At 40.8% G+C, this 163,228-nt stretch carries 113 protein-coding genes; 31 read left to right on the top strand and 82 right to left on the bottom strand.

The genetic code is table 11. The features are described 5' to 3' along the window. Nucleotides 1–329: 329 nt before the first annotated feature. The 10 genes from J4N24_RS22450 to J4N24_RS22405 all read right to left on the bottom strand — a co-directional run bounded on the left by J4N24_RS22450 (nucleotide 330) and on the right by J4N24_RS22405 (nucleotide 14,522). Nucleotides 330–1,472, bottom strand: a complete 1,143-nt coding sequence (locus tag J4N24_RS22450; RefSeq protein ID WP_207535999.1) for a thioredoxin family protein — start codon at nucleotides 1,470–1,472, stop codon at nucleotides 330–332. 2 nt (nucleotides 1,473–1,474) lie between these two features. Continuing rightward, complete coding sequence (locus J4N24_RS22445) at nucleotides 1,475–2,401, bottom strand: retropepsin-like aspartic protease (protein ID WP_207535998.1); 927 nt, start codon at nucleotides 2,399–2,401, stop codon at nucleotides 1,475–1,477. Continuing rightward, a complete protein-coding gene (locus tag J4N24_RS22440; RefSeq protein ID WP_207535997.1) occupies nucleotides 2,401–3,780 on the bottom strand; it encodes a TlpA family protein disulfide reductase in 1,380 nt (459 codons plus the stop codon). The genes J4N24_RS22445 and J4N24_RS22440 overlap by 1 nt, the downstream gene beginning before the upstream one ends. A 105-nt stretch (nucleotides 3,781–3,885) precedes the next feature. After that, nucleotides 3,886–5,406, bottom strand: coding sequence for a PKD-like family lipoprotein (locus tag J4N24_RS22435; protein ID WP_207535996.1), 1,521 nt, complete (start codon nucleotides 5,404–5,406; stop codon nucleotides 3,886–3,888). 21 nt (nucleotides 5,407–5,427) lie between these two features. Then, on the bottom strand, nucleotides 5,428–6,189 hold the full coding sequence (locus tag J4N24_RS22430) for a DUF4843 domain-containing protein (protein WP_207535995.1): 762 nt from the start codon (nucleotides 6,187–6,189) through the stop codon (nucleotides 5,428–5,430). An 11-nt stretch (nucleotides 6,190–6,200) separates the two neighbouring features. Beyond that, a complete protein-coding gene (locus tag J4N24_RS22425) occupies nucleotides 6,201–7,637 on the bottom strand; it encodes a RagB/SusD family nutrient uptake outer membrane protein (protein ID WP_207535994.1) in 1,437 nt (478 codons plus the stop codon). Nucleotides 7,638–7,646: 9 nt separating this feature from the next. Continuing rightward, nucleotides 7,647–10,949: a SusC/RagA family TonB-linked outer membrane protein gene (locus tag J4N24_RS22420; RefSeq protein WP_207535993.1), complete on the bottom strand. Its 3,303-nt coding sequence runs from the start codon at nucleotides 10,947–10,949 to the stop codon at nucleotides 7,647–7,649. Between the two features lie 262 nt (nucleotides 10,950–11,211). Continuing rightward, nucleotides 11,212–12,411: a FecR family protein gene (locus J4N24_RS22415; RefSeq protein ID WP_207535992.1), complete on the bottom strand. Its 1,200-nt coding sequence runs from the start codon at nucleotides 12,409–12,411 to the stop codon at nucleotides 11,212–11,214. 81 nt (nucleotides 12,412–12,492) lie between these two features. Then, nucleotides 12,493–13,062, bottom strand: coding sequence for an RNA polymerase sigma factor (locus J4N24_RS22410; RefSeq protein WP_207535991.1), 570 nt, complete (start codon nucleotides 13,060–13,062; stop codon nucleotides 12,493–12,495). A gap of 233 nt (nucleotides 13,063–13,295) precedes the next feature. Continuing rightward, nucleotides 13,296–14,522 (bottom strand): proline dehydrogenase family protein, encoded by a 1,227-nt coding sequence (locus tag J4N24_RS22405; RefSeq protein WP_207535990.1) that lies wholly within the window; start codon nucleotides 14,520–14,522, stop codon nucleotides 13,296–13,298. A 136-nt stretch (nucleotides 14,523–14,658) separates the two neighbouring features. Between J4N24_RS22405 and pruA the strand changes: the two genes are divergently transcribed. After that, nucleotides 14,659–16,290, top strand: coding sequence for an L-glutamate gamma-semialdehyde dehydrogenase (gene pruA, locus J4N24_RS22400; RefSeq protein ID WP_207535989.1), 1,632 nt, complete (start codon nucleotides 14,659–14,661; stop codon nucleotides 16,288–16,290). 90 nt (nucleotides 16,291–16,380) lie between these two features. On the opposite strand, the gene J4N24_RS22395 is transcribed toward pruA, so the two are convergent. The 9 genes from J4N24_RS22395 to J4N24_RS22355 form a co-directional block, all read right to left on the bottom strand. Continuing rightward, on the bottom strand, nucleotides 16,381–17,262 hold the full coding sequence (locus tag J4N24_RS22395) for a helix-turn-helix domain-containing protein (RefSeq protein ID WP_207423253.1): 882 nt from the start codon (nucleotides 17,260–17,262) through the stop codon (nucleotides 16,381–16,383). A 213-nt stretch (nucleotides 17,263–17,475) separates the two neighbouring features. Continuing rightward, complete coding sequence (locus tag J4N24_RS22390) at nucleotides 17,476–19,650, bottom strand: S9 family peptidase (protein ID WP_207535988.1); 2,175 nt, start codon at nucleotides 19,648–19,650, stop codon at nucleotides 17,476–17,478. 2 nt (nucleotides 19,651–19,652) lie between these two features. Continuing rightward, nucleotides 19,653–21,434 (bottom strand): aminopeptidase P family protein, encoded by a 1,782-nt coding sequence (locus tag J4N24_RS22385; protein ID WP_207535987.1) that lies wholly within the window; start codon nucleotides 21,432–21,434, stop codon nucleotides 19,653–19,655. Between the two features lie 121 nt (nucleotides 21,435–21,555). Beyond that, nucleotides 21,556–22,746: a glycine C-acetyltransferase gene (gene kbl, locus J4N24_RS22380; protein WP_207535986.1), complete on the bottom strand. Its 1,191-nt coding sequence runs from the start codon at nucleotides 22,744–22,746 to the stop codon at nucleotides 21,556–21,558. A 12-nt stretch (nucleotides 22,747–22,758) separates the two neighbouring features. Beyond that, entirely contained in the window at nucleotides 22,759–24,183 is a 1,425-nt protein-coding gene (locus J4N24_RS22375; protein WP_207535985.1) for an L-serine ammonia-lyase, read from the bottom strand. A gap of 3 nt (nucleotides 24,184–24,186) precedes the next feature. Beyond that, on the bottom strand, nucleotides 24,187–25,266 hold the full coding sequence (gene gcvT / locus J4N24_RS22370; RefSeq protein WP_207535984.1) for a glycine cleavage system aminomethyltransferase GcvT: 1,080 nt from the start codon (nucleotides 25,264–25,266) through the stop codon (nucleotides 24,187–24,189). Nucleotides 25,267–25,268: 2 nt separating this feature from the next. Continuing rightward, a complete protein-coding gene (gene gcvH, locus J4N24_RS22365; RefSeq protein WP_207535983.1) occupies nucleotides 25,269–25,649 on the bottom strand; it encodes a glycine cleavage system protein GcvH in 381 nt (126 codons plus the stop codon). 7 nt (nucleotides 25,650–25,656) lie between these two features. Beyond that, nucleotides 25,657–28,527: an aminomethyl-transferring glycine dehydrogenase gene (gene gcvP / locus J4N24_RS22360; RefSeq protein ID WP_207535982.1), complete on the bottom strand. Its 2,871-nt coding sequence runs from the start codon at nucleotides 28,525–28,527 to the stop codon at nucleotides 25,657–25,659. A 12-nt stretch (nucleotides 28,528–28,539) separates the two neighbouring features. Further along, nucleotides 28,540–29,490 (bottom strand): NAD-dependent epimerase/dehydratase family protein, encoded by a 951-nt coding sequence (locus J4N24_RS22355; protein WP_207535981.1) that lies wholly within the window; start codon nucleotides 29,488–29,490, stop codon nucleotides 28,540–28,542. A gap of 27 nt (nucleotides 29,491–29,517) precedes the next feature. Between J4N24_RS22355 and J4N24_RS25760 the strand changes: the two genes are divergently transcribed. Then, nucleotides 29,518–29,652 carry a hypothetical protein gene (locus J4N24_RS25760; RefSeq protein WP_256439404.1) on the top strand — a complete coding sequence of 45 codons (135 nt, stop codon included), beginning with the start codon at nucleotides 29,518–29,520 and terminating at the stop codon, nucleotides 29,650–29,652. A 121-nt stretch (nucleotides 29,653–29,773) separates the two neighbouring features. Here J4N24_RS25760 and serC read toward each other — a convergent pair whose 3' ends face one another. Both serC and J4N24_RS22345 read right to left on the bottom strand, forming a co-directional pair. Continuing rightward, entirely contained in the window at nucleotides 29,774–30,880 is a 1,107-nt protein-coding gene (gene serC / locus J4N24_RS22350) for a 3-phosphoserine/phosphohydroxythreonine transaminase (protein WP_242691773.1), read from the bottom strand. Between the two features lie 181 nt (nucleotides 30,881–31,061). After that, nucleotides 31,062–32,126: a PLP-dependent cysteine synthase family protein gene (locus J4N24_RS22345; protein ID WP_207535979.1), complete on the bottom strand. Its 1,065-nt coding sequence runs from the start codon at nucleotides 32,124–32,126 to the stop codon at nucleotides 31,062–31,064. Between the two features lie 180 nt (nucleotides 32,127–32,306). On the opposite strand from J4N24_RS22345, the gene J4N24_RS22340 reads away from it, so the two are divergent. The 3 genes from J4N24_RS22340 to J4N24_RS22330 all read left to right on the top strand — a co-directional run bounded on the left by J4N24_RS22340 (nucleotide 32,307) and on the right by J4N24_RS22330 (nucleotide 33,863). After that, nucleotides 32,307–32,768, top strand: a complete 462-nt coding sequence (locus J4N24_RS22340) for an Lrp/AsnC family transcriptional regulator (protein ID WP_207535978.1) — start codon at nucleotides 32,307–32,309, stop codon at nucleotides 32,766–32,768. A 244-nt stretch (nucleotides 32,769–33,012) separates the two neighbouring features. Continuing rightward, complete coding sequence (locus tag J4N24_RS22335; RefSeq protein WP_207535977.1) at nucleotides 33,013–33,522, top strand: hypothetical protein; 510 nt, start codon at nucleotides 33,013–33,015, stop codon at nucleotides 33,520–33,522. Between the two features lie 86 nt (nucleotides 33,523–33,608). Then, entirely contained in the window at nucleotides 33,609–33,863 is a 255-nt protein-coding gene (locus J4N24_RS22330) for a hypothetical protein (RefSeq protein WP_207535976.1), read from the top strand. A gap of 13 nt (nucleotides 33,864–33,876) precedes the next feature. Here J4N24_RS22330 and J4N24_RS22325 read toward each other — a convergent pair whose 3' ends face one another. Further along, entirely contained in the window at nucleotides 33,877–34,800 is a 924-nt protein-coding gene (locus J4N24_RS22325; RefSeq protein ID WP_207535975.1) for a ketopantoate reductase family protein, read from the bottom strand. 178 nt (nucleotides 34,801–34,978) lie between these two features. Between J4N24_RS22325 and J4N24_RS22320 the strand changes: the two genes are divergently transcribed. Both J4N24_RS22320 and J4N24_RS22315 read left to right on the top strand, forming a co-directional pair. Beyond that, a complete protein-coding gene (locus J4N24_RS22320; RefSeq protein WP_207535974.1) occupies nucleotides 34,979–36,133 on the top strand; it encodes a PepSY-associated TM helix domain-containing protein in 1,155 nt (384 codons plus the stop codon). After that, nucleotides 36,130–38,511 (top strand): TonB-dependent receptor, encoded by a 2,382-nt coding sequence (locus J4N24_RS22315; RefSeq protein ID WP_207535973.1) that lies wholly within the window; start codon nucleotides 36,130–36,132, stop codon nucleotides 38,509–38,511. The genes J4N24_RS22320 and J4N24_RS22315 overlap by 4 nt, the downstream gene beginning before the upstream one ends. Nucleotides 38,512–38,583: 72 nt before the next feature. Here J4N24_RS22315 and J4N24_RS22310 read toward each other — a convergent pair whose 3' ends face one another. The 6 genes from J4N24_RS22310 to J4N24_RS22285 form a co-directional block, all read right to left on the bottom strand. Then, the gene (locus J4N24_RS22310; RefSeq protein ID WP_207535972.1) at nucleotides 38,584–41,073 is read right to left on the bottom strand and encodes a penicillin-binding protein 1A; all 2,490 of its coding nucleotides are present in this window, start codon (nucleotides 41,071–41,073) and stop codon (nucleotides 38,584–38,586) included. Nucleotides 41,074–41,283: 210 nt separating this feature from the next. Beyond that, a complete protein-coding gene (locus tag J4N24_RS22305) occupies nucleotides 41,284–42,705 on the bottom strand; it encodes a glycoside hydrolase family 125 protein (RefSeq protein WP_207535971.1) in 1,422 nt (473 codons plus the stop codon). A 252-nt stretch (nucleotides 42,706–42,957) separates the two neighbouring features. Further along, nucleotides 42,958–44,238, bottom strand: a complete 1,281-nt coding sequence (gene fucP, locus J4N24_RS22300; RefSeq protein WP_207535970.1) for an L-fucose:H+ symporter permease — start codon at nucleotides 44,236–44,238, stop codon at nucleotides 42,958–42,960. Nucleotides 44,239–44,400: 162 nt separating this feature from the next. Continuing rightward, the gene (locus J4N24_RS22295; RefSeq protein ID WP_207535969.1) at nucleotides 44,401–45,126 is read right to left on the bottom strand and encodes a 3-keto-disaccharide hydrolase; all 726 of its coding nucleotides are present in this window, start codon (nucleotides 45,124–45,126) and stop codon (nucleotides 44,401–44,403) included. A gap of 86 nt (nucleotides 45,127–45,212) precedes the next feature. Then, nucleotides 45,213–46,205 carry a hypothetical protein gene (locus tag J4N24_RS22290; protein WP_207535968.1) on the bottom strand — a complete coding sequence of 331 codons (993 nt, stop codon included), beginning with the start codon at nucleotides 46,203–46,205 and terminating at the stop codon, nucleotides 45,213–45,215. Between the two features lie 97 nt (nucleotides 46,206–46,302). Beyond that, entirely contained in the window at nucleotides 46,303–49,329 is a 3,027-nt protein-coding gene (locus tag J4N24_RS22285) for a PAS domain-containing protein (RefSeq protein ID WP_207535967.1), read from the bottom strand. 191 nt (nucleotides 49,330–49,520) lie between these two features. On the opposite strand from J4N24_RS22285, the gene J4N24_RS22280 reads away from it, so the two are divergent. Beyond that, on the top strand, nucleotides 49,521–49,880 hold the full coding sequence (locus J4N24_RS22280; RefSeq protein WP_207535966.1) for a response regulator transcription factor: 360 nt from the start codon (nucleotides 49,521–49,523) through the stop codon (nucleotides 49,878–49,880). A 54-nt stretch (nucleotides 49,881–49,934) separates the two neighbouring features. On the opposite strand, the gene J4N24_RS22275 is transcribed toward J4N24_RS22280, so the two are convergent. Next, a complete protein-coding gene (locus tag J4N24_RS22275) occupies nucleotides 49,935–50,324 on the bottom strand; it encodes a response regulator (RefSeq protein WP_207535965.1) in 390 nt (129 codons plus the stop codon). Nucleotides 50,325–50,564: 240 nt separating this feature from the next. On the opposite strand from J4N24_RS22275, the gene J4N24_RS22270 reads away from it, so the two are divergent. The 3 genes from J4N24_RS22270 (at nucleotide 50,565) to J4N24_RS22260 (ending at nucleotide 53,400) form a co-directional block, all read left to right on the top strand. After that, on the top strand, nucleotides 50,565–50,951 hold the full coding sequence (locus tag J4N24_RS22270; protein ID WP_207535964.1) for a response regulator: 387 nt from the start codon (nucleotides 50,565–50,567) through the stop codon (nucleotides 50,949–50,951). A gap of 140 nt (nucleotides 50,952–51,091) precedes the next feature. Next, nucleotides 51,092–52,387 carry an alginate export family protein gene (locus J4N24_RS22265; protein ID WP_207535963.1) on the top strand — a complete coding sequence of 432 codons (1,296 nt, stop codon included), beginning with the start codon at nucleotides 51,092–51,094 and terminating at the stop codon, nucleotides 52,385–52,387. Nucleotides 52,388–52,536: 149 nt separating this feature from the next. Further along, on the top strand, nucleotides 52,537–53,400 hold the full coding sequence (locus J4N24_RS22260; RefSeq protein WP_207535962.1) for a DUF808 domain-containing protein: 864 nt from the start codon (nucleotides 52,537–52,539) through the stop codon (nucleotides 53,398–53,400). 83 nt (nucleotides 53,401–53,483) lie between these two features. Here the strand turns inward: J4N24_RS22260 and J4N24_RS22255 are convergent, their stop codons facing one another. The 8 genes from J4N24_RS22255 to J4N24_RS22220 form a co-directional block, all read right to left on the bottom strand. Continuing rightward, complete coding sequence (locus J4N24_RS22255; RefSeq protein WP_207535961.1) at nucleotides 53,484–53,918, bottom strand: MarR family winged helix-turn-helix transcriptional regulator; 435 nt, start codon at nucleotides 53,916–53,918, stop codon at nucleotides 53,484–53,486. Then, nucleotides 53,915–54,397, bottom strand: coding sequence for a glutathione peroxidase (locus J4N24_RS22250; protein ID WP_207535960.1), 483 nt, complete (start codon nucleotides 54,395–54,397; stop codon nucleotides 53,915–53,917). Before J4N24_RS22250 ends, J4N24_RS22255 begins: the two co-directional genes overlap by 4 nt. Before the next feature lie 2 nt (nucleotides 54,398–54,399). Continuing rightward, the gene (locus J4N24_RS22245) at nucleotides 54,400–54,816 is read right to left on the bottom strand and encodes an organic hydroperoxide resistance protein (protein WP_207535959.1); all 417 of its coding nucleotides are present in this window, start codon (nucleotides 54,814–54,816) and stop codon (nucleotides 54,400–54,402) included. A gap of 113 nt (nucleotides 54,817–54,929) precedes the next feature. After that, the gene (locus J4N24_RS22240) at nucleotides 54,930–55,904 is read right to left on the bottom strand and encodes a bile acid:sodium symporter family protein (RefSeq protein WP_207535958.1); all 975 of its coding nucleotides are present in this window, start codon (nucleotides 55,902–55,904) and stop codon (nucleotides 54,930–54,932) included. 14 nt (nucleotides 55,905–55,918) lie between these two features. Next, the gene (locus tag J4N24_RS22235; RefSeq protein WP_242691772.1) at nucleotides 55,919–56,689 is read right to left on the bottom strand and encodes an endonuclease/exonuclease/phosphatase family protein; all 771 of its coding nucleotides are present in this window, start codon (nucleotides 56,687–56,689) and stop codon (nucleotides 55,919–55,921) included. A 227-nt stretch (nucleotides 56,690–56,916) separates the two neighbouring features. Continuing rightward, complete coding sequence (locus tag J4N24_RS22230) at nucleotides 56,917–58,875, bottom strand: glycoside hydrolase family 97 protein (protein WP_207535956.1); 1,959 nt, start codon at nucleotides 58,873–58,875, stop codon at nucleotides 56,917–56,919. 30 nt (nucleotides 58,876–58,905) lie between these two features. Beyond that, nucleotides 58,906–61,500, bottom strand: a complete 2,595-nt coding sequence (locus tag J4N24_RS22225) for an alpha-L-arabinofuranosidase family protein (protein ID WP_207535955.1) — start codon at nucleotides 61,498–61,500, stop codon at nucleotides 58,906–58,908. A gap of 55 nt (nucleotides 61,501–61,555) precedes the next feature. After that, nucleotides 61,556–62,626, bottom strand: coding sequence for a glycoside hydrolase family 43 protein (locus J4N24_RS22220; RefSeq protein WP_207535954.1), 1,071 nt, complete (start codon nucleotides 62,624–62,626; stop codon nucleotides 61,556–61,558). A gap of 308 nt (nucleotides 62,627–62,934) precedes the next feature. Between J4N24_RS22220 and J4N24_RS22215 the strand changes: the two genes are divergently transcribed. The 3 genes from J4N24_RS22215 to J4N24_RS22205 all read left to right on the top strand — a co-directional run bounded on the left by J4N24_RS22215 (nucleotide 62,935) and on the right by J4N24_RS22205 (nucleotide 67,898). After that, entirely contained in the window at nucleotides 62,935–64,134 is a 1,200-nt protein-coding gene (locus tag J4N24_RS22215; protein WP_207535953.1) for an MFS transporter, read from the top strand. Nucleotides 64,135–64,263: 129 nt separating this feature from the next. After that, nucleotides 64,264–65,379 carry an acyltransferase family protein gene (locus tag J4N24_RS22210; protein WP_207535952.1) on the top strand — a complete coding sequence of 372 codons (1,116 nt, stop codon included), beginning with the start codon at nucleotides 64,264–64,266 and terminating at the stop codon, nucleotides 65,377–65,379. A 701-nt stretch (nucleotides 65,380–66,080) separates the two neighbouring features. Beyond that, the gene (locus tag J4N24_RS22205; protein WP_207535951.1) at nucleotides 66,081–67,898 is read left to right on the top strand and encodes a response regulator; all 1,818 of its coding nucleotides are present in this window, start codon (nucleotides 66,081–66,083) and stop codon (nucleotides 67,896–67,898) included. Between the two features lie 10 nt (nucleotides 67,899–67,908). On the opposite strand, the gene J4N24_RS22200 is transcribed toward J4N24_RS22205, so the two are convergent. After that, the gene (locus J4N24_RS22200) at nucleotides 67,909–68,079 is read right to left on the bottom strand and encodes a hypothetical protein (RefSeq protein ID WP_207535950.1); all 171 of its coding nucleotides are present in this window, start codon (nucleotides 68,077–68,079) and stop codon (nucleotides 67,909–67,911) included. Between the two features lie 483 nt (nucleotides 68,080–68,562). Here J4N24_RS22200 and J4N24_RS22195 point away from each other — a divergent pair, with 483 nt between their 5' ends. Next, nucleotides 68,563–68,814: a hypothetical protein gene (locus J4N24_RS22195; RefSeq protein WP_207535949.1), complete on the top strand. Its 252-nt coding sequence runs from the start codon at nucleotides 68,563–68,565 to the stop codon at nucleotides 68,812–68,814. Nucleotides 68,815–68,895: 81 nt separating this feature from the next. Here the strand turns inward: J4N24_RS22195 and J4N24_RS22190 are convergent, their stop codons facing one another. The 24 genes from J4N24_RS22190 to J4N24_RS22075 form a co-directional block, all read right to left on the bottom strand. Next, entirely contained in the window at nucleotides 68,896–70,833 is a 1,938-nt protein-coding gene (locus J4N24_RS22190; RefSeq protein WP_207535948.1) for a KUP/HAK/KT family potassium transporter, read from the bottom strand. Between the two features lie 150 nt (nucleotides 70,834–70,983). Beyond that, the gene (locus J4N24_RS22185) at nucleotides 70,984–71,253 is read right to left on the bottom strand and encodes a hypothetical protein (RefSeq protein WP_207535947.1); all 270 of its coding nucleotides are present in this window, start codon (nucleotides 71,251–71,253) and stop codon (nucleotides 70,984–70,986) included. Between the two features lie 44 nt (nucleotides 71,254–71,297). Continuing rightward, the gene (locus J4N24_RS22180) at nucleotides 71,298–73,013 is read right to left on the bottom strand and encodes a HAMP domain-containing sensor histidine kinase (protein WP_207535946.1); all 1,716 of its coding nucleotides are present in this window, start codon (nucleotides 73,011–73,013) and stop codon (nucleotides 71,298–71,300) included. A 129-nt stretch (nucleotides 73,014–73,142) separates the two neighbouring features. Then, nucleotides 73,143–74,474 carry a sigma-54-dependent transcriptional regulator gene (locus J4N24_RS22175; protein WP_207535945.1) on the bottom strand — a complete coding sequence of 444 codons (1,332 nt, stop codon included), beginning with the start codon at nucleotides 74,472–74,474 and terminating at the stop codon, nucleotides 73,143–73,145. A 58-nt stretch (nucleotides 74,475–74,532) separates the two neighbouring features. Continuing rightward, entirely contained in the window at nucleotides 74,533–75,033 is a 501-nt protein-coding gene (locus J4N24_RS22170; protein ID WP_207535944.1) for an SRPBCC family protein, read from the bottom strand. A gap of 106 nt (nucleotides 75,034–75,139) precedes the next feature. Continuing rightward, on the bottom strand, nucleotides 75,140–77,005 hold the full coding sequence (locus J4N24_RS22165) for a glycoside hydrolase family 35 protein (RefSeq protein ID WP_207535943.1): 1,866 nt from the start codon (nucleotides 77,003–77,005) through the stop codon (nucleotides 75,140–75,142). A gap of 24 nt (nucleotides 77,006–77,029) precedes the next feature. Further along, a complete protein-coding gene (locus tag J4N24_RS22160) occupies nucleotides 77,030–79,441 on the bottom strand; it encodes a glycoside hydrolase family 2 TIM barrel-domain containing protein (RefSeq protein ID WP_207535942.1) in 2,412 nt (803 codons plus the stop codon). 20 nt (nucleotides 79,442–79,461) lie between these two features. Further along, nucleotides 79,462–81,021 carry a glycoside hydrolase family 30 protein gene (locus J4N24_RS22155; RefSeq protein ID WP_207535941.1) on the bottom strand — a complete coding sequence of 520 codons (1,560 nt, stop codon included), beginning with the start codon at nucleotides 81,019–81,021 and terminating at the stop codon, nucleotides 79,462–79,464. Between the two features lie 112 nt (nucleotides 81,022–81,133). Next, entirely contained in the window at nucleotides 81,134–82,831 is a 1,698-nt protein-coding gene (locus tag J4N24_RS22150; protein WP_207535940.1) for a RagB/SusD family nutrient uptake outer membrane protein, read from the bottom strand. A gap of 5 nt (nucleotides 82,832–82,836) precedes the next feature. Beyond that, nucleotides 82,837–85,917: a SusC/RagA family TonB-linked outer membrane protein gene (locus tag J4N24_RS22145; protein WP_207535939.1), complete on the bottom strand. Its 3,081-nt coding sequence runs from the start codon at nucleotides 85,915–85,917 to the stop codon at nucleotides 82,837–82,839. A gap of 378 nt (nucleotides 85,918–86,295) precedes the next feature. After that, complete coding sequence (locus tag J4N24_RS22140) at nucleotides 86,296–90,435, bottom strand: two-component regulator propeller domain-containing protein (protein ID WP_207535938.1); 4,140 nt, start codon at nucleotides 90,433–90,435, stop codon at nucleotides 86,296–86,298. Nucleotides 90,436–90,496: 61 nt separating this feature from the next. Beyond that, the gene (locus tag J4N24_RS22135) at nucleotides 90,497–91,438 is read right to left on the bottom strand and encodes an NAD-dependent epimerase/dehydratase family protein (RefSeq protein ID WP_207535937.1); all 942 of its coding nucleotides are present in this window, start codon (nucleotides 91,436–91,438) and stop codon (nucleotides 90,497–90,499) included. A 218-nt stretch (nucleotides 91,439–91,656) separates the two neighbouring features. Next, nucleotides 91,657–93,942: a GH92 family glycosyl hydrolase gene (locus tag J4N24_RS22130; RefSeq protein WP_207535936.1), complete on the bottom strand. Its 2,286-nt coding sequence runs from the start codon at nucleotides 93,940–93,942 to the stop codon at nucleotides 91,657–91,659. A gap of 1 nt (nucleotide 93,943) precedes the next feature. Then, entirely contained in the window at nucleotides 93,944–95,416 is a 1,473-nt protein-coding gene (locus J4N24_RS22125; protein WP_207535935.1) for a glycoside hydrolase family 28 protein, read from the bottom strand. 1 nt (nucleotide 95,417) lies between these two features. Then, nucleotides 95,418–97,706: a GH92 family glycosyl hydrolase gene (locus J4N24_RS22120; protein WP_369806254.1), complete on the bottom strand. Its 2,289-nt coding sequence runs from the start codon at nucleotides 97,704–97,706 to the stop codon at nucleotides 95,418–95,420. Nucleotides 97,707–98,029: 323 nt separating this feature from the next. Beyond that, nucleotides 98,030–99,949, bottom strand: coding sequence for a glucosamine-6-phosphate deaminase (nagB, locus tag J4N24_RS22115; protein ID WP_207535933.1), 1,920 nt, complete (start codon nucleotides 99,947–99,949; stop codon nucleotides 98,030–98,032). Between the two features lie 12 nt (nucleotides 99,950–99,961). Then, entirely contained in the window at nucleotides 99,962–103,180 is a 3,219-nt protein-coding gene (locus tag J4N24_RS22110) for a glycoside hydrolase family 2 TIM barrel-domain containing protein (protein WP_207535932.1), read from the bottom strand. A gap of 75 nt (nucleotides 103,181–103,255) precedes the next feature. Beyond that, nucleotides 103,256–105,463 carry an alpha-N-acetylglucosaminidase gene (locus J4N24_RS22105; RefSeq protein WP_207535931.1) on the bottom strand — a complete coding sequence of 736 codons (2,208 nt, stop codon included), beginning with the start codon at nucleotides 105,461–105,463 and terminating at the stop codon, nucleotides 103,256–103,258. Between the two features lie 10 nt (nucleotides 105,464–105,473). After that, on the bottom strand, nucleotides 105,474–107,102 hold the full coding sequence (locus J4N24_RS22100; protein ID WP_207535930.1) for a sodium/sugar symporter: 1,629 nt from the start codon (nucleotides 107,100–107,102) through the stop codon (nucleotides 105,474–105,476). Between the two features lie 44 nt (nucleotides 107,103–107,146). After that, nucleotides 107,147–108,394 carry an acyltransferase family protein gene (locus tag J4N24_RS22095; RefSeq protein WP_207535929.1) on the bottom strand — a complete coding sequence of 416 codons (1,248 nt, stop codon included), beginning with the start codon at nucleotides 108,392–108,394 and terminating at the stop codon, nucleotides 107,147–107,149. A 27-nt stretch (nucleotides 108,395–108,421) separates the two neighbouring features. Continuing rightward, on the bottom strand, nucleotides 108,422–109,411 hold the full coding sequence (locus tag J4N24_RS22090) for a purple acid phosphatase family protein (RefSeq protein WP_207535928.1): 990 nt from the start codon (nucleotides 109,409–109,411) through the stop codon (nucleotides 108,422–108,424). Between the two features lie 73 nt (nucleotides 109,412–109,484). Further along, nucleotides 109,485–111,158: a RagB/SusD family nutrient uptake outer membrane protein gene (locus J4N24_RS22085; protein WP_207535927.1), complete on the bottom strand. Its 1,674-nt coding sequence runs from the start codon at nucleotides 111,156–111,158 to the stop codon at nucleotides 109,485–109,487. 18 nt (nucleotides 111,159–111,176) lie between these two features. Beyond that, nucleotides 111,177–114,221 carry a SusC/RagA family TonB-linked outer membrane protein gene (locus J4N24_RS22080; protein WP_242691771.1) on the bottom strand — a complete coding sequence of 1,015 codons (3,045 nt, stop codon included), beginning with the start codon at nucleotides 114,219–114,221 and terminating at the stop codon, nucleotides 111,177–111,179. A gap of 45 nt (nucleotides 114,222–114,266) precedes the next feature. Beyond that, nucleotides 114,267–115,157 carry an inositol oxygenase family protein gene (locus tag J4N24_RS22075; RefSeq protein WP_207535926.1) on the bottom strand — a complete coding sequence of 297 codons (891 nt, stop codon included), beginning with the start codon at nucleotides 115,155–115,157 and terminating at the stop codon, nucleotides 114,267–114,269. Nucleotides 115,158–115,298: 141 nt separating this feature from the next. Here J4N24_RS22075 and J4N24_RS22070 point away from each other — a divergent pair, with 141 nt between their 5' ends. Together J4N24_RS22070 and J4N24_RS22065 are read left to right on the top strand one after the other, a co-directional pair. Then, nucleotides 115,299–116,309 carry a LacI family DNA-binding transcriptional regulator gene (locus J4N24_RS22070; RefSeq protein WP_207535925.1) on the top strand — a complete coding sequence of 337 codons (1,011 nt, stop codon included), beginning with the start codon at nucleotides 115,299–115,301 and terminating at the stop codon, nucleotides 116,307–116,309. Between the two features lie 873 nt (nucleotides 116,310–117,182). Continuing rightward, complete coding sequence (locus J4N24_RS22065) at nucleotides 117,183–117,611, top strand: BLUF domain-containing protein (RefSeq protein ID WP_207535924.1); 429 nt, start codon at nucleotides 117,183–117,185, stop codon at nucleotides 117,609–117,611. A 38-nt stretch (nucleotides 117,612–117,649) separates the two neighbouring features. Here the strand turns inward: J4N24_RS22065 and J4N24_RS22060 are convergent, their stop codons facing one another. Next, complete coding sequence (locus J4N24_RS22060; RefSeq protein ID WP_207535923.1) at nucleotides 117,650–118,027, bottom strand: MmcQ/YjbR family DNA-binding protein; 378 nt, start codon at nucleotides 118,025–118,027, stop codon at nucleotides 117,650–117,652. A gap of 112 nt (nucleotides 118,028–118,139) precedes the next feature. Between J4N24_RS22060 and J4N24_RS22055 the strand changes: the two genes are divergently transcribed. Together J4N24_RS22055 and J4N24_RS22050 are read left to right on the top strand one after the other, a co-directional pair. Next, nucleotides 118,140–119,672: a sensor histidine kinase gene (locus J4N24_RS22055; protein WP_207535922.1), complete on the top strand. Its 1,533-nt coding sequence runs from the start codon at nucleotides 118,140–118,142 to the stop codon at nucleotides 119,670–119,672. An 84-nt stretch (nucleotides 119,673–119,756) separates the two neighbouring features. Then, nucleotides 119,757–120,548: an N-acetylmuramoyl-L-alanine amidase family protein gene (locus J4N24_RS22050; protein WP_207535921.1), complete on the top strand. Its 792-nt coding sequence runs from the start codon at nucleotides 119,757–119,759 to the stop codon at nucleotides 120,546–120,548. Nucleotides 120,549–120,554: 6 nt separating this feature from the next. Here the strand turns inward: J4N24_RS22050 and J4N24_RS22045 are convergent, their stop codons facing one another. The 11 genes from J4N24_RS22045 to J4N24_RS21995 form a co-directional block, all read right to left on the bottom strand. Continuing rightward, nucleotides 120,555–121,490 carry a hypothetical protein gene (locus tag J4N24_RS22045; protein WP_207535920.1) on the bottom strand — a complete coding sequence of 312 codons (936 nt, stop codon included), beginning with the start codon at nucleotides 121,488–121,490 and terminating at the stop codon, nucleotides 120,555–120,557. Nucleotides 121,491–121,843: 353 nt separating this feature from the next. After that, nucleotides 121,844–122,728, bottom strand: coding sequence for an AraC family transcriptional regulator (locus tag J4N24_RS22040; protein WP_207535919.1), 885 nt, complete (start codon nucleotides 122,726–122,728; stop codon nucleotides 121,844–121,846). 122 nt (nucleotides 122,729–122,850) lie between these two features. Continuing rightward, nucleotides 122,851–125,298: a glycoside hydrolase family 95 protein gene (locus tag J4N24_RS22035; RefSeq protein ID WP_207535918.1), complete on the bottom strand. Its 2,448-nt coding sequence runs from the start codon at nucleotides 125,296–125,298 to the stop codon at nucleotides 122,851–122,853. A gap of 400 nt (nucleotides 125,299–125,698) precedes the next feature. Next, complete coding sequence (locus tag J4N24_RS22030; RefSeq protein WP_207535917.1) at nucleotides 125,699–126,016, bottom strand: YtxH domain-containing protein; 318 nt, start codon at nucleotides 126,014–126,016, stop codon at nucleotides 125,699–125,701. Nucleotides 126,017–126,158: 142 nt separating this feature from the next. Continuing rightward, a complete protein-coding gene (locus J4N24_RS22025; RefSeq protein ID WP_207535916.1) occupies nucleotides 126,159–126,461 on the bottom strand; it encodes a hypothetical protein in 303 nt (100 codons plus the stop codon). 107 nt (nucleotides 126,462–126,568) lie between these two features. After that, nucleotides 126,569–127,204, bottom strand: a complete 636-nt coding sequence (locus J4N24_RS22020; protein ID WP_207535915.1) for a LuxR C-terminal-related transcriptional regulator — start codon at nucleotides 127,202–127,204, stop codon at nucleotides 126,569–126,571. A gap of 328 nt (nucleotides 127,205–127,532) precedes the next feature. Then, nucleotides 127,533–129,155 carry a S41 family peptidase gene (locus J4N24_RS22015; RefSeq protein WP_207535914.1) on the bottom strand — a complete coding sequence of 541 codons (1,623 nt, stop codon included), beginning with the start codon at nucleotides 129,153–129,155 and terminating at the stop codon, nucleotides 127,533–127,535. A 180-nt stretch (nucleotides 129,156–129,335) separates the two neighbouring features. Further along, complete coding sequence (locus J4N24_RS22010) at nucleotides 129,336–130,952, bottom strand: S41 family peptidase (RefSeq protein WP_207535913.1); 1,617 nt, start codon at nucleotides 130,950–130,952, stop codon at nucleotides 129,336–129,338. Between the two features lie 32 nt (nucleotides 130,953–130,984). Beyond that, on the bottom strand, nucleotides 130,985–131,596 hold the full coding sequence (locus J4N24_RS22005; RefSeq protein ID WP_207535912.1) for an HAD hydrolase-like protein: 612 nt from the start codon (nucleotides 131,594–131,596) through the stop codon (nucleotides 130,985–130,987). Then, on the bottom strand, nucleotides 131,596–132,039 hold the full coding sequence (locus J4N24_RS22000; protein WP_207535911.1) for an ATP-grasp domain-containing protein: 444 nt from the start codon (nucleotides 132,037–132,039) through the stop codon (nucleotides 131,596–131,598). The genes J4N24_RS22005 and J4N24_RS22000 overlap by 1 nt, the downstream gene beginning before the upstream one ends. Nucleotides 132,040–132,042: 3 nt before the next feature. After that, the gene (locus tag J4N24_RS21995; RefSeq protein WP_207536002.1) at nucleotides 132,043–132,699 is read right to left on the bottom strand and encodes an ABC transporter ATP-binding protein; all 657 of its coding nucleotides are present in this window, start codon (nucleotides 132,697–132,699) and stop codon (nucleotides 132,043–132,045) included. A 175-nt stretch (nucleotides 132,700–132,874) separates the two neighbouring features. Here J4N24_RS21995 and sucC point away from each other — a divergent pair, with 175 nt between their 5' ends. Next, nucleotides 132,875–134,068 carry an ADP-forming succinate--CoA ligase subunit beta gene (sucC, locus tag J4N24_RS21990; RefSeq protein WP_207535910.1) on the top strand — a complete coding sequence of 398 codons (1,194 nt, stop codon included), beginning with the start codon at nucleotides 132,875–132,877 and terminating at the stop codon, nucleotides 134,066–134,068. Between the two features lie 72 nt (nucleotides 134,069–134,140). On the opposite strand, the gene J4N24_RS21985 is transcribed toward sucC, so the two are convergent. From J4N24_RS21985 to J4N24_RS21965, 5 genes are all read right to left on the bottom strand, one after another. Beyond that, nucleotides 134,141–135,226, bottom strand: coding sequence for a phytase (locus J4N24_RS21985; RefSeq protein ID WP_207535909.1), 1,086 nt, complete (start codon nucleotides 135,224–135,226; stop codon nucleotides 134,141–134,143). Between the two features lie 22 nt (nucleotides 135,227–135,248). Further along, nucleotides 135,249–136,520, bottom strand: a complete 1,272-nt coding sequence (locus J4N24_RS21980; protein ID WP_207535908.1) for a beta-helix domain-containing protein — start codon at nucleotides 136,518–136,520, stop codon at nucleotides 135,249–135,251. A gap of 29 nt (nucleotides 136,521–136,549) precedes the next feature. Beyond that, nucleotides 136,550–139,312 carry a TonB-dependent receptor domain-containing protein gene (locus tag J4N24_RS21975; protein WP_207535907.1) on the bottom strand — a complete coding sequence of 921 codons (2,763 nt, stop codon included), beginning with the start codon at nucleotides 139,310–139,312 and terminating at the stop codon, nucleotides 136,550–136,552. Nucleotides 139,313–139,552: 240 nt separating this feature from the next. After that, nucleotides 139,553–141,199 carry a tetratricopeptide repeat protein gene (locus J4N24_RS21970; protein ID WP_207535906.1) on the bottom strand — a complete coding sequence of 549 codons (1,647 nt, stop codon included), beginning with the start codon at nucleotides 141,197–141,199 and terminating at the stop codon, nucleotides 139,553–139,555. Between the two features lie 147 nt (nucleotides 141,200–141,346). Next, nucleotides 141,347–141,808, bottom strand: coding sequence for a DUF6252 domain-containing protein (locus J4N24_RS21965; RefSeq protein ID WP_207535905.1), 462 nt, complete (start codon nucleotides 141,806–141,808; stop codon nucleotides 141,347–141,349). 212 nt (nucleotides 141,809–142,020) lie between these two features. On the opposite strand from J4N24_RS21965, the gene J4N24_RS21960 reads away from it, so the two are divergent. The 8 genes from J4N24_RS21960 (at nucleotide 142,021) to J4N24_RS21925 (ending at nucleotide 155,595) form a co-directional block, all read left to right on the top strand. Beyond that, on the top strand, nucleotides 142,021–142,599 hold the full coding sequence (locus J4N24_RS21960; RefSeq protein WP_207535904.1) for an RNA polymerase sigma-70 factor: 579 nt from the start codon (nucleotides 142,021–142,023) through the stop codon (nucleotides 142,597–142,599). Nucleotides 142,600–142,678: 79 nt separating this feature from the next. Then, the gene (locus J4N24_RS21955) at nucleotides 142,679–143,689 is read left to right on the top strand and encodes a FecR family protein (protein ID WP_207535903.1); all 1,011 of its coding nucleotides are present in this window, start codon (nucleotides 142,679–142,681) and stop codon (nucleotides 143,687–143,689) included. A 185-nt stretch (nucleotides 143,690–143,874) separates the two neighbouring features. Further along, nucleotides 143,875–147,372, top strand: coding sequence for a SusC/RagA family TonB-linked outer membrane protein (locus tag J4N24_RS21950; RefSeq protein ID WP_242691770.1), 3,498 nt, complete (start codon nucleotides 143,875–143,877; stop codon nucleotides 147,370–147,372). An 11-nt stretch (nucleotides 147,373–147,383) separates the two neighbouring features. Next, complete coding sequence (locus tag J4N24_RS21945) at nucleotides 147,384–148,946, top strand: SusD/RagB family nutrient-binding outer membrane lipoprotein (RefSeq protein ID WP_207535902.1); 1,563 nt, start codon at nucleotides 147,384–147,386, stop codon at nucleotides 148,944–148,946. A gap of 86 nt (nucleotides 148,947–149,032) precedes the next feature. Continuing rightward, nucleotides 149,033–150,568 carry a DUF5689 domain-containing protein gene (locus tag J4N24_RS21940; protein ID WP_207535901.1) on the top strand — a complete coding sequence of 512 codons (1,536 nt, stop codon included), beginning with the start codon at nucleotides 149,033–149,035 and terminating at the stop codon, nucleotides 150,566–150,568. A gap of 104 nt (nucleotides 150,569–150,672) precedes the next feature. Further along, nucleotides 150,673–151,497, top strand: a complete 825-nt coding sequence (locus tag J4N24_RS21935) for a hypothetical protein (RefSeq protein ID WP_207535900.1) — start codon at nucleotides 150,673–150,675, stop codon at nucleotides 151,495–151,497. Between the two features lie 114 nt (nucleotides 151,498–151,611). Continuing rightward, entirely contained in the window at nucleotides 151,612–154,059 is a 2,448-nt protein-coding gene (locus J4N24_RS21930) for a bifunctional YncE family protein/alkaline phosphatase family protein (RefSeq protein ID WP_207535899.1), read from the top strand. Between the two features lie 36 nt (nucleotides 154,060–154,095). Next, nucleotides 154,096–155,595, top strand: coding sequence for a calcineurin-like phosphoesterase C-terminal domain-containing protein (locus tag J4N24_RS21925; protein ID WP_207535898.1), 1,500 nt, complete (start codon nucleotides 154,096–154,098; stop codon nucleotides 155,593–155,595). Between the two features lie 276 nt (nucleotides 155,596–155,871). Here J4N24_RS21925 and J4N24_RS21920 read toward each other — a convergent pair whose 3' ends face one another. Continuing rightward, a complete protein-coding gene (locus J4N24_RS21920) occupies nucleotides 155,872–156,378 on the bottom strand; it encodes a DinB family protein (RefSeq protein ID WP_242691769.1) in 507 nt (168 codons plus the stop codon). 142 nt (nucleotides 156,379–156,520) lie between these two features. Here J4N24_RS21920 and J4N24_RS21915 point away from each other — a divergent pair, with 142 nt between their 5' ends. After that, nucleotides 156,521–156,940, top strand: coding sequence for an SRPBCC family protein (locus J4N24_RS21915; protein ID WP_207535897.1), 420 nt, complete (start codon nucleotides 156,521–156,523; stop codon nucleotides 156,938–156,940). 111 nt (nucleotides 156,941–157,051) lie between these two features. After that, nucleotides 157,052–157,510 carry a MarR family winged helix-turn-helix transcriptional regulator gene (locus J4N24_RS21910; protein ID WP_207535896.1) on the top strand — a complete coding sequence of 153 codons (459 nt, stop codon included), beginning with the start codon at nucleotides 157,052–157,054 and terminating at the stop codon, nucleotides 157,508–157,510. An 84-nt stretch (nucleotides 157,511–157,594) separates the two neighbouring features. Here the strand turns inward: J4N24_RS21910 and J4N24_RS21905 are convergent, their stop codons facing one another. After that, complete coding sequence (locus J4N24_RS21905) at nucleotides 157,595–158,707, bottom strand: acyltransferase family protein (protein WP_207535895.1); 1,113 nt, start codon at nucleotides 158,705–158,707, stop codon at nucleotides 157,595–157,597. A 94-nt stretch (nucleotides 158,708–158,801) separates the two neighbouring features. Next, nucleotides 158,802–159,263 (bottom strand): Rossmann-fold NAD(P)-binding domain-containing protein, encoded by a 462-nt coding sequence (locus tag J4N24_RS21900; RefSeq protein ID WP_207535894.1) that lies wholly within the window; start codon nucleotides 159,261–159,263, stop codon nucleotides 158,802–158,804. 220 nt (nucleotides 159,264–159,483) lie between these two features. On the opposite strand from J4N24_RS21900, the gene J4N24_RS21895 reads away from it, so the two are divergent. Continuing rightward, nucleotides 159,484–163,228 (top strand): beta strand repeat-containing protein (locus J4N24_RS21895; protein ID WP_207535893.1); only part of this gene is annotated, 3,745 nt, incomplete at its 3' end.

The following is a 163,228-nucleotide window of genomic DNA, read 5'->3' as shown; positions in this document are numbered from 1 at the left end:
CGATTTCTTGTAAGACTCTAAATAAAGCCTACCGAACTTCTTACCCTTGATTTCTTTTGACATCGTAACTTAAATTTAGTGATTAATACTTGTTCGTAACGATGTTAAGTTTATACAGGACGAGTCACTGTCTTTCTGCGGGCTCTCTTGCTCAGCTCCGCGTGGTCTCTGAATGCTAATTTCTGCAAGAAGATAGCTAGCAGATCGCTGGTGGATAGTAATGCGATATACCGCTGGGATTCCTTTGGATCCGATTTGGAAATCTCTGCCCCTACCTCAGGGCTTGCGATTTTTAACTTTAAAATGAACTTTCGGAAGTAGAATCTGTCTTAATTCAGAATACCTTTAAAAAATCCAGAATCCTTTTTAAGTAACTGACTTTTTGCTAATCCCCATTTTGCATAGGTTTTTGCTTGCTCCGTATTACCCTGGTCATTCATTAGTTTTGCAGCTATTGTCAAAACTTCATAGCTTGAGCTTTCCTTAACTACTTTCCGCATCCACTCTGAATAAAGCATTTTCTCTTCCGCATCAACTGCGGGGCCTGAAAGATTAAAAGCCATGTACCTAACCTTATTCTCATCATCATTGAAATTCTCGACGGCGTATTTAAAGAACGCTTTATGATCCTTGCACTGTTTATAAAAATACTCCTCGGCGATGTCCAACTTTCCGTAAGACCAATCTTTTTCCGCAAAAATTGGCTGAACTTCCGACAGGAACGTGGCGAACTTTGCATCGTCCCGAATGGGGATCCTGCTCTTCAATTTTACAGCAAGGGAGTTGATACGCTTAGTCCAAACCAACTCCCTGCCATACATTTCCTCGAGGGTATTATAATTGTTCAATAGTATTTCCCCTAACTCAGGTGCCGCTGACCTATTAAACAAAAAAGGTATTGCATTAGCCTCCTTTGCTATATCTTTCCCCTTCAGGTAGTTAAGCAAGTCTTGCGTGGTATAAGGCTTACGTTCTTTTATTGTTGCAATATAAAAATCAGGATAGTTAATGTCGAGGGAAGAACTGAAACCTTTCAAAACCTCTCCTTTGTCGGACTTCGAAATCGCTATTCTTAGCAGGTTCTCAAATTTATCCCCCTCCTGGTAACCTGAAAACCTCGAAAGCAATTGTCCTTCGCTGTTCAAAATTAAAAAGGTTGGAAAACCTGTCACTGCGTATTTGATCTGCAATTGTTTACCCAGGTCTTCCTTCAGGAAATCTATCTTGGTACTGATGAAATTTTCTTTCATCAGTTTCATGACAGGTTCAAGAGGAAAAACTTCGTCATCCATTTGCTTGCAGGGATGACAACCCTGGAAGTAACTATCAATAATGATCAGCTTCTTTTCCTGTTTAGCTTTCGATAATAATTCAGTCCAGCTGCTTATGGTTGTGAATTGACTTTCCTGGGCATTTGTTGCCAGGAAGCTAAATATCAATAATAAGAGAATTCCTAATTTTAGTCTTTTCATATTTAAGGTTTTCTGGGAACCAAGTGTATTTCCCTTTTAGGTACATTGATGCTGAAATTAAATTGACTGATCATCTTAATACCGATAGAACCATCAGCATTAGGATTCCATTGATCGGCAGCTCCTCCTCCTCCTGTAAGGGTCACATTCAAGTTCTTTATCTCTGGAAGGCCACTAAAGCTGAAGCTCTGCGCCTTGCCAGTAAATGAAGGAACAGTTACCCCCATGCTGGTAGTAGAGCCCTGCGATTGAGGCTTGAAACCGTCTACCAACAGCCGGTTCTGCCTGACAAAGGGCCGGAAACAGATCAGTTCGTAATTGGCGCCTGTATCAAACACAAAGTTTCCTGAGTATGTCTTTCCCGGGGTAACGCTCAAAGTTCCAGGCAGCATAAAAACTCCCGAATATTTGAAAGGAATAATTGCACCTTCTTTAGGATACTCATAGTCAGAGAAATTGTATAAGGATAATTTCTTCGAATCGAAGTTGACCTGCGTAATATACTGTGCGGCCATCCTATTTCCAATGATACCGTCGGCCTCGCGGCTCATGTTTTCAAACACCGCAATACTTTGATTTTTTAACTCAAAAGAGTCAAGGAAGACAGAATTGCCTCTTGAAATGGAGATCTCCAGACTCCCTCCTACAACAGATGCTTGCTTTTGACTAGTGATTTTTAAGCCAATGGAATCGGCAAGGGATTTAGAAAGAGCCATACCATCAGCCCCTGTGTCAAATAGCAGCCTCAACACCCGTGGGTAGCTATTAATTTTTACTTTAAGGATAATGGAAGCCCCGTCTAACTCAAAGGGAATTTCGGCTACTGGTTTCTGCTGGGCGTACCCATTTAGCGCAGGAACTATTAGCAGATAACAGGCAACAACGAAGAGCCTGCTAATTAAGCCTACATTTAAGTTTATGCCGAACATTAGTTAGCTAGAGTTTTTTCTAATAATGCTTTTAATTTAGGATCAGAAGGACGTGGAGAATCTACTGTTACGATCTTTCCTTCTTTATCAAAGACCAGGAAACGTGGAATAGCATTGATCTTATAATGCTTTGTAATATCAGACCAACCAGAAGCGAATAATTGGGTCCCCCCTAACTTCTCATCCTTTACCATCTTCATCCATTTCTCTTTATCCTTTTCTACATCCACAGAGATGCTTACAAACTCAACATCTTTTCCTTTCATCTCTTCTTCAAGTTGTTGCAAAGCAGGAATTTCCTTTTTGCAAGGGCCGCACCATGTTGCCCAGACGTCAACCAAAACCACCTTCCCCTTCAGGTCAGCTAAGCTAACCTTCTTCCCCTCTGTATCAGGATAAGAGAAATTGAAAGCTTTAGAACCGGGAGCATAGGAAACAAGTGAATACATAATATCCTTATCACGCTGTTTCTGACTCTCAGTAAGCATAAGGCTGCCATACTTCTTCATCAGTTCCTCGTAATCGGTATAGCCTTTATATCTACTCGCCTGCTCTAGGACGACGTCCCCTTTTAGGGTATCGTTTTTAACATAAGAGAGGAAAATATCGGTTCCTTCAAGTCCCGACTTGTACTTCTTCCCGTCCTGACGCATATTCAACTGAATAACTGAATTAAGAGTCCTGTATCCCCATGGATATTGGTAAACTTTTGAAGCTTTTGTTCCGAAATCATCGGCCTTTATGCTGCTGTAAAAACTACTTAATTCTTCGTCGGCCGGATGAGCTGTTCGAGGCGTGAAAAGGAAGGCTGTGGCGTACATAGCCAGATCCATTTGCATAATATCCTTTATTGTTTTATCAAAACGGGTATTTCCGGTAGATTTACCGCTAAGGAAGGTCTTTGATTTCGCTACGACCTCTTCCTGACGTGGAAAATAGTCGACATACGTACTATTGATCCGGGTGAAATTTACAGCCCGTGAATAAAGTGGCTGAGTTAAGTTGAACCACTGACTAAGAACCACGTTTTCTTTCGAATTCTCTTTTCCTGTTAGTTGATAAGTGGAGTCAGTTAAAGCAATGGATAGCTTCTCCCCTCCTTTGAAATAAAACTTGTAGTTGTCTACTGCAGTAAGCGTATTGCCTGTACCAATAAGATATAAGCCCTCATATTCGGGATAGAAAAGGAATCCGAACTTGCCTTCTTTTTCAGGAGTACTGCTGGCAATCTCAATGGTTTTTCCTTCTGATACTTTGAAAAGTTTTACCGTAGCAGGTTTACGTTTCAGAATTCCCTGAACCTGCACTGCAGCTTTTTGGGCCATTGTACTTAAACCTGCTGTTAGTAACAACAGACTTAGGAGTGTTTTTAATTTCATGTTAGATTTTATTAGTGTTGAATTTTTTGGCAAAGCGAGGACCTGCAGCAGGTATTCTACCTGCCGCCAGTATCGCTCTTCTATGAATTATGTGTTAATTATTTTCTATCTTTCCCTGTAATTGATGCTTTGAACCTTTCCGAATCCTGAGTAGGAATTAGTTAAAACAAGGTCTCCCTGAATAGTAGGCACGGTGTATAGCTCCATTTTTCCGTTTGTTCCCTCCGGCTTTAATGGGTCGTAACTACACACAATCAGCTTTGTGCCATCGGTATATTTGGTGGAATTTAGAAATTCGTTGAATTTGATAAGGCTTACCTTTTCAGTCCCTTTGTCCAGCATCAACTTGGTAACTTTAGTTGACATATCGTACTCGTAAACCTTAGCTCCGACGGAGTAAAAAACATAACCTAGTGTTGGACTAACAGCATATTGTTCTGCGTTAGCGAAATCTGTCGCGAGAATTTCGGCATAGTAGGACTGGGCGTTACTTATAGGATTGAAGCGAGCTAAATACCGCTTTGCATTTACCGGATCTTTTAAAATACTGAATACTTCCCCACCATTGAAAGGAACCCAGGTCATGTATAACAGATCAAGGCCTGTTGTATAGCTAAATAGTTTTCCGGAAGGGTCGGGTATTATACTGGATGTTGAATTTGTCCCGGTATGTTTAACAAAACGCTTATTGTCTATATCGTACAGGATAGCGGCAGCAGTACTGCTGGTATAATTATTAGCTACAAAAGGCGCAATACGGAAACCGGAAAGTTGTCCTGCAATAATATTGATAGGTACGCTATATTTAACATTTGTTACACGCTCGTAGATATAGGCATTATGATTGCCGACCAAATATGACCTTGTTGAACCAGACTGACGTACCAAATCTGCGGTGAAATTAGCTGGCAAATCATCCAGTATCTCGAACTTTACATTGTAACCTGGCAACCATTTAAACGTTTCGGGATCAAGGCGATTGGTGGAGGCGTCTGTTCCTACATAAATTCCATAAGAAAGATTTATACCCACACCCGTATTAGCACCGGTATTATAGGTGTACAGAAATTTCGGTTTTCCCTGTAGTGTTAAACCTGAAACTGTTGTACCGAGTAAATCGTTTATTACATCAAAGGTTCCTGTTGTTGATTTAGATAGCATGTCTAACCTTGCAGTGCCGTTCACTTCCGATAGCAGCAACCATCCTTCGTTGATCTGATTCACTACCGTAATTATAAATTCTTTTCTGTACTTCACCCCTGACTCATTATCGGTTACGGCATAATAAAAGGGATAAGTACCAGCTGCAAGCGACATATTAATATCCAGGTAACGGGCATTGGAAATTCGATATAAAGCAGAACCTCCCAAACCATTTGGGCCTGCATAAGACCACTCATAAGAATAACGGGAAGTATCGGATTTTAAAATATCCTTTGAGAAAAGCACTTCAGGTTTCATTACGAAGCGCTTCCCAAAAAAGGCGGTTGTATCGTTTAAGCCGACAAAGGCAGTGGGCTCATTCAAATTAATATATTCATAGTTGCCAAGGTCCTTCTTGCAAGAAAAAGCAAGCAGCATGATCAGACCTGCAAAAGATGACTTTTTCAAAAATTTAAATAACATACGGTCGTGATTTATTTGTCATTACTGTGCACTTGTTCCCATGGTCATTTCTGTCCCATCTTCTTCAAAAACTGTTTTCCCCTGCAGTTTCTGCTGGTTTAGATAACGCTGCATTACTTTGCTATAAGCTACCAGCTCTGCAACAGAAATAGATGTATCGAGATATGAAGGGCTTATTTCAAATACTTCACAGATGAGGAATAATTTTTTTCGTGTAAATGTCCCAAAATAGGTATCTAACCAGCGAGCAGGTTTCTTTACAATATCATTTACGAAGAAACGGTATTTGAGGAAGCTCATCTTCTTTCCGGTGGTGGCATTCACAACCTTCTCTTTCATTTCCGTGGAGAAGTTTTCATTTGCTATGAGATCAAAAAACAACTTAAATGAAGTGCTTTGCATATCCTTAGTCCGGATAAAACGAATATTTACAGTATCGCGAACACTTCCTTTTCCGATGGCGAAAACCTTATCCAAAATTTCATAGTGTACACCATTGATTGCCGTACTTGCAGACTCGTCTATCTGAATTTTATAAGGTCTGTCTACCTCTGCAGGAGCTCCGTTAGTAGCAACAATAAGCTTTTGAACTGAATCAGTATTGCTTACTAATGAAAAGGACAGAACAGTTGAATCAGTGTTAGTGGCGACTGTAGTTGGAACCTTTCCAGCATCGTAGAAATAGATATTACTCTTTCCCTGATAAGTAATAATATCCTTTTCACAGGAGACCAAAGCAATCGCAAGTACCAATGCAGTAGTGATGAAGAATAACTTTTTCATAAATTTTAATATTATCTGTATTGGGTTTCTGATAATGGAAGTGGTACCCCATATTTCGAGGCGTTCATAGAAACGGAAGCTGCAGAGGTTCCTGTTGGAATACTGGTTAGATTTCGCCTTTTGTAATAGTAAAACAGCTGTCCTTCTCCGAAAAACTCCTTCTGATGTTCTTTTTGTAATTCAGTATTCAGAAGTGCAGTTGTGGTGATTGACCTGTTGGTAAGGCCACGGTTATTCCTTACTGTATTCAAATAAGTAGCTGCAGTATTGAGATCAGAAGAACATTCTGCAGCAATATAGTACATCTCGCTTTTCTTTATCAATGGAATGGTAAAACGATAGATGGAATCCTTGCGCACAATATCTGCATATTTGAAAAAGGTACGATAGGTTTTACCGCCATCCGTAGGTACTTTCCAATTCAAATTGTACCTAAAATCATTCTCGTCGGCCTCAAATACAGTACTTGTTTTAGTAAGCGTAGGTGCTAGTATTCTGGAATCAGCTAGTGTAGGGGCAAAGTACTCCTCATACTTGTCATAAAGTTTTGTGTTTTGCACTCCTAAAATCATTTCAGTGGTAAACACCCGATCCGGAGAGCCCTGATTCACTAAAACGTTATTCGAGCTAACCCATGGGAACCATCTTACATTAATAACTTCAACTGCCGCTGCCAGTGCCGCAGGTTTGTTTCCCCTATACATGTTCACCCTGGCTTTCAAAGCTTTAATTGCGTAGTAATTGAACCTGTAATTCCTGGCACGAAGAAAATCATTCCCATCCCCAACGAGTTTCCTTTGCACTCCTGATACACGTATGGGATCATTTGCCAGTAAGCGTTCTGCAATATTAAGATCACTCAAAACGGAGTCGATAGCTGCGTTTGCTGGCAATAACGGATTTATATCTTTCGATAAACTGCGATAATACGGAATAGATGGTTTGGTGGAATCAGCCGAGTTATACATAGGGCCATAAAGCCTAAGCATATCAAAATGTAACATTGCCCTCATTCCTATTGCCTCCCCGCGATAAAGAGAATCGACAGCCGGGCTAAGCACGCCAGGGTATTTATCCAAACTCTCCAGAAAAGTATTAGTATTCAATACCAGGGCATAAGCGTTGGTCCATACCTTGTCTAACGAATCCATCACGGTCAAATCAGTATATGCGTAAGTAGCTATTTTGTACTGCGAGTGGAGTGAACTAATATCATACCTCTGAGCTAAGATGTCCACTGTAGATAATGTTAACCTATTGCCATAAAGGTCATTTTTAGCCAGATCGAGATAAAGACCATTCAAAACCATATTAATTCCCTTAGGTGTAGTGAAGGTTTGTTCTTCCAGCACCTTATCCTCTGGTTGAACGTCCAAAAACTTCCTGCAATTTGTAAGCAGGACAATCATTGATAATGCGAGTAATACTCGGAAATAAACTCTTTTCATATGCTACGCTTAAAATGATGACCTTAAACTAAAAGAGATGGTGTTTGCAAATGGATAATCAATTCCTCGTTCACGTTTTACCGTTGATGCCCGGAATATGTCGTTCGTAATTGCAGAGAAATTCAAACTTTTCATTCCCATTCTCCGGACGAAGGGAGAATTAATGAATGTATAACCTAAGCTTATTGATTCCCCTGTAATTAAGTTCTCCTCTTGCACAAAACGGGAAGACATTTCAGTAACACTGGTTTGAGAAATGGCCTTAAAACGGGCATTGTCCCCAGGTTGCTTCCAACGTTCATAGAGGGCTCTCTTGTCCTGATTAAAAGTTATATCTGTATAACTTATATTCTCAACTTTATTGAATAATGCAGAATTGAATATATCTGCACCCAGGCTATATCTTAGATTCACTGCCATGTTCCATCCTTTATAGGTAAGCGAAGTCCCAAATACACCTTCCAAAGTTGGAGTGGAGTTACCAACTACCTGGACATTTCCGAGACTATAATCGAAAGTATATTGACCATCAGCTGTTAAAAATAGCTCACGCCCGGTAGCAGGGTCAATTCCCAAAGATTTCACCGCCCATAAATCATTCGGACTATACCCATCCAGGTATCTTACCAATGATTTGTTTAATTCCTGTTCTCTGTTCAAAGAAGCTAACTGCTTTCCGAATCCCTTGTACCTACTTTTAAATGTACTTCCAAACGCATTAACAGACCATTGGATATTTTTAGCCATATTTCGAACAGGCATAACAGCCACTCTAAATTCGGCGCCATGAGTAGAGAGCGTACCTGCGTTGAGCGGATAACCATAAATTCCGGTTGACGAAGGCATATCAACAACAACAACAAGGGGGTCAGTTTTTTTAGAGTACACATTCAAATTCCCACTTATTCGGTTTTGAAAAAATGAGTAATCCATTCCTCCACTTATCTGTGTGGTTTTCTGCGGCGCGAGATCTGGGTTTCCTAAAGTTCCAAGTGTTAAACCCTGGCCGAACTGGTTATAAATACCTCCATCATTGTAATTATAGACGGACACTGAGGTTATATCTCCATAATTCTGGTTGCCGGTTACGCCAATATTAGCGTAGATCTTCAATCTGTCAACATTTCCGGCCTTCTTTAAAAACGCTTCATTTTTTATATTCCATCCCGCGCCGGCCGACCAGTAAGGTGAAAATTGCTTATTACTTCCAAAAGCGGTAGAACCATCTATCCTGTATGAAGCATCGAACAGGTATCTTTGATCAAATGCATAATTCAAAGAAAGAGTTCCGTTAAGAGTCCTGTAAACACTGGAACCTCCTCTGGGTGCCTCACCTTCTGCATAACCATAAGCAAAACGAGGGTTTCCGGTACTTCCTTCCGGAAATCCTTCTGCCACGAAACCAGAAGAACTTTTTTCCCGGTTGTTAACCTCGGCACGCGCGTTTGCACTAAGGGTATGTATTCCGTTAATTACCCTGCCATAGGATAGAAGCAGGTTCCCCTGATATGATAAATTTGATGTTATTTCTTCAGTATACGCTCCTCTTTTAAGCAGGGCAATATCCCGGAAATCGCTACTTTCCGGAGATTTAAAAATATTGCGCTCTGTATCACCTTTAATAACCTGGAAACCTCCCTTTAAATTTATGCTGGGTGATAAAGAATAAGTCAGGTTAAAATTATTCTGCACCTCAAGGTTCTTGCTTTTGTCGAAATTAGGCAAGGAAGCGTCGTAGAGTGGATTTTCTACATAATATGTTGCCCCTGTAGATATCCTGGTAACCTCCAAATACTGTTGGGTAGGATCCTTGACAAAATAAGGGTTTGCATTAACAAAATTGGAGAATGACCCATAGGGAGAATTAGCAGAGTTGAAGCCTCTTATATAAACCACATTGTTAACATTCACCTTGCCTTTGCGGTAGGTTAGGTTAATATTACCGCTCCAGGTATCCCTTCCAGAGCCTTTCATCGCACCGCTTTGAGTTTTGTAGTTTGCTCCAACCCCATAGGTGAATGAGTTATCTCCGCCCTGGGCGAAAATAGAATTGTTTTCTGTCAGACCGTTTCGAACAGGCTCATTTAACCAGTAAGTATCTACTCCTCTCCTTACAGCGGCAAGATGAGAATTATATAACTCTTCAAGATATAATTCGTTAGCTGGACTTCCTGAAGTAAAGTAGGTGTAACGTCCAGACAAACGCTCAAACTCCAACTTTTCCGCCGCGTTCATCATATTATACCCAGAAAGATCCGGCAACTCGAAGCGAACATCATTTGAATAGCTAAGATTAAGCTGACCAGGTTTCGGCCTTATCGTTTCCACAACCACTACTCCATTTGAAGCACGAGCACCATAAAGGGCAGTTGACGCTGCATCCTTTAATATTGTCACCGATCCTATCCTGTTAATATCCAGGTCGACAATAGTCTGTAAAGTGGTTTCAAAACCGTCAAGGATAAATAAGGGCTGATTCGGATCAGTAGCAAACTCATCCCGAAGAGTTGTCGAAGGAATACTTGAGCCCCCCCTTAATTGTATTTGAGGCAAAACATTTGGATTTGCTCCTGAAAGATTATTTTCCAATAGAATAAAGGAAGGGTCCAGTGTTTTTAAACTCTGTATAACGTTATTATTTCCCACCGCCTTTATTTGATCGGCGGAAAATGCTGCGGTGGCTCCTGTAAAGGTGTTCCTATTCCGGGTAATACCAGTACCGGTAACCACTACCTCGCTCATATTAACTTCCGCTCTTTGAAGCTTTATTAAAAGCGGGGCGTTAATGCCTTTTAAGGGCATTGTCATCGTCTTATAACCGATATAGGAGACCTCGATAACAGCCTTTTCATCCACTCCCTTCATACGGAAAAAGCCCTTTGCGTCAGTAATAATGGCTTTTCCTTTGCCCTTGATTGAAACTGAGGCACCTGCAAGAGGGCGACTGCTCTCGTCTACCACTTTCCCTTCAACATCTATCGCAGCAAAAACCTTTTCAAGCTTCTCCATGATGCTCAGTTCCTTTTCTTTGACAACTACCGTCTGATTAACAATTTCATAGTTGAGCGATAAAGGAGAAAGCACCTGCTCGAGGGCCCTCTCTAAAGGTGTCGCAATTAAATTGATCTTTAACTTTTGCTGATCATGTAATTTTTCTGGCAGCCATACTACATTGTACCCAGTTTGCCTTCTTACTTCTTTAAAGAATTCCTTCAAAGAGCTGGTTTTCTGAGAGTAGGTGATCGTCTGCGCTTTGGAAGCAGCACTGATCTGTAAAATTGAAGCTAATAATAATACTGCTGTGAGTTTCATAACCCTGATTATCCCCCCCGACGGACATGCCTCTGGCAGGCACGTCTTAAATACGTGAAAATTCATACATTTGAATTGATTTTGGCTGTGAAAAAATTCTGTTTAAACGCGAATGAAAGCAGGCCATAATTCTTAGGCTCGTGTGTTACCAGCACACGGGCTTCTTTATGACGCTATCCCTTAACTGTTTACCTTTTCTGTCGTAAATATCTCATCATAAAAACTGAATAATTAATTATTAAAAATATATAGTTGGATTCCTTTATTTTGAAACTAAAAGCGTTCGCCCTTCCAGTGAAAATGCAACTGTTCCGGTTGATTGTAATACCTGTAAAACTTTTGCCATGCTGGCAAACCTTGATACAGAACCGCTTAAAAGCAAATTTTTCAAACCCTCGTTCTCATATTTAACGTCTACTCCATACCACCTGGAAATCATTTTCAACACCTCTTCAAGTCTCTTCTCATCAAACATAAATAGGCCACTTTTCCAGGCTAAAGCCTCTTCTGTATTGACATCAGCCACAGAGATGTGGGAAGCAGAAAGAACTGATTGCTGTCCTGGCTTAAGCTCTTTGTTTTGAGCAGAGTTAGCAGAGAGTGCCCCTACTCTAACCCTTCCTTCTACAAGCGTAGTTGCAATGGTCTTTTCATCAGAATATGCTTTGATATTAAAATGAGTACCTAATACTTCAACTTTATGTCCTTGAGGGTTATTAATCCAGGCTTTTGTCTCGACAATAAAAGGAACCCTCTGTCCCCCCTTTTCCAGCTTGGCTACCTCGAAGTAAGCTTCTCCACTTAGCTCAACCTTACGTTCCCTCGAATCAAAGGGCATTGGGTAGGTAAGGGATGAGGATGAGTTTAACCAGACACTCGTACCGTCTGGCAGCTGTACCTGGTATTGGCCTCCGGTTGGAGTTATAATGCTGTTTAGTCCCTGGAATTGCCCCCCTGCTGTTCCTTTGGCCACTTCGTAAACCAAACGTCCGTCAGCCAGTTTTTTCACTGAAATTCCCGCCTGGGCTGTTATTTCACCAAGTCTTGCTGAATCTAAGATCACTTCAGTTCCATCTGCAAGTTTTAGCTTTGCAATATTTGTCCCGGGCTTTATATTGTTCTGTACAACTTCCGCTTCTGTTACTTCCTTGTTTCCATTGTTAATAATAAAATAGGACGCAACTGCTGAAATTAATATAATGGAAGCGGCTGCAGAGATCTTATACCATAATTTTTGTATACCACCAGCTGGACTGGATTTGGAAGGGATTGAAACCTGCTTATCCTGGAACAGACTATCGTCCATCCTTTTCATAGCTGAAAGAAATATATTGGGATCATTAAGAGATGGGCTTTCCTTTGCCAGGTGCAGGTACCAGCTTTCCAGCTCTGCCCTTTCGGCTTCTGAAAGCATATTGCTCTTGTATTTTTCTAACAGTTCGTTTGCCCTGCTCTCTTTCATATTTACGTGCTTTCTAAGCGCTTTAATAATATGACGGGAAAGTGAAGGCCAGGGAGTAGAAGAATTTTAAAAAATTTCTAATTAGAGAGCAGAAAAAATAAAAACCACGGCATTTATCTTATTTCTGAGGATTTTAACCGCATTCGCTACCTGCTTTTTTACAGTTTTATCAGAAATTCCTAAAATTTCAGCGATTTGTTTATGTGAATAATTAAAATTTCGGCTCAATTCAAACACCTCACGCATCTTTTCAGGCAAAAGAGAAACCTCCATTGCGATAGTAGCCTCCAATTCCTTCTCCCTAAGTTTATCATCAACATAAAATTCCCCTTTTTCGACAAAATTATCCAATGAATCTACGTAGCGGGATACTACTTTTTGATGGGCAATAAAGTCAAGGATCCGGTTTTTTACAGCGTTATAAAGATATGCCTTAATTGAGGTTTTTATTTCCAGATTTTCCCGCTTACTCCATAAGGAAGCAAAAAGCTCGTGCACAACGTCGTGAGCTTCATCTGCATCCTGTACCATCCGGTATGCATGAAGAAATAACATTCCCTTATATTGATTGTAAATCTCGGCAAACGCCCGTTCATCCCCTTGGCGTAATTTGAAAAGCAGATCATTCTCGTTGGAAGCAGGCACACTCATCAGCAAACGAATATAATAAATATCCGAAATGTTACATTCATGAAACGCTTTATTTTAACAGGATCTGCCCGAAATGAATTAGAAATTTTAGAGGTAGCAATGGTCATTATTAGAGTACTTGGAGGAATAATACAAAATGGAACATAATAAGAGCAAGGGTCACAAATAATATTGTAATGAAAAAAGCGCCTTTCGGCGCTTCTTTTAACTTAATAAATCAAAATGAATAAAAATTAAAGCTTACGTTGGTCCAGCTCACGTTGAATTAAAGTCAGCTCGCGTCCAGTTTGTCCCGCTACTGAAGTATTTTCCTGGGCCCGACGCAATAAGTATGGAATAACTTCTTCGACAGCTCCGTAGGGAATGTACTTGCTGACAGAAAAACCAGCAGAAGCCATATTAAATGTGATGTTATCACTCATCCCAAATAGCTGCGAGAAATGCACATGCGGGTGTGTTTCAAGTCCCAGTTCCTTTATAATAGCGGCAGCCAATAGATTACTGGCTTCATTATGAGTAGCTATGATAACAGATATAGTGTCAAGATTCCTTAAACAAAACTCCATACCTGCATTAAAATCGCTATCGGTTGCCGGCTTATTTGGCTGTATTGGTGTAGGATAATTCTTCTCCTTCGCCCTGTCATTTTCTTTCTCCTGGTAGGCTCCTCTCACAATCTTCAGCCCTAATACAAACTTTTCTTTTTTAGCGACAGTCATCAGATCTGACAATACCTTTAGTCTGTCTCTTCGGTAAAACTGGATGGTATTAAATACTATAGCCTGGTCAGTATTGTATTTCTGCATCATATTGTAAGCCAGAAGATCTATCGCTACCTGTATCCACGATTCCTCCGCATCGATCAATACCGCAGTACTCTTACTACTGGCAGCAGAACAAACAGCATCTAAACGCTTTACCACCCGCTCCCATTCTTCCTTCTCCTTTTCGCTTATTTTATTCAAATCTAAACTGTAAACGTCTCTATCATTATTAATTAAGGAGCTAATTCTCTCCAGGAGATTAAATCTGGCTAAAGCTGTCACCTTAATGCTCATATGATTTACCTGATGGACATTGGAGGCAAAATTGATCACCTTTAAAAATTCCTCGCAGGTCTTGTCGAAAACTGTCTCTGATTCTTTTCCTTCTGCTCCGTAATCCAAAATTGCTCCAACTTTATAATTGTTTAATACTTTTAAAACAGGACCTACAGATATAAGACTTTCACCACCTACAAACTGAGGAAATATGGTACTTTTTATGATTCCCTTAATTGGGAACCTCCATTTTATGAGGACAGGTATGATCATGGTGCCCAGCTTTACCAGCCAATTGATACTCATCAGCCAAAAAAGCCACTTTGCTCTTTTGAGTTCGGTATCACTTTTATAACTAAAACTGGTCTGGGTATTATCGAAGCTAAGTTCTGCTTCCTTGTATGTGCGTAAGCTTTCCATGAACCCAAATGTAGTAGCCTAAGCACGCCCTTGATCTTTCTTGATAATATCAGTTAATACAAGGATAATTTTGATCCTGTGTAAGCGCGCGACTCTTTTTTACTTTGGTTTCTGCGTTTTTAAACAACAGATTAAGATGATTAAAGGATTTTTTACAGTACCAGTGCCGGTCAATGAGCCTGTTCTGCAATATGCCCCTGGAAGTATAGAGCGGGAATTATTGAAGAAAGCGATCACGAGCGCATACGCGGGTGAAAAGGACATACCTATGTTTATAGGAGGAAAAGAAGTTAGAACGGAAAAGCTAAAAGCTATCCGCCCGCCTCATAGACATCAACACGTGCTCGGTTATTATCACGAAGGAGAAGCAAGTCACGTTAAGGATGCAATTGACGCAGCATTAGCAGCAAAAGAAAATTGGGAGATGCTTGGCTGGGAACATAGGGCAGCTATTTTCCTGAAGGCAGCTGACCTGATTGCAGGAAAATACCGCTTTGAATTAAATGCGGCAACGATGTTGGGACAATCTAAAAATGCTTACCAGGCTGAGATTGATTCTGCTTGTGAGATGGCAGACTTCCTGCGTTTCAATGTCAAGTACATGTCGGAGATTTACATTCAGCAACCGCCTGTATCTCCTGCCGGATCATGGAATCGTGTTGAACAGCGCCCCCTGGAAGGTTTTGTTTTTGCCCTTACACCATTCAACTTTACAGCTATTGCCGGGAACCTGCCTACTTCAGCTGCAATGATGGGTAATGTAGTGGTATGGAAACCTTCTAATACTCAAATCTATTCTGCCGAAGTTCTGATGAAGATCTTCCGCGAGGCCGGAGTACCGGATGGAGTCATTAACCTGATATATGTTTCAGGACCGGTAGCGGGTAATGTGATCTTCGAACATCCTGATTTTGCAGGTATCCATTTCACCGGATCCACAGAAGTATTCCAGGACATCTGGAAAACAATAGGCAACAACATTCATAAATATAAAAGTTACCCTAGAATAGTTGGAGAAACAGGTGGTAAGGACTTTATCCTGGTTCATGGGAGTGCTGATACAAACGCAGCTTGCACAGCTATTGTGAGGGGCGCTTTCGAGTACCAAGGACAGAAGTGTTCTGCAGCTTCCAGGGTTTATATCGCTGAATCCCTTTGGCCAGCGCTTGAGCAGAAAATCAAAACGGATCTTGCGACGATAAAAATGGGACCAGTGGAGGATTTCAGCCATTTCATCAATGCGGTTATTGATGAGAAATCTTTTGATGGACTGGCAAACGTAATAAAGCAGGTAGAATCAGCATCGGATGCCGAGATTATTGCAGGTGGGAAATACGACAAATCGGAAGGATACTTCATTGAACCTACGGTGATTAAAACTACGAATCCTCGTTTCGTAACGATGGAAAAAGAGCTATTCGGGCCTATATTAACTATCTATGTGTATAAAGACGCGGAGTTTGAGGATACCCTTAAACTAATTGATCAAACCTCCCCTTATGCTTTAACAGGAGCTGTGCTTGCAGGCGACAGATATATTATTGAACAAGCAACGAATGCGCTCAGGAACAGTGCAGGAAACTTCTACATCAACGACAAGTGTACAGGTGCTGTTGTTGGGCAACAACCATTTGGTGGAGCCCGGGGATCAGGAACAAATGATAAAGCCGGATCAATGATCAACCTTTTAAGATGGGTATCTCCAAGAACTATTAAGGAAACCTTTAATCCGCCGGTAGACTACAGGTATCCATTCCTCCAGGAATAACGGAGTATTACAGATGTGATAAATATGAATATGAGCAATTAGAACACTTGGCAACAGGTGTTCTAATTTTTTATAAAGAGTACCCGAAATCTACCCGTACTGCACTTTTTGCTGAACTTTAAATTCGCGTATATATTCCCCCGGCGATTTACCGGTAACACGTTTAAATACACGGTTAAAAGTTATAGCACTGTTAAACCCGCAATCATATGCCACAGAAGAAATGCTTTCGGAATGATATTCCAGCAATTTTTTACAAGCTTCATTGATCCTTACTTCATTCAGAAATGCAATATAGGTTTTGCGAGTGTGTTTTCTGAAATACTTGCAGAACGCACTTGGAGTCATGCTGGCGACTGAAGAAATCTCCTCTAAACTTATGGTATTCTGATAATGCTGAACAGTATACTTATAGATACGGGTCATCCTGACACCGTCCGATTCTGAAAAAGCATATTTTGATAAGCCGGATGACAAGGATCTCCAGTTTGTCTCATCCTGAGAGAAGAAATTAAGGAGCCCTATCACTTCCATGATTTGTTCAAAAGCCCGGAGTTTGCTTATCAGAAGGATTTTCTCGAATGCTTTTCCATTGATATCCATAAACATCTGTACTCCTGATGAAGCATTTTTCAGGAAAGTACGGATATGATTAAACTCAGAAATTGCTGTAAGCTGTAGGAGTATTGACGTATCTACATAGATATGAATAGTTTGTACCCCTGGCATGCCAAAGCATGTTTCGTCGCGTTTCAGCATATGGGGCTGGTCTTCACCAATAATGTATATATCGCCGGCCCGAAAGCGCTGCATATAGTTCCCGGTAAACAAGGTGCCCTCACCTTCTACAATCATACTTATCTGTAATTCCTTATGCCTGTGCAGCTGGCAATAAAAGTTAGTTGATTTCTCTTCCTCAACAATCACAGTAGTATTTTCGGAAGCGCGTAATGTAAAAGGAACTACTTTCATATGCTTATCAAATTAGAGATCAGGTAATAGCAGATACAAAAGCCGGACAAAGAAAGCCGGTAAATAATAAAGGAGACTGTCCGAAAACAGTCTCCTACGATAGTATGACATTTATGAATCAATAAACTCCAAATATTAATTCTTAAATCACCTTACAAAGGTATGCTGTTATAATAATTGCAAATGGTACACCATTGCATTTTTACGGTACTATCAGTTCCCAAGCGTTTTTTTCGATTCGAGCAGATTGTTCAAAAAGTAATCGCTAACTTTCTGATATAAATGAGCTCTGTCTTTACCGATTACATTATGTGCATGTCCCGGGTAGATCATGTAATCTACCTGAACACCCTTATCCACTGCCGCCTTCACAAAATTAACACTATGCTGCTGAACAACAACATCATCCTGCAAACCGTGAATAAGTAAAAGCTTACCTTTCAGGTTCTGTACCTTCCCGATAAGATTAGTGCTCTTATAACCCTCCGGATTCTCTTGCGGCGTATCCATATAACGCTCAGTGTACATCACCTCGTAAAGTCTCCAGTCCGTTACCGGACCTCCTGCAACTGCTGCTTGAAAAACTCCAGGATGCTCTAACATAAAGTTAACAGTATTAAAACCCCCATAGCTCCATCCAAAAAGTCCCATGCTTTCCGTATTGACATAAGGTAGGGACTTTAGATAATTCACTGCGTTAAGCAAATCCTCTGCCTGGGCCTTACCTGCATTACGGAAAATACTTTGTTCAAATGCTTTCCCCCTGTTATCGCTACCACGGGTGTCGAGATTTAAAACCACAAAGCCTCTTTCGGCCATATACTGAAACCAATAATCTCCGGAACCACTATTCCAACTATTGCTGATCAATTGAGCATGAGGCCCTCCATACCAATAAACAACAACAGGATATTTCCTGGCGGGATCGAAATTAGCGGGTTTGAATAGGGTACCGTACAATTCTATTCCCTCTCCCGTTTTAAATTTAAAGATATTGGATTCTCCTGTAGCAAATCCTGCTAAGGGACTTTTAGCTTGTAAAAGCAACTCAGACCTTTTTGATACAAGATCCTTTAACTGTATTTCCCGTGGCTTTTCTGGTCCCGAGAAGTTATCGATCATCACTTTACCGTCGCTGCTTAGCAATACCCTGTGATTATAGAAGCCCTCTGTTAATCGCTCTCTTTTACCTGTCTTCAGATTGACACTATAAAGGTTCCTTGTTATGGGCGACTCCTCAGTAGACATATAGAAAAGCTTCTCTCCTTTCTCATCATAACCCTTCACTTCAGTGACCTCCCAATTGCCTTTTGTTAACTGCTTTAACAATGAACCGTCGGCATTATACAGATAGAGGTGGTTCCAACCATCTCGGTTGCTCTGCCAGATGAATTTCTTTGCGTCATTCTTCACAAAACTCATTGGGACCAAAGGCTCAGTATATTTGTCGTCTTTCTCCTCAAAAAGAGTTTTTATATATTTTCCGGTAAGCGAATCGTATTGACGCAACCACATGTGGTTCTGTTCCCTGTTCACCACGGCGATATAAACAAAACGATCATCAGGGCTCCAGGCTATATTAGTAAGGTATTGCTCGCTGGGTTCTCCCGTTTCCAGGTACACCAGGCGGTCTGAAATCGCATCATATACTCCCACTTTTACGTGGTGACTCTTATCTCCGGCCATGGGGTATTTAATATTCTTGTTGAGCGCAGGCGTCTTTGTCCAGTCAATGATTGGATAATCCTGCACCATCGACTGGTCCATTCGATAAAAGGCAAGTTTTTTTCCCGATGTACTCCAAAACAATCCTTTATCAATTCCAAATTCATTTCGGTGAACAGCAGAGCCATAAACGATATTTTCACTCCCATCGTTGGTAAGCTGTTTTCTCAAGCTTCCTTTTGTCACCCAAAGGTTATGCTTCTCGAGGTAGGCGGTATACCCATCACTTCCGCTTTCAACCGTTTCAACTGAACTTAAGCTTTTATCTGCTAAAACCTTAACCTCATTTTTTTCAGGATTCAAAGCGAGCTTCTGGCCCTCATAAAAGAACACCCATCCTGCTTCGCTTCCAAATTGAATAAGAGGCATTCTTTCAACCGGCTTCAGGCCAGTTTTAGAAAGTTTTTCATTCAGGCTTTGAAGGGTAAGAAATGGCTTAGCTTCATTACCTAAACCTCCCTTTAGATACACAACCTGGTCCTTATCCTGTTTGTAATACACATAATCGTGTGAATTATGGATAAACTGAATTCCCCTCAGGTCCTCAGGCGCTAGCGTGCCGCGTGCGTATATCATTGCATCCTGAATAGTTAAAAGTTTGTTCTGAGCAAGGACACAAGTGCTCAACCCAGATAAAAGGAGCAGTAAGGATATTTTTCTCATTATTATATTTCCATTGTCTTTTTACGAAGCCAGCCTCTCTCTTCGTCAGTAAGAAGCGGACTTAGAATTGTATAAACGTTCTTATTATAGCTATTGATCCAATCGATATGTCTTTTTTCAAGCATCCCTTTTATTACAGGCCGGGTATCGATCGGAGCCAGCGTAAGTGTTTCGAAGGAGTAGAATTCTCCGAATTCGCTCTTGATGTAGGGCACGGAAAGTACAAGGTTTTCTATCCTGATGCCGTATTTTCCTGGCCTGTAAAGGCCGGGTTCGATAGAAGTGATCATACCTGGCTCAATTTCTATAGCAACATTACTCTTATTGAAAACATGAGGCCCTTCGTGCACATTTAGAAAGAACCCTACCCCATGCCCGGTTCCATGACCGTAATCGCGACTTTGATCCCACAACGGCTTCCTGGTAATGGCGTCGATCTGGTACCCACGGGTACCCTTAGGGTAAATAGTACTGCAGCCTTCCACCATTGCTTTTAACACAAGTGTATAGTCGAGCATTTCTTCATTGCTGATCCTACCGAGTGGAATAACGCGTGTAACATCCGTTGTCCCGTCGAGGTACTGACCACCAGAATCAACAAGATATAAACCATAGTCCTTAAGCAAAACAGGATTTTCTTCATTGGGCCTGTAATGAGGCAGTGCTCCGTTTGGTCCATAAGCAGATATGGTTGCAAAACTGTTACTTACAAAATTCGGATTCTGAGCCCGGAGTTCCATTAGTTTCCGGGCAGCGGATACCTCGGTGATCCCAGGGCCTGGTACTTCTTTTTCAAGCCACCTGAAAAAACGAACAAGAGCAACGCCATCATTACGCATTACAGTTAGGATGTTATCAAGCTCTGTCCTGTTCTTTATAGCTTTAAAGTAAGTTGAAGGATTTGTGTTTTCAATGATCTTTATCGACTTATTCAAACCAGTCATGGTTCCCTTAGCTGTTCGTTGGGGATCGATCAACAAAACTGCACTTCCTGCTAAACCTTTCAAATTCAGTTGAAGGGAACTATACGGCTTGAGATGGACACCAGAAGCTGTGAGTTTACGCCGGTCAGCTTCCGAGAATTTCCCATCATCCAAAAATAGCAATACTTCATCTAAGCTGATCAGAGCAAATGCCAGCACCACTGGGTTATAAGAAATATCAGCACCACGAATATTAAACACCCAGGCAATATCATCCAATGACGAGATCAGGTGATGAGAAGCTCCGGCCTGTTTAATTGCACTGCGGATACGTGATAATTTATCAGCAGTTGATTCCCCACAAAGGTCTTCAGAAATACAATATGCCTTTTCAGCCGGAAGCTCTGGCCTGTTCGTCCACACTTCATTCAATATATCGGAATGCTTTACCTGGATACCCTTTGCCTGGCATTTCGCATGGATCTCCTTAGCAATCAGCAAAGGCATCACCTGAAAGTCAAAAGCTATACTTCCGTCCGCATCAATCCTTTGAAATAACCAGTCTACATACTCCGGCCTTCCCTGTATGGTTAAGGGCACCAATTCCCATTCTGTATCTTTAAATTCAGCTTCAGCCTGCACGAAATAACGGGAATCCGTCCAGAGCCCTGCGAAAACAGCCGTGATCACAAGGGTACCAGCAGAACCTGTAAAACCACTGAGCCAGCTTATATATCGATAACTTTCGGGAAGATACTCGCTGATATGAGGATCCGAAGAGGGTATTATCATGGCGTCGATACCGTCCCTTTTCATTAATTCTCGTAGTTGCTTTAAAGCTAACGTTCGATCCGTCTGCATACAATTGTAAAATAAGTTCTAATGGAAAAAAGGTTGTCTAACGACAACCTTTTTCAAAATAATGTGGAAGATAATCCTTTTTTATTTACGACTCAATTCTCTTTAATAATGGGATCAACCCTTAGTTTTTCAGTACGCCTAATTCTGTTCCAACCTTGATGAAGGCAGCAATTGCTTTATCTAAATGCTCCTGTTCATGTGCAGCTGATATCTGAACCCGGATGCGTGCTTTTTCTTTTGGCACAACCGGATAATAAAAGCCAATGACGTAAATGCCTTCATTAAGCATCTTTGCTGCAAATTCCTGGGCTAGTTTTGCATCGTACAACATTACTGGAACAATAGGATGAACTCCGGGGCGAATGTCAAAGCCAGCATCAGTCATTTTCTGCCTGAAATACATGGTGTTGTTTTCAAGCTTATCGCGCAAGCCGGTACTCTCTTTCAACATGTCCAGCACTGCAATAGAAGCACCGGTAATAGAAGGAGCCAATGTATTGGAGAAAAGATAAGGGCGGGAACGCTGGCGAAGCAGGTCAATAATTTCTTTCCTGCCGGATGTAAAACCTCCTGAGGCTCCGCCAAGTGCTTTACCGAGTGTTCCTGTGATGATATCGATCTTATCAATCACATTATGATGTTCGTGCGTACCGCGACCATTTTTTCCCATGAAACCAGAGCAGTGACTCTCGTCAATCATTACTAATGCGTTATACTTCTCAGCAAGAGTGCTGATCTTATCCAGTTGGGCAATAGTACCGTCCATACTGAAAGCGCCGTCTGTTACGATAATGCGATGCCTCAGATGTTGCGAACTTTCAAGCTTCTCCTCCAGATCAGCCATATCATCGTGTTTGTAGCGATAACGCTGCGCCTTACACAAGCGTACTCCGTCAATGATAGAAGCATGGTTCAGTTCGTCAGATATAATGGCGTCCTGTTCATTAAATAAGGGTTCAAAAACCCCTCCGTTTGCGTCAAAGGCCGCAGCATAAAGAATGGTGTCTTCGGTACCAAGAAACTCAGAAAGCTTTTTCTCGAGCTCCTTGTGAATATCCTGGGTACCACAGATAAACCTTACGGACGACATACCGTAGCCATGGGATTCCAAAGCCGCTTTTGCTGCTTCTATTACTTTTGGATGCGATGACAGGCCAAGATAGTTATTGGCACAAAAATTAATTACCTGAGCTCCGCCTGCAACTGTTATATCTGCTCCTTGTGGAGAAGTAATGATGCGTTCCCGTTTATACAATCCGGCATCTTCAATGCTCCGTAGTTCTTCAAGTAGTTGTTCCTTAAGCGTATACATAAAATTTAATAATTAACACTCACTGAGACTGATAGGAATGTTTACTGCTAAACCTCCTTCTGCTGTCTCTTTATAGCGCGAGTTCATATCTTTTGCGGTTTCCCACATTGTTTTTATCACTTCATCCAGACTTACCCGTGCTTGTTCAGGGTTTGAGGCAAGTGCCAGCTGGGCTGCTGTTATAGCCTTAATAGCCCCCATCGTATTTCTTTCAATACAGGGGATCTGTACTAAGCCCCCTACCGGATCACAGGTTAACCCAAGGTGATGTTCCATGGCAATTTCGGCTGCCATTAAACATTGCTCTGGTGAGCCACCACTGATCTCTGTAAGACCAGCTGCTGCCATTGCCGAAGAAACACCTATCTCCGCCTGACATCCGCCCATAGCCGCTGAGATGGTTGCACCTTTTTTGAAAATACTACCAACTTCCGCCGAAGTAAGGAGGAAACGTATCACATCATCCTGGGTAGCATTGCTAAATATTACTGCGTAAAGCAGAACAGCAGGTATAACTCCAGCTGAGCCATTTGTAGGAGCGGTTACCACACGGCCAAAGGCCGCATTTTCCTCGTTCACTGCCAATGCAAAACAGCTTACCCAGGAAACAATATCATTGAAGCTGTTAGGCGTTTCGCTGATTAATTTAAGCCATTCCTGGTAACTACTATGCTGCCTTCCGGCAAGGTGTGTATTGCTAAGAGCTGAAGCACGCCTTACCACATTTAGTCCTCCCGGCAATATGCCATCAGTTGTACAGCCGCGATAAACGCAAGCTTCCATCACCTGCCAGATTTCCAGTAATTTCTTTCTTACTTCTTCCCCGCTGCGCCACTGTTTTTCGTTCTCCAGAACCACATCGGATATGCGCAATTTATCTTGTTTGCACCACCTGAGCAAATCTTCAGCATCGTCTATGGGATATGGAAGTACTAAACTTTCAGCACTAAGCTTTTCTTCGTGCTCTTTTACCACGAAGCCTCCCCCAATAGAGTAAAAAGTCTCTGAGCTCAACAGGTCATCACCCTTTCTCGCTTCGAATATCATTCCGTTCGCATGAAAGTCGAGACTTTCACCAAAATGAAAGACGATAGTATTCAGACTATCATAGGGAACGTTTTTTTCAGCGTTCAGATGTAATTTCTTTTCCTTTTTAATGGCATCCAGAATCAAAGAAATCTGATCTGGATCTATAAGAACGGGGTCAAATCCAGAAAGCCCCAATAAAAGCGCTACATCTGTACCGTGCCCCTTTCCTGTTTTAGCAAGAGAACCATACAAATGAACGGTAACAGAAGTTACCTCCTGAAAAAGCTCCCTTTCTTTCAACTCAAAGATAAATCTTAAGGCTGCCCGCCAGGGGCCAAGGGTATGGGAACTGGAAGGACCGATCCCAATCTTCAGAATATCAAATACGGAAATACGCTCTTCTCTCATTATTTATTTCGTAAAGGGCAAGCTGCACACTGTTGCATCCAGCGCTTTATCACGGACCACCACCTTAATAGGGGTTCCTTTTGCCGAGACACTTTTATTCAAATAAGCCAATCCGATGGATTTATCTAATGATGGAGAGATACTGGCGGAAGTAACTACTCCTACCTCATTAAAATGCTCGTCTAAAACCTTGTATCCTCGTCTGGGAAATCCCTTACCAACTATTTCAAAACCACAAAGCTTTTTCTCAATTCCGTTCTTCTTTTGCTCTTTAAAATGATCGCTACCGGGAAATTCTTTACTGAACTTTGTAATCCAGCCTAAGCCTGCTTCTATTGGTGAAGTCTCATCATTTATATCATTGCCATAAAGACAATATCCCATTTCAAGCCTGAGGGTATCACGCGCCCCAAGGCCTGCTGCTTTTATTTCGTAAGGTTTTCCAGCCTCCATAACAGCCTGCCACAGCCGTTCAGCATCCTCATTTTTACAATACAATTCAAAACCCCCGGCTCCTGTATAACCTGTTGCAGATATGATTACGTCGTCAATTCCTGCAAATTGCCCTTTTGTGAATGTATAGTATTTCATTTGAGCCAGAGGCACTGGTGTTAAAGACTGTAAAGCAGTTGCAGCAACAGGACCCTGTACAGCGAGTAACACTGTTGAATCTGAAATGTTGGTCATCTTTACAGATCCCGCGTTCCGCTCTGAGATCCAATTCCAGTCTTTCTCAATATTAGAGGCGTTTACTACCAACATGTACTTTCCTGCTTCCAGGCAATATACCAGTAAATCATCTACAATCCCTCCTTTTTCATTGGTCATGCATGAATATTGTACATCTCCGGGCGTAAGGACTGATGCATCATTGGTAGTGAGCCTTTGAATAAGTTCAAGACTACCTTCCCCCTCCAAAATGAACTCTCCCATGTGACTTACGTCAAAAATTCCCAGGGAATTTCTAACGGCATGGTGTTCTTCCATAATCCCCGAGTACATTACCGGCATAGAATAACCGGCAAAGGGAGACATTTTTGCACCAAGTGCAATATGGATTTCATTAAGAACAAGTTCTTTCATTCCTATAGTCCGATTACAGCTTTATATTCATCAGCTGAAAGCAGTTGATCCAGCTGCGAGGGATCATTCAACTTAGCTTTAATTATCCAGCCCTGCCCATACGGATCTGAATTTACCAGGTCGGGAGCGCTCTCCAATGCAGCGTTCATTTCAGAAATTGATGCTGTTACCGGCATGAAAAGATCAGACACTGTTTTAACTGCTTCTACAGATCCAAAAACCTCGTCCTTGCCTACCTCCTGCCCTAGCGCAGTTATATCGATATATACGATATCGCCAAGCTCTCGCTGAGCAAAATCAGTAATTCCAATGGTCGCTTCTCCATTCTCAAAGGAGATCCATTCATGATCGTTGGTATATTTTAAATTATCTGGTATGTTCATCTTTAAATCAATTAACCATTAACGTTTCTTCTGTATAGTTTTCTATAGGCGGACATGAGCAGATCAGGTTACGATCGCCTTTACTTTCATTCACCCTTCCAACTGATGGCCAAAACTTTCGTGCAACGATCCAATCAAGCGGATAGGCAGCCTTCTGGCGACTATAAGGTCTATCCCAACTATCGGAAGTAAGTACCGCAAGCGTGTGAGGTGCATTTTTAAGCACGTTATCCACCTTATTGGCAAAACCTGTAGCAATTTCATCGATCTCCTGTTTAATAGAGACCATAGCATCGCAAAAGCGGTCCAACTCGGCTTTTGACTCTGATTCTGTCGGCTCGACCATAAGGGTTCCGGCAACTGGAAAAGAAACAGTTGGCGCATGGAAACCATAATCCATCAGTCGCTTTGCTATGTCGGTCACTTCAATATTGAATTTCTTAAACTCGCGGCAGTCAAGTATCATTTCGTGGGCACAGCGACCATTTGCTCCCGAGTATAACACGGGGTAGTGCTCTTCCAGTCGCGCTTTTATATAATTGGCATTCAGTATTGCAGCCATGGTGGCATCTTTTAATCCTTTGGCACCCATCATGGCAATATAAGCATGTGAGATCAGGAGGATGGATGCAGAACCCCATGGTGCTGCAGATACTGCAGAAATGGAATTAAGCCGGTTGATATCCACCTGAGTGTGCCCGGGAAGAAAGCCTTTGAGGTGGGCGGCAACACCGATAGGACCCATGCCCGGACCGCCGCCACCGTGCGGAATACAGAAGGTTTTATGTAAATTCAGATGGCACACATCTGCACCGATATTTGCAGGACTTGTTAATCCAACTTGTGCGTTCATATTCGCGCCATCCATATAAACTTGTCCGCCGCATTCGTGAATTATATTGCAAATCTCCTTAATCCCTTCTTCGTATACGCCGTGTGTCGAAGGATAAGTAACCATTAAACAAGAAAGGGTTTGTTTATACTCCGTGGCCTTTGCCTTTAGGTCGTCAACATCGATATTTCCATTGTTATCGCATTTTACCACAACGATCTTCATTCCGGCCATAGCAGCAGAGGCTGGATTGGTTCCGTGCGCCGATGCTGGGATAAGGACAGTATTTCTCTGGGTTTCATTATTATAACGGTGGTATGCACGGATCACCATTAAACCTGCGTACTCCCCCTGCGCCCCGGAATTCGGCTGGAGACTCATTGCATCGAAGCCTGTTATTTCACATAACCAGCCTTCAAGTTCGTCAAAGATCTGTTTGTATCCCTGGGTTTGAGCAATTGGCGCAAAGGGATGAAGAGAAGAAAACTCAGGCCATGTTAAAGGCAACATTTCCGTTGTTGCATTCAGCTTCATGGTACAAGAGCCAAGAGGGATCATTGAATGACAAAGGGATAGATCTTTGGCTTCAAGGGATTTGATATAACGAAGCATTTCATGTTCGCTGTGATAGCTATTGAACACAGGGTGATCAAGAAATGCCGATGTTCTCTTTAAGGCTTCCGGTATATTGAATTCTACTGTAACAGTCCTGGCTGGAGATTTTTTATTAAGCGCTTTTTCAAAGACGGCAAGGATCAGTTCAAGATCCTTCTCGCTAGTACTTTCGTCAAGCGACAAAGTGATGCTGGAGAATCCGTAGTTGAAATTAAGGCCGGCACTTGTTGCTTCGCGGTGTATTGCCGCAAGCTTGTTCCCAACCTCTATTTTTATTGTATCAAAATAACTCTCGTTACTTAGCGTTAAGCCAAGGGCTGCAAGGCGGCCGGATAATTTGACTGTTAGTGAGTGGATCTTCCCAGCAATTGCCCTAATCCCTTGCTGTCCATGCCAGGCTGCATACATTCCAGCCATTATAGCCAGCAGAGCCTGAGCTGTACAGATATTAGAGGTGGCTTTGTCTCTGCGGATATGCTGCTCCCTGGTTTGAAGTGCCATCCTCAATGCATAGTTTCCTGCAGTATCCTCGCTTACCCCAATTACTCTCCCGGGAATAAAGCGCTTAAAATCCTCTTTTACTGCCAGGTATGCAGCATGAGGTCCACCATATCCCATAGGAACGCCGAAACGCTGGGTTGTACCGACGGCAATATCTGCTCCAAATTCACCCGGAGGCTTTAATAAAGCCAGGCTCATCAGATCCGCAATTACACAAAGAGAAATACCCTTTTCCTGTAGCATCCGGGCGAAGTCCTCGTAGTTATAGACGGCCCCATTCGCCGCAGGATATTGAACAATAGCCCCAAAAACACCCGTAACTATAGGCTCCCCGTGGGCAGCAACGTGCAATTCAATACCCAGAGGGGCAGAACGTGTACGAAGGATGTCCAGGGTTTGAGGAAATACCTCGGGGGAAACCCAGTACTTTCTGGCCTCTTTATCTTTTCTCTGGCTAAACTGCAGGAACATCGCTTCAGCTGCTGCAGTCCCTTCATCAAGTAATGAAGCATTTGCGACAGGAAGCGCAGTCAGGCTGGTTACCATAGTCTGAAAATTCAGCAAGGCTTGCAGGCGGCCCTGAGATATCTCAGGTTGGTATGGGGTATATTGAGTATACCAACCCGGATTCTCCAGAATATTTCTTCTTATGACAGAAGGGGTTAAGGTATTATAGTATCCTTGACCGATGAAGGATTTTGCAATTATGTTTTTTGAGGCTATCTCTTTTAAAGAATCAAGGTATTCTGATTCTGTTTTAGCCGCCGGTAGTTTTAATGGTGATGTTAGTTGAATGGACGATGGTACCGTTTCGCTAATTAAGCTCTCTAAAGAATCAGAGCCTATTAGTGTAAGCATTCGACTAACATTATCCTGTGAAGGAGCAATATGTCTTCTTTGAAATAGTTCGGAGTTTCCTAATGAATTCATGTTTTCTAATTGCTATGCAAATTGAGGACTTTCAGAAAGGTGCTTGATCATATCCTTAGTAAGTGATTGAAGACCATAAGCAGGTTTCCAATTCCAATCATGTCTGGCCAGACTGTCGTCTATACTTCCAGGCCATCCTTCGGCAATCTTCTGCCGGAAATCTGGCTTATACTCTATAGAAAAATCAGGAATATGCTGCTGAATTTCAGTAGCAAGCTGTTCTGGTGAAAAGCTTAGTGCTTGTAGATTATAAGCAGTACGAATGCTAATCCGGTCAGCGGGAGCTTCCATCAACCTTAAGGTTGCCCGAATGGCATCATCCATGTAGATCATCGGTAAGCGGGTATGTTTTTCAAGAAAACAAGTGTAACTCTTTTCGGATATCGCTTTATGAAAGATCTCTACTGCGTAATCTGTCGTTCCTCCCCCCGGTGCTGATTGATATCCGATAACACCTGGAAATCTTAGAGACCTTACATCGAGTCCATATTTATTGAAATAATATGCACCCCAGTTTTCTCCTGCAACCTTTGCAATGCCGTAAACTGTTTCTGGTTCTGGATAAAAGCACTGGTGGACACCCTCTTTGGGGGCAGAACTGCCGAATACTGCAATGGAACTTGGGATAAAGACTTTAGAAAGCTTAAATATTCGGCCTGCTTCCAGGACATTCAGTGTGCTGTTCATATTTATATGCCAGCTTCCTGTCGGGTCGGCTTCTCCTCTAGCTGAAAGGACCGCCGCCAGGTGGTATAATTGGGTAATCCCGTGTTTGACTACCACGCTGCTCATCGCTTCAAAATCAGTAGCATCAAGTTGCTCAAAGATTCCTTGTGAGATGTTTGGTGAACGAAGATCAGTTGCTACAACATTTTCGAGACCAAAAACCTCTCTTAGAGCTACGGTAAGGACCTTTCCAATCTGGCCATTTGCGCCAGTGATCAATATCTTTTCTCTTTGCATAATAAAGTTTCAAGCTCAAAAAACCTCATGCAGAATAGCACCCATACAGGAGTGAATACTGTTTTAAGGTTCTTCAGTGCCATAAAAAATAAATTAAAAAAGCTGCCGGATGATGAAGAAGTCCGGCAGACCTATACCATTTTCGAGGAAGCAAACCTCTGAATCAAAGGTACCTGGACATTGAGTGTTACTGCAGGACAAACGGTACTAAATTGTGGATAAACGGCCCCTGCAAGTCGTACATTTTCGCTAATTTCATCAATATAAATTGACCAATTGAAGCTTACAAGTAACATGTATTCAAACTCGTCTGAAAATCCATTGATATGGTGAATTCCTTCATCGTATTTACCAGTGCCTGCACAGAACTGATAGGTAAGGCATTATAAAGGGAAGCTCTGAAGCTGTTACCGAAGGGCGCTCTGAGTCCTACCATTCCTTCCTTCTGGGCAAATTCATAAAAGGCGTTTTCAAGTTCAGACTTATTGATGGAGAAGCTGACATTCATCAAGGAGCGGTCTTCTTTTACTATAGCATTTTGAAATAGCGGATTTGAATCTATTTCCTTATACAATATATCTGCTTTGATCTTATTGCGGCTTTCCATTTCCTTAACACCTCCCTGCTTTTTGATCCACCGCAGGTTTAACAGCATTACGTACAATGAAAATACTGGTGGAGTGTTATAGAGCGAATGGCACTCGCGAAAAATCCTGTAGTCCCACATTGCCGGTACCTTATTATTAATATTGTTCAACAAGTCATCCTTCACAATAACAACCGTAACTCCTGCTGGTCCCATATTTTTCTGTGCGCCGGCATAGATCAAATCGAATTGAGAAATATCAATTGTGCGACTCAGAATATCTGATGACATATCGCAAATAAGCGGTACAGGACTCGAAGGAAAGGAGTGCATCTGGCTCCCCTCGATGGTGTTATTTGAAGTACAATGAAAATAAGAACAAGATGGATCGACTTTATAATCAGAGGGTATAAAGGTATAATTTGAATCTGCTGAACTTGCTACTACATCTACCAATCCAAAATGACTAGCTTCAACTATAGCTCTTTTAGAAAAAAAACCTGCATCCAGATAAGCAGCTTTACCGGTTCTTCCCATGAAATTAAATGGGATCATGGAAAATTGTGTACTAGCTCCTCCTTGGATAAAAAGTATACTATATCCGGAAGGAATATTCATTAACTCTCTGAGAAGTTCTTCCACTTCGTCTACTACTTTCCTGAATTCAGGCGTACGATGTGATACTTCAAGGATTGAAAGTCCCTGATCCTGCCAGTTTCCAATTGCGTGGCGGGCCCCTTCCAGCACCTCAGGAGGAAGAATGCTTGGACCAGCGGAGAAGTTATGTTTTAAGATATTTTCCAAGAAAATTGATGGTGTTGTTTTAAAAAAAATCCCATACCGGAGGTATGGGCTGATCATAATCTAAAAAGAACGAGCGTAAGGCAAATATCGGGAGCCGGATTTCTGTAGTTTGGTATAGTAGCTCCAAAGTGATGCACAATTATACAGGCATCTTCAAGTAATGCTAACCTCTTTAAGGCAGCTAGTTCAACTCACTCAGGAAGGCCGGATTCTCCAGGCGACGAATTGACCGGTAATTTTTGAAGTCTGTATTTGTAGAAATATATTCCTCTTTGACAGGTTCCTCTCGCACGAGATCTGTACTGAGATACTTCTTATTGCTATCACTAAGGATAGTGACAACGACCGATCCAACTCCCATTTGCTCCTGCAATTTTATGGCACCAATAACATTTGCACCTGATGAGATACCTACCGCCAGACCCAACTGCTGCGAGAGCTTCTGGGCCATGATTATCGCATCGCCGTCATTGGCTTGAACAACCGAATCCAGCTCATCCATTTTTAGAATTGCGGGAATAAATTCGTCTGATATCCCTTGTATTCGATGGGTTCCAACTTTAAAACCCGTAGACAAAGTTGGTGATTCGGCTGGCTCAAGAGGATGAACCTTAACAGCGGGATTCACTGTTTTTAAGTATGCTCCAGTTCCCATCACCGTCCCTCCGGTACCCACTCCTGCCACAAATGCATCGCAGCTTAAACCTATATTTTGCAATTGGGTTGATATTTCAGGACCGGTTGTTAAGCGATGAGCTGAGGCATTGGAACCGTTCTCGAACTGACATGGAAGGAAGACACCGCCTTGAGCAGCCATTTTTTCGCTTAATGCTATACTACCTAAAAAACCACCCTCTTCTTTACTTACCAGAATTACATCTGCACCAAGGCTTTTTATAATATCTATCCTTTCACGGCTTAACCAGTTCGGCATTATTATTTTTACATCGTGTCCCAGGGTTCTTCCAAGTGCAGCAAATGCTATTCCGGTATTTCCGCTGGTTGCTTCAATGATTACATCACCAGGTTGGATCTTTTTCTCTTTGTAGGCATTGTATAGAATGTAAAGAGCCATCCGGTCTTTAACACTGCCTGTCAGGTTATAGTGCTCGCATTTTGCATATATCTTTCCAGGTTTTCCTTTATAAGTATATGAAATCTCGATCATGGGTGTGTTGCCCACCAGGTTCCAGAGATTATCAAATCTCTCCTTCAAATCTACTTCCAATGCCGAATAATAATTCATTTACAGTACCTTATTTTATCAGCATAAAGGTCGGAATGCCCATCAAATCATACAATCATTTAAAGAATTCTCATAAATTTTCTGGAATTGATTTAACTAATTCATTTTTTTTACGATTTTAGCTGACACATTATTCACAGATCTTTATTTTTTTCAACTATTATTCTTCCCCATAGACAAATGAATGGCTTAGACCGCACGGATACTGAAATATTGAAGTTATTACAAGCAGACGCTTCACTTACAAACAAGGAGATTTCGTTTAAACTCCATAAATCAATTGCTACGATCCATGAAAGGATCAGGAAATTAAAAGATCAAGGCTACATAACTAAAATAGTAGCCATTCTGGATCGAAAAAAGGTTAACAAAGGTCTTATTGCCTTTAGTCAAGTCCACCTAAGCGACCATACAACAGCTACCCTTAAAGAATTTGAAAAAGAGGTGGTAAAATTCCCGGAAGTGATGGAGTGTTTTCAAATGTCAGGGGCCTTTGACTTTATACTTAGAGTTGCATGTTCAGACATGAACGAGTACACCGACTTTTACAGGAATAAGCTGGCGATGCTACCAAATATAAATACAGTTCAAAGCTTTTTTGTATTGGCCGAGACTAAAAGTGATACTGCATACCCTTTATAAATAGGTGAACCGCGCCAAAAATGAAAAAACCCGCAGTATGGGACCACGGGCTAACCTAAACCTTATCACAATTATTTGTACAGCAAATATACTATCTTTTCATATCCTTAAGCGCTGGTCTAAAAAAATTTCTACTTAATCGTTTTCGCTGGCTTCACTTTTACCTCCTGAATCCATCAACTATTCAACATAAAGGCCTGTTACAATTTATTGTTATTTAACGTAGAGTGTTTAAATTCGAAACATGATACGAGCCCTTTTCTCCTTATTCATTTTAATAGTCATTTTTTCCAGTTGTAAGAAGGACAAAGAAATTGAACCTGAAAAGGCTCCTTATGATAGCTATATATTAAGGAATAATAAATACTATCGTCTACAGAATGCCGATTTAAGCTTTGATAAGCAGGACCAGCAGTATACTTCTACCATTTGGCTTACAGACAGGGAGGAAAACAATAGCATACAAATCGACCTTCTATTGCTACAGGGAAAAGCCTTGCCCGCAGGAACCTATCGATACAAGACCTTAGCCTCTAATGCCCTGGAATTAAACCGCTTTCATGCTTTGTCTTTGCAATACGGAGAGAAGAATGCTAAAGAGCAAATAAGCTCTTTTGAAGACGACATAAAGGAGGCATTTATCGAAGTAAAAGAAATGAAGGACACATATTCAATTGATGGAGAATTCGAATACAAGGGAGCGATAACTAAAGTTCATTACGAAGGAAAAGTTGATTTTCTTGAATACTGGTAGGCTGCAATTACGTTACAATTTTTGTAAAGATATTTAAAAGCTCTTTTCTAATCCACACAAAAAAGGTTCGACAAGGTTTATAAGGCATGGATGATCTTTTAATAGAAGAAAAGATTAGGCTGTTTGAAATGGCAGCCAAACAAGTAAGCACCTATGAAGACAATAGACTATTCTCATATGCCACTAAAGTACGGGCATTATTAGATGCAATCATGACCTTTGAGGTTGTTCCAACGAATGCTTTGGAAGCAATAGAACGACTTGAAAGTGTACTTCAGCAATTAGAAGAAAAAATTCAGAAGAGACAAAACTTTGAAATCGTCATGCGGCTTTTGGATTAAAAAAAAATGCAGATTATGAGGCATACCCGAAATGATTTGCTATCCTTAAATAATTTGGAACATCAGTATTATTCCTCCCCGCGAGCCGCACGATATCAAAGATTAATTGTTCTCGTTCATCCGGTTTTCCCTGTTTCATATCTTTCTGAATGGAAGCTGTGAAATCTGGAGATAAGCTGTCTAAAATGCTCAGATTATTATCGATAATTTGAGACCTGCTAAAGTCAAATTTAGCGGCTACAGAAATTTGATAGAGTTCTTCCAGTAGCGATTCAAGCAAATTTCGATATACACCAGGCACCTGCAGATCAGCAGCTTGCTTGTCATAACAGGCAGCGACAGCAGCAAAGGCAGAGGTAAAACTGAGCTTGCGAAATATTTCGGCTGTAATAGCGGTGCTGTATCGTACCGAGATACCGCAGCTTTTAAGATCGGCTTCCATCTGTAATCTCACTTTGCTGTTACTTACCTCGGGGCTATTAAGTCCATACACAATCCTGAAAATTGTATTATTCTGACTCACCTCACCCAGTGCAGAAATATAACCTGTGATGTAAATACAACCATCAAAAATTTGAAGTCCACTAAGGTTTTCGCGCAAATAGGTACCCGCACCCAGAGAATTTAGGATAGGGATAATTAAGGTTCCTGAATGAGAAGTTTGTTCTATAATTCCCATAACTTCATCAAGGCTGTAAGCTTTTACTGTAACAAATATCACATCAAAGCTTCGATCTTCCAGTTCGTCCTCAGCTACTGATTTTAAGTTCCTAAGAGTCACAGGTGGATGACCATAAGTTTTTATAGTCAAACCTTTCTCCTTCATGGCAAGCAAATGCTGCCCTCTTGCTATTATAGTAACGTCCAGATCCTTCTTAGCTAAGTATCCCCCAATAAGGCCGCCAGTGCCACCGGCTCCGATCACTAAATATTTCATGGTTTATAACAAGATCTGAATTGTAATAGTTATTACGCTCCGCGAAGTTAGTTATCTCTTAGGAATGCCAGATACTTATCAACCTTTTTCCAGTTTAACTTTCGTTACAATTAAAACTAACAAACACTGAGATAATAATACTATTTAAATTAAGTCTAAATAATATATATTTGCAGCGATGAAGATTAGGAGGACTGTACGCATTGCCCATCTATGGCTAGGATTAACTACCGGGTTAGTGGTATTTATTTTAGGAATTACCGGCTGTTTGTATGTTTTTGCTGACGATATCAAAGAGCAGCTCTACAAAGAAAGATACTTTGTAGCTGAAAAAAATCAACCTAAACAAGCTTTTGGAAGGCTTCTCCAAACTGCGCAGCAGTCACTAGGCTCCCAGTACAAGATAACCAGGGCCAAAATTTACAATCTTCCGGGAAGAGCTTATGAATTCAGAGCTTTGAAAATGGACCCGAAAGCTTTCGGACACTGGAATTACTATGTATACTACTACCGCGTTTACGTAAATCCATATACCGCTAAAATAATCTACACAGAAGACGCCAAAAATTCATTTATAGGAATTTTGTTAAGTCTCCACATGAACCTTCTGATGGGGAAAGCAGTAGGGCATATGGTAGTAAGATGCTCAGTAATTGGTTTTGTAATCCTGCTCATTTCGGGATTAGTTTTATGGTGGCCAAAGCACTGGACAAAAAAGCAAATACGAATTAGCTTTACTATAAAATGGGAGGCTAAATTCAGAAGGATCAATTATGATCTTCATAATGTCTCCGGTTTTTATGCCTTCCTGTTCCTGCTCGTTATTGCACTTACCGGCCTTATGATGTCTTTTGAACTAAGTACGGTGAAAACTCCGGAGGTGGCCAGCGATACTACCAACACACGGACTTTAGCAAATATTCCTGATTATATTTTAGGCAAGGCTAAGAAAGCTAATCCCTCAGCTGTCTTCTATTACTACAACATACCTGCAAAGCCTGAAGGTACGGTAACCGTTTCTGCATATGCAAGCGATGATAATTTCTATGATCGCCAGGTTACTAAGTTCGACCAGTTTAGCGGAGAAGCACTTTACCAGGGGAAGAGTTTCAGGCAGTCGCCAGCTTTAAACCAGGTTCAGTATATGAATTTCGACCTGCATACCGGGGCTGCGTTTAGTTGGCCAGGTAAAATCTTTGCGTTCCTCGCTTCCCTTATAGCTGCTTCCCTTCCTATTACAGGGGTGATCATGTGGCTTTATAAAAAGAAATCTAAAAAGAAAGAACAATCCAACAATCAACATACAATCTCAGAAAAATCAGTACTATCATGAGTATCTCCAGTAAGCTCTCGCTCTTCATTTTCCTTCTATTATTTATTGGATACCCCACCCTAAATGCTCAGACAAAACAAGGTAACGGAAATATCAGTGGCAATGTTAAGGCCCAGGATGGTAGTCCGGTAGACTTTGCAATCATCACCATTAAGGGATTAAGAAAAACCGTAGCAGATGAGAATGGCTCATATTCAATGAAGAACATTCCAGTTGGTACTTACACTATTACAGCATCGTACGTAGGTTTCGAAAGCAGATCACAGGAAGTGACCGTCAATAAGGGGGAGACTTCCGTAGCAAACTTCAACCTGGCCGAAAATCAACAACATCTTACAGAAGTGGTTGTAAACGGACGCACATCTAAAAAGGTAATTCAACGGGAATCTGAATCTCCTTCCAGGATGCCATTGAAAAACCTGGAAAATGCGCAGGTTTATAACGTAGTGACTAATGCTTTGATGAAAGAACAGATCGTGGTAGATCGCACCGAACTATATCTTAACATTCCCGGCGCAGTTCCTAACTTTTCAGCAGGCGGCTCGCAGGGAATAAGTCAGAGAGGCTTTTTGAATACTAACGGTATGCGTAACGGTCTTAACACAAATGCAATTTACCCGATGAATCCTGCTATACTTGAAAGAGTTGAAGTGATGCGCGGCCCTTCAGGTACTTTATTTGGTACCGGTCGTAACACCACTTTCGGAGGCGTATACAATTACGTAACCAAGAGGCCTTTTGCTCAGAATGCAGTAGAGTTAAGTCTGACCGGAGGTAATTATGGGTTTGCAAGAGTAGCAGCAGATGTAAATACCGTTCTTAACAAAGAAGGTACCCAACTATTGCGAGTAAATATTGCAGGCCAGAACGAAGGATCATTCCAAAGCGAAGGGTTTAGCAGGAACTTTGTATTTGCCCCCTCTTTCTCGCTTCAGGTAAACCACAGATTGAAACTACTTTTTGAAGGAGACATTACAAGAACTAATTATACAACTGTTTCTTACTCCTTGCCAGCAAACCTTAATGCTATCAGTTATAGAAGCTTCGCTGAATCACCGATACCTTACGATCTTTTTTTGGGAGATGACAATGTAGACTCTAAAGTGGGTGTGAATGAGATCGGAGCAGAAGCGGAGTACAAGATCTCTGATCAATGGAAATCACAAACTAAGTTCTTATTCTCGGAAGGTTATTACGACCGTTTGCTTTGGGGAACATTTGCTATCTTAAGTGATACTAAGATTAACCGTACAGTTAGAAATCAAACACCTGAAAACTTCGGCAATGTTCAGCTTCAGCAAAACTTTATTGGCGACTTCAACCTCGGTAGTTTCAGGAACAGAATTGTAGCTGGCCTGGATTATAACAGAACTTATAACACTTTAAATCGTGTAACCTTTAAATACGATGAAGTAGATATCAATCAGGCTATCCCTGATTTCAACATCGACCGGGTTAACGCTTTATCCCTTACTGGTTGGTCGGCCTCTTCCTTTACAAGCAACAACTATTCTGCTTACGTGAGTGATGTTTTTAATATTACCCCCGCTTTGATGGCTATGCTTAGCCTACGCGGCGAATATTATAAGACAGAAGGCAACTTCTCTCCGTCAACAGGAAAATACACCGGAGGCTTTGATAAAACCGCTTTGTCTCCAAAGCTGGGATTAGTCTACCAGCCTCTTAAAGAGAAACTATCCTTATTTGTTAACTACATGAATGGGTTCAATTACCTTGCTCCCGCCCAACAGCAAGTTAACTCGGATCTAACAGGTTTGAAGCCGCAGTATGGTAATCAGTTGGAAGGGGGTGTTAAATTCGCCTTTATGAATAACCGGATCAGTGGTTCGGCCAGCTACTACGATATCAAGGTAACGAACTCAACCCGTACGGAGAGTGTATCTCCTGGCGGCGGTGCAGCAAACCAGGTGATCACAGTTCAGGATGGAACACAAAACAGCAAAGGTTTTGAATTCGATGTAACAGCAAATCCATTCGAAGGCTTTAACGTGATTGCAGGCTATGCTTACAATGAGAACAAATATACAAAAGCATCTCCGGCCCTCACTGGAAAGAACCTCACTTCTAGTCCCCGCAATGTTGCCAACCTCTGGTTAAGTTACTCCCTATTGCGAGGAAAACTAAGTGGCATCGGTTTTGGCGCGGGAGGAAATTATGTAGACGATTCCTGGTTTGACAGTGCTAACCTGTTCACCAATCCTTCATACACCCTTGTTAACGCCACTGTGTTTTACAACTATGGCAAATATCGCCTGGGTCTGAAGGCGAACAATATAGGCGATGCACAATACTGGAATTCGACAGGAATGCCGCAGAAAAGCAGATATTTTCTGGCAGAGCTTCGTTACAGGTTCTAATCTCCCGGAACAGCATCAAAAAAGGGGAAAGATTCCTGTCTTTCCCCTTTCTATTTTATAGCTCCACTACTCTTATTCTTGCTGCTTCTTATCTTTTTCTTTAGCTTTCTGATCTTTTTTGTGCCCCTGTTCCAGCTCGTTCCGGATCATATCCTGGACTTTCTTTTCTGTTTCACGATAACGTTCAGCTAGTTTTTTTGCGTCCTCTTCCCTCTTCTTCAAAAACTCATCCATTTTTTTGTCGGCATTCCCGTTTTCATCTTTGGTTTTGAAGTCTTCGATTGCAGTTTCTATCACCTCCCCTACCTGCTCAGGGAAGCTTACATGATACTCATCCTGAGGAGCAGACTCAGAATCGACACAGGTAATTTTACTCTTAACTTCTGCAGATGGCTCCGAAAAATGAGCGTAATGATATTTATAGCCTCCCCTGTTACGAACCAGAGAATTCATGAAGCTACCAAATATAGGAAGAGCAGTGCTGGATCCCTGACCTAGTTCCAGTGTCCTGAACCGTATAGCAGGATTCTCTCCGCCAACCCACACTCCAGTAACCAGTCCCGGAATAATACCGATGAACCATCCATCGGATTGATTTTGTGTTGTTCCTGTTTTGCCGGCAATATCCATCTCCAGCCCGTATTGCCCTCTTAACCTTCTTGCACTTCCCTCGTTTACAACCACCTTCATCATTTCAATGATAGTTTGAGCATGAACCGGGTCGAGCGCCTGATCCTGGGCTTCTGGTACATGTTCATCCACTACATTGCCTTCCTGATCTACGATCTTTGTAATAAACACTGGCTTAGTGCGTTTTCCCTGATTAGCCATGGATGCGTAAGCTGTTACCATCTCTAAAAGCGGTATCTCTGCTGTACCTAAGGCGAGAGATTGCACTCGTGGAAGCTCTGATGTAATTCCCAGATCTTCAGCAAGGTTAACTGTTTTTCTAACACCTACCTCATCAATGATCTGAGCGGAAATCGTATTAACGGAATGAGCAAGGGCCTGGACCATTGTCATCTTTCCACCGTACTGATCATCAGCATTTTTTGGCGTCCAGTCGCCGTAAGAAACCTGTTTATTCTCAAAGGTCTGGCAAGGTTCCATGCCATCATCAAGAGCTGCAGCATATAAGATAGGTTTGAATGTTGAACCGACCTGCCGTTTGCTTAGTACATGATCATATTTGAAAACTTTGAAATTGATCCCCCCCACCCAGGCTTTAACGTACCCGGTCTCGGGTTCCATAGCTACCAGTCCGGTGTTCAAAAACTTCTGATAATACTTTATGGAGTCGGTCGGACTTAAAGTCCGCTGCATCACACTTCCCGAATAAGGGTTAACGATCTTCATGGGAACAGGTGTGGCAAAGCTGCGCTGAATTTCATCTTCGCTGATTCCTGCCTCGCTCATCAACTTATATCTTCTTGTTCGCTTAATCTCGTTTTCAATGATCGATCTGTTTTCAGTCCACAGGCCCCGTCCTGACCAATGCCGGTTAAACAGACTCTGAAGAGCGTACATTCTTTTCTTTACAGCGCTCTCGGCCGCACGCTGCGCTTTGCTGTTTATGGTAGTATAGATCCTTAAACCATCCCGGTAAAGATTGTAGTTCTCGCCTCCGCTTTTCTCATGTTCCTCGCACCAGGTGAGCAGACCTTTTTTTATCATCTCCCGAAAGTAGAACGCCATAGTACCATTGCTGAGGTCCGTCTTGCCCTTTCTTAATCTTAGTGGAAGGTCTTGAAGTTCCTCTGCTTTTTGACTAGTAATAAATCCATACTTCGCCATTTGTGCCAGTACTACATTTCTTCGCTCTTTAGATTTCTCCAGATTTCTTGCTGGGTTATACCTTGTACTTGCCTTTAACATTCCTACCAAAACAGCAGCCTCTGCTAATTTTAGTCTACTCGCCGGCTTATTGAAATAAGCCCTCGAACCTTGCTCTATACCATAGATGTTACCACCCATGTGAACAGAATTAAGGTATAGTTCAAGAATTTCCTGCTTGGAATACACCGCCTCAAGTCTTTTAGCGATGATCATCTCCCTGATCTTGTTAATTGGTGTTTCCAGCAACCAGTAGTCACGTCTCGGATACAGGCCTTTTGCAAGTTGTTGTGTAATAGTACTTCCTCCTCCGGCACTTGATTGCTGTAGAAGCAGACTTTTTATCAGAACTCTGAACATACTACGGGTATCAATGCCACTATGTTCGTAAAACCGGACATCTTCAGTAGCTAAAAGCGCAGAGATTACATGTGCTGAGATTTGATCGTAGCTTATCTCCTTTTTATCGGTAATAAAGTAACGGCCTAGCAGCACGCCATCGGAAGAATACACTTCGGAGGGTTTCTCGTGTCTCCTTTCAAGCAAAGCCTCTTTCGATGGAATAGCTCCAAAAACTCCAATGTATATAAACAGCCATAGAACAAAGAAAAACAACAGGAAGTATAGAAGACCTTTCCTTAGCCAGGTTAACCAGCTGCTGGATTTTGAAGGTTCTGCAGGTGTTTTTAGAAATATTGAGAACAGCCGAGTTTTTAAACTTTTCAGCATATAGAACATATAAGCACAAATATCAGACAATATTAATGCTAAATTGATTACAGGCAGAAGAATAATATTGCAGCCCCTTAAAAACGGTATAAAAAAAGAGTGCGTTGTGCGCACTCTTTATAACCAATTATCAATTTATAGTATCAGGCTGAGCGAGAATTCAGCCATTTAAGGAAGGCTATTTATAGTATTTAAAGCTGTTTACTTCTACTAAGCTAGTAAGGCAGGTTTTTCCTGATAAGTTCTCCAAAGCAACTCGCCGAATAAAGTATTCGCCCAGGCGAACCACTTACGTGTAAAGTTCTTAGGATCATTCTTGTGAAAAGACTCGTGCATAAATCCCGTATCCCCGTGCGACTTTCTTAGTGTGGCGATACATGATTTAATCTCGGCTTCGTTATCACTTGTTAGAGCCCGCATGATAATACTCATCGGCCAAACCATATCTTTTCCAATATGAGGTCCGCCTATTCCTTCAGCAGCTGTCCCTTTGAAAAAGAATGGATTATATTCAGACAATACAAATTTCCTGGTATTAATATAAACCGGATCATTTTTAGGGACAGAACCAAGATATGGCATTGCCAGAAGACTTGGTACATTCGCGTCGTCCATCAAATTATAGCTGCCAAGACCGTTGACCTCATAAGCGTATATTTTCCCAAAAACCTTATGTTCAACTACTGCATGTTCTTTCAATGCTTGTTCTACCTCATTTGCCAGCGCACTGAGCTGAGCAGAGGTTTCACTATCCTTTGCAATAGCAGACATCATTTCGGATGCCTGTTTTAAACTTGCCACCGCAAAAAAGTTGGAAGGGATCAAGAAGGAGTACACTGTCGCATCATCACTAGGCCGGAAGGCAGAGCATATCAACCCAACAGGTTTAACGGGATAGCCGAAGCCATTCATGGGGACTCCATCGGTAGCCCAGGCAGTTTTACGCTGGAACGAGTACGGACCATCATTCTCTTTTCGCTGTTGTTCTTTAAATGTTTGAAAGGTCAATTTCACAGCTTTTTGCCAGCTTTCATCAAAGGGAGAAACATCACCTGTGTGCTTCCAGTAATGATAAGCCAGGCGAATGGGGTAACAAAGAGAATCTATCTCCCACTTACGTTCATGAATTCCGGGCTGCATTTTAGTAATATCGTCCTTCCACTCACCTTGCTTGGCAGGATCATTATAAAAAGCATTTGCATAAGGATCTTTAATAATACACTGACTCTGGCGGTTAATCACACCCGCAATCATGTTTTTCAAAGCTTTATCTTTCTCCATAAAAGGCAAATAAGGCCATACCTGAGCAGAACTATCTCTTAACCACATGGCGTCAATATCACCGGTAATAACATAAGTATCAGGACGGTTATTTTTTAAGGAATAGGTTACAGTAGTGTCCAGGGTGTTTGGAAAACAATTCTCAAACAACCATCCAAGTTCTGGTTGCTTAACCTCCTTTTTAAATTTAGCGATCGCTGCTTCAATTGCTTTGCTGCTAAAGTTCCTATTGGCTAAGGGTACACGAACTTCAGGAAAAGCTGCCGGAGCCGCAGCAAATGAAAAATTTGTACTGAGGAAATATGCTGTACCTAATACTCCCGTATTTCTTAGAAATTCTCTTCTTTTCATATTAATATCGTTTGGTGTGTTTAATATTAGCTTGATAAAGGCTGAAAAACATGTTACTAAAATGATTTAGCAAACAAACATAATTTATTGCTTTTCATGCTAAATCTTAGGTTTATAATTTTAGGTTAAAGGAACCGTCAACTAAGTTTATTGCTGACAGTTCCTCATTGTTCTTTTATTTGTTGCAAACCAACAATCAACTACCTGAGGCATCTTCCATCACCAGGATTTACCAAAGGTTGTTAGCGTATCTTAGTGTTTTACTTTATAGAACTTGAAACCAAATAGAAAGATAACGAGATAACAGATGATCGGTAAATAATAAGAATGAGCAACTCCAATATTATCCGCTAGTTTACCCATAAGGAAGGGAAATAAAGCTCCTCCTACTACCCCCATTGAAAGGAATGAAGATCCCTGCTGAGTATGACTTCCCAGATTTTTTAATCCAAGGCTAAAAATAGTAGGGAACATAATACTAAAGAAAAAGTTAAGGGCCAATAAGGCAATGAATGACGGCCATCCTAATCCTTGAGCAATAATGATACACATCAGGATATTTGCAGCTGCAAAAGCCGCAAGTAAGCTACTTGGCTTGATAACCCGCATAAGGAAAGTTCCAATAAAACGTCCGCTAAGCATCATGGCCATAAATAGCATCATGTATTTAGCAGCTTTCGCTTCAGGGAAACCCATTACTTCTTCTCCATAATTAATAAAAAAGGCCCAGGTGCCTGCCTGAGCAGCAACATTAAAGAATTGAGCAGCGACCGCCCAAACAAAGTGTGTATGCTGGAAAAGCGTTTTGCCAGGTGCAGCATCTACGTTAACTGCTTCCTCATCCGCAATAACTTCAGCGTGTGGATCTGTAAGCGTAGGAACTTTAACGAAAGCGAAGCAAATTGCTATTGCAGCAATAACACTTCCAATGATGATATAAAGTAATTTAACAGAACTTAGATCAGTACTTCCCGGAACATGGTTTTTAAATAGGAAATAAGAGCCGATCGCAGGACCTACGATCGCGCCTAATGCATTAAATGACTGTGCAAAATTTATACGCTGATCACTGGTACGCTGATCCCCTAGTGCAGCAACAAAAGGATGCGCTACAGTTTCAAGGGTAGATAAGCCACAGCCTAAAATAAATAAGGCAATACCAAAGAACGTAAATGAAGCAGTATTTGCCGCTGGAACAAATAGGAATGCACCTAATGCAAATAAAGACAATCCTAACAATACCCCGTTTTTATAGCCAAATCTCTTCATGAATAGACCGGCTGGAATTCCCATTACGAAATATGCACCAAAGATTGCAAACTGAACAAATGCAGATTGAGAGCGACTTAGGCTCAATGTATTCTGAAAATGCTTATTTAATACATCTCCCATAGTTATTGCCACACCCCAGCATAAAAACAGGGAAGTAACAAAAACCAGTATGGTTAAAAATCTCTTTTCGGTGAACTTAGCTTTCTCGCTAGAATGGCCTACCTTCTGTTGTAAGGCTCCTTCTGTTTCTGTTAATTGCATTTTCTGATTATTGGGTTTATAACTGATTTACTAAGATACATATTTGAAGCAAAAATAATAATGTAAAACGTTTTAGCAAGAGAAATTATTTTTCTCTTTTATGTCTTATGAATATAATTTCCTTTTAATCAACATGAAGAAATTGGTAAAAGCAAGGCCCTATTAAAGCCGTCTGATCATAATATTTCTGTACCATACCTCATCGCCATGATCCTGCAGCGCGATCTTCCCGGACTTGAAAGTTCCGAAGCCCGGCATGGACGCAAACTTACTTCCAGCAATCATACCATTCCATTTTTCGTCCCAAAGGGTTGTGCTAACCACTTTGGTACCGTTCAGATAAAATTCCAGCTTACCACCTTTGCTAATGATCTCAGCTTTGTTCCACTCACCTACGGGTTTCACCGTTTCTTTGCTGGAAGGAATAAGATCGTACAGGTCGCCGGCACGATGTTTATGGATCTTAGCATCAGGATGCCCCTCATTGTCCAGAACCTGCATCTCCGGACCAGTATTAAAAGTATTCGGGTAGTTCTTTGGATCTTCTTTCACATAAAAGATGATCCCACTATTGCCCTTAGCGGCTATTTTCCAATCTACTTTAAGGTGAAAGTCACCATACTCTTCGTCAGTTAACAGATCGCCCCCTTCTGCACCAGCAGTTTTGCTTGAGGCATCAAGATGAAGTATTCCATTATCCGCTTTCCAGGCCTTTCCCGCTTCTGGTCTTCCATAAGAATGCCATCCTTTGGTTGTCTTGCCGTCAAATAATGGTTTCCAGCTGTCTTTCTTTTCGCTAATTCTTTGGGGGGTAGGGGTATCAAAATTGTCTTGATCCCCAGGTTGCGCAGAAGTTAGCGCCAGCAATGAGAATAATAGTACTTTCATAAAAGTTAGTTGGCCCCTAATATAAAAAATATGCAGGCACTATCACTCTCAACTTTTAGTTCATTCGTATCATTGAAATACACGGATTAAATCCTGACGAAGATCAACCCTTTATGGTTCTTCCTTTCCAGTTGTATCCATCGAGTGAGTTCTTTTGAGGCCAGGTCTTTTGAAGTTGTGTAGGGATATCTGGCCCGTATTTCTGATGCTCCCATTGAGGTATGCTGTAAATGCATTACTCCCAACTCTAGTCCGTTATCCGGGTCGATCAACAATCTTTCAAATTTCTTCTCATCAAATTTTTTCTTTAGCCTCTCCTCAATACAGCTTAAAACTTCGTCCAGCAACTGATTGGCCGTATCTTCATCGCTGTAAAAGCTTACTCCGAAAGGATCGGAGAATAAGATTTCATTACCCGTCTTAAGGAAATAGAATGTATAATAGGCAGGCTGAGGAGCATACAGACAATTAAACGGGCCTGAAGTAGCAGCTGCTTTCGATGGCGGCAATACCCTTACCGGTGTCTTTCCCGAACTCGCATTTAATTTTCCTGTCCGGGAATGTTTCGCTAAACCTGCCTTTGTAATTGTCGTTTTAAAAACAGGAGCAGCAACGGGTTTTGTCTCTATTGCAGCACGAATACTGTTATTAGGCACCGCCTTATTCTGGGTCGGGCTTTTCAGATTACGTTCCGTCTCAGCGTTCATTTTACTTAATGAAGGTACCCGTTTTGAAAAATTGCTTTCATCTGGAGAATACTTCATTAAGAGTTTAACTGCCTTCGCCTGAGCTTCGTTTTTTACCGGCACAACCACCTTCTGACCAGGCTTCAACTCTTTCAAGGACCGCCCGCCGCCTATTGGACTATAAAATACAGGTTTACCACTGCTATTATAAATCGTTACAAACTTACCTCCGGGCAAGGGATTCCCAGCCTTATCACCAAGATAAGTCACAATCCCACCTTTGAGGTAAAGCTCAGAATTTACATAGTGGCTTATAGAAGCTGTTGTTATTTGTTGTTGTGAAAAACTAAGTAGGCTGAGCATCAGCAATACCTTAGTTAAAAGAAATCTCATTATACCTCTATTTTCGTTTTCTCAAATCCCAGCCCTACGGTCATTACTCCGGTCGCTATCCTAATAACCTGAACACTAAATTTGAGTTTTTATATTATTAAAATTTTTCGGCAATAGAATTGAGCCATTTATTGGCAGCATGTATATCGTTAAAAAAGCGAGTTATAACACCGTCAAGTTTTACTTCAACACTTTTATCTGCCGAGAGCTTGCTGAAAGCACTGGGAGAATAAACCCAGGCAAAATAACAGAGACCAGCTTCTTCCATCATGGGAAACCACTCCTTACCTACCCATTCAGCTGCTTCAGACCAGGTCCCCATAACATGTGTATTATCATTAAGTACCTTGCTTACCTTATGATGTTTCAGTATTCGAAGTATTTTTAAACAACCGGCTTGAACACTGTCAAAATCCTGGAAGCCGGTCCAGTCGACATCCAACCTCTTTGCCTCATCATTATACATGATAGTAATTGAACTATCATGATAGTATAGATCGTCATTGGCTACAACAATCTCGGCTTTTTGCTCCTCTAAAGGCAGACGGAAATAAAAAGTGGTTCCTTGGCCAAGTTCACTTTCAATCCAGAATGAGCCCTGATGTCTCTTTAATATTTCTGAAGAAATAAATAAACCAAGACCTAAGCCTTCAAAGCGCATAGCAGTATTATCTACACGATAGAAGCGATCAAATAACTTATCGAGATGGGCTTTATCGATACCTATCCCAAAATCACGAATCGACACAATTATACTATTTTCTTCAACCTGGCAATTGATTATAACCTCTGTCGCATCGGGTGAATACTTGATAGCATTACTGAGAAAATTGTTGATCACCTGTTCGAGACGTAACCTGTCTCCTGTATAATTAACACGCTTTGAGTAACGAAGAAGTATCTGATGTTTCTCGCTTTTCAACTGCACACTTTCCACTGCATCAGTAAGCATAGCTGTAAAATCAAATAGTTTCATGTCGTACTCCATCTTTCCTGCAGAAATCTTTGTAACATCCAGCAAGTCGTTGATAAGTTTTTCCAACCTATAAATGTGATCAGCCGATTTACCTATAAAAACTTTCAAGCGTTCTGGAGCTTCCATTCGCTGCATGATCTGATTGAAAGCCTTAATACTTGTTAAAGGAGTCTTTAATTCGTGGCTGGCAATAGACATAAACTCATCTTTCTTCTGTTCGTTATTTTTCTGAAGCTGAATGTTGGTGTTTGTGCCCAGCCATTGTACAATCTGACCATCCTGGAAGAAAGGCAAGGCGCGGGCTATATGCCAAACATACTCTCCATCTTTCATAAGCAGGCGAAATTCGGTTTCATACTCTTTTCCGCCTGATAAAGCCAGATTCCAGGCCTTCAAACAGCTTTGAAGATCTTCAGGATGAATAAACTTTTGCCATCCATAACCTACAATTTCTTCCCCGTTATACCCGAAGTCATCGGTGACCACCTGGTTCACATAATTTAATGCGCCCTCAGGGCTCGCTGTCCAAACTTGCTGGGGAATGGCGTTAAGCATAAATCGAAAGCGTTCTTCACTTTCTATTAATTTCCGTCGTGCAGTAACCTGCTCAGTAACGTCCTGACAAACCACCATTACGCCGCTAACACTACCATCAGGTTCTAGGTAAGGCTGATATACAAGGTCAAGAAAGCCATTAATTGTTTGCCCGTCTTTAAAAACAAAATAGGGATGATCATTTAAATATAAAGGTTGGCCAGATAAACGGACCTGATCAATGATCGGGCGAAAATCTTTTTCTGCTTCAGGTATAACATCAAAAAGAAGTTCGCCTTCCAGTTCTTCTACCGGGCGACCAATAAGACGCCCGTAACTTTCATTCACTATCGCAACTTCCATTTCCTCACCCATCAAGAGAACAATTCCAACCTTTATATCTCGAACAAGGTTTCTGAAGCGTTGCTCACTTTCTCTCAAGCCATTAAGTATCTTCTTAAGTACCAGTTGCGTTTCATTCAATTCTTCATTTGTAGCAGCCAGTTCCTCATTCAGTGCCTGCTGTTCTTCAAGGCTATCCGTAAGTTGTTTTGTGCGCTCTCCTATTCTTCCTTCCAATTCCGCGTTCAAACTGCTTAAACTTTCCTGGGCCGTTTTCAATTCCTCATTAGTAGCCTTTAACTCTTCATTCGATACTTGGAGTTCCTCATGAATGGCCTGTAATTCTTCATAAGACTCCTTTAAATCCAAATGAGCCTCCAGCAAACGGGCTTCACTAACTTCCAATTTCTTCCTTGCTGCCACGTGTTGGGTTATCTCATACTTAAAACTGAGCAGCCCATCAATTTCTCCCCTTTCGTTCCTCATTGGATGATAAACGGTGTTGAAATAGTGTTCTTCAACGGCTCCTCCTTTATGAGCCGCCAGATGAACCATCATCTCCGCTTCTATGTGCGGTTCTCCTGTTTGGTAGACCTTCTGCAAAATATGCCAGATGGCCTGACCAAAGATCTCCGGCAGAGCAGCCAATAAGGGTAAGCCCAGCACCTCTCGACCAGGGAAGAGCTCCTGCTGATATTGTGGATTCACATAAGTATAAACCAGATCATCTCCACTAAGAATTGCCATCTGAGCAGGTATATCATGAAATAAACGCTCTATCTGTACACTTAGCATACTTGCTTTTGCTGTAGCTTTTCGCTCAGTTTTAAGCGCCTCCTGCAAATACCTTTCATTAAGGACCTCTTGGGTTATATCCTCGGTATGATGGATGATATACCGGATGGCACCATTTTTTCCCAGTACTGGCTTATTGGTTGTTTTCCAATATCGTTCTTCAGTACTTTGTCCATCTTTTGAGGGAACGTCAAAACGCATTGATTCGATGTGATGCTCTTTACGGCTACTTATCACCTCCTCTAAAGAATCGCGGATTCCCCCATCCTGGCCCTGCAGCCACTCTGGGGATATAGGGAAAACGTCAAAAAGATACTTTCCCGTAATTACTTCCCTTTCTTTACCAGTCGTTTCCAGATAATTGTTACTGGCCCCAATGATTTCAAGATCGGGTGATAATAAAAGGAAGTTACCGGGAAGAGATTCAAAAATCAAAAGTTCTTCAGGATGTGTAAAATCGATATTGTTAGAAGACATGTAAGTTTTTCAAATAGCCGCAGTACAAGGATACGGAATCATTTGTTCTACTTAAATACCAAAATAAAGACGTTAAGTTTTAGTCGCATGGCGATCCTTCGAAAGTGTTCATTGTTAGATAATAGAATTATTATTAAATTTCTGTAACCCGGTCTCTGAATCTCCGTACACTACCAGATCTATCTACTACTATGAAACGAATTTTTGTTCTGGAAAAGGACAGTGATATTCTTTCTATTATATCGCTGATTTTGCACGAGGAAGGTTTTGTTGTTGAAGGTGTAAAAACCGTTCAGGAACTACGTGGGCTTCTCGAAAAACGAAAACCTAATGCCATTCTTCTCGACGTTATTAGTCCCTATTTTGAAGAAGCTGAATTTTGTAAAAGCCTTAAGAGTTCAAAGATCAGTCGGGATATTCCAATCATTGTACTCTCAACAAATAATCAGGTTAAAGAAGCACTTGCAAAAGTATGTGCTGACGATGTAATATCTAAACCTTTTGATTTAAATGACCTAATTTCAAGTGTTAAAAATCAACTTGTGGCCTAATCATAAGACAATGTTTTCTTTTTAAAACTAGTTTTTCTTTTATTTCTTCGAAATTCAGGAGGCACGGGGCAATGAGATTATTTTAGCAGCGAGAAAGTTGTCTATCGCGGCAATTAATCCACTAATGTCGAATGGTTTACTTATTATCCCGTCTGCGTGATATTTACCAACGGCTTCAAAAATTCTGTCATCAGAGGATAGAATGAGTATAGGAATATCTCGAATGTCATCCAGTGACTTCAATTCCTTGCAGATCTCAAGACCATTGTAGGCTCCCATCTGGATATCCAGCAGAATAAGGTCAGGGTTATATTCTGCTATATCTGCTCTAATGTTTTCAGGATCAACTGAAGTTACCACAGAATAGCCTTCTGCTGGTAAAATCAGTTCCAGACAATCTAAAATATCCCTATCGTCGTCTACCGATAGTATTAACTTTCCCATTCTTAAATAATTATGTAAGACCAAGTATTTCCCGCAAAAACCTGCCCATTTGTTAAATTTTTGAAATTTATTTTTAGCAATGCTTAATTCGATTGGAATTACAAAGATCTGCTAAAACTAAAGCAGTGTCTTAAAGAAAAAATCAGGCCGGGATTTATTACAACTCACAAACTGCGTACTTCCTTAAAGAATTGCTATGTTTGCCTCCCAAATTAATTTGAATTAGCGAATAAAAGACCTGTGTCTAAACGGATACTTATAGTTGACGATAACGAGGATATATTAGATACTCTGATACTGATCCTTACTATAGAGGGGTATGAATTATATACAGCCCTGTCTCCTGAGAATATTGAGGAAGACATTCATCAATTTCTTCCCGATCTTATAATGCTGGATATTCAAATGGGGAGTCATGACGGATTGGATGTCTGCAGGAAAATAAAGTCTGAATCAAAGAGCGCAGGCATTCCCATAATGATTGTTTCTTCTCATGAGAGGATCGAAACAGCCATTAAAGAGTACGGGGCGAATGGAATTTTAAGAAAGCCTTTTGAGGTGAACGAACTACTGGACCTGATCAAAATTTTTTTAGCGGAGGATGGGGCACAATCACCTGCTGCTTAAGCATTTGAAAAATGCTGGCTTTTTTAATCCACCGGACAAATCGATATTCCTAAACTTCCTTGAATCTCCGGTACAGGATTAAAGAACATATCGTAACAAAAAAGGGAGTTTCTCGTTAAATCAGCCTTTCAAATAAACTCATGAAATACGTTCTCTGTATAATTTCCTGTTTTTCATTCTTTGTCTCCAAATCTCAGAACTTTTCTATCGGTGGTGAATTTAAACCGAGGTTTGAGTACCGCAATGGATATGGAAGATTAAGGCCCGCAAACGATTCACTTGACCTGGCAGCAAGTTTTATTACCCAGCGTTCAAGGCTGAACTTCAATTATAGTGACGAGAAGCAGAAACTAAGCCTGGGAGCAGTATTGCAAGATGTACGTAACTGGGGATCAACAGAGCAGCAGAACATTGGAGACAAAAATACTTTTGACGTTCATGAGTTTTGGATCGAACTGGCACTTGCTGAACGATGGAATCTCAAATTAGGACGACATGAGTTGAACTATGACAACGCCAGGATTGTAGGTAACTCAGACTGGGCTCAGCAGGCCAGAAGTTTTGACGCAGCTCTTTTAAAGTATGCAGATGCAAAAAAGCAAATTCAAGGACACCTTGTGTTAGGCCTGAATAGTAAATCTGAGACATTAAGTCGCGAGATCTATGACGTAAATAACTACAAATACTTACTGATACTTTGGTTTAATAAAAAGTTTAAAAATCTGAACAGCAGTCTCCTTTTCCTTAACAATGGAATTGAATATACTGTTAATAAGGAGGCAACCTCTAGCCCTGCAAATCGCAGAATATCTCATTCGCAGACTATTGGAAGTAGAATAGAATATGTTAGGAACCAGTTGGAATGGAATACGGAAGGATACTTTCAAGGCGGAAACGATGCTTCTCACAAAAAGTTAAGAGCATGGAACCTGGCAACGGACATCAAGTGGAAAACGTCGAAAATGTTAACTGTCGTTCTTGGAGGTGAAATCCTTTCCGGAACAGGAATGAACGAATCTGACGGCAAAAATCATTCATTTACTCCGCTTTATGGTACAAACCACAAATTCAACGGAACTATGGATTATTTTTTTGTTGGGGGCCGGCTTTCCAACAAAACAGGCTTAGAAGATCTTTACGCCTCTATACGGTACAAAAAAGGCAAATTTAATATTGACCTTACACCTCATGTATTTTATACGATGGCTCCTGTTCTTAATACTGGAAAACCCATGAGCTCATTCATGGCGGTAGAAAGTGACCTTGCTGCAGGATATAAGTTTTCAGAAATCGCATTATTGCAAGGCGGCGTATCGGCTCTGAAAGGAACGTCAACATTGGAGTTCATGAGCAATGGAGGAGATAAAAACAAATTTAACTCCTGGCTTTGGACTCAATTAGTAGTTAAACCCCGTTTTTTCAATTACTCGAAATAGTATACATCGAACATTTCTCTTAAAAGTTAGTGTTATTACTTCAATACTTTAACTTTCGATTCCTTTCAGTAATATTGGCAAGATTATAGCAGAAGCGGAGTTTGAATAGCTGAAACTATAAAACAAGGATTTAAGGACTTTTAAAAAATATGGCATCAGGTTTTTTTGCGATTTTAGATGATATAACTGCTTTAATGGACGATGTTGCGGTTGCAACTAAAGTCGCTACCCGTAAAACAGCTGGTATCTTAGGTGATGATTTGGCGGTAAATGCAGAAAAAGCAACAGGTTTTCTTTCATCAAGAGAACTTCCAGTACTATGGGCTATCACAAAAGGTTCTTTGCTCAATAAGCTCATTATTGTCCCAATTGCTCTGTTACTAAATGCTTTTTTTCCTGCTGCCATCAAGATTGTCCTGATTTTAGGTGGACTATATTTGGCGTACGAAGGAGTTGAGAAAATTATCGAATATTTTTTTCACCGGGGAAAAGAAGGGCATGAGGTAATCGAAGAGGTTGAGGAAGACCCGCAGCAGGCTGAGAAAACAAAGATAAAGTCGGCAATAACAACTGACTTTATATTATCAGTTGAAATTGTAATTATAGCGCTGGGAAGTGTGATGGATGAATCACTTACCACTCAAATTATAACAGTAGCTACCGTGGCTCTCCTTGCAACCATAGGCGTGTACGGAATAGTTGCTCTTATTGTAAGAATGGATGACGCAGGTTATAAGCTTATCAAACGGGCCAATGAAAAAGGTCCTCTGGCCCTGCTGGGTACTTTACTGGTAAAATCGCTTCCTGTTATCATTCGCATCCTCTCAGTTGTTGGCACTATCGCACTGCTACTGGTAGCTGGGGGTATTTTCGTTCATAATATTGATTTTTTACATCATATTCTGCCAGATTTAAACTCAACTATAAAAGAATTTGGGTTTGGCATTATAGCAGGCCTGCTGGCTGTTGTTGTTATAACCGGAGGAAAAAAGGCAGTCAGCGCCTTCAAATAATATTTTGTACACGTTAAAGAGCAATAATCGGGGTTTAATAGCTATACAGCAAATTAGACTATTGTACTTCAAATGCTCTTTAATTACTCAGCCGAGTTGATAAGCTTGTATAGTAGTTGGTATAACTGCTTTGCTTCCACCGCGGATAGGTTTAGCTTTTCTCCAAGACTTTCTGGGATCCACTCTGCTTCTTTCTTAAGAGCTATGCCCTTTTCGGTGAGCGATATAATAATACTTCGCTCATCTTCGGATGACTTCAGGCGTTTAATCAGCTTCAACTCCTCCATTCTTTTTAATAATGGAGTTAGGGTATTGCTTTGGAGCTGCAACTTAACAGCAATATCACTAAGCCGTACCTGGTCCTCCTCCCACAACACCAACAGTACGAGATATTGAGGATAGGTAAGGTCGAGTTTAGATAGAAGAGGCTGATAACATTTAGTTACCAGTCTGCTTGCTGTATATAAAGGAAAACATAGCTGATTACTTAATTTTAAACTATCTTCTCCATTTGTCATAATAGCAATTTTTGGATGTCTTTCTCAATAGCATCGGGCTTTGTCACCGGAGAATATCTTTTGTAGGGCTTGCCGTCCTTCCCTATTAAAAACTTTGTAAAGTTCCATTTCACCTTGCTTCCAAACAGCCCTCCGAGTTCATTTTTCAAGTACTTAAATATAGGATGGGTATTACTCCCATTTACATCGCATTTTTCAGTAAGTTGAAAGCTCACTCCATGATTCACTTTACAAACCTGCTCCAATGTCTCATTAGATTCCGGCTCCTGACCCATAAACTGATCGCAAGGAAAACCAAGGACAACAAGCCCCTGGTCTTTATAGGTCTGGTGGAGCAGCTCCAGCCCTTCAAACTGTGGGGCTAGCCCACACCTTGTTGCTGTATTTACAATTAAAACAGCCTTTCCCCTAAAATCGGACATGGGAATATCTTTTCCTTGTGGAGTCCTGGCTGTAAGATTATAAAAATTGCTTTCCATTTTTAGATAACTTCCAATTCAACATCAATGTTTCCTCTCGTCGCATTAGAATAAGGACACACTGAATGAGCTTTTTCTACAAGTTCCATCGCTTTCTCCTTATCAACCCCTGAAATACTTACTGAAAGCTTCACAGAAAGCTGAAACCCTCCCGTTTCATTTTGACCTATACCTACGGTTCCAGTAACCTCTGACTGCGTACCTGTTGCTATTTTTTCCTGCCGCATTACTAAATTCAAGGCACTATCAAAACAAGCGGCATACCCTGCAGCAAATAACTGTTCAGGGTTAGTGTATCCCCCCGATCCTCCCATTTCCTTCGGAATACGGACTTCAAGATCAAGGATTCCGTCAATACTTTTAACATGACGATTCCGGCCGCCTTTCGCTGTTGCTGATGTCTGATAAATTACTTTCATACTACTAATGCATCACTTATATCGTGCACGATACAAATATCTAAAACTATACTTGTTTAACATTACTGGCATTGTAATAAACAAGTAATTATTCAGGTGGATCTTTGATCAGGCTATTTCTTTTCCGACCAATTTTGCGCAATCATTGCGGCGATGATTAATTGCGTAGCATGATAGATCATCAGTGGCAGCAGGATCAGCCCAATAGCACTGCTATTCAAAAAAAGAACTTTGGACATTACAGTGCCATGAACCAGAGATTTTTTGGAACCGCAAAAAACAGCAGTAATGCGGTCCTCGCGATTGAAATTAAGCCAGCTAGAGAATAATGATACTAGATAAAATACCGAGAAAAACAGGACAGCCATTGCTGCTGCCAGTACGAACAGCTCTTTAACGGAAAGGCTATCAAAGAGATTCTTAGCAAAGGATTCAGAGAAAGAAGTATAGACAATAATTAGAATAATACTTTGATCGTATAGCTTTAAGAACTTCTTATTTCTTTCCGCAAACGCTCCCCACTTTTTACTAAGAACGAATCCAAGAATAACCGGAAGGAGAACCTGAAGGGTTAGTTTTAAGATTATATTTTTAAGATCCCCGCCCTCGGTTCCTCCTGGCCCCACAGCTATGCTCATCCAAATTGGAGTTAGAAAAATTCCCAGAATTCCTGAAATACTTGCATTGAAAATAGCAGCAGGAATATTACCGGAGGCAATTGATACCATTACAACAGAAGAAGAAACAGTTGAGGGCAGACTTGCTAGAAAGAAGGAACCCGGCCAAAGATCAGGAGCGGATCCGAATAGAGGTTTTACAAGTAAAATTAACAGAGGAAATAATAGGAATGTACTCATCTGAACCACTACGTGCAGTTTCCAGTTCGTAAGACCGGTCACCAGTTTCTCGCGACTCAAGCGTAAGCCGTAAAAGAAAAAAATAACGGTTACTCCCCAATTAGCCAATGTACCCAGGGAATAAGGAGATGTATCCAGGCCTCCTTCTGGCCATAGATTTGCCAGAAGGATCATACTTATAATACCGACAATAAAATAATCAATACCGATCTTCTTAAGGAACTGGACCATTAGCAAGGCCTGTTTTATTTTAGAAATTCTACGTCAGCCACTACAGGAAGATGGTCAGATGGGTAGCGCTGTTCTTTTGCATCAGTAAGCACCCCATATTTTTTTATCAAAAAGTCTTTACTCAAAAAGACATAGTCTATTCGTTCCTTTAAAGGAGCAGCAAATTTGAAGGCGTTGAAAGTTCCAACCGGACCATAAGGAGGCATTCGGGTTGCAGTATAACTATCGTTAAGATAAGAAGACAATGTCTGTATTTGCTCGGTCTCTGGAGTAGAATTGAAATCACCAGTGCAAATTAGCGGAGCACCTTTTGCTATTTCTTTCATTTTTGCTACCATAAGTTTCCCAGACTCCCGCCGTGCGACAACTCCCTGGTGATCGAAATGAACGTTGAACATGTAAAATTTTTTACCACTTAAATTATCTCTAAATTTCGCCCATGAACAGATCCGGTTACAACAAACCGCATCCCAGCCTTTTCCCGGTAGAGCAGGAGTTTCTCTCAACCAAAAATTTCCTGAATCGAGAATAGCAAAACGATCCTTTCTGTAAAGAATAGCAGAGTGCTCACCTGCTTGTTTTCCATCATCTCGACCTGCGCCAAAATAAGCAAATCCTGGAATTTCAGTAAGCGCCTTTATCTGATGAAGATACCCTTCCTGAGTTCCAATCAGGTCTAAACCATGATATTCAATTAAAGCCTTAACATTTTCTTTGCGATATGGCCAGGCATTCAAACTATCTGACTTCGTGTCGAGGCGAAGGTTATAACTTGCTACCTTCATACCAGGTAACTTTTTATTTTGAGCAAAGGAGCTCGTAGAACTAATTAAGCAAAAGATGAATAAGAGTACTTTTTTCATTAGAAGAATATATGTGTGCTAATTCGTGAAATTTGAGGATGAATTTACCAGAACAATTGTGAAAGCAAGGTTAATAAAATTTTATTTTTCCTGGTAGCGATAAATAAAAAGAGGGCCATTTGGCCCTCTTATATGTAATATGAACGGTTTTATTTACAGAAGATTACCCCACCTTCAGGTTGTATCTGAACACTTACAGTTCCATTAGCTTTAATTTTCTTCTTCCCGTAACGAGGTGTTCTATCCTTATTATCAATATAAAAAGAGACTTCAGAGTTTGCCAGCATTGGAAGATTAAGGTTTAAATTAAGAGGTTCCTTGCCTGCATTCACACCGGTAACATACCACTTTTCACCATTGCGCCGGGCAAGTACACAATACTTACCAGGATAACCATCAACAAAACGAGTTTCATCCCAAGTTGTAGGTACTTGTTTCATAAAGTCGATCTCGAATGCAGGTACATCTGTCAGATTGTTCGGGGTTATCGCAAAATTCTGAATAGGGCTTTGGAATAGCACAGCGGTTGCGAGCTGAAAGATATCAGTAGTCTTACGTATAGTGCCTCCGTCGTTTTTCCGGTTATGACGCTTATTTAATAGGGTACCACCAAAATCCATACTTCCTACTGTATTACGGATAAAGGGATGCAAACAAGCATTAAAAGCTTCATTATCGTCAAAGTGTTGATTAAAGATAAGGTTTTCCGACGCAAGAACGGCCTCACTGCTTACGTAATTCGGATACATTCTCTCCCAGCCTCTTGGCAAGGTACACCCATGAAATATGACCATTAAGCCATACTCGTTCGCGTCTGAAAGAATGTCTTCATATAATTTCATGGTCTCTTGTTTATCGCCCCCAAAGAAATCAACCTTGAGGCCCTTTACCCCTAAACTTTTTAACCACTTCATCTCATTCTTACGAGCGCTTGCACTATTCATGCGGTTTTTAGCTCCCTGTGGTGCATCGTTCCAGTAACCATTCGAATTATACCAGAGAAATATCCCTACTCCTTTCGATTTAGCATAATTGAAAAGTTCCGGCATTCGGTTATAGCCCACCTGAGTATCCCATAAAGCATCAACAAGAATGTACTCATACCCCATTTTTGCCGCCAGATCAATGAAGGTAATTTGGTCGTCGTAATTCATACTGTTATCCTGCCACATAATCCAGCTCCAGGTTGCCCTTCCGTATTTATAATCTACGGATGGCTCGTAAAGCGGCTCAACCACATCAAAAGGGATGGTGGTTTCTACTATTGGTTTCAATCCATCCCCAACAGTAATAGTTCTCCAGGGAGTTTCTCCAGGCAAAGCCAGTCCAGGTTCCGCACTTCCAATACCGTTATTCTCTCCTTTTTCAGGAAAAGAGAGATTGAACAAACCATCTTTCGTTCCTTCTCCCAAACGGGAGGCGCAATAGGAACTACTTACCCCTGTCTCCGAAATTAAAACCCAACCATTTTTTCCTACGTGGAACAAGCCGGGAAAAGTATAACCTAATCCATATTTAGACGCTTTCCCTAATGGAGCCTCAGGTTCGTATTCTTCCTCATAACTCGGCTTTGTATGCTTCCAACCGATCATCGGAGTAGCTTGTGGAGTTAAAAATGTGGTTGTCTCTGAAGGAAAATCAAATCCAGTTGCCTCCTTCTGGATAATACAACGTGCTGTTTCACCATCTGCCGGAAGGGCATATCTAAAAGCAATATCGTTGTTGCTTACACGGAATACGACCTGTAATGTTTGTTTTTGGGGATTACTAAAAGTACAGGTAAGTTCATTTGCCTGATAGTGAACTGTCGACTTTTTAATTTTCCTTTGGGTATAGTTTTTATCAATAAATGTTTCGTTCCTGGCAGTTAGGGTAAGTCCCTGACTTAAATCAGCAACATTACTTACAAGACCGAGTGGAGACTTTTCAAGCATCGTCTTCCCCTTATAAGAAACCGTATAACGAGGGCGGCCATTATCCACAGACAAATCTACCTGAAGGAGTTTATCCGGACTGCTTACCTTTAGATTCTGAGCGGTGCAAACAACGCTAAGGCCCAGGAACAATAGTGTAAAAAATCTTTTTTTCGCTTTTTGATTTTGGTTCATTACAGATCGATTTAACTTCCTGAAGGAAGCTTAATTTTGTTTACGTTTAAATCTTAATACGGTGAAAGAATAGGGAGGTAATTCCAAATTATTATTGAAAGCTGATGAGGAAAGCTCAGATTTCAAAGGCTGAACGCTTCTGTCGTCAGGATTACCAGTGATAACTGTTTTTAATACCCTTCCGCCAGTAGTGATACCATTGAAGTTAATCCCGGCATTTACGCTGGTTGGCAGTACGTTAACCATCTTTACAATAAGATCATTCGTTTTACTGTCTCTTACTACAGAATAAGCTATTCTTTTCCTCACATTTTCTGAAGGATTAGAAAGATTGAGACTAGCGGGAATGTACTGGTCCCCTGCGTTCTGACCGTATAGCTGCTGTATATAGTAACCTACCGTTGGCTTTACTTCTGTATTATTAAAATAGATCATATCCGGATTCCATTGTGTATGTCCTTCTTTTGCTAAAAGTGGTGCATAAGAAGCCATATGAACAACATCTCCATTTCTTTCCAGCGATGTAAGGTATACAGCTTCTGCTAATGAAGTTTCCAGGTTTGTACGGTTTCCTCCCGGTAAACTCGCTGCGTATTCACCCAGATATACTTTCGACTTGGACCGGTCGTATTTGTCGTAGAAATCCTGGTTATTAATGAACCAACCGGGCGACTGGTAGTAATGTTCATCGATTACAGGAACTTTAAGGTCAGACGCTATTTTCCAGCCTTCCTCGTAATCTGTTCCTTCGAAGAAAGGCCCGGCAGTACCAATTATGGTTATTTCAGGATGGGCTTTCCTCACGGCCTTATAGATCATCTCGAAGCGTTCTTTAAACACTTCTGTAATTTGATCTTCATTCCCAATACCTAAATATTTAAGATTAAAAGGCTTAGGATGTCCAGCGTCTGCACGTTTTTTTCCCCACGGGGTATTCACTCCTCCATTAGCCCATTCTACCAGGTCAATAACGTCCTGTATATACTCGTCCATCTCACTCATTGGGATTCCTCCCTGTTGACCGCCGCCTCCGTGCGAAGAATTTTGACAAGGAACTCCAGCTGCTACTATAGGAACAGGTTCGGCTCCAATATCTTCACAAAATTGGAAATACTCAAAAAAGCCTAAGCCCATACTTTGATGATAGTTCCATATATTCCGGTCTCCTTTCCTGGTTTCCAGCGGCCCGATAGTATTTTTCCAGCGATAGATATTTGCAAGTCCGTCACCATGGGCAACGCAACCGCCAGGAAAACGAATAAAACGCGGGCGTATATCGGCAACAGCCTGAGCAAGATCAGCACGCAAGCCATTTTTCCTCCCTTTGAAAGTATTTGTGGGAAATAAAGAGACCATATCAAAGGCAAGAGCACCAGAACTCAATGGCTGTAACTCTAACCTGACATCGACAGCATCACTAGAAGGTTTGAGAGTTGAATTTAGTGTTTTCCATCCGGAAGCCGGATACCTCAGCACTGTTTTAGCTAAAACTCCTTGTTTATCACTCACCAGGCGGACTTCTACTTTATTTCCAGTCCCCTCAACTTGCTTTATAAAAGCTGAAAAATTATAGGAAAGACCCTTTTTGACTGCTATCCCATCATATCCTGAATTGGTGAGGGAAGCACCAGGTCTTTCAACTTTCAATACCGCAAAATGCTTATTGTTAGGATGTATGGGACTGAGCGAATCGATAGTTAAAGTGGCCTTCTCCCCTTTTATAGACCAGGCATAGCTCGCGTCCCAATCCTTATCCCTATACTTTTTATCGTATGGGTGATATTCAAAGCCCCTGTTCTGAACTAGTTCTGCATATAATCCTCCATCAGCCGCATAATTAATGTCCTCAAAGAAAACCCCGGTAAGGAGGTCACTTATTCTTTTAGTTTCCTGGGGATGGAGCACTATTTTGGCATCGAGCGGCTTTAGTCCGGCAAAGCGTTGTGGGTCGTCCTTTGCCACCTCCGAGTTCTGGGCCGCCTTAAATTGTTGAAGTTCATAACTTTTAATCAATCCATCCACTATATTCCAGCTAACTCTATGAATCTGCCCCTCGTTAGATTCTCCGGCAATTACTATTGTTACACTCTTATTTTTGTACGCAGAGGCAGTTACCTCTTCTGCCTTCGAATAGTTCTTTAGATCTTTGCTTGTGGTTTGGTAGTATTTACCATTTCCATCCACCCAGCTTACCTCGTGAATCTGCGAAGCGTGGTTATAAGAGATAACCGGCTTTAAGATATTTTTACCCTTGTTTATATAGGGATAACTTTGCGGCCCCCAGCTAACAAGATCCTTGGAACTTGAATGAGCGAATTGCAAAGTATAATCGTTGAGGCTCCACACTAGCTGCCAAAGGTTATCTTTCCCCTTAAAAAGATATGGAGTATACATTTTCTTCTCTGCTCCCCAGGTCCCGTAATCACTCTTTAGAAAAATGTACCCGTTTCCTATTCTCGTCCAATTTTGTTTATCAAGGCTCCAGGCAAAGCGTAAACCATTGGTCCCATACGAGAATAAATAAACGGAATCTGGTCTATCGTATCCAACTTTGTTTATAGCAAAGCTAGTTCCCGGGCAAAGCGTAGCCAGGATAAATACAAGAGATAATAAAAAATTTTTCATGCCTAATTTAGCTTGTGTTATATAGTTGATTAGTGTATTCCTTCAATCCGGAACTTCAATTGCCCTGCAACTGTAACCCCGAGTTCCAATTCTTTGATATTTTCCTGGCTTCTTTAGCCGTGATCTGTATTACCGCAGGATGCTTGGGTGAAGAAAAATTGGTTGCCTTCATTACTCCTTCGTTAAAATGTCCCAAATTTTTGAAATGGACAAAATCAGAAGTTTCGCTAAAACCAAAATTGTGAGGATTAATTCGGTATATATCGTATATAAGCACCCATTTATTTTCTCCGATCCTTTTATAAATCGTGGGAGCTTCACATCCCACACGCTCGGGGTCTACCTGTGTTTCCTCATACCTATACCCTGCGTTTATGGAGTCAGACACAGCATGTTTAATCCCTGCAGTACCTTCATGCGGTACATAAAACATGTGATACTTATTTCCAACTTTAGTTATATCCGCATCTATATAAGCAATATTGGGTTTAGGATATTCAAAAAGCGCCTTTGGTAAAGTTTCCATGGCTGTAAAATCCTTATTCATATAGGTATAATAAACCTTTTCCTTCTCTTTACCGAATCGCATAGTAAAGTACATCATCGTCTTCCTCTCCTTCTCATCGTAGATCAGTTCCGGTGCCCAGGCACAGCCGATGTTCGCAAGTTCTGGAAAAGCTTTGTCAACGCGCAAAACAGTGTGTGACCAGTGAATGAGGTCTGGCGATTTCATTAAAACAATACCTCTGTTGTTACCCCAGCCATACTGCGCTCCATCCCTTTCCCACTCGGAATCTCTATAACCTGCTTTCTTAGCATAAATGTGCAGGTCTGTAAGAGCTAAATAAAACATCCCGTCAGGAGCACGATATATATAGGGATCCCGTATACCTTTCTGCTCAGCAATAGTATCTCCGGCAATGATCGGCTTAGATCCATTAACATCCGTAAAGCTATAACCGTCTTTACTTACCGCATAATATAGTCCATGAGTATCATCCTTGAAATAGACCAACAGATAGGCACCCATTTGTTTTTCTTTCGGCAGCTTTCTCCTTGTCTGACCATAAGTCGTTGTGATTAACAAAACAGACAACATAAGAAACATTGATCTTAGGGAAATCATTGGTTGAATCGTAATTAGTGTGTGGTTGTAAATATAATTGTCAGTAATACAATTATATTAAAAATATTGTTATTACCCCTCTATTTTATTTAATTACCCCCTGAGAAGAAGCGAATTTAAAGCAAGCCTTGTAAAAATTAAATGCTGCCTATCCTGACTTCGCGATATTTCTCTCCCCTGGGTTCAGGTCATCTAGCTAAAAGAGCTTTCAATTCCCCCGGATAAGATGTATAAATTGAAAAAATTGAATACAATAGCTCTTTGCATCTGTTGTTTAAGCGATCTTTGGCAACAGTAAGAACGTAGGAATGGATAATCACTCGATAAGCACTAACAAAGACAATGAAGGTAAGGAGCAGTTTGGCAGTTTGAGACGGATGAGGATAGCAGTTTCTGCATTCTATTTCGGTCAAGGAATAGCCTTCGCTTCATGGGCTAGTCGTATTCCTGATATCAAGCATGAACTCGACCTCTCGGATGCTGCTCTCGGCACTATTCTTCTGGCCCTTCCTGCAGGTCAACTCTGTACTATGCCCCTATCTGCAAAATTAGTTTCGCTTTTTGGTAGTAAAAAAATACTTGCAATTGCCGCGCCGCTGTATGTACTGGGTTTGTGTATATTGGGACTAGCGACTAGTTCATTGGCTCTTATGGCTTCCCTATTCCTGTTTGGTATCATCGGTAATATTGCTAACATCTCTTGTAATACCCAGGGAGTTGAAGCAGAAAAGCTCTTCGGAAGATCAATTATGGCTTCCTTTCATGGAGCCTGGAGCATTGCAGGATTTACTGGAGCCCTAATAGGACTACTTATGGTAAATTTTGGAATGACACCATTCCAGCACTTTTGCTTCATCATCCTGCTGATCTTTTCGAATACACTTATAAATTATCCTTTTCTTGTTCCGGCAAAACCGGCCATGGAGGCAAATAAAAAAGGCAGATTTTTTGTAAAACCAGATGCATCACTGGCCATATTGGGCGTTGTTGGATTCTGCTGCATGGGTACGGAAGGAGCCATGTTTGACTGGAGTGGGGTTTACTTCAAAGAAATCGTTGAAGCTCCCTCGCGATTTGTAGTAGTAGGATATGCCTCTTTTATGGTGATGATGGCAACAGGCCGATTTATCGGCGACCGCATTATCTCCAAATTCGGTCGTAAAAGGACAATTCAGTATAGCGGCCTGACAATTTCTGCGGGGATGGCCATTTCTGTATTTTTTCCATCCCTGATTCCTGCAACGTTGGGCTTTATGCTCGTTGGTCTTGGCGTCTCGAGTGTGGTTCCCACACTATATAGTATCGCAGGCAAGAACAAACGTATCTCAGCCGGCACTGCTTTAGCTATGGTTTCGAGTATCAGCTATTTCGGATTCTTGCTTGGACCTCCATTAATAGGTTATGTGTCTGCTCTATCAAGCCTTCGTTATTCTTATGCATTGATAGGTTGCTTTGGGTTATTAATATCATTTCTCGTGATGAGGGCCAAAGTGTTTGAAGATGCTTGACTTACATAAAACTCTAAGCCTTTCCGGTATTGTGAACAACTTGTTACAGTAGGATTAAGCGTTCATTAAATTTAATAAAAACTGATAGGATGAGTTAGTGTTAATCACCTTGAAATCCCTTTCTCACCTATGAAATCAAATTTACGTTTTTCAGCTATCGCGAATTTGCGCGTAGTAGCTATTGTCGCTATCATCCTAAATCACGCCCAGATTGGGGTTGCAGCAGACACAGAATATTCTGTTGGATATTTGATTTATAGTCAGTTCTTCAAATTTGGCTCACTACTTTTTATGATTATTGGTGGCTTTCTTTTTCAAAATTCAGTGAACAAATACAGTTACTCTGAATTGATCAGAAGAAAGGCGCTTACTATTCTTATACCTTCTCTCATCTTTATATTTCCATGGATTATTCTTAATGTATTGGTGCTCCCACAGCTTGGGGAAAACAAGCAGGAGCTTGACCTTTCTTTTGCCGGCAACGAGCTCTTTAACCTTTTTTTCAGATCTATTTACTGGTTTCCGATCAACTTATTTCTAATACTACTATTAAACAATTATATAAGAAGTATAAAGCTTGTAAAATTCCTTCTGGTTCCAGCAGTATTGATAACCCTATTCTACAGCATCAATATTTACTACCATTGGGTTCCCCGTAAACACAATAGCGCTGTATTTGCCTATTTCAGCTTTTTCTTCCTGGGCCGGTTACTATTTGTTTATTTCCAACCCATCAAGCAATCTCTTGGCTACCTCAAATCTAACTTCCTATTACGTATTTTTGCTTTTATCGCCATGTTTTCAGCCTTTGGTCTCAGCGTATTTGAAAGCTATTCCATACAAGAAGCAAATCTTCGTACAGACCCAGGAAATATTCTTAGATTGAGCAATATCATATATACATTTTTACTACTTGCTTTGATTTTTAATTACCGGGATAGGATAAAGACAGGGAACTATTTTAAAGAGAAAACTGTGTTTTTAATTTACCTGATTCATCCATATTGGTTATACATCGGGAAGCATCTGAGTTCCTTATTCTACAGCGGATCCACCCTTCATTCGGCCATTATAATTCCTGTTGAAATCGCCTACGGCATATTATTGCTTATATTCTCTTTAGCCGTTGCAAGGGTTCTCCTATCGAAAGAGATTTTCAACTCGATTATAAATGGAGATTTAAGTATTGTTTTTACAAAAATAAGTCGTTATATCGGTAGAAGGTTTAGGCTAGCCAGGATGTAATATTAACAGAAACTTACGGGCTAAAAATAGAAAAGCCAGGCATTACACCTGGCATTTCTAATCTAAATTAACGCTCTCGGGCAGGTATACGAGAATAAATATTTAAGGTTTCCTAAAAATTGTAATTTATTTAGGAATACGCGAATAACGCTTTTTTATATCACTCATCGGATCATAAGCCGCTCCATTTCCTTATTGACTATTTTAAGACTGCAGCAGTTAAGTATAAGTTGTTCAATACTTTAAGTCTTTAACTTAGGATTGTAATATTTACAGGCGCTTATGATAAATAGTAACAAAAGATACTTGATGCCGTACAACTTGATTCATTAAAAGTTACTTAGGCGAACAGGATGGGAGAAAATGTGAGGGAGGTTGTTTTGGATTCTGTTGAAGTATCAAGAAGGATCGTTAAATTCATAAAGGTGACGCTGGCGATTCACATACCTTTGATCGTTATAAATTATTTACAAGGCTTAAATCTCACCGTATTATTGCTTTGCCTTTATTCAGGTTTGCTTCTTTTTGATTTCTACCTGTATAGAAGAAAGCACTTTCAGTTGCTTAAATTTTCAACAATTGTTGGGGTCAACCTTTTCTTCTGCCTTCTAAGTATTTTGCAGGGTCGTGACTCTGGTACCTATATGTATTTTATGCCAGTTTTTTTCTCACTTCCCTTTTTAATTGAGGAAAGCCCTCGCATGAAAAAGGAGATCATAATTTACCTTAGCTTTAGTACTTTATGCTTCGCCCTCTCCATTATCGCAACTAAAGAACACAGTCCCTACCAATACATTTCGCCGGAAAATCTGAGGGAGAAATTTTTTCAGAGCATGGTGGTATCTGTTGCGCTTTGCTGGGTTTTCTCTTTTATGGGACTCGACTTTCATAAGAAGTTTCTCGCAGCTATACTTTTGGAAAAAATACATGCCGAGGATGCGAGGAAGGAAGCAGAAAAAGCAAACCGGGCAAAAAGCACATTTCTTGCTACAATGAGCCATGAAATCCGGACTCCAATGAATGGGGTGATTGGAATGGCTAATCTTTTATCCTCCACAAAGCTCGATAAAGAGCAGGAAGAATACCTTGAAATTATTAAAACAAGTGGTTCTGCTCTGTTAGAGCTTATCAATGATATTCTTGACTATTCGAAGATCGAATCGGGAAGCATGGAGCTTGAACAGCATGACTTTAATATCCGGACTTGTGTTGAAGAGGTAATGGACCTTTTTTCTATCAAGGCAGCAACTCAGGGCTTAGACCTTATTTATCAGGTTGATCCGGCAATTCCCAACAGTCTTATTGGAGACAGTCACAGGCTTCGCCAGGTGCTTATTAACCTGATCAATAATGCTCTTAAATTCACACCGGATGGTGAAGTATTTCTTAAACTCTCCCTGCTTAAATTTGAAGATGGGAAAGCTAAAGTCTTATTTGAAGTAAAGGACACAGGTATTGGAATCCCTGAAGATAAGATTGGCAGGCTTTTTAAAGCTTTCTCTCAAGTTGATTCATCAACGACAAGAAAATATGGTGGAACCGGATTGGGACTTGTAATTTGCGACAAGATCGTACAGTTGATGGGTGGTGAGATCACGGTAAAAAGTACTTTAGGTGTTGGTACAACATTCTCATTCATTGTTAACTGCTCCACATCTACCAAAGGTCAACTGCATTATGCAAACCTTAATACTAAATCCAACGAAAATAAGAAGGTTCTTCTTGTCGATGATAACAAGCATTATCTTGAGGTTCTTAAACATCAGTTAGGGCAGTGGAAGCTTGAAGTGGCTGTTGCAGGGTCAGGAGCAGAAGCACTGGCTCTTCTTGACACTAACTCCGAATACAGCCTGGTAATAACAGATAAGCTAATGCCGGAAATGGACGGTGTAGAATTAGCACAAAAGATTAAGGAGAAAATACCTGCCATACCTATTATTCTTCTAAGTGCCGTGGGCGACGAAAACCGTAGTAAATACCCTCATTTATTCTCATCTGTTCTTACGAAGCCTGTTAAGGAGAGCCAGCTTTATTCAACACTTCAAATCGAACTCAAAGGAAATAGTGGTGGTAAAAAACAGGAGGTAAAGCTTTCCCAGGGTCTTGAACTAACTGCTGATTTTGCCAAAGAGTATCCCCTATCGATTCTTTTGGCCGAAGACAACCTGATCAATCAGAAGCTTGCCCTAAGAGTACTTGGTAAACTTGGATATCATATCGATATTGCGGGTAATGGCGTAGAAGCTGTGGGAATGGCGCAGGAAAAGCTGTACGACCTGATTCTGATGGATGTTCTTATGCCTGAAATGGACGGCCTCGAGGCTACGCGAATAATTCGATCAGGAACTCAACGACAACCCCACATCATAGCTATGACAGCCAACGCTTTACCTGAGGATAAAGAAGCCTGTTTTGCTGCAGGAATGGATATATATATATCCAAACCGTTCAAGATGGATGAACTACTGTCTGCACTGAAAAATGTATCAGGACTACAAAGAAATACTATACCAGGGTAAATTGCCCTGGCTAAAAGATCACGTCCTCAGTGATCAGTTCCAGCTCCTCCTCAAAAAACTCTCTGTCTTTTCCACCGTCTAATGTAACAACAACCTTTTCCCCGACATTATATGGGAACGAAATGTAGCCTGACTGATCTATGGTTTTTACCCTTACTTTGTCTAAAACATTAAATCTCATACTCGAATTTTTAGAGCTTCAAAACTGGCAGAAAAGAGAAAAATTAAGAAATTAAGTTTTCAACGTGGTATTAAATTAAGGCAAAGACATTTACACTTTTTTCCTCACGATTATTCCCTTTTTAAAATCCTAAGGAACGGGAAAATTCTTCCTGAAAGACTAAATGTGCAGGAGTAGTTCTCAAGAAGCAAAAGCACAAAAGGAAGGATCAACAATAAAAAACCCTGTCGCTATGAGAGCAAACAGGGTAACCTAAACCTTATCACAATTAGTGTTTATTACGAGATTAATTTGCTTTAGTTATATCCCGAATGTCATCCGATTGTTACAATAATTACAGTGCTTTCACCTTACAAACTGAAGGTGATTCTTAAATACTCTTGACAAAAAGACTACTTTTATAAGTGATCCAGATAATACAATTTCTCGGAGGAAAATTATATATTGCATCCAAAACAACGTTATTAGGTTCGTATTCGTGTTATGGAAAATTATTCTAACTCATTCACCGTTCGGGTTGCAATTGGAGACAGAAATTATAGGTTAGATGTGGTTGTTGGTTGTGACGGCAAGGAGCTACCATCCTACTATACTCTTTGCGAAGGACCAGTTCCCCTTGCAGTAATTCATAACACCCATGATGGTGGATGGGAATGGGTTGAAGGAGGGTTTATGCATCAGCCAGCAGAATATATTGGAAAGTCTATCGAAGAGTTACTTATAAGTAATTCCTAAAAGGTAAAAGCAACCGCCGATATTTTTTATGGCGATTGCTTTAATCACTTTCCTCTCGGTAGTACTGGCACCTTACAGATATTAGCCCACTCTCTTCAATTTTAGAGGCTGGTTTAGATCTACCATTAAGGGTACTTTCTCCTCTGCCACAGAGCTCAGATCTAAACCGAAAGTCTTAACGTCAGACAATCCAACTTTTCGCAAAACCTGATGATACGACATTACTACCCGGTCTATAAGGTTTAAGCTATAAACATCAGATAGAACTTTTTCGATCACTATAAACTTAAAATCACCCGCGATCTTAAACTCTCGGAGAGACTCATAGCGGCTTGATATATTTACCTCTCCTCTTTCTACCAATTCTTCTACTACACTTCGAAGCAGACCTGAAATTCGAGGCTCAACTTTAAAACCAAGTTTAAAGTCTATCCTTAACAACTTGCCAGGAATAAAGGAGCTTACTTTATATTCCATAGTAAATGGTTCATCTGTAACATCCACATGGAGCAACCAGTAAACATCAGCACGCTTTGGATTCTTTTGAATTATAGAGTACATTATTGATTGTTCTATCTCTGAATGAAAGTTAGAGCTCGTAAGATAGACCAGTTGAGAGGCGTATTTAGCAACTGAATGATCATTACTCAGCCTTTCAATTACTGGGAGATATTCCTCCAGCTCAACAAATCTGGTATAGCGACTACGCACCATCCTGCCTCTTGACCACGCCCACATTATTGAAAAAAGGAAGCTTCCCAATAAGATGGTGAACCAGCCGCCGTGCATAACTCGTGGAAGATTACCAGCAAGAAAAGTGAGCTCAATAATACCAAAAGTAACGGTGAACAAAATAATCAGAAAAAGAGGATAGTGCTTCCTTTTCATGTACTCTCCAACCAGAAGAGTGGTCATCAGCATCGTTATGGTGATGGAAAGCCCATAGGCATGCTCCATTTTTTCAGACCGCTCAAACAAGAATAAAATTACCATACAACCAATCCATAAAAGCCAGTTCATGGAGGGTACGTAAATCTGCCCCTTCTGCAATGAGGGATAGTTGATTCTTACCTTGGGCCATAAGTTTAGACGGACGGCTTCGGCAATAAGGGTAAATGATCCGGAAATTAATGCCTGACTTGCTATTATAGCCGCCAAGGTTGCAATACCAATTCCGTACACCAGGAACCAATCAGGCATCAGACTATAGAAAGGACTCTGATTGTTCAATTTCTCTCCTATGTGTTGTGATAACCATACTCCTTGTCCCAGGTAATTTAGTACCAGGCATAACTTTACGTATATCCAGCTAACACGAATATTTGCCTTGCCACAATGCCCAAGGTCAGAATATAAAGCTTCGGCACCTGTTGTACAAAGAAACACTCCCCCAAGTATTAAAAAGGCCTCAGGATGTGTGGTTAAGATGCTATAAGCGTACCAGGGGTTAAGACCTCTCAGGATCTGAGGAGAATCTATGATGTAATTGAGACCCAGAATAGCCAGCATAGTAAACCAAATCCACATGATTGGACCAAAGGCTTTTCCGATAAGGGCAGTACCGAATTGTTGAATAATAAAAATTGCCGTCAAGATCCCCACCACGATAGGGATAGTTGGAATATGAGGATATCGCAGTTCAAGGCCTTCTATTGCAGATGATACTGTAAAGGGCGGGGTAATAATTCCGTCGGCAAGCAAAGCCGCACCACCTATCGTTGCCGGTATCATAAGCCATTTAGCACGTCTCTTTACTAATGAGAATAACGAAAAAATGCCCCCCTCTCCCTTGTTATCGGCTTGCAGGGTAATTAGTACGTATTTAATAGTAGTTTGAAGCGTTAGTGTCCAAAAAACACAGGATAAGCCCCCAAGAATAAGATTCTCTGTTATTACCCGTGTACCAATTATCGATTTGAATACATATAGAGGTGAGGTACCAATATCTCCATAAATTATTCCTAAACTAATTAATATTCCTGCTGCTGATAATTTATGTACGTGTTTATGAGTTTCCATATAGTTAAAAAAGTATGTGATAAGGTTAGGTTAAAATTGTGTTTAAGGTTTAAGGTTGCCCTGCTTCTTTTCGAAAAAAGCTTGTTGTCTATGGAATAAATCCATCTTTTTTTGTTGCATAGTATTTAGTTTAAGGTTAACAATTTATTATTATCGATGATCCGTACTGTCCAGCAAATCTGTTGCGGGGATTCTGATACCAACTGCTTTCTGTACAACAGGAAAAAATAGAAAATCGTACTTGACAGGACTTGAACAGGTGGATGAAAGCCAACCAAGGATTAGAAGAAGAAGCAAGGTTAAAAAAATTAAACCACTTGCTTTTAAATCTTTAACTAACTCAAATGGCTTCATTACGCTTCCGATTAGGGTGTTCTCTTCCCGGACAGGTCTAAAACCCGCCAATTCCAGTTTATTCATTCTGATTATATGATTACTATTCTGCTGTCTTTAATTTCAGATAACTAGGTCGGTAATGTAATATCAGCCCTGGTTTTAGGTATGGTAAATCCAAATGTACTACCCTTGCCTGGCTTGCTGATCACAAATATCTGTCCCTTTTGCGCTTCGATGAAGTCTTTCGAAATTGCCAGTCCCAAGCCTGTTCCTGTCTTTTTTCCTGATTCAGAAGGCACCTGAAAATATCGTTCAAAGATCTTCTTCTGGTACTGAAGCTCAATTCCCGGTCCTTCGTCAGTAACTGTAAACTCCACCATGTCTCTTTTCAACCGTACCTGGATCAGGATTTTACTACCAGAAGGGCTATATCTTAAGGCATTGGACAAAAAATTAACTAACACCCATGCCGTCTTCTCTTCATCTGCCGTAATGGTGCTTATACCTTCTTCCGTAAACACATTCAGCTTAACAGCTTTTTGGTCTGCCTGAAATTGAACAGCTGTTCGGGCATAATCAACTATTGCCATTGCGGGCGCTTCCTGTATCGTAAGATGAATATTGCCGCTCTCTAACTGTGACAGATCTAACAATTCTCCTGTTATCCGCAGTAACCGGGTGGCATCATCACGTATGTTCTGGATCAAAGATTGCTGCTCTTCATTCACTTTACCGATCCGTTCATCTTCTAAAAGCTTTAAGCTTAGTTTTATAGAAGATATGGGTGTTTTAAGTTCGTGAGAGATTGTAGCTATAAAATTTGTTTTTGCTGCATCTAATTCATGAAAACTGGTAATATTATTCAGGATCATCACCTTTCCAATAGCCTCCTCCTGGTTCTTCACCTCGATTGTTTCCTTCGCAAAAAAACATTCTCCATTTCGTGTACTAAACTCTATCTCCTTGTGATCCTCCTTCCGGAATACTTCGTCAAAAAGCCGGTTCCGTGCAGCAACTTCCTGTGCATTTTTCCCTTCGTCTGCTTTACTTAATTTCAAAAGATCAGAGCCTATTGGATTAACGAACAGGATTTTATCATCAGCATCAAAACCTATTACCCCATCGGTCATACTATTAATGATCGTCTCTATACGCCGTTTTTCAAACAGCACTTTCGCAAGATTACTACTCTCATATTCTCCAAGCTTCTGTGCCATACCATTGTACGCAGTTGCCAACTCTCCCAATTCGTCGTCAGTATAGATCTTCAACTGTTGGTTGTATTGTTTATTGGCAATTGCCTTGATCCCCGCCAGTAATTCCTGTAATGGATTTGCTATATAACCGGGAAAATTCACCATAAAAGAAAAACCGACCAGAAGACAAAAAGCAGTGATCAATCCTAAGACAAGAGTGACATTTTCAGCAATCTGCTGACTCCGGATATTCTTGATATAAATCGCCTTAAGATTTATCTTTTCGATCCTGTCAATGCTTTTCTCCATTCGTATCTTTTGATCCTCTCCGGGCATTGAGCCTCCAGTTTGCTTGAATATCCTTCGAACCTGTTCCGTTGCAGCTCTCTCTCCAGGCTCCGTAACATTTTCCTCTTGCAATCTCAGATACTTTTCGAACAAACCCATTTGATTCCCGCCCGTGTCGCCCGACTTATTAAGCTGATTGTTCAGTTGCCTTACGTATTGTAAACTTTTATAATTTGATGTAAGGATAGACTGCGAAACTTCCGACAACTGTTGCAGATAATATCCTGCAAGTACACCTACTATAAGGTTGAGCAGAAATAAGAGCCCGATGCCTAACTGAAGTTTACTTTTTATCTTCATTTGTATTATGGGTTATTCTATATACGTGCCAAAAATGAAAAAGCCCTTATAGTGCACGTACAAGGGCATATCTTAGAAGAATCATGTTTATATTTTTCCAAAATGAAACTACTTTTTCCATTTTGAAAATTAAGTCAGCTGGTATTCTTCAATCTTACGATATAAAGTTGTAAGACCAATATTCAGTATTTTTGCAGCTTCCGCTTTATTACCTTTCACCAATTGTAGTACTTTTTGAATATGTGCTTTTTCTATCCCATCGAGGCTCAAAGAAGAGAGGTTATTCCCTGTCTCCAACTGGTATTCAAAAGGAAGATCAGCTTCTGTTAATAGTTCTCCCTCCGCAAGGATGACCATTCGCTCCATCACATTCTTCAATTCTCTGACATTACCTTTCCAGGGAATCTGTTTTAGTTTGTTTCTCAAGCCCTCACTTAAGGCCTTCACTTTCTGATTAGATTTGATATTAAATTCCTCCAGATAAGACTCAGCAATAAGGGGAATATCATCGCTTCTCTCGCGCAGCGATGGTAATACAATTCGAAACACAGAGATCCGGTAATATAGATCCTCTCTGAAATTGCCAGACTTTATCTCTTCCTGTAAATCCCTGTTAGTGGCAGCTATCAATCGTAAATTAACTTTAGAAACCTTCGTTTCTCCTACTCTGATATACTCCCCACTCTCAAGTACACGTAACAGTTTGGCTTGCAGGTCCGCACTCATTTCCCCTATTTCATCCAGGAATAAAGTTCCACCATCTGCTTCTTCCAGCAGCCCCTTCTTATTTTTAACTGCACCGGTAAAGGCTCCGGCAGTATGGCCGAATAACTCACTCTCTAATATCTCGCGAGAAAAAGCACTGCAGTTAATGGCTACAAAAGATTTATTACTACGCCTGCTGGCTTGATGGATAGATTGAGCAAAAACTTCCTTTCCCGTTCCAGTCTCGCCATTTAACAGTACTGTTGCATCTGTTTGGGCCACCCTTTGAGCCAAGGTAATTGCCTGCTTTATTGCAGCTGATTCACCTGTTATCTTATCAAAACTATACTTTCTGGAAACTTTGCTTTCAAGCTCTCTTATACGGTCCTGAAATTTTATTTTTTCAAAAGCCTTGCTGATTAAAGGAATGATACGCTCATTATCATCCCCTTTCACAATATAATCGTAAGCTCCATTCTGGATTGCCTTAACTCCGTCAGAGATAGTTCCAAAGGCTGTTAGCACAATAACTTCAATATGAGGGTACTTATCCTTTAGCACCCTGGAAAAATCGACACCATTGCCATCAGGTAAACGAACATCGCTAAGCACAATTTGAACATCTTCCCGCTGTAAAAGTGCTTCTGCTGCTTTTATACTTTCGGCTTCGAGAATTCTGTAACCTTCAAGCTTTAAAATCCGAGCTAAAAGCTCCCTTAACTTTTGCTCATCGTCTATTATCAGAATGGATTGCATAATTGCTACTAAGGTTAAAAAGAAATTTATTTAATGCAACAACAAAGAATAGGTCAACCTACTGGCGATACTTAACTTTTCTACTACTCCTTTGAAAGGTATTCGTGTTCTTATTGAAATAGGATTCTAATGCCTTATACCGGTAAGTGAATATCTGCTTCACCTTTTTGTGTACGAACAATTCTCCGGCGAGCCAGCCTATAATCCACTTTCCTATATCGTAGTGCAGTATATCTGTCATTAACACGCCGCCATCCTGTTCCTTAAAATGGTGTTCATGATGCCAGATATTATAAGGTCCTTTGCGCTGTTCATCAACAAAAAACTGTCGATCTTTTATATGGGTGATCTCCGTGCACCAGTCTAAAGGAATATTAAGCATTGGCTTAATCTTATAGGTAATGATCAAGCCCTCGTACATTTTCTCCGGTAGATCTGAAGTAATTTCAAATGTAAGATCCGGCGGAGTAACTTCATTAAGATTCCGGGGAGTAGCAAAAAATTCCCAGGCCTCATCTAAAGTGATAGGTAAAAATTGCTCCTGCTTTAATTTACGCATAATCGATTATCAACAAGCAAATGTAATATTCTACTCCTTGCTTAGCTGATATTTAAATAAAAAAAGCCTCCACAAGGAGGCCTTATGTGTGATAAAGCTATGGTTGCTATTTATTACTGGATACAACTTGCGATGCTGGTTTTAAGACATCGAGTATAGGTTTTGCGACTCCCTGCAATTTCACTTGTTCCGGTTTATTCAGTTCAAGAACAATGATTTCATTCCTTCCTGATTTCAGCCATTCCACAGGTACGTAAACAGTCTGCTGAGGCCCAATCTCCCAGTATTTACCAAGGTTATGACCATTAACCCATACCACTCCCTTACCCCAGTTAGAGAAATCAAGATAGGTATCGGCTGCTTTTGATATTGTAAAATACCCTCTTTTCACCTGAGGAACGCCAGGTAGGATGCTTGCAGAAGTTTTAGCAGGTACAGATTGGATGTTATCAAATGGCAACCTGAACATTTGCCAGCCTTTCAGCTCTTTTCCTCCAAGTAAAGCTTGTTCTGTAATACCCTTTTTGTTTTTTAACAAATAAGGACCAAAGTTGATACGTCCCATGTTTTCTACCAGGATATCTAAACGAACCTTCCCTTTTGGAAGGTCCAGTTGAATACTATCCTGATACAAGCGACGATCCAGTGCCCCTACTCTTTTCCCATTCACAAAGACAACTCCGTAATCTCTGAGATCTTTGATCTTTAGCGTTTGCCTTGTACCTCCATTAACAGTTGTACGATACATTACATAACCGTAGGCCTGGTTTAGATCCTCAAAAGTTAAAGGCTTTGTGTTTGAAACAGGATTAGACAGAAGGTCGAAGATACTTGTGCTTCCTGTGAAAGTAACTGCGGAAGTAGCGGTAGCAGGCTTAGCCGCAGGAACAGCAGGCAATACAGTTCCCGGAGGAAGATTACGTTGAATAGCCTCCCTGAATTTCATAAACTTATGTGTTGCATTTCCTGCTTCATCTAAGGGTGCATCATAATCGTAGCTGCTGATCTGCGGCTCGTAAGGATTCTTATCATTAAAGTTAGCACCATTCATGAAATCACGGGTAGTTCCTCCGTGGAACATATACATATTTATTGATATACCGGCTCTAAGCGCCGTATCTAGTTTACCTGCATACTGTTCTGCTGGCACTGTGTGGTGTTTAGTTCCCCACCAATCAAACCAGGCAGGATACCATTCGGCAATATAGTAAGGCCCTTTTCCTCCGTGATTCTCATTGATAAGGGACTTTACTTTCTTAGGATCATCCACTCCATTAATGGCAGGGAGCAAGCCAGGAAGGTGGCCGTCTTTGATTGCTGCCTGAGGGTCACAGGTATAAAGAATTCCATCAAAACCAGCTTCAATGAACATCTTCCGATTGATATCGAGGTATTCCTTATCCGCACCATAAGAACCATATTCGTTCTCAATCTGCACCATAAGGATATTTCCCCCATGGTTCACCTGTAAGGGAGCAAGCTGCTTTCCAACTTCTTTTATGTAATTGCGGTAGGCCTGAAGATACTGAGGTTCCTTTCCACGTACCTCCAGTCCTTTAATATTCTGCAGCCAGTACGGATACCCTCCGAACTCCCACTCCGCACAAACGTAGGGACTAGGTCTCAGTACTACCCATAAACCTTCTTCTTTTGCAATCCTTACAAATTCGGCAATATCATTATTCCCTGAAAAATTGTACTTCCCCTTTTCCGGCTCGTGGACGTTCCAGAAAACGTAGGTACCGATAGAATTCAACCCCATTGCCTTGGCCATTTTCATTCGAGCTCTCCAGGCTTCCCTTGGAACACGCGGATAATGGATTTCCCCCGAAATCATTTGAAAAGGTTTCCCATCTAAAAGGAAAACAGAATCTGCTAATGCAAAAGTGTGTGATGATGTTTGAGCCTGCAGCCCTTGTCCTGCCGACAACAGCAAACCAAGAAGTGCAAGTTTGCGAGCAATTTTATTCATAATTATGTGTTTATCTCTGATTTCTTATCGACCTGATTTCAATGTTAGGGATACTGGTTTCAGGCCCACGGAACTAATTGTAATCTTTATATCGCCGGGCCTTCCGGTTGACTGAACATAGGCCAGCAGCTTTCCGTTGTATATTTTTCGTTTTTTTAATTTATAATCTTCGTGACTGGCAAGGTCTCCGCTTTCTAAGCCTAGTAATACAGCAGGCCCCTCTACCTGCACAGCAACCTCATTATCAGCTTCGAATATCGCATTTCCTTCCTTATCTTGTATTTGTATTTCAACATGGGCTACCCCCTTTTCACTTGCAATTAGTTGCCTTTTGTCTACTGTTACTCCAATATGTGAAGGTTCTGAAGATGTCTTCAGCGAAAAAGAAGCAGCTGCTTTTCCTGTTTTCTCAAGGCTTTTAACCATCAACTCCCCCGGCTCATAGCTAAGCTCCCAAAACAGCCCTCTTATATTGTCAGACTTTGTCTTCACACCAAGCGACTTTCGATTGAGAAAAAGCTCCGCTTTGTTGGCGTTGGTGATACAATTAACACGGATAATATCTCCTTTTTCCCAGTTCCAGGATGGCTTATTATTTCTCCAGGATCGTTCTTCTGATCCTTCTGTAATTTTAGATACTGTTAAGAAGGTCATAGGTTTATCAAGCCATAATGCCTGACGGGCATAAAAGTCAGTCTTAGGAAAACCTGCAAGATCAAGCAGTCCTGCTCCACTACTTCTTACAGGCCAGATCCGGGCTTCTCCCATAAAATCAAAGCCAGTCCAGAGAAATTGACCAAAGATATTTTTGCTGGTATCTACTGCTCTCCAGGCCTCTGCATTTTTTCCGTTCTCACTTCCATAGATAATTCTGCCAGGATAAGCCTTATGATCTTCTTCGTAGCGGTATTCCTGATAGTTATAACCCACGATATCCAGGTTTTGAGGATAACTTGTTGTATTTGACATCACCACACCGGCCAATGCCGCAGTCACAGGTCTTGTGGTATCAACCTGTTTTACGACCTCTACCAGCCGCTTCGATATTTCTGCCAGTCGACTCGCAGGAGGATTACCCTGTTGATATCCCTTACCATAGATCTGAGGGTTACGACCAGTGCTTAAGACTTCGTGAGTATAAGGGTCGTTAGGGTAGTCGATTTCATTTCCTATGCTCCACATAATAATAGAAGGATGGTTGCGGGTTCTCAATACCATGTCTCTCAAATCCCGTTCAGCCCATTCTTTGAAGTCCTCGTGATATCCGTCCCGGCCAGGTTTGCCTACATTCCAGCCTTCAATCCATTTGTTCTTTCCCTCTTCCCACTCATCAAAAGCTTCGTCCATCACCAGGAATCCAAGTTGATCACATAGATCGTACATATAATCCTGATGAGGATAGTGACTCATTCGTATGGCGTTGCATCCCACCTCCTTCAACTTCATCAACCTTCTCAACCAAACTTCTTCCGGAACAGCCGCCCCTAAAGCTCCGGCATCATGGTGTACGCAAACGCCTTTTAGCTTCATGTTCTTACCATTAAGGAAAAATCCATCATTGGCATCAAAGCGAATATTTCTGAAGCCCACCTGCTTTTTATATGCATCTATCAGCTTTCCATCTTTTAAAACTCTCACGTTTAAGGTGTAGAGACCGGGAGTTTCCGGAGACCATAATTTGGGATGATCTACGGGAAGTGTAAACTTCAAGTCCTGGTTCGATGATGCTGAAATAGAAACAGACTTGCTGATACTGGCGAAGGTTTTGTTACCAGAAATAAGGCTAGCTTCAACCCTGAGGGATGCATTTGACGCGGAACTGTTTGCAAGGGAAACACTAACCTGAGCAATAGAATTCTTCTCCGAAACCTGAGGCGTGCTGAAGCTAAGGCCCCAAGTAGGAATATAAACCAGATTTTTCTTAATAAGATACACATTACGGTAAATGCCGGAGCCTGGATACCACCGAGAGTCGGCAAACTTTGAATGGTCGACCCTAACCGCAATAGTGTTTTTTCCCTTTTTTAAATAAGCGCTGAGTTCGTATTGAAAGGAAATATAACCATTTGGTCTTTTTCCTAGATAGTGGCCATTGATCCAAACCTCGCTGTTTTTGTAAACACCGTCGAAATAGATGAAAGTCTTGATCGCAGGATCAGGCTTTTCGAGGTTAAATGACTTACGATACCATCCTATTCCTCCCGGAAGATATCCAGTGCCACTCGCCCACTCTTTGCTGAACGGCCCTTCAATACTAAAGTCGTGTGGAAGATCTACAGCTCGCCAGCCACTGTCGTTGATGCTTTCATTTTGAGCATTCCTGAACTCGCCCTTATGAAACTTCCAATCCTCATTGAACAAAGACTTGCCATACTCCTGTGCGTAGCCAAGCTTAAGCTGCAGGATTAAAATCAGAAAGAGAAAGCATCTATTCATATTCTAAGTGTGTGTATTTTTTAATCAAGTTCAGAGATAAACGTTGTAATACTATTTGCTTCGAGGATAACGTTGCTTCCTGCAGGAAAACCTTGTTTTACAGTTAGATCTTTTGATGCATTAGTAGTATAAGAAGTCAAATTTTTCATTTTCCCGCTACTGGTATTGAGCGTTAATTCGGCTTGCTGAGCATTTGAATTTATAGCTACGGTTACCAATCTGTTATCCGGTGTTTTATAAGATGAAATCAGAACTTCGGGCTCGCCCATAGCGGAAGTATTTAACCGCACTGAACCCGGAACAATAAAACGGCTGTAATTACCTAAAGCCCACAACATCTTACTGCTATAAAAATTTCCGTCAGTTTTATTTTTATCAATATAAACCAGACCGTCTTTATAATCATAAGGAGAAACTGCAGTCCACCATTGCCATGCTGAGGCCCCTGCGTTTACAAGGTCGTTGTGAATAACTCTGGCCAGATAGAGAGCTGATGCCATTCCAAGGTCCCGTCCCTCTCCTTTTATTTCATTTTCATTATCACCAAGAATACAATACTCGGATTGCCACAGCTTTAAGTTGTTGGTTGAAGCTAGTTTTGAAGCCATTTCTTTTCTTATAGAAACTGCTTTTGCATAGGTAGATGTAGTGAAATAACTGTGTGCCGCAATTAATTTTTCAACCTTGGTTAAATTGCCGATGTAGTCTGCTGATGAAGGATTGAAAAAGGCATCGATTTGATTCCCCTTATCGGCCTTACCATGAGCGGAGTATAAAAATTCGTATTGTCCGGCTTCTGAAACGAGGATTTTGGTTTGTAAACCGGTTGTTTTTAAAGAGGCGTCCAACGCTTTTACAATTCCTGAAATATTATTATTAGTAAAAGGTGTACCCTCCTGCCCCCCATTACTCCAGTCCCACTGAGGCTCATTTACCGGACTTACGTAATTGAACGCGACGCCAGTTTTATCATAGATCCCTTTTATAGCGTTGGCCAGATAATTGGCAAATGATGGATAATTTTCTGCAGAAAGGTTAGGCATTGATGCATTTGCAAAAGCCTTTTTAGTAGTTGTAAATTGAACAGGGGGACTATTCGTAAAGGCAAGGAACTGGTTTACGCCACGTTCTTTTGCCGCTTTCAAAAACCATATTTGGCCCGCCTGCAAATTCCAGTTGTAATTTCCGTTATCATTCAGAAAAGACTCAGCCCGTCTCCATTCATCTGCAATGCCACTTTGACTTCCCTGTTGAGCACTACCTGCTCCTAAATTAAATCTCCACATGGAAAGACCAATCCCTTCGGGCGATCCATCGGCTTTCAGTTTCTTGCTGAATAAAAGATCAGCAATGGCGCTTTTCTTCGTATCGGGCCAATTACCAACAAATTGACAAGCCCAGGCATCTGAAGCTCCGAAATTGTCAATAGTTTGGTAAGTTTTGTTTAAATCAATCGTTACACTGATTTTTCTTATGTCGGTACTAGTGCCTGCCTTTCCCAAGTCTTTATCTTTCCCGCAGGCAACAATACCGGCAAAAATCAAAAAGGGAATAATAGCTGTTATATGTTTTATTTTCATCTTTTTAAATTGATCAGAGATGCTAACTAACAATTAGCCATCTCCGATCTATTATTAACATTCTAATCCTATTCCTTACAATCCCCAGCTATAGTGAACTTTGAAAAGCTACCTAGTATTTAGGATTTTGAGGTAGTTTATTGCCAGAAGCCTGGATTTCAGCTCTTGGAATTGGTAACCAATAATGTTGTTCCAGGAACTTCCTTCCTTCCAGAGCCACCTTCTTTTGGTAAGAAAAAGTATTCCCTGTTTTAGTAATAGTTATTCCTTCCGCAGGGGCATTTTCTGTTTGCTCAGCAATTTTCCAGCGACGCACATCATAGAAGCGATGCTCTTCAAATGCCAGTTCCACCCTGCGTTCTCTACGTATAGCTTCCCGCATTTGATCTTTCGTCATTCCTGCTGCAAGGGCAGGCATATTTACCCCATTTCTTGCCCTTATCTGATCAATTGCAGCTTTAGCTGAAAGCGTTGCTCCTGCTGGGATTACTTCAGGACCATATACTTCATTTGCAGCTTCAGCGTAGTTAAGCAAAATCTCCGCATATCTAAAATAGATCCAAGGCTGCAATCCTGCAATGTTCCAGGGGTTATTAATAGGCATGCTCTCATCCACGAATTTTTTCAGGTAATACCCGGTTTTTGAAGTATTCCAATTGGATGGTCCATCTTTACTATCCCTGCCTCCAGGCACAAAAGTTTCAACTGCCCTTCCACGGTAGGGAGATCCATTATATAAGACAGTATATGTGAAGCGAGGATCACGATTACTATATGGATTTTGAGGATCATAACCAGATGTAGGATCTGTGATCAATTTACCGTTATTCATTTCATAGGAATCTACCAAATTCTGTAAAGGAAGGTTTCCACCCCATGCATCGTAACCATTGGGTCCGTTTGCAATTTCCATGGGAACGTGTCTGGCACCTATTGTATAATAGCGCGCAAAGATCACCTCGCTATTTTCACTTGAACTTATAAACATGTTCTGGTAGTTGGAACTGAGGCTGTATTTGTTTAAATCAATTACTGCTTTGGCAGCATCAAATGCAGCCTGCCAGGTACCAGCATTGTAAAGAGGACTAGCGGCGTAAAGAAGCAATCTTGATTTCAGAGCGAGCGCTGCGCCCTTTGTTGCCCTACCTTTCAACCAACTTGAATTATTATTTGAGGGAAGATCAGCGGCAGCTGTGTTTAATTCGTTTACTGCATAGTTTATACACTCTGCAAGGCTCTTTCTTTCAAATAAAGATCCATCAGTATAATCGGTGCCGAGTTCATATACTTTATCTCCTAAAAGAGGAACACCGCCATAATTTCTAATTAAGTCGTGGTATCTGAAAGCTCTGATAAACTTTAATTCTGCCCGCAACCATTTCTTGTGGCTTTCGCTGATAGTCACCTTATCAATGTTTGCTAAAGCATAGTTACACTCTCTGATACTTCGGTAGCTCCGGCCCCAGAAGGTTCCTGCTATCCCCAGATTATCCGGAGATAGCTCCCCCTTCTGGACTAACCATGTGTTATCATCATTATTGTAGATACTCTCGTCTGTAAGAGAGCTCCACATTGCATATTCAAATCCTCGACCAAAGCCTGGTAAAGTTCCTTCGGCCTCTTTGTTGGTAAGCCGGATGCCCAAATAACGGTTGATAACATAGGCCTCAAATGTTACGGAGTCACCCGTAATAGCCGCATCAGAAACTCTATCGGTAGGAGTAACATCAAGCATATCATTCTTACAAGATGCAACAAGCGATACCGAGGCAGCCAGATAAATTATATTTAAAAATTTTGTCGCTTTCATGATCATTAAAATTTAACGTTAAGGCCCAGATTAACAATTTTTTGTTGTGGATAGAATTGACCGCTTTCGTTGTTCAGCTCAGGATCAAAGTCTTTCACTTTAGTAATAGTAAAGACGTTGAATGCATTAGTATAAACTCTTACACTTTGCAGCTTGATACCCGACAGCAACCGTTTCGGTAATGTATAACCCAGTTCAACATTCTTAAGTCGGAAAAAGGCAGTATTGAAAAGCCAGAAATCATTTTGATAAAGACCGCCACTGATTGCTGAAGATGCACGAGTGTCTACCCTTGGAAAGGTTCCGTTTGGATTTGTTGGACTCCAACGGTTATCCGCCCATGAGCTATAATAATTCCCTATCGTTCCTGCTTCACCTAACACATATTGTCTTACCCTTCCTTGTCCCGAAAACACAGAGGAGAAATCAAATCCTTTCCAAGAGGCATTAAATGTAAAACCATAAGTTAGCTGCGGTATATTACCCAGCTCAGTTCTTGTCCGGTCATTTGCATCGATCTTACCGTCTTTGTTGAAGTCTTCAAAAATCAAGTCTCCAAGCTTAGCGCCGGTAACATGCGGGGTATTGTCTAATTCCTGTTGAGTTCTGAAAATTCCGGTAGTGCGGTAAAGCAAATAAGAATTCAGTGGATTTCCTGTTTGACGCTGATACTCCAAAACACTTGGAGCTTCATCCACAAACACTTGTTTATTTTTAGCCAGAGTGATATTTCCAGAAATACCATAACTGAAGTTTCCGCGGTGATTATAACCGAGGGTTGATTCAAAACCCTTGTTATCTATCCTTCCAATGTTCTCATTTGGAACTAAAGCACCCTCATACTGGTTCACAATTCCTGTCACTGCGGGAATAGATGCGTTTCGCTGTAAAAGAAGTCTGTCGCGGTTTTCCCGGAAGTAGATAAATTCGAAGTTGAAATTATTAAGGAAGGTTGTATTGAATCCAAGGTCAGTCTTCTTTGAAACTTCCCAGGTTATATTAGGATTAGCCAGCTTTACCAAATCTATACCTGGCACAACTGTGTTACCAAGGGTGTACTGATTATTAAAGACATAATTATTAATAAATTGATTAGCTATAACCCTATCACCTCCTAGCTCTCCATATGTAGCTCTAAGTTTTAGATCATTAACAAAAGGCACATTATTTTTAAACCATCCTTCGTTTGAAATTCGCCAACCTAACAATACGCCTGGAAAATAACCGAAGCGGTTTGATTCTGGAAATATTGAGGAACCATCAGCACGGAACTGCACTTCAGCCAAATACTTCTCTTTGAAATTATAGGCTACCTTTCCTAAATAACTTACCCTGCTTTCTTTCCCACTATACCCTCGCAACGTTCTATCCGAAGGATCGGTTCCTCCCTGAGATAGCTCTGGAGTTAGTGCTGTTGGAAAATTCCTGCTTGTAGCTTCAAAAAAGTCCCCTGAGCTACGACTTTGCTCATATGCAACGAAAGCATCAAGGCTGTGTTGTCCGAACTTCCTTTGAAAGTTCAATTTAATGTTTGCAGTAGAGAGGGTACTGTCTTTAGACGACTGGGTTAAAGACGCTTTTGATTCACCTACAGTCTTTGCATCGTAAGCTCCGGTTGCGGAGTTATATTGGTATACAAGATAAGGTTTTCTAAAGTTTCTAACGTCAAATCGATTTTTGTCAAGAGAATAAAAACCATCCACAGATAAACCTTTAACCTTGGAAATTGTGTATGAGGCTCTGAAAATACCATTCAATATCCACCTTGGGTTTTTATTAAGCCCGCCCATTTCAGTTACCATGGTGGCAGGGTTATTATTTTCAATGCCATTGGTAGGATAACCGTTAGGATAATAGGCAGATATAGTTGGATAAGCACGATAAACCGAGCGAAAGATATCTCCGGCACCGGAGGTAGGAAACTGCCTGTTCTCCTGTCTTCCAGCCAGGGACAAACCTATCTTTAAATCATTTGAAACAGTAGCGTCGATATTTGACCGGAAGTTATACTGGCTGTACTTTGTAGCACTGTTTTTATAAAGAGCTTCCTGATTAAGTGTTCCTAATGAAACGTAATACTTTACAGCTTCACTACCGCCGGTAAGAGAAAGACTATGCTGGCTTTGAGGTGCTGATTTCCGCAGTACCTGATCAGCCCAATTCGTATTGGGATAGTTTAATGGATCAGAGCCGTTTCTGAATTTTTCGATCTGCTCTTCTGTATAAACCTGATTCATGCCACCAGCAGGAGTGGCGTAGTACTGAATTTCATTCCTGATAGTTGCATAGGTAGCTGCGTCTGCCATTTCAGGTAATCTGGTCGGCGATGAAAATCCTTGGTTAAAGCTATATGAAATGCTTGGTTTACCATTCGCGCCCCTCTTCGTAGTCACCAGGATGACCCCATTCGCCGCCCTACTTCCGTAAACTGCAGCAGAGGCATCTTTAAGGATGGACCACGACTCTATATCATTAGGATCAAGCCTTTCCATACCACCTAGCTGACCCGGTACTCCATCTACAACAACCAGTACATCTCTGTTACCGGTAGTTGATATACCCCTTATAGTAATTTGAGAACCATCGTATCCCGGTTCTCCGCTTCTATTCGTCGCAATAACACCGGAAACACGTCCGGCTAATGAGTTTGAGAGATTGGGCTGAGGACTCTTTGCTACGTCGGATCCCTTAATAGTTGAAATAGATCCTGTAACTGTAGCTCTTTTCTGAGTACCATAACCCACTACAACAACTTCATCCAATGCTTTGGAATCGTTTGCTAAACTAATATTGATAGTACTTCGACCGTTTACCGGAACCTCCTGAGACTTAAACCCGATAAAACTAAAAACGAGAATTGCATTATTAGCAGGTACAGAAATTGAGTAATTTCCATTTACATCAGTACTTGAACCTGTAGCTGTATTTTTAACTTTTACACTCACCCCTGGCAGTGGGGCATTTGTGTTGTCTGATACTTTACCCCTAACGGTAACCTGAGCGGAGGCGGTAAGGACAGAGAATATCAATGAAGGCAGAATTAAGCCAAGCTTAATCCACCAGGTTGTGGCATATCTACTACGCATACTTAAAAGATGATTTGTTTAATAATTGGCTTGAAATAATTGGCTTGATTTACTATCGTAATCGTTTTTTCATACTGCAAAATTTTATACCCTGTCTTCGTGAATTAATTCTAGCCGGCTTTTCACGAGCTGAGGACAGGAGCTAAAGTCGGGGTAAAACGCGTTATGGCGTGAGGGGTAAATGACTAAAAGCAGGAGGGGTATCAGACTAAAAATTTAGTCCTAAAGCATAAATAGCGCAGTTTTAACAAAAGCAAGTCTTAAAAATTAAAAATCATCAGCGGTAGCAATTGAAGGATCGTTTAACCAATTATTACATTTTGGGGCATAGCAAAAAGGAGTACACTTATTCCGGGCGGTATTAGCAGAATAAGACTGCTACCCGCCCTTACTCACAATCTCTTTCTTTATCGTATGGGTCGAATTAAAATTTCTCCTGTACTTCCTAATATATTCAGATGGATTCATGCCGAAGAGCTTGTTAAATTGTTCACGAAAATACTTCACGTCTCTGATTCCAACCATATAAGCTACTTCCGAAACAGTAGCGCCGGTACTAATAAACATTTCGGCTGCTTTTCGAAGACGTATTGAACGAATAAAAGCATTCCCTGACTGCCCTGAAACAGACTTTATCCTTAAATACAGGGTAGACTTGCTCATAGCAATTTTATCAGCCAGCATTTTAATACCAAATTCCTGATCCGTTAAATGCTCTTCTATGATCTGAATACACTTATCTAAAAATTCCTTGTATTCAGCAGATATCTTTGAATTATCACTCTGCAGCGTTACCTGGTTATAAAAGTAGTTCTGAAGATTATTGCGGCTTTTTAATATTCCCGACACACGGGCTAACAGGATTTCCTTTTCAAATGGTTTGCTTATAAAATCATCTGCACCGCATTCAATTCCTTTCAGTTTCACTTCAACTGAGGAACTGGCCGTTAACAAAATTATCGGAATATGATTCAAGGAAGGATCTTCTTTAACTTTACTGCAAAGATCAATTCCGCTTAACTCCTGCATCATTACGTCACTGATCACCACATCCGGAATGTGCTTCTTAACCATCTCAAAGCCTTCAGCCCCATTATCCGCTTCAAGCACCTCAAACTCCTGCTGGAATAGCTGGCGAATGTACTGGCGTATCTGTATGTTATCATCAATGATCAGGATTGTTTTAACCTCCGTAAAAAGTTCCGAGCCTTTCTCTCCTTCCTCTGGTTCGATACCCGGAAGTTCCACCGGCTTGAGGTCCTCTATCAGTTCATCAAGAAACACTGAAGCTTCCGGTACCTCTTCAAAAATTATATTGGAATTGAAATGGATTTTCCCTTTCAGCAAGTTAATAGTAAAAGTTGTACCCAGCCCTTCTTTGCTGGAATAGTTCACGGAACCGCTATGGGCCTCAATAAAGTTTTTGACAAGAAATAACCCAATACCAAAGCCACTCTTGGCTGGCCCCTTGCTTCCGCTCACCTGGTAGAATTGGTCAAATAGCTTGGCTCCCACACTCTCAGGGATTCCCACTCCCGTATCTGATACCAAAATTTCTATTTGCTCCTCTTTTTCCATTAACCGTATTCGCACAGCACCATTTTCGCTTGTAAACTTCAATGCGTTTGATATCAAGTTAAACAGGACTATCTCTACCTTCTCCCGGTCAGCGTATATCTCTATTTCCTCGTTCTCTGTCTCAAAGCTCAGATCAACTTTCTGCACTTTGGCCTGATTGGTAAAGCAAAGTACAACTTCGCGGCAAACGCTTGTGATGTTTAACTTTACGATCTTTAGCTTTCCACCCTCACTTTCAGACTTCCTGAACAGAAGAAGCTGATCAACCAGGCTCAAAAGCCTTCGGGCATTTCGATATACCACATTTAATTTTGCAGGGGTCGTTTCTTTCCCCTCCTCATATAACATTTCTTTTAGAGGATTAATGATCAGGGTTAGCGGCGTACGGAATTCATGAGAAATATTAGTGAAAAAATCTGCTTTTTTCCGATGCAGTTCCTTCTCCTTTTCTGCCTCAAAATGGGCGGTCTTTACTTCATATTTTAGCTTTGCCTGCTCCGTGCGATAACGTATATAAGCATAAACAGCTCCGACGGCGGAGCAGAGATAGAATAAATAAGCCCACCAGGTTTTATACCAGGGCGGCAGTACTTGAACAGTGATACTCGAAAATTTATCAGACCATACTCCATCATGGTTAGCAGCCTTTACCTTGAAGGTATAAGTGCCTGGGTCAAGGTAACGGTATGTGGCCGACTGCTGGTCTTTCACATATGTCCATTCCTTATCAAGCCCTTCCATTTTATAAGCAAACTCTCCTTCGCCGGGAAATGCATAATCCAGCATTACATAACTTAGCGAGAAGACAGGCTGGTCTGGCCTTAATACAACCTTAGCTGCTTCGGTAATATCAGTGGTCTCTTCTTTTTGTCCTTCTGCTGTTTCCTTCCCGAATAACCTTAAGCCTGTGATCAAAACATCAGGATGGTAAGTACTTTCCCGTACGCCAGAAGGATTAAAGATATTCCATCCCTCAGTTCCTCCAAACACCATGAACTTCTTTTCTTTACTGTAAACGGCAGATCCTTCATGGAACTGGCCCTGCTGTAGTCCGTCACTGGCATCGTAATTAATCAATTTGCCAGTACTAGCATCCAGCCGACTCAAACCTTTGTTCGTGCTGAGCCATAGTACTTTGCCGTCCTCCGATCTGATGGCATTTACAGTATTGTTACCCAGCCCGTTCTTCTCATCAAAAACCTTCAGCTCTTTCGTGATCGTATTATACTTTATAAGGCCATCTCCCTCTGTTCCTATCCAAAGCTGCTCTTTCCGATCAAGGTAAAGAGCAAAGACTACGTTATTGGATATAAAGCGCTTTTCTTTTCCAGTTCGGAATACCGGGTAGAATTGTTTTTTAGAGACGTCGAAATAGTTAAGACCTCCTCCGTAAGTACCAACCCAAAGATTTCCTTTCCGGTCTTCTACAATAGACCTGACGTCGTTGGAACTGATATTGCTATTTCCGTTATTATAGCGGACAAAGTCATCACCAGGTTCCTTAAAAAGATTTAATCCTCCGCCGTTTGTGCCTACCCATAGCCGCTTCTTAGTATCTTCGAAAATTACTCTTACGTCATTCGCGCCTAAACCTCTATCGTTATTTGTTGCCCGTTTATAATTCTTAAAATTATCCGTAGAAGGGTTGTACAAGAAAAGTCCTTTTTGATAACTTCCAAACCAAAGGCGATTCCTGCTATCTTTGAAAGCCGAAAGAATGGCATTGTCTGTAATGCTTCCGGAAGTGCCATCCGCAGTATAATGTTTCAGGATCTTACCTTCGGCGGTTGATTTATAAATTCCATTCCCATCTGTGCCCAGCCACAAGTTCCCCTGGTCATCGAGGCACATCCCGTAATACCTTACAAAGCTCTCGTCGGGCTGTTTGATCTGGAATTTTCGAAATTTCTCAGCAAGGCTACTTATAAAATACAAACCATTACCATAGGTTCCTAACCAGATATTTTTATCCTTATCCCGGAAGAGACATTGTACAGTACGATGGGTTAATGGGGTACCATTTTCGCCTTTAACTGTTTCGAAGGCGTAAGTATCCTTATTTGCCTTAATCTTATATAGGCCACCCTCCTGCAAACCAACGAGCAATTCTCCCTGTTGATTTTCGAGTAAGGATAAGAATATGTTACTAGCCAGGCCAAAAGCAGGGCCATTCATAAACTCAAACCTATTCGCAGCTCTTTTATAAACTGCAAGTCCGTTCGAAGTTGCAATCCAAACATCACTATTTTTGTCTTCGTAAATCCGGTTGACGCGTGTTTCTTTTACGGAATTAGAAAACTTTACAGGCGATAAGACCTGACCGCCTCTAACTCTAAATGCAGACACTCCCTTGTCACTTGTACCCACCCAGAGTATTCCCTTCGAATCCTCGAACAAAGACAAAATGGAATTCGAATTCGATGGTAAGCCTTCCAGGTTCTTACTATTATAACTTTTTATCTTTTTGATCTTTACATCAAAATAAATAAAGCCATTACTGGTACCCACCCATAAATTCCCGTTCCTGCTTCCGATGATTGAACTTATATCATTTTGAAAAGCAGAGGTAGCTCCAGAATTAAAACGGTGGTGAATAAAATCAGAAGACTTAGGATCGTATTGATTTAAACCATCTCTGGAAGATACCCAAACAGAACCAGAGGGATCAGCGTAAACAGACTGCACAAAATTACTGCTAAGACTTCGGGGATTGTCCTTTTCATTTTTAAAGATCTTAAATGCATTCCCATCAAACCTGTTCAGTCCGTCGGCTGTTGCAAACCACATAAAGCCTCGCTTATCCTGACAGATACTGTTAACAATGCCAAAGGAAAGTCCCTTTTGTGGCCCAAAATGCAAAGTCCTATTGCCTGTAAATCCCTGAGGATAAACGTTACAGCACAGGAAAAGTAAAAAAAACAAAAATAAAAATCTTCTCATCCTCAGCCCGTGGTTAGTACTTAAATTGGTTAAAACATAGATAGCATTTTTTTTGCTAAGCTCAAGAATGATTTGATAAATGTTCCAGCATATCCCTAACTACCTCATCTAACCCAAATTTCGGTTGCCATCCCCAATCCTTTTGCGCCACACTATCATCTATACTTTCGGGCCAGCTGTGGGCTATCGTTTGTCTATAGTCCGGAACGTAAGTGATCTGAAAAGCAGGGATGTACTTACGTATTGCCGTTCCCAATTCTTCAGGAGTAAAACTAAGCGATGCAACATTGTACGCCATGTCAACACTAAGATTTTCAGGAGAAGCCTGCATCAATTCCAATGTAGCCCTAATTGCATCATTCATATAGATCATCGGCAGTCGCGTGTCTTTTTCGAGGAAACAAGTGTATTGCTCTCCCTTAACAGCCTTGTAAAAAATATCTACCGCATAATCGGTTGTTCCACCACCAGGCATCGATTGATACCCTAAGACGCCCGGATAACGAATGGATCGTACATCAAGGTTATATTTACGGCGGTAATAAGCTATCCAGGTCTCTGTGGCTACTTTACTGATTCCATAAGCAGTAGAAGGATCCAAAAACGTATTTTGAGGAACCTTAGTGCGCGGAGCGGAAGGACCAAAAACAGCAATTGAACTTGGAATAAAGAGCTTACTCACTTTACACTCCCGCCCTGTCTCAAGGACATTCAACAATGTCCTGGTATTTATTTCCCAGCTGCTCAAGGGGTTCTCCTCAGCCTTCGCAGAAAGGATAGCAGCCAAATGATAAACCTGAGTGATCTTATGTCTGGATAGCAACGCATATATTGCTTTAGGTTCAGTAGCATCCAAAACTTCAAAGATCCCCTCTCCATCAAATACTGGCCGTATATCTGCAGCAGTTACATTGTCTTTCCCCCATAATTCCTGCAAAGCTGGAAAAAGTACTTTACCGATCTGACCGTTGGCTCCTATTACTAAAATACGTTCTGTGCTCATTCTGTTCTACCTGTAATTTTGAAAGGGCTTCAAGAGAAATTAATTCCTTTTGAAGAGAACAACAAAATCACGTAGATTGATTACTAATCACAAATAAATTGGCGAGGTAAAAGCTCAGTTAACCATTTTCGATGGTGTACACCAATCAGTACCCCTGCTTGATAGACCGATAGAATTGAATAGTAATTCAAAGAAATTGCCATTTAGACATTCGAAAATTAGGGCGCTAAAGATGGAGGAGCATTCCGACTTCCCCAAGCAGAGGCTTGAGAGTCCATCTCCAACACCAGCTCACCCCCTTTAATAATATCTTCATGTTCGATCCAGACCTGATTAAAAAGCTTACCATTCAACCACGCTTGCCGAATGAATTCATTTTTATCTGATAGATTTTTTGCGATCACCTTAAAGTCTTTGCCTCCCGGAAGGTGCAGCACTGTTTCTTTCACCGCTGGAGAATTAATCAGATAATATGATTGCCCTGCATTAGGAAATAAACCTATCATGTGAAAAGCCAGCCAGGAAGACATTGCACCTGAGTCGTCGTTTCCTGGTAGGCCACTCGGCGAGCTATTATAATTTTCCTTGATGATCTGCTTTATTCTTTGACTACTTAAGTCGGGCCTTCCAACCCAATGGTACAAGTTCGGAGTCAGGAAGGCAGGCTCGTTGCTAACAGTATAATATCCATTCTTGAAAAAAGTATCAAGCCTTTCTTTAAAAGCTTTCGGTCCCCCCGATGCTTTTACCAGCTCAGCTATATTGTGCGGCACGTAAAAAGAATATTCCCATGAATTTCCTTCATAAAAAAAGCCGCACCACCAGCAAACACAGATGGGCCACTCCTGCGCCAATGGGGTGTAAGGCACATAGGTGATCCTACCATTGCTTTCAACACATTGCACGCTGTCAATCCATTTTCCAGAAGGATCTCTTGGCATTATAAAGCCTGTAGCACCATGATCGGTAACGGGCCTCCATAGGTTTTTCCAATTATCAGACTGTTTGATAAACCGCTGGTACTCTCCATTTCTCCCTAACCCTTTTGCTACTATTGCCAGGCAATAGTCGTTATATGCATACTCGAGTGTACGATTACCTGCGCGAACGAACCGGTTAGAAACATAACCAAGAGTATTATAGTCTGTTAAACCTCCACGTCCTTCTTTTTCTTCGTTTCCTCCTGGCGGCACGGTAGCGTCTTTTAACATTGCCTCCAGCCCAAGGTTATAGTTAATGCCTTTTAACTTCTTCACATAGGCGTCGGCAATCAAAACTTCTGCATTTGAGCCTCCCTGCGTGCGCCCATTACTGTTACCGCTTCTTGCATCGGGCATGTAACCATCACGCTGATAAATATTAAGCAGAGAATTCACAATTGCTACTTCCCGCTCCGGATCTAACAGTGTAATTAAGGGGTTCGAAGACCGGAAGGTATCCCAAATAGCATAGAAGTCGTCATAATAAGGAACAGTTTGCCATAATGGATTTTCCCCTGAGCGGTCAACCGGCATCAACATAGTATGATACAGTGCCGTGTAGAACATTTTCTTTTGTTCTAAAGAGGCTGACTTATCAAGTTCTACTCGTTTTAGAAGCTCTTCCCATTTGCCTTGTGTCTCCGAAAGGAGCTTTGCGAAATTCCAGTGCGGTACTTCTGCTTCAATGTTCTGACGGGCCTTAAGGCTACTTACAAAAGAAATTCCTACTTTTACTTGTATAACATTAGTAGGATCCTGACCAAAGCTAAGGAGCACCCCGGTTTTGTTTCCGTCATCGGCCTGGGCTTTAATACCCTTGTATAAATTACCGTTCTTGTAGGTCGAAAACTCTGAAAAAGGCTTGTCTGTAATAGCGTAAAAATAGACTGTATAGGCTGCGCCATTATTCCATCCTCCCCTTATGCGACTATAACCTCTTATTTCAGTGTCTGAAACAACCTCAATCTCCGACCCAACAAATTGCTGCGCCTCCCTGGAATCTGGGATCGGCCGTTCTCCTAAAAACTCACCCGCATCAATTTTAATTAACCTGGCTTTATCCGTTTGATAAGTATAGCGGTGAAACGCTACTTTCTCTGAAGCACTTAGCTCAGCCTTGATCCCATAATCTTTAAGGAATACGCTATAATAACCAGCATCGGCCTTTTCCTGATCTCTAAACGACTCTTGCCTGATCTGATCAGGTTTCCCAGAAAAGGGCATCAGTAAAATATTACCGTATTTAGGACCACCTCCGGTTCCGCTTACGTGCACCTGACTGAAACCATACAGTGGAATATCCTTGTCGGGTGAATAACCACTATTTGAAGCTTTACTAACATCAGGACCTGGCTTTACCATCCCATATGGACAGGAAGGGCCGACGAAGACATTTCCAAGTCCCTCAGAACCTATAAATGGATCAACATACTTCACAAATCTATAATCCTGACACTTGGCCTCTTTCGAGAAAGAAAGAAGGTAAAGAAAAGCAACAACGATATGGAAAATAGTCCTGAACATCCTAGTACTTTTTAATGGCCTCCGCTTTTCCCGGGAAAGCAGCCTCGCCTTCGAGGTTTATTGTCTTGAGATTATTAACGCCATGGCTTTCCAGGACGTGCTTAAAATATTCCGGCTTATTTTCCCCCCATTTCACAGAACTGTTACGAATAGTGATATTGCTGGCATTATCCAAATAAAAACCTGAAGTGCTTCCCATAAGTAAGCCTTCAACTTTTGATGGGCGACGATCATAAACCCCACCTTTTATATCTGTAGTTTTGTTTATATGGAGATCTACCTGATCAAAAACAATATCTGAAATCTTATCTGAAGACTCAGCTCCAACATAAATACCATTTTCGCTTACCCCCTTAATATTACTAAAGTAAATGCGGCTCACATTACCCACGCTACCTTCTGTTTTCCCCTTGGGGAAACGCCAGTTGGCATCCTTATGATTACCATTCGCCCTGCGAAAAGCGGTTACATAAATAGGTTCGGCCTTACCCCACCATACATCTGAAAACAAATGAGAATCTATTATGATATCTGAAAAGATCACGTCTGTCACTGTCCCCTCGTCCCTGTTTTGGATCCCAATACCCCTGTTACTTTTTTTGATGATGCAGTTATTAATAACTACGTGACTGATCCTGTCCATATTCTCCGAACCAATTTTAATGGCGCAGGAGCGAGAGGTCATTGTACAATTACTTACGGTGATATTTTCACATGGCCCGAACTCTTCATACTCCCGGCGATTTTTCAGGCATATACAGTCGTCTCCCGATTCTATATAACAATTGGTAATACGAACATTCTTGCAGTGATCCAGGTCAATGCCATCACTATTACGCACTTTCAAACTGTTTAATAAAGTGATGTTATCGATAGCCACATCATCGCAGCCAATGAGGTGAACTGTCCAATAGGCTGAGTTTCGAATGATAAGATCGTGAATACGGATATTCTGACCACCTACTATAGTCAATAAATGAGGACGAGGGTCAATGACGTCAAAGGGTTTCAGTACGTAAGAATCTTCCAATTCGGCTCCCATAAACGAGATCCCATTCCCATCGAGGAACCCCGATCCGGAAATGGTTACATTTTTTAAATTCTCACCTCCGATCCAAATAGTACCCTCTCCTTTATTGTCCCGGAAGGCACTCTTCTTATAAACACTTTCGTCAGGATTAGCCAAAATTCCAGCATTCACTTCCACAACCAGTTCTATATTTGACTTCAGATCAAACGGTCCGGCCATGAACACTTTTCCAGCGGGAACTATAACTTTTCCGCCCCCTGCCGACGAGCAGGCATCGATTGCTTTCTGAATAGCTCTGGCATTATCCTTTTTCAGTTCAGCCACAGCACCATAATCTGTAATACTGAACTCCCGAGATTTTGATAAGTTCTTCTGAGCTAGCAGAGGATGGCTTGCAATCAGTAGAAGCAGTAGGATATAATTTCTAAAAAATCTATTTCTCATATTATTTGCTAAGGGATATCGGTTGGTCAGTTTCTTTAATCGCCCAATTCCTGTTTGGTTCCTTGCTTAAAAATATTTCAAGCAATCCACCATTAGTGATCATACTGTGTGTGAAATAATTTTTAAAGTATGGCCTGCCGTTGAATTTTACGGAGGATATAAAGTGGGAGTTCCCAGATTTGCGATGGGCTACGACTTTGAAGTTTTTGCCACCCCGTACGGTTATGTTATAACTATCGAACAAAGGAGCGGTTAACATATATTGATCTGAAACGGGATTCAATGGATAGAAGCCAAGGGCTGAAAATACGTACCAAGCCGACATCTGCCCGGCATCATCGTTTCCACTTAAGCCACCCGGCCCCTCTCCGTATTCATCCTCCAGGATCTGCTTCACTCTCAACTGAGCTTTCCAGGGCGATGGAGTAAAGTTGTACATAAAAGGGATCTGGTGCCCTGGTTCATTTCCATGCCAATACTCCCCGCCATCAAAAAGCTTATCAAGGGAGGACTCCAACTTTTCCGCTCCTCCCATTAGAGAAGCCAAACCGGTCACATCATGCGGAACATAAAAAGTATATTGTTGTGGTGTCCCCTCGGTAATATAGGGTTCCTTACTTGTGGCTTTAAAGGGTTGATACCAAGTCCTATCGATGTACCGGCCACGAACCATATTTACTGCAGGATCAAAGACGTTCCGGTAATTCAAGCTGCGCCGGATCAGCGCCTGGTGATCTTCCTTCTTATTCAATCCCTCCGCGACTTTAGCCAATGCATAATCGTCAAAAGCGTATTCAAGGGTACGGCTTACCTGTTCTTTCTTATGAAAAGCTTCCTCCACAGAATCCTCCATTGGAATGTAACCATATTTCAAATACGACTCCAGGGCCCTTCGCCCCTTGCCGTCTTTATAATCCTGCGTGGATGACTGGGCAAAAGCGTTTTGCCGCATCAATCTATAAGCTTCCTGCTGGTTGTAGTCGCGAATGCCTTTGACATAAGCGGAAGCAATGAATGCTGTTACATGATCTCCTATCATCGCTGCGGTATAGCTGTTCCAGCAGGGAAAGATGGGTAACCAACCGCCTTGTTGTCCTTTTAGCACCATCGAACGGACACTACTATTGATCAACTCTGGCTGCAGGATCTCAAATAAAGGCAGGTGAGCGCGATAAATGTCCCACATCGAAAAATCATCATAATAACTGCCCTTGGCAATCTTGTTTAGCTTGTAATTACCAGAAAATTCAGGATAAGTTCCATCTACATCATTAAACAATCTCGGATGCTGCATCGTATGGTACATCGAAGTGTAGAATATTTTTTTACTTTTCACATCCTTTCCTTCCACCTTGATCTGTCCGAGAGCCTGCAGCCATACCTTTTTATTGCGTTGGGTAAGCGCTTCAAAATCCCAGTCTTTAACTTCTGTCTGTAGATTCAGCAATGCACCTTCCAGGCTGCTGAAGGAAGTACCCACTCTAACCCTCAGCTTCTCTCCTGCTTTTAATGTAAAGCCAGCAAAAGCGCCAATATTTTTTCCATTCCTGATACTATCAATTTCAAATACTTCCTTTTCACTGTATGTTCCTGAGCGACTAAAGCCGCGGTCTAATTGCAACACAAAATAACCACTAAACCCGGCCGGTTTTCCCCAACCCTGATAAATGCGGTGAGCAGGGTTGTATCCCCAGATCAGGCCCTTCTTCTGATCCACTTTAACAAAGCCTTTCTCCTGGTCACTGTTTGGAGTGATCAGCAAATAAACACTATCAGCCTTTTTAGCTGTAATTTGAAAAAAGCCGCAGCGAAGAGTACCCGTCATCTCTACCAGCAGATTATAACCAGGTAAACTTGCCCGGTAGTAATGAGGCGCCGCAACCTCTTCTTTATGGGAAAAGGGTGTTTGATATTCCTGCGGGAGGGTTTTAAGAGTGCCGCTTATAGGCATGATAGTAAAGCTGCCATAATCCTGCGTACAGGAACCACTCAACCAATGAGTTCCTCTAAAACCGGAAAGCAAGGAATCTTTATAAAAGTAAGGCGGCTGGCACTTTACTTCGGTTTGCCGGGTTTGCGCTGTCCATTGAGTCATAGCAAAAGGCAATCCTACTGCCGGAATAGTATTCGCATTCAATTCAGTGCCGTTGCCATGTTTCAAAGCAGCCTTGGTAGTGGCAGGTGCAGTGCCCGACAGGGGCTGAACATAAGAGACAATATCCTGAGCCTGTACTTTCATACAGGTCAGAATTGCAAACGAAACGATTATGAGGAGCCTTTTCTTATTCACTTTAAGATTTCATCAAAGAATATATAGATCGTTCCAGCTTCCGATAAGCATCATTGTTCATTTACAGGAAGCTCAAAGAGGAGCCTGATTGATTAAAAAAGTTTATTCTTACTAAAGGTTCACCAAACCTAAAGCTTATAATTGATACTGCTAAAATATAAATATGAAAGCTTAGGAGGTTCAGCCAGGCAGCAATTAATTACGAAACCGATTAAGTAAAAGTTCTTTTATTTCAAATGAAGTAAAGCACTTCTACCCCCGCACAAAGCCTTGAAGTAACATTAATGCTTATCTTTCTTCTAGTGGCTTTAAAACAAGCTTCATTAGAAACGCCATCTCGAAAAACCCTCTATCGCTTCATACTCTGCCAGCCCAAGCTGATTGTAGGCATTTGCAGTTTCACGCGTACGATCTTCTGCCCTAACCCAAAACTCTCTTGAGTCATCACCCGGGAATACCGGCCGGTCTTTCTGGGACTGGTGTTTAAAAATAGCGAAGCGCTTTCGCTCCACTTCTTGGGGAGACAAAGGAACAGCCATCTCAATCTCGTGTATCGCATACTCATGCCATGCTCCGCGGTATAACCATAACCAACAATCTTTCACCCAGTCTTCCGTCTGCTTAAGCCGCTTCAAAGCAGTTAAAACAATATCAAAGCAGACTTTATGAGTGCCATGGGGGTCGGCGAAGTCGCCCGCAGCAAATACCTGATGAGGTTTTATCTCCTTTAACAGGTTCATAGTTTGCTGAATATCATCCTCATGATCCTTTACTTTCGAAACCTTACTGCGATCGTAGAATGGAAGATCCATAAAATGAATATTTTCATCAGGTAGACCTACAAATCTAGCTGCAGCGGTAGCTTCTCCCTTTCTAATCAGTCCCTTTATCTCCAGGATCTCCTTAAGGTCAGGCTGATTTGGTTTTTTAGCACTCAGAAAGTCCTTCATCTTCCGATAAAGCTCTTCCTGACAATTAAGATCGAGATTTTGTTTGCGACAGAAGTCGATCGAGAACTCAACGAATCGCAAAGCATCATCGTCCCAGACTGCAGTATTACCTGAAGTCTGATAGGCTACATGAACATCATGACCATGGTCGGCCAAACGAATAAATGTACCGCCCATGGAAATTACATCATCATCAGGATGCGGAGAAAATACTACCACCCGCTTTTTTGCCGGCAAGGCTCGTTCCGGTCTGCGGGAGTCATCGGCGTTAGGCTTCCCTCCGGGCCAGCCGGTAATAGTTTGTTGTATTTTGTTAAAGATATCAATATTCAGATCATACACCGGCCCCTTCTCCGTAGCGAGTTGGGCCATACCGTTATTATTATAGTCTTCAACTGTTAACTTAAGTATTGGCTTATCGACTTTTTCTGAAAGCCAGGTAACCGCCTTTTTTATCAATGCCGCATTCCATACGCAATCCTTTACTAACCAGGGGGCATTAAAGCGGGTTAAGTCTGATGCTGCATCCTTGTCGAGGATAAACTCAACATTCTCTGAAAGCTGCAGGTAGGTTGCCGGAACCTCAGAAGAAATTTCTCCCTCTACAGCCTTTCGAATAATAGGGGCCTTCTTCGAGTTCCAGGCCATTAGAATAATCTCTCTGGCTTTAAAAATTGTGCCTATTCCCATAGTGATGGCCTTGGTAGGTACGTTTTGCTTTCCACCAAAGTCACGGGCTGCATCCCTTCTGGTCAAGTCGTTCAAGGTAACCAAACGAGTTCCTGAATTAGGTGCAGAACCGGGCTCATTAAAACCAATATGCCCTGTCCTTCCAATTCCTAAAATTTGCAGGTCCAGTCCGCCGAGGTCACTGATCTGCTGTTCATAGTTCAGGCAGAAGGCTTCAATCTCGTTCCGGTCAAGGGTGCCATCCGGGATATGGATATTGGCGGGGTCGATATCAATATGCTTGAAAAGGTTCTCATGCATAAAGGTGACGTAACTCTGTTCTGCATCTGGCTTCATTGGATAATATTCATCCAAATTAAAAGTAACCACATTCTTGAAGCTTAATCCTTCTTCTTTATGCAATCGTACCAGCTCTGCATAAACCTTAATTGGCGTTACCCCTGTAGCAAGCCCCAACACAGCCATCTTATCTTGTTGCTGTCTGGTTAGAATCAAATCGCTAATTCGCCTTGCAACAACCTTTGAAGCCTCTGCTTCACTTTCAAAAATCCTTACCGGTAATTTTTCAAACCGTGTCTCTTCTAATAAATTTAATCGTAACATTCAGATCAGATATTACTTAACAGATAAGCTTAATATATAGGAAAAGGATGCAGGAGCAGCGGTAACGGTGTATTGAGGCATTGGTTTGGGGCCACACGCGTTCGAGCCTACTCCAAGTGTTTTATAGCCGATGCTTAATGCTGTAGTATTACTCTCGGGCAGGTCAATCCGGTACTCTACCGGCGCCATTTGCTCGTCAGTATAAGGCAGGGCGGCAACTTGCAGAAGCGAGTTATCAGACAAAACCTTCAAAGTTGTTCCGGTATTATTTGCTAAAGTCGCCCAGCGTACATCCTCGTGATTACCGCACTCCATGGGTTTCTCGTAAGGAGTGAATTGTTGCATTACCGTACTTTTATAAATGCCTATTTCAGAACCACTCTTACGGTCGGAGTAATTCTCCATTGGGCCCCTGCCAAAATAACTGAACTGTTCATACCTTTTATCCAGAAGCATTCTTACACCCATTCTGGCTAATACCAGTTCAGGTTTAGTAGAATTAACTTCATTTTCAACCCTAATACTTCCGTCTGCAGTTATGGTATATATTACTTTATGGTTAACAGTAAAGTCCTTTTTTCCTAAACCCTTAAGCACCACAGTAACCTTTACAGACCCTGCAGGAAGCTTATTAACAACCAAAGACTCTTTCTTCCAGTTAAGTTCTTTCAATCCATACTCATTCCATCCTTTATCTGCATAGATGTCATCCTCCTGGTGTGGAGCTCTCCATAAATGCAATACCGGTCCCCCTCCTTCTTTGAGCAATTTATTATTGTTGCTTACCAGGTCAATGATCGTCCCCTTTGCTTTATCAAACACCACTTGGAACATACTACCATTAACAGAAATAAGATCTTTTTTTTCTTCAACGATTAGTTTGGGACCTTTAGCAGCTCCTCCCAGATCTTTCTTTGCAGCAACTCGAGTACTTGCCAGAAGCTCTAATTGTTCTGAGGCCAATTCGAATCCTTTCTTTGCCCAGAGCTCATCTTGCTTTAGCTTAAAAGAAATCCTTATGTGGTAAATACTCGCGGAGTTGGTTGCAGATTCAGAATAAGGAAGGAAAACTTGCTTTTCAGACCTGGGGCCAATGTTACTGATATCAATCTTTCCGGAATCCCGCTTAATACCGTTTTCACTTAACTCCCAGGTTGCGTCAAATCTATCCAGGTTTACAAACTGATATTTGTTACGGATGGAAACCAGGCCTTTCTGAAGATCGACAGGTTTAACGCTTATCCATTGGAAAACATATTTCATTTCGGGATAGTGCGGTTTTGCCTCCCGCTCTGAGTTGACTACTCCTTTATGGATAAAATAATGATCGTTCGGAAACTCACCAAATCCTCCACCATAGGCTAGAATTGGATGTTTAGGATCCCTTCTGTTATAAATTCCCTGATCCTGAAATTCCCAGATTGCACCACCAAGAATGGAAGGATACTTATCGAACAGATCTCCATATTCCTTTAATGAACCCATAGAATTAAACATAGCATGGGCAAACTCACATAAGTAGAAAGGTTTCTTTAAACTCGTGTCCGCGGCGATTAATTCTACCGATGACAGTAACTTCTGCTTCCAGCTTGGATTCTCGTAAGGAATTATAGGTGAATACATCTTACTATCCAGATCAGCTGGATTAGTTTTGTCGCGAGAAAAACCCTCATAATGAGTTGGACGCGTTTCATCAAGCTTTTTAACTATCTCTAAAGCTGTCCTGAAATTTCCTCCTCCTGTTCCGCACTCATTTCCCAAAGACCAAATGATCACCGAGGGATGATTTTTAAAACTTTCAACATTGGCCACATTACGATCGATGATCGCTTGCTTCATTAAAGGTTCGTCATTAAAACGATCCATCAATCCATGACATTCCACATTTGCCTCTGCTACCAGATATAGACCGTATTGGTCACAGAGCTCATACCAACGTGGATCATCAGAATAGTGACTCGTACGCACGTGATTACAGTTACCCTGCTTTATAACCTCAATATCGCGGATCATCTGGGCTTCCGTAATGGCATGTCCAACTTCAGGCCAGTTCTCGTGGCGGTTAACCCCCTTCAATTTTATAGGAACGCCATTCACCATGAATACCCTTCCTTTGATCTCGATTTCTCGATAGCCTATCTTTTGCGATAAGATTTCCGATACTCCATTTTTATCAACTAATTGAAGCACACAGGTATATAAAGATGGAGTTTCAGCTGTCCATTTATCAGGATTTGTAACAGGAATGCTTAAGTTCACCTCACGCTCCTGCCCTTTTCCAAGTTCCGGCACCTGTGCTTCGGCAGACTTTATTACATCCTGGCCCTTGTAGATAGTAGCAAGCAATTTTTTACCGCTTATCCTCTTTGAAGAGTAATTGATCACTTTGGTGGAAATCAAAGTAGTGCCGTTTTTATAATTCTCATCGAGATCGGTCTTTATAAAAAAGTCACGGATATGGGTTTCAGGTGCCCGCCACAGGGTAACGTTTCTGAAGATCCCACTCAGCCGCCACATATCCTGATCCTCCAGATAGCTACCGCTAGTGTATTGGTATACCTCAACAGCAATAACGTTTTCCCCCGGTCTCAAATAAGAGCTGATGTCAAACTCCGCAGCGTTGCGACTGTTAACACTATACCCAACTTTTTTTCCGTTGATCCATAAGAAGAACCCTGCATCTACCCCATCAAATGTTATAAATGTTCTCCCTCCCTTCCAGGATGCAGGAACAGTAAAAGTGCGCCGATAGCTTCCAACAGGGTTTCGTTCTTTATACGCTGTATAATTTTCTGGAGGAGTGCTCATTACGCGAGGAAAATCCTTTTGAAAAGTATAGCCAATGTTGCGATAGAAAGGAGTTCCGTACCCTTTGATCTGCCAATTGGATGGAACCTCGATATCTTTCCAGGCGGATACATCAAATGCAGGCTTATAAAAATCCTCCGGGCGTTTTTGTGGCCAGGAGACCCAATTGAACTTCCACTTTCCATTTAAGCTTTTAGCATATGAAGAGGCGCGACGATTACCATTTAAAGCTTCTTCCAGATTTGCATAAGGCATTAAAGTTGCATGGGCCAGGCTTTTATTGATGCCTAAGATTTGAGGGTTCTCAATCTCTGCAGGCACGGTAGCCTCTCCAGCACTATCTACCGTGGCTTTTACCTGTGCCAAACTTTGCAGGGAAAAATTAATTACTGCTGATAATAACAGCCCGTAGAACTTCATCATGAATTAAAAACATTTTATTTGCGACGTATTCCTATTAACTTTCCGGAAGAAAGTCAATAAAGATTCAATCTGTATTTAAAACAGGGTTGCCACCTGTTTCCTATATTTTTGGTAAACCTTTTTCGATTCTTCAACAGGATTTCCGCTAGGTTTAACAGGATAATCCTTCCTCGCATTTACCCAATCCCACTCCCACTGTTTGATCTCTTTGGCGAACTCCTCTTTATTCAAAGGCTTTTTCCCATCCAGATCCATTCGAACTGCTGTAAAGAACTTTTGCCATCTCGGCTTATAGAAGTCATTCAATAAACCACTCCACTGCCTGCATGCATACTCATTTAGCGGACAGTCCTTATCACCCCAAAGGGTAATAAGATCTTTTGCATTCATTTCATAGATCGCTTTCTCTTTTTCGGTTCTTCCCCAAGCACGTGCATCAGCAACCCATGGACCAAGCATAAAATCTTTTTGAGAGGCGAGCAATCTATCCATATCCCCGATCAGATCTAAAAACTGTTTACTGTATTTTTGAAATGCCTGTTTATCCCGCTGTTCATAGGCGGCAACGAATTTTCTTTGAAGGGGTAGAGCGTGGTTTGCAAGAACCTGCCTGCTTAAGTCCACCAGATCATACTGAAAACCACTACTATTTTTGCATGATTCGGAAGCTTTTATCAAAGCATCCCAGGCTGGAAGAATCTCTGTCGCCTCATAGTTCAACTTGGTCTTTGCCCATCTGCTGGAACTATCAGTGGTAGGACGAGCCTGAATGATCGACTCTGCACCATCACGAATATACTTATCTGCAGGAACCGTATAGACCGTCTTTCTCAGAATATTCCAGGCCTTGATTGCTTCTTTATTTTTACTGCCATAACGATTGTACACAAACTTTGGGAGCCATTCATTAAGATCAATAGATTCCTTTCGCCATGTGTTCTCCATCATTAACTCATACATCACCGGATTCTGCTCGATCCCTTCCATACTGAGTCCTATTCCTTTCAGATTTCCACTTTTAGGATCATTAAGAGCCTCTGCCGGAGCTTGGGCTACAACGTCCATACGACCGAAAAGATTAGTATTTCCCCCGAAGTTGTGCAACATGTTCCAGATCCAGGGTTTCCCATAAAAAGCACTTGTGCGTTTCCATACCGGCTCTATTTCTGTCGCAAGATCTAACAAGATCATTTTGTCATTTGGTACGGCTTTCAACAAAGCTTCAGTCTGCGGTTCTTTCCAAAACTTCCTGTCGCTATAGAACAACCAGCCCTGCATCACCCAAACCGCGTCCGGATCTGCCTGACGCATTCCTTCATATACCCTTGCACTTAGTTTAGACAAGAACTCTGGTTCATCAGAAGGCGGTTCATTTTCATTAAAGGTATCAGCAGAATACAAATGGTCTGTACCCAATAATTCCGTTTGTTTCTCGAGGAACATCTTTCCAATACGGGCAAACATCGGATCTTCGGAATCAAGTATGTAAGTATCAGCAAAACCGTTGGTCCAATTAGTTTTCTTTAGCTTTGCAGTTGGGAATTTTTGTTTAAAGCTAGCCGGAACATGCCCGGTGAAGGCTGGTAAAACAGGCTTCATACCTAATGAACGCTCCCGTTGAAGGATTTTCTTTTGCAGTTCAAAATGCTCTTTCATCCAGTTTAATGGCAGCGGACCACCCCATGCGTCTATATTTCCCATCCAAAACCAGGAGAAGTACGCCGGTCCTGTGAAGAAGCCGTTCAAGTCTTCATCGCTAAAACCCATCTCCTTGTATACCAAATACCAGGTATACTCCTCACCTGTTATAGCGAGAGGCATATTAATTCCGTGGAGTGCCATCCAGTCAATCTCCTTTTCCCATCTGCTCCAATCCCACCAACTCATACTATAATTAAAGGTGCAGTAGTTCAGGTAGTACCTGTATTCATAGGGAGTTTCCTTTCTTACCTTACCTGGAATAGCCGGTAATACTTTAGGCATTTTTAAATTGCTGCCATTCCAGGTGATTTGGCAGTGGCAATATTCTGTGAGGTAGTAATATAATCCCGACGCTAGTGCGCCTCCGTTATTTCCACGCAAGACTATTTTTTTACCGCGGCTTTCCAGCTCAAAAACGTCCTTTCCTGCCAAGCCAGGGGCGTCTTCCACAATAAATAGACTGGTATAACCAGGCAGGATCCTTGAAAGTAATTCCTTTCCTGCTTGCAGGTGAGACTGTGCCTGCACAAATAATGCAGGGAAAAGTAGGATAAAGCAAAATAAAGATCTTTTTAAGCGCATAAGAGTTCGACTACCAATAGATTGTATAAAGAGCTGTAAGTATCCCGGTAATAAGTACCGATCCAAAAGCAAAGCTGGGATGAATGCGGAACATGGAAGTGTCAACCTCAATTACCGTTTCATTGCTTTCCTTAGGCTGACTTAGAAGGCTCATTGCAACCATAACGATACATATGATCACAAAGTCAATGGTCATCCGGTCAAGGAAAGGGTAATCAGGAAACGCTCCGTTTGTCCATACTGGTAAAAACTTAAGAATCGTAGACAAAGGAATCGTAAGTAAAGCTCCCGCCATAGCAGCACTCGCGGTTGTACGCTTCCAGAAAAAACCCAAAAGGAAAATTGCCAATACGCCGGGAGAAATAAAGCCCACATATTCCTGGATGAATTGATAGGCTTGATCGAGTGATTTCAGGGCAGGTGTAACAATAGCTGCAATGGTCATGGCTACAACTACCGCCCAACGTCCAACCCTCACCATCCTCCTTTCATCCGCCTCCTTATTGAAGTATTTCTTATAAATATCCAGGGAAAAAATGGTAGATATGCTATTTGCCTTACCGGCGAGTGAAGCAACTATTGCAGCAGTTAGTGCAGCAAACGCGATTCCTTTTAAACCTGGAGGTAATAAATTCATAAGGGTTGGATAAGCATGATCTGGCTTTAAAACTCCATTGTCGGTCATCTCTGCCTGAAACATTCCCTTATTATGCAATACATACATCACAATTCCCGGAAGCACAGCGATCAGAGGAACCAATAATTTAAGGAAGGCCGCAAAGAGAATACCCTTTCGGGCCGTCTTTAAATCAGCACCCAATGCCCGCTGTACGATGTATTGATTACAGCCCCAGTAAGCAAGGTTATTAATAAGCATCCCTCCAATAATTACTGAGGTGCCTGGTAATTCGTTATAATACTTGTTAGATGAATCGAAGATCATATGAAAGTGACCAGGGGCCTCTTTTCTCAGAATGGCCAATCCGCTTAAGATGTCTTTTCCAAATCCATATTGTTGTGCCAGTAAGGTAAGGGCCAGATAGGTAGTGACCAGTCCGCCGATTATAAGTACACAAACCTGAATAACATCAGTATAACCAATTACTTTCATTCCACCCAGTGTTACAATCATGGAGAAAACACACAGAGCAACAATGCAAAATTCAAAGCTCACCGAGGAAATAGATGAGATAGCCAATGCTCCCAGATAGATGATGGAGGTAAGATTTACAAATACATATACCAATAACCAGAAAATAGCCATCACGGTGCTTACACTGTCATTATACCGCTTGGATAAAAACTGAGGCATAGTAAATATTTTATTCTTAAGATATACGGGGATAATAAATACCGCTACAAGGATTAACGTGGCGGCAGACATCCATTCATAAGATGAAATTGCCAGTCCCAGAGCAAAGCCGGAACCTGACATTCCAATAAAATGCTCAGCTGAAATATTCGATGCAATAAGCGACGCACCGATTGCCCACCAGGTAAGTGAGCCTTCTGCCAGGAAAAAATCTTTTGAGCTAACTTCCTTAGTCTTCTTCTTCTGATAGACATAGTAGCCGTAAAAAGCAACAACGACGAAGTAGATGAAGAAGACGATGTAGTCTGCGGTTTTTAATTGGTTCATTGTTGATTGATGATTAGTTTGATAATTGCTTAATTAATTGAAGTTTAAAGCTTCATAAACATTTTTCTTAAATATAGAAACCTTAGTAGGAAAAGCTGAATTATAAGCACGCCAATCCAGATCAGTGCATGATGGAGTACATCTGGAGTCCGGTTGATGAGCCCTCCGAAGATAAATTCTGAGCTAGCCTGAAAATTAACGAACCCGTGAGCCGCCAGATAAATAAGAATTGAATTAGTACCGATCCAGATCAGCGGCTGGCTCCACTTTTTCAATCCCCATACGTCTATCACAAGATAGAAGATGGAAAAAACTAACAGGCTTAAGCCACCGGCAAAAAGCACAAAGGAACTTGTCCACATGATCTTGTTAATCGGAAATAGTAAATCCCACAGCAAGCCGGCAACTACCATTACTATTCCTCCAAGAATCATTGTTACTCCCTTTCGGGCGGGAGTAAACTCTAAGTTAATCGGAACATTTGTTCTTAAGAACTGCCCCGTAAATACCCCAAGTAATGCAGTTCCCACGGCAGGGACAGTTGATAGCAAACCTTCAGGATCATAAACCTGACGATGTAGTTTTCCAGGAAGTAATAAGCGATCTATAAATGCTGACAGATTTCCGGCCGGAGTAAATATTCCATTGCCATAAATAGGAACCGGAATTAAAGTCATCATTGCCCAGTACCCTAACAAAATTACCCCGAACCAGATAACCTGCTTTTTCAACGAACAATTTAAATAAATTAGTGCTGCAAAAAAACAAGCAAGAGCTATTCTGCCTAAAACACTTGCAAAACGCGTATTTTCGTATCCCGGAAACTTGAGCAATCCATTAACTACCATTCCCAATACGATCAATAAAATCGTACGTTTAACTAGAGAAACATAAATTTGCCGTTTTGTTCCCTTACCTTTAATTTCATGGCCATCCAGGTATCGTGCATAGGAGAAGGGCATGGAAACACCGGCAATAAAAATAAACAAGGGAAATATCAAATCGTAAAATGTAAAGCCATTCCAAACCGAATGGTGCAATTGATTACTGATCCCGATCATTATCTTTTCTAACACAGATAATCTTGAATCTGTAGCTATTTGCCAGCTTTCCGGGTCCTGCACCAAAGAGTACTTTTGCTTGATAGCAGCTGCAAAACCATGAAAGATCTCTTCCCCGCTAATAATCCAGAACATATCAAAGCCCCTTAAAGCATCCAGGGACAATAGTCTTGTATTGACTTTTGTTACCGGGGGATTGTCAACAGAAATACCTGTAGCTAACTCAATCATACTGACCTTTTAATTGAAGAGGAATCGTTATTTCTTTATAAGTGTGTTATACAAAATTTTTCCCTCATGATTGATTGCCTGTACACGTAGTTGATTAGATGTAACAGAAAATAACATAAAACCATAGTCTGAAGCAGAAAATTTACTATGATCTATTAACCGGGCCGAAGTGGCTTCAGAAGCAGCCCCTGAAATAAAATGATGTGTAGTGCCCGGTGGCTTTATATATTGCAGACTATGCTCATGACCGGTTAAATAAACGTCCACTCCATACTTATCCAAAACTGGCTTCAAAGAATTTCTTATTGCTTTTGTATCGTAACCTTCGGTTCTGCTACCGCCAGTGAACATTGGATGGTGACCTACCACTATTTTCCATTTAATATCAGCACCCGCACTTTGCAGTGTTTTCTCCAGCCATCGCTTTTGCTTAGTTGTATCCTGCCCCTTTACATTCGGTCCGTACTCAGCATTTTTGTAAAATTCGGGAATCAGGGGATTAGTATCAATGAAAACCATAAGAACCTTTTGGGAAGGATCATTATTGATATTAAATGTCTTTGAATAATAGCGTGCCGGCATCTTCCATCTTCTGCTTATAGATGAGTATTCTACCTGGGCGTCAGGATTTGACTTGTAATCATGGTTACCAAGTATCACATACCAATCCCACTGCAATGAAAAATCGGTATAAATATCCTCGAAGGAATACTTAAAAAGTGGGTCAGTTTTGCTGATCACTCCGCTTGGATAAAAATTATCTCCTGTTGCTACTACAAACTGAGCTTTCACATCGCGGGCAGTCTTTCCCATTTGCCTGGCCACTTCCTTCTGATGATCATCTCCGTTCCGGCCCCAGTCGCCCATAGCAATAAAATTAAGAGCCAGAGGTTCTTTAACCAGTACTTTATTTTCCGAAGGTACAAAAGTACTATCGCGAATCAGTACCTGGGCAGTAGCAAAAAATATAGAACTTAAAAAGGATACAACAGGAACAAGAAGGTATAGCTTTCGCATTATATGAACAAGATAAACAAAGCCTCCGGACTTTTCGCCCGGAGGCAGACTTAGTTTTAGTAATTTATAGTTCTTAGTTATAACCTGGATTTTGCACCAGATTAGGATTGGTAGCCATTGCTGTTGTTGGTATAGGGTAAATACGGCGATAAAGATCCGAATTAGTTTTGCCTAGGCCCCAGGTTCCTTCAAATTTTCCAAAACGAATCATATCATTACGATGCCAGTTTTCCCAGGCAAACTCTCTGCTTCTCTCTTTGTACAACTCTTCGAGGTTAATACTAGTATAAGCACCAGAAGTGGTACGGTTAGTTTTAACCTGATTTACCAGGGATAAAGCTGTAGCTCCTAAGGTAGGAGTTCCACCACGTAAAATTGCTTCAGCTTTCATAAGGAGAATGTCTGAATACCGGAACACTGGAACATCATTACTTTGATTTCTACCAACTGTGTTCGTGTAATCCGGATAGAACTTAATGTTCCTCACACCTGTATTCCAGGCAATCTCATCCTTCCCAAGATCATAAGAATTTGCACCAAACCTCGAGCCTGTAAGTGGAGTTAAATTAAGATGGTACACGTAGGGCTTTTTAGCTTCATCCCCTGTTACTGTTTGGTCGTAGCCGCCCTTTGTTGTACTTACCATAATAGGACTTCCATCCTGCCAATATTGTAATCCGCTTAACCATTGCTTGTTTCTTACGTCATTAGGATCATTAAAGTTAGCATAGAATTCTGCTGTTGTCATCCTCGGACCGCTTGGTCTGGCATTTAACAGTCCATTACCGGTATTTAAATTCATTACAGGGTTCGTATAAGTCCCTGGTGTTGATCCAGAATATGAATATCGGATACCTAAATTCCGGTTAAGGTCATAACGGGCATGTAACATATAACCGTTTGATGTTGACGCATCATAAGGAATTGCAAAAATAAACTCCTTCTGGCTTGGACCATTTGTAGGATAAAATTGTTGTAAGTAAGTGGAGGCAGGTTCAACCGCATATAAACCAGAGCTTATAATCTGATCGCAAGCCGCTATACACTCATTATATCTTGCCGTTCCAGTGTACACTTCCGAATTTAAGTACATCTTGGCTAACATTGCATATGCCATATATTTCGTTGGCTTGCCATAGGTACTAGCTCCGGTTATTCCCTTTAAATAAGGTATGGCATTTTTCAGCTCCTTTTCAACAAAACTGAATACTTCAGCTCTGGGCGCTTTTGCTTTTAATTCTTTGCTTCCATAAACCGTGTCAAGAGGTACTCCTCCATACAGGTCCATCATCATGAAGTAAGACAAGGCTCTTATCGTCCTCAATTCCGAAAGAGTTGTACTCTTGTCGTTACCGGCCGGAGCAGACTGGTCTATAATGGAAAGAGCTTGATTGGATGTTCCAATAATATTACTCAAGTAACTCCATACAGCTGAAACCGATCCATTATCTTTTGTCCAGGTATGACGATGAGACTCCAGGTAACGGTTTCCATCCACCCAGTCTGAACCAAAGAACGGCAATACCGCTTCATCAGTTGAAAGACTTTGCAAAAACCAATAGGCTACTGAATAATCGCTTCTTAAATTTATATAAACCGGTCCAGTTGCTGCAGTAAGCTGAGAAGCTGTTTTAGGGAAAACCTCCGGAGTAAGCTCAGATGTTACTTCAACTTCCACTTTTTGACAGGAAGAAAACAATACAGCCGTGGTTAAAAGACTGGCTATTCCATTAAATATCTTTTTCATCTTGAATCTTCTTCTTTTTTAAAATGATACGTTAGCTCCCAATAAGAATGTACGGGTTTTAGGATAAAAATTGTTATAATCTATACCTGGAGCAGCTCCTCCCTGATTAATTTCCGGGTCTATTCCTGAGTATTTAGTTATGGTGAACAGATTATTTACCGAGAAATACAGCCTGATGTTATTTACGTTTTTTACAGACTTCTTGATATTATATCCAAGAGTAGCGTTGTCTAAACGAACATATGATCCATCTTCGATATAACGATCTGAGTAGAAGGAATTTTTGTTATCGTTGATCTTATCGTCCGCTGCACTATTTAATAAATTGTTGCTCGTAGCTGCAGTTACAAAAGATAGATCGGCTCTTGTTGCGTTAAATATTTTATTACCAAAAGTGCCGCGAAGGAATACATTCAGATCCCAGTTATTATATCTCACGGTATTGCTCCAACCCATCATCAATTTAGGCTGAGGGCTTCCTACATAAAAGTAGTTTGTACCACTAACCGGAGTTGAAGTGATAGATCCATCTCTATTGTAGAATTGAGATACGCCATTAGCATCCTTTCCAGCATATTTCAAAGAATAAAACTGGCCAATCGGATAACCAACTTTCAGGATTTGAAGACTCGCACCAGATTGACCAGGACCTTCAGGACGAGTGTATACAATAGAATCTCCATTTGCATAAGGACTGGTAAGGTTAGTAATTTTATTCTTATTACTTGCCAGGTTAATGCTTGTTGACCAATTAACTTTTTTGCTTGCTACAGGGGTTGCGCTTAAGCTAAATTCAATACCTCTGTTATTAATACTTCCGCCATTCGACCAGATGGCCCCGCCTGGTACCAGTGCATTAGATACATTGTATCTGAAAAGCATTCCTTTTGTATCTTTCTCGTAAACATCAAAGGTACCGGTAACCTTGTTGTTGAAGATTCCAAAATCAAAACCTAAATTTTTTGAAGTAGTTTTCTCCCATTTCAAATCCGGATTAGCTCCCTGAGTTGGTCCATATGCGGCTTCCATAACTCCATTGTTATAGTAAGTACCATAAATGCCGTAAAGAAGTTTCGCATTATAGGCGCCTATTCCCTGTGAATTACCAGTTACGCCGTAGCTTCCTCTTAATTTTAATTCAGAGATCACTGGTATTTGCTTCATGAACTCTTCCTGACTAATTCTCCAGGCCAAACCTACAGAGGGGAAATAGCCCCAATAGTTGTTTTCTCCAAATGCAGAACTTCCGTCTTTACGAATGGATCCCTGGAACAAATATTTATCTTTGTAATTATAGTTCAGACGGGCAAAATCAGATATCATCCTAATTTGTCCGTAAGTAAGGTCATCCCCGGCATTTATCCTGTAAGTTGGAATTGCATAAGGGTTACCCAAGCTAAGGTTAGAATAACCAATATTATCTGCCGGGAAGTTTGTGCTAGACGTTTGAAAACCCTCGCCATAAATGTTCTCCTGGTAAGAATAACCTAATACTGCAGTAAGTGAATGGTCACCCAGCTTTTTATTCCAGGTCAAGAACGTCTCTAACGTTTTATTTGTATTCTGGAATGTGTTCCTCAAAGCTGAGCCATTGGTCCCAAATAAATTGCCGATCAAGGTTTTTTGAATACCAATCCCAGGATCTGGATTGTTATAAAATCCAGCAGTAGGATATTGAGAAAAATACCGATTGTAAAATTCGCCATGCAGGGAAGTTGTTCTTTGGTAGGATAAATTAACGTTGTAGGTTAAATCGAATGGGAGTTTTACCTCAGTATTAAAACCACCTATTAAAACATTATATTTCGTTTCATCTTTAGCATTATCAATCAATGAAACTGGGTTATAATACCCGGTTGTGTTAAAATTTTCAAAATAGTTACCATTATTGCGCATTACAGGAGAGATGGGAAGGTGTTTCGCTGCCTGTTGCAAGACAATATTCTGTAATGGTGTATAATTTGAATTACTGCTGGAGTTCGACAAATTCAAACTGAATTTCACCTTATCTTTCAAAGCATACTGATCGATATTCAAGCGACCGATAATACGCTCTAGTGATGATTTAGAGAGGATACCATCCTTCTTGAAATAATTGATGCTCGCACTATACGTACTATGCTCAGATCCGCCGCTAAAAGAAAGGTTGTGATTGTGGGCTACAGCAGAAGAGCGCTGAATTGCAGCCATCCAGTTTGTATTTGAACCAGAACTATCATTTGGTGAAAATGATGCATTGTTTGCTGCTACATATGCGCTTAATTGATCAGCATTCATTAGATCAAGCTCGCTACTAACTTTCTCGTTAGAAATGTAACCACTATAAGTTACCTGAGACTGACCTTTTTTACCTCTTTTGGTGGTCACCATAATTACACCACTCGCTGCTCTGTTTCCATAGATTGCTGTAGCAGCGGCATCCTTTAATACGTCAATGGAAGCAATATCGTTCGGAGCAATAGCTGAAATGTCAGCACCGGGAATTCCATCAATTACATAGAACGGTGCTCCAGGACTGTTAACTGTAGAAGCTCCACGTAGAATAACAGCAGCTGGTTTATTCGGGTCACCACTTGCACTCACATTAAGTCCCGGTACCTTTCCTTGTAATAATTGCCCTACATCGGCAATGGCACCTCTATTCAGCTCTTCTGGTTTTACCGTAGTTACAGAGCTCGACAGTGTTTTACGACTGCTTGTTCCGTATCCTACTACCACAACTTCTTTTAATGCTTTATTTTCGTCATTTAATACTACTTTATAGCTTGTTTGGCTGGTTATAGCCAGCTCCTTTGTAGTATAAGAAACCGCAGTAAATACCAACACGTCACCTTGTTTGGCACTTATATTAAAGGCCCCGGCAGCACTTGTTGACGTTATTTTTTTTGTTCCTTTTACGGTTACGTTCACTCCTGGTACACCTAACCCGTCCTTATCTACCACTGTACCACTAATACGTTGTTCGGTCTGCGCGAATGCAGTTTCCGATAATGCAAAGAATAAAAACAAAAGCAGAAAATTCATCCATCTGCCCATAGTACATCTAAGGTCGATTCTCATCATCTTAAAATATTTGATCGTTAAATTGGTTAATACTGCTATGGAAGCTTAAAATTTTAGTGTGGCAGGAAGATACTTGGCTACCAGATCTTCATAGTACGGTTTTAACTCCGCCCAGCTCTTCTGGTTCGGATTTTTCGAATACAAATCGTAAGGATTGAACAGCTTAACCCACTTGAACATTTCGTGGTCATGTTCGCTCATCAGATGATTGTAAGCATGCTCCCGGTGCTGGGAATAGAATGAATGATAGCGTAGCATATACAAGCCGGGCTCAGGGATATAATCCTTCATCATATGATACACATATTCGTCGTGCCCCCATGACATGTGCACCTTGTCCAGGCCACAATTTTCTTGATAGATCCCTAACTTGGTGTTGTACCTTTCATCGGTATAGTCTGGATTATGCTCAAAGAATTCTGAGTAAACGATCTTATCGGAGAAAGCACAACCTACGGGGAAAGTGTCACCGACCACTGCCCATTGGGGCTCGCCGAATAAGCATAATACTTTTCCCATGTCGTGGATCAATCCAACAAGTACCATCCAGTCTGGATGACCGTCATTGCGGATAGCTTCAGAAGTTTGAAGCAGGTGCTGCATCTGATCTAAATCTGTATCTGGATCAGAATCGTCTACTAATTGGTTTAAGAACGTAAAAGCTTCCCAAATGGGCATTTCCTTCTTATCGAACTTAAGGAAGTCGGCCTTCTTCTGCATCACAAAGTCGTAACTTTGATACAAATGATTTAAGCTGTAAAATTCTCTTACTCCGTCCTTCTCAGTTTCCTCGTAGTTCCTAAACTCCTCGACTTTTTTATCCTGGTTAATTACAGATGGATCAGGATACCTATTCAACACATCCTCTTCCCATTCATCGAGGTTCGAAAGTGGCCTTAAGTCTTCGGCCGATAAAGCGTTTTCGTCTGGATTCATAAACTATAATTGGTGTTACTGCCATTAAAGTTCAATAAATAAAGGATCACATTTTTCAAATCGCCGTGGAAAATTTACTTAAACGATTAAGTAAAAAATGATATTTTGCACATTATTAAATGATTTTTAGCACTCAAGAATATGAGCAATGTCACGATTAAGTTACTTGCAGAACGATTAAATCTATCAACAGCAACTATCTCTAAAGCGCTGTGTGACAGCCACGAAATAAGTATTGCAACTAAAGAAAGAGTGCTTGCCCTGGCTAAAGAATTAGACTATGTTCCCAATCCATATGCAGGTAGCCTACGCAGGAATAAGAGTAAAACTATTGCAGTATTGATACCTGAAGTTGCAGATAGTTTTTTTTCTCTTGCACTTAACGGAATTGAAGAAGTTGCACTGGAAAAAGGATATCATACCCTCATTTATCTTACACACGAGAAACTTGAGAGGGAAAAATCAATTTTGAAATCATTATCAGGTGGGCGAGTAGATGGAGTTATCATGTCGGTAACAGTAGAAACAGCCTCGTTTGAGCATATTAAAGAGTTCAATCGGCACTACCCCATCGTTTTTTTTGATCGTGTATGCAAAGAAATAGATACTGCAAAAATCACAACGAACGATTTTGAGTGCGGATATATGGCCACCAAACACCTGATTGAAGCAGGCTGCCAGAAAATTGCCTTAATATCTATTTCCAACAGTTTGTCAATAATTTCAGAAAGGACTGAAGGTTATAAAAAGGCTATTGAGGAATTTGGACTAAATGAGGATTGCTGCCCTATTATTGATTTCCCTGATGAGCCAGGACTCGAGTACGGCATTATTAGAAAAATGATGAGTAGTTCCAACAGGCCTGATGGTATTGTAGCTACGGGAGAAAAACTGACCACTCCGATTTACCTTGTTTGTCAGCAAATGGACATCAATATTCCTAAGGACATTAAAGTAATCTGTTTTTCTAATCAATCCTCAGCAATAATCCTCAATCCAACCCTTACTACCATCACACAACCTGCTTTTGAAATGGGCAAAAAAGCAGCCAGCGTTCTCCTTAAATCATTAAAGTATAACAGTCTTATCTTGACAGAAGAAAGCACGGTTATTTCCTCTACATTGATTGCCAGAGGTTCTACAGTTTGTTAAACTATAATTAAAACTAAATTAGTTTCTGAATAATATCGAAAGGTGAGATAAATAAAATGATTGATCTCACCTTTCTCGTTTTTTTGAGTATACAGAAATTTTCCAAATAAACATTCCCTACTAAAATATTAAACCTTTATAATTCCGATCCGTAATTTAGAAAAAGGAAAAGCGAGTGTTATGTTCCTTCTTATCTGCAAATTAGATTTTCACAAATGGTTAATAAGGAAAGACCTTAGTAGAAAAAAATGCAGCAGATGTGGAAGACGGTTAACCTCCTCAATAAATCAAAACGATGAAGGATAGCGTAAACTTTATACTATTTATAATCTTAATGTGCTTATTGTTACTTTTATTTCATTTTCAATAGGTTCGGCAGCGATATCAAAAAGGGTGTAAAATAGAAAAGCCAGGAATCAGATCCCTGGCCGTTCTATATCTAAATTAACGCTCTCAATAATTAATACGCAGAACAACCAACAGATGTTTCGTTTACCTGGAAACTTTTGTTCTATACTAACCAAAATCAGCTACTGTATTCCAATTCCGGCTTATATTTAATTGAGATCAATTTAGTTTTATTGTAACTCACCTAACCCTTCAGCCAACCTTGGGAGCAACAGCACTGATAGCAAATGTAGGCTCAGAAAAAATACAACGCCTCTAATTCCCTTATGTAATTAGTCCAGTCCTTGCGGGAGTTTTAATCCGGCTTTCAGGAGCAACGTTCCACAATAATTTTTCCCCTAACAGGAATTATTCAAGAAACAAAAATTGAATCAAGATCCGGCAACTGTATAGACGATAATTTTTACATTGGAATTAAAACAATAAGACGCAGCTTTTGTATTCTTGCCAGATAACATATTTGAAATGCAAATAACACCACTTACAAGGATTGTATACGTAAGCACCGCCTCAGAAAAATTGTCGGAGGGCGAGTTACAAGCAATCCTAACAAAAAGCAGAAGTAATAATGCAAAGAAAAACATTACTGGCTTACTGATCTATAGTGCCGGAAACATTATGCAAGTTCTTGAGGGGGATAAGCAAGACCTCGAAAACCTTTACAAGATCATCAATCAGGACCCGCGACATTTCGGTGTGATCAAGCTTCAGGAAGTAGTTGTAAATAGCAGGATATTTTCAGAATGGTCGATGGGATTTAAGACAGTATCGCCGGAAGAATTCAAAAAAGTAGAAGGGTATCTGGATATCAGAGATTCAAATACCATGCAAGTGGCTAAAAGTGACGATACACTCAGGGAGATCTTAGAGTTGTTCATCAATAACAATCAATAAAATCTCAATTGCTTTAGTTTAAACCTAAAGCAATTGATCTATTTCGAGGCTCTCTTCTCATCAGGGTTCATAATGATCCCGTCCCTTAATTTCTTTGGCAAACTATTAAATACCAGATCATACGAATGATCAATCAGCTCCTTCAATTGCTGAAAGCTTAACCTGCCCTGCATATTTACGGTATTCCAATGTACCTTGTTCATATGATATCCGGGCGTTACTTCATCATATTCTTCACGTAATTGCACAGCTTTCTCAGGATTGCATTTCGCATTAAAAGCTACTGGATTAGCCAAATCAATTAGCAGGAACATTTTTCCACCTACCTTAAATACAAGTGTGTTCTCATCAAAAGGAAAAGATTCTGTAACACCAATCTTTCCAACGCATATTTCTCTTAATACTTCAATATCCATAAACCATTTAGTATAAAAGCAAATAGTATCCAAAAAGCAATAAGACTCATTTTTCGATGAAACAATATTACGGATTAGGTCTTATTTAAATATAAACCTCCTAAGAATATTAATGAAAGGGTCTTTCATCAAAAACCTGCACAAGGCATTTGCTACCGGGCTGTTTTTGCTTGGATTAAGCTCCACGGCTTCTTATTTTGCCATCCGGGAGTCTTATAGCCGGGCCGAATGGGTAAAGCATACAGAACAAGTAAAGGGCCAGTTAGAAGCGCTGTGCTCTTACCTTAAGGATGCCGAAACAGGTGTCAGAGGATATATGCTCACCGGAGCCCCGGTAACTTTAGCTCCTTTCCATGGATCTTATAAACATGTTTCAGATACATTTAATTCCCTGGCGATACTCACTAAGGACAATAAGGAACAACAGTCTACCTTACCAAAACTCCGGTCGCTTATCCAAGTAAGATATCAAATCTTGCACGATCATATCGAAGATAAAAGGGTTCGTAACAGGGTTGATAGCTTAAGAGTTTTCAAGGGAAAGGCTGTAATGGACAGCATAAGGACCACAATTAGTCAGATGCAGCAACATGAAGATCTACTGCTGAAACGAAGGGAAGAACTATGGAGCACATATAAAAGTCTGAGTCCCCTACTTATTATACTCATTGCCATAACAGGAGCGATCACAGCCTACTACTTCTGCAAACAATTAAAAATCACCTACTTCAGGAATGTTCAGCTGCAAAAGATCCTCCAGCAGGAGAAGATTGACACCGACAAGCGTATTAAACTGATCGAGGATATATCTCAACAAGTATCACTTGGCAATTATCAGTTAAGACTCCAGGAAAAAGAAAGCGATGTTCTCGGCAGACTTGCTGCAAGTCTTAACCGGATGACTGCATCGCTGGAATATTCTTTTAATGCACTGAAGGAGCTGATGGTGAAAAAGGATGAATTCGTAAGTATAGCCGCTCACGAGTTGAAAACGCCACTCACCAGTATTAAAGCCTATTTACAGTTCATTGGAAGGGTTAGACTGGAATCAGAGGAAGGGCGAAGGATCTACCCGTTTGTAAGTAAGGCCAATCTTCAGGTGAACAAATTGACAACTATCATTCGTGACTTATTAGACGTGACCCGGATTAATGAGGGAGGACTTCCTCTTCAATTATCTGAGTTTTCGATTAGGGAGGCTATTCTTGAAGTATCTGATGAGCTGTTCCACTCTATTAAAACTCATGAACTATTTATCGAAGGAGAGCCTGATATCCGCGTTAATGCAGATAAATTCAGAATCGAACAAGTTTTAATCAATCTTATAACAAACGCGGTAAAGTATTCTCCAGAGAGAAATAAGGTTATTGCAGAGGTAATTCAAATAGAGGGTTATGTAAAAGTTTCTATTAAAGATTTCGGAATCGGTATCCCTAAAGATCAACTTCCACTGATATTTGAACGGTATTTCAGGGTAGAGCAAACATCCCAGAACTTTGCCGGCCTGGGTTTGGGTCTATATATTTCTAACGGTATAGTTAGAAAACATGGAGGAGAAATGGGGGTGAACAGCACACCAGGAGAAGGTTCAGTATTTTGGTTCACCCTTCCTACAATAAACGTGGATAATAGCCATAAGAGCTAATTTTATCTCTTTGTTAAACCTAAATAATTATAATCGTTCTATTTGTTAAATACTTTAAATTTGTAATCTTCGCAAACTCTAAAAATGTCGGTAAATCTTTACAAGAGAATCATTTTCACAACTATTTTCCTTACAGCCATATATTTTGTAAGCGTCTCTTTTAAAAATACACTTCCACTAAAAACTATCGTTATTGATGCTGGCCATGGAGGTATCGATGCTGGTTCAAGAGGGAAAATATCATCAGAGAAATTTGTGACATTGCAGGTTGCATTAAGACTGGGCAAAGCGATCCGTGAGCGTTATCCTGATACCAGAGTGGTATATACGCGCTCTACTGACGTCTTTATTCCTCTGTATAGACGGATTGAGATTGCAAATCAATCAAAGGCTGATCTTTTTATCTCGATTCACTGTAATTCAATGCCTTCTAATTCCCCTACCCGCACTACAACTAATGGGACCGAGACTTTTGTTTCGGGATTCGGGAGGACAAAGGAGCAGGATGTTGCGGTAAGGGAAAACGCATCAATTCTACTCGAGAAAAATTATCAGAAAAACTATGATGGTTATGATCCACGGGATCCTGAAAGTATTATCATTTTTTCCCTCATAAAAAACACTAATCGTACGCAAAGCATTAAGTTTGCCAAGTTGCTGCAAACGGAGTACGTAAAGACTGGCCGTCAAAGCAGGGGTTTTAAGGAGCAAAGCTTAGCTGTTTTAGCTAAAGCCGGTATGCCTGCTGTATTAACTGAAATTGGTTTCATTAGTAATCCAACAGAAGAAAGATACCTTAATTCCGACGAAGGACAAGACGAACTTGTTGCAAGCCAGCTTAAAGCCATTGAGGCATATGGACGAGCTGTAGATTAAGTAAGGTTATTTCCGGAAACTTATGTCACCCTCCGGCAATTCTGTTATAGGAATCTGAGCAGGACCTGGATCTTTTTCCTTTTGTGCTGATGCATCAGTTCGCAGTAACTTTATATCATTAATTCGCTTCAATAACCTTTCGCGATTATAAGGACAACTTATGTCAACAAGATATTCATCGTTACTTTGTGGCAAGAATGTAGTCATTTCTTCCTCTTGCCCTATATTCCAGGCTCCTACGATTTCAGAAGGGCTCCAATTTTTGGAATTCTGGTAGATGTTTTCGTTTAGACTGTTTACGCTATAAGCATGAAGAGACATACTTAATAGCAACACTCTTCCTTTAGGAAAACCTTCACCAAGTTCAATTACTCCTCCATCAAAACCAGTTCCAGGCCCAACAGAAATATCTTTTACGGGGTGATATCGATAACATTCGGATTTGAAATCAAATGACACTGCGAGGAATCTCAAAATATAATGATCAGCCTTTATCCCCTTGATATAGCTATAATCGAATTTAGGAATTACTACCTGTAACTTTCCACCTTCACTTAGTTCGGCCTTGACCCTTATGTTTAATGCCTCAGTAAGACGTGAATTATTGTTGAATTGAAATCCCAATAGGTAGTTCAAATCTACATCGTGCATATCCCGCTCACCCCTTACCTTGTGCCTGCAAGCTGTGAAAGCATTCCTTACCGCAGAGGTAAAGCGATTAACCATCGGACCATCATAGTCATAGAACGTTGGGGCAAAAGCTTCCCTCATTACCCTTGCAGAACCACTGCAAAGACCGAACTCTAAACCACTCTCTCTGCTGGGTACGGTCTGATTTATGTTTTCGGACTTCGATTGAGCTATCTGTTTTCCACGATAATAACGAAAATTAAGCTTTCCCACTGGCCCCCTGAAAAAACCTTTTTTATCGATAATAGCCATATACGTATACTTTAGGTAATAAGCAATGATTACAAAAATAAGTACCAAAAATTATCTCAGGAAGCAAGGTGACGAAAATCACTTTTTTACTGAGCAACATAAGGAATTCTTGACTTCTACCCGAGTCAACCTGTATTGTAAAGCTAAAAGCTTCGCAATAGGTCCACATTATATTGGTAAAAGGTGGACTTATTGTGCTAAAATAAGGGTATTACCATGGTGATACAGAAAATTTGAATAAGTATAGAAATGTGAACTAAGAACGATTTTAAGAATTGAAATCAGGGGCTGGAGAGAGGGGAAACGCCCTCTACTTATAGAAGAAATAAATTGGAAAATATAGGAATTTGAGGCTAAGCTGTTTGCTTGCTTTTGCGCAAATATTTGCGCTTATACTCAAGAGGAGTCAGACCAGTCACTTTCTTGAAGTGACGATAGAAGTTAGAGACATTATTAAATCCACAATCAAAGCATATCATCTCCGTGGGTAGTTTATCTTCAACCAGAGCCCTGCATGCGTGGCTTATCCGAATTTCTATCAAAAAATCGTAGTATGTCTTCCGCGTCATCAATTTGAAGTAGCGACAGAAAGAAGTAACACTCAGATTAGCAATTGAAGCAATTTCCTCTAAAGTTATATCCTTGTTATAATTAGATAGCGTATAGTTATAAACTTTATTTAGGCGTACAACATCCATTTCGTTGGATTGATACACATTCTGCTGAGTTACTATCTGTTTAAATTCGGTAGTTTCAGAAAGGGTCTGTAGTATGGACAAGAATATAACAATCCGTTCAAGGTTTGTTGCATTAAGTGCCGCCTGCATTAATTCTGCTATTTTAACCCTGGTCTCACCTTTAATATCCATTCCGCTTTTTGCTTTCTCAAACAACTTTGGAAGAAGGTAAGCTTCAGGTAGACTTAAAATATGTTTCCCTAAGCAGTCTGGAAGAAAATGAATTACTATCACCTCAATTTCCAGGTCAGAATTGTTCTGATAGTACTGATCACTGGATCGCCAGGTATGAGGGAGGTTTTCGCCAAGAAGAACAATCTCTCCCGGAGAGAAATTACTGATCTTATCTCCTATAAATTTCACACCCTCTCCCCTGATTATATAATGCAGCTCCAGTTCCGGATGGTAATGCCATATCCCCACGAAATTTGATTTAACATCATGCCTGACACTAAATGTACTTTCGGGCTTTACAGGTACTTTATGAAATAAAGGTTTCATAGCCGGTTTATCTAAGAGAGTGTGTGTCTGTTTTAATATTATGATCGGTTTATATCCAAAGTTAATGAAAGAAAACCAAGGATGCTAGTACCCTTGACCTTCTTTAAGCATTATTCAGGTTTTTATTTTCCAACAATTTTGTAAGTCTTCCCTTTCATAGTATTAATGATCGTAACATATCTGTCGCCCGACCTGGTTGTTGACACAGAGGATCCTTCTACAGACACAGGCGTTTCTGTCCTTATCACACAAGGTCCTCCATTCCCTGAATGAATGAGCGCTGTTTCTAGCCTCCCCCCTTTCCATTTTAGGTCGACAGTAAAAGCTCCTCTGGCTTTAAGCCCCGTTATGCTTCCTTCCGGCCATGTAGACGGTAGGGCTGGTAACAAATGCAGCTCATCGAGATGACTCTGCAAAAGCATCTCAGTAATACCTGAAGTAGCTCCAAAATTTCCATCGATTTGAAATGGCGGATGAGCATCAAAAAGATTCGCATAAAGTCCTCCCCCTTTTGATACGCTTATATCCCGCATCAGATCACGAACAAGTTTGTAAGCATGATCTCCGTCAAGTAACCTTGCCCAGAAATTTATTTTCCAGGCTAAGCTCCATCCTGTGCCGTCGTCCCCCCGCAACTCAAGTGTTTTTTTGCTTGCAGTAGCTATCGCTGGATCGATTAAAGGAGAAATTTCGCGACCTGGGTGCAAACCGTAAAGATGACTAACATGGCGATGGTGAGGCTCAACATCTTCCCAATCCTTATACCATTCCTGCAAATTACCTTTTTTACCAATATGCAGTGGGTAAAGCTTTTGAAGTTTCGCCTTTAACGTATTTCTGAACTCTGGATCGGTATTTAAAGCTTCCGACGCCTCTATGCAATTACGGAAATGATCACGGATAATAGACATATCCATTGTTGTAGCAATAGAGGTGTTGGCCTTGTTTCCTTTATCATCGAAATATTCATTTTCTGGTGAGAAAGACGGAGCAGTAACAAGATACCCATTTTTATCTTCCACAAGGAAATCTACCAAAAACTCTGCTGCACCTTTTAACACTGGATAAATATCCTTCAGAAACTTCTTATCTTGAGTAAAGCGGTAATGCTCGTAAAGATGACGACTTAACCAGGGCGCGCCCATATACCAGTTTGCCCATTTCGGATCACCCTTCCCTAAGTCCCCTACGGGATTACTAATAGCCCAAATATCACTATTATGGTGAGCCACCCAGCCGCTCAATTTATAAAATTCCTTCGCAGTAACTTTACCAGTAACAGACAGGTCCTTTATAAATTGAAATAATGGATATTCCATTTCTTCAAGATTACTGATTGCCGCCGGCCAGTAATTCATCTGCGTATTAATGTTAATAGTATAGTTTGAGCTCCAGGGCGCACGTAAAAGATTATTCCAGATTCCCTGAAGGTTTGCAGGCGGGCCTCCTGGTCTTGAAGAACTGATCAAAAGATATCGGCCATATTGATAAAGAAGTGTTTCGAAATCAAGGTCTCGTTCTCCCTGGCTAAACCTTATCAAACGCTCGTTAGTTGGGAGTTTTGCAATCGGGCTTTCCGTTCCTGCTCCAAGCTTAAAGTTAACACGGTTGAAATACAGGGAATAGTCTTTTAAATGGTCAGACTGAAGCTTGGTCCAGGATTGTTTTATCGCAGCTTTCAAGTTATCGCTGCAAATCTTTAATTCATCCTTTCCCGCAGTTACAGGGCATTTATCAAAGCCATTAAAACTTGTGGCTGCACAAATAAATAAGAGGACCTCGTTTGCATTTTCTACAGTAATGCCAGACGTATCTGATTGAACCCTGCCTCCGTTAGGCACCGCCTTTACTTTCAACGCTACGCGCATACCATTGCAACCGTTCTCATCATACTTCACCGGCTCGGCATTGTAATCGACATAGTTTGGATCAACTTGCGAAGGGGCCTTCCCCTTCATTAAAATCCCATTGGAACCATCAGGCTTAACTGTATATTTGATCAAACTGGAAACTGCCGCTTTAAAACTGATCATTCCAGGCTTATCTGCGGTATAACGAATAATAATAGCTTTTCCAGGAGCAGAAGCTATTATTTCACGTTTAAAATTCACATTGTTAGCTTTAAACCGGACTGTTGCAAGACTGGTGCTTATATCCAGATCTCGCCTGTACTGCTCGTACTTACCTGAACCAATTTTCTGCCTAAGTCTTAAATCAGCGAGGGGAAGATATGACTGAGAATAGACCCCCTGTATACCTTTTGCGGAGCTATTCGCCTTCTGATAATCTTGTTGCTCCAGCAACGCCTTTCTGGTGTTGGCAAAGTGTGTGGCCGCCGCAGGATTTACGTTGGCCTTTACCGGTCCTCCGCTCCAGAAAGTAGCCTCATTCAACTGAATCAATTCGTCCTGAGGATTCCCAAAGATCATGGCGCCGAGATGACCATTACCTACCGGGAGAGCTTCAGTCCATTTAGAAGCGGGCTTGGCATACCACAACTTCAGTTGGTTTTCCTGTGCAAATGAAAATTTAATTAAGCCTAGTAAGAGGCATAAGAATAATAGGCGCATTGGTGTTGATTAATATAGTTAGTTGAGTATCGCTTCCTTGGAGGAAATCGATTTCCAAATGTAAATAAATATCTATTTCCCTGAGTTCTTTTACCCTAATTTCGGTAAAAATACCGGGACCGGGAAGATGAAGGTTAAAATAGTTATCCCCTGGATGAAGGTTAGAGAAGTAGAATTTTCTATTTTTTCTCACTGTAAATCAAATGATTAAAAGAAAGATCATTTCGGCATGTAACCTTAAGCAATATTTATAGTAAAACAACGTGTCCTTCCCAAAAGGGCATGTTTTTCATAGGTAGATGTGGGGTTGAACAATAGTTCAACCCTTTTTTATTCAAAAAAAAACCGGCACGCTATCACTAGCGCACCGGTATCCTATCAATTAAAATGTACTTCTTTTTTATACTGCTGGTGCAGTATCAGCTACGCCTGTTCCCTGAACTCTAGATTTAACAGAATTTACAGCCTGAGAACTTAGATCAGAAATCTTATCGAAGCCTTGTTTCGCTTTATCTTTTATAGAACCACCTGCTCCTGCAAGAGAATCAGTTAAGTTACTACGTGTTTCAGAACCGCTTGCAGGTGCTAACAGGATACCTAAAACTGCTCCGGCTGCTAAGCCGATTGCTGCTGCAGCAATGATCTTCCCATTGCTAGGCCCTGAAACGTCCTTGATTAACGATTCTGCATCATTTAATATGTCTTTATAATTTTTCATAGAAATAGAATTAGATTTCGGGTTATTAAGTATTGTTGTATTGTGTCAACAGCGTACTTTAAGAATAGTTCTGAAAAAATTCTATTTACTCCAGAGTATCAAGGAAAGCATGGGATAAAATTCTCTTATTTCGGCAATCGTGCTAAGAATTGATAGCTGCATTTAGCAAATAGCGACTATATTCTACGGCTTCCTGCTCATCTACAATTACGTAAAATACTTTTCCTGCAACTCCTTCAGCCATTACTCTCGGTTCTGCGTCGAGGAAAAAGCAGGAACTACTGCCTGAGTAATACGAGGTGATATTTTCAAAATTTTTGACAGAAATAAAATTGAAGCGCTCAATATCTCCAGGAGACGAATTTTGATTAGGTTGCAGCAATAGATACTTATAACCCTGCTCGGCAAGGAAATCTAATAGATGGACGGTTAATTCGACTTTCATAGGTATTAGTGTTTTTGGGTAATTCAAAAATACTAATAGAAAAAATGCCTATCCAGCGAACAAATACGCCTTTTTATGGAACAAATACTTGTTTATTCGTCACGATATTAAACCAAGCCGTTCTTCACTGCAAACCTGATCAGAGCAGCGGTATTACGAGTGTTAGTTTTATCAAGGAGGTTCTGACGATGCCCTTCAACAGTTCTACGACTGGTAAATAGCTTGTTAGCAATTTCATTGTTCGTAAATCCCTCAGCAATTAGTCCCAGTACTTCAGATTCCCTTCTGCTAAGTTCTACCTGGAGATTGCTGGAATAAGGAGCATGAATAAGATGCTGCACTAATTTGATCGAAAGCTCAGAGCATATGTACTTCTCTCCGGCAGCAATATGCTTTACCGCAAAGATCATTTCATCCTGGCTTATTGTTTTCAGCAAATAGCCACTTACTCCTGCTTTAAATGCTTTACTGATGTACTTCTGATCCTCGAGAGAGGTTAGGCATATTAACTTGTTTTCAGGATAGCGTTCCTTGATCCCCTCAAGCAATGAGATAGTATCCTGATCAATCTGATTTACACTCGTCAGAACGACATTAGCTCCGCCGGCTTCGGACAATTTATTTATAGCTTCTTCATCGTTTTTTGCTTCCCCTATGACTTTAAAACCAGGCTCCTTTTCAACAATAGATTTGATTCCATCCTGGGCATTACTTTGATCTTCGACTATAAATATATTTATCAATTTTTACCTAAAATTATTTGAGAATCATGTTAAAGAGCTCAAATATCTCTTTTTTATAACTTCGGGAGCACCCGCATAAATACCTGATTTTTGTCAGGTATAAACACCGGCACTTCTGTATCAAAACTCTGAAGAGCAGAAATTGTATTAAAACCTACTGAATCAGCATTTTACTAAATGAAGAAAAATGACATCTTAACAAAGGACGAGTTACTTTTTTGTCTATTAGCAGGTTTTACCAGGAAAAACAGGTATATCTAACGAAGTTCTATTATAAAGTCCCAGTTGGTGGACCGGGGCTTTATACTTAGCAAATGAATAAGACTAGTTATTTAAGTTTCAGTCGTGAAGGTAGTTCAATCATTCCTTTAAATGAATCTTCTTTGCTTACCTCCTTCACTGTGGATGAAGACAAGGTTACGTTTTTACCCATTACCTTCGTGGTAGCCTGAATACTTGCTGTAAGAGTTCCGGTAGTAAGATATCGTACTGCAGCAGCAAGGGAAGCTTCTTGAGGATCTCCAAAATCACGCGTTACATCATCAGCTGAAGCTGCATCTGGAACAAATCCCTGATAATAGCCACCTTCACTCTTCGAATTCCTGCTTTCAAACATTGAATAATAAACATCGTATTTATCAATATTAATTGGAAAAAAACCTACAGGCTTACCATAGCTGGTGGATCCTACGATCTTTACATTTAGGTAAGGCCGCAACACATTGATAAGCAGTTCACTGGCCGAAGCTGTGTTTCCGGTAACTATAAATACCACATTTTTAACTGAGTTTAACGATCCTTCCTTTTGAAACTTATAGGTATTCTCTCCTACCGAATAGTCAATATCATTGTAAGTGATCAACCGGCCGTTCTGAAATTGTGACTTCCCATTAGCGTCTAATAAGGGTTGGTTTTTTAAAATGGTCGCTTCACCCTTTTGCATGGTTTGATTGTAATATTCTGTAAACATTACCTGACCGCTTAAAGAGGAAGGTGCTATGAGGTTGGCAAGATGCTCTGCAGTGGAAACATAGCCACCACCATTGTACCTTAAATCGATCACCAGATCTTGAACACCTACTGCAGTCAGCTTGTTAAATACGGTATTTAACGGGCCCAAAGCATTAGACGGGTTAGCAAATCTAGCAAACGCCAGATAACCAATCTTCTTACCCCCGGAAGTAAAGACAGTATCCTTGTAAACTGGGCTACTATTGTAGGTTTGCTTCGTTAAAGATCTGGTAAAGGCCTCACCACTACTCTTCTTTCCGGTCAATCGTAAAGTTGCCTGGTCGAAGGCCCGGTTAACCACATCCTGGTCAGTGGCGAAATTGGCCCCTAGTTTATGGTCATTGATCTGAGTAAGTATATCGCCACGGTTAAGAGAGTTTTTTGCTGCAGGAGAACCCGGACTAACGTATCGAATATAAATTTGGTAGGAGGTTTGAGAACCTACTGCAGACAAAGCAATACCAAAGTCTGTTCCTACTCCTTCCAATGTAACTTCGCTCACTACAGGAACTGACCCTGTGGCAGTAGTAGGGGGATTATTTGATTCTTCGTCAGTTATGTAAGAATATTTCGGATAATTCGCAGAGGCAGAAACATACTCATAAGGTTTTCCTGTAGCAGGATTTACTTTAAACTGGGTAATAGCAAAGAGCTCCGAATAGTAATTATCAAGGGGGTCTGAGGATTGATTATATTTTCTTGGGTTGAAGGCTTCGTATGAAGGCAAAGCATCATTCCATAAATACACCTGTTTAGCATAAAGAAAAATAGAATCTTTCGTTAGTTCATCACGCGTTCCATCTGCAGGAGCTTCGTTCCCGGTTTCGACAGATTCGTCATCCATTGCCTCATCTTTAGAACAAGAGGACAATGAAATGGCTGCGATTAAAACAGGCAGAATAGCCCTTGAAAGGTTACGTATATCTATTTTCGTTTTCATAGGTTCTTTTATATAGACGATCAAAGTCTATACAATAAGCAGACCATAGAAAACGGAATTAATAATGATTGCCTGAAGATGACACTGAAAATCAATAACTACCTGTCCTTCAGCTCGCGCGAAAAAATTTCAAGCAGCAAAGGTCGAAATCTAAAACAAATTTAGATACCATAAAAGCAGCTATTTTACCTTTATCCTGTCTTCTATCATTCCTTTAAATTCTGAATCTCTCGATAGAGTTGCTCCCTTCTGTTCTAAAGGAAGAACAGACTTACTTAAAACAGTAGAAGGTGTTTTTACAGAAGCAATATAACTCCCCCCCCGAATGTAATTATAAGCTGCTTTTATAGATTCTTCGTTTAAATCACCAAAGTCATGACGAGGAGCAGATAGCGAAACTGGATAATCCGGATTGATACCAGAGTAGTAACCGCCCTCTCCTCTTGAATTCTTTGATTCAAAAAGGGACAAGTAAACATCGTATTTGTCGATTCTGATGGGGAAAAATCCTACAGGTTTACCATAAGTTGTTTGACCGACCACCTTAACATTCATGTAAGGTTTCAAGCAGTTGATCACTAATTCACTCGCTGAAGCTGTACTACCGGAAACAAGGAATACTACTGTATTTATATTATTCAAAGACCCTTGCTTGGCAAAATTTCGCGTATTAGAAGCAACCGTATAGGATGCATCAGCATAGGTATCTAATTTACCATCGTTATTCGAATCTTGAGGGTGATTTAGGGCATCAAGAATAAGTTGATTCTTTAGTATTGTGGCCTTCCCATCCTGCATCAATTTATTGAAATGCTCTGCATACATCATTTGAGTTCCTACAGAAGAGGGGACGATTAAGTTCATCAAATACTCGGCAGTAGAAACATAACCGCCACCATTATATCTAAGGTCAATAATTAGATCTGTGACACCACTAGTTGCAAATCTTTCAAAGACACGATTAAAATCACTTTGAGAATTGCTAAGATTTGTAAATCTGGCATATGCCATATATCCTATTGTCTTTGCACCCGCAGTATACACTGAGTCCTTATAAATAGGGGAACTTTTGTACGACTTCTTTAAAAGGTTCAAGGTCACACTAGTACCGTTCCTTTTAGTCACCTTGATGTTAACTGTAGTATACTTGTCTCCAAAGAAAACATCATTGACAAGCCCAATTTCACTGTTATAGTTTGTCCCAATAGTTTTATCGTTAATGGCAGTTATATACTCTCCTCTTCCCAAGCCTTTTGCTGCTGCATCTGACCCAGGATACACCGCTTCTATATACAACTTGTAATTACTAACACTTTCACCATACAAATCTAACTTCAATCCGAAATCATAACCATTACCCTGAAGGTCTACAGAAGCTTTTTTATTAGGAACGAAGGCAATGGGATTTTGATCCGTTGTATTATCAATATAAGAGTACTTCGGACGACCTTCATCTCCACCTGAACCATTTGATAAAAACTCATAAGAAACATTGGAAGAGTTTTTTGCATAACGGGTCAAGGCAAATAACTCCGCTTCCAGGTTATCCAATTCCTCACTTGAAGAATTAAATCCCCTTGGTTTGAACGAATCGTATTCAGGTAACTGGTTATACCATAAATAGGCCTGTTTGGCATAAAGGAAAATCGAGTCTTTAGTAAGTTCGGTTCTTGACCCAGTGTCCGGAACAATTTTCTTGTCTTTCTTACAGGCCAGCATAATACTTAAAGCAAAAAAAAGCGCGCAGAAATAGAATTTTCCAGCAGAAAGACAAGATTTAGTAACTCCTTTAATCATAAACAATTATGAAAATTTAAATTGGGTTTAAGTTAAGAATATTTTACGTTTATAAAATCGATCTCAGCATTTTTAGCAAACTGCGAATCGAGCTCTGTAGCTCCTAAAAATACTACATCCTCTGCGTTTAACTGATGCTGAGCCAAGACATATAACAAGGCTTCTGCTGAGGGCTTAGGAGCAATTTCGTCCGTAAAGTAAACGCGCAGGTACTTCTCCAGCCCGTTCCACTCGATTTGCCTGATCTTATTTAATTGCTGTAAAGGATCCCCTCCGGTTAGGATCAGGATCTCTTTCCTGTCAACAACCACTTCCTGCAAGAAACTTAATGATTCTTTATATAATAGGAGTTTCAGCGGTAATTTTGCTTCGCGATGAAGGCGTTCAAAATTCTCGCGATATTTTTCCTCGAAACCAAAAACTTCCCTGGCCTTATCAAAGATCAAAGGAGAACCGTGATTCTCATAAACCTTCTTGAAGAAATTCGTAACGTCTGCAGCGGGAGGAAAAGCTTCAATATATTCCAGGAAATTCGCAAACAGGTAATAGACCTGTAACAAATAATCCTTTTCGGGAAACAGAACATTGTCCATTTCAAATACAAAAGCTTTCTTCTTAGGATCTATCTCGCTATAACTGATCATTAATCTGCCGTTAAAATTTGAAGGTTATCTAATGATCCCTCCTCTATTAAGTATACTCCACGACCTGCAAATTCATCGTCATCTTCTTTAATAAGGATTTCTCCTGTCTTAGAATTCCCCCAATAAGAAGAAAGATTCGGTGATATAGGAACCATGACCACAATCCCATATTCATCGAAAAGTTGCCTTGATTCTGATAATGCTTCAATCTCAGATCTTCTTAAAGGAAACACGCGCTCAATTCCTTCATCAAGGCAAAGTGTAAGCAGTTGATGGCTGAAACTGGTAGAATTAGCAGGAGGAATTTTAATGAAGCGCTTATCTTTTATTAAAACAGAAGGAAGATCAACAGAATCAGCAAGGATAAGACTACCAGATCCAGCAAGTTCCTTTTCTAATTTATAAGCTGTAGCAGTAGAAGCTGCAGTAATTAAAATTTTCAATGTTTAGCTACTTATAATTTGTCCATCTTTCATAACGACTTTCCGGTCAGACATTCCGGCCAGATCTTCATTATGAGTAACGATTACAAAAGTTTGATTAAACTTATCCCTTAAGTCAAGGAACAAACGGTGGAGTGCAGTGGCATTTTCAGAATCAAGGTTACCAGAAGGTTCATCCGCCATAACCAGGTCAGGATGATTAACAAGGGCACGTGCCACAGCAACCCTTTGCTGCTCGCCCCCCGATAGCTCTGTTGGCTTGTGATCGGCGCGATGCCCTAATCCTAACATTTCTAAAAGCTCCCTGCCACGCACTTCAGCTTCCTTTTTACTTTTTTTAGCTATAAAAGCAGGTATGCAAATATTTTCGAGAGATGTAAATTCCGGTAACAAATGGTGAAATTGAAAGATAAAGCCAATATGTTGATTTCTGAAGGCGCTTAACCTTTTGGAGGAAAGTTTTAAAATATCAACATCGTTTATAAACAGCTCTCCCCTATCGGGCTTATCGAGGGTACCCATGATATGGAGTAGAGTGCTCTTTCCTGCTCCAGAGGCGCCTACCACCGTTACGATTTCTCCCTTCTGCACTTCAAAATCAACTCCTTTCAGAATTTCCAGTTTGCCGTATGATTTCTTGATCTGATCAGCCTTAAGCATAGTGGCGAAGATAGGTTTTATTATGATATTCATCAATTAAGTGGTTTCGCCGTCATATTTTCTAATAAATTTATTCTTTTTTCAGATAACACATCTTTTACATACTCAGTTTGCATAAATTCTTTTCGTAAGTTAAACCAAAGTATTAGTTTTACGCCTCGAAACTTACTATACAATGAATATTCACGAGTATCAAGGTAAAGCGATATTAAAAAGCTTCGGCGTTCGGATTCAGGAAGGCATTGTTGCCGACACTCCGGAACAAGCTGTAGAAGCCGCAAAAAAGCTGAAAGAAGATTACAATTCTGATTGGGTTGTGGTAAAAGCACAGATCCACGCAGGTGGTCGCGGAAAAGGCGGCGGTGTAAAGCTTGCTAAAAACCTGGACGAAGTAAAAGAGAAATCAAGTGCTATTATCGGTATGCAATTGGTTACTCCACAAACAGGACCTGAGGGTAAAAAAGTTAATAAAGTACTTGTTGCACAGGACGTTTATTACCCTGGCGAAAGTGAAACTAAAGAGTTTTACGTAAGTGTACTTCTAGATCGTGCAAAAGGTCGTAACATCATTATGTATTCTACAGAAGGTGGTATGGACATCGAGGAAGTTGCTGAACATACACCTCACTTGATCTTCAAGGAAGAAATTGATCCTAAAGTTGGTTTACAGGGCTTCCAGGCTCGTAAAATTGCTTTCAACTTAGGACTAAGTGGCGAAGCTTTTAAAGACATGACTAAATTCATTGCTGCTCTTTACAAAGCATACGAAGCTACAGATTCTTCAATGTTCGAAATCAACCCTGTTCTTAAAACTTCTGATAATAAAATCTTAGCTGTTGATGCTAAAGTAAATCTAGACGATAACGGTTTATTCCGTCACGCTGATTACGCTGCTTTACGCGATGAGTCGGAAGAAGATCCAACCGAGGTTGAGGCAAGCAAGTCAAACCTTAACTATGTAAAACTTGACGGAAACGTTGGTTGTATGGTTAACGGCGCTGGTTTAGCAATGGCGACCATGGACATCATTAAATTAGCTGGTGGCGAACCTGCTAACTTCCTTGACGTTGGTGGTACTGCAAATGCACAAACTGTAAAAGCAGGTTTCAATATCATCCTTTCAGATCCAAATGTTAAAGCGATCCTTATCAACATCTTCGGTGGTATTGTTCGTTGCGACCGTGTTGCTCAAGGTGTAATCGATGCCTATCAGGAATTAGGTAACGTTCGTGTTCCAATCATTGTTCGTTTACAAGGAACCAATGCTGAAGAGGCAAAGCAATTGATAGACAATTCTGGTTTACAGGTTTACTCTGCTATCTTATTGAAAGAAGCAGCTGATCTTGTAACTAAAGTTTTGGCTGACTAAGCTTAAAAGATAATAAACAAAAAAGGGCAGCCTTCAGCTGCCCTTTTTTGTTATGCAAAAAACGAAGATATCTTATTTACCTCCGATGCTTAAAAGCTCCTTGCCTGCTATATCTTCCCACCTATAAAAGTGGAAGGTTTTGTCGTCACTCATTGCGACGAATAAGCCATGTTTGAAAGTGTCATTCAGCGGTACAGAAACTACGTCAGAACCATCGCTTTGTATTGCACTCACATTTACCGATTTAAGGAAAGGATGATCAAATGGTTTATCTTTTCCAGTTTCTCTTCGGTAAATCCGGAAGCGATTTGCACCCTGATCGGATACTATTATATACCCCGTGGTATCTGAGGTTTTGTAAATAGAAATTCCTTCGTGATCTACTTTAAAACCTGAGGTTCCAAACAAGGCCAGCTCATTATTTCCTTTCTCAGGGTCGGCATAGTACTGTCGAACACCTACCTGTTCATCAGAATAATAGATAAAGCCGAGCTCGTTGTCTACGGCAATAGCTTCAATTTCTTTCTTACCACTATACTTTCCAAACTTTCGTACAAGACTTGCCTTCACATTTCCAGTTCCGTCGTCCTGAAGTAAATATTGCCAAAGGTAAGAGCCATCTACAGGCCCCGTTTTCCTTCCCACAATAGCGTAAATCTTACCTTCCTTGTCTTTGTATGTAGCAATTCCCATCAAATCCCGGAACTCAGGTTGTAGCTCCCCTTCAAAAACAGAAATTCCACCATTATCCACAGGCTTCATATCTGGTAAGGAAAACGCTCTCAACTTGTGTGTGAAACGCTCAGTAGTGATGGCCACATCGGTGGGTTTGCTGCCAAGCTGAAGACCGTAAGCGATATCGACATTATTAGGTCGCTGCAACCCTTTTACCACTTTATCTTTAACGATCTTACCCTGCAGGTCAAATACGTAAAGTCCTCCATTCAGATCTTTATCTGTACCTATAACCAGGCTTTTAGCAGGATCTAAAGGGTTGACCCAAATAGCTGGATCATCGGAATCGAAATCAACGGTATCAGTAATGATAACAGGTTTAATAGTAGCAGCTCTTATAGAGGTATTGGCTTCAAGGCTGCTACAGGCATATAAAAGACCTGCAGCCCCTAAGGCCAGAATACCTGGAAATATTCTTTTCATGAATCAATTGAAGGAGATTTTATTATTTGGTAGAATAAGCTCCGATATAATTGGCAGGAGCGGGAGATTTGTAAGTTACGCCATTTACAACAAGACCGTTAACAAAGTTTGGAGTAAAATCAGTCTTTCCTTTATTCAAGGCAGGAGATGTAGATTTTAAATGAAAGTCCCAACTGGTGTTAAATACAGCATTTAAATTGTCAGTGTTCAATGGATAACTCTCAAATTGGGGATCGTTAGCTGCAACAACTGTGCTGATTACATCATTTGTCCCTGCAATGATCTCTGTATTTGGCTGAAACTGCAATACTCCAGTTTCTGTAGATCCGTAATAGAAGGTGTTGGTAAATTTACTGCGATTGTCTTCAGGATTACCTTTATCTCTTTTGATACCATAACGGCTGTTCACCAAAAGATTGTTATACAATTCTGCATAAGCAGCTTTTTCTACCCATAAAGAACCACCCTTTGCAGTAGGTCTTCTCCAACCAGCATTGATTACGGTATTATTATAACCAACAATGTGTAGTTGTGGAGAACGTTCGCCACTATTAGAGAGCTTCATGGCGTTGGTATTAGGACTATACATTAAATTGAAAGCAACATCGGCAATCACTCCCGATTTTAGATTCACTGATTCACCGCCGGCTTCTCCTGTCGTGTAAAATTTATTCTTTGCAATAATCACATTACCACCTTCAATATACATCCCGTCTTCATTAAAGTGACTGATCGTGCTGTTGGTTACAACTAGTTTTCCTGCCGTATTTGAATAGTAGAGAAAAGGAACGTGCTCTCCGGCTGCGGCCTTATAAAGACCTGCCTTAACTGAAGGAGAAGCTTCAGTTGTTACTGCACCTCCGTAATTAATTTCACTATTGTTTATCACAATTTCTGAACTTGTGGAAGCTGCAATGATACCTCCCCATAAAGCTCCCCATTGATTAGCTGTAGTTTTAAGTTCTTCAGGAACAGTTACCTTTACAGGATTTGAACCAGTTCCAAGAAGGTAAAGGTTACCTTTCACGATTATCTCTGGTTTCAATGTACTATTACTCATAAGGATAGTAACCCCCTCCTCTACTGTCAGTGATTTTCCTGCTGGAATTTCGAGGTGACCTGTAACTTTGTAAGTATTACCTTTTTTCCATGTTCCTGAAACTTCTCCGGAGACATTATCACTTACTACCGGTTTTTCTTCGACAACAGGTTCTCCGTCTTTGCTACAACTAGTTACGAACGAGCCAAAAAGTACAAGACCTACAAAAAGCTTTGCTTTTGAAATGATTTTCATGCTGAAATGATTGATTAAATTGTTTTTGATTAATATTTATATCGAATGCCTAGCAAGTACGACCTTTGGTAGTAATCCCTCTGGATAAGAGTTCTACCACTAATATCCTGAGCAGGGACATCAGAATTGTTAGGATTCGTACTATTGGTATAAACCTCTAATGGAGTATTTAAAAGGTTATTAGCCTTTGCAAAAAGACTGATGCCCCGTTTCAGTTTCTTTTCGAGAGAGGCATCCAGCTGTATAAAGCCCCTCTGCCACAGATCCCGATCTACAAATTGAGAAACCGTATTGATACGTTTACCTGTATATGATCCTGTGACCTGGGCATCAAATCCTCTTTTAACGTTATTAAGCAAGAAACTAAGATTAGCTACGTGTGCCGCCTGGCCGTAAAGAGGCCGTGTTTGTTGTACAGTTATCGTTTCAAGGTCGCTGTTATTCTCCGCTCTTCTGATGCGTTTAGACTTGTCGGTAGTGATGCGTGAGTGCGTATAGGTATAGTTTGCCTTAATGCCGAAAGACCTGAAGTATTTAATGAAGTCGATCTCTGCTCCATAATTTGTAGCATTCCCAAAGTTACCCGGAAAATAAAAGATATCCTGCTGGCGTACAGCGTCGGGACTAAGAGTATATTCAATGGGATTTTGAATGTATTTGTAAAATGCCCCGACCATCAACTGCTCTGCTTTTTTAGGGAACAGTTCATACCTCAAGTCAATGTTATCTGCAATAGCCCTTTTCAGATCAGGATTCCCCTTTTCTGTATAATCCTCTACCACGATCTTACCTGGGACCAGTTCAAAGAATCCAGGGCGGTTAAGTGACCGGTAATATGACAAGCGATAGTTTTGGTTATCCCTGACTTTAAAATTAAGGTTCAAACTTGGTAGCAAATCAGTGTACACTTGTTCTCCTGCGGGCCTGTCCTCTCCAATTGGAAATAGCATCTGATACCCTTGCTGTGTATGCTCAACCCTAAATCCTCCAGTCGCTTCCAACAGCGCTGTAATTGCTTTAAATTGAAAATAACCAGCCGATATTTTTTCGGAGGCGTCGTAATTAAGCGCTGTTGCTACACTTCCAAGGGGATTTTGGAGATTCCATTCAATTTGAGAATAGCTCTGGAAATCTTTTCCGTACTCAGCTCTTAAATTGGATGGTCTAAAGAGGTAATTGTTGTAGAAATTATCTCTTTTCTTATCCCTGTACAAACCGCCGGTACTGAACTTCACATTCAACCCAGAAACTTGTGTGTTGTAATCCACGTTCAAGTAACCCGCGACATCCCGGTCTGAGTTATGTTCCCATCTTTGGTAGGCATCCTTAACCGTAGTCCTTGTTGGAACGAAATCGGTCATTAGACCATTTAAAGGAATTAAGGTGGTATTCGGCTGTTCATTACTTGCTTTTGATACCACAGCCGACCATTGCAACTGAAGGGCATTAGAAAAATAATGCTGGCCCTGCAGCGTACTGTTATAAATATTTTGTTTGGTAAAACGCGACCGCGTAGAATACTCGAGGGTAGCATTTCCTTTAGCAGGATCATATCCACCTATACTTAATTGGGTGGCCATGATATCCCGGATTTGAATGTTCTGCAAACTCATCATGGCATTATACCATTGAAGCTTTGAATTGGCTTTTATCCTATAATCAAGCTTTGAATGCAGACCATAACGCTTCTGCTCTTCAGAGTACTGTCTTTCATTCATCTTTGTAAGCTTCACTCCGTCCTGGATGTCTACTACCTCTGAATTAAAGAACAAGCTGTTACTACCGCGAAAGCTATTTTGTAAACTGCCCGCAAGGATAACTCCCAATCTATTCTTCAAAAACCTGTTACCATAAGTGATACCAGCAATTAGGTTGGGATTCGATTTGTTAGTGCTATAACTGGTACTTGACTTACCAAAGTCGGCTGAAGATGCCTCGTATTGATTTCCTTTTAACTCATAAGGAGACCTACTTGCAAGTCCTTTGTAATCAAAGGTTGCAAAATCACGGTTCAGGAATAGCTGATTTAATCCCCCTGCAAGATTTAGATCAAATACAGGCCTCGAAGGCGCATCCTTCATAGTCAGATTTACAGCTCCGCCAATGGCATCAGCTTCCATGGCAGGTGTTAAGGTCTTGTACACTTCAAGGCGTTCAAGAAGTTCGGAGGGAAAAATATCTAAAGGAACATACCTGTATTTGTTATCAGGACTTGGAATTTTTATCCCATTAACCAAGGTATAATTATACCTCTTGTCCATCCCCCTAAGAATGGCATATTGTCCATCTCCATTATTATTTCTTTCAATTGAGACTCCGGAAACACGTTGAATTACGTTTGCTACCGTAAGATCAGGAGAAAGCTGGATAGCCTTTCCTGACACAATATTCATTACCCCATCTGCTGTTTTCTCAAGGTTTCTAGCCGTTGTTTCTGCTGCTCCGTCTTTTTTCACGGTTACGGATACTTCACGAAGCTCGCTGTTTAAAGGTTGTAGCTGAATTGTAACCCTTACTTCCTTTTCACTTGTTGGTGGAATATTTATGGAGAAAGGTTTGTACATCAGGTAAGTTGCACTTAAGTTGTAACCACTATTAGCAGGCAAATCCTTAAACGTAAAAGAACCATCAAGTCCCGAAAGTTCTGTTTTATTAAGTGGTTGTAAAAGAATACGCGCACCAACGAGTATTTCACCAGATTTGGAATCGCGGACAATACCTTTTATAACGGCAGCCTGGGAAGTAGCCAGGCAAAGTATTGTTAAAAAAAGAGTTTGTAGAAATTTTGCCATTCGAGCTTTTTATTAGTGATTTTCGAATGGGAGCAAATCTGCAATTGCAATATTAACTTAACGAACACCGAGCGTAGACAAAGCATTAACAGCGTTACAAGAAGCATATACAGGAAGTATACAGCGTATACAATAGGGATATAAAAACCTGATAATCAGACACGAATACCGTATCAAAAACGCCATTAAGTTTCTATAAGCGTTACGTTAGCTTTTTGTTAACTCAAATATCTTTATCTTTTAAACCGTTTTCAAGGAATGAATAAAAGAAGTAAGACTTTCATTTTCGGGGATATTCAACTTCTTTTTGAGCCGATATCTAGACACTCGCAAACTTTCCGGTGATATTCCAAGCAGGGTTGCCGTATCTTTAGGCGGAAGGTTGAGTTTGAGCAAGGATAATAAACGTATGTCATTGGCTGTTAAATCCTCGCTGTGCTTTTTTAAATTATCAAAAAAGCTTTGATGGACTTGTTCAAAAATTCCTGTGAAGCTTTTCCAGTACTGCTCTTGAGAGAAACTATGGTTTATCTGATGGATGATCTGCTGAAGGTGTTTCTTGTGATCCCTTTTATCATCCTTAATGATGTTCATAAGCTTATTCTTCAGCTCCTCCAATACCTGATTCTTCTGAACCAGGTTTAAAATATGATTCGATAGCTCAGCTGACTTAGAATTTAGTAACTGAGTGAGGTTCTCCTCTTGCAGTCGTTGATTTTCCAAGGCTATCTCCATCAGCTTTTTCTCATTCTCGTAAAGGCGATCTTTATGTTCACTTAATGATTTTTGATCCTTCAACTTAAGACGCTGCCGACCAATAATAACCCATCCGAGGATTACTAAAAGAGCAATAATAATAATGGTAGCAGCAGTGATAACAGAATTAGTGTGACTTATATTTTCCAGGTCCTTGATCTCTCTGTTCTTCTTCTCAAAATCATACAATACCTGTAGAAAAGCAGTTTGCCTTGTACCTTCAGTTGAGTAAAGGACGTTGCTTACATCCCTGCTTAGCTCAAGGTAGTAGTAGGCACTATCATTCCGGTTAAGAAGATTAAAAGCCTTTGAAATATCCCTTAAAGCAGAAGTCTTTCCGTAAAGGTCATTTTTAGATATGGAGAGTTTAAGGGCTTCACGAGACTTAAGCAAAGCAGCCGCCGGCTTCCCTGTTTTTCGAAGGATGTCTCCAAGATTATTAATCACCTCAATACATGCCTGCTGATTATTTACCTGTTTATATAGAGCCAGAGATTTTGTAAAATAATACTCGGCCGAGTCGTAACGCGCCAGGTCTTCATGTATACTTCCTATATTCTCATAGATCTTTGCAATCTCGTTTGTACGGTTTGTTTTGCTGATGTAGGCCAAAGCCATGCGTTGAAAAACAAAAGCGCTGTCTGGTTTCTTTTCTTTTTCGTAAAGGTGTCCCAGGCGGCTGTAGGTTTGTGCGAGGCCTTCCTGATTATTCAAGCGACTAAATATTATAAGAGCCTGATTGTATTGCTCTCGCGCCCGTTGTTTCTGCTGATTATAGTAATATACCAGTCCTACACCGTTTAAATTTCTTGCTAAAAGAAGCTTATTATTTTGCTTCCGGAATATCTGATCAGCCTGGTTATAGAAATCGAACGATTGAGCATAGTGTCCCAACTTAAAACACACCTCTCCCATTTGCTGTAAGCAAATACCCGCTGACATTATATCCTCAGCCTTTTGCACTTTCGGGTACAGATCTTTGAGTAGTTTAAAGGCTGAGTCAGGAAATTCATGACTGATCTCCTCAGTATGACGCAGCGTTTCTCTAAATTGGTTTGCCTGAGAAAAAGAAATAGCGGGAAGAGATATCAGGCTAAATAAAATGAAATTAAAAAGCTTACTTGCAGACATTGTGCTGGAATGAAATGCAAATAAACGGAGCGTATGTTAGGGGAATATTAAGGGAGAGAGTTTTGAGGAAGAGTGAAAGATACTGCAGTAAATAGCCCAACAAAAAGCTAGTCCTATTTCAACTGGCTCTTTGTTGGGTCAAAACACTTACATTTTTGTCACTTTCACATCGAACTTACCTTCGCTAATGGTAATTGTTTCATCTGACAAAAGTGCTTCTCCTGTAAATTCAAATGTTCCTTTAACTCGGGATTCAGACCATTCAGTGATTTTTACCGTTCCTGAATTTCCCATGTAACCTACTCCAGCTGCGTTGGTTGGCAGATACATCGCCATCACCTGATCTTCACTAACATCATAAGTTCCAACTTTCGGCTCGTCAATCATTATTGATATACCGGTTGTGCTTGTAAACTGCCCTGAAATTTGAACTGCTTTTGCGCTGGAGTAATAAACAGCAGTAGGGGGAGTAATGGTTGTCTTAGCTGCTCCACTTACTTTAGCAGACATTGACGATTCAGCAGAACTATCATCATTGTCTTTCTTACATGCTGTAAAACCAAAAAGGCAAACTGTGAGCACTAAAAGTGCTGATTTAAGGTATTTCATTGTGTTAAGATTTTATTAACAGCAAAGATACAAAAGGCAAAGAAAAAGCTTCTCACTTTTAATAATTATCTTTCATAAGTGACAACAATCATTTTCTGAACAACAAAAAAACGAGCACCAAAATGATCGGTTATTATGCTCCCTGCATTCTCTTAAACACAACTTCACACCCTCTTAACATTTCCCTAATCTCCGAAATCTAGTTTTGCGACATGGTCCGACAAGACTACAACTTCCTTTCTGACGATGAGTTATTGACATTAATTAGGTTAGATGATGCTTTAGCCTTTAAAGCTCTATTCAGCCGTTACTACAATTCTCTTTGTAAGTTTACCAGTATTTACGTAAATGATAACGCACTGGCCGAGGAGATCATAGCAGATGTATTTATTAAGCTTTGGGAAGCGCGGGCGAAAAGTAATATTGAAAAAGTTAAAAGTTACTTATTTACGGCAGCCCGAAATCAGTCATTTACTTTGTTAAAAAAGAAACCATTGAAGGTTACTTATTGTGAACACCTCGAAGAATACAGTGAAGTGCTTAGCGATGAGCGCTCTCCATTGTCGATAATGAGAAGCAGGGAAACTCAGCAGGAGATAATAAAATTAATAGATACACTACCCATCAGGCAACGAGAAGTATTACTAATGAGCCGCCTTTCAGACATTAGCAACGAGGAGATTGCTCTAGTCTTAAATCTTTCCCTAAAAACTGTTCAGTCTACTCTATACGAAGCAATACGCGAGCTTAGATCTAAGATTTTCAGAAAAGAACAATCCTCGGACATTTAACATTTTTTTAATCGATTCTTAACCGAACACGCTAAGCAGCAGAGCTCAGAATACAGTCTTTATTAACAGAGACACAAGTATGAATGAGCATTACCAGGAATTAATAACGCAATACTTTGACCGCACAATAAGCGACGAAGGATTGAACGAATTGCGTGACTGGATGGATCTGCACCCTGACCATCAACGCGACTTTTGCGAAACGATGAAAGTTTTGGAAGAAAGTCGCCACTGGTTTTCGAGCCCTCCCGATATGGAAGCGGCTTGGTGTAAAATAGAAAATGCTGTTCAGAATAACTCCATCGGGGCAGTGCCTCAACAGAAAACTTTCAAAGTATTCTATTACGCCGCAGCTTCTATCGCTTTCATTCTTACCACACTTGGTTTCTGGTTAAATCCCTTTGAGCAGCAGAGCCAAAATCCCAAAGAATACGTCTATTTCAACAATGGTAAAGGGAAGAGAAGTAAGCTTATTTTACCAGATAGCTCCATTTTACATCTCAATTCGGAAAGTTCGGTACGCTTCCCTAAACATTTTGAAGAGGGGATCAGAGAAGTGGAGCTAAGCGGAGAGGCTTTCTTTGATGTAACACACAAAAAGGAGAAACCTTTTGTGGTTAGCAGCGGCGCCGTTAAAACTACTGTACTCGGAACTAGCTTCAATATTAAAGCCTTCCCTAGCGAACGTAAGGTTGCTGTAACAGTAGCTTCTGGCAAAGTGGGAGTTAGTATAGCCTCGAAAGACGGTCAAAAGTTCCTTCAATATTTGTTGACAGGCCAGCAATTAGACATTAATACCCTTACTGGTGATTATTCCTTCAATACTGTCAATCCGGCCAATGCTTTCGGTTGGAAAAACAGCAAGCTTGTTTTAGAGAACCAATCATTAGATGAAATCGCCATTACTTTAAGTCGGTGGTATAACATTAAGACTGTTCTTGCTGACCCTGAAAATACACATTCAAAATATACCGCCAAGTTCGACAATATGCCGCTACGTGAGGTTATGGACATCCTTGTTCAACTAACGGGCTGCAGCTATACTTTTCAGGCAAACAGATTAATCATTAACAATAAGAACTGCAAATAGGAGGATTATGTACTAGGAAAAACGCTTCTCAATTACGAAAAAGCCGCAAGCTGCTGGTCACAGTTACGGCATTTAATTAGTTTTTAACTCAGTCTTAAAAAATTAAAAACAAGGTAAATATAGAAAAATGTAAGTAGCTCCCTATTATAAAAGCTGCACAACTGTATTACCAAAATCAAAAAGCAATGAAACACTGTATTCGACGGAAAAAGATCCAGCCGAATTTTAAAATGCTACTTGTTTCTGTAGCGTTCGTCATCTCTCAATTTACTACAATGCTGCCGACAGCACAGGCCCAACCTCTCTCAACAAAGAGAATTTATTGGGGCGCAAGCAAGATGACTTTAAAGAATGCCTTTGAAGAAATTGAAAGGCTAACCGGAGCATCAATCAACTATAATAACGCTCAGTTAAACCTGCAAAAGGTTGTGCAGATTGAAAAAAGCGAACGCAGCGTTTCAGAGATCATGAGCATCTTACTAAATGGAAGTGCTCTAACTTACAAACTTGCAGGAGAGAAAAATATCCTGATCGTTCCAAAGGCCCAACCTGCGGGAAAAATCACAGGTAAGGTTACAGATGAGCAAGGAGAATCTCTTCCAGGAGCATCAGTTAAAGTGGTCGAGTTAAATAAAGCTGTGACAGCGGATATCTACGGAAGATATTCAATAGCTGTTCCTGCCGGAACATATACACTGGAGGCGAACTATGTATCATTTGCAAAAGCGACAGTAAGTGGAGTGAAAGTTACGGAAAGAGGAGAAGTAACGCATAACTTCAAATTGAAACAAACATCAAATGCCCTAACCGAGGTGGTTGTAACTGCCCTGGGGATAAAAAGGGATGAAAAATCACTCGGATATTCTGCTACGAAAGTTGATAGTACTCAACTTACTAATGCTGTTTCCACAAATTGGACAGATGGTTTATCCGGTAAAGTAGCAGGCTTGAACCTAGTAAGGAACAGTGGTCCTGCAGGTTCTAATAAGATCATCTTACGTGGTGAAAATAATCTTACTGGCGATAATGAAGCTCTAATTGTAATTGATGGTGTAGTTGCATCTAGTAGTTCGAGAAGAACTGCGGCCACAGGTGGTGGGGTATACGGAACTTCAGGAGATATTATGCCAGCCGATTACGGAAATGCTCTTTCGGATTTAAACCCGGAGGATATAGAAACGGTAACAGTGCTCAAAGGCCCAGCTGCATCTGCATTATATGGGCAAAGGGGAGCTAATGGGGCTGTGGTTATTACTACCAAGTCTGCAACTAAAGGCAGGAATAAAATGGGTATTACCATAACCTCCAATAATTCCTGGGAAAACGTAAATCGTGGTCCAGATCGTCAGCAAGAATTTGGTGCCGGTACCTTTGGTGTACCGTACTTCTCTTATGGCACTACTGCAGACGGACCAAGTACTAATGCAACCAGTTCAACATGGGGCCCCGCCTTTAGTACGGGAGGGATGTTCTACCAGTTCGACCCTATTACCAAAGCAAGAGGAGCTGACAGAACTCCATGGGTTGCTTATGAAGATCCGATTGATGCATATTTTGTTACAGGAACAGAGTCAACAAACTCGGTAAGTTTGGACGGTACTTATAAAAGTATTGGTTTGCGTCTATCAGCAAGTCATGGTGACAATAAATGGATTGCACCAAACACGGGTTTAGAAAGAACCAACGTTTCGTTAAATGCAAATACTGATGCCTCAAAGAAGCTGAGCTTTAATCTAAAAGCTCAATATAGTAACAGACACAGTGATAATTTGCCAGCTACTGGATACGGAAATCAATCTTTAATGTACTGGTTTATGTTTGCTCAACCTAATGTGAATGTTGATTGGTACAGAGACTACTGGGTTCCTGGAAAAGAATTTCAGCAACTAATTAATATCACAACTACAAATCCGGAAAGTCCTTATGCTATTGCAGAGCAGTTCATAAACTCGCAAAAACGCAATGGTGTCCTGGGTAATATTCAGGGCAATTACAGGATTACTAAAGAGCTAAGCCTGATGGGGCGTGCTTCTATAGATTTCAATAAGGATCAACGCGGGACGCAACGACCTTGGGATGCCGCAGGAAATAAGTTCGCCCATGGTTCTTACCGTGTAGGAAACATTCGCTCTTATGAAATTAATGCTGACTTCTTATTCAAGTACACCAAACAGTTCAATAAAGACTTACAATTGACAGCAAACCTTGGAGGAAGTAGGATGCGCAACGTCTATAATGCTCTTGAGAAACGAGCAGATGGTCTGGTTATCCCAAATCTTTATAGTCTTGCAAACAACGAAAGCCCTTTAGTTCTTGTCCCAGACACTGCAAGATTCAGAATTAATAGTTTTTATGGGGCTGCATCATTTGGGTATAAAAATTATCTATTTCTGGACATAACTGGTCGTCAAGATTGGAATAGTACGCTTGCTACTGCAACAAGGACAGATAATGTAGGATTTTTCTATCCATCTGCCAGCCTTGCCTTCATTGCTTCTGATTTCTGGAAACTTCCTCAATATTTCAGCTTTCTAAAATTCAGAGCCTCTTTGGCGCAAGTAGGAAGTGGAAGTACGACTCCCTACCGAACAGCATACAACTATCAGTATGCATCCTCGGGAATCTATCCTGACAGTGCAACAAACAATCCAAGAATACTTCCCAATCCTAATTTAAAGCCGCTGATAACTACTACAACCGAGCTTGGGCTTGACCTAAGGTTATTTAAAAACCGCTTAAATTTCGACGTTGCCGTATATCAAGGGAATACCAAGAATCAAATTTTAAATCGTATTGTAGATAAGTCGACAGGGTATAATGTTCAGGTTGTCAATATTGGCCGCGTAGATAATAAAGGAATCGAGGTAGCCTTAAATGCTACTCCTTTACAAGCCAAGAACTTTAAATGGACAACTTACGCCACCTTTTCAGCGAACAGGAACAAGATAAAAGAGTTAGCAGACAGCTCTCTCGTGCTTCGAACAGGAGCACTGGGAAGCGGGCAGGTTGTAGCAAATGTCGGAGGTAGTATGGGAGACATGTACGGACGAGGATACCTACGATCTCCTGACGGACAAATAGTATATAATTCGAAGACAGGGGTAGCGCTTGAAAATCCAGATCTGCTTTACTTAGGAAATACTATACCTAAATTTAAGATGAGCTTCGGCACGGGCTTTACATACAAGAGAATTAATGTAAATGCTTTATTTGATGCTCAACTAGGAGCTATAGGGCATTCTCTTACATTTTCCAGAATGGCTTCTTTGGGTAAACATACAGTAACCCTTCCGGGCAGATACAATGGAGTTATTGGCGATGGTGTGGTTCAGAATGCTGATGGAACTTACCGTAAGAATGACGTGATTGCTACAGACGTCGCCGCCTACTATGAGTCGATATATGGAAGTGGTCAGGCAGAAGGAAGTGTTTTCAGAACAGATTTTTTGAAGTTCCGCGAGGCTAGTATTGGCTATTCACTTAATAAAAGACTTTTAAATGCTATGGGAATTAATAGGGCTACACTAAGTGTTTATGGTAGAAACCTTTTTATATGGTCTCCATGGCCAGCGTTCGATCCTGAATTTGGAACGTTGGCAGGATCTGATATTCAGCAAGGATTTGAAACTGGTCAATTACCGTCAACACGTAGTATGGGTTTAAGGGTAGTTGTAGGGATTTAACTAAAGAAATAATGAAAAATAATAAAAATAAAGTTATCTATATCCTCTTGGCGATTATATGCCTTTCCTCTTCTTGTACGAAGGGCTTTATTGAAGAAAATACAGACCCTGTAGGGCAAAGAAGCACTCAGGCGAATCAATTGTTGGCTCCAGCACTGGTTAATATTTTAAGTACGAATATGATTCGAAACTGGAATTTTAACAATCAATTGATGCAAGTGACGGTGGAGATTAACGATTCTGAAGGTAGAATATTTCGTTACGATATCAGAAGAAATCAAGCAGATAACACCTGGAATAATTGGTACTTGAATTTGACAGATCTTAAAAATATCTATACAATAGCAAGCCAACCTGAAAGTTCTAATAAGTCATATCAAGCTATATCTCTTATTACACAAACATGGGCCTATTCATTACTAACTGACACGTATGGAGATGTACCATACTTTGAAGCTAACAATGGTAAAGATGGAAATGTCCAACCTGCATTTGATAGGCAACAGGACATTTATGCTGACATGTTTAAAAAGCTCGAAGAGGCGAATAAGCTTTTGCAAGACGGCACTCAAATAGTGGCAACAAGCGACCCTGTCTTTCAGGGAGATCTGGCAAGATGGAGAAGATTTGGAAATTCTCTTTATTTAAGATTATTACTTCGTGCATCAGGAAAATCCGAAGTAGCATCAACAGTAATCGCAAAAATCAAAGAAATTGTAGATACAAACCCTCGCGAATATCCGATAATGGAGAACAATACCCATACTGCGAGGATTCTTTGGAACGGTACCAATAGCAGTACCGCAGTCTTCTCATCTCCTTACATGGTTAATATTCGGCCAGTTGATTTTAGAGGAATGCCTATTGGAGACTTCTTTTTAGGGAAGTTGGTTTCCTGGGATGACCCACGAGTAGATCCAGATTTAGGTACAGCAGGAGTTCCTCGTTTAGGAATAGATAGAGGCCCCGACGGTTGGGTAGGAATACCTAGCGGCTACGAGCCAGGTTTAGGTCTTACCACTCAAGCGCACTTTAATTCTGATTCGGAAAGCAAATTAACACTACAAACTGATAAGAACACCGGCATTATTATGAACTGTGCCGAAGTGAGTTTTATCCTTGCTGAGGCAGCTGCAAAAGGGTGGATTAGTGGTTCTGCTGAGAGCTATTATTATAAAGGGATGGCTGACGCAATTAACTACTGGATGCCAACTTACATTACAAGTTCAACGGATCAGAAGTTTAAGGATTATGTAAACGCATCCTCAAACTTAAAGTGGGACGCAGATCTTCCTCTTGAATCCAGCACAAGCAATAAAAGTAAGATGGAGATGATCCATGTCCAAAAATATTATGCGATGTTCCTGGTTGACTTCCAACAATGGTTTGAATATAGAAGGACAGGCCACCCTATATTACCAAAGGGAACAGGACTAGCAAACGGAGGAAAAATGCCATCAAGACTTTATTACCCTCAAATAATACAGTCAACAAATCCTACAAGTTACAAAAATGCTGTAGCGGCGCAGGGCCCTGATGATATTAACACACTTGTTTGGTGGCAAAGACCTTAAGATTCATTCCTATAATTAAGGACCTATATACAACTAAATTAAAGTTGCAATCAGGTTTTTCAGAACAAAAAATCATAAGAGATTCAATGAAAAAGTTTATAAAAATACACCTACTGATTCTTTGCGCTTTGGTTACTACTTTTGCGTCTTGTGAACGAGATAGTGATTTTGTGGTAGGAACTCCAAGTCCGTATATTTCAAACCTCGATCTAAAAAAGCTCTATCAAGGTAACGATGTAGTGTTGACTAAAGAGGCTCTCCGCGAAGCTAGCTTCTTAACAGGTCAGGTAACGTCGGACCATTCAGGACACAATCTTCCCCCGGGTCTTCTATTTGTTCAAAATTTAAGAAGAGCTGGAAATGGAATTGATTCTTTGAGAGGAATTGCTATTAATATAGGTGAGGCAGCAGCTGGATATGTTCCTGGTGATTCAGTAACTGTTAAAATAGAAGGTGGCGTACTGAAAAGGGTTGATGGAATACTACAAATAACAGGGGTATCTTCTGCAGAGGTGAAGAAAGTAGCATCAAATGTTAGACTCCTTAGAACTCCACTTTCTGCTGCAACTATGTTAGCAAAACCTGATAACTTCGAAGGCTGCTATGGAGTTCTTAACAACTGCAATTTCGAGCCGAATATAGGTATTGAAACAATTGAGGGAGTAAAATCTCTTAATGATGGTTCAGGAAATATTGAGATGCATGTAAATAATTCGGCTGATTTTAAATCAGAAAAATTGCCGTGGACGGCAAAAGTAACGGGACTTGTACTTCCTTCAGCCACAACAAGAGTCCCTCAAATATGGCCTCGTATTAAGAGCGACTTTTTTGCCACAAGTATTATTGTAGATCCTACGGTTCCTCTAGGGCCTCATCCTGCAATTATAACAGGGTATTTCGCTAATCCTACTAGTACAGATGCTAATTACGAGTATATTCAGTTTCTGGCAACCCAGGACCTCGACTTCAGGCAAAAGAATTTTACTGTATATACCACAAATAATGCAGGCGCCTCTACTCCTACTGGATTTCCGCTAGAAGGGTGGAATACGGGAGGATTGAGAACTTACAGATTTGATATCACAAAGGGAACAGTTGCCAAAGGAACTTTCTTCTATGTGGGTGGATTTAAACAAATAGGAGGTATTGGCTCCACCGATATCAGTGGTGCAAACTGGGTAGTTAGTAAACTCTATAACGATGTTCCCGGAGATCAAGGTATCGGCGATAAGACATCTAACCTTTTGGCTAACAGTGGAAACGCTGCTGGTATTGCTATATTTCCAACTTCAAACGTAGGAAAAACAACCCAACCTGCGGATGTAATATTTTTCGCCGGTACAGGTAACGTATTTGGGAATGGCGTAGGATATTCAATTACTAACAACGATCAATATAGTACAATGAGTGGTGAAATAGCGCAGCCATTCTTTTTGCAAGGTACCAATACTAACAGGTTCGGTTCACCAGTTGATAGTGAATTCAGTTACTTAGGTGGTGTATATGATGCGGCGGCTAAAAAATGGACTACAAAGCGGGTTCATAAAACTGTTGCGGTAGCTAGCAAATCACCGTTAACTGTAATTGAAGCAATGTCAGGTGTTACTAAAGTAGTGAATTAACATCCTAGAAACATTTAATTCATTAAACTTCAAGAATATAGCTATCCGGAAAGGAAAGGCCAATCTTTTTTTCGCTTCCCGGATAGCATATCAATCTCTCACTTATGAACTTATTAAGACTTTCGACTGCAATAGTCATTTTCTCAAGTATTAATTTTTCGGCAAAGGCACAAACTCCTGTAGCAGGTTCGAGTCAACCCGCCCAACCCTTTTTGTTTATTACTAACACCATGAATTCAGAGCAACCCAGGCATACTATAAGTTACGCCGGAGGTGTGGGCGCAAGGACGGAAGGACCGTTTGGTTACGATGGAGTTAATCAGCAGGCGGCTTTGAATACCTATCTCGGACATCGCTTTACTTTCATTGCGAATATGGGACTTGGCTTCGCAAACGGAGGCAGAACTCAAACAGCTCAACAAGCAGAGGTGATTCGTAATTTTATAGGTGGAAAAACCGGACGAGGACCTGCCTTGGGTATTGGGCTTGGAATAAGTCGCGACTGGAGTAATGTTAAATCTGCCTTAAGCAGGATCACCCTTGCTTATACCTCTCCTGCCCTTCGCCTTTCTGGAAACATGCTTTTCGAAAAACCTTTTGCATCTAATAGAGACAAGGTTGATTTCACTACAAGCCTTGGTTTTCAGCACAGAATTAAAGGGAACTTTTTTGCAGGAGTAGAAACGATCGGTGAGGATCTTGAAGGCTTCTGGGAAAAAGATGAAGCTGAGGGTGGCGCTAAAATGTTAGTAGGACCATCCCTGAATTACCGCCCATCTGGTTCTCGCCTTTCCTTTTCCGCTTGTGGTGGACCTGTGTTTTATGCTACCAAAAGTACTGCGTTTGGCTCTGGGGCAATGAGAGAGATAGGCAGGTCGGTACAGAATGGTTATTCAGTTAGGGCGGCCCTAAATTTCAGCTTGCGTTAATAGTTTGAAATTTGAATTCAGGTGTTGAATTACATTTTTGAAAGACGAAATGTAAGGACAACATACCGCTATGAACTTGGATTGACGATTAAAAGAAAGCCTTCAAAAGAAACAATGAATTTAACATTAAAAAAAGCAGCAGTAATAATCTGCCTTCCCCTACTATTTCCAATGCTTTCTCAGGCACAACTGCCCACTAATAATCCGAAGGCATCTAAAGTACTATTGCCTAACGGATGGTCCTTGAGTCCTGCCGGGCGTTCCTTGCCACTAGGCGATCTTCCACTGAATACTGCTTTATCTTCCAACAAGAAGCTTCTAGCCGTTACTAACAATGGACAGGGAGATCAGAGCATTCTGCTAATTGACCCCAAATCGGAGAAACGCTTAGACTCTGTGTCCATTAAAAAAGCATGGTATGGATTAAGATTTAATGAGAAAAGTGATAAGCTGTATGTATCGGGCGGAAATGATAATATCATCCTCTCCTACCCTGTTACCTCCGGTAAATTTGGAAAAGCTGATACTATCCGTCTTGGAAAAGCCTGGCCCAATAAGATAAGTCCGGCGGGAATTGATGTAGACACTAAGGCTGCCCGGCTTTACACGGTGACGAAGGAAGACAGTTGCCTGTACGTAGTAGATCTCAACACAAAAAAAAGGATTAAGAAATTAAACCTTGGAACAGAAGCTTATAGCTGTGTTTTGAATCCTGCGAAGAGCGAACTATACATTTCTCTGTGGGGAGATGAAAAACTAGCCATTTACGACACTCGACAAGAAAAAATTGTTACAGAAATTAAAACAGACAATCACCCGAATGAGATATTGGTCTCGAAGAATGGAAGGTTTATTTATGTTGCCAATGCCAGTGATAACTCTGTATCTGTAATTAATGCAGCACAACGGAAAGTAATAGAAACTATCTCTACTACACTTTACCCCACTAAACTTACCGGCTCAACTACCAATGGGCTCGCTCTTTCTGACGATGAGAAAACACTATATATTGCAAATGCAGACAACAATTGTCTTGCAGTTTTTAATGTGTCAGAGCCGGGAAAAAGTCGTTCAATGGGCTTTATACCTACTGGCTGGTACCCTACATCAGTTAAAACACTGGGAAAAAAAATCCTGGTAAGTAACGGTAAAGGTTTTTCATCTCTTCCAAATCCGAAAGGACCTCAACCTGTAAAAAAGTCTGATAACAGTGGGTCGCATAAAGGGATAACCCCAGGCCAGAAAGTGCAGTATATTGCCGCCCTGTTTAAGGGTACGCTTTCTATCATTGATAAGCCTTCTGATTCCCAACTTAAGGCTTACACTCAACAAGTTTTTTCAAATAGCCCCTTCACTAAGGAGAAAGAGGAAAAAGCACAGGTTGAAGCTGGAAACCCTATTCCTTCAGGCCCTAATACGAAATCTCCCATAAAGCATGTTTTTTATATCGTTAAAGAGAACCGTACTTACGATCAGGTGTTTGGTGATATGCCCCAGGGGAACGGTGATTCATCCCTTTGTATATTCCCGGAAAAGGTGACTCCTAACCACCATGCACTTGCCCGTCAGTTTGTTCTGCTTGACAATTTCTATGTAGATGCAGAAGTAAGTGCAGACGGGCATAACTGGAGTATGGCCGCCTATGCTACCGATTATACTGAAAAAACCTGGCCCATCAGCTATGGTGGGCGCGGAGGAACGTACGATTATGAAGGAAGCCGGAAGATCGCTTATCCAAAAGATGGATTTATCTGGGACTATTGTAAACGTGCCGGTATAAGCTACCGCACTTACGGAGAATTTGGAGAGAATGGCAAAGCTAACATCAAAGCATTGGAAGGGCGGGTTTGCCCAGGCTATGAAGGGTTCAACATGGATGTTAAAGATATTGACAGGGCCGAGGTGTTTAAAAAAGATTTTGATTCCTTACTTGCTGTGAATCAAATACCTCAATTCAGCAGTATCAGAATAGGCAATGATCATACAAGTGGACAGAAGAAAGGGAAAATAAGTCCGATTGCTGCTGTAGCAGATAATGACCTTGCGTTGGGTCGTATAGTTGAGCATATTTCTAAAAGTCCTATATGGAAAGAGTCAGCTATTTTCGTATTGGAAGACGATGCACAAAACGGGTCTGACCATATTGATGCCCATCGTTCGCCGGCCTTCGTTATCAGTCCCTACACTAAAATGGGCTCCGTAAATCATACTATGTATTCGACCTCAGGTATTTTACGAACCATGGAGTTGATTCTTGGTTTGCCTCCAATGAGTCAATATGATGCAGCTGCCAAACCTCTTGCAGATTGCTTTACATCGGTACCTGATTTAAAACCTTATACCTCCAAAGCTGCCCGGGTAAATCTTGAAGAAAGGAACGTCGCATCTAATAAAAGTGCTGAACGATCAGAAAAATTCAACTTTGCTAAGGAAGATGCCGCCCCGGACCTGGATTTGAATGAAGTAGTTTGGAAATATGTGAAGGGCGAAAATTCAGTTATGCCAGCTCCCCGGAGAAGTGCCTTTGTATTAATGGAAAACAAGAAGGACGACGACGATTAATCATTACAAAATACACCGAAGAATTAACTATTAAAAATGTCTAACAGAAGAAGCTTTTTAAAAAAAATAGGATTAACTGGTACCCTGCTAGCAGCACCAGGCACATTAATTAAGACCTTTGCCAACCCGGCAAAAGGAGCTATCGATCTCACGAATATTACATTAAAGGGAAAAGTGCACAGCAATGGTAAGGGATTAGAAGGCGTTGCTGTAACAGATGGCACAAACGTTACCCTCACGGGAAAGAATGGCACCTATGAATTAATAAGTAATAGCACAGCCGAATTTGTTTATATAAGTATTCCCTCGGGTTACGAAATTCCTAATATCAAAGGAATTGCAAGTTTTTATAGTCCGATTAAACGTGATAGCAATGTATTTACTGCCGACTTTGCTCTGCAGAAGTTAAAACAGGACGACACCAACCATAATTTTGTTGTTTGGGCAGATCCACAGATAAAGACTAAAGAAGACGCTCGCTTACTTAAAACACAATCTGCTCCAGATCTACGCGACCTTGTAAAATCGTATCCGGCAGGCACTTTATTTCACGGTGTTGGTTGTGGTGACCTGGTTTGGGATGAATTTGACCTTTTTGCTGACTACCGTGAAGCTGTTCACACTGCTGACATTCCATTTTTCAATGTTATTGGTAATCATGATATGGACAATGATGCACGTGCAGACGAAGGCTCATCACACACATTCAAGAAAAACTTCGGTCCGGCTTACTATTCCTTTAACCGAGGCAAGCTTCATTATGTAGTTCTGGATGATGTATTTTTTATGGGATTGGAGAAGCATTATATGGGCTACCTTACAGAAAAACAGTTTCAATGGCTGGAGCAGGATTTGAAAACTGTTGCAGCTGGATCAACGCTCATTGTGAACCTCCATATTCCAACTTTCACTAACCAATGGAAACGTGATAAGAAAACAGAGCCGGATTTAGGAGGTGTGGTAATGAACCGTCAGCGATTGTATGATATGCTGAAGCCATACACTGTTCATTTTATGTCTGGCCATACACATTTTAACGAAGTTTGGAGCAATGGTAACATTACAGAACATAACCACGGAACAGTTTGTGGCGCATGGTGGTCCGGTCCTATTTGCGGAGACGGAACTCCTGCAGGTTATGGCGTGTATGAGGTAAAGGGTAACGAAATAGGTTGGTACTATAAAGCAACAGGGCAACCGAAAGAGCACCAGATCCGGATCTACGCTCCCGGAAGGCAGAAGGACTTTCCACAGGAAGCCTGCATCAATGTATGGAACTACGATAAGAACTGGAAATTGGAATGGTTTGCAGATGGTAAAGCTATGGGACAGCCGGAGCAGCGTACAGCTTATGACCCATGGGCGCACGAACTCTACCTGGGAAATGCAAAGCCAAACATCAGGAAATGGGTTGAGCCTAATTTAACAGATCATATATTTTTCGTTAAACCAGCTTCTTCTGTGAAAGCAATTAAGGTAGTAGCTACTGACCCGTTCGGAAAGGTGTATACGGAAACGTTAAGCTTGACTGCATAAGGAAAAATGCCTCAACTGACATTATTATCGAAGATCCTTACACAAGTTCTTAGGTTATAAATACCCGAATTGAAAAGACGGTATGGTGGAACGTCAAGATCTGTTAATAATTATTATTGTCAGCAGCCTGAAGAAAACTTTTAAATGCAACCTATTATGGAAACCTACGTACACACAGACATATCGCAAAAAAAGATTTTCATAGGTTAGATAAAGGGTGAGGTTTTAAAAGGGAGTGGATTCTGCAACTCCCTTTTTTATCAGATCACTAATCTCCTATCTTTCCCAGAAAAATGGAGGATTAATTCCCAGAGATCGTAAGTAAACATAAGATTGCCCACGGTGATGATTCTCATTGTCTATAAAATATAAAATCATCGAGATAACAGTTCCTTCATATTGTCCAAAAGCCAAAACTGAATCCTGAAAATTATCCTCAGTAATTTGAGGAAAGAAAAGGTTAATCTTTTCTGTTACCTCATCCCATTTAGCAAGAAGTTCTTCCTTTGTCTTAGGCCCATTACCGGTAACATGTCCCCATTCCTCTGCCGATTTCCAATTTCCAGTAGCCAATCCTTCCACCCCTCCTTCTGCCAGATCAATTAATTCGGCAATCAGACCTATAAATGGCCTCATTCCGCCAATTGTATAATCACTTAATTTATCCTCAGGAAAAGCTTCAATTACACGACGGGTGAGTGCTCTATGTCCCTGCCAATGTGTAAGTAATTGCTGAGGAGTAATAACCTGATTTAATTTTTCTGTCATTTGAGTAGTTTCCATGATTTCTAGATTTTGTTCAACAAAGAAAACAGTGATAGATGACAACCCTATGTCAGCAGGATTAACAAGAATTGGAAATAAATAATAAGCGCTTGATATAATAAGTACACTTACTATATTTGCACCTATTAAATGAAAAACTATGTGGTCAAAATCTTACTCAATCTTAACAAATGAAGTTACAAAAGAACAAATGTGGAAGCTGTTTGCAGACGTAAATTCCTGGCATACCTGGGATGAAGGAATAGAATTTGCAAAAATTAATGGAGAGTTTAAGGAGGGTAATTACTTTACATTGAGACCTAAAGGAGGACCAAATGTTAAAGTTGAATTACTTGAAACAACTGAAAACAGATCTTTCCTTGATGTTACAAAATTTCCCTTAGCTAAAATGTACGATAACCACCTTTTCGAAGAAACAGCAGAGGGCTTAAGAATAACAAATACGATAACAGTAACGGGTATTCTGGGCTTCTTATGGCGTAAGATTGTGGCTCAAAATATTGTAGACAATTTCAAGAAAGATATAGAATCTCAAATTAAGGCGGCTTCAAAACTGTGAGCGTTGGACGGCTGTTTGCTTGAAACGAATGCAAACAGAAGTTCTATTCGAATTCATATTGTTTAGTTTCTTTGTATACAGAAAAGATATTTATTAAATCACAAAGCGGAAATGAAATCGGTCGATAATACTTTTAGTGTGGATAAGGCAGAAGAGAGCTCTGGCTTTTTGCTTTGGCAGGTTACTAATTTATGGCAACGGGAGATAAAAAAGGCACTTGATGTGTATGGACTTACGCACTCGCAATTTGTCTTACTAGCTAGCGCCCACTGGCTTACTTTACATCAATCAGAAGTAACACAGGTGGCATTATCCTCTCATTCAAAAATTGACCCGATGACAACCTCCACTGTTTTAAGAACACTGCAGCAGAAAGGATTGATACAACGGCAAGAACACTTAAAAGATACACGGGCTAAAACCGTAGAGTTAACGACCAAAGGAAAAGAACTGGTGAAAAAGGCCGTCGTAACGGTAGAAAGTTTTGACCGGGAGTTCTTCTCACGTCTCGGCAACAAAACAAAAGAATTTAATAGAGACTTACTGACCTTGCTTGGACAAAGCCACTAATACTTTTTGAGTGAAGAGGAACAGGTTAAACAATAACCGTCCTCTTTACTATTTGAGATTTTATAAATTATCTATCGGTTAAACCTAAGCTTGTTTTTTCTTTAACCATGCGCGAACAGGTTCGTCGTATAATTTTAAACTAGCATAAGCAATCAGGATAGCGGAAACGAATGTAGCAACTGCCCTGGGTAAAATTTCAGAAAGGCTTGAATCGCGATGCTCACTTAACCATCCGAAGTAAATATAGATAAGTGGGTAATGAGTGATGTAAAGAGGATAGGATATGTCGCCAAGCCACTTACAAAGCTTTGATTCACGATCGGTATGGAGCTTACCACTTGCCCCAAGGTAAACAATTAGTGGAAAAATCAAAATGATATTCAAGGAATCATAAAGACCATTCATCCAAAGATATTCCTTCCCTCCTACCCGTGGAAACGCCAATACAACAACAAGGAGCACGCTGCAAAGTAAAAAGGCATTTTTTATATGGGTAAGCTTAGAAATTCTGAATAATAACAAGCCTCCAAAAAACGGGAACAACATCCTCGTAAAGCCGACACGCAGCTGTTCAGCGTTAAGTGACCAGCCGCCAACTACATCACCGTTTTTGCTCGTTACTGCGCAGTGGATTAGTAAAGCACCGGTTATAACTACCAGTACAGACAGCGCTTTTTTTGACAACTTTCGTAACCCAAGTGCATAGAAGATATTTGCAAGGTATTCAAAGAAAAGGGACCACCCTGGCCCATTTAAGGGATGCATTTCTTGCCATCCTCTGATATCCATTGAAATGGGTAGAGGGATAAGGGTAAAGCCAATAACCATGGTTAAGATAACTTTCCAGAGAGGAACAGAATGGATCTCAGGAAACATTGGAGAAGCTGAAAAATAAAAACCAATAGCACCTATCATCATTCCAAGTATAACCATAGGTTGAAGTCTGCTAACCCGACGTTTAAAAAAATCTCCTACAGTCATTTTCTCCCAACGGTCATCATAGGCATATCCTATAACAAAACCGGAGAGCAAGAAAAAGAAGTCTACCGCAAGATATCCGTGATTGACGATTTGATCTAAATGACTTGTGGCGTGAGCTTCGAAAATATGAAAAATAACAACTGTAATTGCAGCAACACCTCTAAGTCCATCAAGGATTGGGTAGTGCGGTTTAGTGGCAGGTGAATTTCCGTTCATTTGGTGTGTTTGAGGAGGGGAAATTGCTAAAAAAATTTATTAAATCCTACCTTCCAAATACACAGCTTTCTCTCTATGAAAGTAGAGGGAAAAACTAGGCTGATCTTCGAACTTGTGGCATACCTGAGTAGTCCCTGGAGGTATAATGTATGAAATCTTCCTGATTGCTCTCCTCCCACCTGTTTAAGGTGAGGACGGTTTCTATTGCTACCTGCTCTAAAATCAAATTTTCATTAACGTCCTGCTGATGGTATAAGAAACTGAGGTCGACAATCTGTAAGGGCTTAGCGGATCCATCCGATTGTTCGGTAGTCAGATTGTAGCTTTTAGATCCTTTTACTAAAATATATTTAACATCTAATTCGACAAGCCGCTCAATTACCTCCAAAGATAATTCGTCGGCAGAAGAAACTATGACAGCATCCTTCCCCTCCGCAAAGTCGGCAGTTGCTAGAGTAAGTCGGTTTGTAATTAATGTAATATGATGCCGTCTTACATTAGCTAGTGCCAGAGGCTCCTTCTCATTCGATCTTATACTATATGCTATGGCTCTCATATTCAATCAGGATTTAATACAAAAGTACCAGCTTATCTTTTAACCGGACATGAGTATTGTCAAAGGCTAAAGTGATGATGATCAGATTTTTGAAAAAAAATATCACACAGGTAACAATTTTGTTTCTCTCTGCGTAAAATCCAACACTTCAGAACATTATCTCCGTGAGGTTGACTGATTAGCGTGTGTACTAGGAGAAAATCCTTTTAATACTTATTAGATGTTAAAAAAAGCTTTGTTAGCCAAAGCCCGGGCTTCTTTTTGCCTCAACTTTGGAGTCTTTTTTGGTGTTTTGATCCTTCTTTTAGGGCTTTTCAGCAATGAATCAAAAGGGCAAACACCAGGGTTAATATATAAACCAGCCAGTGGTATTGGTCTTTCAGTACTCGATCCAAATGGTGATGGATATTCTTCTGTTAGCTCTGCTGGATTTACCGCAAAAGATTATGGGACTTCCAGCGAACTCCAAATGGTTTCTATACCACTGGTTATTGCAGAGCCTTCGGCAGATTTAAGTACAGGTGCTAGTGGAGGTCATACAGAAATAGTTAGCTTAGACGGTTCTAATTCCGTTTTTGTGCTGAAAAAAACGGTTAGTGGAGTTGATTATTTTATCGTCCGCTTTCGGATCGGTAAAAACTCGACTGCCTCTAAAGGATATTCTCTTCTGATAGATACTGATAATCTATTTTCGCTAACGGGTGCTAACCCTGGGTTTGAAAAAGAAATCGTATTAGAAACAGGTTTTGGAGTTAAAATATATACTCACAACGTATCAGCGGGAACAATTTCTAACACTAAAACCTACACTATTGATCAATACCATCAACGCTCTATAGCAGCAAGTACAAATGACGGAGATGCAGATTACTTCTATGATTTTTTTGTTCCCTATGCAGATCTTGGGATCACTGGAAGTGTAAGACTTGCTGCCACTACCATTACCAGCGCCCAAAGCGGAATTAGTGGAACTGCTTCAGATATTAATGGCATCAACGATCAAAAATATGGTAGTAATACCAATGCTGCGTATGCAGCAGTTGTGGGCAGTTTTCCTCCAACGGATCTTTCCAACTTAACCCAGGGCGCAAGTTTTGGGCAACTCGTTACTATTGCTCCGGTAATTACAAGCAGTTTAAATACCGCCAGCATTGCTATTCAAGGAACTAGTGTTGAAACAGATGGCACTATAATTACTGTATATAAAAACGGGTCTTCTATTGGAACAACGACAGTAACAAGTAACGCATGGACTTTGTCTGGAGTTTCTGGTCTTGCTGCTGGTAATCTTATTACCGCTAAAGCTAGTGCTACTAACAAAAGTACTTCAGTCAGTTCAAATCAGGTAGAGGTAACTGCTCCACAATTATGTTATACACCGACCCCCGTTATAGGTGCTAAAGTTAATGGCTCTCAAAATTTGCCAGGCACCTGGACTATGCCGGACGGGTCTGCAATTTTGGCAAACACGGTAAGGATAAGAGTGTACCAACAAACACCTGGAACTAACACCTTCACAGAACTAAGCCCAGGTACAGCTACTTATGTCTCTGCCACCTCCACTGGTGCGGGCTCCTTTTCATTTGTTACAGGGCAAGCGCAAAATACATTCAATGACTCCCGGCTTTTTGCAACCGCCGAATACAACGGCTGTGTAAGTGGTATGTCGGCGGCCAGCGGAGCAAGTAATTCAACCTCACTTACACCTGCTCCAACGATTAACACTACTTCTATCCTCGCAAATACCGGTTCTACAACTATCACTGTTCAAAGTAATTATTCGAATTCAACTTTAATATTATATAAAAACGGAATCGAAATAGCTAGAAGCAGTTTAACGTTTACCAATGCTGCCACTACTTCCTTTTCTGCCTCAGGTTTACTTGAAGGAGACAGACTAACAGCAAGGGCGCAAGGTAGTGGACCTAATGATGTTCTTTCGAATGAGTCCAACCTTGTTATAGTTTCAGGAACCTCAGCAACTTCAACTGCTCCGGTTATTACTAATACCTACATTGCAGGATCAGGAAAAACGGTTACGGGAACTTCAGTAGAAATTTCAGGAACAACAATTTACTTATATAAGACAAGCGGAGGTACAACTACTACGATTGGAACAACTACTGTCAATGCCTTTGGCAATTGGTCAGTTCTAGGTTTAACTCTTGCTTCGGGAGACGTTTTAACTGCAAAAGCGGACGCTACCAATAAGGCCTTAAGTGCCGCATCTAATTCGGTGACTGTGCAGGCAAGCGCCCCAACTGCTCCAGTTGTTACCTCTCCTATTTATGCTGGAGCAACTTCAGTAAGTGGAACTGCAGGTAATACGCTTGTGAAACTTTACGTTGACGGAACTCCACTAACAAATACATCGAATGCTGCTACCTGGAGCATCACTACCGCGACCGGCGATATTTACAAAGGCGCTCAGGTTAAAGCCACTAATACCGTTAATGGAATTGAAAGCAATTTCTCTAATATTGTCACGGTCGCGGGTGTAGACCACTTTAAGGTCGAGGCTGCTGCGGGAGGAAATATTGGGACCCAAATAGCTGGTACTCCATTTAAAGTCCTTATCACTGCCCAGGATGCGGCCAACGCAACTTACACGAATTATACGGGTCAGAATACGGTTGCGTCCTCATCCAACATGTCTTCAGGGGCTGGACCAACAAGTTCTTTTACTGCGGGAGTACTGTCGTCTCATAGCGTTACACTCACAAAAGCAGGAACCTATACACTCACTACGCTAAGTACCACCGACCCTTTAACGGTCGGAACTTCAAATTCTTTCGTAATCAGTCCTGCCGTAGTAAGCAGCATGGTAATTAATCAGCAACCATCATCTACTGCTTTTAGTGGTGCTCAATTATCACAACAACCTGTTGTGTATTTATATGATGCTTACGGAAACCTGGCTACCAACAATAGTACAACTCAGGTAACTGTATCGATCGGTTCTGGGACTGGAAGTCTTAGTGGAACATTAACCAAGACGGCGGTTAATGGTATCGTTACCTTTAATGATCTGGCCATTTCCGGATCAGGGGTGCAAACATTAAGCTTTGCATCTTCAGGTCTAAATTCGGTTACTTCAAACACAATAACCGTTTCAGCAACTGCCCCATCGGGTTTAAGCTATACCTCGCCGAACATATATACTGTTGGTGCAGCCATTACTGCCCTTAATCCAACATTAACAGGAAGTGCAACATCATATAGCATTAGTCCCGCACTACCTGCTGGGTTAACCCTCAATACCTCAACGGGGCAAATTACAGGTACGCCTACTGCTACGAAGTCTTTAACAACATATACCGTTACAGCCGGCAATAGCTCGGGCAACACTTCTGCAACTTTGACCATTACCGTTAATCCTGCATTAACTGCAACTATTACATCCAAAACAGATGTAACAGTGAAGGGCGCTACTACCGGGGCTCTTGATATTTCAATAAGTGGTGGAACAAGCCCCTACACCTACAGTTGGAGCAATGGTGCTGCTACAGAAGATTTGAGCGGACTTGCAGCAGGAACTTATACGCTAACAGTTAACGATAAAAATGGAGCGACATCAACAGTTTCAGCAACTATTACGGAGCCTTCTGCTCTGTTAGCGGCTGTAGTAACTTCTAAAACCGATGTTACCGTTAAAGGTGCTTCAACCGGTGCTATTAATATTACTGTGAGCGGTGGTACTTCTCCTTATACTTATGCATGGAGTAATGGTGCTACTACAGAAGATCTTACCGGTCTTGCTGCAGGTACTTACACAGTTACTGTTACTGATAAAAATGGTGTAACTACAACTGCTTCTGCAACTATTACTGAGCCTTCCGCTCTATTAGCCGCTGTAGTAACTTCTAAAACGGATGTCTCTGTTAAAGGTGCTTCAACCGGGGCTATTGATATCTCTGTATCTGGTGGTACTTCTCCTTATTCTTATGCATGGAGTAATGGTGCTA

The sequence above is a fragment of the Desertivirga arenae genome, assembly GCF_017355785.1.
GTDB classification, from domain to species: Bacteria; Bacteroidota; Bacteroidia; order Sphingobacteriales; family Sphingobacteriaceae; genus Desertivirga; species Desertivirga arenae.
This window is presented reverse-complemented; position numbering and strand designations above follow the sequence as displayed.

What these genes read in the sequence shown, in the direction of transcription:
- J4N24_RS22215 (WP_207535953.1), top strand. Translation starts at nt 62,935, where the DNA reads ATGGATAATCACTCGATAAGCACTAACAAAGACAATGAAGGTAAGGAG.
- J4N24_RS22065 (WP_207535924.1), top strand. Translation starts at nt 117,183, where the DNA reads ATGCAAATAACACCACTTACAAGGATTGTATACGTAAGCACCGCCTCA.
- J4N24_RS21920 (WP_242691769.1), bottom strand. Translation starts at nt 156,378, where the DNA reads ATGGAAACTACTCAAATGACAGAAAAATTAAATCAGGTTATTACTCCT.
- J4N24_RS22235 (WP_242691772.1), bottom strand. Translation starts at nt 56,689, where the DNA reads ATGAAGGTAGCAAGTTATAACCTTCGCCTCGACACGAAGTCAGATAGT.
- J4N24_RS22195 (WP_207535949.1), top strand. Translation starts at nt 68,563, where the DNA reads ATGGAAAATTATTCTAACTCATTCACCGTTCGGGTTGCAATTGGAGAC.
- J4N24_RS22210 (WP_207535952.1), top strand. Translation starts at nt 64,264, where the DNA reads ATGAAATCAAATTTACGTTTTTCAGCTATCGCGAATTTGCGCGTAGTA.
- J4N24_RS22305 (WP_207535971.1), bottom strand. Translation starts at nt 42,705, where the DNA reads ATGAAAAGAAGAGAATTTCTAAGAAATACGGGAGTATTAGGTACAGCA.
- J4N24_RS21900 (WP_207535894.1), bottom strand. Translation starts at nt 159,263, where the DNA reads ATGAGAGCCATAGCATATAGTATAAGATCGAATGAGAAGGAGCCTCTG.
- J4N24_RS22250 (WP_207535960.1), bottom strand. Translation starts at nt 54,397, where the DNA reads ATGGAAAGCAATTTTTATAATCTTACAGCCAGGACTCCACAAGGAAAA.
- J4N24_RS21995 (WP_207536002.1), bottom strand. Translation starts at nt 132,699, where the DNA reads ATGCTTAAGGCTGATCAGATCAAGAAATCATACGGCAAACTGGAAATT.
- J4N24_RS22105 (WP_207535931.1), bottom strand. Translation starts at nt 105,463, where the DNA reads ATGCGCTTAAAAAGATCTTTATTTTGCTTTATCCTACTTTTCCCTGCA.
- J4N24_RS22185 (WP_207535947.1), bottom strand. Translation starts at nt 71,253, where the DNA reads ATGAATAAACTGGAATTGGCGGGTTTTAGACCTGTCCGGGAAGAGAAC.
- J4N24_RS22220 (WP_207535954.1), bottom strand. Translation starts at nt 62,626, where the DNA reads ATGATTTCCCTAAGATCAATGTTTCTTATGTTGTCTGTTTTGTTAATC.
- J4N24_RS22415 (WP_207535992.1), bottom strand. Translation starts at nt 12,411, where the DNA reads ATGAAAGAGAGCAGGGCAAACGAACTGTTAGAAAAATACAAGAGCAAT.
- J4N24_RS22110 (WP_207535932.1), bottom strand. Translation starts at nt 103,180, where the DNA reads ATGATGAAGTTCTACGGGCTGTTATTATCAGCAGTAATTAATTTTTCC.
- J4N24_RS22125 (WP_207535935.1), bottom strand. Translation starts at nt 95,416, where the DNA reads ATGAGAAATAGATTTTTTAGAAATTATATCCTACTGCTTCTACTGATT.
- J4N24_RS22375 (WP_207535985.1), bottom strand. Translation starts at nt 24,183, where the DNA reads ATGAGAGAAGAGCGTATTTCCGTATTTGATATTCTGAAGATTGGGATC.
- J4N24_RS22325 (WP_207535975.1), bottom strand. Translation starts at nt 34,800, where the DNA reads ATGAAATATTTAGTGATCGGAGCCGGTGGCACTGGCGGCCTTATTGGG.
- J4N24_RS22425 (WP_207535994.1), bottom strand. Translation starts at nt 7,637, where the DNA reads ATGAAAAGAGTTTATTTCCGAGTATTACTCGCATTATCAATGATTGTC.
- J4N24_RS22450 (WP_207535999.1), bottom strand. Translation starts at nt 1,472, where the DNA reads ATGAAAAGACTAAAATTAGGAATTCTCTTATTATTGATATTTAGCTTC.
- J4N24_RS22265 (WP_207535963.1), top strand. Translation starts at nt 51,092, where the DNA reads ATGAAATACGTTCTCTGTATAATTTCCTGTTTTTCATTCTTTGTCTCC.
- J4N24_RS22345 (WP_207535979.1), bottom strand. Translation starts at nt 32,126, where the DNA reads ATGAATTATTATTCGGCATTGGAAGTAGATTTGAAGGAGAGATTTGAT.
- J4N24_RS22275 (WP_207535965.1), bottom strand. Translation starts at nt 50,324, where the DNA reads ATGGGAAAGTTAATACTATCGGTAGACGACGATAGGGATATTTTAGAT.
- J4N24_RS22405 (WP_207535990.1), bottom strand. Translation starts at nt 14,522, where the DNA reads ATGGAAAGCTTACGCACATACAAGGAAGCAGAACTTAGCTTCGATAAT.
- gcvP (WP_207535982.1), bottom strand. Translation starts at nt 28,527, where the DNA reads ATGAATTCATTAGGAAACTCCGAACTATTTCAAAGAAGACATATTGCT.
- J4N24_RS21975 (WP_207535907.1), bottom strand. Translation starts at nt 139,312, where the DNA reads ATGGCAAAATTTCTACAAACTCTTTTTTTAACAATACTTTGCCTGGCT.
- J4N24_RS22445 (WP_207535998.1), bottom strand. Translation starts at nt 2,401, where the DNA reads ATGTTCGGCATAAACTTAAATGTAGGCTTAATTAGCAGGCTCTTCGTT.
- J4N24_RS22015 (WP_207535914.1), bottom strand. Translation starts at nt 129,155, where the DNA reads ATGAAAACGAAAATAGATATACGTAACCTTTCAAGGGCTATTCTGCCT.
- J4N24_RS22385 (WP_207535987.1), bottom strand. Translation starts at nt 21,434, where the DNA reads ATGCAGACGGATCGAACGTTAGCTTTAAAGCAACTACGAGAATTAATG.
- J4N24_RS22255 (WP_207535961.1), bottom strand. Translation starts at nt 53,918, where the DNA reads ATGACAAATGGAGAAGATAGTTTAAAATTAAGTAATCAGCTATGTTTT.
- J4N24_RS22245 (WP_207535959.1), bottom strand. Translation starts at nt 54,816, where the DNA reads ATGAAAGTAATTTATCAGACATCAGCAACAGCGAAAGGCGGCCGGAAT.
- J4N24_RS22200 (WP_207535950.1), bottom strand. Translation starts at nt 68,079, where the DNA reads ATGAGATTTAATGTTTTAGACAAAGTAAGGGTAAAAACCATAGATCAG.
- J4N24_RS21905 (WP_207535895.1), bottom strand. Translation starts at nt 158,707, where the DNA reads ATGAACGGAAATTCACCTGCCACTAAACCGCACTACCCAATCCTTGAT.
- J4N24_RS22420 (WP_207535993.1), bottom strand. Translation starts at nt 10,949, where the DNA reads ATGAAACTCACAGCAGTATTATTATTAGCTTCAATTTTACAGATCAGT.
- J4N24_RS22145 (WP_207535939.1), bottom strand. Translation starts at nt 85,917, where the DNA reads ATGCGTAGTAGATATGCCACAACCTGGTGGATTAAGCTTGGCTTAATT.
- J4N24_RS22290 (WP_207535968.1), bottom strand. Translation starts at nt 46,205, where the DNA reads ATGAGATTTCTTTTAACTAAGGTATTGCTGATGCTCAGCCTACTTAGT.
- J4N24_RS22435 (WP_207535996.1), bottom strand. Translation starts at nt 5,406, where the DNA reads ATGTTATTTAAATTTTTGAAAAAGTCATCTTTTGCAGGTCTGATCATG.
- J4N24_RS22225 (WP_207535955.1), bottom strand. Translation starts at nt 61,500, where the DNA reads ATGAAAAATTTTTTATTATCTCTTGTATTTATCCTGGCTACGCTTTGC.
- J4N24_RS22080 (WP_242691771.1), bottom strand. Translation starts at nt 114,221, where the DNA reads ATGATGAGAATCGACCTTAGATGTACTATGGGCAGATGGATGAATTTT.
- J4N24_RS21930 (WP_207535899.1), top strand. Translation starts at nt 151,612, where the DNA reads ATGAATTTAACATTAAAAAAAGCAGCAGTAATAATCTGCCTTCCCCTA.
- J4N24_RS22295 (WP_207535969.1), bottom strand. Translation starts at nt 45,126, where the DNA reads ATGAAAGTACTATTATTCTCATTGCTGGCGCTAACTTCTGCGCAACCT.
- gcvH (WP_207535983.1), bottom strand. Translation starts at nt 25,649, where the DNA reads ATGAACATACCAGATAATTTAAAATATACCAACGATCATGAATGGATC.
- fucP (WP_207535970.1), bottom strand. Translation starts at nt 44,238, where the DNA reads ATGCAATTAACAGAAACAGAAGGAGCCTTACAACAGAAGGTAGGCCAT.
- J4N24_RS22150 (WP_207535940.1), bottom strand. Translation starts at nt 82,831, where the DNA reads ATGAAAGCGACAAAATTTTTAAATATAATTTATCTGGCTGCCTCGGTA.
- J4N24_RS22240 (WP_207535958.1), bottom strand. Translation starts at nt 55,904, where the DNA reads ATGGTCCAGTTCCTTAAGAAGATCGGTATTGATTATTTTATTGTCGGT.
- J4N24_RS22095 (WP_207535929.1), bottom strand. Translation starts at nt 108,394, where the DNA reads ATGATTGAGTTAGCTACAGGTATTTCTGTTGACAATCCCCCGGTAACA.
- J4N24_RS22010 (WP_207535913.1), bottom strand. Translation starts at nt 130,952, where the DNA reads ATGATTAAAGGAGTTACTAAATCTTGTCTTTCTGCTGGAAAATTCTAT.
- J4N24_RS22355 (WP_207535981.1), bottom strand. Translation starts at nt 29,490, where the DNA reads ATGCAAAGAGAAAAGATATTGATCACTGGCGCAAATGGCCAGATTGGA.
- J4N24_RS22310 (WP_207535972.1), bottom strand. Translation starts at nt 41,073, where the DNA reads ATGCTGAAAAGTTTAAAAACTCGGCTGTTCTCAATATTTCTAAAAACA.
- J4N24_RS21935 (WP_207535900.1), top strand. Translation starts at nt 150,673, where the DNA reads ATGAACTTATTAAGACTTTCGACTGCAATAGTCATTTTCTCAAGTATT.
- J4N24_RS21945 (WP_207535902.1), top strand. Translation starts at nt 147,384, where the DNA reads ATGAAAAATAATAAAAATAAAGTTATCTATATCCTCTTGGCGATTATA.
- J4N24_RS21970 (WP_207535906.1), bottom strand. Translation starts at nt 141,199, where the DNA reads ATGTCTGCAAGTAAGCTTTTTAATTTCATTTTATTTAGCCTGATATCT.
- gcvT (WP_207535984.1), bottom strand. Translation starts at nt 25,266, where the DNA reads ATGAAAGAACTTGTTCTTAATGAAATCCATATTGCACTTGGTGCAAAA.
- J4N24_RS22170 (WP_207535944.1), bottom strand. Translation starts at nt 75,033, where the DNA reads ATGCGTAAATTAAAGCAGGAGCAATTTTTACCTATCACTTTAGATGAG.
- pruA (WP_207535989.1), top strand. Translation starts at nt 14,659, where the DNA reads ATGATTAAAGGATTTTTTACAGTACCAGTGCCGGTCAATGAGCCTGTT.
- J4N24_RS22335 (WP_207535977.1), top strand. Translation starts at nt 33,013, where the DNA reads ATGATACGAGCCCTTTTCTCCTTATTCATTTTAATAGTCATTTTTTCC.
- nagB (WP_207535933.1), bottom strand. Translation starts at nt 99,949, where the DNA reads ATGTTACGATTAAATTTATTAGAAGAGACACGGTTTGAAAAATTACCG.
- J4N24_RS21980 (WP_207535908.1), bottom strand. Translation starts at nt 136,520, where the DNA reads ATGAAAATCATTTCAAAAGCAAAGCTTTTTGTAGGTCTTGTACTTTTT.
- J4N24_RS22440 (WP_207535997.1), bottom strand. Translation starts at nt 3,780, where the DNA reads ATGAAATTAAAAACACTCCTAAGTCTGTTGTTACTAACAGCAGGTTTA.
- J4N24_RS22160 (WP_207535942.1), bottom strand. Translation starts at nt 79,441, where the DNA reads ATGAATAGATGCTTTCTCTTTCTGATTTTAATCCTGCAGCTTAAGCTT.
- J4N24_RS22205 (WP_207535951.1), top strand. Translation starts at nt 66,081, where the DNA reads ATGAAAAAGGAGATCATAATTTACCTTAGCTTTAGTACTTTATGCTTC.
- J4N24_RS25760 (WP_256439404.1), top strand. Translation starts at nt 29,518, where the DNA reads ATGCAGAATAGCACCCATACAGGAGTGAATACTGTTTTAAGGTTCTTC.
- J4N24_RS22430 (WP_207535995.1), bottom strand. Translation starts at nt 6,189, where the DNA reads ATGAAAAAGTTATTCTTCATCACTACTGCATTGGTACTTGCGATTGCT.
- J4N24_RS21940 (WP_207535901.1), top strand. Translation starts at nt 149,033, where the DNA reads ATGAAAAAGTTTATAAAAATACACCTACTGATTCTTTGCGCTTTGGTT.
- J4N24_RS22135 (WP_207535937.1), bottom strand. Translation starts at nt 91,438, where the DNA reads ATGAGCACAGAACGTATTTTAGTAATAGGAGCCAACGGTCAGATCGGT.
- J4N24_RS22330 (WP_207535976.1), top strand. Translation starts at nt 33,609, where the DNA reads ATGGATGATCTTTTAATAGAAGAAAAGATTAGGCTGTTTGAAATGGCA.
- J4N24_RS21985 (WP_207535909.1), bottom strand. Translation starts at nt 135,226, where the DNA reads ATGAAAAGAATATTTCCAGGTATTCTGGCCTTAGGGGCTGCAGGTCTT.
- J4N24_RS22155 (WP_207535941.1), bottom strand. Translation starts at nt 81,021, where the DNA reads ATGAAAATAAAACATATAACAGCTATTATTCCCTTTTTGATTTTTGCC.
- J4N24_RS22340 (WP_207535978.1), top strand. Translation starts at nt 32,307, where the DNA reads ATGAATGGCTTAGACCGCACGGATACTGAAATATTGAAGTTATTACAA.
- J4N24_RS22025 (WP_207535916.1), bottom strand. Translation starts at nt 126,461, where the DNA reads ATGAAAGTCGAATTAACCGTCCATCTATTAGATTTCCTTGCCGAGCAG.
- J4N24_RS22280 (WP_207535966.1), top strand. Translation starts at nt 49,521, where the DNA reads ATGAAACGAATTTTTGTTCTGGAAAAGGACAGTGATATTCTTTCTATT.
- J4N24_RS22315 (WP_207535973.1), top strand. Translation starts at nt 36,130, where the DNA reads ATGAGTATCTCCAGTAAGCTCTCGCTCTTCATTTTCCTTCTATTATTT.
- J4N24_RS22040 (WP_207535919.1), bottom strand. Translation starts at nt 122,728, where the DNA reads ATGAAACCTTTATTTCATAAAGTACCTGTAAAGCCCGAAAGTACATTT.
- J4N24_RS22130 (WP_207535936.1), bottom strand. Translation starts at nt 93,942, where the DNA reads ATGTTCAGGACTATTTTCCATATCGTTGTTGCTTTTCTTTACCTTCTT.
- J4N24_RS22075 (WP_207535926.1), bottom strand. Translation starts at nt 115,157, where the DNA reads ATGAATCCAGACGAAAACGCTTTATCGGCCGAAGACTTAAGGCCACTT.
- J4N24_RS22005 (WP_207535912.1), bottom strand. Translation starts at nt 131,596, where the DNA reads ATGATCAGTTATAGCGAGATAGATCCTAAGAAGAAAGCTTTTGTATTT.
- J4N24_RS22140 (WP_207535938.1), bottom strand. Translation starts at nt 90,435, where the DNA reads ATGAGAAGATTTTTATTTTTGTTTTTTTTACTTTTCCTGTGCTGTAAC.
- J4N24_RS21910 (WP_207535896.1), top strand. Translation starts at nt 157,052, where the DNA reads ATGAAATCGGTCGATAATACTTTTAGTGTGGATAAGGCAGAAGAGAGC.
- J4N24_RS22070 (WP_207535925.1), top strand. Translation starts at nt 115,299, where the DNA reads ATGAGCAATGTCACGATTAAGTTACTTGCAGAACGATTAAATCTATCA.
- J4N24_RS22410 (WP_207535991.1), bottom strand. Translation starts at nt 13,062, where the DNA reads ATGAGTGTGCCTGCTTCCAACGAGAATGATCTGCTTTTCAAATTACGC.
- J4N24_RS22050 (WP_207535921.1), top strand. Translation starts at nt 119,757, where the DNA reads ATGTCGGTAAATCTTTACAAGAGAATCATTTTCACAACTATTTTCCTT.
- J4N24_RS22035 (WP_207535918.1), bottom strand. Translation starts at nt 125,298, where the DNA reads ATGCGCCTATTATTCTTATGCCTCTTACTAGGCTTAATTAAATTTTCA.
- J4N24_RS22320 (WP_207535974.1), top strand. Translation starts at nt 34,979, where the DNA reads ATGAAGATTAGGAGGACTGTACGCATTGCCCATCTATGGCTAGGATTA.
- J4N24_RS22190 (WP_207535948.1), bottom strand. Translation starts at nt 70,833, where the DNA reads ATGGAAACTCATAAACACGTACATAAATTATCAGCAGCAGGAATATTA.
- J4N24_RS22060 (WP_207535923.1), bottom strand. Translation starts at nt 118,027, where the DNA reads ATGGATATTGAAGTATTAAGAGAAATATGCGTTGGAAAGATTGGTGTT.
- J4N24_RS21960 (WP_207535904.1), top strand. Translation starts at nt 142,021, where the DNA reads ATGGTCCGACAAGACTACAACTTCCTTTCTGACGATGAGTTATTGACA.
- J4N24_RS22395 (WP_207423253.1), bottom strand. Translation starts at nt 17,262, where the DNA reads ATGAAAGTAGTTCCTTTTACATTACGCGCTTCCGAAAATACTACTGTG.
- J4N24_RS22175 (WP_207535945.1), bottom strand. Translation starts at nt 74,474, where the DNA reads ATGCAATCCATTCTGATAATAGACGATGAGCAAAAGTTAAGGGAGCTT.
- J4N24_RS22230 (WP_207535956.1), bottom strand. Translation starts at nt 58,875, where the DNA reads ATGAACCAAAATCAAAAAGCGAAAAAAAGATTTTTTACACTATTGTTC.
- J4N24_RS22055 (WP_207535922.1), top strand. Translation starts at nt 118,140, where the DNA reads ATGAAAGGGTCTTTCATCAAAAACCTGCACAAGGCATTTGCTACCGGG.
- J4N24_RS22085 (WP_207535927.1), bottom strand. Translation starts at nt 111,158, where the DNA reads ATGAAAAAGATATTTAATGGAATAGCCAGTCTTTTAACCACGGCTGTA.
- J4N24_RS22100 (WP_207535930.1), bottom strand. Translation starts at nt 107,102, where the DNA reads ATGAACCAATTAAAAACCGCAGACTACATCGTCTTCTTCATCTACTTC.
- J4N24_RS21950 (WP_242691770.1), top strand. Translation starts at nt 143,875, where the DNA reads ATGAAACACTGTATTCGACGGAAAAAGATCCAGCCGAATTTTAAAATG.
- J4N24_RS22165 (WP_207535943.1), bottom strand. Translation starts at nt 77,005, where the DNA reads ATGAATAAAATTGCTCGCAAACTTGCACTTCTTGGTTTGCTGTTGTCG.
- sucC (WP_207535910.1), top strand. Translation starts at nt 132,875, where the DNA reads ATGAATATTCACGAGTATCAAGGTAAAGCGATATTAAAAAGCTTCGGC.
- J4N24_RS22180 (WP_207535946.1), bottom strand. Translation starts at nt 73,013, where the DNA reads ATGAAGATAAAAAGTAAACTTCAGTTAGGCATCGGGCTCTTATTTCTG.
- J4N24_RS21925 (WP_207535898.1), top strand. Translation starts at nt 154,096, where the DNA reads ATGTCTAACAGAAGAAGCTTTTTAAAAAAAATAGGATTAACTGGTACC.
- J4N24_RS21965 (WP_207535905.1), bottom strand. Translation starts at nt 141,808, where the DNA reads ATGAAATACCTTAAATCAGCACTTTTAGTGCTCACAGTTTGCCTTTTT.
- J4N24_RS21955 (WP_207535903.1), top strand. Translation starts at nt 142,679, where the DNA reads ATGAATGAGCATTACCAGGAATTAATAACGCAATACTTTGACCGCACA.
- J4N24_RS22285 (WP_207535967.1), bottom strand. Translation starts at nt 49,329, where the DNA reads ATGTCTTCTAACAATATCGATTTTACACATCCTGAAGAACTTTTGATT.
- J4N24_RS22090 (WP_207535928.1), bottom strand. Translation starts at nt 109,411, where the DNA reads ATGCGAAAGCTATACCTTCTTGTTCCTGTTGTATCCTTTTTAAGTTCT.
- kbl (WP_207535986.1), bottom strand. Translation starts at nt 22,746, where the DNA reads ATGTATACGCTTAAGGAACAACTACTTGAAGAACTACGGAGCATTGAA.
- J4N24_RS22030 (WP_207535917.1), bottom strand. Translation starts at nt 126,016, where the DNA reads ATGAAAAATTATAAAGACATATTAAATGATGCAGAATCGTTAATCAAG.
- J4N24_RS22390 (WP_207535988.1), bottom strand. Translation starts at nt 19,650, where the DNA reads ATGAGAAAAATATCCTTACTGCTCCTTTTATCTGGGTTGAGCACTTGT.
- J4N24_RS22260 (WP_207535962.1), top strand. Translation starts at nt 52,537, where the DNA reads ATGGCATCAGGTTTTTTTGCGATTTTAGATGATATAACTGCTTTAATG.
- J4N24_RS22045 (WP_207535920.1), bottom strand. Translation starts at nt 121,490, where the DNA reads ATGGCTATTATCGATAAAAAAGGTTTTTTCAGGGGGCCAGTGGGAAAG.
- J4N24_RS21915 (WP_207535897.1), top strand. Translation starts at nt 156,521, where the DNA reads ATGTGGTCAAAATCTTACTCAATCTTAACAAATGAAGTTACAAAAGAA.